Annotated in this window: 229 protein-coding genes and 3 tRNA genes (2 of these 232 only partly in view); 131 read left to right on the top strand and 101 right to left on the bottom strand. The window is 65.3% G+C overall.

From position 1 onward, the window contains the following. Together GC146_RS13655 and GC146_RS13650 are read right to left on the bottom strand one after the other, a co-directional pair. Window positions 1-634, bottom strand: partial view of an aminotransferase class I/II-fold pyridoxal phosphate-dependent enzyme gene (locus tag GC146_RS13655; RefSeq protein WP_291839691.1) — the 5' portion only. Its footprint begins 554 nt before the window's first position; only the first 634 of its 1188 coding nucleotides appear in the window; it begins with the start codon at window positions 632-634; its stop codon lies beyond the left edge, outside the window. Window positions 635-690: 56 nt separating this feature from the next. Next, on the bottom strand, window positions 691-1041 hold the full coding sequence (locus GC146_RS13650; RefSeq protein WP_291839688.1) for an MmcQ/YjbR family DNA-binding protein: 351 nt from the start codon (window positions 1039-1041) through the stop codon (window positions 691-693). Between the two features lie 37 nt (window positions 1042-1078). Between GC146_RS13650 and GC146_RS13645 the strand changes: the two genes are divergently transcribed. From GC146_RS13645 to GC146_RS13630, 4 genes are all read left to right on the top strand, one after another. Beyond that, window positions 1079-1621 carry a DUF1697 domain-containing protein gene (locus GC146_RS13645; RefSeq protein ID WP_291839685.1) on the top strand — a complete coding sequence of 181 codons (543 nt, stop codon included), beginning with the start codon at window positions 1079-1081 and terminating at the stop codon, window positions 1619-1621. A gap of 139 nt (window positions 1622-1760) precedes the next feature. After that, the gene (cysS, locus tag GC146_RS13640; RefSeq protein WP_291839682.1) at window positions 1761-3146 is read left to right on the top strand and encodes a cysteine--tRNA ligase; all 1386 of its coding nucleotides are present in this window, start codon (window positions 1761-1763) and stop codon (window positions 3144-3146) included. Between the two features lie 70 nt (window positions 3147-3216). After that, window positions 3217-4839: a citramalate synthase gene (gene cimA / locus GC146_RS13635; RefSeq protein WP_291839679.1), complete on the top strand. Its 1623-nt coding sequence runs from the start codon at window positions 3217-3219 to the stop codon at window positions 4837-4839. Then, window positions 4836-5597 (top strand): squalene/phytoene synthase family protein, encoded by a 762-nt coding sequence (locus GC146_RS13630; RefSeq protein WP_291839675.1) that lies wholly within the window; start codon window positions 4836-4838, stop codon window positions 5595-5597. Before cimA ends, GC146_RS13630 begins: the two co-directional genes overlap by 4 nt. Before the next feature lies 1 nt (window position 5598). Here the strand turns inward: GC146_RS13630 and GC146_RS13625 are convergent, their stop codons facing one another. The 3 genes from GC146_RS13625 to cobA are packed head-to-tail and all read right to left on the bottom strand — an operon-like array spanning window position 5599 to window position 9005. Further along, window positions 5599-6825 (bottom strand): MFS transporter, encoded by a 1227-nt coding sequence (locus tag GC146_RS13625; RefSeq protein ID WP_291839673.1) that lies wholly within the window; start codon window positions 6823-6825, stop codon window positions 5599-5601. 40 nt (window positions 6826-6865) lie between these two features. Next, complete coding sequence (locus GC146_RS13620; protein ID WP_291839670.1) at window positions 6866-8152, bottom strand: cobyrinate a,c-diamide synthase; 1287 nt, start codon at window positions 8150-8152, stop codon at window positions 6866-6868. Between the two features lies 1 nt (window position 8153). Beyond that, window positions 8154-9005, bottom strand: a complete 852-nt coding sequence (gene cobA, locus GC146_RS13615; protein ID WP_291839667.1) for a uroporphyrinogen-III C-methyltransferase — start codon at window positions 9003-9005, stop codon at window positions 8154-8156. A gap of 97 nt (window positions 9006-9102) precedes the next feature. On the opposite strand from cobA, the gene GC146_RS13610 reads away from it, so the two are divergent. From GC146_RS13610 to GC146_RS13595, 4 genes are read left to right on the top strand one after another with little or no spacing between them, the layout of a single operon-like run. Further along, window positions 9103-10149: a cobalt-precorrin-5B (C(1))-methyltransferase gene (locus tag GC146_RS13610; protein ID WP_291839665.1), complete on the top strand. Its 1047-nt coding sequence runs from the start codon at window positions 9103-9105 to the stop codon at window positions 10147-10149. Beyond that, the gene (locus tag GC146_RS13605) at window positions 10146-10874 is read left to right on the top strand and encodes a cobalt-precorrin-6A reductase (RefSeq protein WP_291839662.1); all 729 of its coding nucleotides are present in this window, start codon (window positions 10146-10148) and stop codon (window positions 10872-10874) included. Before GC146_RS13610 ends, GC146_RS13605 begins: the two co-directional genes overlap by 4 nt. Further along, a complete protein-coding gene (locus GC146_RS13600; protein WP_291839660.1) occupies window positions 10871-11503 on the top strand; it encodes a DNA-3-methyladenine glycosylase 2 family protein in 633 nt (210 codons plus the stop codon). Before GC146_RS13605 ends, GC146_RS13600 begins: the two co-directional genes overlap by 4 nt. After that, window positions 11500-12168 carry an alpha/beta fold hydrolase gene (locus tag GC146_RS13595; RefSeq protein ID WP_291839657.1) on the top strand — a complete coding sequence of 223 codons (669 nt, stop codon included), beginning with the start codon at window positions 11500-11502 and terminating at the stop codon, window positions 12166-12168. Before GC146_RS13600 ends, GC146_RS13595 begins: the two co-directional genes overlap by 4 nt. Here the strand turns inward: GC146_RS13595 and GC146_RS13590 are convergent. After that, entirely contained in the window at window positions 12159-12596 is a 438-nt protein-coding gene (locus GC146_RS13590) for a VOC family protein (RefSeq protein WP_291839654.1), read from the bottom strand. The two genes, GC146_RS13595 and GC146_RS13590, sit on opposite strands and share 10 nt — an antisense overlap. Before the next feature lie 229 nt (window positions 12597-12825). Between GC146_RS13590 and GC146_RS13585 the strand changes: the two genes are divergently transcribed. The 4 genes from GC146_RS13585 (at window position 12826) to pgi (ending at window position 17325) form a co-directional block, all read left to right on the top strand. After that, window positions 12826-13410 (top strand): HNH endonuclease, encoded by a 585-nt coding sequence (locus GC146_RS13585; RefSeq protein ID WP_291839651.1) that lies wholly within the window; start codon window positions 12826-12828, stop codon window positions 13408-13410. A gap of 145 nt (window positions 13411-13555) precedes the next feature. After that, window positions 13556-15010 (top strand): glucose-6-phosphate dehydrogenase, encoded by a 1455-nt coding sequence (gene zwf / locus GC146_RS13580; protein ID WP_291839649.1) that lies wholly within the window; start codon window positions 13556-13558, stop codon window positions 15008-15010. A 25-nt stretch (window positions 15011-15035) separates the two neighbouring features. Further along, window positions 15036-15707, top strand: coding sequence for a 6-phosphogluconolactonase (gene pgl / locus GC146_RS13575; RefSeq protein WP_291839645.1), 672 nt, complete (start codon window positions 15036-15038; stop codon window positions 15705-15707). Beyond that, window positions 15604-17325 (top strand): glucose-6-phosphate isomerase, encoded by a 1722-nt coding sequence (gene pgi, locus GC146_RS13570; protein ID WP_291839642.1) that lies wholly within the window; start codon window positions 15604-15606, stop codon window positions 17323-17325. Before pgl ends, pgi begins: the two co-directional genes overlap by 104 nt. A gap of 183 nt (window positions 17326-17508) precedes the next feature. Here pgi and GC146_RS13565 read toward each other — a convergent pair whose 3' ends face one another. The 3 genes from GC146_RS13565 to GC146_RS13555 all read right to left on the bottom strand — a co-directional run bounded on the left by GC146_RS13565 (window position 17509) and on the right by GC146_RS13555 (window position 19499). Next, window positions 17509-18072, bottom strand: a complete 564-nt coding sequence (locus GC146_RS13565; protein WP_291839639.1) for a fasciclin domain-containing protein — start codon at window positions 18070-18072, stop codon at window positions 17509-17511. Between the two features lie 212 nt (window positions 18073-18284). Then, window positions 18285-18794: a peptide-methionine (S)-S-oxide reductase MsrA gene (msrA, locus tag GC146_RS13560; protein ID WP_291839636.1), complete on the bottom strand. Its 510-nt coding sequence runs from the start codon at window positions 18792-18794 to the stop codon at window positions 18285-18287. A gap of 138 nt (window positions 18795-18932) precedes the next feature. After that, window positions 18933-19499, bottom strand: coding sequence for a DUF882 domain-containing protein (locus GC146_RS13555; RefSeq protein ID WP_291839633.1), 567 nt, complete (start codon window positions 19497-19499; stop codon window positions 18933-18935). 291 nt (window positions 19500-19790) lie between these two features. Here GC146_RS13555 and GC146_RS13550 point away from each other — a divergent pair, with 291 nt between their 5' ends. Genes GC146_RS13550 through GC146_RS13535 form a run of 4 tightly spaced genes read left to right on the top strand, consistent with a single transcriptional unit; the run spans window position 19791 to window position 24061 of the window. Continuing rightward, entirely contained in the window at window positions 19791-21416 is a 1626-nt protein-coding gene (locus tag GC146_RS13550) for a L,D-transpeptidase family protein (protein ID WP_291839631.1), read from the top strand. A 41-nt stretch (window positions 21417-21457) separates the two neighbouring features. Then, window positions 21458-22555 carry a UDP-3-O-(3-hydroxymyristoyl)glucosamine N-acyltransferase gene (locus GC146_RS13545; RefSeq protein WP_291839627.1) on the top strand — a complete coding sequence of 366 codons (1098 nt, stop codon included), beginning with the start codon at window positions 21458-21460 and terminating at the stop codon, window positions 22553-22555. A 37-nt stretch (window positions 22556-22592) separates the two neighbouring features. Further along, complete coding sequence (locus GC146_RS13540; RefSeq protein ID WP_291839624.1) at window positions 22593-22856, top strand: acyl carrier protein; 264 nt, start codon at window positions 22593-22595, stop codon at window positions 22854-22856. Next, a complete protein-coding gene (locus GC146_RS13535; protein WP_291839620.1) occupies window positions 22853-24061 on the top strand; it encodes a beta-ketoacyl-[acyl-carrier-protein] synthase family protein in 1209 nt (402 codons plus the stop codon). Before GC146_RS13540 ends, GC146_RS13535 begins: the two co-directional genes overlap by 4 nt. 63 nt (window positions 24062-24124) lie before the next feature. On the opposite strand, the gene GC146_RS13530 is transcribed toward GC146_RS13535, so the two are convergent. Both GC146_RS13530 and GC146_RS13525 read right to left on the bottom strand, forming a co-directional pair. Continuing rightward, entirely contained in the window at window positions 24125-24754 is a 630-nt protein-coding gene (locus GC146_RS13530; protein WP_291839617.1) for an invasion associated locus B family protein, read from the bottom strand. Window positions 24755-24938: 184 nt separating this feature from the next. Next, window positions 24939-25523 carry a GrpB family protein gene (locus GC146_RS13525; protein ID WP_291839614.1) on the bottom strand — a complete coding sequence of 195 codons (585 nt, stop codon included), beginning with the start codon at window positions 25521-25523 and terminating at the stop codon, window positions 24939-24941. A gap of 342 nt (window positions 25524-25865) precedes the next feature. Here GC146_RS13525 and GC146_RS13520 point away from each other — a divergent pair, with 342 nt between their 5' ends. Continuing rightward, on the top strand, window positions 25866-27404 hold the full coding sequence (locus GC146_RS13520) for a helicase HerA-like domain-containing protein (protein WP_291839571.1): 1539 nt from the start codon (window positions 25866-25868) through the stop codon (window positions 27402-27404). Between the two features lie 51 nt (window positions 27405-27455). On the opposite strand, the gene GC146_RS13515 is transcribed toward GC146_RS13520, so the two are convergent. Genes GC146_RS13515 through GC146_RS13500 form a run of 4 tightly spaced genes read right to left on the bottom strand, consistent with a single transcriptional unit; the run spans window position 27456 to window position 31480 of the window. Then, the gene (locus GC146_RS13515) at window positions 27456-28769 is read right to left on the bottom strand and encodes an HlyC/CorC family transporter (RefSeq protein WP_291839568.1); all 1314 of its coding nucleotides are present in this window, start codon (window positions 28767-28769) and stop codon (window positions 27456-27458) included. 52 nt (window positions 28770-28821) lie between these two features. Next, entirely contained in the window at window positions 28822-29775 is a 954-nt protein-coding gene (locus GC146_RS13510) for a site-specific tyrosine recombinase XerD (protein ID WP_291839566.1), read from the bottom strand. Beyond that, on the bottom strand, window positions 29772-31298 hold the full coding sequence (locus tag GC146_RS13505) for a hypothetical protein (protein WP_291839563.1): 1527 nt from the start codon (window positions 31296-31298) through the stop codon (window positions 29772-29774). The genes GC146_RS13510 and GC146_RS13505 overlap by 4 nt, the downstream gene beginning before the upstream one ends. Before the next feature lie 26 nt (window positions 31299-31324). Then, on the bottom strand, window positions 31325-31480 hold the full coding sequence (locus GC146_RS13500; RefSeq protein WP_291839560.1) for a hypothetical protein: 156 nt from the start codon (window positions 31478-31480) through the stop codon (window positions 31325-31327). 150 nt (window positions 31481-31630) lie between these two features. Between GC146_RS13500 and GC146_RS13495 the strand changes: the two genes are divergently transcribed. Both GC146_RS13495 and aroB read left to right on the top strand, forming a co-directional pair. Then, entirely contained in the window at window positions 31631-32200 is a 570-nt protein-coding gene (locus GC146_RS13495) for a shikimate kinase (RefSeq protein WP_291839557.1), read from the top strand. Continuing rightward, window positions 32197-33318 carry a 3-dehydroquinate synthase gene (aroB, locus tag GC146_RS13490; RefSeq protein WP_291839554.1) on the top strand — a complete coding sequence of 374 codons (1122 nt, stop codon included), beginning with the start codon at window positions 32197-32199 and terminating at the stop codon, window positions 33316-33318. Before GC146_RS13495 ends, aroB begins: the two co-directional genes overlap by 4 nt. 90 nt (window positions 33319-33408) lie before the next feature. Here aroB and GC146_RS13485 read toward each other — a convergent pair whose 3' ends face one another. The 9 genes from GC146_RS13485 to atpD are packed head-to-tail and all read right to left on the bottom strand — an operon-like array spanning window position 33409 to window position 39937. Beyond that, a complete protein-coding gene (locus GC146_RS13485) occupies window positions 33409-34257 on the bottom strand; it encodes a F0F1 ATP synthase subunit gamma (RefSeq protein ID WP_291839551.1) in 849 nt (282 codons plus the stop codon). After that, window positions 34254-35765: a F0F1 ATP synthase subunit alpha gene (locus tag GC146_RS13480; RefSeq protein WP_291839548.1), complete on the bottom strand. Its 1512-nt coding sequence runs from the start codon at window positions 35763-35765 to the stop codon at window positions 34254-34256. Before GC146_RS13480 ends, GC146_RS13485 begins: the two co-directional genes overlap by 4 nt. Further along, window positions 35755-36492 carry a hypothetical protein gene (locus GC146_RS13475; RefSeq protein ID WP_291839545.1) on the bottom strand — a complete coding sequence of 246 codons (738 nt, stop codon included), beginning with the start codon at window positions 36490-36492 and terminating at the stop codon, window positions 35755-35757. The genes GC146_RS13480 and GC146_RS13475 overlap by 11 nt, the downstream gene beginning before the upstream one ends. Before the next feature lie 16 nt (window positions 36493-36508). Beyond that, complete coding sequence (locus GC146_RS13470; protein ID WP_291839543.1) at window positions 36509-36757, bottom strand: F0F1 ATP synthase subunit C; 249 nt, start codon at window positions 36755-36757, stop codon at window positions 36509-36511. Then, window positions 36754-37470 carry a F0F1 ATP synthase subunit A gene (locus GC146_RS13465; RefSeq protein WP_291839541.1) on the bottom strand — a complete coding sequence of 239 codons (717 nt, stop codon included), beginning with the start codon at window positions 37468-37470 and terminating at the stop codon, window positions 36754-36756. Before GC146_RS13465 ends, GC146_RS13470 begins: the two co-directional genes overlap by 4 nt. After that, on the bottom strand, window positions 37467-37766 hold the full coding sequence (locus GC146_RS13460; protein ID WP_291839539.1) for an ATP synthase subunit I: 300 nt from the start codon (window positions 37764-37766) through the stop codon (window positions 37467-37469). Before GC146_RS13460 ends, GC146_RS13465 begins: the two co-directional genes overlap by 4 nt. Then, entirely contained in the window at window positions 37763-38062 is a 300-nt protein-coding gene (locus tag GC146_RS13455) for an AtpZ/AtpI family protein (RefSeq protein WP_291839536.1), read from the bottom strand. The genes GC146_RS13460 and GC146_RS13455 overlap by 4 nt, the downstream gene beginning before the upstream one ends. Next, window positions 38055-38507: a F0F1 ATP synthase subunit epsilon gene (locus GC146_RS13450; RefSeq protein WP_291839533.1), complete on the bottom strand. Its 453-nt coding sequence runs from the start codon at window positions 38505-38507 to the stop codon at window positions 38055-38057. The genes GC146_RS13455 and GC146_RS13450 overlap by 8 nt, the downstream gene beginning before the upstream one ends. Then, window positions 38504-39937 carry a F0F1 ATP synthase subunit beta gene (atpD, locus tag GC146_RS13445; protein ID WP_291840731.1) on the bottom strand — a complete coding sequence of 478 codons (1434 nt, stop codon included), beginning with the start codon at window positions 39935-39937 and terminating at the stop codon, window positions 38504-38506. Before atpD ends, GC146_RS13450 begins: the two co-directional genes overlap by 4 nt. 378 nt (window positions 39938-40315) lie before the next feature. Here atpD and GC146_RS13440 point away from each other — a divergent pair, with 378 nt between their 5' ends. From GC146_RS13440 to GC146_RS13415, 6 genes are all read left to right on the top strand, one after another. Continuing rightward, window positions 40316-41248 carry a carbon-nitrogen hydrolase family protein gene (locus GC146_RS13440; protein ID WP_291839530.1) on the top strand — a complete coding sequence of 311 codons (933 nt, stop codon included), beginning with the start codon at window positions 40316-40318 and terminating at the stop codon, window positions 41246-41248. Window positions 41249-41518: 270 nt separating this feature from the next. Then, complete coding sequence (locus tag GC146_RS13435) at window positions 41519-42706, top strand: site-specific integrase (RefSeq protein ID WP_291839527.1); 1188 nt, start codon at window positions 41519-41521, stop codon at window positions 42704-42706. Window positions 42707-42922: 216 nt separating this feature from the next. Beyond that, window positions 42923-43732: a hypothetical protein gene (locus GC146_RS13430; RefSeq protein ID WP_291839525.1), complete on the top strand. Its 810-nt coding sequence runs from the start codon at window positions 42923-42925 to the stop codon at window positions 43730-43732. 203 nt (window positions 43733-43935) lie between these two features. After that, window positions 43936-44175 carry a helix-turn-helix domain-containing protein gene (locus tag GC146_RS13425; protein WP_291839522.1) on the top strand — a complete coding sequence of 80 codons (240 nt, stop codon included), beginning with the start codon at window positions 43936-43938 and terminating at the stop codon, window positions 44173-44175. A 136-nt stretch (window positions 44176-44311) separates the two neighbouring features. Then, window positions 44312-44596 carry a hypothetical protein gene (locus GC146_RS13420; protein WP_291839519.1) on the top strand — a complete coding sequence of 95 codons (285 nt, stop codon included), beginning with the start codon at window positions 44312-44314 and terminating at the stop codon, window positions 44594-44596. A gap of 115 nt (window positions 44597-44711) precedes the next feature. Next, complete coding sequence (locus tag GC146_RS13415) at window positions 44712-45917, top strand: hypothetical protein (RefSeq protein WP_291839517.1); 1206 nt, start codon at window positions 44712-44714, stop codon at window positions 45915-45917. 349 nt (window positions 45918-46266) lie between these two features. Here the strand turns inward: GC146_RS13415 and GC146_RS13410 are convergent, their stop codons facing one another. From GC146_RS13410 to GC146_RS13390, 5 genes are all read right to left on the bottom strand, one after another. After that, the gene (locus GC146_RS13410) at window positions 46267-46887 is read right to left on the bottom strand and encodes a DUF6338 family protein (protein ID WP_291839513.1); all 621 of its coding nucleotides are present in this window, start codon (window positions 46885-46887) and stop codon (window positions 46267-46269) included. After that, window positions 46887-47843, bottom strand: a complete 957-nt coding sequence (locus GC146_RS13405) for a caspase family protein (protein ID WP_291839511.1) — start codon at window positions 47841-47843, stop codon at window positions 46887-46889. The genes GC146_RS13410 and GC146_RS13405 overlap by 1 nt, the downstream gene beginning before the upstream one ends. After that, entirely contained in the window at window positions 47844-48245 is a 402-nt protein-coding gene (locus tag GC146_RS13400) for a TIR domain-containing protein (RefSeq protein ID WP_291839509.1), read from the bottom strand. A gap of 494 nt (window positions 48246-48739) precedes the next feature. After that, window positions 48740-48814, bottom strand: a tRNA-Asn gene (locus tag GC146_RS13395). Between the two features lie 54 nt (window positions 48815-48868). Continuing rightward, on the bottom strand, window positions 48869-49753 hold the full coding sequence (locus tag GC146_RS13390; RefSeq protein ID WP_291839507.1) for an MBL fold metallo-hydrolase: 885 nt from the start codon (window positions 49751-49753) through the stop codon (window positions 48869-48871). Between the two features lie 42 nt (window positions 49754-49795). Between GC146_RS13390 and GC146_RS13385 the strand changes: the two genes are divergently transcribed. Beyond that, window positions 49796-51124 (top strand): ATP-binding protein, encoded by a 1329-nt coding sequence (locus GC146_RS13385; RefSeq protein WP_291839504.1) that lies wholly within the window; start codon window positions 49796-49798, stop codon window positions 51122-51124. Between the two features lie 13 nt (window positions 51125-51137). Here GC146_RS13385 and GC146_RS13380 read toward each other — a convergent pair whose 3' ends face one another. Further along, window positions 51138-51734 carry a gamma-glutamyl kinase gene (locus GC146_RS13380; RefSeq protein WP_291839502.1) on the bottom strand — a complete coding sequence of 199 codons (597 nt, stop codon included), beginning with the start codon at window positions 51732-51734 and terminating at the stop codon, window positions 51138-51140. A gap of 182 nt (window positions 51735-51916) precedes the next feature. Between GC146_RS13380 and recA the strand changes: the two genes are divergently transcribed. The 3 genes from recA (at window position 51917) to GC146_RS13365 (ending at window position 56069) form a co-directional block, all read left to right on the top strand. Beyond that, window positions 51917-52993: a recombinase RecA gene (gene recA, locus GC146_RS13375; protein WP_291839499.1), complete on the top strand. Its 1077-nt coding sequence runs from the start codon at window positions 51917-51919 to the stop codon at window positions 52991-52993. A 122-nt stretch (window positions 52994-53115) separates the two neighbouring features. Further along, entirely contained in the window at window positions 53116-55779 is a 2664-nt protein-coding gene (alaS, locus tag GC146_RS13370) for an alanine--tRNA ligase (RefSeq protein WP_291839496.1), read from the top strand. After that, entirely contained in the window at window positions 55779-56069 is a 291-nt protein-coding gene (locus GC146_RS13365; RefSeq protein ID WP_291839493.1) for a DUF1330 domain-containing protein, read from the top strand. Before alaS ends, GC146_RS13365 begins: the two co-directional genes overlap by 1 nt. A gap of 151 nt (window positions 56070-56220) precedes the next feature. Here the strand turns inward: GC146_RS13365 and typA are convergent, their stop codons facing one another. The 6 genes from typA to GC146_RS13335 form a co-directional block, all read right to left on the bottom strand. Further along, window positions 56221-58038 carry a translational GTPase TypA gene (gene typA / locus GC146_RS13360; RefSeq protein WP_291839490.1) on the bottom strand — a complete coding sequence of 606 codons (1818 nt, stop codon included), beginning with the start codon at window positions 58036-58038 and terminating at the stop codon, window positions 56221-56223. Between the two features lie 78 nt (window positions 58039-58116). Continuing rightward, a complete protein-coding gene (locus tag GC146_RS13355) occupies window positions 58117-58743 on the bottom strand; it encodes a YitT family protein (RefSeq protein WP_291839487.1) in 627 nt (208 codons plus the stop codon). A 106-nt stretch (window positions 58744-58849) separates the two neighbouring features. Next, entirely contained in the window at window positions 58850-60064 is a 1215-nt protein-coding gene (locus tag GC146_RS13350; protein WP_291839484.1) for an NADP-dependent isocitrate dehydrogenase, read from the bottom strand. A 95-nt stretch (window positions 60065-60159) separates the two neighbouring features. Continuing rightward, window positions 60160-60786: an HD domain-containing protein gene (locus GC146_RS13345; RefSeq protein ID WP_291839481.1), complete on the bottom strand. Its 627-nt coding sequence runs from the start codon at window positions 60784-60786 to the stop codon at window positions 60160-60162. Beyond that, window positions 60758-61045, bottom strand: a complete 288-nt coding sequence (locus GC146_RS13340; RefSeq protein WP_291839478.1) for a hypothetical protein — start codon at window positions 61043-61045, stop codon at window positions 60758-60760. Before GC146_RS13340 ends, GC146_RS13345 begins: the two co-directional genes overlap by 29 nt. A gap of 1 nt (window position 61046) precedes the next feature. Further along, the gene (locus tag GC146_RS13335; protein ID WP_291839475.1) at window positions 61047-61700 is read right to left on the bottom strand and encodes an alpha/beta hydrolase; all 654 of its coding nucleotides are present in this window, start codon (window positions 61698-61700) and stop codon (window positions 61047-61049) included. A gap of 204 nt (window positions 61701-61904) precedes the next feature. Between GC146_RS13335 and GC146_RS13330 the strand changes: the two genes are divergently transcribed. The 8 genes from GC146_RS13330 to GC146_RS13295 all read left to right on the top strand — a co-directional run bounded on the left by GC146_RS13330 (window position 61905) and on the right by GC146_RS13295 (window position 69368). After that, complete coding sequence (locus GC146_RS13330; RefSeq protein ID WP_291839472.1) at window positions 61905-62363, top strand: Rrf2 family transcriptional regulator; 459 nt, start codon at window positions 61905-61907, stop codon at window positions 62361-62363. Between the two features lie 79 nt (window positions 62364-62442). Continuing rightward, window positions 62443-63486 (top strand): aminotransferase class V-fold PLP-dependent enzyme, encoded by a 1044-nt coding sequence (locus GC146_RS13325; protein ID WP_291839470.1) that lies wholly within the window; start codon window positions 62443-62445, stop codon window positions 63484-63486. 17 nt (window positions 63487-63503) lie between these two features. Beyond that, window positions 63504-65006 carry a Fe-S cluster assembly protein SufB gene (sufB, locus tag GC146_RS13320; RefSeq protein WP_291839467.1) on the top strand — a complete coding sequence of 501 codons (1503 nt, stop codon included), beginning with the start codon at window positions 63504-63506 and terminating at the stop codon, window positions 65004-65006. Between the two features lie 23 nt (window positions 65007-65029). After that, window positions 65030-65785 carry a Fe-S cluster assembly ATPase SufC gene (gene sufC / locus GC146_RS13315; protein ID WP_291839464.1) on the top strand — a complete coding sequence of 252 codons (756 nt, stop codon included), beginning with the start codon at window positions 65030-65032 and terminating at the stop codon, window positions 65783-65785. Then, a complete protein-coding gene (gene sufD, locus GC146_RS13310; protein WP_291839462.1) occupies window positions 65785-67056 on the top strand; it encodes a Fe-S cluster assembly protein SufD in 1272 nt (423 codons plus the stop codon). Before sufC ends, sufD begins: the two co-directional genes overlap by 1 nt. After that, the gene (locus GC146_RS13305) at window positions 67056-67568 is read left to right on the top strand and encodes a YIP1 family protein (protein WP_291839459.1); all 513 of its coding nucleotides are present in this window, start codon (window positions 67056-67058) and stop codon (window positions 67566-67568) included. Before sufD ends, GC146_RS13305 begins: the two co-directional genes overlap by 1 nt. Then, on the top strand, window positions 67558-68148 hold the full coding sequence (locus GC146_RS13300) for a YIP1 family protein (RefSeq protein ID WP_291839456.1): 591 nt from the start codon (window positions 67558-67560) through the stop codon (window positions 68146-68148). The genes GC146_RS13305 and GC146_RS13300 overlap by 11 nt, the downstream gene beginning before the upstream one ends. Then, a complete protein-coding gene (locus GC146_RS13295) occupies window positions 68145-69368 on the top strand; it encodes a cysteine desulfurase (RefSeq protein ID WP_291839453.1) in 1224 nt (407 codons plus the stop codon). Before GC146_RS13300 ends, GC146_RS13295 begins: the two co-directional genes overlap by 4 nt. Here the strand turns inward: GC146_RS13295 and GC146_RS13290 are convergent. Then, window positions 69360-71030: a hypothetical protein gene (locus GC146_RS13290; protein WP_291839450.1), complete on the bottom strand. Its 1671-nt coding sequence runs from the start codon at window positions 71028-71030 to the stop codon at window positions 69360-69362. The genes GC146_RS13295 and GC146_RS13290 overlap by 9 nt on opposite strands. Before the next feature lie 133 nt (window positions 71031-71163). Between GC146_RS13290 and GC146_RS13285 the strand changes: the two genes are divergently transcribed. Further along, window positions 71164-71240, top strand: a tRNA-Arg gene (locus tag GC146_RS13285). 12 nt (window positions 71241-71252) lie between these two features. On the opposite strand, the gene GC146_RS13280 is transcribed toward GC146_RS13285, so the two are convergent. After that, a complete protein-coding gene (locus tag GC146_RS13280) occupies window positions 71253-71687 on the bottom strand; it encodes a DUF6691 family protein (RefSeq protein WP_291839447.1) in 435 nt (144 codons plus the stop codon). After that, the gene (locus GC146_RS13275; RefSeq protein ID WP_291839445.1) at window positions 71687-72127 is read right to left on the bottom strand and encodes a YeeE/YedE thiosulfate transporter family protein; all 441 of its coding nucleotides are present in this window, start codon (window positions 72125-72127) and stop codon (window positions 71687-71689) included. Before GC146_RS13275 ends, GC146_RS13280 begins: the two co-directional genes overlap by 1 nt. A gap of 371 nt (window positions 72128-72498) precedes the next feature. Here GC146_RS13275 and GC146_RS13270 point away from each other — a divergent pair, with 371 nt between their 5' ends. Further along, window positions 72499-73560, top strand: a complete 1062-nt coding sequence (locus tag GC146_RS13270; protein WP_291839442.1) for an AbrB family transcriptional regulator — start codon at window positions 72499-72501, stop codon at window positions 73558-73560. Here the strand turns inward: GC146_RS13270 and GC146_RS13265 are convergent. Further along, window positions 73505-74170: a TetR/AcrR family transcriptional regulator gene (locus tag GC146_RS13265; protein ID WP_291839438.1), complete on the bottom strand. Its 666-nt coding sequence runs from the start codon at window positions 74168-74170 to the stop codon at window positions 73505-73507. The two genes, GC146_RS13270 and GC146_RS13265, sit on opposite strands and share 56 nt — an antisense overlap. Before the next feature lie 115 nt (window positions 74171-74285). Between GC146_RS13265 and GC146_RS13260 the strand changes: the two genes are divergently transcribed. From GC146_RS13260 to GC146_RS13240, 5 genes are read left to right on the top strand one after another with little or no spacing between them, the layout of a single operon-like run. After that, a complete protein-coding gene (locus tag GC146_RS13260; RefSeq protein ID WP_291839435.1) occupies window positions 74286-75065 on the top strand; it encodes an outer membrane lipoprotein-sorting protein in 780 nt (259 codons plus the stop codon). Between the two features lie 3 nt (window positions 75066-75068). Beyond that, window positions 75069-76289 (top strand): FtsX-like permease family protein, encoded by a 1221-nt coding sequence (locus GC146_RS13255; RefSeq protein WP_291839432.1) that lies wholly within the window; start codon window positions 75069-75071, stop codon window positions 76287-76289. After that, on the top strand, window positions 76286-77515 hold the full coding sequence (locus GC146_RS13250) for an FtsX-like permease family protein (protein ID WP_291839429.1): 1230 nt from the start codon (window positions 76286-76288) through the stop codon (window positions 77513-77515). Before GC146_RS13255 ends, GC146_RS13250 begins: the two co-directional genes overlap by 4 nt. Continuing rightward, a complete protein-coding gene (locus tag GC146_RS13245; RefSeq protein ID WP_291839427.1) occupies window positions 77505-78209 on the top strand; it encodes an ABC transporter ATP-binding protein in 705 nt (234 codons plus the stop codon). Before GC146_RS13250 ends, GC146_RS13245 begins: the two co-directional genes overlap by 11 nt. After that, window positions 78196-79449: a hypothetical protein gene (locus GC146_RS13240; RefSeq protein ID WP_291839424.1), complete on the top strand. Its 1254-nt coding sequence runs from the start codon at window positions 78196-78198 to the stop codon at window positions 79447-79449. The genes GC146_RS13245 and GC146_RS13240 overlap by 14 nt, the downstream gene beginning before the upstream one ends. On the opposite strand, the gene GC146_RS13235 is transcribed toward GC146_RS13240, so the two are convergent. After that, entirely contained in the window at window positions 79450-79845 is a 396-nt protein-coding gene (locus GC146_RS13235; RefSeq protein ID WP_291839420.1) for a RidA family protein, read from the bottom strand. A gap of 235 nt (window positions 79846-80080) precedes the next feature. Between GC146_RS13235 and GC146_RS13230 the strand changes: the two genes are divergently transcribed. The 11 genes from GC146_RS13230 to GC146_RS13180 all read left to right on the top strand — a co-directional run bounded on the left by GC146_RS13230 (window position 80081) and on the right by GC146_RS13180 (window position 88578). Next, complete coding sequence (locus tag GC146_RS13230; RefSeq protein WP_291839417.1) at window positions 80081-81085, top strand: ABC transporter substrate-binding protein; 1005 nt, start codon at window positions 80081-80083, stop codon at window positions 81083-81085. Window positions 81086-81167: 82 nt separating this feature from the next. Then, window positions 81168-81977, top strand: a complete 810-nt coding sequence (locus tag GC146_RS13225; protein WP_291839414.1) for an ABC transporter ATP-binding protein — start codon at window positions 81168-81170, stop codon at window positions 81975-81977. Continuing rightward, window positions 81974-82858, top strand: coding sequence for an ABC transporter permease (locus GC146_RS13220; RefSeq protein WP_291839412.1), 885 nt, complete (start codon window positions 81974-81976; stop codon window positions 82856-82858). Before GC146_RS13225 ends, GC146_RS13220 begins: the two co-directional genes overlap by 4 nt. Continuing rightward, entirely contained in the window at window positions 82858-84135 is a 1278-nt protein-coding gene (locus tag GC146_RS13215) for a cytosine deaminase (protein ID WP_291839409.1), read from the top strand. Before GC146_RS13220 ends, GC146_RS13215 begins: the two co-directional genes overlap by 1 nt. Continuing rightward, window positions 84132-85535 (top strand): FAD-binding oxidoreductase, encoded by a 1404-nt coding sequence (locus GC146_RS13210; RefSeq protein ID WP_291839406.1) that lies wholly within the window; start codon window positions 84132-84134, stop codon window positions 85533-85535. The genes GC146_RS13215 and GC146_RS13210 overlap by 4 nt, the downstream gene beginning before the upstream one ends. Window positions 85536-85612: 77 nt before the next feature. Further along, window positions 85613-86194, top strand: coding sequence for an NAD(P)H-dependent oxidoreductase (locus tag GC146_RS13205; protein ID WP_291839403.1), 582 nt, complete (start codon window positions 85613-85615; stop codon window positions 86192-86194). After that, on the top strand, window positions 86194-86832 hold the full coding sequence (locus tag GC146_RS13200) for an NAD(P)H-dependent oxidoreductase (RefSeq protein ID WP_291839399.1): 639 nt from the start codon (window positions 86194-86196) through the stop codon (window positions 86830-86832). Before GC146_RS13205 ends, GC146_RS13200 begins: the two co-directional genes overlap by 1 nt. After that, window positions 86829-87623 (top strand): creatininase family protein, encoded by a 795-nt coding sequence (locus GC146_RS13195; RefSeq protein ID WP_291839396.1) that lies wholly within the window; start codon window positions 86829-86831, stop codon window positions 87621-87623. Before GC146_RS13200 ends, GC146_RS13195 begins: the two co-directional genes overlap by 4 nt. A 103-nt stretch (window positions 87624-87726) precedes the next feature. Further along, the gene (locus GC146_RS13190; protein WP_291839393.1) at window positions 87727-87969 is read left to right on the top strand and encodes a hypothetical protein; all 243 of its coding nucleotides are present in this window, start codon (window positions 87727-87729) and stop codon (window positions 87967-87969) included. A 52-nt stretch (window positions 87970-88021) separates the two neighbouring features. Then, a complete protein-coding gene (locus GC146_RS13185; protein WP_291839390.1) occupies window positions 88022-88264 on the top strand; it encodes a hypothetical protein in 243 nt (80 codons plus the stop codon). Between the two features lie 50 nt (window positions 88265-88314). After that, window positions 88315-88578: a hypothetical protein gene (locus GC146_RS13180; protein WP_291839387.1), complete on the top strand. Its 264-nt coding sequence runs from the start codon at window positions 88315-88317 to the stop codon at window positions 88576-88578. A 16-nt stretch (window positions 88579-88594) separates the two neighbouring features. Here GC146_RS13180 and GC146_RS13175 read toward each other — a convergent pair whose 3' ends face one another. Further along, window positions 88595-89503 (bottom strand): sterol desaturase family protein, encoded by a 909-nt coding sequence (locus GC146_RS13175; protein WP_291839384.1) that lies wholly within the window; start codon window positions 89501-89503, stop codon window positions 88595-88597. 133 nt (window positions 89504-89636) lie between these two features. On the opposite strand from GC146_RS13175, the gene GC146_RS13170 reads away from it, so the two are divergent. The 8 genes from GC146_RS13170 to GC146_RS13135 all read left to right on the top strand — a co-directional run bounded on the left by GC146_RS13170 (window position 89637) and on the right by GC146_RS13135 (window position 97504). Continuing rightward, window positions 89637-90902, top strand: coding sequence for an AGE family epimerase/isomerase (locus GC146_RS13170; protein WP_291839381.1), 1266 nt, complete (start codon window positions 89637-89639; stop codon window positions 90900-90902). 96 nt (window positions 90903-90998) lie between these two features. Next, window positions 90999-92117: a 4Fe-4S dicluster domain-containing protein gene (locus tag GC146_RS13165; protein ID WP_291839378.1), complete on the top strand. Its 1119-nt coding sequence runs from the start codon at window positions 90999-91001 to the stop codon at window positions 92115-92117. 3 nt (window positions 92118-92120) lie between these two features. Beyond that, the gene (locus GC146_RS13160; protein WP_291839375.1) at window positions 92121-92591 is read left to right on the top strand and encodes a cyclic nucleotide-binding domain-containing protein; all 471 of its coding nucleotides are present in this window, start codon (window positions 92121-92123) and stop codon (window positions 92589-92591) included. Continuing rightward, on the top strand, window positions 92588-93445 hold the full coding sequence (locus GC146_RS13155) for an FAD/NAD(P)-binding protein (protein WP_291839370.1): 858 nt from the start codon (window positions 92588-92590) through the stop codon (window positions 93443-93445). Before GC146_RS13160 ends, GC146_RS13155 begins: the two co-directional genes overlap by 4 nt. 2 nt (window positions 93446-93447) lie before the next feature. Further along, complete coding sequence (locus tag GC146_RS13150; protein ID WP_291839367.1) at window positions 93448-94215, top strand: oxidoreductase; 768 nt, start codon at window positions 93448-93450, stop codon at window positions 94213-94215. After that, window positions 94208-95497, top strand: a complete 1290-nt coding sequence (locus GC146_RS13145) for a nickel-dependent hydrogenase large subunit (RefSeq protein WP_291839364.1) — start codon at window positions 94208-94210, stop codon at window positions 95495-95497. The genes GC146_RS13150 and GC146_RS13145 overlap by 8 nt, the downstream gene beginning before the upstream one ends. Further along, window positions 95490-95936, top strand: coding sequence for a hydrogenase maturation protease (locus GC146_RS13140; RefSeq protein ID WP_291839360.1), 447 nt, complete (start codon window positions 95490-95492; stop codon window positions 95934-95936). The genes GC146_RS13145 and GC146_RS13140 overlap by 8 nt, the downstream gene beginning before the upstream one ends. Next, entirely contained in the window at window positions 95930-97504 is a 1575-nt protein-coding gene (locus GC146_RS13135; RefSeq protein ID WP_291839358.1) for an amidohydrolase, read from the top strand. Before GC146_RS13140 ends, GC146_RS13135 begins: the two co-directional genes overlap by 7 nt. 7 nt (window positions 97505-97511) lie before the next feature. On the opposite strand, the gene GC146_RS13130 is transcribed toward GC146_RS13135, so the two are convergent. From GC146_RS13130 to GC146_RS13085, 10 genes are all read right to left on the bottom strand, one after another. Further along, a complete protein-coding gene (locus GC146_RS13130) occupies window positions 97512-98129 on the bottom strand; it encodes a TetR/AcrR family transcriptional regulator (protein ID WP_291839355.1) in 618 nt (205 codons plus the stop codon). Next, the gene (gene ppk2, locus GC146_RS13125; RefSeq protein ID WP_291840728.1) at window positions 98122-98991 is read right to left on the bottom strand and encodes a polyphosphate kinase 2; all 870 of its coding nucleotides are present in this window, start codon (window positions 98989-98991) and stop codon (window positions 98122-98124) included. Before ppk2 ends, GC146_RS13130 begins: the two co-directional genes overlap by 8 nt. Before the next feature lie 46 nt (window positions 98992-99037). Further along, window positions 99038-100021 carry an alpha/beta hydrolase gene (locus GC146_RS13120; RefSeq protein WP_363241579.1) on the bottom strand — a complete coding sequence of 328 codons (984 nt, stop codon included), beginning with the start codon at window positions 100019-100021 and terminating at the stop codon, window positions 99038-99040. Further along, complete coding sequence (gene metA / locus GC146_RS13115) at window positions 100005-100928, bottom strand: homoserine O-succinyltransferase (RefSeq protein ID WP_291839352.1); 924 nt, start codon at window positions 100926-100928, stop codon at window positions 100005-100007. Before metA ends, GC146_RS13120 begins: the two co-directional genes overlap by 17 nt. Before the next feature lie 37 nt (window positions 100929-100965). Then, window positions 100966-101829: an ATPase gene (locus tag GC146_RS13110; RefSeq protein WP_291839350.1), complete on the bottom strand. Its 864-nt coding sequence runs from the start codon at window positions 101827-101829 to the stop codon at window positions 100966-100968. Continuing rightward, the gene (locus tag GC146_RS13105) at window positions 101826-102773 is read right to left on the bottom strand and encodes a DMT family transporter (RefSeq protein ID WP_291839347.1); all 948 of its coding nucleotides are present in this window, start codon (window positions 102771-102773) and stop codon (window positions 101826-101828) included. The genes GC146_RS13110 and GC146_RS13105 overlap by 4 nt, the downstream gene beginning before the upstream one ends. 104 nt (window positions 102774-102877) lie before the next feature. Continuing rightward, window positions 102878-103990, bottom strand: a complete 1113-nt coding sequence (locus tag GC146_RS13100) for an outer membrane protein transport protein (RefSeq protein ID WP_291839344.1) — start codon at window positions 103988-103990, stop codon at window positions 102878-102880. Between the two features lie 122 nt (window positions 103991-104112). Then, window positions 104113-104985: a DMT family transporter gene (locus GC146_RS13095; protein WP_291839341.1), complete on the bottom strand. Its 873-nt coding sequence runs from the start codon at window positions 104983-104985 to the stop codon at window positions 104113-104115. Between the two features lie 177 nt (window positions 104986-105162). Then, window positions 105163-106728: a glutamine-hydrolyzing GMP synthase gene (guaA, locus tag GC146_RS13090; protein WP_291839339.1), complete on the bottom strand. Its 1566-nt coding sequence runs from the start codon at window positions 106726-106728 to the stop codon at window positions 105163-105165. 82 nt (window positions 106729-106810) lie between these two features. After that, on the bottom strand, window positions 106811-107035 hold the full coding sequence (locus GC146_RS13085) for a tautomerase family protein (RefSeq protein WP_291839337.1): 225 nt from the start codon (window positions 107033-107035) through the stop codon (window positions 106811-106813). A gap of 154 nt (window positions 107036-107189) precedes the next feature. Between GC146_RS13085 and GC146_RS13080 the strand changes: the two genes are divergently transcribed. Then, window positions 107190-108611 carry a PLP-dependent aminotransferase family protein gene (locus GC146_RS13080; protein ID WP_291839335.1) on the top strand — a complete coding sequence of 474 codons (1422 nt, stop codon included), beginning with the start codon at window positions 107190-107192 and terminating at the stop codon, window positions 108609-108611. Window positions 108612-108729: 118 nt separating this feature from the next. Then, window positions 108730-110277 carry a trimethylamine methyltransferase family protein gene (locus GC146_RS13075; protein ID WP_291839332.1) on the top strand — a complete coding sequence of 516 codons (1548 nt, stop codon included), beginning with the start codon at window positions 108730-108732 and terminating at the stop codon, window positions 110275-110277. Here the strand turns inward: GC146_RS13075 and GC146_RS13070 are convergent. Further along, on the bottom strand, window positions 110270-110581 hold the full coding sequence (locus GC146_RS13070; RefSeq protein ID WP_291839329.1) for a DUF6477 family protein: 312 nt from the start codon (window positions 110579-110581) through the stop codon (window positions 110270-110272). The two genes, GC146_RS13075 and GC146_RS13070, sit on opposite strands and share 8 nt — an antisense overlap. A 233-nt stretch (window positions 110582-110814) precedes the next feature. Here GC146_RS13070 and GC146_RS13065 point away from each other — a divergent pair, with 233 nt between their 5' ends. From GC146_RS13065 to GC146_RS13055, 3 genes are all read left to right on the top strand, one after another. Continuing rightward, window positions 110815-111921 carry a DUF6456 domain-containing protein gene (locus GC146_RS13065; RefSeq protein ID WP_291839327.1) on the top strand — a complete coding sequence of 369 codons (1107 nt, stop codon included), beginning with the start codon at window positions 110815-110817 and terminating at the stop codon, window positions 111919-111921. A 101-nt stretch (window positions 111922-112022) separates the two neighbouring features. Then, the gene (gene lipA / locus GC146_RS13060) at window positions 112023-112982 is read left to right on the top strand and encodes a lipoyl synthase (protein WP_291839324.1); all 960 of its coding nucleotides are present in this window, start codon (window positions 112023-112025) and stop codon (window positions 112980-112982) included. Next, the gene (locus tag GC146_RS13055; protein ID WP_291839321.1) at window positions 112979-114076 is read left to right on the top strand and encodes a sugar-transfer associated ATP-grasp domain-containing protein; all 1098 of its coding nucleotides are present in this window, start codon (window positions 112979-112981) and stop codon (window positions 114074-114076) included. The genes lipA and GC146_RS13055 overlap by 4 nt, the downstream gene beginning before the upstream one ends. 109 nt (window positions 114077-114185) lie before the next feature. Here GC146_RS13055 and GC146_RS13050 read toward each other — a convergent pair whose 3' ends face one another. From GC146_RS13050 to hpt, 5 genes are all read right to left on the bottom strand, one after another. Further along, window positions 114186-115076: a cytochrome c gene (locus GC146_RS13050; RefSeq protein ID WP_291839319.1), complete on the bottom strand. Its 891-nt coding sequence runs from the start codon at window positions 115074-115076 to the stop codon at window positions 114186-114188. 19 nt (window positions 115077-115095) lie between these two features. Continuing rightward, window positions 115096-115572, bottom strand: coding sequence for a cytochrome c (locus GC146_RS13045; RefSeq protein ID WP_291839316.1), 477 nt, complete (start codon window positions 115570-115572; stop codon window positions 115096-115098). A gap of 316 nt (window positions 115573-115888) precedes the next feature. Continuing rightward, window positions 115889-116860, bottom strand: coding sequence for a porin (locus GC146_RS13035; RefSeq protein WP_291839308.1), 972 nt, complete (start codon window positions 116858-116860; stop codon window positions 115889-115891). A gap of 222 nt (window positions 116861-117082) precedes the next feature. After that, window positions 117083-118051, bottom strand: coding sequence for a porin (locus tag GC146_RS13030; protein ID WP_291839306.1), 969 nt, complete (start codon window positions 118049-118051; stop codon window positions 117083-117085). Between the two features lie 113 nt (window positions 118052-118164). Then, a complete protein-coding gene (gene hpt, locus GC146_RS13025) occupies window positions 118165-118704 on the bottom strand; it encodes a hypoxanthine phosphoribosyltransferase (protein WP_291839303.1) in 540 nt (179 codons plus the stop codon). A gap of 87 nt (window positions 118705-118791) precedes the next feature. Between hpt and GC146_RS13020 the strand changes: the two genes are divergently transcribed. Beyond that, entirely contained in the window at window positions 118792-119244 is a 453-nt protein-coding gene (locus GC146_RS13020; RefSeq protein ID WP_291839301.1) for a type II toxin-antitoxin system RatA family toxin, read from the top strand. Further along, window positions 119241-120527 (top strand): MmgE/PrpD family protein, encoded by a 1287-nt coding sequence (locus GC146_RS13015; protein WP_291839297.1) that lies wholly within the window; start codon window positions 119241-119243, stop codon window positions 120525-120527. Before GC146_RS13020 ends, GC146_RS13015 begins: the two co-directional genes overlap by 4 nt. On the opposite strand, the gene GC146_RS13010 is transcribed toward GC146_RS13015, so the two are convergent. The 3 genes from GC146_RS13010 to GC146_RS13000 are packed head-to-tail and all read right to left on the bottom strand — an operon-like array spanning window position 120524 to window position 122624. After that, a complete protein-coding gene (locus GC146_RS13010; protein ID WP_291839294.1) occupies window positions 120524-120997 on the bottom strand; it encodes a CinA family protein in 474 nt (157 codons plus the stop codon). The two genes, GC146_RS13015 and GC146_RS13010, sit on opposite strands and share 4 nt — an antisense overlap. Continuing rightward, window positions 120994-121485: a phosphatidylglycerophosphatase A gene (locus GC146_RS13005; protein WP_291839290.1), complete on the bottom strand. Its 492-nt coding sequence runs from the start codon at window positions 121483-121485 to the stop codon at window positions 120994-120996. Before GC146_RS13005 ends, GC146_RS13010 begins: the two co-directional genes overlap by 4 nt. Continuing rightward, window positions 121482-122624, bottom strand: a complete 1143-nt coding sequence (locus tag GC146_RS13000; protein ID WP_291839287.1) for a bifunctional 2-C-methyl-D-erythritol 4-phosphate cytidylyltransferase/2-C-methyl-D-erythritol 2,4-cyclodiphosphate synthase — start codon at window positions 122622-122624, stop codon at window positions 121482-121484. Before GC146_RS13000 ends, GC146_RS13005 begins: the two co-directional genes overlap by 4 nt. Before the next feature lie 222 nt (window positions 122625-122846). Between GC146_RS13000 and dusB the strand changes: the two genes are divergently transcribed. The 8 genes from dusB to hflX all read left to right on the top strand — a co-directional run bounded on the left by dusB (window position 122847) and on the right by hflX (window position 133108). Continuing rightward, window positions 122847-123824 carry a tRNA dihydrouridine synthase DusB gene (dusB, locus tag GC146_RS12995; RefSeq protein WP_291839284.1) on the top strand — a complete coding sequence of 326 codons (978 nt, stop codon included), beginning with the start codon at window positions 122847-122849 and terminating at the stop codon, window positions 123822-123824. Then, a complete protein-coding gene (locus tag GC146_RS12990) occupies window positions 123821-124915 on the top strand; it encodes an ATP-binding protein (RefSeq protein WP_291839281.1) in 1095 nt (364 codons plus the stop codon). The genes dusB and GC146_RS12990 overlap by 4 nt, the downstream gene beginning before the upstream one ends. Before the next feature lies 1 nt (window position 124916). Then, on the top strand, window positions 124917-126281 hold the full coding sequence (locus GC146_RS12985) for a response regulator (protein WP_291839277.1): 1365 nt from the start codon (window positions 124917-124919) through the stop codon (window positions 126279-126281). Between the two features lie 128 nt (window positions 126282-126409). Further along, window positions 126410-128635, top strand: a complete 2226-nt coding sequence (locus GC146_RS12980) for a PAS domain-containing sensor histidine kinase (protein ID WP_291840724.1) — start codon at window positions 126410-126412, stop codon at window positions 128633-128635. A 10-nt stretch (window positions 128636-128645) separates the two neighbouring features. Further along, complete coding sequence (locus GC146_RS12975; protein WP_291839274.1) at window positions 128646-130043, top strand: sigma-54 dependent transcriptional regulator; 1398 nt, start codon at window positions 128646-128648, stop codon at window positions 130041-130043. Window positions 130044-130103: 60 nt separating this feature from the next. Then, window positions 130104-131480, top strand: a complete 1377-nt coding sequence (trkA, locus tag GC146_RS12970; protein WP_291839271.1) for a Trk system potassium transporter TrkA — start codon at window positions 130104-130106, stop codon at window positions 131478-131480. A gap of 110 nt (window positions 131481-131590) precedes the next feature. Continuing rightward, window positions 131591-131824 carry an RNA chaperone Hfq gene (gene hfq, locus GC146_RS12965; RefSeq protein WP_291839268.1) on the top strand — a complete coding sequence of 78 codons (234 nt, stop codon included), beginning with the start codon at window positions 131591-131593 and terminating at the stop codon, window positions 131822-131824. A 6-nt stretch (window positions 131825-131830) separates the two neighbouring features. Next, the gene (hflX, locus tag GC146_RS12960; RefSeq protein ID WP_291839266.1) at window positions 131831-133108 is read left to right on the top strand and encodes a GTPase HflX; all 1278 of its coding nucleotides are present in this window, start codon (window positions 131831-131833) and stop codon (window positions 133106-133108) included. Window positions 133109-133134: 26 nt separating this feature from the next. On the opposite strand, the gene GC146_RS12955 is transcribed toward hflX, so the two are convergent. Both GC146_RS12955 and GC146_RS12950 read right to left on the bottom strand, forming a co-directional pair. Then, the gene (locus GC146_RS12955; RefSeq protein ID WP_291839264.1) at window positions 133135-133893 is read right to left on the bottom strand and encodes a GGDEF domain-containing protein; all 759 of its coding nucleotides are present in this window, start codon (window positions 133891-133893) and stop codon (window positions 133135-133137) included. Window positions 133894-133937: 44 nt separating this feature from the next. Next, window positions 133938-136403, bottom strand: a complete 2466-nt coding sequence (locus GC146_RS12950; protein ID WP_291839261.1) for a penicillin acylase family protein — start codon at window positions 136401-136403, stop codon at window positions 133938-133940. A 97-nt stretch (window positions 136404-136500) separates the two neighbouring features. On the opposite strand from GC146_RS12950, the gene GC146_RS12945 reads away from it, so the two are divergent. Next, window positions 136501-137379: an NAD(P)-dependent oxidoreductase gene (locus tag GC146_RS12945; protein WP_291839257.1), complete on the top strand. Its 879-nt coding sequence runs from the start codon at window positions 136501-136503 to the stop codon at window positions 137377-137379. A gap of 110 nt (window positions 137380-137489) precedes the next feature. On the opposite strand, the gene GC146_RS12940 is transcribed toward GC146_RS12945, so the two are convergent. The 9 genes from GC146_RS12940 to GC146_RS12900 form a co-directional block, all read right to left on the bottom strand. Then, window positions 137490-138785 carry a branched-chain amino acid ABC transporter permease gene (locus GC146_RS12940; RefSeq protein WP_291839254.1) on the bottom strand — a complete coding sequence of 432 codons (1296 nt, stop codon included), beginning with the start codon at window positions 138783-138785 and terminating at the stop codon, window positions 137490-137492. Continuing rightward, window positions 138782-139792 (bottom strand): branched-chain amino acid ABC transporter permease, encoded by a 1011-nt coding sequence (locus tag GC146_RS12935; protein ID WP_291839250.1) that lies wholly within the window; start codon window positions 139790-139792, stop codon window positions 138782-138784. The genes GC146_RS12940 and GC146_RS12935 overlap by 4 nt, the downstream gene beginning before the upstream one ends. Continuing rightward, window positions 139792-140178: a hypothetical protein gene (locus GC146_RS12930; RefSeq protein WP_291839247.1), complete on the bottom strand. Its 387-nt coding sequence runs from the start codon at window positions 140176-140178 to the stop codon at window positions 139792-139794. The genes GC146_RS12935 and GC146_RS12930 overlap by 1 nt, the downstream gene beginning before the upstream one ends. Continuing rightward, window positions 140175-140561, bottom strand: a complete 387-nt coding sequence (locus tag GC146_RS12925) for a hypothetical protein (protein WP_291839244.1) — start codon at window positions 140559-140561, stop codon at window positions 140175-140177. The genes GC146_RS12930 and GC146_RS12925 overlap by 4 nt, the downstream gene beginning before the upstream one ends. Continuing rightward, window positions 140558-140986 carry a hypothetical protein gene (locus GC146_RS12920; protein ID WP_291839241.1) on the bottom strand — a complete coding sequence of 143 codons (429 nt, stop codon included), beginning with the start codon at window positions 140984-140986 and terminating at the stop codon, window positions 140558-140560. The genes GC146_RS12925 and GC146_RS12920 overlap by 4 nt, the downstream gene beginning before the upstream one ends. 6 nt (window positions 140987-140992) lie before the next feature. Next, window positions 140993-141823 (bottom strand): ABC transporter ATP-binding protein, encoded by an 831-nt coding sequence (locus tag GC146_RS12915; protein ID WP_291839238.1) that lies wholly within the window; start codon window positions 141821-141823, stop codon window positions 140993-140995. Then, a complete protein-coding gene (locus GC146_RS12910) occupies window positions 141820-142602 on the bottom strand; it encodes an ABC transporter ATP-binding protein (protein ID WP_291839235.1) in 783 nt (260 codons plus the stop codon). The genes GC146_RS12915 and GC146_RS12910 overlap by 4 nt, the downstream gene beginning before the upstream one ends. Window positions 142603-142744: 142 nt before the next feature. Further along, the gene (locus tag GC146_RS12905) at window positions 142745-143938 is read right to left on the bottom strand and encodes an ABC transporter substrate-binding protein (RefSeq protein ID WP_291839232.1); all 1194 of its coding nucleotides are present in this window, start codon (window positions 143936-143938) and stop codon (window positions 142745-142747) included. A gap of 157 nt (window positions 143939-144095) precedes the next feature. After that, window positions 144096-145097 carry a GlxA family transcriptional regulator gene (locus GC146_RS12900; protein ID WP_291839229.1) on the bottom strand — a complete coding sequence of 334 codons (1002 nt, stop codon included), beginning with the start codon at window positions 145095-145097 and terminating at the stop codon, window positions 144096-144098. A gap of 221 nt (window positions 145098-145318) precedes the next feature. Between GC146_RS12900 and GC146_RS12895 the strand changes: the two genes are divergently transcribed. Next, on the top strand, window positions 145319-146689 hold the full coding sequence (locus GC146_RS12895) for a class II 3-deoxy-7-phosphoheptulonate synthase (protein WP_291839226.1): 1371 nt from the start codon (window positions 145319-145321) through the stop codon (window positions 146687-146689). 6 nt (window positions 146690-146695) lie between these two features. On the opposite strand, the gene GC146_RS12890 is transcribed toward GC146_RS12895, so the two are convergent. Next, window positions 146696-147331: a PAS domain-containing protein gene (locus GC146_RS12890; RefSeq protein WP_291839222.1), complete on the bottom strand. Its 636-nt coding sequence runs from the start codon at window positions 147329-147331 to the stop codon at window positions 146696-146698. A 161-nt stretch (window positions 147332-147492) separates the two neighbouring features. Between GC146_RS12890 and GC146_RS12885 the strand changes: the two genes are divergently transcribed. The 4 genes from GC146_RS12885 to GC146_RS12870 are packed head-to-tail and all read left to right on the top strand — an operon-like array spanning window position 147493 to window position 150726. Continuing rightward, a complete protein-coding gene (locus GC146_RS12885) occupies window positions 147493-148386 on the top strand; it encodes a YicC/YloC family endoribonuclease (RefSeq protein WP_291839219.1) in 894 nt (297 codons plus the stop codon). 5 nt (window positions 148387-148391) lie between these two features. After that, a complete protein-coding gene (gene gmk / locus GC146_RS12880; RefSeq protein WP_291839216.1) occupies window positions 148392-149027 on the top strand; it encodes a guanylate kinase in 636 nt (211 codons plus the stop codon). Beyond that, window positions 149024-149542 (top strand): gamma carbonic anhydrase family protein, encoded by a 519-nt coding sequence (locus GC146_RS12875; protein WP_291839213.1) that lies wholly within the window; start codon window positions 149024-149026, stop codon window positions 149540-149542. Before gmk ends, GC146_RS12875 begins: the two co-directional genes overlap by 4 nt. A 2-nt stretch (window positions 149543-149544) precedes the next feature. Further along, the gene (locus GC146_RS12870; protein WP_291839210.1) at window positions 149545-150726 is read left to right on the top strand and encodes an aminotransferase class I/II-fold pyridoxal phosphate-dependent enzyme; all 1182 of its coding nucleotides are present in this window, start codon (window positions 149545-149547) and stop codon (window positions 150724-150726) included. 5 nt (window positions 150727-150731) lie between these two features. Here GC146_RS12870 and GC146_RS12865 read toward each other — a convergent pair whose 3' ends face one another. Next, window positions 150732-150968: a hypothetical protein gene (locus tag GC146_RS12865; protein WP_291839206.1), complete on the bottom strand. Its 237-nt coding sequence runs from the start codon at window positions 150966-150968 to the stop codon at window positions 150732-150734. A gap of 274 nt (window positions 150969-151242) precedes the next feature. On the opposite strand from GC146_RS12865, the gene GC146_RS12860 reads away from it, so the two are divergent. The 7 genes from GC146_RS12860 to phoB all read left to right on the top strand — a co-directional run bounded on the left by GC146_RS12860 (window position 151243) and on the right by phoB (window position 158352). After that, window positions 151243-152313, top strand: coding sequence for an ATP-binding protein (locus tag GC146_RS12860; protein ID WP_291839203.1), 1071 nt, complete (start codon window positions 151243-151245; stop codon window positions 152311-152313). A 108-nt stretch (window positions 152314-152421) separates the two neighbouring features. Then, window positions 152422-153444 (top strand): substrate-binding domain-containing protein, encoded by a 1023-nt coding sequence (locus GC146_RS12855; RefSeq protein ID WP_291839200.1) that lies wholly within the window; start codon window positions 152422-152424, stop codon window positions 153442-153444. 96 nt (window positions 153445-153540) lie between these two features. Next, window positions 153541-154764: a phosphate ABC transporter permease subunit PstC gene (pstC, locus tag GC146_RS12850; RefSeq protein WP_291840721.1), complete on the top strand. Its 1224-nt coding sequence runs from the start codon at window positions 153541-153543 to the stop codon at window positions 154762-154764. Continuing rightward, window positions 154761-156116, top strand: a complete 1356-nt coding sequence (pstA, locus tag GC146_RS12845) for a phosphate ABC transporter permease PstA (protein ID WP_291839197.1) — start codon at window positions 154761-154763, stop codon at window positions 156114-156116. Before pstC ends, pstA begins: the two co-directional genes overlap by 4 nt. Window positions 156117-156178: 62 nt before the next feature. Continuing rightward, window positions 156179-156940 (top strand): phosphate ABC transporter ATP-binding protein PstB, encoded by a 762-nt coding sequence (gene pstB, locus GC146_RS12840; RefSeq protein ID WP_291839194.1) that lies wholly within the window; start codon window positions 156179-156181, stop codon window positions 156938-156940. A 9-nt stretch (window positions 156941-156949) separates the two neighbouring features. After that, window positions 156950-157660 carry a phosphate signaling complex protein PhoU gene (phoU, locus tag GC146_RS12835; RefSeq protein ID WP_291839190.1) on the top strand — a complete coding sequence of 237 codons (711 nt, stop codon included), beginning with the start codon at window positions 156950-156952 and terminating at the stop codon, window positions 157658-157660. Window positions 157661-157662: 2 nt separating this feature from the next. Further along, window positions 157663-158352, top strand: a complete 690-nt coding sequence (gene phoB / locus GC146_RS12830) for a phosphate regulon transcriptional regulator PhoB (RefSeq protein WP_291839188.1) — start codon at window positions 157663-157665, stop codon at window positions 158350-158352. A 42-nt stretch (window positions 158353-158394) separates the two neighbouring features. Here phoB and GC146_RS12825 read toward each other — a convergent pair whose 3' ends face one another. The 3 genes from GC146_RS12825 to GC146_RS12815 are packed head-to-tail and all read right to left on the bottom strand — an operon-like array spanning window position 158395 to window position 162031. Further along, window positions 158395-159489, bottom strand: a complete 1095-nt coding sequence (locus GC146_RS12825) for a substrate-binding domain-containing protein (RefSeq protein WP_291839185.1) — start codon at window positions 159487-159489, stop codon at window positions 158395-158397. Window positions 159490-159518: 29 nt separating this feature from the next. Continuing rightward, window positions 159519-160541 (bottom strand): ABC transporter permease, encoded by a 1023-nt coding sequence (locus tag GC146_RS12820; protein ID WP_291839183.1) that lies wholly within the window; start codon window positions 160539-160541, stop codon window positions 159519-159521. Next, window positions 160538-162031, bottom strand: coding sequence for a sugar ABC transporter ATP-binding protein (locus tag GC146_RS12815; RefSeq protein ID WP_291839179.1), 1494 nt, complete (start codon window positions 162029-162031; stop codon window positions 160538-160540). Before GC146_RS12815 ends, GC146_RS12820 begins: the two co-directional genes overlap by 4 nt. Window positions 162032-162178: 147 nt before the next feature. Here GC146_RS12815 and GC146_RS12810 point away from each other — a divergent pair, with 147 nt between their 5' ends. Beyond that, window positions 162179-163186, top strand: a complete 1008-nt coding sequence (locus tag GC146_RS12810) for a LacI family DNA-binding transcriptional regulator (RefSeq protein WP_291839176.1) — start codon at window positions 162179-162181, stop codon at window positions 163184-163186. On the opposite strand, the gene GC146_RS12805 is transcribed toward GC146_RS12810, so the two are convergent. Next, complete coding sequence (locus GC146_RS12805) at window positions 163183-164085, bottom strand: SMP-30/gluconolactonase/LRE family protein (RefSeq protein WP_291839173.1); 903 nt, start codon at window positions 164083-164085, stop codon at window positions 163183-163185. The genes GC146_RS12810 and GC146_RS12805 overlap by 4 nt on opposite strands. Before the next feature lie 84 nt (window positions 164086-164169). Here GC146_RS12805 and GC146_RS12800 point away from each other — a divergent pair, with 84 nt between their 5' ends. Together GC146_RS12800 and GC146_RS12795 are read left to right on the top strand one after the other, a co-directional pair. After that, window positions 164170-164586 (top strand): heme-binding protein, encoded by a 417-nt coding sequence (locus tag GC146_RS12800; RefSeq protein WP_291839171.1) that lies wholly within the window; start codon window positions 164170-164172, stop codon window positions 164584-164586. Beyond that, window positions 164583-165458: an NAD(P)-dependent oxidoreductase gene (locus GC146_RS12795; RefSeq protein WP_291839168.1), complete on the top strand. Its 876-nt coding sequence runs from the start codon at window positions 164583-164585 to the stop codon at window positions 165456-165458. Before GC146_RS12800 ends, GC146_RS12795 begins: the two co-directional genes overlap by 4 nt. On the opposite strand, the gene GC146_RS12790 is transcribed toward GC146_RS12795, so the two are convergent. Next, window positions 165436-166464, bottom strand: coding sequence for an L-idonate 5-dehydrogenase (locus GC146_RS12790; RefSeq protein ID WP_291839164.1), 1029 nt, complete (start codon window positions 166462-166464; stop codon window positions 165436-165438). The genes GC146_RS12795 and GC146_RS12790 overlap by 23 nt on opposite strands. Window positions 166465-166583: 119 nt before the next feature. On the opposite strand from GC146_RS12790, the gene GC146_RS12785 reads away from it, so the two are divergent. After that, window positions 166584-167351, top strand: coding sequence for an SDR family oxidoreductase (locus tag GC146_RS12785; RefSeq protein WP_291839161.1), 768 nt, complete (start codon window positions 166584-166586; stop codon window positions 167349-167351). Further along, the gene (locus GC146_RS12780; protein ID WP_291839159.1) at window positions 167348-167851 is read left to right on the top strand and encodes a gluconokinase; all 504 of its coding nucleotides are present in this window, start codon (window positions 167348-167350) and stop codon (window positions 167849-167851) included. Before GC146_RS12785 ends, GC146_RS12780 begins: the two co-directional genes overlap by 4 nt. Before the next feature lie 146 nt (window positions 167852-167997). Here GC146_RS12780 and tsf read toward each other — a convergent pair whose 3' ends face one another. Continuing rightward, on the bottom strand, window positions 167998-168876 hold the full coding sequence (gene tsf, locus GC146_RS12775) for a translation elongation factor Ts (protein WP_291839157.1): 879 nt from the start codon (window positions 168874-168876) through the stop codon (window positions 167998-168000). A 74-nt stretch (window positions 168877-168950) separates the two neighbouring features. Then, window positions 168951-169718: a 30S ribosomal protein S2 gene (gene rpsB / locus GC146_RS12770; protein ID WP_291839153.1), complete on the bottom strand. Its 768-nt coding sequence runs from the start codon at window positions 169716-169718 to the stop codon at window positions 168951-168953. 241 nt (window positions 169719-169959) lie between these two features. Between rpsB and GC146_RS12765 the strand changes: the two genes are divergently transcribed. The 12 genes from GC146_RS12765 to GC146_RS12710 all read left to right on the top strand — a co-directional run bounded on the left by GC146_RS12765 (window position 169960) and on the right by GC146_RS12710 (window position 176215). Beyond that, a complete protein-coding gene (locus GC146_RS12765; protein ID WP_291839150.1) occupies window positions 169960-170853 on the top strand; it encodes a PfkB family carbohydrate kinase in 894 nt (297 codons plus the stop codon). Beyond that, entirely contained in the window at window positions 170850-171767 is a 918-nt protein-coding gene (locus GC146_RS12760; RefSeq protein WP_291839148.1) for a pseudouridine-5'-phosphate glycosidase, read from the top strand. The genes GC146_RS12765 and GC146_RS12760 overlap by 4 nt, the downstream gene beginning before the upstream one ends. 93 nt (window positions 171768-171860) lie before the next feature. Then, a complete protein-coding gene (locus GC146_RS12755; RefSeq protein ID WP_291839145.1) occupies window positions 171861-172577 on the top strand; it encodes a DUF502 domain-containing protein in 717 nt (238 codons plus the stop codon). A 7-nt stretch (window positions 172578-172584) separates the two neighbouring features. Further along, window positions 172585-173190, top strand: a complete 606-nt coding sequence (locus GC146_RS12750) for a LysE family transporter (RefSeq protein WP_291839142.1) — start codon at window positions 172585-172587, stop codon at window positions 173188-173190. A gap of 325 nt (window positions 173191-173515) precedes the next feature. Beyond that, window positions 173516-173707 (top strand): hypothetical protein, encoded by a 192-nt coding sequence (locus GC146_RS12745; protein WP_291839140.1) that lies wholly within the window; start codon window positions 173516-173518, stop codon window positions 173705-173707. Window positions 173708-173729: 22 nt separating this feature from the next. After that, on the top strand, window positions 173730-173939 hold the full coding sequence (locus tag GC146_RS12740; RefSeq protein WP_291839136.1) for a hypothetical protein: 210 nt from the start codon (window positions 173730-173732) through the stop codon (window positions 173937-173939). A 30-nt stretch (window positions 173940-173969) separates the two neighbouring features. After that, a complete protein-coding gene (locus GC146_RS12735) occupies window positions 173970-174185 on the top strand; it encodes a hypothetical protein (RefSeq protein WP_291839133.1) in 216 nt (71 codons plus the stop codon). Between the two features lie 88 nt (window positions 174186-174273). Further along, the gene (locus GC146_RS12730; RefSeq protein WP_291839130.1) at window positions 174274-174519 is read left to right on the top strand and encodes a hypothetical protein; all 246 of its coding nucleotides are present in this window, start codon (window positions 174274-174276) and stop codon (window positions 174517-174519) included. A gap of 35 nt (window positions 174520-174554) precedes the next feature. Next, the gene (locus GC146_RS12725; RefSeq protein WP_291839127.1) at window positions 174555-174767 is read left to right on the top strand and encodes a hypothetical protein; all 213 of its coding nucleotides are present in this window, start codon (window positions 174555-174557) and stop codon (window positions 174765-174767) included. A gap of 59 nt (window positions 174768-174826) precedes the next feature. Continuing rightward, window positions 174827-175468, top strand: coding sequence for a 2OG-Fe(II) oxygenase (locus tag GC146_RS12720; RefSeq protein ID WP_291839124.1), 642 nt, complete (start codon window positions 174827-174829; stop codon window positions 175466-175468). 77 nt (window positions 175469-175545) lie between these two features. Beyond that, window positions 175546-175794 carry a ferrochelatase gene (locus GC146_RS12715; RefSeq protein WP_291839123.1) on the top strand — a complete coding sequence of 83 codons (249 nt, stop codon included), beginning with the start codon at window positions 175546-175548 and terminating at the stop codon, window positions 175792-175794. Window positions 175795-175987: 193 nt separating this feature from the next. Then, window positions 175988-176215 (top strand): hypothetical protein, encoded by a 228-nt coding sequence (locus tag GC146_RS12710; RefSeq protein ID WP_291839121.1) that lies wholly within the window; start codon window positions 175988-175990, stop codon window positions 176213-176215. A gap of 21 nt (window positions 176216-176236) precedes the next feature. On the opposite strand, the gene GC146_RS12705 is transcribed toward GC146_RS12710, so the two are convergent. After that, window positions 176237-177010, bottom strand: coding sequence for a 3-hydroxybutyrate dehydrogenase (locus GC146_RS12705; protein ID WP_291839119.1), 774 nt, complete (start codon window positions 177008-177010; stop codon window positions 176237-176239). Between the two features lie 369 nt (window positions 177011-177379). Between GC146_RS12705 and GC146_RS12700 the strand changes: the two genes are divergently transcribed. The 4 genes from GC146_RS12700 (at window position 177380) to GC146_RS12685 (ending at window position 181384) form a co-directional block, all read left to right on the top strand. Then, complete coding sequence (locus GC146_RS12700) at window positions 177380-179146, top strand: extracellular solute-binding protein (protein WP_291840719.1); 1767 nt, start codon at window positions 177380-177382, stop codon at window positions 179144-179146. Between the two features lie 72 nt (window positions 179147-179218). After that, complete coding sequence (locus GC146_RS12695; RefSeq protein ID WP_291839117.1) at window positions 179219-180208, top strand: aldo/keto reductase; 990 nt, start codon at window positions 179219-179221, stop codon at window positions 180206-180208. Between the two features lie 53 nt (window positions 180209-180261). Further along, complete coding sequence (locus GC146_RS12690; protein WP_291839116.1) at window positions 180262-180741, top strand: arsenate reductase ArsC; 480 nt, start codon at window positions 180262-180264, stop codon at window positions 180739-180741. Next, window positions 180731-181384, top strand: coding sequence for an MIP/aquaporin family protein (locus GC146_RS12685; RefSeq protein WP_291839114.1), 654 nt, complete (start codon window positions 180731-180733; stop codon window positions 181382-181384). The genes GC146_RS12690 and GC146_RS12685 overlap by 11 nt, the downstream gene beginning before the upstream one ends. On the opposite strand, the gene GC146_RS12680 is transcribed toward GC146_RS12685, so the two are convergent. Continuing rightward, complete coding sequence (locus GC146_RS12680; protein ID WP_291839112.1) at window positions 181373-181996, bottom strand: XRE family transcriptional regulator; 624 nt, start codon at window positions 181994-181996, stop codon at window positions 181373-181375. The two genes, GC146_RS12685 and GC146_RS12680, sit on opposite strands and share 12 nt — an antisense overlap. A 66-nt stretch (window positions 181997-182062) precedes the next feature. On the opposite strand from GC146_RS12680, the gene GC146_RS12675 reads away from it, so the two are divergent. The 3 genes from GC146_RS12675 to GC146_RS12665 are packed head-to-tail and all read left to right on the top strand — an operon-like array spanning window position 182063 to window position 184609. Then, window positions 182063-183571: a class I adenylate-forming enzyme family protein gene (locus GC146_RS12675; protein WP_291839109.1), complete on the top strand. Its 1509-nt coding sequence runs from the start codon at window positions 182063-182065 to the stop codon at window positions 183569-183571. Then, window positions 183558-184202: a DsbA family oxidoreductase gene (locus GC146_RS12670; RefSeq protein WP_291839108.1), complete on the top strand. Its 645-nt coding sequence runs from the start codon at window positions 183558-183560 to the stop codon at window positions 184200-184202. Before GC146_RS12675 ends, GC146_RS12670 begins: the two co-directional genes overlap by 14 nt. Next, window positions 184199-184609, top strand: coding sequence for a potassium channel family protein (locus GC146_RS12665; protein ID WP_291839105.1), 411 nt, complete (start codon window positions 184199-184201; stop codon window positions 184607-184609). Before GC146_RS12670 ends, GC146_RS12665 begins: the two co-directional genes overlap by 4 nt. 8 nt (window positions 184610-184617) lie before the next feature. On the opposite strand, the gene GC146_RS12660 is transcribed toward GC146_RS12665, so the two are convergent. Genes GC146_RS12660 through GC146_RS12650 form a run of 3 tightly spaced genes read right to left on the bottom strand, consistent with a single transcriptional unit; the run spans window position 184618 to window position 188965 of the window. Beyond that, on the bottom strand, window positions 184618-184890 hold the full coding sequence (locus GC146_RS12660; RefSeq protein WP_291839102.1) for an excalibur calcium-binding domain-containing protein: 273 nt from the start codon (window positions 184888-184890) through the stop codon (window positions 184618-184620). A 57-nt stretch (window positions 184891-184947) separates the two neighbouring features. Further along, complete coding sequence (gene mfd, locus GC146_RS12655; RefSeq protein ID WP_291839099.1) at window positions 184948-188406, bottom strand: transcription-repair coupling factor; 3459 nt, start codon at window positions 188404-188406, stop codon at window positions 184948-184950. Between the two features lie 31 nt (window positions 188407-188437). Further along, window positions 188438-188965, bottom strand: a complete 528-nt coding sequence (locus GC146_RS12650; RefSeq protein WP_291839096.1) for a component of SufBCD complex — start codon at window positions 188963-188965, stop codon at window positions 188438-188440. 122 nt (window positions 188966-189087) lie between these two features. Between GC146_RS12650 and hemB the strand changes: the two genes are divergently transcribed. Together hemB and GC146_RS12640 are read left to right on the top strand one after the other, a co-directional pair. Continuing rightward, window positions 189088-190086 (top strand): porphobilinogen synthase, encoded by a 999-nt coding sequence (gene hemB, locus GC146_RS12645; RefSeq protein WP_291839093.1) that lies wholly within the window; start codon window positions 189088-189090, stop codon window positions 190084-190086. 127 nt (window positions 190087-190213) lie between these two features. After that, on the top strand, window positions 190214-190771 hold the full coding sequence (locus GC146_RS12640; protein WP_291839090.1) for a lipid-binding SYLF domain-containing protein: 558 nt from the start codon (window positions 190214-190216) through the stop codon (window positions 190769-190771). 10 nt (window positions 190772-190781) lie between these two features. Here the strand turns inward: GC146_RS12640 and GC146_RS12635 are convergent, their stop codons facing one another. Further along, the gene (locus tag GC146_RS12635) at window positions 190782-193187 is read right to left on the bottom strand and encodes an FAD-dependent oxidoreductase (RefSeq protein WP_291839087.1); all 2406 of its coding nucleotides are present in this window, start codon (window positions 193185-193187) and stop codon (window positions 190782-190784) included. 203 nt (window positions 193188-193390) lie between these two features. On the opposite strand from GC146_RS12635, the gene GC146_RS12630 reads away from it, so the two are divergent. Further along, entirely contained in the window at window positions 193391-195799 is a 2409-nt protein-coding gene (locus tag GC146_RS12630; RefSeq protein WP_291839084.1) for an FAD-dependent oxidoreductase, read from the top strand. 77 nt (window positions 195800-195876) lie between these two features. On the opposite strand, the gene GC146_RS12625 is transcribed toward GC146_RS12630, so the two are convergent. Continuing rightward, window positions 195877-197643, bottom strand: coding sequence for a Hint domain-containing protein (locus GC146_RS12625; protein WP_291839081.1), 1767 nt, complete (start codon window positions 197641-197643; stop codon window positions 195877-195879). Window positions 197644-198029: 386 nt separating this feature from the next. Here GC146_RS12625 and GC146_RS12620 point away from each other — a divergent pair, with 386 nt between their 5' ends. Further along, window positions 198030-199046: a hypothetical protein gene (locus tag GC146_RS12620; protein WP_291839078.1), complete on the top strand. Its 1017-nt coding sequence runs from the start codon at window positions 198030-198032 to the stop codon at window positions 199044-199046. Window positions 199047-199075: 29 nt separating this feature from the next. On the opposite strand, the gene GC146_RS12615 is transcribed toward GC146_RS12620, so the two are convergent. Further along, window positions 199076-199161 (bottom strand) — tRNA-Leu (locus GC146_RS12615). A 205-nt stretch (window positions 199162-199366) separates the two neighbouring features. On the opposite strand from GC146_RS12615, the gene GC146_RS12610 reads away from it, so the two are divergent. Next, entirely contained in the window at window positions 199367-199945 is a 579-nt protein-coding gene (locus GC146_RS12610; protein WP_291839075.1) for a YqaA family protein, read from the top strand. Further along, window positions 199942-200388 carry a disulfide bond formation protein B gene (locus GC146_RS12605; RefSeq protein ID WP_291839072.1) on the top strand — a complete coding sequence of 149 codons (447 nt, stop codon included), beginning with the start codon at window positions 199942-199944 and terminating at the stop codon, window positions 200386-200388. Before GC146_RS12610 ends, GC146_RS12605 begins: the two co-directional genes overlap by 4 nt. Here GC146_RS12605 and GC146_RS12600 read toward each other — a convergent pair. Continuing rightward, on the bottom strand, window positions 200385-200816 hold the full coding sequence (locus GC146_RS12600) for an Lrp/AsnC family transcriptional regulator (protein WP_291839068.1): 432 nt from the start codon (window positions 200814-200816) through the stop codon (window positions 200385-200387). The genes GC146_RS12605 and GC146_RS12600 overlap by 4 nt on opposite strands. An 86-nt stretch (window positions 200817-200902) precedes the next feature. On the opposite strand from GC146_RS12600, the gene rocF reads away from it, so the two are divergent. Next, complete coding sequence (rocF, locus tag GC146_RS12595; protein WP_291839066.1) at window positions 200903-201832, top strand: arginase; 930 nt, start codon at window positions 200903-200905, stop codon at window positions 201830-201832. After that, window positions 201829-202872 carry an ornithine cyclodeaminase gene (locus GC146_RS12590; RefSeq protein ID WP_291839064.1) on the top strand — a complete coding sequence of 348 codons (1044 nt, stop codon included), beginning with the start codon at window positions 201829-201831 and terminating at the stop codon, window positions 202870-202872. The genes rocF and GC146_RS12590 overlap by 4 nt, the downstream gene beginning before the upstream one ends. On the opposite strand, the gene GC146_RS12585 is transcribed toward GC146_RS12590, so the two are convergent. The 3 genes from GC146_RS12585 to GC146_RS12575 all read right to left on the bottom strand — a co-directional run bounded on the left by GC146_RS12585 (window position 202869) and on the right by GC146_RS12575 (window position 203853). Beyond that, the gene (locus GC146_RS12585) at window positions 202869-203180 is read right to left on the bottom strand and encodes a hypothetical protein (protein WP_291839062.1); all 312 of its coding nucleotides are present in this window, start codon (window positions 203178-203180) and stop codon (window positions 202869-202871) included. The genes GC146_RS12590 and GC146_RS12585 overlap by 4 nt on opposite strands. A 4-nt stretch (window positions 203181-203184) precedes the next feature. After that, window positions 203185-203505 (bottom strand): hypothetical protein, encoded by a 321-nt coding sequence (locus tag GC146_RS12580; RefSeq protein WP_291839057.1) that lies wholly within the window; start codon window positions 203503-203505, stop codon window positions 203185-203187. Between the two features lie 66 nt (window positions 203506-203571). Beyond that, window positions 203572-203853, bottom strand: a complete 282-nt coding sequence (locus GC146_RS12575) for an usg protein (RefSeq protein WP_291839055.1) — start codon at window positions 203851-203853, stop codon at window positions 203572-203574. A gap of 198 nt (window positions 203854-204051) precedes the next feature. Here GC146_RS12575 and gyrA point away from each other — a divergent pair, with 198 nt between their 5' ends. From gyrA to gluQRS, 6 genes are all read left to right on the top strand, one after another. Next, window positions 204052-206784 (top strand): DNA gyrase subunit A, encoded by a 2733-nt coding sequence (gyrA, locus tag GC146_RS12570; protein WP_291839053.1) that lies wholly within the window; start codon window positions 204052-204054, stop codon window positions 206782-206784. Window positions 206785-206908: 124 nt separating this feature from the next. Then, a complete protein-coding gene (locus GC146_RS12565; RefSeq protein WP_291839050.1) occupies window positions 206909-207655 on the top strand; it encodes a hypothetical protein in 747 nt (248 codons plus the stop codon). A 146-nt stretch (window positions 207656-207801) separates the two neighbouring features. Further along, window positions 207802-208515, top strand: coding sequence for a hypothetical protein (locus GC146_RS12560; RefSeq protein WP_291839047.1), 714 nt, complete (start codon window positions 207802-207804; stop codon window positions 208513-208515). 72 nt (window positions 208516-208587) lie between these two features. Continuing rightward, window positions 208588-209943 (top strand): methylenetetrahydrofolate--tRNA-(uracil(54)-C(5))-methyltransferase (FADH(2)-oxidizing) TrmFO, encoded by a 1356-nt coding sequence (gene trmFO / locus GC146_RS12555; RefSeq protein ID WP_291839044.1) that lies wholly within the window; start codon window positions 208588-208590, stop codon window positions 209941-209943. A 22-nt stretch (window positions 209944-209965) separates the two neighbouring features. Then, the gene (locus GC146_RS12550; protein WP_291839041.1) at window positions 209966-210580 is read left to right on the top strand and encodes a class I SAM-dependent methyltransferase; all 615 of its coding nucleotides are present in this window, start codon (window positions 209966-209968) and stop codon (window positions 210578-210580) included. Further along, window positions 210577-211410, top strand: a complete 834-nt coding sequence (gene gluQRS / locus GC146_RS12545; RefSeq protein ID WP_291839039.1) for a tRNA glutamyl-Q(34) synthetase GluQRS — start codon at window positions 210577-210579, stop codon at window positions 211408-211410. The genes GC146_RS12550 and gluQRS overlap by 4 nt, the downstream gene beginning before the upstream one ends. A 9-nt stretch (window positions 211411-211419) precedes the next feature. Here the strand turns inward: gluQRS and hisI are convergent, their stop codons facing one another. Next, the gene (gene hisI / locus GC146_RS12540; RefSeq protein WP_291839036.1) at window positions 211420-211779 is read right to left on the bottom strand and encodes a phosphoribosyl-AMP cyclohydrolase; all 360 of its coding nucleotides are present in this window, start codon (window positions 211777-211779) and stop codon (window positions 211420-211422) included. An 81-nt stretch (window positions 211780-211860) separates the two neighbouring features. Between hisI and GC146_RS12535 the strand changes: the two genes are divergently transcribed. After that, window positions 211861-212313 (top strand): iron-sulfur cluster assembly scaffold protein, encoded by a 453-nt coding sequence (locus GC146_RS12535; protein ID WP_291839033.1) that lies wholly within the window; start codon window positions 211861-211863, stop codon window positions 212311-212313. A 193-nt stretch (window positions 212314-212506) separates the two neighbouring features. On the opposite strand, the gene GC146_RS12530 is transcribed toward GC146_RS12535, so the two are convergent. From GC146_RS12530 to GC146_RS12510, 5 genes are all read right to left on the bottom strand, one after another. Continuing rightward, complete coding sequence (locus GC146_RS12530) at window positions 212507-212638, bottom strand: hypothetical protein (RefSeq protein WP_291839030.1); 132 nt, start codon at window positions 212636-212638, stop codon at window positions 212507-212509. Between the two features lie 105 nt (window positions 212639-212743). Continuing rightward, the gene (gene recG, locus GC146_RS12525; protein ID WP_291839027.1) at window positions 212744-214834 is read right to left on the bottom strand and encodes an ATP-dependent DNA helicase RecG; all 2091 of its coding nucleotides are present in this window, start codon (window positions 214832-214834) and stop codon (window positions 212744-212746) included. Next, window positions 214831-216975: an NAD-dependent DNA ligase LigA gene (gene ligA, locus GC146_RS12520; RefSeq protein WP_291839025.1), complete on the bottom strand. Its 2145-nt coding sequence runs from the start codon at window positions 216973-216975 to the stop codon at window positions 214831-214833. Before ligA ends, recG begins: the two co-directional genes overlap by 4 nt. Before the next feature lie 96 nt (window positions 216976-217071). Beyond that, entirely contained in the window at window positions 217072-217785 is a 714-nt protein-coding gene (ctrA, locus tag GC146_RS12515; RefSeq protein ID WP_291839021.1) for a response regulator transcription factor CtrA, read from the bottom strand. Between the two features lie 87 nt (window positions 217786-217872). Further along, window positions 217873-218151 carry a DUF1153 domain-containing protein gene (locus GC146_RS12510; RefSeq protein ID WP_291839018.1) on the bottom strand — a complete coding sequence of 93 codons (279 nt, stop codon included), beginning with the start codon at window positions 218149-218151 and terminating at the stop codon, window positions 217873-217875. Window positions 218152-218309: 158 nt separating this feature from the next. On the opposite strand from GC146_RS12510, the gene mnmA reads away from it, so the two are divergent. Further along, window positions 218310-219449 (top strand): tRNA 2-thiouridine(34) synthase MnmA, encoded by a 1140-nt coding sequence (gene mnmA, locus GC146_RS12505; protein WP_291839015.1) that lies wholly within the window; start codon window positions 218310-218312, stop codon window positions 219447-219449. 62 nt (window positions 219450-219511) lie between these two features. Here mnmA and lpxB read toward each other — a convergent pair whose 3' ends face one another. Together lpxB and lpxI are read right to left on the bottom strand one after the other, a co-directional pair. After that, window positions 219512-220654: a lipid-A-disaccharide synthase gene (lpxB, locus tag GC146_RS12500; protein ID WP_291839012.1), complete on the bottom strand. Its 1143-nt coding sequence runs from the start codon at window positions 220652-220654 to the stop codon at window positions 219512-219514. Then, window positions 220651-221388: the 3' portion of a UDP-2,3-diacylglucosamine diphosphatase LpxI gene (lpxI, locus tag GC146_RS12495; RefSeq protein ID WP_291839010.1), read on the bottom strand. The gene runs 69 nt beyond the window's last position; the window shows 738 of its 807 coding nt (coding positions 70-807); its start codon lies off the right edge, out of view; the stop codon is at window positions 220651-220653. Before lpxI ends, lpxB begins: the two co-directional genes overlap by 4 nt.

Here is a 221388-nt window from a genome sequence, read left to right as displayed (position 1 = left end):
CCCAGACTTGGGTGTCATAGACCTCGTCGGAGATCAGCCAAAGATCATGATCCGTGACAACCCCGGCGATGTCGGCCAGCGTGGCGGCATCATAGACAGCACCTGTGGGGTTGTTCGGCGAATTGACCAGCAGCACGCGAGCGTCTGGCGCGACCACCGCCAGATCGGCCGCCTGCGGCTGAAAGGCGTGTTCGGGACGGGCCGCAACCGGCACTGGCACCCCGCCCGCGGCACGCAATGTACCCGGATAGGTCACGTAGTAGGGATCGACGAAAAGAGCGCGGTCGCCCGGATCCAGCGTGGCCATGGCGGCGGCAAAAAGGCCGGCTTGCCCACCCGGGGTGATCAGGATGTTTTCGGGGCCCGTCGCAACGCCCGTGCGCGTGGCAATGCGTGTGGCGACAGCTTTGCGCAGGGCATCCGTGCCCGGCACGCTGGCGTAGCCGGTATGGCCCGCGCGGGCGGCGGCATCCATCGCGGCCAGAATGTCTGGCGCCGTGCGAATATCGTGTTCGCCGATCGTCAGTTCGATGACAGGCTGGCCCGCGGCCTTCATCCGGCGGGCGCGGTAGAAGACGTCCCAGCCGTCAGAGCCGCCGCCGGTGAGGTGGCTGATGCGTTGCGATGATTTCATGGACCGAGCCAGAGAACAGCCGGACGGGAATGTCAACATGCGGCGGGACGCTCGTGTCAGGCCGGGTCAAAAGGTGCCAGTGCTGCCTGAGCTTTCTTTGTCAGTCCGGCCCGGACGAGGCGGTAGGACATGGTCAGGCGATGGCGCAGTTCGTCGTCCGCCGTGTCGTCGGGCAGGTGGACCCAGCTGCGATGCAGGTAGCGCGCGCGTTCGGCCAGGCCCACCTCGATCAGCATCTCGGCGGTGTCCACGCTGTCGGTCTTGACATTCACGCCCGGCGCGACGGCCCCGATATTGGCGAACATCTTGCCGCCCACCTTCCAGCAGTCATGGCCGCCGCCCCAAGGGTCGGACACCTCGGCGCCGGGAAAACCGGCGCAAATGGCATTGACGCGAGACCGGGTCATGCGGGCAGGATGCAGCAGCACGGGGAGGGCTGGCAAGATGCAGCATTGGGTGGCCTTGTTGCGCGGGGTCAACGTGGGCGGCGCCAACATGGTGCCGATGGCCAAGCTGCGAGAGGTGGCGGCGGGCCTGGGTTGGCAGGGCGTGCGCAGCCATCTGGCCAGCGGCAACCTTGTCTTCGCGGCCGCGGGCGAGGCCGAAGGGCTGGCGCGGGCGCTGGAAGGCGCGCTCACGCAGGCCCTTGGCGTCAGCGCGGCGGTGCTGGTGATCGCGGCACCCGACTGGGCCGCGATGCTGGCCGAGTGCCCCTTTGCGCCCGATGCTGGCAAGGCCGTGCACGGGTTTTTCTGCTGGCAGACGCCTCTGCTTGACGAGGGTCTGCTGGCCACGCTGATTGCGCCGTCCGAGACGGTTCAGGTGCGGGGCAAGGTCATTTGGTTGCACGCGCCCGAGGGGGTGGGCCGGTCGAAACTGGCGGCCAAGATGGGGGCGGTAGCCGGCAAGGTGCAGATGACGGCGCGCAACCTCAACACCATCCGGGCGCTTGCGGAAATGCTGGACGAAGCCAGGGGCGCCTGCTAAGGCTTTCGCCCATGAAGAGCATCTGCATCCTGATTTGCTGCATTATTCCCTGCTGACATCCGTCGCGGGCCGCTCTTTCACGTTTCCATCCAGACCTGAAAACAGCTAGTCCCGCGGGCGAAAACCCGTTCGAGGCATCATGACCAAGCTGCGCCTGCACAACACCCGGACCCGCCGCAAGGAGGACTTCGTCCCGCTCGACCCCGCCAACGTGCGGATGTATGTCTGCGGGCCCACCGTCTATGACCGCGCGCACCTGGGCAATGCGCGCCCCGTGGTGGTGTTCGACGTGCTTTTTCGGCTGCTGCGGCACCTCTACGGCGACACGCACGTGACCTATGTGCGCAACTTCACCGACGTGGATGACAAGATCAACGCGCGCGCCGCCGCCACGGGGCGCGACATCCGCGAGATCACCGACGAGACGATCCGCTGGTATCACGAGGACATGGGCGCGCTCCCCGACTTTCGGGGTGGTCTTGGGGCCTTGAAGCCTAACTTCGAGCCACGCGCGACCGAGTGGATCGGCGCGATGAAGGACATGATTTCCGAGCTGATCGCCAAGGGTCATGCCTACGAGGCCGAGGGGCATGTCCTGTTCGCGGTCGACAGCTACAAGGATTACGGCGCGCTGTCGGGCCGCACGGTTGAGGACATGATCGCCGGCGCGCGGGTCGAGGTGGCGCCCTACAAGCGTAACCCGATGGATTTCGTGCTGTGGAAGCCTTCGGACGATGCGACGCCGGGCTGGGACAGCCCCTGGGGCCGCGGGCGGCCGGGCTGGCACATCGAATGCTCGGCGATGAGCTATGAGTTGCTGGGAGAGTCGTTCGACATTCACGGCGGCGGCATCGACCTGCAATTCCCCCACCACGAGAACGAGATTGCCCAAAGCATGTGCGCCCACGGCCACGGCGAATTCGCCCGCTACTGGCTGCATAACGAGATGCTGCAGGTCGAGGGCAAGAAGATGTCCAAGTCCTTAGGCAACTTCTTTACCGTGCGGGATTTGCTGGACCAGGGCGTGCCGGGCGAAGTGATCCGCTTCGTGATGCTGAGTGCGCATTACGGCAAGCCGATGGACTGGACCGAGAAGAAGCGGGTCGAGGCGGAGACAACGCTTAGAAAGTGGTATGCTCAGGCCGAGCAGGCTTTGGACAACGGCGAACCTCATCCCGGCGTAATCAATGCGCTGCTCGACGATCTGAATACGTCGGCAGCGATCGCCGAAATGCATGTCCTGTCGAAGGCAGATGATGTTGTCGCTCTGCGCGCATCAATGAGATTTCTTGGCTTTCTCCAAGATGGAATCCCGGCTTGGGCGGCGGGCGTAAACCTTGGTGGCCTTGTAGATAAACTAATGAAATTGCGAGATGCGGCAATCGAAAGCAAAGATTTTGGCCCGGTCGATGCCATGAAGGCAGCACTCGCCGAGGCGGGCGTCGAGGTGCGCATGATGAAATCTTCTGTGGAGCTTCGGCCGACAGTCGGTTTCGACCCCGCCAAACTGGAGGCCCTGAAATGATCCGCACATTGACGGCGTGGGGTGCCCGCAGGGGCGTCACGGGCGTTTCTTCGCAAGAAAGGCCGGCACGATGACCAAGGAACGCCTCTACCTTTTCGACACCACGCTGCGCGACGGTCAGCAGACCCAAGGCGTCCAGTTCTCGACCGCCGAGAAGCGGCGCATTGCCGAGGTCCTTGACGGGCTTGGCATCGACTACATCGAGGGCGGCTGGCCCGGCGCCAACCCCACCGACAGCGAGTTCTTCGACCACGCCCCGCAAACCCGCGCCACCATGACCGCCTTCGGCATGACCAAGCGTTCGGGCCGGTCGGCCGAGAATGACGACGTGCTGGCCGCGGTGCTGAACGCGAACACCCCCGCCGTCTGCCTTGTCGGCAAAAGCCATGATTTTCACGTGACCACCGCGCTGGGCATTCCGCTGGAGGAAAACCTTGCCAATATCCGCGCCTCCTTTGCCCATATCGTGGGGCAGGGGCGCGAGGCGCTGTTTGATGCCGAGCATTTCTTTGACGGCTACAAGGCCAACCCGGGCTACGCGCTGGAGGCGATCCATGCCGCCTTTGACGCCGGCGCGCGCTGGATCGTGCTGTGCGACACCAACGGCGGCACCTTGCCCGAAGAGGTGCGCACGATCGTCACCGCCGTGATCGCCAGCGGCATTCCGGGCAGCCACATCGCCATCCACACCCATAACGACACCGACCACGCGGTGGCCAACAGCCTCGCGGCGGTGGATGCGGGCGCGCGGCAGATCCAGGGCACGCTGAACGGCCTTGGCGAACGCTGCGGCAACGCCAACCTGACCACAATCATCCCGACGCTGCTGCTGAAAGAACCCTATGCCAGCCGGTTCGAGACGGGCGTGACGCCCGAGGCGCTGAAAGGCCTGCGCCGGGCGAGCCGGATGCTCGACGACATCCTCAACCGCGTCCCGCACAAGCAGGCGCCCTATGTCGGCGCCTCGGCCTTTGCCCACAAGGCCGGCCTGCATGCCAGCGCCATCGCCAAGGACCCCACCACCTACGAACACATCGACCCCGCGCTGGTGGGCAATACCCGCATCGTGCCGATGTCGAACCAGGCCGGCCAGTCGAACCTGCGCGCGCGTCTGGCCGAGGCCGGGCTGCAGGTGCAACCGGGCGATCCTGCGCTACTGCGCATCCTTGACCGCGTGAAGGAGCAGGAGGCGCGCGGTTACGCCTATGACACTGCGCAGGCCAGTTTCGAGCTGCTGGCGCGTGATTGCCTCGGCACCTTGCCGCGCTTTTTCGAGGTGGAGCGGTATCGCGTCATCTCGGAACGCCGCCGCAATGCGCGGGGCGAGGTGGTGACGGTGTCCGAGGCGGTGGTGACCGTGCAGATCGGCGGCGAACGCACGACGAGTTTCTACGAGAACGCCCATGACGAGGGGCAGGCCGATGCCGGCCCCGTCAACGCGCTGAGCCAGGCGCTGGCCAAGGACCTTGGCCGTTTCCAGAGCTACATCGAGGACATGAAGCTGGTCGACTTCAAGGTGCGCATCACCAATGGCGGGACCGAGGCGGTGACGCGCGTCATCATCGACAGCGAGGACGGGCAGGGCCGGCGCTGGGCCACCGTGGGCGTCAGCGCCAACATCGTCGATGCCTCCTTCGACGCGCTGATCGACGCGATCACCTGGAAGCTGTTGCGCGACGGGGCAAGGGCGTGAGCCTTGACGCCTGCGCCGATCTGGTCCGGCGCGGCGACCCGGACCGGTTTCTGGCCGCGATGGCCGCGCCGCCCGCGGCCCGCGCGCGGCTGTTTCCGCTTTATGCCTTCAACCTCGAGGTCGCCCGCGCGCCCTGGGTCACGGCAGAGCCGCTGATCGCGCAGATGCGTCTGCAATGGTGGCGCGACGCGCTTGACGAAATCGCCGCCGGCGCACCGCCCCGCGCGCACGAGGTGGTCGCCCCGCTGGCCGACGTGGTGGCGCAGGTGCGGCTGCCGCAGGCACCCTTCGCCGCGCTGATCGATGCGCGCGACTGGGACATTGGGCGCGATCCCTTCCCCGATCCGGCAGCGCGGAACGCCTACGTGGCCGCCAGTGGCGGCGGGCTGATGTGGCTCTCGGCGCTGGCGCTGGGGGCCGATGCGGGGCTGGAACAGGCGGCGCGCGACGTGGGCTTTGCCGCAGGGATGGCGCAATTCCTGCTGGCCGTCCCTGCGCTGCGCGCCGCCGGGCGTCAGCCCCTGTCGGAGGCGGACGAGGTTGTCGCGGCGGCAAAGGCCGGCCTGGCCGCGCTGGCCCGCGCCCGTGGCACCCGCTTTGGCCCGGCGACGCCCGCCTTGCGGGCCGGTTGGCGTGCGGGGGCCTTGCTGCGCGGGGCGCAGGACGATCCGCGCGCGGTGCTGGACGGGCGGCTGGTGCAGTCCGAGTTTCGCCGCCGTGGCGGCCTTCTGCTGCGTGCCGCGCTGGGCCGCTGGTAGCTCAGGCGACCGATTTCGGCCTGAGCGCCAGCCAGATCAGCGCGCCGCCGGCCAGCACCAGAAGCGGCAGCATGGCAAGGTTGACCGAGGTCCAGCCCTGGATCGGCGAGGCGCCCGAGCAGTTCATCAGCCCGCCCGAGGCGATCGAGGCCAGCGTCACCATGCCAAAGACGATGGTATCGTTCAGGCCCTGTACCAGCCCGCGCTCATGCGGCTCATGCGTGGCCGACAGCATGGTCGTTGCCCCGATGAAGCCGAAGTTCCAGCCGACGCCCAGCAGGATCAGCGCACCGAAGAAATTGGTCAGCGTCACGCCGGACAGCGCCACCACACCGGCCCCGGCAAGGATCAGCAGCCCCGTCGCCATGATCGTGCGCACGCCGAACCGGGCGATCAGGTGGCCGGTGAAGAACGAGGGCAGGAACATCGCCACGACGTGTGCCGAGACGATGTCGGCCGCGCTGCCCTTGGTATAGCCGCAGCCGACCACGGCCAGCGGTGTCGAGGTCATCACCAGGTTCATCAACCCGTAAGAGACCATGGCGACGATGATGGCGACGATGACATGCGGATCGCTCAGGATTTCCTTGCGCGAGCGGGCGCGCGGCGCGGCAGGATCAGGGGCCGTGCCACGGGTGCCCTTGGGCAGGTCCAGCCCGAAGAACAGCCACAACCCCGCAAGGTTGAGGAGAGCGACCAGCATGTAGCTGCCAAGGAAGGGGACGACGAAGGCGTCCTGCACCAGCTTGTTCAGCTGCGGCCCGACCAGCGCCGAAATCAGCCCGCCCGCCATCACGTAAGAGATTGCCTTGGGCCGGAACGATTCCGACGCTGTATCGGTCGCGGCAAAACGGAAAAACCCCTGCGCGGACTGGTAGATGCCGGTGAAGTAGGACCCGATCAGCAGGATCAGGAAGCTGCCTGAATAAAGCCCGTAGGCAGCGATCGCCGCGCCCAGCGAGGCGGCAAGCGCCCCCAGGATGAAGCCAAAGCGCCGGCCGCGCCGTTGCATCAGCGGCGACATCCAGCCTGCCGTCGTCATCGAGCCGAAGACGATCATCGAGATCGGAAGGGTAGCGAGGCAGGCAATCGCCGTGCCTTGCGTCATCTGCTGTCCCGCCAAGCCCCCGATGGTGAAGATCATCGGGATCTGCGCGCCAAGGATCGCCTGTGCGGCGACAAGGACAAGGACGTTGCGCCGCGCGCGGGTATCGGAAATTTCGGTCATCGAAGCTGCTTTATCCATCCCGGTTTCGGGATGCAATCTGTCATAGACGGTCGATGAGATGGGCGAAAGACCCCGCGACACGGGCCTGACGCAGCCCCATCGGGGCAAGGGCCGCACCTGTCGCGTCCGCCGCGGTGAAAAGCGGGGTCCCGGCCTCGGTCAGCGTGGTGGCATAATGAAATTCGTGCGCCGCCCAGTCACCGGCGAAAGGTCCACCTGCCGCGCTGACGCGCCGATAACCAAGGTGCAGCTTGCGCGCGGCGAAGCTGGTTGAAAGCCGTAGCAGGCCCGCCATCGGATGTGCCGTGCCGTCCGCATCGGTCAGGCTGTCGCCTAGAACCATGTACCCGCCGCATTCTCCATATATATCAGATATCTCCGAGGCATTCCTCAACGTTTGCATGAAGATGTTGTTTGCCGATAGTCGGCCCGCATGCAGCTCGGGATAGCCGCCGGGCAGAATCACGAGGTCGGCCGCCGGCACGGCCTCGTCGGCCAATGGCGAGAAGGTGGCAATCTCGGCGCCTCCGGCGCGCCAGTCGTCCAGAAGATGCGGATAGGCAAAGGCAAAGGCCGGGTCCTGCGCGATCGCAATCCGTTGTGCCGGGGGCTGCGTGCGCGGACCGGGCCGGGCAGCGGGCAGCGGGCGCGCCAACGCCAGAACGGCACCAAGATCGACATGCGCCTCGATCAGGTCGGCCGCCCGCGCGAGGTAGGCCGCCAGATCGTGCCGTTCGGCCGCCTGCACCAGACCAAGGTGGCGCGAGGGGTGCGCCAACCCGGCGCTGCGCGGCAGCGCCCCCAGCACCGGCAATCCTGTCGGGGCCAGCGCCGCCCGCAGCATCGCCTCGTGCCGGGCCGAGCCGATGCGGTTCAGAATCACGCCGGCAACAGTCACGTCGGGGTCGAAACGCGCAAAGCCCTGCACCAACGGGGCCACGCTGCCTGCCATCGCGGCGGCATCGACGATCAGGACCACCGGCAGGCGCAGTTGCCGCGCGAGGTCCGCCGTGGCGCCGCCCCCGTCGGGCGGTGCGCCATCGAAAAGGCCCATCGCGCCCTCGATCAGCAGCGTTCCCGGCCCGGCGGCGAGGGCCGCGATGCGTCCCGGCGTCATCGCCCATGCGTCAAGGTTGGGGCAGGGCGCACCACAGGCCGCCTCGTGAAAACGGGGGTCGATGTAGTCGGGCCCGGATTTGGCCGCGCGCACGGGGTGGCCCCGGCGGGCCAGCGCGTGCAGCAGGCCCAATGTCAGCGTTGTCTTGCCGCTGCCCGAGGCCGGCGCGGACAGGATCAGCCCCCGGCCGTGCGCCGCGGGATCGCTCATGTCAGGCGCTTTCGGCGGCGCTGTCGCGGCCCAGAGGGTCCGGGTTGCGCGGCGCAGCACCTGTCGCCAGCGCCTGCCAGTCCAGCACCTGCCGCATCAGCACGTTGCGCCCGACGCAGATGATCGCGGGCGGCTCCATCCCGGCGGCGGCAATATCGGCCTCGATCCGGCCGAGCGTGGTTTCCAGCACCGCCTGCGCGGGCGTGGTGGCCGAGGTGACGACGGCCACAGGCTCGCCCGGGCTGCGGCCCGCGGCGATCAGGTCGCCCGCGATCTGGCCGATATGCTTCATCCCCATGTAGATCACGATCACCTCGGAAGCCCTTGAAATTGAATGCCAATCAAGGGTTTCCGGCTTGGCGCCGGTCTGGTCGTGGCCGGTGACGAAGGTGACCGACTGGTTCACGTCGCGATGCGTCACCGGGATGCCGGCATAGGCCAGCCCTCCGATACCGGCCGAGATGCCGGGGATGATGCGGATCGGCACGCCATGCTGGACCAGCGTCTGCGCCTCTTCGCCGCCGCGGCCGAAAACGAAGGGGTCGCCCCCCTTCAGCCGCAGCACGCGACGCCCGGCGCGGGCCAGTTCCACCAGCCGCAACGAGATGTCGCGCTGTTTGGCCGAAGGCTTGCCGCCGCGCTTGCCGGCATAGATCAGCTCGGCCTGCGGCGCCCATTGCAGGATCGCCTCTTCGACCAGCGCGTCGTAGATCACCACGTCTGCCTGACCCAGCGCGTTCAGCGCGTGCAGCGTCAGAAGGCCGGGGTCGCCCGGACCCGCGCCGCTCAGCCAGACCCAGCCGGGCAGCAGCACGGGCCAGTCGGTTCCGGCAAGGGCGGGCAGGTTTGTCATACCCCCGTTATGCCTCGGCCCGCGCGCGCTGGAAAGACCGCAAGCGACGCGCGGCGACGGATTGGCGGCACCGGGGCGCGCGCCTATAGTCCCGGCGATGAGACCTGCACAAGCCACCTCGCTGCGCCGCGGCTGGACGACCGGCGCCTGCGCCACCGCCGCCACCAAGGCGGCGCTGATGCGGCTGTGGGGCGGCGCGTTCCCCGAAGCGGTAGGCATCACGCTGCCCAAGGGCGAGCGGCCGGTCTTCGCGGTGGCGCACCGGGCCGAGGGGCCGGGCTGGGCCGAGGCGGGCATCGTCAAGGATGCGGGCGACGACCCGGACGTGACTCACGGCGCGCTGATCGTGGCCCGGGTCGCGCCCTCGGCGGGCGGCGTTGTCTTTCGCGCAGGGCCCGGCGTGGGCACCGTCACCCTTCCCGGTCTGCCCGTGCCCGTGGGCGATCCCGCGATCAACCCCGTTCCGCGCGCCATGATGGACGAGGTTGTGGCGGAACTGGCCGCAGAGCATGCCCGCGCGCCCGACGTGGAAATCACACTATCGGTTCCGGGCGGCGAGACGATTGCCGAAAAGACATGGAACCCCCGGCTGGGCATCGTCGGGGGGCTGTCGATTCTGGGCACCACCGGCGTGGTCCGCCCGTTTTCCTGCGCGGCATGGATCGCCTCGATCCATCGGGGCATCGATGTGGCGCGCGCGGGGGGGCTCGCCCATGTCGCGGGCTGCACCGGGGCCACCAGTGAACGGGTAGTGCAGGCGCTTTACGGCCTGCCCGATCACGCGATGCTGGACATGGGCGATTTCGCGGGGGGCTTGCTCAAATACCTCGCCCGCCACCCGGTGGCGCACATCACCATCGGCGGCGGCATCGGCAAGATGCTGAAACTGGCCCAGGGCGCGGTGGACCTGCATTCAGGCCGCAGCCAGGCCGATTTTGCCGTGCTGGCCGACCGGCTGGGCGATGCGCGGCTGAGCGAGGTGAATACCGCGCTGGAAGCCTATGAGATTGCCGGAGAAAAAATGGCCACAGTCGTTGCGACGGACGCACTGGAACGGGTCCGCACGCTGTTGGGCCCGGCGCCGGTTGCGGCAGATATCGTGATCATCGACCGTGCGGGGCGCATCCTCGCGCGCGCGTCATGAAGGTTCTGTTGCTTGCCGGGACGGCCGAGGCGCGGGCGGTGGCCGCGGCGCTGGCTGTGCGCGATATCGCGGTGATTGCCTCGCTTGCCGGGGCCACCCGATCGCCTGCCACCCTCCCGGTGCCCACCCGCATCGGAGGATTCGGTGGGCAGGCCGGGTTCGAGGCGTTCCTTGACACTGAAAAGATAGACGCCGTTCTTGATGCCACGCATCCCTTCGCGGCCCGGATCACGGCGCGCACTGCCATGGTTTGCGCCGCGCGGGGCCTGCCCTGCGCGCATCTGATCCGTCCGGCATCGACGCCGGGCAAGGGCGACGACTGGACGATGGTCACACAAGAAGAGGATGTGGCGGCGCAAATCCCCGCGTCGGCAACCGTATTTCTGGCCACTGGCCGGCAGTCATTGCCGCGATTTGCGGCGCTGGCAGGCCACCGGGTGATCCTGCGTGTCGTCGACCCGCCGCGCACGCCCTTTCCCTTTCCCGGAGGCGAGTTCCTGATCGCCCGGCCGCCATTTACCGCCGAAAGTGAGCGGCATCTGTTCAATGCCCTCGGTATCGACGTGGTGGTTGCCAAGAACGCAGGCGGGGCGGAAGGGCGGGCCAAGCTTGACGCCGCCCGCGCCCTGCGCCTGCCCGTTGTGATGATCCGCCGTCCCGCTCCACCCGACGGGACGATCCTGACCAGCGTCAATGACGCGCTGGACTGGTTGGCCGGGCTGTGAGCATCGGCCGCATCATCGAAACGCCCGCCTGCATAGCCGAGGGTGCGGCATGGCTTGCGCAGGTTGAGCCGCGCTTTGCCGCGGCGCTGGCGTTGACGGGACCGCTGCCGCTGCGCCGCCAGTCGGACGGATTTTCACAGCTTCTGAAGGCGATTGTCAGCCAGCAGGTCAGCGTGGCCAGCGCCAACGCGATCTGGGAACGGCTTCAGGCCGCGGGTATGACCGATCCCGCTGTGGTGACCGCCACCGACGAGGATAGCCTGCGCGCGCTTGGCCTCAGCCGTCAGAAGGCGCGCTATGCCAAGGCGCTGGCGGCGGCCGGGATCGATTATCCTGCATTGCGCGCGCTGCCGACGCACGAGGTTGTCGCGCATCTCGTCGCGGTGCCCGGAATCGGCCACTGGACGGCCGAGATTTACGCGATGTTCAGCCTTGGGCGGGCCGATGTCTTTGCGCCCGGCGATCTGGCGCTGCAGGAAGCGGCGCGGTTGCTATTCGACCTGCCCGACAGGCCGCGGCCCGCCGCGCTGGCCCGGATGGCGGCCGGATGGTCGCCGTGGCGGGCGGTTGCGGCACGGCTGCTCTGGGCCTACTACAGGCAGGCGAAAAACCGGGAAGGTGTGGCATGACAAGGGCATTGGATGCGGGCCGGGTGGAACCGGTCTCGGGCGAGGTGCGTTCGGCGGTGATCCTGCTGCATGGCTACGGTGCCAATGGGGCGGACCTGCTGGGCCTGGCCGATCCGCTGGGCGAACATCTGCCTGACACCTTGTTCATCGCCCCTGACGCGCCCGAAGCCTGCGCCGGCGCGCCCTTCGGATTTCAGTGGTTCCCGATTCCGTGGATCGACGGATCGTCCGAGGAAGAGGCCGCGCAGGGCCTTGGTCATGCCGCCGCCGATCTGCAGGCCTTTATCGACGGGGTGATGGTGGATGAGGATCTGTTGCCCGAACAGGTGATCCTGCTGGGGTTTTCGCAAGGCTCGATGATGGCGTTGCACGTGGCCCCACGGCGCGAAGACCCGGTGGCGGGCATCGTGGCCTTCTCGGGCCGCTTGCTGGAGCCTGAATTGCTGGCAGACGAGGCGGTTTGTCGGCCTGCCGTCTTGCTGATCCACGGCGATCAGGACGAGGTGGTTCCGGTGCAAAGCCTGCCAGACGCCGCAGAGGCGTTGCAAAAGGCCGGCTGGGACGAAGTTTATGCCCATATCGAGCGCGGCTGTGCCCATGGCATCGCCCCTGACGGGCTGGAGGTGGCGCTGGCCTTCATGGCCGAACGGTTGGGCTACGCCTGATCCTGCGGCGCCCACAGGCGCGGCTCGGCAAACTCCACCGAATTACCCGCCGGATCGCGGCAATAAAGGCTGCGCGCGCCGTTGGGCCACAGGAAATCAGCCTCGACGGGGATGCCCGCGCCTTCAAGGCGTTCGCGCCAGCCGTCAATCTCGGCCGATGTCGCCGCAAAGCAGACATGGCCCTGTCCGCGGCCCCCGTGCGGTGGTACGGGCAAGGCGCCGGGGCGCGGCGGTATCGCGCTTTGCTCGGGGTTGAAGACCAGCAACATCGCAGGGCCGATGCGGAAGAAGACATGCCGCTCACCTGCGCGCACGACGCGCGTCAGGCCAAGAACGCCGCCATAGAATGCCTCTGCCGCGTCAAGGTCGGCCGCATAAAGCGCGGTTTCAAGGACGGCGCGTAGGGTAGGGGCTTGCGGTGCGGACATGAGGCCATCCTAGCACCCCGTTCACGGGGCTTCTACCGCACCCTGCCTGCAGATCGTGCAATCCTGTCATGGTCCTGTCAGAAATCCGCGCTAGCTCGTTTTTCGTGAACGACACAGCATCTTGCGGGGCTTGTCAGGCAGTTTACGCCAGATATAGTCAATTCGATGGCCGGAACGGTCTACTGTTCCGGCGCCCGGTGCGGCAGGCGAAACGGGGGTGACGGCAGAGATGGACGGGGACTTCAGAACCACCTTCGTGCGCGACCCGGCCGCGTTGCGCCAGCATCCCGCCCTTGTCCTGAATGCCGACTATCGCCCGCTCAGCTATTACCCGTTGTCGCTTTGGCCATGGCAGGAGGCGGTCAAGGCGGCTTGGCTGGACCGGGTTGATATCGTGGCCACCTATGACGAGGTGGTGCGCAGCCCCTCGACCTCGATCCATATCCCCTCGGTCGTGGTGCTGAAGGATTACGTCAAGCCGCGCAAGAGGGTGGCCTTCACCCGGTTCAACCTGTTTCTGCGGGATGAATTTCGCTGCCAGTATTGCGGCGCGCGTGGTGATCTGACCTTTGATCATGTCGTACCGCGGGCCCGCGGTGGCATCACCAGCTGGGAAAACGTTGTGGCGGCCTGTTCGCCCTGCAACCTGCGCAAAGGCTCACACAGCTTGCGCCAATCGGGGCTTAGCCTGATGCGCCCGCCGCGCCGCCCCGGGGCCGAGGAGTTGCGCAACATGGGGCGCAAGTTTCCGCCCGGCCACCTGCACGAAAGCTGGGTGGACTATCTTTACTGGGATGCCGAACTCGAGGCCTGAGGTGCGGGCGCGCTGTTGCCGACGGGCCGCGCCTTGGCTGACGCGCGCCGCGCTTGGTGCTAGACTTCGCGGGATGAGGTTTGTATCAGGGCCGCGTTAGCGCTAACGCCCCGGCGCTGGAACCGCGCGAGGAACGGAACAAGCCATGGTATCTCGGGTCATTCCGGTCGACAGCTTCGACCTCGTCATCTTCGGCGGCACCGGCGACCTTGCCCGCCGCAAGATCCTGCCAGGCCTGTTCCGGCGCTTCATCGCAGGCCAGATGCCGGCCGATGCCCGGATCATTGGCGCGGCCCGTTCCGACATGGACGATGCCGCCTACCGGGCCATGGTCGAGGCCGCGATCGCCGAATTTGGCGGGCAGGAATCAAAAGATACCAAGACCTTGCAGGCCTTTCTTGAGCGCTTGCATTACGTCGCGATCGACGCCACCGGCAAGGGCGGTTGGACGCAGCTTGCCGCGATGATGCGCGACAGCGTAATTCGTGCCTTCTATTTCTCGGTCGCGCCGTCGCTATTCGCCGATCTTGCGCAGCGCCTTCACCAGCACAAGATTGCCGACCGCGAGAGCCGGATCGTCGTGGAAAAGCCCTTCGGGCGTGATCTCGATTCGGCGCGCGCGCTGAATGAAGGCCTGGCCGCGCATTTCGACGAACGGCAGATTTACCGGATCGACCATTACCTCGGCAAGGAAACCGTCCAGAACCTGATGGCCGTGCGGTTTGGCAACGTCCTGTTCGAGCCGTTGTGGAACAATCACTACGTCGATCACATCCAGATCACCGTGGCCGAGACGGTGGGCGTCGGCGGGCGCGGCAGCTATTATGACAAGTCCGGCGCGATGCGGGACATGGTGCAGAACCACCTTATGCAGCTTTTGTGCCTGATCGCGATGGAACCGCCTGCGCTTTTTGGCGCCGACGCGGTGCGCGACGAGAAGTTGAAGGTCATCCGTGCTTTGCAGCCGGTCGAACCCGAGAATATCGTGCGCGGCCAATACGAAGCGGGCGAGGACGGCCCCGATTACGCCACCGATGCCGAAAACCCCCGTTCGACGACCGAAAGTTTCGTTGCCATGCAGGTGGAAATCGCCAACTGGCGGTGGGCGGGTGTGCCGTTCTACCTGCGCACCGGCAAGCGGATGAAAGCGCGCTCGTCCGAGATTGCCGTTGTCTTTCAGGATCTTGGCCATTCGATTTTCAAGGGTGACAAGGCGCGCCACCGCAACATGCTGTCGATCCGGCTGCAGCCCAACGAAGGCATGGACCTGCAGGTCACCATCAAGGAGCCGGGTCCGGGCGGGATGCGCCTGATCGACGTCCCGCTCGACATGACCTTTGCCGATGCGTTGGGCCCCGATGCCGAAGCCGTGCCCGATGCCTACGAGCGGCTGATCATGGATGTGATCCGGGGCGACCAGACGCTGTTCATGCGCGGTGACGAGGTCGAGGCTGCCTGGGCCTGGACCGACCCGATCATCCACGACTGGGAGACGCGCGGCGACGTGCCCAAGCCTTACGAGCCGGGATCCGCCGGTCCCGAAGAGGCCGCGATCCTGATGCATCGCGACGGGCGGCGCTGGCGTGATATCAAGGGCTGAGGGCCGTCACGAAGGAGGCAGCGGAATGGAACTGATCGAGTATCCCGATGCCGAGATGATGATGATCGACCTGGCCAACCGCCTTGCCGGGCAATTGCGGCAGGCGCTGAGTGCACGCGACATCGTCTCGTTCGCCGTTCCCGGTGGAACCACGCCGGGGCCCGTCTTCGATGCGCTCTGCGCGGCCAATCTCGATTGGGCGCGGGTGCGGGTACTGCCCACCGACGAACGCTGGGTGCCGCAGACATCGCCCCGCTCCAATGCTCGCCTGATCCGCGAGCACCTGCTGACCGGCCGTGCCGAGGCCGCCACGTTGATCCCGCTCAGCTCTGACGCCGCGACGCCTGAAGAGGGGCTGGAGGCGCTGACGCAAAACCTTCTCCCCGTCCTGCCGCTGTCGGTGGCGCTGTTGGGCATGGGGGCGGACATGCATACTGCCTCGCTCTTTCCCGGAGCCGATCAGTTGCAGGCCGCCCTGCACGGCGACGCCCCGCTTGTTGCCATCCACGCGCCCGGCGCGCCCGAACCCCGCGTGACGCTGTCGGCCCGCGTGCTCAACGACGCGATGAGCCTGCACGTCGTCATCACCGGTGATGACAAGCGCGCAGCGCTCGACCGCGCGCGAAACCTTCCCCCCGAACAGGCCCCGATCGCCGCCGTCCTGTCGGGCGCGACCGTGCACTGGGCCGCTAACTGAAGCGGAGACTTGCCCCATGTGGAACGCCCTGCGCCAGCATCACGCCACCACGTCCGACCGCCCTATCGCCGACATGCTCGACGCCGACCGCGCGCGGGATTTCTCGGTGCAGACGGGCGACCTGTTGCTCGACTATTCCAAGACCAATATCGATGCCGAAGCGCGCGCGCTGCTGATTGATCTTCTGGACAGGCGCGGCGTTGCCGCCCGGCGCGAGGCGATGTTCAGCGGCGCCAAGATCAATGAAACCGAAGGACGCGCGGTGCTGCACACGGCGTTGCGCAACCTCGATGGCGGCCCGGTTATGGTCGATGGCGAGGATGTCATCCCGCAGGTGCGCGCCACACTCGACCGGATGGCGGAGTTTGCCGAGGCGGTGCGCAGTGGCGCCTTCAAGGGGCAGGGCGGCCCGATCAAGGATGTCGTCAATATCGGCATCGGCGGGTCGGACCTTGGCCCGGCGATGGCGGCCCGCGCGCTGGCGCCCTACCATGACGGGCCGCGCACGCATTTCGTCTCCAACGTCGATCCCGCCGATATCGCCACCGTGTTGCGCGGCTGCGATCCGGCCACGACGCTGGTCATCGTCGCCTCCAAGACCTTTACCACGATCGAGACGATGACCAATGCGCGCACCGCCAAGGCCTGGATGGGCGAGGCTGTGGCCGATCCCGCGGCGCAGTTCGTGGCGCTTTCGACCGATCTTGAAAAGACCGGCGCCTTTGGCATCCACCCCGATCGTGTCTTCGGCTTCGAGGACTGGGTCGGTGGCCGCTATTCGATGTGGGGGCCGATCGGGCTGAGCCTGATGATCGCCATCGGTCCTGACGCTTTCCGCGCCTTCCTGCGCGGTGGTCAGGACATGGACCGCCACTTCCGCGCCGCCGAATGGCACGAGAACATGCCGGCGCTGCTGGCCCTTGTCGGAATCTGGCATAACCAGGTCTGCGGCCACGCCACCCGCGCCGTGCTGCCTTACGACCAGCGGCTGGGCCGGCTCCCCGCCTATCTTCAGCAGCTGGAGATGGAGAGTAACGGCAAGCGCGTCAGCATGGATGGCGCCGATCTGACTTGTGAATCGGGGCCCATCGTCTGGGGCGAACCCGGCACGAACGGCCAGCATGCCTTTTACCAGCTGATCCATCAGGGTACCCGGATCGTGCCGTGCGAATTCATGATCGCGGCCCAGGGCCACGAGCCGGACCTGCATCACCAGCACCAGTTGCTGATCGCCAATTGCCTCGCGCAGTCCGAGGCGCTGATGAAGGGCCGCAGCCTCGACGAGGCACGCGCGATCATGGCGAAGAAGGGCCTGTCGGGGGACGAACTGGAACGGCAGGCGCGCCACCGCGTCTTTCCGGGCAACCGCCCCTCGGTCACGCTGGCCTATCCGCAGCTGACGCCGCATGTGCTGGGCCAGATCGTGGCCCTCTATGAGCACCGGGTCTTTGTCGAGGGCGCGGTGCTGGGCATCAATTCCTACGACCAGTGGGGGGTGGAGTTGGGCAAGGAACTCGCCAGTTCGCTTCAGCCGGTCGTCGAAGGCCGGGCCGACGCGACGCAAAAGGATGGCTCGACGGCGGCACTGGTGGGCTATCTGCGCACCCACGGCGCCTGAACCACTGCCTGTTTCGGGCCAGGCCCCTTCATCTTGGTCCAAATACCTCCCGCGCGGAGCGCATCGGCCCCGCATGGCGGGGCCGAATTGCAACTGAACAGTTAGCTCCGCGGCCCCGAACCTGCCGCGACTGGGAGGACGCGACAGGCCCGGAGCCACGGTCCTACAACCGAAAAGGGGGTACTATTTCGGCAGCAGGACACCGTTGACGACGTGGATCACGCCGTTCGACTGCATCACGTCAGAGATCGTCACGCGGTAGGCTTGCCCGCTTTCGTCATAGATCCAGAGCGCGCCCGAGGGCGTCACCTGCGCCGAAAGCGCATCACCCGACACGGTCTGCATGTTGTAAAAGCCGGTGGGCGAGGCCTTGGCCCGGGCGATCATCTGCTCGGCGGTGATTTTGCCCGCGATGACATGTGCGGTCAGGATCTTGACCAGCGTCGCCTTGTTCTCGGGCTTGAGCAGGGTTTCAACGGTCCCCGCAGGCAGCGCCGCGAAAGCCTCGTTTGTGGGGGCGAAGACGGTGAAGGGGCCGGGCCCTTCCAGCGTGTCGACAAGCCCCGCGGCCTTGACGGCGGCCACCAGCGTCGTGTGGTCGGCCGAGTTGACCGCGTTCTCGATGATGTTCTTGCTGGCATACATCGGTGCGCCGCCGACCATCGGGTTGCCGCCCATCGTTGCGGCAAAGGCCGGGGCGGCCATCAGGGACGCGGCAAGCAGCGCGGAGGGGAAGAGACGTTTCATCGTGGTTCTCCTTCGTTTGGGCCCCCCGGCCTGGGGGGCGAACATACGAAGCCACGCATGAGAGCGGGGGCGAGTTTCACTCGCCCCCGGTTTTTTCGATCACGGATGCGTGAGGCGCCCGGTTGCCGGCCGGGGAGGGGGCGCTGCCCCCGCGCGCGGTGCCCGCGCGCCCCCCGGAGTATTTGCGGCAAGATGAAGCGCGGCGGCGGGCCTCAGGCCGCGTCGGTCCGTTTCGGCAGGCGCCAGCCCTTGCGCACGAAGTGGCAGGTATAACCGTGGGGGATGCGCTCGAGGTAGTCCTGATGCTCGGGCTCGGCCTCCCAGAAATCGCCGGCAGGCTTGACCTCGGTCACAACCTTGCCGGGCCAGAGGCCCGAGGCATCGACATCGGCGATGGTGTCGCGCGCGATGCGGTCCTGTTCGGGGGTGGTGGGGTAAATGCCAGAGCGGTAGCTCAGTCCGCGGTCGTTGCCCTGCCGGTTCAACGTGGTGGGGTCGTGGATCTGGAAGAAGAATTCCAGCAGTTCGCGGTAGCTGATGCGCGCCGGATCGAAGACGATCTCGATCCCTTCGGCATGGGTGCCGTGGTTGCGGTAGGTGGCGTGGGCCACGTCGCCGCCGGTATAGCCGACCCGGGTTCGGATCACGCCGGGCAGCTTGCGGATCAGGTCCTGCATGCCCCAGAAACAGCCGCCAGCCAGGATCGCGGTTTCTTCCGCCATGATGTCCTCCGATGTTGCATTGTGTCCAACATAGGTTCCCATGGCCGGCGCGTCATCTGTTCTGACGGTGCCGTGATCATGCCAAAAGAAAAGACCGCCCAAAGGGGCGGCCCTGTCACTCTGCCATTGTGGTTTGGATCAGCCGTTCCAGGTGCGAACCGGGCCACAATCCATGTGCACGAAATTGGAGCGCGGATATGTGCCAACGCCGCCGGCCGCACAGGATTTGGCCGCAGCCGACACCTGGTGGACGGTCCGGCTGGCCAGCCGCAGGTCGTTGGCCTCGCCCCGCATATGCAGCGAATTCTTGGCCACGCCGCGCGAGTGCGCGCGCAGGTAGGCGTTGGTTTCGGGCGAGCGGTAGCCCGAGAGCAGCATGTAGGGTTCGGTCACGTCGAGCAGTTTGTGCACCGCGGCAACGATATCCATCGTGCGGGTGTCGATCGGCATGATCGTCTCGGTCCGCCAGTCGCGCATGAAATAGGTGATCTCGGACATCGCCTCGGGGATATACTGCCCCTCGACCCAGTAGATCATGTCGAGCTTTTCGCCAGTGCGTGGCGCGTACATCCGGATCCGCCGAATATCGCCAGCCCCCCGCAGAAAGCCAGCTGCCATCGAGTATGTCGGTGCTGCGGCGACGGTGGTGGCTGCGAAGGCCCGCAGAAGGCCGCGTCGAGAAATGCTCGAAGTCGTGCTTGTCATTGGAAGTGCCTGTCCCGTCGTTTCGTCATCCGCGCGAGCAGCGGATTTGTTACAGAGTCCCCAAGTGCTGTAACTTTATGACATATGACGAATCGTTGACCAAGTCCTGAAACCGCTCGCTGTGGCTCTGGAGCCGCTTGTCGGCAAAAACTTGCGCAAATCCGCCGGAAAGCCGCGTCTGTTGCATCTTTGCAAAGGCCCGGGGGCCTTGGCGCGGCTGTAATGGGGTCCGCGGCGGTTCTGTCTGGACCTTCGGGGGGCAAGCGCGTCACACTCGACGCGTTGCGCAGCATGGCTGCACAGAAAGCGGAGGGTGTGATGACGATGAACAGGCGTGAACTGATGGCCGGGCTGGCCGCCGGCACGGTGGTGGTTCCGTTCGCGACATCCGCCAGTGCGCAGGTGCCCGCCTTCATGCAGGGTGTGGCTCAGGCCGCCTCGCAGGACGAGGATCTGGCCGCCTTCTACCGCGCGCGCAATTTCGAAGGGATCTGGAGCGGCACCGACCGCGCGGCGCAGGAGCGGCGCAACGCGTTGCTTGCCGCCTTCGCGATTGCTCCCGATCATGGCCTGCCCGCTGCGCGCTATGATCCGCAGGCGCTGATCGGCCGGATCCGCGCGGCCACCCAGCCCATTGATCAGGGTATGATGGAGGTGGAGCTTAGCCGCCTCTTCCTGCAATTCGCCCGCGACATCCAGACCGGTATCCTCACCCCGGGCCAGATTGATGACGGGCTGAAGTTGCAGGTGCCTTACCGCGCGCGCCTCGGCACGCTGCAGGCCTTCGCACAATCGACACCGGCGGCCTTTTTGCGTTCATTGCCGCCATCCTCGCCCGAATATGGCCGGCTTTTACGCGAAAAGGCGATCATGGAGCGGATGCTGGCTGCGGGCGGCTACGGCCCCACCGTGCCCGGCGGCAAGCTGGAGCCTGGCGCCAGTGGCCCGGCCGTGGTGGCCCTGCGCAACCGGCTGATCACGATGGGATTCCTCGACCGCAGCGTCAGCCAGGATTACGACGCCGCGCTGCAGGCAGCGGTGCAGCGTTACCAGGCGGCCAATGGCCTCAGCACCGATGGTGTCGCGGGACAGGGCACGCTGGACGAAATCAACCGCCCGCTTGAGGCGCGTTTGGCCTCGGTCATCGTGGCGCTGGAGCGCGAGCGCTGGATGAACAGCCCGCGGGGTGCGCGACATATCTGGGTCAATATCCCCGATTTCACCGCGCGCATCGTCGACAATGACAATGTCACCTTCGAATGCCGCGCCGTTGTGGGGCAGACCTCGGTTGATCACCAGACGCCCGAGTTTTCCGATGTCATGGAGTTCATGATCATCAACCCCAGCTGGTACGTGCCGCGCTCGATCATCGTGAAGGAATACCTGCCGCAGTTGCAGGCCAACCCCTTTGCCGCGTCCAACCTTCAGATCACCGATGCCTATGGCCGCGTCGTCGACCGCAGCACGGCCGATTTCAACGCTTACACGCAGTCGAACTTCCCCTTCTCGATGCGCGAGCCGCCCAGCCAGGGCAATGCGCTGGGGCGGGTGAAATTCCTGTTTCCGAACCCCTACAACATCTACCTGCACGACACGCCGTCCAAGAGCCTGTTCAACCGCGAGGTTCGCGCGTTCAGCCATGGTTGCGTACGTTTGGGCGACCCGTTCGATTTTGCCTACACGCTGCTGGCGCGGCAGGAAGCGGACCCGCAGGCCGTCTTCAAGGCCGGTCTGGATACCGGGGTGGAGACGCGGGTTGATCTGGTCGATCCGGTGCCGGTGCACCTGACCTATCGCACCGCCTTTACCAACGTGACCGGCGGCGTCCAATTCCGGCGCGACATCTACCGGCGCGACCGCGATATCTGGAATGCGCTGGCGCAGGCGGGGGTGGCGGTGCGCGCGATCGCGGCGTAAGCCGGGGCACGTCAGCCGCCCCCTGCGAGGAGCCCCGCGCCATGTCGCATAGCATAGCCGAGATCGCCGCGGCGCTAGGGGCCGTGGCCCATGGCGAGGTGTCGATCAAGGTGACCGGTGCCGCCGAACCGGCCAGTGCGGCGCCCGATCAGCTTGCCCTTGCCATGTCCCCAGCCTATGCGCCGGGGCTGGCAGAAGGGCGCGCGCGCGCCGCGATCGTGTGGCCCGGTGCTGACTGGCGGGCATTGGGCCTTCTCGCCGCGATCGAGGCACCGCGCGCCCGCCTTGCGCTGGCCCGGCTGACCGCAATGCTGGACGACGGCCCCGACATCGCCCCGGGCGTGCATCCAACGGCCGTGATTGATCCGACGGCCGTTCTGGGCGCCGAGGTTTCAGTCGGGCCGCTGACGGTGATCGGCGCCGGCGCGCAGATTGGCGCAGGCACACGCATTGCCGGACAGGTCACCATCGCGTCGGGGGCGCGGATTGGCCCTGACGGATTGATCGGACCGGGCGTGCGGGTTTGTCGCAACGTCGCGATCGGAGCGCGCGTTGTGATTCAGCCCAATGCGGTGATCGGCGGTGACGGGTTTTCCTTCGTGACCGAAACCCCCTCGAACGCGGAACGCGCCCGCAGCCAGCTGGGTGGCGAGATGACACCGCCCGAGGGCGACCCGCGCTGGCACCGCATTCACTCGCTGGGCGGCGTGGTGATTGGCGACGATGTTGAGATCGGCGCGCTGGCGGCCGTCGATGCCGGCACGATCCGGCCGACCCGGGTGGGCGATGGCTGCAAGCTCGACAACCATGTGCAGATTGGCCACAACGTCACGCTGGGCCGGCATTGCCTGCTGGCCGGGCAAAGCGCCGTGGCCGGGTCCAGCGTGCTGGGCGACAGGGTGGTGCTGGGCGGCAAGGCGGGCGTTGTCGACAACATCAGGGTGGGCGACGACGTGGTCCTCGCCGCCGGGGCGCTGGCCCTGTCAAATGTCCCTGCGGGGCGGGTGATGATGGGCAGTCCGGCGGTACGAATGGAGACGCATATCGAAAGTTACAAGGCACTGCGGCGCCTGCCTCGCCTGCTGCGTGACCTCACGCTCCGTCAGAAATCGGTTTCAAAGCCGGGCGAGAGTGACTAAATCACCGCCAGAGACCGTGACCAGGGAACCACCCGTAATGAGTATCGAGGACCGCGTCATCGCCATCATCGCGTCTCAGGCTTTGCTGGAGCCCTCCGATATCCGGCCGGACCAGACGCTTGAGGACCTCGGCATCGACAGCCTTGGCCTTGTCGAAAGCATTTTCGCGATTGAGGAAGCTTTTGACATCTCCGTGCCCTTCAACGCCAACGACCCCTCCGACAGCGCCTTCGACATTTCGTCGGTCGCCTCGATCATCCGCGCCGTCGAAGGCTTGGTGAAGGAGCAGGCGCGCGGATGAAGCGCGTCGTCATCACCGGCGCCGGCACGATCAACCCACTGGGCCATGACGTTCCCGCCACGCTTGAAGCGATGCGCGAGGGGCGTTGTGGAATCGGCCCGCTCGATATCCGCGATGTTGACCGCTTGGCGATCCAGATCGGCGGGCAGGTGCGCGATTACGACGAACACGTGCATTTCAACCGCCAGCAGATCGCGCTTTACGATCGTTTCACCCAGTTCACCCTGTTGGCGGCGCGGCAGGCGATCGACCAGTCCGGCCTGCGCCCGGTCGGAGAGCTGGCCAATCGCGCCGGCGTCGTGCTGGGCACCTCGGGCGGCGGGTTGACCACGCAAGACGAGAATTACCGCGCCGTCTACGAGGAGGGGAAGAACCGCGTTCACCCCTTCATCGTGCCCAAGCTGATGAACAATGCCGCCGCCAGCCATGTCAGCATGGAATGGAACCTGCGCGGGCCGTCCTTCACCGTGGCGACGGCCTGCGCCTCGTCCAACCACGCGATGGGGCTGGCGTTCCAGATGGTGCGCTCGGGCATGGCGACGGCGATGGTGACCGGCGGGTCGGAATCGATGCTGTGTTTCGGCGGCATCAAGGCATGGGAAGGGCTGCGCGTGATGTCGCGCGATGCCTGTCGGCCGTTCTCGGCCAACCGCAGCGGCATGGTGCAGGGCGAGGGCGCCGGTGTCTTCGTTTTCGAGGATTACGACCATGCCCGTGCCCGCGGGGCCGAGATGCTGGCCGAGGTGATCGGTTTCGCCATGTCCTCGGACGCCTCCGACATTGTGATGCCATCCAAGCAGGGCGCCGCGCGCGCCATTGCGGGTGCCATCGCTGATGCCGGCGTGCCGAAAGAGGCGGTGGGCTATATCAACGCCCACGGCACCGGGACGGCGGCCAACGACAAGACCGAAAGCGCCGCCGTGGCGGATGTGTTCGGCCGCCATGCCGACCGGCTGATGTTGTCCTCGACCAAGTCGATGCACGGCCACCTGATCGGCGGGACCGGCGCTGTCGAGCTGCTGGCCTGCATCATGGCGGTGCGCGACGGCGTGATCGCGCCCACTATCGGCTATGAAGAGCCTGATCCTGAATGCGCGCTGGACGTGGTGCCGAATGTCGCGCGCGAGGCGAAGGTGGATGTGGTTCTGTCGAATGCCTTTGCCTTCGGTGGTCTGAACGCCGTCATCGCCCTGCGCGGGATTTGACCCCCTCCAACGAAAAACGCCGCCCCTTGGGGCGGCGTTCAACCTGTTTCGCAATCAAGCGCCTCAGTTGCCCGAAGCAGCCGGGGCAGCGGCCGGCGCCGGGGCGGGCAGGCTGGCATAACCCGCCGTAAAGCCCTTCAGCGAGATCTCCACGCTGACCGGCTGGTTCGGCGTGGCGACCGGCGTCAGCGTCAGCGTTGCGGTGGCGCCCTTGCGGAACTGGTCGACCTCGTCTGCGGTGAAGCCGATCCGCGCGATGCAGCCGGCCCGGTTGCAGAAGGTGAACGGGTATTGCTTGGCCTGATCCGTTCCGACCACCAGCGTCAGGTTCTTGGTCAGCAGCGTCTCCAGCGGCGCGACGATGGTTGAGCCTGCCGCGGCAGGCGCGCCGCTGGCCAGTGGGAAAATGCTGATTTCGGCCACGGAGTTGCCGTTTGAATCTTTCAGCAGTTGGTAAAGCTGACAGGGGTCTTTGCCATCGGCCGTCTTGAGGCAGCGCGACGACCAATCGGTGAAGGTTTCCTTGATGTAGGTCTGGCCGACCTGCGGCTCAGTCGTGCCGTCGGAATTGACCGTGGTCCCGAGGTTCAGGTCGGGAGCGGCCGGCGCCCCTGACGAGGTCTGGTCCTGCGCGAAGGCAGGGGCGGCGGCACAGATGGCCAGCAAGGCCAAAGTCTTGATCGGGTTCAACATGGGTCCATTCCAGTCGTTCTTTTCGAAATTGCCTCTAGCATGCCCGCGCGGTGCTGTCAGGGCCAAAACCCGTCCGGCATGGCGGGACTTTGCCGAGATCGCGAAGGCGTGACCGGGCGATGGGCCGGCCACGGCAGGGTCCCGGGCGGCACCTTGCACGGAGACCGCGCCAGCCGGCCCTTCCTCACGGGCCTTCGCGCCCTTGATACCAGGCCAGCGCCTCGGCTTCGGTCCGTGCGATGAACGGGCCTTTCGCCACCAGATAGGTGTCGCGCGTCGTTCCGGGCAGGGCAACGATCTGCCGCTTCAGGGCAGAATATGCGGCGGCCGTCTCCGGATGTGCGATCAGGTAGTCCCGGAAGGCGAGATGCCGGACCGCATGGGCCGATCCCTGCACGAAGACATGCAGGTGATGGGTACGGCGGCCCGCGGCGTCGTCCTTGAGAAAGAAACGCCGGCCTTCAATGCCATGGGGCCCCATCGCCCTGTAATTCAGACCCTCCAGTGCAGGCGAGACCAGGTCGAGCCCGGCCAGATCGGGCACCTCGCCCAACAGGTCGATCGTGGGCTTGGCAAGGATGCCGGCAATGGCCGTGCTGCCGATATGATGAAGACGGATGGTGCCAGCGCCCAGCCGCGACGAAATTGCGGCAGCTTCGGCATGAAAGGCATCGGCCCAGGCCGGATCATGGGGAACGACGATTGCATCCATCGCAGCCTCGCGGCCCCTGCAGGCGGTGGAACTGGGCGCCAGCCCGACGCAAACCATTGCGTCCCCGCCTGCAGTCCGGGCCGCAACGGCATGATGAAAATAAGAAAAGGGACCGCGAGATGGTCCCTTTTCCTGATCTCCCTGTCGGACTTGGCCGATCTATTGACGCGCATGGTTAGCCAAGCGGCCGGGGGGCGTCAACCGGTATTGCTCGCGCGGCTGTGACGCCTCCGTGAAAAGCACCGCGCCACGGGGGCGCGGCCAGTTTCTGGGAAGGAGAACCATGGCGCGCAGGGCCATTCGCCGCGGCACTGCCCGGCGGCCCGACACGTGCATTCAGGCTGGCATGACCGGGTTAACACTGTATTTTGCGTGCGAACGGGCAGGCGGGAGGCGCATATGGGCGACGGCATCTTCATCGGCGGGGGCGGCGAGGGTTACGGCACACCGCAACAGCTTCTGCTGGGTTTCGGCAACCGCCACGGCCTTGTCGCCGGAGCCACCGGCACCGGCAAGTCGGTGACGCTGCAGATCATGGCCGAGGGGTTCTCGGCCGCGGGTGTCCCGGTCTTCCTGTCGGACGTGAAGGGCGACATGTCGGGCATCGGCGCCTCGGGCAGCCCCGCCTTCAAGCTGCACGACGCCTTCATGAAGCGCGCCGCCACCATCGGCCTCGATCTGCAATATTCGGCTTTTCCGGCCACTTACTGGGACCTCTTCGGCGAACAGGGCCATCCGATCCGTGCCACCGTGGCCGAGATGGGGCCGCTCCTGCTCAGCCGGCTGCTGGAACTGACCGACGTGCAGGAAGGCGTGATGAACGTGGCCTTCCGGGTGGCCGATGAACAGGGCCTGCCGCTGCTCGACCTTGAAGACCTGCAGGCGCTGTTGGTCTGGGTTGGCCAGAACGCCAAGGACCTGTCGCTGAAATACGGCAACATTGCCACATCGTCGGTGGGCGCGATCCAGCGGCAATTGCTGGTGCTGGAAAACCAGGGCGGCGCGAACCTCTTTGGCGAGCCGGCGCTCGATCTCAAGGACATGATGCTGCTCGACGCGCAGGGGCGGGGCCGCATCAACATCTTGGCCGCCGACAAGCTGATGAACTCTCCCAAGCTCTACGCGATGTTCCTGCTGTGGCTGATGTCGGAGTTGTTCGAAGAACTGCCCGAGGTCGGCAACCCCGACAAGCCGAAACTTGTCTTCTTCTTCGACGAGGCGCACCTGCTGTTCGATGATGCGCCCAAGGTGCTGGTCGACAAGGTGGAACAGGTCGCCCGGCTGATCCGGTCCAAGGGCGTGGGGATATATTTCGTCACGCAGAACCCCGCCGACGTGCCCGAAACCGTGCTGGGCCAGTTGGGCAACCGGGTGCAGCACGCGCTGCGCGCTTTCACCGCCAAAGACCGGCAGGACCTGCAGAAGGCCGCGCAGACCTACCGCGACAACCCCCGTTTTGACACCGCCGAGGCGATCCGCGAGGTCGGCACCGGTGAGGCCGTCACCTCGATGCTCGATGCCAAGGGCGTGCCCGGCGTGGTCGAGCGCACGCTGGTGCGCCCGCCCTCGTCGCAACTGGGCCCGATCGACCCTGCAGAACGGGTGGCGCTGATGCGGTCGTCGCCGGTGGCAGGGAAATACGACACCAAGCTCAACCGCGATTCCGCCGCCGAGATGCTGGCGCGCAAGGCCGAGGCCGCGGCCAAGGCCGCCGCCGATGCCGAAACGGCGCAGGCGCAGGCCGATGCGCAGGCCCGCGAGTACCACAATGCGCGTCGCTACGATGGTGGCAGGACCACCACGACGCGGCCCAGCCGCGCCAGCAAGCAGACCGATGTGGGCGGCGCACTGGCCAACATGGTCGTCAAGGAACTGACCGGCACGACCGGGCGGCGAATTGTTCGGGGCATTCTCGGCAGCTTCTTCAAGGCGCGTTAGGGGGCAGTCGGGACAACGCTTTGGCCCATTGACAGGACCGAAGGCCGCGCGTCAAAGCGGCCTGATCTTCAGCCGCGCCAGACGGTTGGCCTCGGTCTCGACCACCTCGAAGCGGAAGCCGTGGAAGCTGAACACCTGTCCCTTCACCGGGATCATCTGTGCCTCGTGGATCACAAGGCCCGCGATGGTGTTGGCTTCGTCGTCGGGCAGTTGCCAGTCGCAGGCGCGGTTGAGGTCGCGGATCGTCATGCCACCGTCCACAAGATAGGCGCCATCCTCGGTCCGCTCGATCGTTTCTTCCTCGTCGTTGTCATGCTCGTCGCTGATCTCGCCGACGATTTCCTCAAGGATATCCTCCAGCGTGATCAGCCCCTCCAGCGCGCCGTATTCATCGACCACCAGCGCGAAATGCGTCTTGCGCTTGAGGAACTGGCGCATCTGGTCGTCCAGCGTGGTGTATTCAGGGATGAAGTAAGGCTCCATCGCCACGCTCATGATGTCGAACCCGGCCAGCTCTGTCTGGCTGACCGCGCCATCGTCGCGCATCATCCGGTGCAGCGCGCGCAGCAGGTCCTTGGCGTGCAGCACGCCCACGATGTTCTCGGGCTCGCCCTTCCAGAGCGGAATGCGGGTATGGGCGCTGTCGAGCACGTGCGACAGGATCTCGGCCACCGGCAGGCCCGCATCGATCATCTCGATGTTGGAGCGGTGCAGCATGATCTCCTCGACCATGCGTTCGGACAGGTCCAACGCGCCAAGGATGCGGTCGCGGTCCTCCTTCTCGACGATCCCCTCGGAATGGCCCAGTTGCAGCGCGCCCGCGATTTCTTCGCGCACGGCAAGGATATGGCTGTCGGGATCGGCCCGCACACCGAAGACCCACAGCACCCCGCGCACGAACCAGCGCACCGCGCCGACCAGCGGCGAGAAAAGCAGGATCACGATGCGGATCGGCGCGGCCACGCGCGCGGCCACCGTCTCGGGGCTGGTGATGGCGTAGGTCTTGGGCAGCACCTCGGCAAAGATCAGCACGAGGATCGTCATTGCCAGCGTCGCCACCGCCACTCCGTTATGCCCGAAGGCGCGGGTCAGAAGTGCTGTCGCCAGCGACGTGGCAAGGATGTTGACCACGTTGTTGCCCAGCAGCACCGAACCGATCAGCCGCTCGTTGTCCTCGGTCACGTTCAGCGCGGTGCGCGCGCCCTTCGAGCCGCGGTCGGCCGCGGCGCGCAGCTTGCCGCGCGAGGCAGCAGTCAGCGCCGTCTCCGAGCCGGAAAAGAAGGCCGAGATGACCAGCAGCACGACGATCACCGCGGCGGTGATCCAGAAGGCGGCGTCAAGGGTAGAGGGCGATGTCACGGACACGGGCTCACGCGAAAGGGAACAGCAGTGGTTATGGGGAGCGGCGCGGCCAACATCAAGGCTTGCCGCCACCCTCGCGCGCCTGCCGGGCCAGCGGGTGATGCGTATCGACCAGTTCCTTCAGCCGTTCCTGCAGCACATGGGTATAGATTTCGGTCGTGCCGATATCGGCATGGCCCAGCATCGTCTGGATCGCGCGCAGGTCCGCCCCCCGCGCCAGAAGATGGGTGGCGAAGGCGTGGCGGATGATGTGCGGCGTGACCGTCTCGGGTGAAAGCCCCGCGGCGACTGCCAGCTCTTTGATCAAGAGGAAAAAGCGCGCGCGCGTCAGGTGGCCGGACTTGCCGCGCGAGGGAAAGAGGAAGCGCGAGGCAGGCCTGCCGTTGGCCCGAGCAGCCGCCTCGGTCGCGTCGCGCAAGACCAGCCATTCGGTCACGGCCTCGCGGGCGGGCGGCGAGAGGGGCACCATCCGCTCCTTGTCGCCCTTGCCGCGAACCAGCAGCATCCTTGGATCGCCCCGCACCGCCGAAACCGGCAGTTCCACCAGCTCGCTCACCCGCATGCCCGTGGCGTAAAGCAGTTCCATCAGGCAAGTATTGCGCACCCGGTCGCGCCCCGGCGCCCGCGCCGCGGCCAAAAGCGCGTCGACCTCCGCCTCGGCCAGGGTCTTGGGCAAACGGCGCGGCCGGCCCGGCCCCTTCAGCCGTCCGGCCGGATCATCCGCGCGCCAACCTTCGGCGAACGCAAAACGGTAAAGCTGCCGGATCGAGGACAGGCGTCGGGCGCGGGTGGTGGTGGCCAGTCCCGACGCTTCGCATCCGATCAGGTAATCCTCGATCGTGTGTTGGTCGGCCCCGCCAAGGCTGCCGCCGCGCGCATCCAGCCAGTCGGTGAAATCGCGCAGGTCGCGGGCATAGGCCAGTTGCGTGTTGCGCGCGGCCCCGGCCTCGGCGGCCTGTGCGTCAAGAAATGCCGCGATCCAGCCTCGGTCGGTGGCGGGCGCGCTCATGGCGCGCGGTCAAGCAGCAGGTATTGCAGCGCCGCCTTGCGCGCGACGTTTTCCAGCCCCACCTGCCTCAGCAGCGCCAGTGCGTCGGTCACCTGCACCGGATCACCGGCAAGCCCCGCGTTGAATGTCGCCACCGCCTGCAAAAGGGCCTCGCCCAACTTGCCCTGCGTCACCAGCCCGGCCAGCGCGGGTGACGGGGCGGCACCGGAAAAGGCCGCGGCCACGGCCCGGGCGCGGGCAGCCTCCGTCCAGCCGGCCGGCACATCGGTCGGGGTCACGCTGCCGCGCGCAAGGGCGGCAAGGAACCGTTCTTCGTCGGTCGTCGGCTGGTAGGCCTGCGCCGCGGCCTCGTAGGACGGCGAAAGCAGCGCGATACGAAACGCCAACGCCGCGGCCTGCCCCGTCAGTGGCATGGCGCGCACCTGCTCGGCATAAAGCTTGGCAAATGGCACCTCGCAGCGGACAGACTGCATCGCGGCCCAAGCGGCAGGCAGGGCTGCTGCGACCGCGCCCGCATCGCCCGCCGTCACCGCGGCGTCCAGCGTCTGTACCGCCTGCGCCCGGTCCCAGACGCCGCCCGAAGCCGCAGGCGTGCGGGCGGTGTAGAGCGCCTGCAACACGTTTTCCGACAAGGCACCGTTGCGGGCCAGCCGCTCGGCCGCCTCAATCTGTCCCTTCCAGCCCGTCGTATCGGCCAGATCGGCATTGGCAAAGGCGCGCGGCAAGTCGCCGGTGGCCAGAGGCTCGCCAATCGCCTCACGCAGACGGAAGATCAAAGGTGTGACATGCGACGGCGGGGGCAGGGGCGGCGCGCCGTCGGCATAGGCCGGATCGAGAAAGCGGGTCAGCAATTCCTCCTCTTCAGGCGGAATGTCACCCAGTGCGCGGCCGGTATTCAGAATCAGCGCCGCCACGTCCCATTGCCCACCACGAGCGATGCAGAACACACGCGCGGCATAAGTTGGCAGGATGTCGGGCTGACTTTGCAGCAGTTTGCAGGCGGTATCCTCGGTCCGGGTCAGCAGCGCGATGTCAAACCAGCGGCGGAAAAGGGCGGGCGTGTCGGGCTTGGCTGCCTCGATCAGCGATTGCGCGGGCTCCAGCGCGCCCAGGTCCAGCAGCTTGTCCACCCGCGCCAGGAACAGCGGGCTGCCCTTGCCCGCGCCTGCCGGCGGGTCGGCCTCGGCCAGCATTAGCGTGACGATCAGGTCCTGCAGGGCCGGCAGCGTCTCGACCCGTTCGGCACCGATCAGGTCGGTCAAGGTGGCCGCGTCGCTGGCCGCCCACAGCGTTGCCGGCAAGCCGGTGACCGAGGGCGGCAGGATTCCGACGCCATCGACCGTGGCCTGTCCCAACGGCTGGCTGGTGACGGGCGGCGTGCTGGCAGAGCCGCTCACCGGCGGTTCGGTGGGCGTGGCGGGCTGGCTGGGCGTTTCAACGCTTTGCGACAGCCAGCCAATCGCCGACATCGGCGCGGTCGTGGCCTGTTGGGCCGCCACGCCGCTGGCAATCAGCCCCGCCATCGCCGCTGCCGCCAAGGCGCGCATGGCTATTGCGCGTCCAGCGTGACGGTTGCCGTTACCTGCTGTCCCGGCGCCGCGAAATCGGTCGGGAACAGAATCGGGCCGACATAGGCGAACCCCACGAGGCCGATCCCCGCCAACACCGCGAGAAAGAACAGTGCCTTGATAAGTCGCCATAACATCGTGTCTTTTATCCTTGTTTCCGGGTGTATCCGGGTTGCGGTATCGGGTTTATATATGGCCTTTCTTTCAAGATCACGCCATTCAGGCAAACATCCCGTGATTGCGCGCGGGACGGCCGACGGGAACGAGCCGGGGGAGGGGCCGCCGCGATGACCGATCACCATCCGCCATCCGTGCCGGGCCGGCTGCACCGCAGCGTCGTGATGGTGGGCATGATGGGCTCGGGCAAAACGGCGGTGGGCCGCGCGCTGGCGCAGCGGTTGGGTGTGCCCTTTGTCGATTCCGACGCCGAGATCGAACTGGCCGCGCAGGCCACCATTGCCGAGATCTTTGCCCGCGACGGCGAGGCATTCTTTCGTGACCGCGAGGCCGAGGTGATTGCCCGCCTTTTGGCGGGCCCGGCCGGCATCCTCTCAACCGGCGGCGGCGCTTGGCTGGCCGAGCGAAACCGCGTTGCAGTGGGTCGGCTGGGCGTGTCGGTCTGGCTTGATGCGCCGCTGGCGCTGTTGTGGGACCGGGTCCGGCACAAGGATACCCGCCCGCTCTTGCGCACCGCCGATCCACGCGGCACGCTGGCCTCCCTTCACGCCGCGCGCGTGCCATTCTACCGGCTGGCCGACCTGCGTATCGACGTCAAGCCCGACAATTCCATCGACCAGACCACGGCGCAGGTGATCGCCGCGCTGGCTACCCGCCCCGACATTCTGGAGCTTGCATGATGCCCCACAAGATCGTCCGCGTCGATTTGCCCGGCCGGGCCTATGACATCCTGATCGGACCGGGCCTTCTGGCCGAAACGCCGCGCCACCTTGCGCCCCACCTGGCGCGTCCGCGTGTCGCCATCATCACTGACGAGACAGTGGCAGGTCTGCATCTGGCCAGCCTGACCCAATCGCTCGATGCAGCCGGCATCGCCCATGCGACGTTGCGCTTGCCGGCGGGCGAGGCCACGAAAGGCTGGCCGCAACTCACCCGCACCGTCGAATGGCTGCTGGACCAAAAGACCGAACGCGGCGATCTGGTGCTGGCCCTCGGTGGTGGCGTCATCGGCGATCTGGCGGGCTTTGCCGCCGCCATCGTCCGGCGCGGCATCCGCTTCGTGCAGATCCCCACCACCCTGCTCGCGCAGGTCGACAGCTCTGTCGGCGGCAAGACGGGGATTAACACCGCGCAGGGCAAGAACCTTGTCGGCGCCTTCCACCAGCCCGTGCTGGTTCTGGCCGATACCGCGCTGCTGGACACGCTGCCACCGCGCGACCTTTTGGCGGGCTATGGCGAGGTGGTGAAATACGGTCTGCTGGGCGATGCCGATTTCTTCGAATGGCTGGAACAGAACGGCCCCGCGCTGGCCAAGGGCGATCCGGCCGCGCGCGCCCATGCCGTTGCGCGGTCCTGCCAGATGAAGGCGGGCATCGTGATGCGCGACGAGACCGAGCAGGGCGAACGGGCACTGCTGAACCTCGGCCACACCTTCGGCCACGCGCTGGAGGCCGCGACCGGCTATTCCGACCGGCTGCTGCATGGCGAGGGCGTGGCGATCGGCTGCGCGCTGGCCTTCACGCTGTCCGCCCGGCTGGGCCTTTGCAGCCAGGAAGAGCCCAGCCGTGTCGCGGCCCACCTGCGGGCGATGGGCATGGCCGCCGACCTGTCGGCCATTCCCGGCCCGCTGCCCGATGCCGACGGCCTGCTTGCACTGATGGCGCAGGACAAGAAGGTCGTCGCGGGCCAGCTGCGCTTCATCCTCGCGCGCGCAATCGGGCAGGCCTTCGTCACGGCCGATGTCTCGACCGATGCCGTCCGCGCTGTTCTGGCCGAGGCGCTGGCCAGCCGCGGCTGAGCCGGCCTTCCCCCTTCATCTTGCCGCAAATACTCCGGGGGGGAGGCCCGGGCACGGGCCGGGGGGGCAGCGCCCCCCTGACCCCGCATCCTACAGCCGTCCGGCGCTCAGTTCGATGATCTCGGTCGTCGTTTGTGCCTGTCGCGCCGCGTTGAGGTCGCGGCGCAGGTCACGATGCAGGTCCTGAAGGTTCGCCTTGGCGCGCATCATCGCCGTCATCCGCGCCTCGTTCTCGGCGGTATGGGCCACCAGCAGCGCGGCGCAGATCTCGGCAAAGACCCATTCCTCGATCAGCGCGGCCATCAGCGCGGCGACCGGTAGCGTCAACAGCGGCGCCCCGCCGCCCCGCGTGGCGGGCAGCACCCCGGCCGGATCGAACGGCAGAAGCTGCCGGGTGACCAGCGGCTGGCCGTCATGGCTGGGCCGGGCATGCAGGATGCGCACCGGCCCCGCGCCCTGCTGGGCCAGCCGGGTGAAGAGGGCATCGACCACCCGGCTGGCCAGCCCGGCGATCTCGTCGACATGGGCCGGCATCGGCCGGTCCCAAACCCGGTCCAGCCCGCGATCGTCGCATTCGCTGATGCAGCGTTGGCCCAGCACCATCAACTGCAACGCCGGATCGGCCGATCTGGCCTCGGCCGCCGCCGAGACGATCCGTTCGCTATAGGCCCCGCTGAAGCCCTGGCTGGCCCCGATCACGATCATCAGGGCGGGCCCAGCGGCAGGGCCACTGTCGCTGCCGGTGAACGTGGCCGGATCGTGCGCCAGCGCCTGTGCCATCGCGCGGGTGACGGTCGCCGCGTGGGCCTCGGCCGCGGCAAGGTGGCGGCGCGCCTCCTGCGCCTGCGCGGTGGCCAGCCCGCGCAGCGCCAGCACCACCGTCTCGATCTGGGCGATGTTGCCCATCCGCGTGGTGATGTCCTCGGGCCGCTCCGTCATGGCGCGGGCCCGGCGGCCGCAGCAATGGCATGGGTCACGCAGGCCAGAAGGGCGGCCTGCACCGCGGGCGTCTGCGACTTGGCTGCCGGGTCGAACGCGGCCAGCGCGGGTTCGGCATCGATGATCGCGGGTAGCGCCGCCTTGACGCGCGGAATCGCCTCCAGCGCCACCGCGTCGAAATGGCCCTCGGCCAGCGCGCTTAGCAAGGCGACCTGATCGATCACCCGCAGCGGCGCGTAGCGCACTTGCGTCAACAGCGCGCCGATCCTGTCGCCATGCGCGATCCGCGCCTTCATCTGCGCGTCGCCGAAGCCGCCGAAGCGGGCGAACATGCGCAACTCAAGGTATTGCGCGTAATCAAGACGCACCCGGCCCGCCACTGCCTTCAGCGCCGCCACCTGTGCCTTGCCGCCCACCCGGCTGACCGACAGGCCCACATCGACCGCCGGGCGCTGGCCCGAGGCGAACAGCGTGCTCGACAGCACGATCTGCCCGTCCGAGATCGAGATCAGGTTGGTCGGGATATAGGCCGACAGGTTGCCTGCCTCGATCTCGGCAATGGGCAGCGCCGAGAGCGATCCGCCGCCGCGCGCGGGCGACAGTTTCGCCGCCCGTTCCAGCAGGCGCGCGTGCAGGTAGAAGATGTCGCCCGGATAGGCCTCGCGCCCCGGCGGCTGACGCGCCAGCAGCGCCAATTCGCGGTGCGTGGTGGCGTGCTTGGTCAGGTCGTCATGCACCACCAGCGCGTGACCGCCCGCATCGCGGACCGCCTCGGCGATGGTGGTGCCGGCAAAGGGTGCGAGCCAGCGCAGCCCCGGCGGCGCGGTGGCGGGCGCCACCACGAAGACCGATCGCGCCATCGCGCCGCGCGCCTTGACGGCGGCGATCACGCGGGCCACGGCCGTCGCGCGCTGGCCGATGGCGACATAGACGCAGACCATGTCGCCGCCTGCCTGGTTTATCATCGTGTCCACGGCAATGGCGGTCTTGCCCGTCGCCCTCTCGCCGATGATCAGCTCGCGCTGGCCGCGCCCGATGGCGAAAAGCGAATCGATCACCAGGATGCCGGTCTGCAACGGCTCGCTGACGAAATCGCGCTCGATGATCGCGGGGGCTGGCCGTTCGACCGGCAGCAGCGTGGCGCCTGACAGTGGCGGCCCGTCATCGAGTGGCCGGCCCAGCGGGTCGATCACCCGGCCCAGCAATTCGTCACCCACAGGCACGCTGACCACGGTGCCGCTGCACCGCACCGGGCTGCCCGCCGAGATCCCCTCGTCGGGGTCCAGCAGCGCGACCTGTACGCGCTCTTCCTCGAGGTTGAGGACGAACCCGCGCGCGCCGCCGTCGAATTCCAGAACTTCGCCCAGCACCGCATCGGGCAGACCCGTTACCTCGGCCAGCCCGTCGGCGATGGCGGCAACGCGGCCCAGCAGTTCGGCCTCGGGGCCAAGCTCCATGGCATCGACGCGGGCGGCAAGCCGGTTGAGGGCGTCGGGATCAGTCGCCATCACGCAACGCCTCCGCCAGTTTTTCCAGCCCCGCGCCGAGAGAATTGCGCACCTCGCCGCTCTGGCTGCGGATCTCGACCCCGGCGATCAGGCCATGGGCAACCTCCAGCGGGCAATCCGCCGCGCCGGGCCAGCCGGTGGCCAACCGCGCCCGCAGCCGGGCTGCCGCCTCATCCGTCAGCGCTGTTGCAACAACAAGTCGTGGCGCCTCGGCCCGGTCCAGCAACGCTGCATGTTCGTCGCGGGGCAGGGCGGTCAGTTTGCCCGCCAAGGTCTCTGCAAAACTGTCAAGCAGGGCGTCGGGCGGCACCTGCGCCAGCACCTTGCGGGCCAGTACGACGGCTAGGTCGGCCGCCATCTGCACCTGCCGCGCATCGTGCCGCTCATGCAGCGCGGCAAGGTCGTCTTGCGCCTTCTGCAGTATCGCCCGCGCCTCGGCCTGCGCGGCCTTCACCGCCGCCTCGGCCTGCGCGGCGGCCTCGTCACGCGCCTTTTCCAGCACCTGCATCCGTGCGGCAGCGTTGGCCGCCGCGGCCTCTTTCGCCGCAACCTCGGCCGCCTGAGCTGCTGCTTCGGCTTTGGCCGCCTTTTGCAGGGCAGCGGCCGTCTCGGCCTGCCGTTTGGCCACGATATCGGCCACGGGACGGAAGAAGAACCGGCCTAGCAGCCATAGCAGCACGGCCACGTTGACCAGCTGGAAGGCGAATGTGACCCAGTCGAATTGCACGTGCTCTGTTCCTTCGTTAGCCCGCGTAGGGGTTGGCGAAGAGAACCAGCAGCGCGATGACGAGGCAGTAGATCGCCGTTGTCTCGATCATCGCAAGGCCCACGAAAAGTGTGCGCGAGATGGTGCCGGCCGCCTCTGGCTGGCGCGCAATCGCCTCCAGCGCCGCGGCCACTGCGCGGCCCTCGGCCAGCGCCGGGCCTAGTGCGCCGAAAGATACGGTGAACCCGGCAACGAGGATGCTGATGATGTCGATGTAACCTGTCATGGACTGTCCTTTTCGGTTGCGGGAGTGGTGGGCTGGGCCGGACGGGGGCTGTGCCCCTCGCTGACGGCCGCCGCGATAAAGACCATCGCCAGCACGGCGAAGATGTAGGCCTGCACGGCGCCGGTCAGCATGTCGAGCGCCATCAGCGGGATCGGCACCAGAAGCCCGGCCAGCAGGCCGATGATGCCAATGACGAAAACCCCGCTCATGACATTGCCGAACAGGCGCACCGTCAGCGACAGCGTGCGCGTCAACTGCTCGACGAGGTTGAGCGGGATCATCACCCAGCTGGGCTGGGCAAAGGTGCGCAGGTAACCCAGCGGCCCATGCGCGCGCAGCCCGTGCCAGACCGTCGCCACGAAGACCAGCGCCGCCAGCGCCGCGTCGGTTTCCAGATGCGCGGTTGGCGGCTCCACCCCCGGCACGAGCGACGACCAGTTGCAGGTGAAGATGAAGATAAAAAGCGTGCCGATCAGCACCCGGTAGGGCGCGGGGCTGGCCTCGACCGTGGCGGCGATCTGGTCGTCGATCGCCTCCACCAGCAGTTCGGCCACCGCCTGCGCGGGGCCGGGGATCAGGCGCAGGTGACGGCCGATCAGAACGGCGCCCAGTAACAGCACTGCCATCACGGCCCATGTCGTGACCACTATGGTACTGACCGGCACCGGTCCGGCCATGAAGGCGATCTGGGTGGTCAGGGGCGAAGCGATCATTCTGCGGCCCTTTCCCGGCGCAGGATCAGCGCACGACCCAGCGCCAGCCCGACAGCGGCTGCCAGCAGCATGGGCCAGCCCCAGCGCGCCATTGCCAGCAGCACGGCCGCCAACACCACCATGCGGGCCACCTGCACGGCGACTGCCCGCATCTGCCCCTCGGCCAGCCGCCGCGCGACCCAGCCCAGCGTGGCGAAATGCACTGCCCCCGCGACCAGCCCCAGCGCGAAGGCCAGCGCCAGCGCCACCGGCAGGGCCCAGGACGGGCCGGAAAGGGGTGTCAGCAGCACGCTCATTGCTGGTGCATCCAGCGGAAGGCCAGCCACAGACCCAGCGCCGCGCCCAGCATCGTCAGCGCCGCGGCCAGCGTGATGCCCCCGCCCAGCAGCCGGTCAAGCCAGTGGCCAAACAAGAGCCCCAGCAAAGTAGGCAGCACCGTCATCCATCCCAGAACGCCGATCTGGGCAAAGCGGCGGCCCAACGACGGCTCTGGGTCGTCCTGCTCCATCTGCCGGCGCATCGCCGCGCGGTGGGCCGCGTCGGAGAGGTCAGCGGGCCGTTCGGGCCGGTTGTCTCGCGGAGGCTCAGCCATCGCCCCGGTCCTCCGCCGCGATCAGTTCCGCCGGATCGGTCCGTCCGGCAAGATGCTGCATGATGGTGCGGATCGCCTGCGCGTGCAGCCGGGTCTGCGCCACCCTCGCGCGCGCGGCCTCGGCGGCGGCAGCCTCGCGCGCGGCGGCGACCATGGCCTCCAGCCGGTCCAGATCGGTGCCTGTCACCGCCTCGCGACAGGCCACGCGCACCTCGCGGCCGCCGCTGACGCTCAGCACCCCGCCGCGCACCGCGCAATAACGCAGGGCTCCCGCGCCGTCGCGCCAGCGCAGCACACCCGAGGCCAGCACGGTCAGCAGGTCGACATGGCCGTGCAGCAGGCCGAAACTGCCCGAGGCATCTGCGGCGCGCACCGCGGCGACATCCGTCTCGTCAACCACGACCGCCAGCGGCGTGGTGACGACAAGGTGCAGCGCGCCGCTCATGCCGCCTTGCCTTGGCGCGCGGCCTCTTCCTTGGCCCACGCCTCGTCCAGCGAGCCGACCATGTAAAGGCTGTTTTCCTGCCAGTCGTCGCACTCGCCCGCGATGATCGCCTTGCAGCCCGCCACCGTGTCAGTCACGGGCACAGTGCGTCCGGCCATCCCGGTAAACGCCTCGGCCACGAAGAAGGGCTGGGTCAGGAAACGCTGCAACCGCCGTGCCCGGCCCACCGCCAGCCGTTCCTCGGGTGCCAGCTCCTCGACGCCCAGCAGCGCGATCACGTCCTTCAACTCGCGGTAATGCTCGATCAGTTCGCGCACCTCGCCCGCGACGGCGGCGTGTTCGGCCCCCACAACCAGCGGGTCGAGCAGGACAGAGGTGGTCGCGATCGGGTCGATCGCCGGGTAGATCCCTTCGGACGCCAGCTGCCGCGACAGCACCACCATGCTGTCGACATGGGCGGCGATGGCCCCGACGGCCGGATCGGTGAAATCATCGGCCGGGACATAGACCGCCTCGATCGCCGTGACCGAGGCCTGCCCGACCGAGGCGATACGCTCCTGCAACTCGGCCACCTCGGTTTCCAGCGTCGGCTGGTAGCCCACGCGCGAGGGCATCCGGCCCAGAAGCCCCGACACCTCGGCGCCCGCTTGCACGAAGCGAAAGACGTTATCCATCAGAAGCAGCACGTTGCGCGCCTCGGCGTCGCGGAAATGCTCGGCCACGGTCAGCGCGCTCAGCGGCACCCGCCAGCGCGCGCCGGGCGGTTCGTTCATCTGGCCATAGACCAGCACGGTCTTGTCCAGCACGCCCGAAGCGGTCATCTCCTGCAACATTTCGTGCCCTTCGCGGCAGCGCTCGCCCACGCCCGCGAAAACCGAGATGCCGTCATAGCCGGCGGCCATGGCGTGGATCAGCTCCATCACCAGCACCGTCTTGCCCACGCCCGCGCCGCCGAACATCGCCGCCTTGCCGCCTTGTGCCAGCGGCGCCAGCAGGTCGATCACCTTGATGCCGGTGGCGAAGATCTGGGTCGCGGCGGCCTGCGTGGTCAGGCGGGGCGCGGCGTGGTGGATCGGCAGGCGCAAGATGTCGGGCGGCAGGGCAGGGCCATCGTCGGCGGTGTTGCCCAGCACGTCGAGCAGACGGCCCAGAACGCCTTCGCCCACCGGTGCCAGCAGCGGCCCGCCCGTCAGCCGTACCGACGCCCCCCGGCCCAGGCCTTGGGTGGGCTGCAGCGCGATGGCACGCAGCGTATGCGCGTCAAGATGCGCCTGCACCTCGGCCATGATCACGCCCTCGGGCGCGGCTATTTCCAGCGCATCGTGGATCTCGGGCAGCGAACCGGTGACGCGGATATCCAGCACTGGGCCCCGCACCGCCACCACATGGGCAGTTGCGGCGGAGGCCGTTGGATCAGCACCAGACGTCATCGCGCGCTCGGCCAAAGCGGTCCCCCTGTCACGCATGGGCGTGCCCTCGGCTCGCCCAGACCATTACCCTACCGCCCCCGGGACGGGCCGGGATTGATGCAGATCAGACTGTTGGTGCAGAGGGAGGTCAAGGGTGGACGCCCCCCGCGTCTTGTCGCAGTCGGGTTCCTATGGCTGACGCAGGGGCGCAGATCGGTCGCATGCCCTGCGTGGCAACCGGCCCGGAACCGCATGAAACCGCTATGGCGCGACATCCGCGGCCGATTCTGCTACCGTCGGGTCGTGCGCCGCTCAGGCCGATTGTTGGACGTGGCGCAGGGGTGGGGCGATTTTTGTCCCACCAGAGGGGCGCATTTTCGCCCCGCCAAAGGGGGAACCATGAAAATCGCTGCAATACAGCAACCACCCGTTTACATGGACAAGGAGGCCTCGCTCGCCCGCGCCGTCGATCTCATCGCCGAAGCCGCCGCCGCGCAGTGTCGGCTGGTCGTCTTCCCGGAAACGTGGCTGCCGGGCTATCCCACCTTCGTCTGGCGGCTCCCGCCCGGGGCAGGCATGAAGAAGACGGACGAACTCTTTGCCCTGGCACAGGAAAATTCGATCAACCTCGCGCGGGATGAGCTCGCACCGGTAAGGGCGGCGGCAAAGGAACATGGCGTGGTCGTGGTCATGGGGCATCAAGAGATTGACGGGGCGCTCAGCGGCAGCACCCTTTTCAATAGCGTCGCGATCATCGACGCGGACGGCACCCTTCTGAACAACCACCGCAAGCTGATGCCGACCAACCCCGAACGGATGGTCTGGGGTTTTGGCGACGGCTCCACGCTTCGGGTCGTGGAGACGGCTGTTGGCCGGGTCGGCGCGTTGATCTGCTGGGAAAACTACATGCCGCTGGCGCGCTTCGCGCTCTACGCACAGAACATCGACATCTACGTCGCCCCGACATGGGATAGCGGCGACACCTGGCTGGCCACGATGCAGCACATTGCGCGGGAAGGCGGATGCTGGGTCGTAGGCTGCGCCACTGCCCTTGAGGCCGCCGACGTGCCGCAAGACCTGCCCTACCGCGACGAACTGTTTCCTGACCCTGCGGAGTGGATCAACCCCGGCGACGCGGTGGTTTACAAGCCCTTCGGTGGCCTTGCCGCGGGTCCGATGCGCAATGAAAAGGGACTGTTGATTGTCGAGATCGACGTCCCTGCCGCGGCCGCATCACGCCGCAAGTTCGACGCCAGCGGACACTACGCCCGCCCGGATGTCTTCACCCTCAGCATAAACCGGACCAAACAGTCGCCGATCCTGTTCGCGTGAGGGCAGCTAACACTGCTGATCTATCAGGGATTTTGGCTCCGGCGGTAGGGATCGAACCTACGACCAATTGATTAACAGGCGGCATAGTCCGGTTTCGCCAGATTTCGCCGGTTCGCGCTAGTCTCGCATAAATAATTGATTGATAAGGATTATTATTGACGGCTCCTACGCTGGTGACTCATGAATAGCGCCATGTTTCGTGTCGTACTGCTTCCGTAATGCTTCCGGATCGGTGCGATGGTCGAAAATCAAATGGTCGGAGTTCATGCTATGTCCAAGCTCACCAAGCGCGCCGTCGAAGGGTTGGAAGCCCGGTCCGAGGACTACCTGGTCTGGGATAGTAACCTTTCGGGGTTCGGTGTTCGGGTCTATGCCTCCGGGCGCAAATCCTATCTCGTGCAGTACCGGGCAGGCGGACGGACGCGACGGCGCGCTATCGGACAGCATGGTGCACTGACCGCGGACGAGGCGCGGTTGGAGGCCCGCAAGCTCTTGGGCGAGGTGGCGCGAGGCGGCAACCCATCCGAGGACCGCCAACGCCATCTGCGGGCACCGACCGTCGCTTCTCTTTGTGATAGGTTCCTCGCGGAATATGTCTCTGTGCACTGCAAGCCGTCGACCCTGCGGGGTTACAAATGCGTCATTGACCAATGTGTGCGTCCAGCACTCGGGCCGCGGAAGATCGTCGACATCACCCGCGCCGATATCGTGGAATTCCACCACGGGCTTCGGGCGACCCCGTACATGGCCAATCGTTCTGTCAGCATGTTGTCGAAGATGTTCAATCTGGCGGAGGATTGGGGCTTGCGCCGCGACGGCACCAACCCGGCACGGCGGATCAAGCGGTTTCGCGAAGAGGAAAAGAAGCGCTACCTGAACGACGACGAGCAGGCGCGGCTCTGGCAGGTGCTCGCAGAGGCGCTGGAGACGGGGCAGGAGACTCAACACGCCATTTCGGCGATCCAGCTCCTCATGCTGACCGGATGCCGCCTGGGCGAGATTCTGACGCTGCGTTGGGCTTATGTCACCGCCCATCACCTGGAGTTGCCGGACAGCAAGACCGGGCGGCGGCGCATCCCCTTGCCGCGCGAGGCTTATGACATCCTGATGGCCCTGCCACGCACGGACGGCAATCCGCATGTGATACTAGGAGACAGCGAGACCGGCCCCTTGGTCAATTTGCAGAAGACCTGGTTGCGCGTCCGGGCCCGGGCCGGGCTCACAGATGTGCGCATGCATGATCTGCGGCACACCTATGCCTCGGTCGCAGTGATGAGTGGCATCGATCCGTTCCTGCTGAAAGAAATCATGGGTCACAGGAACCTGCAGACGACCTTGCGCTATGCGCATTTTGCTGACGAGTCGGTGCAACGGGCAGCGGCGTCTGTGGCCAGCCGTTTGGCTTTGGGGATGAAGCGGCCCACTCCGGGCGGCCCGGCTTTGCGGGTGGTGAATTAGGCGCTCGGGTTAGGGCAGCCAGGGCGGGCATGAAACAAGGGTGAGGCCCGTTCCAAGACAGGTCATGCAAAAACATGGGAACGCCGCCCTTGGATCGGGCGACGCCAACGTTTCCTTGGGAAGTGTTCCGAGGAAGTGTTTCTAGGGAAGTCATCGGATATTGAGGCACCCGCTGTACCGGTCGCCTATATATATAACACAATAGAGAGAACGCCTGTGGCCCGTCAGTTCGACCTGGATCAATTCTACAGCCTCTTTCAAGCCTTCGACCATACTGGGCGGCGGATGTTTGGTGCGGCATGGCGCGGCGTCGAGGCGTTCGCGCACCGCACTGACGATCCGAAAGCCACGCGCGACGAACGCGATGCCCTGATGGATCAAGTTCGGGCATTGTCTGGGCAAGCCGCCTTGCATTGGACATTCCTGCACAATGATATGGCGCCAGACGTCCAGCAGGCGGCCTCAGAGGCCCTCGCGCCAATCGACCGTCAGCTGGCCGAGGTGCGCGATCGGCTCAAAGGAATTCCCGACGTCACCGATTCATGGGTGAAGGATCACGCGGCCTATACCCGGCGGCGGCGTGTCGAGGATGAATTGAAAGCGGCATTCGCGCGCGCCGATCTGGCCCTCATGGTCGCGCCACATCGCGTTGTCGAATGGCGCGCCTGGTCAGCATTCCCGGACTTCCGCATTTACTTTGGCCTGTCCATGGTCCGGGTGCCGTCGGCGGTGTCCAGCAACAGGCGAGGTCCGGCCTTCATCGAGAAAGCTGCCCTTGATAGTTGGCTTGAACGGTTCGAGTGGGCCGGCTCTGGTCAAGGTCAGTTGACCGTCCAAGAGCGCTTGCGGATTTGGCTGGAAGGTAAGTTTCGGTCGATCGGCTCGGAAGAGCACGCAAAACAATGGTTCATGAATGAGGCAAGCCGAGTCTTTCCGGGTCTGACCGTGCGAACCTTCAATGCTGTTTGGGCCCAGGTCGCGCCCGCGGCGTTTCGCGCGCCCGGGCGGCGGTCGAAAAAATCATGACGGAAATCCCAACATCACGGGTCGAGCTGGCCTGATCTCACTTTGGATCACCTGATTAAGTTATTGATAAATATGTAAAATAAATCAAAACACGAACATGTTTTGATTGAATTCTTTTCGTGCAGACTATTTGGGCGTTCTGCGCCGACCTAACTTCGATTCACAGGCACTACGCCAGTCATGAAATCGAGGAGATCGGATCAATGACAACCCCAGGAACCCACCGCCACGCGGAGGACGACCTAGACCAATTGATGGATGAACGCGCCGCTGCGGACACGCTTTGCTACACGGTGCGCGCGCTCCAAAATTGGCGGCATCGGGGCGGTGGGCCGCGCTTCATCAAGGTTTCGGCTCGGTCGATCCGCTACCGTCGCCGCGATCTCCTGGAATGGATCGAAGCGCGGACCGTTCGCACGACCTCGCAGCAAATCAGCAAATGAGTTTTGCCCGTGTTGGGGTTGGCAGCACCGCGCGGGATTTTGGGGCCGGATGGCTTCAACAAAGGGCGCGAGGCCTATGGGCCTCGCGCCTCAACTTCATGCCGTAACCCTATACAAAATATGAAAGATAGCAGAAATGGCAAATCAACCAGTCTACAAGGTGAAGATCGGTTCCACCACGGCAACGATCTGGGACAATGATGGCTCCTATTCCGTTGAAATAAAACGTTCTTACAGGGATGTCGACGCCGATTGGAAGGAGACTTTCAGCTTTTACCACAAGGACCTCCTCAACGTCGCAAAGTGCGCGGAACGTGCGGAAATCTGGATCGCTCGGCAATCTCATGAGCGGCAAAAGCGTGAACGGCCGGGCTTCCCGCCCGGCCCCAAAACAAATGCTGCCCCGCCGGAGGCACAATGAAGGGCGCGCAGCGCCCGCTTCCTGCTTCCATGAAGTTGCGCGGTCGGGCGAATTTCAAGAGGGGGGTCCCTGTAACACCCCCCTCACCAATGACATGGCGTAGTTTGGAGTAAGAATGTACCGGGTGATTTATCAGGGCGTGGATACGCTCGACGTAGCGTTTCAGGGGGCCTTGCCCATGGAAACGCTCGACCACCTGGAGGAGGCCAAGACCGCGGCCGAGGTCATGCAGGGCGACACCTACGGCGCGCCCTTCCAGTTTAACCCAGGGGGCCGCGTCTTCTTCGTCAAGTCGCATGGCAAGAAGGGTGGCTACCGCTATACCCTGACCGACAACCCGACCGGCGCGATCTTCTCGGTCAAACGGGATACTCGGATCAACGAATGGAATATCTTCGCCTCGGCCAGGGCCGCTGGGTTGCTGAGCCGGACCTATGTGGGGATGAAGCAGCATATCGTCGATTGTCTTGAGGACATGGGCGCGGTCATCCTCGGTGCGAGCGTCAATCGCATAGATTATGCGGTCGATATCGCCACGCCGCGCTTTGACCTAGACATGGCGAATTTCGTGGCGCCACGCCGGGCCAAGGTCGGTTGCCATTTTTCGACCGACACCGACTTGGACGATTTGGGGGACAAGGCGGCGGCGGAACGTGGTGCACCAGTTGGCAGCGTAATGCGCGGCGGTCGATTCGAAAGCGTGACGGTGGGGAAGATGCCGGGGCGCCAAGTGATCCTCTATGACAAGCTGAAGGCCGCGAAGGACCAGCAAACGGACTACTGGTTCGCGGCCTGGGGCCTCGATCCCGATGACCTTGGCACCCAGGTCTGGCGCGTGGAGATCCGCGCCGGACGGGACGCCCTGGAGCGCCACACGCCCGCGGCGCACACGCGGACCTATGAGACGGTCGAAGCGGTCTTGCCTGGCTTCCTGGGCAAGGCGCTGGAGGAGATACGGTATGTCACGGGCCGCGCGGAGGTCTCCAACGTGACGCGGGCTGCCGTGCATCCGCTGTGGGACTTGGCCCAGAGCGCCGCGAAGGCGCTGCCGCAGCCCACAGAGCCGTGCATCCCCGCCAGCCATGTATTGGAGCTGATGCGGAAGAAGCGACTGGCTATGGCCCAGGCGCAGGCGTTTGGGAACCTGAACAATGTCCTGCTCTACGAGGGGCTGGGGCCGGATGACATCCTGGCACGGTACGTGGAGTTGGCGGCGGAGCAGGCCGAGGGTTATCTGGAGCGCCTCGGCAAGGTGGAGCATCGGAAGAAGCTAGATGTAGGCGAGACGCGGCTGGGGTGTTTTCTGGGTGGGAAGCTTTAGACGGCAAAGAAGGGCGGGAAGCGGACCGTCGCTGCGGGTGCAAGAGCGCCTAACGTCACTGACATAAGCTGACGTTCGGAGGCCGAACTGTTCCCAGCCTGCTAAATTCGAACCGACAGCCCAGAAAGCCGAAGTTCGCTGACAGTCTGATAATATCCGGGGGTATTGAGATTAAATTGCCTTTCACTTCTTTCCGCCGCTACCACGACCGGGGGGACTGGAGGGTGCGCCCTCACCTGTAGTTGGCTGGTGTCCACCTTGGGGCCGTCCACTGGGTTGATAACCCCGTTCAATATTCTCGCGCGGCGCTGTCGGTCTGGGTGCCGGTTGCGGAGCAGTTTTTTTCTCGTCAGCCATTTGATGTCCCTTCTTCACTCGCGGGGAAGAATTCAACTGATTTCAGTTCGCCGGATGCGACCCAAAGGCCATGGTCCCCTCGGTCCAACCAACTATTGCGCTCACCCCAACCATAAACCTTCTCAATATACAGGTCCCGCTCTGCGGGATCGGACGACATGAATGATCCCCGACCACAGTAGCCAGCAAACTTCGTGTCATCTTTCAGAGTCACTATGACCAAATGCTCACCCATGCGCCCAAATTTCCAGTCCCATGCAGTCGGAACAGCATGGACAGGATTGATACCGAAAAAATGGAGAACCCGCCGTAGCGCCTCAGTTCGTGCATTCAGCCCAAGCAAGGCACCGAATAAGGTGGGGCCTACAAAAACCAAACCGAACCATGACGGTAGCCCGACTGAGCCGGTTTTTGACCATGTTCTCAGCCAATCAAAAATCGGCAATGCAATCGCCGCGTAAACGGCAGAAAGCGCAAAGTACGAAAGCAAAGCCTCTGAATGTTTTTGCATTCGTCCGGTGATGAACTGCGCCCGGATGAACGTGATGACTAAGCCGGGCACTACCAAGGCCAGCACCACGTACGCCGATTGAGGATCGTTGAAATCGGGCATCAGATGATGCCTGCGTCCAAGAGCTTCCAGTAGTGCTCACCCAAAAGCGTGAGGCGACACGACTTCGAGTTCATCGCGGCAAAATACATGTGAGTTTCACCGACCGGTCTAACAAGATTCACTTTCACCATTTCTTGCAGATCGGCGAAGATTTCGTTGTTGGTTTCGTCTGGTTCCGGGCTGTCGGGCTCGAAGCTAGGATCTAGCACCAATTCGTAGCCCGGAGACTCGAAATACTTCCGAAGTTTCTTGAGGGTGTCCAAAGAAATTGGCGGCTGCACACGCCTCAAAGATGTGAATGTGGTCACATTCGTTTTGAAGAGCGGTCGCTGATCCCATGGGCCGAGAGATTGATCAATGTGCGCATAAACCGCGCCGGGCGTTACCTCGCCCAGTAGGTTTGATGCACTGCCATTCAACGCGTCCACAAAAAGGGTAGTGAAGAGGCCGGAGCCGTCTTTTTCCGCCGCGTATTGCTTGACTGTTGATGCCGTGAGTATCGTCACGCCTATATTGATTATCGCATGCTCATCATTCGGCTTGGCGTTGCCAGCGATGCCAGAATGACAGCTATCGAGAACAATGATGCGACTCTTTGCTTTAGAATCGTTGGCCATTGCGACCAGTTCATTCAATGAAAACCCATCATTTCCGTCCTCACTATCGGAGCAAATCAGGTACCCACCAACTTGTTCTATATACCCGTGACCGGCGAAGTAGAACAACGCGATTTCATCATCACCCGCAAAAAGCTGTTGCGCCGCCTTACGCAATTCACGGCGGTTCACGGGGCTTACAGCACCCGTGCCGGTCATCAGCTTAGTTGCGAAGTTTCGAGTTCCATCTGCATGCCGCTCGAGTGCCGAATTGACAACATGTGCATCGTTTACGCATCCAAATAGCGGGCTTGCGTGGGTATAGTGGTCAATTCCGACAACAAGAGCCTTGCGTGACACCTAGAATAGCTCCCTGATTGCATCAGCAAGCGACTTACCATTCCACTTTACAATTCTGTTTGCCGCGACTTTCACAACTGCAGACGTCTTTTCAGACGCCCAAGGCTCAACCGCAATTATTGGCTTGGCATAGTTACCTGAAATCGCGATCTCTTCGTTGATCCATTTGCTATAGGTGGCGTAGACACCGGCCAAAATGATCACACCGCTACAGCCTTTAATTCTTGCGTCAATCGCCTCTCGGAGTTGTTTGTCTGTTCCATTGGTATGAACGGGGTCATTCTTGGGAACCGAATGGTCATAGTACGAAATTCCCTGTTCATCCAAGAACTGGGTCATCTTGTCGTAAGCGTCACCATACTTCCATGAATGGCTGATAAACAGCCGGTAGGTCTTCGACATAAATCTGCTCCCTCACGGTACAAATATGTGCGCCACGCAACCACATTGAAAAAGCTAGAACTCCTAAGAATCTAGGTCAACCATAGAGTGAAGGCGATGTAGTGCTCGCCGGCTGAACCTAGCAGCATTGTCGCGGAAGGCGTCGGAAAACTCCTTTTGGGGTCTCCTCGGTACCCTCACTCAACCCACACCTGACCGCAAGGCACAGTTATGGTGAAAGGGCGGCGAACTGGGAATGGCAGCTTTGGCCGGCCGCACCGCAGCGCTCAACTTCCTGTCGAATGTCGGCATGGGGCCGAAAGCGAACGCGCGTTGAAGCCGCACCAATCGGTGCGCACCAGGCGTGGGGCGGCGCAGCATGCGCGGAGCCGCTGATGCGCATTTGCCACAGCCGAATACCCGTCACACTGCTTCCGTAGTGCTTCCGGACGAACCTCAACGCCTTGACCAAGCGAGATCCGCTCAGACCAAACAGCTGACTTATATAGGAAATTTGGCTCCGGCGGTAGGGATCGAACCTACGACCAATTGATTAACAGTCAACTGCTCTACCGCTGAGCTACGCCGGAACACGGGGGCCGTATAGCAATGGTCCGGGGGGGCGTCCAGAGGCAAAAACGCCTTCAGGCGAGGGTAAAGATGGCGCGCTGCGACAGCTGCGGCCGGGCCGTCACAAGGCCACGTTCATAAAGGTCGATGAGGTGCGCCAGCAGGTTGCGCGCGGCGGCCGGGTGCAGGGCGGGATCGATGTCGGCATAGACGCGCGTTGTCAGGTCCGGCAGTGGCGCGGGGCCTTGCTGCAACGCCGCCAGCACCTGCGCCTCGCGGGCCCGCCGGTGGCCAATCAGCCAGTCCAGCCGTGCGGCCGGCTCGCGCACCGGGTCCCCGTGGCCGGGATAAAATGTGCGGGCTGGCATATGGGCCAAGCGATCACAGGACTCCATGAACGCCGTCAGGTCGCCATCAGGGGGCGAGACCAGCGAACTGGCCCAGCCCATCACGTGATCGCCGGTAAACACCACGTCGTCCCAGCCAAGGCAGACGTGATTGCCCAGATGCCCGGGCGTGTGCAGCACCCGCACCGGGCCTGCGCCAGTCTCCACCACGGCGCCGTCGGCCAGGGCGACATCAGGGCGAAAGGCCGTATCCACGCCTTCACCACCGCCGACGAGGCCCTCGGCGGCCAGCCGTTCCATCACCGGGCGGCGGCCCGCCGTCCAGTCGCCGAAGGCCAGCACCGGCGCGCCCACCGCACGCGCCAGCGGCCCGGCGAGCGGCGAATGGTCAAGATGGCTATGGGTGACGAAGACATGGCTGACGGGCCGCCCGCCAATCGCTCGCAGCAGCGCGTCAAGGTGGCGCGCATCGTCGGGACCGGGATCGATCACCGCCAGTGCCTCTTGCCCCAGGAGATAGCTATTGGTGCCGTGATAGGTCATCGGCGAGGGGTTGGGCGCCAGCACCCGCACCACGCGCGGCCCCAGTTCTACCGGCCGTCCCGTCTCCATCGCCGCTTTCCTCCGCTCGCGCGCGCGCCTAGGCTGCGCGCCATGTTCCGCTGGCTCAAACCATACATGCCCCGGGGGCTTTACACGCGTGCGGCGCTGATCCTGCTATTGCCTGTGGTCACGCTGCAACTGCTGGTCTCGATCGTCTTCATCCAGCGCCATTTCGAGGGCGTGACCGAGTTGATGACGCACGCAGTGCTGCTAGAGATACGCTACCTCACCGATGTCGTCGACAATGCCCCCGATACCAACGATGCGCAGGCCGCCGTCGATACCATTGCGCGCCCGCTAGAGCTGGAGGTGACGCTACCCGCGGCTGACCAGCCACAGGGCGACAAGGTGCCGTGGTTCGACCTGTCGGGGCGGACCGTCATTTCCACGCTGCGCAAGGGCCTGCCAGAGCTGGGCGCGGTCGATCTGTCCGACCGGCGCGAGGTGGTGGTCTGGCTGGGCACCCCGCGGGGCACGATGCGGTTGCAATTCAGCCGTACCCGCGTGTCGGCCTCAAACCCGCACCAATTGCTGGTCATCATGGTGGTGATGGGGGCGTTTCTTACGCTGGTGGCATTTCAATTCCTGCGCATGCAGTTGCGGCCCATCACCCGGCTGGCCGCGGCGGCGGCGGAATACGGCAAGGGACGGATCGTGCCCTACCACCCATCTGGCGCGGCCGAGGTGCGCGGGGCGGGGGCGGCCTTTCTCGACATGCGCGCGCGGATTGAACGGCAAAGCCAGGCCCGTACGATGATGCTGTCGGGTGTCAGCCATGATTTGCGTACACCGCTCACGCGCCTGCGGCTGGGCCTGTCATTGCTGGACGAGGCCGAGGCCGCGCCGCTGATCCGCGATGTCGAGGATATGCAGCGGCTGGTCGATGGTTTCCTTGATTTCGCCAAGGGTGATGCCGCCGATGCGCCGGAAGAGGTGGTGCCCGCCGATCTTCTGCGACAGGTCGTGGCAGATGCGCAGCGGGCCGGACAGGCGGTGCGCCTCGCCCCCGATTTCCCGACCGGCGAAAGCGCGGCGCAGTCTGCCCAGTTGCGTCCGGTGGCCCTGCGCCGCGCACTGGACAATCTTGTCGGCAATGCCCTGCGCTATGGCACATGTGCGGAAGTGGGGCTGGCCTTTTCCGACCGGACCTTGCGCGTGACGGTCGAGGATGACGGACCGGGCATTCCCGCCGACAGCCGGGACGAGGCCGTTCGCCCCTTCACCCGGCTGGACCCCGCCCGCAATCAGGACCGCGGGCCCGGCGTGGGCCTTGGCCTTGCCATCGTGTCGGACGTGGCGCGGCTGCATGGCGGCGTATTGCGGCTGGGCGACAGCGCGCGTCTGGGCGGGTTGCGGGCGGAGCTGGTCTTGGCGCGGTAGGGCGGCGGTAGGATCAGGTCTGCGCCTGTTCCCAGAAGGCGAAGTCGGCCGCGCATTTGCGGCGCAGCCGCGCCTCCACGCCGGGGCTCAGCGCCACATCGACCGGGGGCGAGACGTTGAGGCGGGGCAGGGTGATCTGCATTCCCAACCGCTCCTCGAGAAAGGCAATCAGTCGCGGCTGCGCCTCGTAGCGGAACAGGTAGGTCACGCCCTGCTTGCCCTCGCCATCCTGCAGAAAGCGCGCCTGGCTGCCGACCTCGGCCCATGGCGCGGGCTTGCCCTTGATGTATTCGCCGACGAAATCATCAAAGCTGTGGCCGCGCGTGCTGTTGGGATGGCCCGCCAGATCCTCGCGGTGGCGGTAACGATACCAACTGGCCAGCCAGTCCACCGGTTCGCGGATCACCGCGAGCGTCTCCATCTCCTGCCCGCCGGCCTGCTTGAAGAACGGATGCAGGAAGCGGCGATAGCGATAGACCGGGGAATGTTTCAGATGCGCGGGGTCGCGCAGGACCATCGAAGCGCGCGGCGCGAGGGCCCCTTCCAACGCCGTCGTGCCGGTCTTGGGCACGGCGAGAAACACCAGCCCCTCTTTCCAGAAAACCAGCATTCAGCCTTGTCTCCCTCGTCCATCGTGGTCGTCAACCACTCCTTAACCATTCCGCCCGCATCATCAACCTGTCGATTTTTCTTGAAATGTTCTGCTTTTGGTCTCATTAACCAAGCTAGAACGGAAATAGAACATCAGTAACATTGCCGCTGCAACGGCGGTATGGGATAAGGACGGGAAACATGGCAGTGGCAGACGTTCTCAGCATGACCGACAGGAAGACCGCAGACAAGCAGAAGGCGCTCGATTCGGCGCTGGCCCAGATCGAACGGCAGTTCGGCAAGGGCTCCATCATGAAGCTCGGCGGTCAGAACCAGATGGCCGAGATCTCGGCCACCTCGACCGGCTCGCTTGGCCTCGACATCGCGCTGGGCATTGGCGGCCTGCCCAAGGGCCGCATCATCGAGATATACGGCCCCGAATCCTCGGGCAAGACCACGCTGACGCTGCATTCCATCGCCGAAGAGCAGAAGCTGGGCGGCGTCTGTGCCTTCGTGGATGCCGAACATGCCTTCGACCCGCAATATGCCAAGAAGGTGGGCGTCAATCTTGACGAATTGCTGATCTCGCAGCCCGATACCGGCGAACAGGCGCTGGAGATTGTCGATACGCTGGTGCGCTCGGGCGCGGTCAGCCTTGTCGTGGTCGATTCGGTCGCTGCCCTCACCCCCAAGGCCGAGCTGGAAGGCGACATGGGCGACTCGAGCGTCGGCGTGCATGCGCGGCTGATGAGCCAGGCAATGCGCAAGCTGACCGGCTCGATCAACAAGTCGAAATGCATGGTCATCTTCATCAACCAGATCCGCATGAAGATCGGCGTTATGTTCGGCAGCCCCGAAACCACGACAGGTGGTAACGCGCTGAAATTCTACGCTTCCGTCCGTCTCGACATCCGCCGCATCGGCGCGATCAAGGACCGTGACGAGGTGGTGGGCAACACCACGCGCGTCAAGGTCGTCAAGAACAAGGTCGCCCCGCCTTTCAAGCAGGTGGAATTCGACATCATGTATGGCGAGGGCATCTCCAAGACCGGCGAGATCATCGACCTTGGCGTCAAGGCCGGTGTCGTCGAGAAATCGGGCGCGTGGTATTCCTACGGGGATGAGCGCATCGGGCAGGGCCGCGAAAACGCGAAGGCCTTTCTCAAGGAGCATCCCGAAATCTCGCTGGCGATCGAGGACAAGATCCGCGCCGCCCACGGCCTCGACTTCGCGATGTCCGACAGCGTGGTTGAAGAGGACGACGCCGCCGAGATGTAATCCGCGCCATCGGTCCGGTGCAGGGGCAGGGGCGCGGCATGGTCGCGCCCTTTTCCGTTTGCCGCTTTACCCTAGGGACCGGCAGGTTTATTTCCTGCCAGACCCTGATCTGAAAGCGCGCCATGACGACCCTTGCCGACATCCGCTCTACCTTCCTGAACTTCTTCGCCCGCAACGGCCACGAAGTGGTGCCCTCCAGCCCGTTGGTGCCGCGCAACGACCCTACGCTGATGTTCACGAACTCGGGCATGGTCCAGTTCAAGAACCTCTTCACCGGGGTCGAAACGCGCGACTACACCCGCGCCACCACCGCGCAGAAATGCGTGCGCGCGGGCGGCAAGCACAACGACCTCGACAATGTCGGCTACACCGCGCGCCACCACACCTTCTTCGAGATGCTGGGCAATTTCAGCTTCGGCGACTACTTCAAGGATCAGGCTATCGCCTATGCCTGGGAGCTGTTGACGCGCGATTTCGGCCTGAACCCGGAAAAGCTGACCGTCACTGTTTACCACACCGATGACGAGGCTGCGCGCATCTGGAAGAAGGTCGCCGGCCTGCCGGAAGAGCGCATCATCCGCATCGCGACAAGTGATAACTTCTGGCAGATGGGCCCAACCGGCCCTTGCGGTCCTTGCACCGAGATTTTCTATGATCACGGCCCCTCGATTCCCGGTGGCCCGCCGGGCAGCCCCGACGAGGATGGCGACCGGTTCATCGAGATCTGGAACAACGTCTTCATGCAGAACGAGCAGTTCGCCGATGGCAGCATGCGGCCGCTCGACATGCAGTCGATTGACACCGGCATGGGGCTGGAACGCATCGGCGCGCTCTTGCAGGGCAAGCACGACAACTACGACACCGATCTGATACGCGCGCTGATCGAGGCGTCAGCCCATGCCACATCGTCCGATCCCGACGGGCCGGGCAAGGTGCATCACCGCGTCATCGCCGATCACCTGCGCTCCACCTCTTTCCTGATCGCCGATGGCGTGATGCCCGGCAATGACGGGCGCGGCTACGTGCTGCGCCGGATCATGCGCCGCGCGATGCGCCACGCCCACATGCTGGGCGCGGTCGATCCTGTCATGTATCGGCTCGTGCCCGAACTGGTGCGCCAGATGGGCGCGGCCTATCCCGAACTGGGCCGGGCGCAGCCGCTGATCGAGGAAACCCTGAAATCGGAAGAGACCCGGTTCAAGACCACGCTGGACCGTGGCCTGCGCCTTCTCGACGACGAGGTGGCCCACCTGCCCGAAGGCGCGGCCCTACCGGGCGAGGCCGCCTTCAAGCTTTATGATACCTACGGTTTCCCGCTCGACCTCACGCAGGACGCCTTGCGCGAGAAGGGTCGCGGCGTCGATACCGCGGGCTTTGATGCCGCGATGGCCGAACAAAAGGCCAAGGCCCGCGCGGCCTGGGCCGGCACCGGCGAGGCGGCGGATGCCAAGCTGTGGTACGATATCGCGGAACGCGTCGGCCCGTCCGAATTCCTCGGCTACGACACCGAGGTGGCCGAGGGCGCGGTTGCAGCCCTAGTCGCGGGCACGGACGAGGCCGCGACGCTGGCAGCCGGGCAGGAAGGCTGGGCGATCCTCAACCAGACGCCGTTCTACGCCGAATCGGGCGGGCAGGTTGGCGACACCGGCTGGCTGTCATCGGATGCCGGCACCGGGCGGGTGACCGACACGCGCAAGATGCCCGGCGGGCTGATCGCGCATCACGTCCGGGTCGAGGCTGGTAGCCTCAAGGTGGGGCAGGGGCTGCGTGGCGAGGTTGATCATGACCGGCGCACCGCGATTCGGGCCAACCATTCAGCCACGCACCTGCTGAACGAAGCATTGCGTGAAACGCTGGGGGGCCACATTGCCCAACGTGGTTCGCTCAACGCGCCCGACCGGCTGCGGTTCGACTTCAGCCATGGCAAGGCCGTCAGCCCCGAGGAACTGGCCAGGATCGAGGCCGAGGTCAACGCGATGATCCGCCAGAACAGCGTCGTCGAAACCCGGCTGATGAGCCCCGACGACGCCCGCGCGCTCGGGGCACAGGCGCTTTTTGGTGAGAAATACGGCGACGAGGTGCGCGTCGTGTCGATGGGCGTCAAGCCGGGCTCTGGCAAGGGCACCGACAAGCAGACCTATAGCCTGGAACTTTGCGGCGGCACCCATGTCAGCCGCCTTGGCCAGATTGGCGCTTTCGTGGCGCTTGGCGACAGTGCGTCCTCTGCCGGCGTGCGCCGGATCGAGGCGCTGACGGGGCAGGCCGCGCTTGATTACCTCAAGGCGCAGGAGGCGCGGCTTTCGGAGGCTGCCAATATCCTCAAGGCGCCTGTCGCCGAGATCACCGAAAGGTTGCGCGCGCTTGTCGAGGAACGCAAGGCGCTGGCCAACGAGGTGGCGCAACTGCGCCGCGACCTTGCCCTGTCGGGCGGGGCAAAGGCTGAAGATGAAGCAAAGGTAATCAACGGGATATCGTTCAAAGCTCAAGTGATGTCAGGAGTCACCGGCAAGGACCTGCCGGGTCTGATCGACGCGATGAAGGCGCAGATCGGCTCTGGCGCGATCCTGCTGATCGCCGACACCGACGGCAAGGCGGCCGTTGCCGCGGGCGTTACCTCGGACCTGTCCGCGCGCCTGTCTGCCGTGGACCTGCTGCGCGCCGCGGTGGCTGAGCTTGGTGGCAAGGGCGGTGGTGGCCGGCCCGACATGGCGCAAGGCGGTGGCGCTTCGGCCGAGAACGCGGCCGGCGCCATTGCCGCCGCCGAAGCCGTGATTGGAGGTGCATGATGGCAACCGCGCTCTGGATCGCCCACGTCAAGGTCACAGACCCAGCCGCCTACGGTGAATATGCCAGCCGCGCGACAAAGGCCATCGCGGCCCATGGCGGTGTCTTCCTCGCCCGCGGCGGGGCCTATGAACAGCTTGAAGGACCGGATCGGCCGCGCAACGTCGTGGCGCGCTTCCCCAGCCTGCAGGCGGCGCATGACTGTTACTACTCGGCTGCCTATCAAGAGGCGCTGAGTTTCGCCAAGGGTGCCGCCCAGCGCGAGCTCTGCATCGTCGAAGAGGCCGGCTAAACCTTCATCTTGGCAGAAATACCTCCGCCGGAGGCACCGGCCTTTCGTCAGAAAGGCCGGACCTTGCCGGTTAAGGCCAGTTTAACACGGCGAGGAAACATTATTTAGAACAAGGGGTTGGTTCGGCGTCCCCGCGGGGACGCCGGCAGTGTCAGCTGGCCTTGGCCTGCCGCTTGCGCTCATGCGGGTCCAGGTGGCGCTTGCGCAGCCGGATCGCGTTGGGCGTCACCTCGACCAGTTCATCGTCGTCGATATAGGCGATCGCCTGTTCCAGGGTCATCGTCACCGGTGTGGTCAAACGCACCGCTTCGTCGGTGCCCGAGGCCCGCACGTTGGTCAGTTGCTTGCCCTTCAGCGGGTTCACTTCAAGGTCGTTGTCACGGCTGTGTTCGCCGATGATCATGCCGGTATAGACGGCCTCCTGCGCGCCGATGAAGAACCGGCCGCGATCCTCAAGCTTCCAGATGGCGTAGGCGACCGAGGTACCGTTTTCCATCGAGATCAGCACGCCCTGCCGCCGGCCCTGAATCGGGCCCCGATAGGGCGTCCAGCCGTGAAACAGCCGGTTCAGAACGCCGGTGCCGCGCGTGTCGGTCAGGAATTCGCCGTGATACCCGATCAGCCCGCGCGACGGGACATGCGCGATGATCCGCGTCTTGCCCACACCCGCGGGTTTCATCTCGACGAGGTCACCCCTCCGCGGCCCGGTCAGTTTTTCCACGACGGCGCCGGTATATTCGTCGTCGACGTCGATGGTCACCTCTTCGACCGGTTCCATCCGGGTGCCGTTTTCCTCGCGGAAGATCACTTGGGGACGCGAGATCGACAGTTCGAACCCCTCGCGGCGCATGTTCTCAATCAGCACACCCATTTGCAATTCGCCACGGCCCGACACTTCGAAGGCTTCGCCGCCGGGGGTGTCGGCAACCTTAATCGCGACGTTCGATTCCGCCTCTTTCAGCAGCCTTTCGCGGATCACCCGCGACTGCACCTTCTTGCCGTCGCGGCCTGCCAGCGGGCTGTCGTTGATGCCAAAGGTGACGGTGATGGTCGGCGGGTCGATCGGTTGGGCGGGCAGGGCGGTTTCGACATCCAGCGCACAGATCGTGTCGGCCACGGTCGCCTTGCTCATGCCTGCCAGCGTCACGATGTCGCCGGCCTCGGCCACGTCGATGGCCTGTTGGCCAAGCCCCCGGAAGGCAAGGATCTTGGACACCCGGAACTGTTCGATCCGCTCACTCTTGCGGTTGAGCGCCTTCACCGTCTCGCCCGCGCGCAGCGTGCCCGATTCGACGCGGCCTGTCAGGATGCGCCCGATGAACGGGTCCGCCGACAGGGTTGTCGCCAGCATCCGGAACGGTGCGTCACGCTCGGCAATCTGCTTTGGTGCCGGGACGTGCCGGATGATCAGGTCAAACAGCGCCTCAAGGTCCTTGCGCGGCCCCTCCAGCGTGGCATCGGCCCAGCCAGAGCGGCCCGAGGCGTAAAGATGCGGGAAATCCAGCTGGTAGTCATCGGCGCCGAGGTTGGCGAAAAGATCAAACACCTCGTCCAGCGCGCGGTCGGGCTCGGCATCGGGCTTGTCGACCTTGTTGAGCACCACGATGGGACGCAGGCCCAGCGCCAGCGCCTTGGACGTGACGAACTTGGTCTGCGGCATTGGCCCTTCGGCGGCATCCACCAGCAGGACCACACCGTCTACCATGCTCAGGATGCGCTCCACCTCACCGCCGAAATCGGCGTGACCGGGCGTGTCGACGATGTTGATGCGCACGCCCGAATGCTCGACGCTGGTGCATTTCGCAAGGATCGTGATCCCGCGCTCGCGTTCGATGTCGTTGCTGTCCATCGCGCGCTCGGCCACGGCCTGGTTCTCGCGGAAGGCGCCGGACTGTTTGAGCATCTCGTCGACAAGGGTGGTCTTGCCGTGGTCGACGTGCGCGATGATCGCAATATTGCGGATGTCCATGATCTTGCCTTTTCTGGAATTGCGCGGGCCATACCGTGCAATCGCAGCGAAAGCTAGCCCCGATCGGCGGGCGGCCGTTCAGGTCGCGATGTAACGGTCGCGGCGGTGGTTCACGGCGATCACGAGGTTCACAACGCCGGCGCCGATCAGCGAGTAAAGAACGCGCACCGGCTCCATCACCGTGAAGGCCAGCGCGAAGAGGCAGGCATCAAACAGAAGCTGCGTCAGACCCGCGCGAAAGCCGGTCTTTTCCTGCAGGTAAAGCGCCAGGATGCCGATCCCGCCCAGCGAGGCGCCATGCCGGAATAGCGCCAGCAGCGCCGAGCCGGTGATCGCCCCGAAGAGCAGCGCACCGACGACCGGGTCGAGATGGTCGAAACTGGCAAAGCGGGGCAGAACGAGGCTCAGCCCCGAAAGAAGCGCCACCGCGATCAACGTCTTGAGGGTGAAACGCCACCCCATCCGGCGGTAGCCCAGCCAGTAGAAAGGCAGGTTCACCACGAAGAAGACGGGCCCGAAATGCCAACCCGTGAGATACGAGATCAACACCGCCAGCCCCGCCGTCTGCCCGGTCATCAGGCCGGTCTGGGTCAGGATCAGGATACCGAAAGCAGCCATGCCGGTGCCGAAGGCAATGCCTTGGGCATCTTCCAGCAGGCTGTGGCGGGCCGAATTGGAGGGGTCGGGCAGGGGAAGCGATGTCATGGCGCGGTCATGGCCCGTGGGGCCGGTCTTGTCCAGAGGGCCGCAAAGCCGGTATCTGAATGAAGGTCACGCGGGCGCGGCCTGTGCCGCCGCGCCCGCACATGGCTCAGCCGGCCAGCGCCTTGTTGAGGTATTCGTCGACCTTCTCGAGGTAACCCATCGTCGTCAGCCATTTCTGGTCGGGGCCGACCAGCAGGGCGAGGTCCTTGGTCATGAACCCGTCCTCGACGGTCTGCACGGTCACCTGTTCCAGCGTCTGGGCGAACTTCAGCAGGGCGGCGTTGTCGTCCAGCTTGGCGCGGTGCTTGAGGCCGCCGGTCCAGGCGTAGATCGACGCGATCGAGTTGGTCGAGGTTTCCTTGCCGGCTTGGTGCTGGCGATAGTGGCGCGTCACGGTGCCATGCGCCGCCTCGGCCTCGACGGTCTGGCCATCGGGGGTCATCAGCACGCTGGTCATCAGGCCGAGGCTGCCAAAGCCCTGCGCGACGGTGTCGGACTGCACGTCGCCGTCGTAGTTCTTGCAGGCCCAGACATAGCCGCCCGACCATTTCAGCGCGGAGGCCACCATGTCGTCGATTAGGCGGTGTTCGTAGGTGATGCCGGCCTTCTTGAACTTGTCAGCGAACTCGGCATCGAAGATCTCCTGAAAGAGGTCCTTGAAGCGGCCATCGTAGGCTTTCAGGATGGTGTTCTTGGTCGACAGATAGACCGGCCAGCCCTTGACGAGGCCATAGTTCAGCGACGCGCGGGCGAAATCACGGATCGACTCGTCGAGGTTGTACATTGCCATCGCAACGCCGGCACCGGGGGCGTCGAAGACCTCGCGCTCGATCACCGTGCCGTCTTCGCCGACGAACTTGATCGTCAGCTTGCCCTTGCCGGGAAAGCGGAAGTCCGTCGCGCGGTACTGGTCGCCAAAAGCGTGGCGGCCCACGACGATCGGCTGGGTCCAGCCCGGCACGAGGCGCGGTACGTTCTGGCAGATGATCGGCTCGCGGAAGATCACGCCGCCCAGAATGTTGCGGATCGTGCCATTGGGGCTGCGCCACATCTGCTTGAGGCCAAACTCCTCGACCCGTGCCTCGTCCGGCGTGATCGTCGCGCATTTGACGCCCACGCCGTATTGCTTGATCGCGTTGGCCGCGTCGACGGTGATCTGGTCGTCTGTGCGGTCACGTTCCTCAATGCCGAGGTCGTAATATTTCAGGTCGATATCCAGATAGGGCAGGATCAGCTTCTTCTTGATGAAATCCCAGATGATCCGGGTCATTTCGTCGCCGTCGAGTTCGACGACCGGGTTGGTAACCTTGATCTTGGACATGCGTCCCTCCGCTTCGATGCTGGCTTTGCGCTTCCCTTAGCCGATCTGCGCGCGCGGGGGAAGATGGTATGCCGAGGTATACTGAAAACCGTCGCTCAATCCTGCGCGGCCCGGTCGAACCAGGCGTCGATGCGGCTCTTCAGCATGTCCCAGATCGCCGGCGCGCCGCGCCGCACCTTCACCCCGACGCGGGCGTCAAGCTGGGCGGCGGTGACGTTATATTCGGGCCATGTGCCGCCGCCCGACTCGAGGTTCGACATCACCGGCTGAACCCGGTCGATCGCCTTGGCGAAGATCGCGTCGTCGGTCTCGGCCGCCTCGAACTCATCCCAGAGGGCGCGAAAGGCTTCGGCCTGGTCGGGCGGCAGCAGGCCGAATATACGTTCGGCCGCGCGCGCCTCGGCCTCGGCCTGGGCTCCGGCATCATGGGCGCCGTGGATGGGCGTGTCGCCCGCGTCGATCTCGACGATGTCATGCAGCAATAGCATGCGGATCACGCGGTCAAGGGCGACGGGCCGCACCGCGTGTTCGGCCATCACGGCGGCATAAAGCATGATGTGCCAGCTATGCTCGGCGGAATTCTCCCGCCGAGATCCGTCGTTGAGGGTGGTGCCCCGCAAAACCGATTTCAGGCGGTCAGCCTCGTTGAGAAAGGCGAATTGCGCCGTGATACGATCGGCAGCACCCATTGGGTCAGTGATCGCCGCTACCGTCATCCGCATTCATGATCTTGCGCGACGACAGGTCGATCTTCTGGTGCGTCTTGCCGGCGCCCTTGGCGCGCTCTGCCTCGATGAACTTGCGGGCACGCGCGGCCGCCAGACGCACCCGAACTGCCGTCAAAAACGCCTCTTGCGTGGTGGTCGAGGTGTCGCCAAGCATCTTGGACACCCGGTCGATCAGGGTGGGATCGCCGAGGTCTTCGGCGGTTGCGATCGCATCGCGGGCCAGATCGTCGGCCAGGTCTTCGGTCACACCCATCTTAGCGCGACGTCTCTGTCAGGCGGCGGCGGACATAGTCCTTCACCGTTCCAATCATCGTATCCATGTAGGGATCTTCGAAGAAATGACCGGCACCCTCGACCACGTCATGGGTGATGGTGATCCCCTTCTGCTCGTGCAGCTTGTTGACAAGCCCGACCGTATCGGCCGGCGGCGCGACCCGGTCGGCCGAGCCGTTGATGACCAGCCCCGACGACGGGCAGGGGGCAAGAAAGCTGAAATCGTACATGTTGGCCGGCGGGCTGACCGAGATGAACCCGGTGATCTCGGGCCGGCGCATCAGAAGCTGCATGCCGATCCACGCGCCGAACGAGAACCCGGCGACCCAGCAATGCTTCGCATTGGTGTTCATCGACTGCAGGTAATCAAGCGCCGAGGCGGCATCCGAAAGCTCGCCGATGCCTTGATCATATTCGCCCTGGCTCCGGCCGACGCCACGGAAATTGAACCGCAGCACGGTAAAGCCCATCTGGTAGAACGCGTAATGCAGGTTGTAGACAACACGATTGTTCATCGTGCCGCCGAATTGCGGGTGCGGATGAAGGACGATCGCGATGGGGGCATCGCGGTCTTTTTGAGGGTGGTAGCGCCCCTCGAGGCGTCCTTCGGGGCCGGGAAAGATCACTTCTGGCATGGGAGTTCCTGATATCGCAGGTGCGGCGAGCCTATTCTTGACGAAAACTCTCAGACACCTTAGAAGGATTCTAAATTAGGCTGGAGCGATCCCCTGTCTCCACGGGACCGCCCGGCTCGGCTGTGACGGAGTTAATCAGCCGGACCCTTGGCGTCAATGGCATTGCGCCCGACGACCGACAGGCGGAATGGCGGGAGCAGAGCGATGAAGCTGAGCACGAAAGGCCGTTACGCGGTCGTTGCCCTTGTCGACCTGGCGTTGCAGCCGGCCGGCGATCTGGTGTCGTTGAGCGAGATTTCGCGGCGGCAGGACATCAGCCTTCCCTACCTTGAACAGCTGTTTGTCAAGTTGCGCCGCGCCGAACTGGTCGAGGCTGTGCGCGGCCCCGGCGGCGGCTATCGCCTTGCGCGCCCTGCTGCCGACATCCGCATCTGCGAAGTGTTGGGCGCCGTCGACGAGACGGTAAGCGCCATGCACAAGGGCGCTGGCGCCTCGGGCGGCGCCTCGGGCAGCCGGGCGCAATCGCTCAGCAACCGGCTGTGGGAGGGGCTGTCGGCCCATGTCTATGTCTTTCTGCACCAGGCACGCCTGTCGGACGTGGTGGCCAATTCGCTGGCGCCCTGTCCGGCTGTGCCGGCGCTCTTCGAGGTGGTGGACGAATGAGGGGCGTGGCGCATTGCACATGCCCCGGGGCGCTGCCCCGGACCCCGGAGTATTTCGGGCAAGATGAAGGGGCGGGGCGGTGAGCCGCGTCTATCTCGATCATGCGGCCACCGCGCCGTTGCGGGCCGAGGCGCGCGCGGCGATGGCGGCGGCGATGGACGTGGTCGGCAACCCCTCGAGCGTTCACGCCGAGGGGCGGGCCGCCAAGGCGCTGGTGGAACGCGCGCGCGCGCAGGTGGCCGAGGCGCTGGGCGCGGGCGAGGCGGACGTGATCTTCACCTCCGGCGCGACCGAGGCGGCAGCGCTGGCGCTGGCGGGGCGCGGGCTGCAGGGTTCTGCGATCGAGCATGATGCCGTGGCGGCCTGGATCGATGCCGTGCTGCCGGTTGATGCGCAGGGCCGTGTCACGGTCGCCGATCCGGCCCGCAGCACGCTGCAATGGGCCAATTCGGAGACCGGCGTGGTGCAGGACCTGCCCGACGGGCTGGCCGTCAGCGACCTGACGCAGGGTTTCGGCAAGCTGCCGTTCTCCTATGCCTGGGCGGGGGTGGAGCGCGTTTCCGTGTCCGCACACAAGATCGGCGGACCGAAGGGCGTGGGCGCGCTGGTGATCCCACGCGGGGCAGACCTGGCGGCGCAACTGAAGGGCGGCGGGCAGGAGATGGGCCGGCGTGCCGGCACCGAGAACATAATCGGTATCGCGGGTTTCGGCGCAGCCGCGCAGGCCGCACAGGCCGATCTGGCGGCCGGACGCTGGGATGAAGTGGCCCAATTGCGTGATCTTCTGGAAAACCTCCTTGAGGAGAACGCAAGGGAGACTATTTTTGTCGGGAAAGGGTCCAAGCGGTTGCCAAACGTCACCGCGCTGGTCACACCGGGCTGGAAGGGCGAGACGCAGGTGATGGCGATGGACTTGGCCGGTTTTGCCATTTCGGCAGGCTCGGCCTGTTCCAGCGGCAAGGTGAAGGCCAGCCGGGTATTGCAGGAGATGGGCCTGTCACAGGCGGATGCGGCCTCGGCCATCCGGGTGTCGCTGGGGCTGGAGACGACGCGCGACGAGGTGACGGCATTTGCCCAAGCCTGGCTGCGCAAACACGAGAACATGCGCGCCCGCGTGGCGTGAAGGAAAGGACGCGACAGATGGCGGATATCGAGGTCAAGGACGGTGTCGACGACGAAACCGTGGCGGCGGTCGCGCGGCTTTCGGGCAAGTACAAGTATGGCTGGAACACCGAGATCGAGACCGAATTCGCCCCGCTGGGCGTCAACCCCGACATCGTGCGGCTGATCTCGGCCAAGAACGAAGAGCCGGAGTGGATGACCGAATGGCGCCTCTCTGCCTTCGCGCGCTGGGAAAAGATGACCGAGCCGACATGGGCGATGGTCGATTACCCCCAGATCGACTTTCAAAGCATCTATTACTACGCTCGCCCGAAGAGCATGCTCGTCAAGCCCAAGAGCCTTGACGACGTCGATCCCAAGCTGCTGGCGACCTACAAGCGGCTGGGTATCCCACTGAAGGAACAGGCGATTCTGGCCGGGGTCGAGATGCCCGAGGAAGAGCGGCGCGTTGCGGTTGACGCGGTTTTTGACAGTGTCAGCGTCGGAACCACCTTCCGCGAGGAGCTGAAGAAGGCCGGGGTGATCTTCTGTTCGATTTCCGAGGCGATCCGCGAATACCCCGAGCTGGTCCGCAAGTATCTGGGGTCGGTCGTGCCGGCGACGGACAACTTCTATGCCACTCTCAACTCGGCCGTGTTCTCGGACGGCTCGTTTGTCTACGTGCCGCCCGGAGTGCGCTGCCCGATGGAACTGTCGACCTATTTCCGGATCAATGCCGAGAATACAGGCCAGTTCGAGCGGACGCTGATCATCGCCGACAAGGGCAGTTACGTCAGCTACCTTGAAGGCTGCACGGCTCCCAAGCGCGACACCGCGCAGCTGCACGCCGCGGTGGTCGAGATCATCCTCGAGGAAGATGCCGAGGTGAAATATTCGACCGTCCAGAACTGGTATCCCGGCGACGAAGAGGGCAAGGGCGGCATCTACAACTTCGTCACCAAGCGCGCCGATTGCCGCGGCGACCGGTCCAAGGTCAGCTGGACGCAGGTGGAAACCGGCTCTGCCATTACGTGGAAATACCCCTCGTGCATCCTGCGTGGCGACGACACCCAGGGCGAGTTCTATTCCATCGCCATTGCCAATAACATGCAGCAGGCCGATACCGGCACCAAGATGGTGCACCTTGGCAAGCGCACGAAAAGCCGGATCGTGTCCAAGGGGATTTCGGCCGGCAAGGCGCAGAACACCTATCGCGGGCTGGTCAGCATGCACCCCAAGGCCAAGGACAGCCGTAACTACACCCAGTGCGACAGCCTGCTGATCGGCGACAAGTGCGGCGCGCATACCGTGCCCTACATCGAGGTGCGCAACAACAGCAGCCGCGTGGAACACGAGGCCACGACCAGCAAGGTCGATGACGACCAGCTGTTCTACTGCCGCTCGCGTGGCATGGACGAGGAAGAGGCGGTGGCGCTGGTCGTCAACGGCTTCTGCCGCGAGGTGCTGCAGGAACTGCCGATGGAATTCGCGATGGAGGCCCAGCAACTGGTCGCCATCAGCCTGGAAGGTTCGGTCGGCTGACGTCGACCTTGAAGGAGAAGAAGATGCTGGAAATCAAGGGCCTGAAGGTCAAACTTGAAGAAGAAGACAAGCAGATCCTCAAGGGCGTCGACCTGACGGTCGAGACCGGCAAGGTGCATGCCATCATGGGCCCGAACGGTTCGGGCAAGTCCACGCTGTCTTACGTGCTTTCGGGCCGCGACGGATACGAGGTGACGGGCGGCACGGCGACGATGGACGGTGTGGACCTTCTGGCGCTGGAGCCCGAAGAGCGCGCGGCGGCGGGCCTGTTCCTCGCCTTCCAGTATCCGGTCGAGATACCGGGCGTCGGCAATATGACATTCCTGCGCACCGCGGTGAACGCGCAGCGCAAGGCGCGCGGCGAGGCCGAATTGTCGGCGGGCGATTTCCTGAAGGTCGTGCGCGAGCGGGCCAAGGCGCTGAAGATTGACGCCGACATGCTCAAGCGGCCGGTCAACGTGGGCTTTTCGGGCGGCGAGAAGAAGCGCAACGAGATCCTGCAAATGGCCATGCTCGAGCCAAGGATGTGCATCCTTGACGAGACCGACTCGGGCCTTGACGTGGACGCGATGAAGCTGGTGGCCGACGGCGTGAACGCGTTGCGCGCCGAAGGCCGATCCTTCCTTGTTATCACGCATTATCAACGGCTTCTGGACCATATCACGCCCGACGTTGTGCATATCATGGCTGACGGCCGGATCATTCGCACCGGCGGCCCGGACCTCGCGCTTGAGGTCGAGAAGAACGGCTATGCCGATATCCTTGCGGAGACTGCGTGATGGCCTTGGCGAAACGCACGACCGATCCGGCGCTCGCGGCGCTGGAGCTTCCCCAAGGCGGGGCTTGGGCAAGTGAGGCGCGGCAGGCCGCCCGCGCACGGCTGGCCGAGATGGGCCTGCCCGGGCGGCGCGATGAGTACTGGCGTTACACGGATCCAACGACACTAATCTCGACCGATCCCACGCCAGCGAAGGTTGGCGAGGCCGACGACATTTTTGCCGGGACCAATGCGCTCCGACTGGTTTTCGTCGATGGCGTCTTTGATGCAGACGCATCGGACGGTCTGGATGAAAGTGGCGTGGAAATCCTGCAGTTGGCCGATGTCACTGCGAAAGATATCCATTGGGTCAAGGAGTTCTACGGCGTTCTTGAAGCGGCGGGGCAAGTGCCTGTGGCCCGCCCGCTGGCCGCGCTTAATACCGCCACGGCTACCCAAGGCGCCGTGATCCGGGCGACTGGCAAGGTAAGCCGTCCCGTTCACCTGATCTACCTCCGCCGCGATGAGACAGCCGAGGCGGTGATGCACCATGTCGTGCGAATCGAACCCGGCGCGGATCTGACGCTGCTGGAATCCGGCGCAGGCGCGGCGCGGCTGTCCACCGTGATGGAGGTGGACGTTGCCGAAGGTGCTGCGTTTCACCATGTCCGCCTGCAGGGGCGCGACCATGAACGTCGGGCTGCAACCCATTGTTTTGCAAGGGTCGCCGCCGATGCGCGGTTCAAGTCCTTCACGCTGACGCTGAACGGCGCGATGACCCGCAATGAAACCGTGCTGACGCTGAAGGGCGATGGCGGCGTGGCCCATGTGGCGGGCGCTGTCGTCGGCGACGGCGACGATTTCCATCAGGACGATACCGTTTTCGTCACGCATGACGCGGTGGGTTGCGAAAGCAGGCAAGTCTTCAAAAAGGTGCTGCGCAACGGCGCGACGGGCGTGTTTCAGGGCAAGATCCTGGTGAAACCCGGCGCGCAGAAGACTGACGGCTACCAGATCAGCCAATCCTTGCTGCTCGATGACGACAGCCGCTTTCTCGCCAAGCCCGAACTGGAGATCTACGCCGATGACGTGGCCTGTTCGCACGGTTCCACCTCGGGCGCGATCGACGATACGGCGCTGTTCTACCTGCGCTCGCGCGGGGTGCCGGAACGCACGGCAACCATGCTTCTGACATTGGCCTTCCTCGCCGAATCCCTTGCCGAAATCGATGATCCCGCCCTTGCGGAGGAGTTGCGCGACCGGCTGGAAGGCTGGCTGGCAAGGCATCACTGATGGCGGTGACGGCAGATATCGTGCGCAGTTGGCGCACTCCGCGCGCGGTCATGCGCGACCTGCTGGCGATGGGCCGGCGTGAAGACCGGGCCATTGCCTACGTGATGTTCGCCTGCGGGCTGGTTTTTGTCGCGCAGATCCCCCGCCTTTTGCGCATTTCGGCGGCCGGTCAGGGTGCCACCGACGGTTCGGCTGACTTCGACATGCTGATGGGAACCACGCTTTTCGTCTGGCTGTTCCTGATGCCGCTGGTGTTTTACGGCATCGCCGCTCTCAGCCACCTGATTGCCCGCCTGTTCGGCGGCAAGGGCAGCTGGTTTGGCGCGCGGTTGGCGTTGTTCTGGGCCCTGCTGTCCTGTGCGCCGCTGCTGTTGGTGCAGGGGCTGGCCGTTGGTCTGGCCGGGCCGCAGGCGGTGGTCACGCAGGTCGTGGGTGCGGCGTGGCTGGTACTGTTCCTCGTAATCTGGGGCATGTCGCTGCGCGAAGCCGAGGCGCCCGTCGATGCTGGGTGACATTCGCGGTGCGCTGATCCTCGTGGCCGACACGCTGCGCGACCCGACGGCGGTTGCCGGGCGGATCGTGGCGCGACCGGCCTCGCGCGGCACATTGTGGTCGGCGCTGGCGCTGGTCGTTGTGCTTAGCGTTCTGCTGGTCTGGGTGACCCAGGGCCCGATGGCGATTGTCCTGCCGGAAGGCACGATTGATGTCTCGCCTTTCACCTACGCGCTGATCCTTGGCGGGATCCTCGTCACGATGATCTTTGCCGTCAATTTCACCGGCCGCATGGTGGGCGGAACGGGTGGTTTCGGCGCCACGATCGCGCTTGTCGCCTGGCTTGAGGCGGTGGCGATGGTGGTGCGGCTGATGATCACACTGGTCAGCTATCTCAGCCTTCCAGTGGCCGAGATCCTGTCGATCCTTGGGTTGATCGCGCTGCTGCGCTGCCTCTTGGCATTCGTGAACGTCCTGCATGGTTTCGCAAGTATGTGGAAGGCGTTCGGGGTGCTGGTACTGGCCTTTTTCGGCATGGGGCTGGGCCTGACGATTTTGCTGGCCCTGATTGGCGTCGGGGCCGGAGGAGCAATGCCATGAGCTATGATGTCGAAGCCGTGCGCCGCGATTTCCCGATTCTGGCACGTGAGGTGAATGGCAAGCCGCTGGTCTATCTCGACAACGGCGCGTCGGCGCAGAAACCGCGCGCGGTGATCGACGCGGTGACGCAGGCCTATTCGATGGAATATGCCAATGTTCACAGGGGCCTGCATTACCTGTCCAATCTGGCAACGGATAAATACGAGGCGGTGCGCGGCAAGGTTGCACGGTTCCTCAACGCGGCTTCTGAAGACGAGATCATCCTCAATTCCGGCTCGACCGAGGGGATCAACATGGTCTCTTACGCCTGGGCGGCGCCGCGGCTACAGCCGGGCGACGAGATCGTGCTGTCGATCATGGAGCATCATGCCAACATCGTGCCGTGGCATTTCCTGCGAGAGCGGCAGGGCGTGGTGCTGAAGTGGGTCGATTGCGATGCCAATGGCGATCTGGACCCGCAGGCGGTGATCGACGCGATCGGGCCGCGCACGCGGTTGGTTGCAATTACCCATATCTCCAACGTGTTGGGAACCGTTGTTGATGTAACGGCAATCACCGAAGCTGCCCATGCGCGAGGTGTGCCTGTGCTTGTCGACGGCAGCCAGGGCGCCGTGCACATGCCTGTCGACGTGCAGGATATCGGCTGTGATTTCTACGCGGTGACGGGGCACAAGCTTTATGGTCCGTCCGGCTCGGGTGCGATCTATGTCCGTGCCGACCGACAGGCCGAGATGCGGCCCTTCATCGGTGGCGGCGACATGATCCGCGACGTGACGCGCGACACCGTGACATGGGCAGTCCCGCCTCTGAAATTCGAAGCCGGGACACCGGGGATCGTGCAGACAATCGGCCTTGGCGTCGCGCTCGACTACATGACTGGACTTGGCATGGAGGCCATCGCCGCCCATGAGCGAGACTTGCGCGACTATGCCAGATCCCGGCTGGAGGGGTTGAACTGGCTGAACCTGCAAGGAAAATCAAAGGAAAAGGCGGCGATCTTCAGCTTCACGATGGCGGGCGCTGCCCATGCCCACGACATCTCGACGATCCTCGACAAGAAGGGTGTTGCCGTGCGCGCCGGCACGCATTGCGCGATGCCTTTGATGGCGCATATGGGCGTGGGCGCGACGTGCCGCGCGTCATTCGGCCTCTACAACACGACTGCCGAGGTTGATGCGCTGGTCGATGCGCTGGAACTGGCACATGATCTGCTAGGGTAGCTCGGACGCGATCTTGCCATACTCGGTCACCATGTCGGGCAGGCCGGGAAAATGCATCGAGGTCTGCAGGCTGTCGCCGGCGCAGCTATAGGCCATGCTGATGGTCCCGGCGCCCGGCTTTGACACCGGCATCGTGTGGCTCCCGGCGTCGGTGGTGACGCGGACCTGACCTGTCAGTCCACCACTGTCCTGGCAGATGTTCAGCGTTCCTTCCGCGGCCGACCATCGTCCTGTGGCAACGGTGGTTGCCCCGGCGCCATGCGAGGTGAAGCGATCATCGGCCATGTCCAGCGTGCCGCTGACAGGCTCGGTCCCATAGGCGCCCGAGCTGAGATAGGTGACGATGCGCGGTCCTTCGGTCGCGTGGGTGATCGGCAAGCCCTGCGATTTCATCCATTCCACCGGCCCGCCGCCGGTCATCTGCCAAGTGCCCACAAGGCAGGCGTCAACGGCATCGCTGCCGGCACAAGGCTGGCAGGTGCGGCGCTGTTCGATGCGCACGGAGATATCCATTTTGGCGTCGCCTGTCTGGAAGGCGACCATGTCATAGCTTGATCCCGCCCCTGCACGCGTGTCGATCTCGTCCGGCCAGTCGCCCCAATCCGACGAAAACGCCTGCGTGACCGAGACCAGCGCCTGCCCCGGCGACACCGTGTTGCCCCATGTCCCGCAATCGTATTCGACCGCGCGCAATTCCAGCGTGAACGGCCCGGCGCTGACGTGGTGGGTCTGGGTGCGGGTGACGTTTATCGTGTCCGACATTGCCGGTGACAGGGTTACGGCATCTCCCCAAGGCTGGGTGATGTTGGCGCCGGCATAGGCGCGCGAGAAGTCGCGCCAGTCGTCCTGCGACAATGCGGCCCGCATCGCCGCGCGTTGTGCTGCCACGCTGCCACTTTCGGCCATCTGGTTGAGGAAGGGGATCAGCGCAGAGGGGGCTCGCGTGGTCATCAGCCAGTCGAAAAACACCACCGCCTCGTGCGCCATCGCGTAAAGCGGGGTATGGGCGCTGACCTTGTCGTCGAAGGCGGCGCCACGGTCCGTCGCGGGGCCGCTGTCGTCGACCGCAAGCGAGGCGAACCATTCTGCCGACCCCTCGATCCACCACGCCGCGCTGTCGTCGTAGCCGTTCATCTTGGCCTGGCTGAAGCTGGCATATTGCACGCAGTGAAAAATCTCGTGCGCCGTGGTCACCGCCATGTCGCGTTCTGCGCTGGCCCCAACCAGCGAATACAGCGTGATCAGGCACTCGCCCGGCCGTCCGCCTGTCCGGTCGCGTCGTCCGTCGGTTTCGGCCAGAACCTCGGGGCCGTCAAAGCTGTGGGTATCATCAAGCAGGAGGATCGTGACGTCGTCGATCCTGTAGGTGCCAAGCTGGCCAAGCGCGCTGATTGCGGCCCTCACGCCCCGCTCGACCCCGGCCTCGATCCCGGGCGTGACGGCCCAGTTGGCGGCGGCGTCGGAAATGCCACGGATCACCCGTGGCCCCTCGGGTGACGTATAGTTTTCGCGGAACAACTCGACACAGGCGATATCAGCGGCTGAGGCAGCATCGGGGAACTGGGCCATGTAGGCAGGGCTGTCGCAATCACCCGTTTCGGCCTGCGCGGGGACGGCGCCCAGCACCAGAAGGCAAAGGACAAGCGCAACAAGCGGACGCATCGGGCAGGCACCTCCCTCAAACAGCGAGAGCTTTGCCCAGTGTCCCCTCAGTCACCGGCGCGCGTCAACCCGAAGCCGTGGCCGCATGTTTGACCGTTGCGGCGCCCCGGTGTTGTTGCTATGAGCGCCGAAGGCACCCATAGCTCAGCTGGATAGAGCGCTGCCCTCCGAAGGCAGAGGCCAGAGGTTCGAATCCTCTTGGGTGCGCCAAGTTCCCGTTAATCAGGCATCCACCGTCCGCGCGCCGTTGGCCGTCGTGGCCCAGCGCCAGCCGACCATGCCCGCCGCCATGGCGCCTGCGAAGATCACCGCGCCTTGTCCGCCGAAGCCGAGAACAGCCAGCGCCGGGCCGGGGCAGAGGCCGACAAGCGCCCAACCGACCCCGAACAGGGCCGAGCCGCCCAGCAATTTCGCGTCGATCACCTGCGGCGGCAGGGCAGGGATGGCATCGCCCAGCAGGGCGTGCTTGCGCCGGGCCGCGATCCGCCATGCGATGAACATCGGAATGATCGCGCCGCCCAGCACGAAGGCCAACGTTGGGTCCCATGCGCCGAAAAGGTCCAGCCAGCCCTGGACACGGGCGGTATCGGTCATGCCGGAAATCAAAAGGCCAAGGCCAAAAAAGCCGCCTGCGAAGGCCGAAAACAGAATGCGCATCAGATGATCCCCAGAACGTGGCGGCCTACCGCCATGGTGATGAAACCGGCCAGAAGATAGGCCAGCGTGGCCACGATTCCGCGTATCGACAGCCGGGCGATGCCGACGACGCCATGCCCGCTCGTACAGCCGTTGGCCATCCGGGTGCCCACTCCCACCAGTAGCCCCGCAATTGCCAGCAAGGTGACATTGCCGGTCAGGTGCATGGGTGCGTCATGGCCGAGCGCCACCAGCAGGGCCGGCACACCGATCAGGCCGGCCAGAAACGCGGTGCGCTCGCCGGGGTTGTCCTGGCCGGAGCCGTCAATCAACCCGCCAAGAATACCGCTTGCCCCCATGATCCGGCCGTTGATCAGCAGGAACGACGCGGCCGCAAGGCCGATCATAAGGCCGCCCAACGCGCCAATGGCCCATGCAGTTGGTATAAGTCCGATCAACATCGCGCGTGCTTCCTTTCGTCCGGGTCGGGAAAATCGGGGCCGGCCCTTTGCCTGATCGAGATGCGCCTGACGCATGGTTATTTCAATATATTCAGATAATTAAGGCCAATATTTCGACTGTCCGGTTCTGGCCAGAACGCCTGTTCGCCCGATCGCCCGATGGCAGATCAATGTCGTGCTGTCGACGCGAATACCGGAACAGACGTTCCTTGAAGTGACCCTCTAGCGCGCCGGATCGGAACAGATGTTCCAGGCCCGCCACGTCGAATCGGTAGCGGCGCGCGGTTGCAATGGTCACTCTGCGCTGCTGGCCGTTGCGCCCGGCGGGGTGCGGCTGTAGGCGAACGAGGCGTGGAGCGTGGAACGTGGTGATGACCCGAAAAGTGGCATGGATGGCGGTGAAAGGGTGGGGCGGACTACTGGCCCTCTCGGTCATCGCAACTGTCCTGCTGGAGCTGGCGCACCTGCCGGCCGCGCTGCTACTGGGCCCGATGGCCGCGGCCGTGCTGATGGCGGTGCGCGGTGCCGGACTGCAGATGCCGGGCAGGGTGATGACGATGGCGCAGGGCCTTGTCGGGCTGATGATCGCGGGCATCCTGCCACCCAGCCTGATCCCCGAGATCGCCGCGCGCTGGCAAGTCGTGGGGGCTGGCACGCTCTCGACGCTGGTTATCGCGGCGCTGCTTGGCTGGCTGTTGACGCGGTCAGGCCTGCTGCCGGGCACGACGGCGATCTGGGGCTCTGCCCCCGGTGCCGCCTCGGTGATGACACTGCTCAGTCAGGATTACGGCGCCGACATTCGTCTGGTGGCTTTCATGCAATACCTGCGGGTGGCTTGCGTCGCACTTGCGGCTGCCCTTGTCGCGCGGGCCTTCGGCGCGCATGGCCATGCCGCCGACCCGGTCATCTGGTTCCAGGCGATGCCGCCGCTGGGCATCGCGCTGACAGTGGCGCTGGCGGCGCTCTTTTCCTTCGGGGGCCAGGCGCTGAAACTGCCGGGTGGGCCGTTCCTGACGCCGATGCTGGGGGGCATCGCGCTCAGCTGGTCGGGCGCGGTCACGCTGATGTTGCCGCCTTGGCTGCTGGCGCTGGCCTATTGCGGCATCGGCTGGGCGATCGGGCTGCGCTTTACCCCGGCGATCCTGGCCCATGCCGCGCGGGTCTTTCCCCGCGTCCTCGGGGCGATCCTGACGTTGATTGCGGCCTGCGGCGGCGCGGCGGCGGTGCTGGTGGTGGTGGCGGATGTCGATCCGCTGACGGCCTACCTTGCCACAAGCCCCGGTGGCGCGGATTCGGTCGCCATCCTGTCGGCCTCGACCCATGTCGATGTGCCTTTCGTGATGTCGATGCAGATGGCGCGCTTTTTGCTGGTGCTGCTCACAGGTCCGGCTGTGGCGCGCGCTCTGTCGGGGCGTCAGGCGCGGGCGGGCTGAGCATCTGGCGGACCAGCGCGATCTGACGATCCGTCATGGTCAGCCTTTCATCGGCGCTCATCTCATCCCAGTGGACGACGAACCAGCGGTCCATCGCTTCGCCCACGGCCATTGTCATGTCGACCAGCAGATCAAGTGGCAGATCGCTGCGCACGACGCCCAGCGACTGGCCACGCTGGATCAATGCGCTGACCCACAGCCGCGCGGCCTGAAAGGTGCGGGCGGTCGGGTCGTGCCCCTTCTCTCGCCCGCGCAGACGGTAGAACAGCCGCCCGACCTTGACGAACCACGCATTGCGCCCGCTGACCACGACAAAGCGATGCGCCAGGGCCGTCAGTTCGGGCCAGAAGCTTGCCGCGGAAAGGCGCGCGGGGTCAAAACCGCCGACCTCGCGCAGGATCAGCCCCATCGCGCGTTCGATCAGCGTGGTAAAGAGGTCGGCCTTGTCGTCGAAGTAGTAATAGAGCGAGCTTTTGCTCATTCCCGCGCGGTCGAGGATGCGGTTGAGCGAGGCGGCGTCATAACCATGCGCCGCGAATTCCTCGGCCGCATTGCTGAACAGAAGCTCCTGCCGGTCAGGATCGAGATTATCGAGGCGCTTGCGAGTCATAGGGTTGACTATAGCGCCTTCGAAAGATTAGACCAGTGGTATGGACCGGGTGGTCCAAAAAGTCTTTTGCCTATGCTGTTGGCCGGTTTGGCCGCGGCGTTGAACGGAGGCCGCCATGCCCGAGACCGTCTTGCCAGACAGGCTGCGCCGCGCGCTGCTGATGCTGCCGCTGGCCGTGGTCCTTGGTGCCGGGCCCGTGCTGGCCGCACCAGACGCCACAGCTCTGCTGCGCGCGGCCTTCAACAACTGGCGGGCCACCAGTTCGGCCACCACGATGACGATGACCATTCACCGCCCCGACTGGGAGCGGCATTCAACCATGCAAAGCTGGACCCAAGGCACCGACAAGGCGCTTGTCCGTTTCACTGATCCACCGGGTGATGCGGGCAATGCGACGCTGAAGATCGGCAATGACACATGGGTATTCAACCCCAAGCTCAATCAGGTCATCAAACTGCCCGCTTCGATGCTTGCGCAAAGCTGGATGGGATCCGATTTCTCGTATGACGATCTGGCCAAGTCCGACGATGTGCTGACGCTTTACACCCATCGCATCATCGGCACGGGGCAGAGCGGCGGCCATACCGTCTATACTGTCGAGGCGGTGCCCAAGCCCGGCGCGCCCGTCGTCTGGGGCAAGCTGACCGCGCAGGTGCGCGATGACGGTGTCTTTCTTGGTGAAACCTACTTTGATCAGGGCATGCAGCCGGTGCGCACGATGACGGTCGATCGGTTGAGCCAGATGGGCGGGCGCATCTACCCGGCCGTCCTGACAATGCGCCCGGTCAGCCCGGCGGGCCAGTGGACGCGGGTGGAAACCACGCAGGCCAGTTTCGACATCAGCCTGCCCGCCTACACCTTCACGCGCTCCAACCTCCAGAATCCCCGCAACTAGACCATGCTGGCGGTGATGGCATGGCGGAACCTCTGGCGGCGACCGGTGCGCACCGGTCTCAGCCTGATCAGCATGGTACTGACCACGATGCTGCTGGTGTTCATGCTGTCGTTTCAGCTGGGCATCTATGACACGATGAAGGGCAACGCACTGCGTCTGCTGGATGGTTTCGCGCAGATCCAGCCGCCGGGCTATCTGGCCGATCCCGACATTCGCAAGACGATAGCAGCGCCGGGCGATCTGGCCGCGGCGGCGCGCAAGGTGCCCGGCGTGACCGCCGCCGCGCCGCGTGCTTCGACCTACGTGATCCTGTCGAACGGCGAGCTCAGCTATGGCGGGGCGGTCATTGGCGTGGATCCGACAGCCGAGGTGCAGGTTTCGCGGTTGCAGGCGACAGTGCACCACGGTCGTTATCTTGCCGCCTCCGACAGCGATGCGATCGTGCTGGGTGACGTATTGGCGCGCAATCTCAAGCTATCGCTGGGCGACCGTGTCACGTTGCTGGGGTCAAGCGCAGATGGCGGCATTGCGGCCGACAGCCTGCGCATCGTCGGTCTCTTTCACACCGGCATGGCCGAGATCGACCGGCAGGTGGCCGAAATGCCGCTGGCGCGGTTTCAAGAGAGTTTTGGGCTTGGTGACGCGGCCAACGTGATCGCGCTCTCTGGGCCGTCGCTGGGCGCGGTGCAGCGCGCGCAGCCCGCCTTGACGCAGCTTGCGCAATCCCAAGGGCTTGTTCTGCGCGACTGGGCAGCGCTGGAGCCTGCGCTGCAACAGGGCATCACGCTCGATTTCGCAACGGCGCTGTTCTGGTACGCGACGTTGGTGATCGTCGTGGTCTTCATCATCCTCAACACGCTGCTGATGTCGGTGCTGGAGCGGACGCGCGAATTCGGGATGCTGCTGGCGCTGGGTATGCGGCCGATGCAGATCGGCCGGCTGGTCTGGATGGAGCTGTTGATGCTGTCCGTCATGGGCAATGGCATCGGCGCGGGGCTGGGGGCGGCGCTGGCGGCGTGGTTGCAGGTGCGGGGCATCGTGTTTCCGGGCTTCGAGGGGGCGCTTGCCCTCTGGGGTCTGCCGCCGCGGCTTTATCCCACGCTCAGCTGGACCAGTGCGCTTAGCCCGCCTGCGGTGATGGTGGCCTGTATCGCCCTGGCCGGGACGGGTGTGTTCCTGCGTCTGCGCCGGCTGGAGCCGGTTCCGGCGATGAGGGCGGCATGAACGCGGCCTGGTCTTTGCTGATGGCGCTGGCCTGGCGCAACCTGTGGCGCAATCCGCGCCGGGCGGCGATCACCGCGATCGTCGTGGCGGCGGGCCTGTTCTCGGTCCTGACGCTGGACGCGATGATGCAGGCCTGGGCGCAGTCGAGCCGTGACGCCACGCTGGAGCTTCTGACCGGCAGCGGCCAGATCCACGCGCAGGGCTGGCTGGACGATCCGGTGCTGGATCACAGGATGCCCGCACCTTCGCCCGAATTGAGCGCCACGCTGAATGCCGCGCCGATTGGCGGCTGGGCGTCACGGGTGACGGTGCCGGCGGTGATCCAGAGCGAATACAAGACTTTGCCGCTGTCGCTGATGGGCGTCGATCCCGCCAGCGAGGCACGCATCTCGACCATCCCCGACATGGTGGTCGAGGGGAGTTACCTGACCGGACCCGATGATGGCGAGATCGTGCTGGGGCGGCATCTGCTGGAGCGGTTGCGCACGCAGCTTGGCCGCCGGGTGATCGTGATGGCACAGGCCGCCGATGGCACGCTGGCGCAGCGCGGCTTTGTCGTGGCGGGGGTTTTTGCCGGCAACACGGCGATCGAGGACGGGTATGCGTTCACCGGGCAACGCACCGTGCAGCAGATGTTGGGCATCGGCAGCGACATTTCAGAGATCGCGTTTCGCGTGCCCGACAATGGCCAACTGGGCGCAGCGGTGACGTCGTTGAAGGCCGCGGCGCCGGAGCTTGACGTGAAGCCATGGACGGCGCTTTCGCCGATGGCCGCGGCGATGGACAGCGCGATGGGCAGTTATGTCTGGATCTGGCTGGGCATCGTCTTTGTCCTGATGGCGATTGGCATCGTCAACACGCAGCTGATGGCGGTGTTCGAGAGGGTCCGCGAATTTGGCCTGCTGATGGCCCTTGGGATGAAGCCACGGCTGATCCTCGCGCTTGTTTGCGTCGAATCCGCGCTGTTGGTGGGGCTGGGCGTCGCAGTGGGGTTCGTTGCCTCGGCCGCGCTGACATGGGGCCTTTCCGGCGGCGTCGATCTCGGTGGGCTGGCGCAAGGGGCAGAGTATTTTGGCGGCTCGCGAATGCTCTACCCGCATTTTGACATGGCGCTGTCGCTACGCGAGGCGGCACTGATCTGGGCCCTTGGCGTGCTTGTAGCGCTTTGGCCGGCCGCGCGCGCGGCGCGCGCCAATCCCGTGGAGGCGATGAGCCATGAAACCTGATACCCAAGTGTCCCCCATCGTGCGCTGCCGCGGTGTGACAAAGGTCTATCGCGTGGGTGCTGTAGACGTGCCGGCGCTCAGCGGTATCGATCTTGACCTCGCACCGGGTGATTTCGCGACGCTGGCCGGGCCGTCCGGGTCAGGCAAGACGACCCTTCTGAACATGATCGGCGGACTGGACCGGCCGACATCCGGCACGGTGGAGATCGACGGTCAGGAGGTGACCGCGCTGTCGTCGGGCGCGCGGGCAGCACTGCGATTGCACAGGATCGGTTTCGTATTTCAGGCCTACAACCTTGTCCCCGTCCTTTCGGCGCTGGAGAACGTGGCGCTGACCCTGCAGCTTCTGGGCGTCGGTCCGGCCGAACGGGCCGAACGCGCGCGCGTCGCGCTGGATGAGGTTGGCATCGGCGCGTTGGCCGACCGGCGGCCCGCCTACCTGTCAGGCGGGCAACAACAGCGCGTGGCGGTGGCGCGCGCGCTGGTGACGCGCCCGGTCATCGTTCTGGCCGACGAGCCGACGGCGAACCTCGACAGCACGAATGCCGATGGCCTGATCGGGCTGATGTCGGACCTCAACCGCGCATCGGGCACGACCTTCCTGATCAGCAGCCATGATGCAAGGGTGATCGACAGGTCTCGGCGGCATATCGAGGTGGTTGATGGAAAGGTGGTGTCGGATGACCGTCGGTAATGGCGCAAGGCCGTGGGTGCACAAGGCGGCCGCAGCGCTGGCCATTCTCGGCCTGGCCGGGTCTGCGGCAGCCGATGGGCTGCATGGCCGTCTGGCCGTCACCGGCAGCGGTGCATGGACGCCCGCCGACAGTTACGACACGGCGCTTGGCTGGCCCGCCAGCGGCGCTCTGACGACCGACCTGCGCCTGCAATGGCAGGCGGCACAGGGCCCGTGGACGGTCGATCTGCACTATCACCTGACCGCCGAGACGGGCAGTGCGGTGGAACTGGCCCGCGCGCGCGGCGCAACCGCAGTGCCACCCGCCACTTATTTTGACCTTTCCACCACGCTGACCGATTCAGGCCGCACCCGGGCGATGCAGCAGATCGACCGGCTGTCACTGAGCTATGCCAGCGGCCCGTTGGTGGTGAAGCTGGGGCGGCAAGCATTGACCTGGGGCGCGGGGCAGGTGTTTCACCCGATGGACCTCGTCGATCCCTTTGCGCCCGAGGCCACGGATACCGAATACAAACCCGGCGTGGACATGGCCTACCTGCAATGGCTGCTGCCCGACGGATCGGACCTGCAGGCGGTCTGGGTGCCGCGCCCCGAAGTAACGGGCGGCCCGGTCAGCCCGGATGCCAGCACGGTCGCCTTGCATTACCGCCGCGATTTCGGCGCGCTGGGCACAACCGTTCTGCTTGGCCGCGATCACGGCGATACGACTTTGGGCCTTGGGCTGTCGGGCAGCCTCGGTGGCGCGGCATGGAACATGGAAGTCGTCCCGACATGGGCCGATGACGGCACCCGCTGGACCTCGGCGCTGGCAAATATCAGCACCGCGACAACATTGGCGGGCCGGAATGCCACCGTCTTTGCCGAGCTTTATCTGAACGGCTTTGGCGCAACGACCAACGGCACCGCGCTTGATATGTTGCCGCCGGCGCTGGCTGCGCGGCTGGCGCGGGGACAATTATATGCCACGTCGCGCCATTACCTGGCTGCGGGCATGACGCTGGAATGGACGCCGCTGGTCACGCTCTCGCCCGGGCTGGTGCTGAACCTTGATGATGGCAGCGCGCTTTTCGCGCCCAGCCTGCACTGGTCGCTAAGCGATATCACCGCGCTGGATATCTCTGCCTCGGTGCCGACAGGGCGGACCGGGACGGAGTTCGGCGGTTTGCCGTTGACGACGGGGGCCACGACATATGCCGTGCCGCCGAAATCAGTCGACCTGCGCTTTACGTGGCATTTCTGATCAGTCGGCCCGTGCTGCCGTTACCTCGACCTCGACCAGAAATTCTGGCCGGGTAAAGCCCGAGACGATGACCAGCGTCGAGGCGGGCAGGCGGGTGACAGTGGCAAGCCATGCATCGCGGGCCGCCATGTAGCCCGCCATATGTGCCCGGTCGGTGACGAAGGCGTTGATCCGCACAACATCTTCCGGCCCCATCCCGCCCTCTGCCAGAACTGCGGCACAAGCCGCGAAGCACTGCCGCGCCTGCGCTTCCGCGCCTTCGGGCACACTTTCATCAGCACCGATGCCAAGCTGGCCCGAGGTCATGATCCATCGCGCACCGGCCGGCACCATGACGCCATGGGCATAGCGGGCGAAAGGGCGACGGATGCTGGCGGGAAAGAGGGCGGTCAGCATGGGCGTATCCTGCAAAACTTCGGGGTCTTGCCGCAACCTGACGCACAGCGACCGGACCGGCAATGACCTCGGCCATATCCGGCAAGCGTCGCCCGCCCAAATATGCGGCACCGGCCAAAAGGATGATACCGAAATGGTCAGTCCGGCGCCGCTTGCCGAAGAATGCGGCACTGTTTCCGTTAACAGGGCATGATCGGCGATTACCATGACCTCACAGAATCACCGGAGGTATTCCATGTCTGCTCACTTCAAGGCCCGCACCGCGCTTGCGGCATTGCTGGCGAGTGTCGCCCTGACCGGCGGCGCGATGGCCGAAAATATCAAGTTGTCCTATGGCACCAACTGGGTCGCTCAGGCCGAACACGGCGGCTTTTACCAGGCGGTGGCCGATGGCACCTATGCCGCCTGCGGCCTCGACGTCACGATCGTGCCCGGCGGGCCCAGCGTGAACAACCAGGCCCAGATGCTGGCTGGCAAGATCGATTTCTACATGGGCGGCGTGCTTGATGCCTTTGATGCGGTCGACCAGGGGCTGCCGCTGATCGACGTGGCCGCGTTGTTCCAGAAGGAACCGCAGGTGATCCTGACCCATCCGGGCAGGGTCAAGGATTTCAACGGCCTGAAGGACCTGACCCTCTTCATCTCGGATGGCGGCTATGCCGGCTATTACCAGTGGATGATGAAGGCGCTGGGCTTCACGCCCGAACAGCGCAAGGTCTATACCTTCAACGCCGCGCCGTTCATTGCCGACGAGAATTCGGGCATGCAGGGCTATGTCACCTCCGAGCCCTACGCGGTGGAAAAGGAAGCGGGCTGGAAGCCTGATGTCTACCTGATCGCCGATGCAGGCTATTCCGGCTATTCGACGATGATCCAGACGCTGACCAGCACCGTCACCGACCGCCCCGACGTGGTCAAATGCTTCGTCGATGGCTCGATCAAGGGGTGGTACAACTACCTTTACGGCGACAACACGGCCGCCAACGACCTGATCAAGAAAGACAATCCCGACATGACCGATGACCAGATCGCCTATTCGATCGCGGCGATGAAGCAATATGGCATCGTCGACTCGGGCGACTCTCTGACGATGGGGATCGGCGCGATGACGGATGCGCGGATGCAGGACTTCTACCAGAAGATGGTCGACTCGGGCGTGATCAAGGCCGGCATCGACATCTCGAAGGCCTACACGCTGCAATTCGTCGATCAGAAGGTTGGGATGGACCTGAAGAACTGATCCGGACAGGATCTTTGGGGGCGCGCGCGGCCTTGCAGGCGCGCGTCCCCGTCTTTCGCTGAAACACGGACGTTCCCGCCTGATGACCGACATACACCGCGATATCAAACCACTGGGCGAACGCCCGCGAATTCTTCAGATGCAGGAGGTGGACAAGACCTTCAACGGCAATGTCGCGGCTTTGCGCCGCATGTCACTGACCGTCAACGAAGGCGACCTGATCTCGCTTCTGGGGCCGTCGGGTTGCGGCAAGTCCACGGCGCTGCGGTTGATCGCCGGCTTGATGCGGCCCACCAGGGGCCGGATCGTCTGGGATGGTGGGCAAAGCGCGGACGACCTTGGCGTGGTGTTTCAGGAACCCACGCTGATGCCATGGGCCACGGTCATTCAGAACGTCTACCTGCCATTCCGGCTGCGCGGGCAATCGCTGGCGTCGGTGCGCGACCGGATCGGTGAGGTGCTTCACCTCGTCGGCCTCGACAAGTTCGTCGAGTCCTATCCGCGCGAATTGTCGGGCGGCATGAAGATGCGCGTCTCGATCGCCCGCGCACTGGTGACCAACCCGCGGTTGATCCTGATGGATGAGCCCTTTGCCGCGCTGGACGAGATCACGCGGCAAAAATTGAACAACGACCTGCTATCGCTGAAGGCGGCGACAGGCTGCACGGTGATCTTCGTGACTCACTCGGTCTTTGAATCGGTGTTCCTGTCGGACCGCATCCTTGTGATGGCGCCGCGCCCGGGCCGGGTGATCAGCGAGATCACCGTCGATCAGCCATATCCGCGCGACAGCGCTTTCCGCACATCGCCCGAATATGCCGCGATTGCGCGGCGCACGTCTGACACGCTGATGGCGGCGATGGGCAATACCGAGATGGAGGCCGAGACATGAGCATTGCCGAGGATGGGACAAGCGGGCTGAAACCCGCGGTGAACGAACCCGAAAGCGCGCTCTACGATGCGGAAGAGGCCCGTTACGCCCGCGCGCGACGGATCGAGGCGGTGGCGAAATGGGCGCTGCCGATCATCGTGATGACGCTGGCAATCTGGGGTTGGGACCGGCTGGTCGTCATCAACAACATCCCCAAGTACATCCTGCCCTCGCCCGGCCTTGTTGTGGAAACGCTGATCAAGGATTGGGGCATTCTTTACCCCTCCATGCTGGTGACGCTGAAGATCACCCTTACCGCGCTGGCGGTGGCGGTGGTGGGCGGTGTCCTGCTGGCGGTCCTCTTCACGCAAAGCAAGTTCGCCGAGATGTCGTTCTTTCCCTTCGCCGTCATCATGCAGGTGACGCCGATTGTCTCGGTCGCGCCGCTGATCTTTATCTATGTCACCAACGGCTTCGTGGCGCTGATCCTGTGCGCGTGGATCGTGGCGTTCTTCCCGATCCTCGCCAACACGACGCTGGGGCTGAAATCGGCCGATCATAACCTGCGCGACCTGATGACGATCTACCGCGCCAATCGCTGGCAGCGGCTGCGCTACCTGCAACTGCCCTCGGCGCTGCCCTATTTCCTTGGCGGCCTGCGCATCGCCGGCGGTCTCAGCCTGATCGGGGCGATCGTGGCGGAATATGTCGCGGGATCGACGGCGGCCGGCTCTGGCCTTGCCTTCCGCATCCTTGAGGCGAGTTATCGGTTGAACATCCCGCGGATGTATGCGGGTCTGCTCCTCATCGCGCTGATGGGCGTCGCGATCTTCATGATCACCGCGGGCCTGAACCATTTCCTTCTGCGCAAGTGGCATGAAAGTGCCCTGAAAAGAGACTGATGAACGACTTTCTGACCCTGCCCGACGCGCCCGCCCTGCGCCTCGACAACCTGACGCTGCCGGGCTGCCTTGCGGGCAGCACCGCCGAAACCGTGCGCGGTAGCCTGACGGTTTCGCAGGGGCGGATCGTGGCTGACGCGCCCGGTGCGGCCAGCGTGGACATGAAGGGGGCCATGGCCTTTCCCACCTTCGTCGACATGCACACCCATCTCGACAAGGGCCATATCTGGCCGCGCACGCCTAACCTCGACGGCAGTTTCGCCGGCGCGCTGACGGCCGTGGGCGGCGACCGCGAGGCGGCGTGGAGCGCCGAGGACGTGCGCACCCGGATGACTTTCGCCCTGCGCGCAGCCTACGCGCATGGTACCGGGGCGATCCGCACCCACCTCGACAGCATCCCGCCGCAGGACGACATCAGCTGGGGCGTGTTCCGCGAGGTGCGACAGGACTGGGCCGGGCGCATCGCGCTGCAGGCGGCCTGCCTGCTGGGCTGCGAGGGGGCGACCAACGACGGCCCCTTCACCCATACCGCCGATCTAGTCGCGGCCTCGGGCGGCATCTTGGGCATGGTCACCTACCCGGTGCCGGGCCTTCAGGGGATGCTCGATACCTTCTTCGATCACGCCATTGCGCGCGGGCTGGAGGTGGATTTCCACGCCGACGAGACGATGGACCCCGAGGTCAACACGCTGAAGTCCATCGCCGAGACGGTGCTGGAGCGCGGCTTTGACAGGCCAGTGACGGTGGGCCATCTCTGCTCGCTCTCGACCATGCCCGAGGCCGAGGCGCTGCGCACGCTGGATCTGGTCGCCAAGGCCGGGCTGAACGTGGTCAGCCTGCCGATGTGCAATCTCTACCTGCAGGACCGCCATGCCGCGCGCACACCGCGTGGCCGGGGCATTACCCTGGTGCACGAGATGAAGGCGCGCGGCATCAATGTCAGCTTCGCCTCCGACAACACCCGCGACCCGTTCTATGCCTATGGCGATCTCGACATGCTGGAGGTGATGCGCGAGGCAACCCGCATCGGCCATCTCGACCATGCCGACCCGGACTGGACGCTGGCCTTCACCGTCAATCCTGCCCGCGCCTGCGGGTTCGCGGCACCCTCTTTCGCGCCGGGCGCGCCTGCCGACCTGGTGATCTGCCGTGCGCGGTCCTGGACCGAGCTATTCGCCCGCCCGCAATCGGACCGGATCGTCCTGCGCGGCGGCCGCGCCATCGACCGCACGCTGCCCGATTACGCCGAACTCGACCACCTGATGAGGACCGCATGACCGCCAACATCGAGGCCGCAAAGGCCGCCCTTGCCCATCTCGACCTCGACACCAACCCGGTGTCGGTGAAGGCCAAGAGCCGTGATTTCTTCTGGTATTCGCCGGTGCTGAAGGCGCGGCTGGACCATGTCACCGCCGATTTCGCCGTCGCCCCCCGGACCGAGGCCGAGGTGATCGAGGTGCTGAAGGTCTGCTACGCACATGACGTGCCCGTCACCACGCGGGGCACCGGCACCGGCAATTATGGCCAGGCGATGCCGCTGGCGGGCGGCTGCATCCTGCACCTCAACCAGTTCAACAAGGTCAAGGAGATCCATCCGGGCCGGGTGATCGTGGAGCCGGGCGCGATCCTGAAAGACATCGACGCGGCCTGCAAGGCGCAGTCGGGGCAGGAGCTGCGCATGTTCTCGTCGACCTGGGCGACAGCGACGATCGGCGGGTTCGTGGCGGGCGGGTCGGGCGGCGTGGGTTCGGTCCGTTGGGGCGGCCTGCGCGATCTTGGCAACATCATCCGGCTGCGCGTCGTGACGATGGAGGCCGAGCCGCGCGTCATGGAATTCACCGGCGAGGAGCTGCACCGCGTCAGCCACGCCTATGGCACCAACGGCATCATCACCGAGCTGGAGATGCCGCTGGCCCCAGCCTATGACTGGGTGGGGATGTTCGTGACGCTACCCGATTTCCCCTCGGCCAATCGTTTCGGCTATGAGCTGGCCTGCGAGGACGGGCTGCTGGTCAAGCTGGTGACGGTGTTCGAGGCGCCGATCGCGCAGGACTATTTCCAGCGCGTTTCGCCTTATGTGAATCCGGGGCAGGCGGTGCTGGCGCTGATGGTGGCGCCCCACGCGATGGGCGCCTTCGCCACCTTCGCCGCGCGCTGGCCCGAGGCCGACGTGATCTGGCGGTCCGACCATCCTGCCTGGCCCAAGGACCCCGGGCATGTCTTCGAATACGGCTGGAACCATACCACGCTGCGCGCGCTGAAGGTCGACCCGAGCATCACCTACCTGCAGGTGGGGTACGGCACCGACAACCCGCTGGAACTGGTCGAGGCGGTGCGGCAGAAGTTTTCGCCCGAGGTGCTTCAGCATATCGAGGTGACGCGCGGCGGCGGCAAGGTGCAGATGGGCGGCCTGAGCATCGTGAAGTTCACCACCGAGGCGCGGCTGGACGAGATCGTGCGCGAGCACGAGGCGATGGGCGCGATGATCTTCAACCCGCACCGCTACACGCTGGAAGAGGGCGGGCGGCAGGCGGTGGACGCGCGCCAGCTGGATTTCAAGCGCGAGGCCGATCCCAAGGGCCTGCTGAACCCCGGCAAGATGATCGCCTGGGACGATCCCGCCTGGGACTATGCCCGGATGTATGCCTGGCCGGGCATGATGAAGGCGGCGGAATAGCGCGCGGCGGCGGTGGCCGGGGGGCCAGCCCCCCGGCACCCCCCGGAGTATTTTTGGCAAGATGAAGAGGGTCTGACATGGGCCGCGTCATGGTGATCTTTGCGCATCCGGTGCCGGAAAGCTTTTCGGCGGTGCTGCATAGCACGGTGGTGGAGCGGTTGCAGGCCAAGGGCTGGGAGGTGGACGATTGCGACCTTTACGCCGAGGGGTTCAGTCCGGTCCTGACGACCGAAGAGCGGCGCAATTACCATGACACAGCGATCAACTGCGCGCCGGTGCAGGTCTATGTCGACCGGTTGCGCGCGGCGCAGGCGCTGGTGCTGGTCTTTCCGGTCTGGAACTATGGCTACCCGGCGATCCTGAAAGGGTTCTTCGACCGGGTGTTCCTGCCGGGCGTGAGTTTCGACCTGGCAGATGGCAAGCTGACGCCGGCGCTGCTGAACATCCGCAAGCTGGCCGCGGTCACGACCTATGGCGGCACGCGCTGGCGCACGTTCCTGGCGGGAGATGCACCGCGCAAGGTGGTGACGCGCGCGGTCTGGGGTGTGACGCGGGCCTCCACCACGCGCTATCTCGCGCTGCATGACATGAACAATGCCACCGAGGCGCAGCGGCGGGCCTTCCTGGCCCGCGTGGGCCAGGAGATGGACCGGTTCTGATGCGCGCGCTTGTCGTCCATTGCCACCCCAGTCCCGGCAGCTTCAACGCCGCGGTGCGCGACGTGGTGCTGGACAAGCTGGCGGCTAGCGGGGCCGAGGTGCGGTTGCACGACCTTTACGCCGAGGATTTCGCGCCGCTGCTGACGCGGGCGGAGTGGGAGGGGTATCTGAATACGCCGGCCAACCGCGCGCCGGTCGAACGCTACTGCGCCGACGTGGAATGGTGCGATACGCTGATCTTCGTCTATCCCACCTGGTGGTATGGCCTGCCCGCGATGTTGAAGGGATGGCTGGACCGGGTGTTGCTGCCTGACGTGGCCTTCCTGATGCCCGATGCCAGCCATCGCACGATCCGGCCGGGGCTGCGGCAAATCACCCGGCTGGGGATCTTCACCACCTGCGGGGCAAGCTGGTGGCTGACCCTGCTGGTGGGCGCGCCCGGGCGGCGGCAACTGGCGCGTGGCGTGGGCTGGCTTTGTGCGCCGCGGGCGCGGCGGGTTTTCGCGGCGCATTACCTGATGGACAGCTCCACCCCAGCCAGCCGCGCGCGGCACCTGGGCCGGGTGGCGGCGAAGATGGACAGGCTGATCGGGCGGCGCATCGCCGCGACGGCGGCACGAACGGAGGTGGCAGAATGACACGCAGGATGGACTGGAAGGATTACCGCGCGCCGGAATGGAAAGAGGTCGATCCGCTGCGGACGATCGCGATCCTGCCCACGGCGGCGATCGAGCAGCACGGGCCGCACCTGCCGGTGGGCACCGACACGATCATCAACGAAGGGATGCTGGCGCTGCTGCGCGAAAAATGCCCCGAGGACCTCGACCTGCGGATCCTGCCGGTGCAGGCCGTGGGCAAGTCGAACGAGCATCTGTGGGCGCCGGGCACGCTGACGCTGAGCGCGCCCACCGCGCTGGCCGTCTGGACCGAGATCGGCCTGTCGGTGGCGCGAGCGGGCGTGCGCAAGATGGTCATCCTCAACAGCCATGGCGGCAACGTGGACCTGATTTCCATCGTCGGGCGCGAGTTGCGGGTGCGCACAGGCATGTTCGTGGTCAAGCTGGGCTGGGGCGCGCATGGCGCGCCCGAGGGGATATATTCGAAGCAGGAAAGCACCTACGGCATCCATGGCGGCGACGTGGAAACCTCGCTGGTGCTGGCCTTTGCGCCCGAGACCGTGGACATGGCCGCGGCGCAGGATTTCCGCTCGACCGCGGAGAGCAGCGCGATCTCGCCCATCGGCGGGATCAGCTATGGCTGGGTTTCGTCCGACCTCAACCCGCACGGGGTGGTGGGCGAGGCGCATCTGGCGACCGCGGAAAAGGGCCATGCCACCGCCGAGAAGATGGTGACTGACGTGATCGGCCTGTTGCGCAAGGTCGCGGCGCAACCGCTTGAAGGGTTCGAGCCTATCGTGCCACGCTTTTGAAGGCACGCATTGAACGGCAGTTGACCGCGCGCGGGAGCGATGACTAGACTTCCGACAAGGGTGCCGTTCGAGCGCCCGTTGATTTTGAAACGGGGGATTTGTCATGAAAACATTCAAGGCTTTGCAAGTCGCCGCGTTGTGCCTGACGCTGGGCGCAACAAGTGTGTCAGCGGCGAACATCACGCCCACCAGCAACGACAACAACAACGGTATCCTGATTGCCGCTGTTCTGATCGGACTGCTGGTCTGGATCGGTCACGAATATCCGAAACCCGCGCCAGCGACCCGAGGAGACGCAGATCCGTCCGGCACGACCGGCGACAGTGACGTACTGATGAAGTTCTGATCCGGGCAACCGGACAAACGGCGGCATCGCCGCCAGCAATGGAGGGACGAAAATGAAGATCGCCAAGTCCTTGTCGGCTGTGGCTCTGTGCCTTGCGCTGGGGGCCACCAGCGCCACGGCGGGAAGCCAGGTGCAGACCAGCAACGACAACAACAACGGCATCCTGATTGCCGCCGTGGTTCTGGGTTTCCTTCTGTGGTTCCAGCACGAAAACCCGAAAGCCGCACCCGCGACCCGGGGCAAGGCGGATCCTTCCGCGCCGCCCGCGGACGGTGACGTGTTGATGAAGTTCTGACAACCGCCAGACACGGGCCATGATGGTCCCGTGTAAAGAGGAGTTTCTTGATGAAACTGATGAAGTCCCTTGCCTGCGCTACGCTTTGCCTCGGCCTTGGTGTCACGCCTGCCCTTGCCCAGGCGACGCCGAATATTCAGGTGATTCCCAAGTATACCACCTCCAGCAACGACAACGGCGCGGCGATTGCCGGCATCCTGATCGGCCTGTTGGTGTGGATGGCATTCCAGTATCCGAAGGCGACGCCGACGACGCGCGGCGCAAGCAGCCCGTCGGGCAACAGCGACGACAGCGACGTTCTGATGAAATTCTGATCTGCGTGCCCGGTCCTCAGGGCCGGGCGCCGATCATCCGCCGCAAAGGCGACAGCATCACCGGCCCCAACCGGTGCGTGGCAAGTGGTGCATCATCCCTGTCGGTCAGTCCGAAGGTGATATCTTCGGCCCCGCGGATCACGTAGAGCGTTCCGAACATCCAGTCCCAAAGTGCCAGCATGGTGCCGAAGTTCCGCCCGTAATGGGCCGGGTCGGTGCTGTGGTGAATCTGGTGCTGGGCGGGCGAGATGAAGACATGCTCCAGCACGCGGCCATAGCTGATCCAGACATGGCTGTGCTGGAAATTCGCCAGCGCCGCATGGGCCAGCACGATGAAGGCGTTGATGCCGGCGATCGTCGCAATGGTCGTGTCCGGATCAAGCGTGCCCACCAGCACGCCCTGCGCCGCGCCGATCAGGACCGAGTAGACGACGGAACTGACCAGCAGCGCGCCGGGATGCTGGCGAAACGCGGTGAAGGGCGTCAGCACCTCGGCGCTGTGATGGACCGCGTGCAGCGGCCAGAGCGGGCGGAGGTGATGGAACCAGCGATGGATCCAGTAAAGCAGAAAGTCGCTGAGCACCCACATCAGCAGCGCCAGCGCGACCGGGCCCAGCAAGGGCGGCGCGGCTGGATCACGCCCGATCAGGCGGACAACGCCGGCTGCCACAAGCGGTGCCGCGGACAGACGGGTGAAAATGCCCGAGAAGGCCAGCAGGCGGCCGATGACGAAAAGCACAAGGTCAAGCCGGTGTGACGGGTGCGCGTAAATGCGGCGCGGTAGCAGCCAGCGCCAGAACCCTCCTGATCGGCGCCCCAGTTTGTAGGCCAGCCAGGCGATGGGAAGGCTCAGCAGCAGGTATTCCGGTGCAACCTCGACCGAACTGCCGAAGAAACTGCGATAGAGGGCGTCGAACGAAACCATTGCGCCTCCGTGGAAACCTGACGCTGATTGCAGCCTCGCCGCGTGCTGATGTCAAGCGGTCCCGGGGCTTGGCAATACTGCGCGGGCGCTGGCAGTCTGGCAAAAGAACGACCAAGCCAGAGGGATTCGCGGAATGACGGGGCAGGACAAGGATGCGTGGACCGGTTTGCAGGGGCCGGATTTCGTTGCCCGGCCCGCGCATCGCGACTGGTTGCTGCGGCAGGCGGGGCGGTTGTTCGATCTGTTTCAGCCGGCGGCGCTGAACCCGGCGGGCGGGTTCTTCGCGCTGGACGCGGCGGGGCGGCCGCGGCCGGGGCAGGGGGCCGGCGGTACGGTGCGGCACCTGCACGAAACGACGCGGATGATCCACTGTTTCGCCGCGGCCCACCTGCTGGGCCTGCCCGGTGCAGACAGGATGGTTGATCACGGGATGCGCTTTGTGTGGGAGCGGCACCGCGACGGGCGCAATGGCGGCTACGTCTGGTCGGTCGACGATAGCGGGCCCATCGATGCCACCAAGCAGGCCTATGGCCACGCCTTCGTCCTGCTGGCCGGGGCCTCGGCCAAGATGGTAGGCCATCCCGATGCCGACCGGCTGATCGCCGATGTGACCGAGGTCATCGAGACGCGGTTCTGGGATGAGGCCGCCGGCGCCACGACGGAGGAATACGCCCCCGACTGGACGCCGCTTGGCCCCTATCGCGGGCAGAACTCGAACATGCACTTGACCGAGGCGCTGATGGCCGCCTTCGAGGCCACGGGCGAGGCGGGCTACCTGCAAAAGGCCGGTCGGATCGCGGCCCTTATCATCAATTGCCATGCCCGCGCCGAGGGCTGGCGCGTGGCCGAGCATTTCCACGCCGACTGGACCATCGACCGGGCCTATGCCGGCGACCCGATGTTCCGCCCCGCAGGCACAACGCCGGGCCATGCGCTGGAATGGAGCAGGCTGCTCAACCAGCTATGGGAGCTGTCGGGCCGCGCGCATGATTGGCTGCCCGAGGCTGCGCGCGCGCTCTTTCTCAAGACCTGCGCGATCGGCTGGGACGGGGAACGGGGCGGCTTTTACTATACGCTCGACTGGGAGGACCGGCCCGACCGGGCCGACCGCTACTGGTGGCCCTGCGCCGAGGGCATCGCGGCGGCCGCGGTGCTGCGCCAAAGCCAGGGCGATGCGGAGTTTGAGACGTGGTATCGCCGCATCTGGGGCTTTGCCGCGCATCACCTGATCGACCCGGCCAATGGCGGCTGGTTTCCCGAACTGGGCGCCGACCTGCGCCCGGTCGAGAAGGTCTTTTCCGGCAAGCCCGACCTCTACCACGCGGTGCAGGCCTGCCTGATCCCGCTGGTGCCCGCGACCGGCAGCGTCATTGCCGGGCTGGCGGCCTCCGCGCGCTAAGTCTGCGTGCGGGGCGGGAAAAAGGTTGCCCGCGCGGGGCTGCGCATGGGAAGCTTTGGCCGTAACCAGTGAGAATCACCGAAGGCCCGGTTGCCGATGTCCGCTTCGCCAGCGCCTGCCCTGCTGATCGACGATCCCGCCGTTCTGGTCGAGGCGTTGCAGCGGCAAGGCTGGAGGGTGATCGGCCCGCAGGCGCGCGACGGTGCCATCACCTACGATCCGCTGACCCCCGGCGCGACCCTGCCCAAGGGCCTGACCGACACGCAGGAGGGCGGCCATTACCGGCTGGGCGCGGGCGATCCGGGCCGGTGGTTCGATTACGTCGTGGGTCCGCAAAGCTGGAAAAAGCACCTCTTTCCGTCCCGGCAGAAGCTGTGGGAGGCCAGCCGCACCGATGACGGCTTTGCCGTGACCCCGGTGCAGGACGATTACCCGAAAACCGCTTTCTTCGGCGTTCGCGCCTGCGAGATCGCGGCGATGGAGGTGCAAGACCGGGTCTTTGACAACGGCGATTTCGCCGATCCCGGCTATGGACGCCGCCGCGCCGCGACGCTGATCGTCGCGGTGAACTGCACCCGCGCGGCCGCCACCTGTTTTTGCGCCTCGATGCAGACAGGGCCGCGCGCCAAGGCCGGTTTCGACATCGCGCTGACCGAGCTGGCCACAGGCACCGGCCTGCTGGTCGAGGTGGGCAGCGACAGGGGCGCGGAAATCGTGGACGGGCTGGACCTGCCCCGCGCCAATGCCGCCCACAGGGCCGAGGCCGAGGCGGCCAGCGCCGCCGCCGCCGCGATGCAGACCCGCGCGATGCCGCCGGGCATGGCGGGCGTTCTGGCCGCGAACCTCGATCATCCGCAATGGCAGGTGGTCGCCGATGCTTGTCTCAGCTGCGGCAATTGCACGATGGCCTGTCCCACCTGCTTTTGCAGCGACGTGGAGGATGTCAACGACCTGTCGGGCGATCATACCGAGCGTTGGCGGACCTGGGACAGCTGCTTTACCGTCGATTTCACCTACGTGCATGGCGGCGCTGTCCGCCGCTCGACCGCGTCGCGCTATCGCCAGTGGATGACGCACAAGCTGTCGTCGTGGGAGGCGCAGTTCGGCACCTCGGGCTGCGTCGGCTGCGGGCGGTGCATCGCCTGGTGCCCGGTCGGCATCGACATCACTGCCGAGGCCGCGGCCATCGCCGCGAGCCCCGTCCCGAAGGAGTAGGCCATGCAGACCCATGGGTTCGAGGAGATCCTCGCCGAGCATCCCATCTTCAAGTCCTTCGATGCGCCTACGCAGGCGCTGCTGGCGGGCTGCGCGCGAAACGAGCATTTCAAGGCGGGCAGCCTGATCTATGGCGAGGGCGACGCCGCCGATCGCGCTTACCTGCTGCGCCACGGTGACGTGGCCGTCGAGATTGCCAGCCCCGAACGTGGGCCACTGATCGTCGAGACGCTGCACGCGGGCGACATGCTGTCATGGGGCTGGATGGTGCCGCCGTACCAGCACATGTCCGAGGCCCGCGCGGTGACCGAAGTTCGTGCCGTGAGCCTTGATGCCGAATGCCTTCGGGGCAAGATGGAGGCGAACCCCGTTCTGGGCTACCAGATGTTTGCCCATGTCCTGCCGCACATGGCCGCGCGGGTGCGCGCGCTGCGGATGCAGTTGCTGGACCTTTACGGGGCGCCGCGCACATGACGGCGATGCCGAAACCGGGCGCGATGCCTGACCCGATGGTTCCGCGCCGCTTCCGCGTCCGCAAGGCCTGGGACGAGATCGACGGCGTCGCGACGATGGAGCTGGACCCCGTCGACGGACCGCAGATTGCCTTTCAGCCGGGCCAGTTCAACATGCTTTATGCCTTTGGAGTTGGCGAGATCGCGGTGTCGATCTCGGGTGATGCGGCGCGGGCCGACACGCTGACCCACACCACCCGGGCGGTCGGCGCGGTCTCGACCGCCATCACCCGGCTGAAAGCGGGCGACATGGTTGGCGTGCGCGGCCCTTTCGGCAGCGCCTGGCCCATCGCCGAACAGGAGGGGCGGCACATCGTCTTCGTCGCGGGCGGTCTCGGCCTCGCCCCCTTGCGCCCCGCGATCTACCACGTGCTCAACAACCGCGACCGTTACGCCGGTTTCACGCTGGTTTACGGCGCGCGCTCGCCGTCCGAGCTGGTCTTTGCCGACGAGGTGAAGGACTGGAAATCGCGTTTCGATACCGAGATCGAGGTGACGGTGGACCATGCCGCGCCGGGCTGGACGGGGCATGTGGGCGTGGTCACGACATGGCTGGACAAGACCCTGCTGACGGTCGACCCCGCCACCGTTTCGGCCTTCATGTGCGGGCCGGAGATCATGATGCGGTTTTCCGCGGCCAGCCTCGCCAATGCCGGGGTCGCGGCCGAGCGGCAGTTCGTTTCGCTGGAGCGCAACATGAAATGCGCCATCGGGTTCTGCGGCCATTGCCAGTATGGCGCCGATTTCATCTGCCGCGACGGCCCGGTCTTTCGCTACGACGCGGTGGCGGCACGGCTGAAGCTGAAGGAGTTCTGAGCATGGCCCGCCCCAAGCTTGCCGTCTGGAAATTCTCGTCCTGCGACGGCTGCCAGCTGACCATCCTCGATTGCGAGGATGAGTTGCTGGAGATCGCCGGTGCGCTGGACATCGCACAATTCCTCGAGGCGACGAGCGAGGTGAAGGACGGGCCCTACGATATCAGCCTTGTCGAAGGCTCGATCACCACGGCCCATGACATGGAGCGGATCAAGGCCATCCGGGCCCAATCGAAGGTGCTGATTTCTATCGGGGCCTGCGCCACGGCGGGCGGCATCCAGGCGCTGCGCAACTTCGCCGATGTCGAGGATTTCACCCGCGCGGTCTATGCCCATCCCGAGTATATCTCGACCCTCGCCCAGTCGACCGCCATCGCCGACCACGTCCAGGTGGATTTCGAGTTGCGCGGCTGCCCCGTCTCCAAGCACCAGTTGCTGGAGCTGATCACCGCCACGCTCGCGGGCCGCAAGCCGCATGTCCCGCGCGCCTCGCAATGCATGGAGTGCAAGAGGGCGGGCGCCGTCTGCGTGATGGTCAGCCAGGGCACGGCCTGTCTTGGCCCGGTCACGCAGGCCGGCTGCGGCAACCTGTGCCCCAGCCACCGGCGCGGCTGTTACGGCTGCTTCGGGCCGAAGGAGACGCCCAACGCGGTGGCGCTGTCGGCGCGACTGGCCGCCCAGGGCGCCACGCCGCCGCAACTGCGCGCGCTGTACCGCAGCTTCAACGCGGGCGCGGCCGATTTCGCCACCGAAAGCCGCCGCCATGACTGAGCGCGTGATCGAGGTCAACGAACTGGCCCGCGTTGAGGGCGAGGGCGCGCTTTACGTCCGGTTGAACGGGCGACAGGTGGAGCGGGTGGAATTCAAGATCCACGAACCGCCACGGTTCTTCGAGGCGCTCCTGCGCGGGCGCGACGCGATGGAGGTGCCCGACATCACCTCGCGCATCTGCGGCATTTGCCCCATCGCCTACATCATGTCGTCAAGCCAGGCGGTGGAGGATGCGACGGGCGTCGCGGTGACGCCCGACATCCACGCGCTGCGCCGGATGCTTTACTGCGGCGAGTGGATCCAGTCCCACGTCCTGCATGCCGCGATGCTGCATGCGCCCGATTTCCTGAACCTGCACGACGCCATCGCGATTGCGCAGGTCAATCCCGACCTCGTGAAAAAGGCGCTGCGGCTGAAGAAGGCGGGCAACATGTTGATGGAGGTGATCGGCGGGCGCGCCGTGCATCCCGTGAACACTCGCGTCGGCGGTTTCTACAAGGCGCCGTCGCGGCAGGCCATCGCCGCGATGATCCCCGAACTCGACTGGGGCGCGCAGGCCGCGCGCGAGGTGGCGCTGGCCTTTGCCGGGTTCACCTTCCCGCAGGACGAGACCGATTACATCTTCGTCTCGCTGATCCATGACACGCTTTATCCCATCTGCGAGGGGCGGATCGGGTCGAACCGGGGGCTGGACATCCCGGCAAGCGGCTTCAACGATCATTTCGTGGAAGAGCATGTCGCGCGGTCGAACGCGCTGCAGGGGCGGATGCGCGACGGTTCGCCCTACCTCGTGGGTCCGCTGGCGCGCTATGCCAACAACTACCACCTGCTGAGCGAGGCGGCGCGCCAGACCGCGCGCGATTGCGGATTGGGCGAGGTCGAGCGCAACCCCTACAAATCCATCCTCGTCCGCATGGTCGAGGTGCAATACGCCTTCGAGGAAGCGGCGCGGCTGGCCCGGGCCTACCAGGAGCCGTCGCCCGCCTTCATCGAGATCCCGCATCGCGCGGGCGTGGGCCATGCCTGCACCGAAGCGCCGCGCGGCATCTGCTATCACCGCTACGAGGTGGACGCGCAGCGCCGGGTGGTGATGGCGCAGATCGTGCCGCCCACCTCGCAGAACCAGCCGCAGATCGAGGCGGACCTGGCCCGCGTGGTGGCCGCCAACCTCGACATGGACGATGCCGCGCTGCAATGGCGCTGCGAACAGACCATCCGCAATTACGATCCCTGCATTTCCTGTGCGACGCATTTCTTGAAACTGACGGTCGAGCGTGTCTGACATCCTGTTCGTGGGGGTCGGCAACCGGTGGCGGCGTGACGATGGCGTGGGGCCTGTCGTCGCGCAGGCGCTGGCGGGGCAAGGGGCAAGGGCGATGGAACACGGGGCAGACGGGGCAGGGCTGATCGAGTTATTCGCCACCGCCCCTGCCGTGGTGCTGATCGACGCCACCCGCAGCGGCGCGGCCCCCGGCACGGTGCAGCAGTTCGATGCGGCGGCGGGGCCATTGCAGGCAGACCTTTTTCATTACTCCACCCACAGGTTCGGCTTGGCCGAGGCGGTGGAGACGGCGCGCGCCTTGGGCGATTTGCCCGCCCGGCTGGTGGTCTGGGGCATCGAAGGGGCCGATTTTGGGCCGGGCGAGGGGCTGAGCGCGTCGGTCGACATGGCGGCGCGGGCGCTGGTGACGCGGCTGAAAGAGGAGATGGGACCATGGTAAAGACGGCAGCGCGGGCCTGGGTGGCGGCGCATGCAGAGGCGTTATCCGACTGGACGCGCACGATCTGGGATTTCGGCGAAACCGCATGGCGCGAATACCGCAGCTGCGATTTCTACGTGGACCTGCTGCGGCGCGAGGGCTTCACGGTGGAAGAGGGCAGCGGCGGCATGCCGACCGCCTTTTGCGCAACCTGGGAGAACGGGCCGGGCCCGACCATCGGCGGCTATGCCGAATATGACGGCATTCCGGGCAACTGCCAGGCGGCGGCGCCGAAGAAGGGGCCGCGCGCGGGCCTCTCGCCCCATGCCGGCGGCCATACCGATCCGCATTCTGGGTTGGGCATCGGGTCTTTGGGTGGGTTTCTTGCCGCAAAGGCCGCGATGGAGGCGCACGGCATCGGCGGGCGGCTGAAGTTCTTCGGCGAGCCGGCCGAGAAGGTGCGCGGATCGAAACCGCTGCATGCCGCGGCGGGGTACTATGATGATCTGGATGCCGCGATCAGCTTTCACCCCTTCTACATGGCGCCCCTCTGCAACACCGTCCGCTGGGACACGCATTGCGGCGCGGGCTATGCGATGATCTACGAGTTCACCTGCGACGCGCCCGAGACATGGATGGCGGGCACTGATGCCTCGCCCATTCCCGCCTCGCACGCCTCGGCCCGCGCGCCGGGGGCGAACGACGCGCTGGTGGCGATGCTGCAGTCGGCCAAGGCGCTGAAAGAGCACGTGATGGCCTCGGGCGAAAGCTGGTCGATGAACGAGGCGATCCTGACCGCCGGGCAGGCCACCGCCGACAACATCCCCGCCCAGATCGCGCAAGCGACCTTCATCATCCGCATCTCCGAGGTGGCGCAGGCCGAGCATGTCGTGCGCGGGCTGGACCATTTCGCCGACTGCGCGGCACGGCTGACGCATTGCAGCTGGCGGCGGCACTGGGTGGCAAAATCGCGCCCCGGCCTGCCCAACCATGCCATGGCGCGGGCGACCTATGCCAACCTGCAGGCGGTCGGCGCGCCGCAATGGGGGGACAAAGCGGCCGCCTTTGCCCGCGACATCCAGAAAGAGCTGGGGCTGGACCCGATGGACCAGCCGTTCCTGCCGATGATTTCGGAGTTGATCGACCCCGAAGTGGCCGAGAAGCGCATCCGCCGGATGATCCCGCCCGACCAGCGCCATTTCACCTCGGACGACTATACCGAGTATTGCTGGCATGCGCCCACGGTGCGGCTTTACATCGGCCGGCCCGCGCTGGCGGCACCGCCCGGCTTTGCCTACCCGGCTTGGGCCATGAACGCGATGGGCGGGCACCCGGCCTGCATCGACCCGATGGTGCAGACAGCAGCGCAGGTGGTGGGAATGACCGTGCTGGATTGCCTGACCAACCCCGGCCTTCTGGACGAGGCGAAGGCCGAATTCACCCAGCGCACCGGCGGTGGCGTGGGCGGCACGGACTGGATCCCGCCCTTGGCCGATTATCCGCCGCCGATCCATTTCCGCTGGCCGGAATACGTGACCACGCGGCGCGGGACAGAATGGTGGATTCCGACGATGCCGGGCGAGGGATAGGGCAGTCTCAGCTGTCCGGCGGCAACAGACCGAGCCCCCGCAGGTAGACGCCGATGCCGCTTTCCAGCAGGTCCTCGGGCGGGAAGGGCGAGCGGGTGCCGGGGCTACCGCGCGCGAAAAGCTCGACCACGCCGTGGCTCAGCGCCCAGATATGGGCGGCGAACATCTGCGGCGGCGGGCGCTTTTCCTCGGGGATGTGCTGGCTTAGATCGCTTGCCGCCTTTTCCAAAACGCCCAACGCGCGGGTAGCGATGGCGTGTAGCTCCGGCGTGCGGCGGATCGATATGCCGCTTTCGAACATCGCGACGTAGTGGCCGGGATAGCGCCGCGCGAAGGCAAGATAGGCACGTCCTGTCGCCTCGAAGGCGGCCAGCGCCGAAGGCTGGCCCTTGGCATAAGCGTGCTCCATCAGGTCGGCGAAGATTTCGTAGCCCTGCCGCGCGGCCTCGGCGATCAGGTCCTCGCGCCCCTCGAAATGGCGATAGACGGCCGCAGGGGTCACGCCCGCCTCGCGCGCGGCCTCCGACAGGGTAAAGCCCGTCGGCCCCTTTTCCTCGATCAGGCGCAGACAGGCCTCGACCAGCGCCTGGCGCAGGTTGCCGTGATGGTAGCCGGCCTTAACCATTCCAGACGTCGATGCCCCCGGCGATGCGCGGGTCCACCGGCTCCAGCGCCTTCTGATCCTTGCGGGTATAGGGCAGGCGGCCCAGCACCGACCGTATCGCCATGATCCGCGCCAGTTTCTTGTCGTCCGATCGTACGACAGTCCAAGGCGCGAAGGTGCTGTCGGTCCGCGTCAGCGTCTCCTGGATCGCCATCGAGTAAGCGTCCCACCTTTTAAGACCATCAACGTCGATCTGGCTGAGTTTCCATTGCTTCACGGGGTCGCTCTCGCGGTCGAGAAAACGCTGCAACTGCGTGGCGCGGTCGACGTTCAGCCAGATCTTGAACAGGCGGATGCCGTCATCGGTCAGCATCTTCTCGAAGGTTGGCACCTGCGCGAACCACGCGTCGCGCTGCTCTGGCGTGCAGAAGCCGAACACATGTTCGACAACGCCGCGGTTGTACCAGCTGCGGTCGAAAAACACGATCTCGCCCTTGGTCGGCAGGTTGTCGATGTAGCGCTGGAAATACCACTGTCCGGCTTCTGTCTCGGTCGGCTTGGCCAGCGCCACGACGCGCGCCCCGCGCGGATTGAGGTTCTCGCGAAAACGGCTGATGGTGCCGCCCTTGCCGGCCGCATCGCGCCCTTCGAAGACGATGACGATGCGCTCGCCGCTGGCCTTGACCCAGGCCTGCATCCGCGCAAGTTCGATCTGCAGGGTGTGAATCTGGTCTTCGTAGTCGTCCTTGTCCATTTCCTTGTCGTAAGGAAAATCGGGGTCGAGAATGGTCTTCTTGCCCGCCTTCTCGATGTCCTTGCGGATTGCCTCGGGGGCTTCTTCCTCGAAAAACCGGGTGATTGCACCGTCGAAGGGCAGGTCCATCTTTGCCTCGCTCATGTCCTGGCCCGACTATGGGCCTGCGGGCCGGTCAGCGCAATCCGGCGCGGGTCGCGGCACGGTCCACGGCGGCGATGACGGCGGGCATCGCCACGTGGTGCGGCATGTGGCCAATCCCCGGCAGCACGACAAGGTGCGCGCCCGCGATCTCGTGTTCCAGCGGGATCGAGTGGATCGCCAGCGGCACGATGGTGTCGGCGTCGCCGTGGATGATCTCGACGGGGATGTGGATTTCGCCGTAGCGCGGCACCATCTTGCGGATATGCGGCAACAGCGTGTTGACCTGCCGCGCATTGGCACGGATCGCGTCGCGGCGCAGCGACAGCCCCGCCCCGATGAAATCATCGTAGCCGGGCGTGGGCGGCTGCGGGGCAAAGATACCGTCAACCACCTGCCGCACGTAGTTGTCCGAAATGAAGGCAGTCAGGAGCGGCGGAAACAGGGCGCCGCCGATGGATGTTCCATTGACACGGTAAAGCCAGTCCAGCGGATCGGGCCAAGGGTTGGACACGCCGGAAACATCGACAAGTGCCGCAATGTTGTTTGGCCGTTCCAGCGCCCACGCCAAGGCCACCGCCCCGCCATAGGAATGTCCCAACACGATGGGTTTTTCCGCGCCCAGTTGCGCCGCCGCCGCCTGTAGCACTACCGCCTGTTCGGCCGGGCTTTCGGCTGTGGTGGCCCAGGCGCCGGCGTAAACGGGATCGGTGTGGTCGGAATAGCCCATGCCGGGCCGGTCAAAGACGATGACGCGGTAATGCTTGGCCAGTTCAGGGGCGAAATCGAACGTCATGTCCCTGATCGAACCGCTGGCGCCGTGGATCAGCACAAGGTCGGGCCCTTCGCCCATCACCACGGCCCTGATGCGGATTTTGCCCACCATCACGATCTGGCCCACGGGCGGGTAGGCCGCTTCGGCAGCGTCCTCGCGCCGCTTGTCCACGACGTTCAGGGCCGCGGTTCCGGCAGCGCCAAGAATGGCTGCGGCGGCAAGTAGTTTAACGGCCAATGTCATTCAGGTCATACGGCGTGGATTGGTAAATTTCGTTAATCCAATTGCCATATAGAAGGTGCGCGTGACTTCTCCAGCGGTTCTGTGGAGGTGCCGTAGGGTCATCGTCGGGATAATAGTTGGAGGGCACGTTGATCGGCGTGCTGTTGGCCACGTCGCGATCGTATTCTTCTTTCAGCGTGCCGCTGTCATATTCGAAGTGGTTGAAGATGTAGAGCGCGCGATGCCCCGCATCCTCGACCAGACAGGGCCCGCTATCCTCGCTGTCGATCAGCAGGGTCAGGCCCGGCGCGGCGATGATCTCGTCGCGCTTCATCTCGGTCCAGCGGCTGACCGGGATCACGAAGTCGTCGGAAAAACCGCGCAGATAGGGAGAGGCGGGCGCCGTCACCTTGTGCCGGAAGCAGCCGAATGCCTTGTGGTCCAGCATGTGCTTCTGCACATGGTGGAAATGATAGATCATCGCCATTCCGCCCCAGCAGACGCCGAAGGTGGACTGCACATGGGTCTGGGTCCAGTCCATGACCTGCCGCAGTTCGTCCCAATAGGTGACCTCTTCGAAGGGCAGATGCTCGATCGGGGCGCCGGTGATGATCAGCCCGTCGAACTTCTCGCCCGAGGCCGCGACCTCGGCGAAGGGGCGGTAGAACTCTTCCATATGCGCGGCGGCGGTGTTCTTGGTCTGATGCTCGGTCATGCGGATCAGGCTCAGCTCGATCTGCAGCGGCGTTGCACCCAGAAGCCGGGCGAACTGGTTCTCGGTCTGGATCTTCTTCGGCATCAGGTTCAGCAGCCCGATGCGCAGCGGTCGGATGTCCTGCCGCGCGGCGCGGGTGTCGGACATCACGCTGACACCTTCGCGCGTCAGCACGTCGAAGGCAGGCAGGTTTTCAGGCAGCTTGATCGGCATCGGGGGCTCCTTGGCAGGAAGGCGTCAGATAGGACGGTCAGCCCCGCATCTCAAGCGTCTCGGCGATCAGCCGGTCGAAGTCGTCGGCGCTGTGCACGGCACCGATCGCCTCGGCCGTCACGGTAATGCCCCAGCGCCGCGCGATCGCGGCATAGCGCGGCTGGCGATGCGCCAGCGCCTGCGCATAGGTCCAGCGGATGAAGGCGTCGGGATCGACCTGATCTTCGGCCAGCTTGTTCTGCGCGAGGTATTCCTCCCAGACGCGGGTCAGGAAGGCGGGCTGGTAGGCCATCGGTTTCGGCGCCTTGTCGAAACGGCGGACAAGCTCGGCCGTATGGGCGGGCGTGCCCTCGATCCAGACGATCAGGCAGCGCGCGGCAAGCGCCGTCATGATCGGGTCGTCGGGATCGTCGGGGTCCACCCACTCGCAGATCGATCCGCCGGTATCGCAGACGAAATGCGGATAGCCGTAAAGCGCCAGCGCCCGGTCGATGAAATGGCCAGTATCGAGAAGCGAGGCCTCCTCGGCGCGCCGAAACTCGTCCTGCCTCTGGCGGTATTCGGCAATCGGCATGCCGCCCTTGGCGGGGTTGCCGGGCTTGCCCAGATAGGTGGAGACCGGGTGCAGGTTGTCGAAGGTGATGTTCGAGCCGATGTAGATGGAATCGGTCATCAACAGGTCGCGCAGGAACGGTACCTTCATCGCCTCGCGCTTGGCATTGTCGGCAATCAGCTCGCCCATGTAGCGGGTGCCGATGCGGTAATCGACCGAGTAGTGAAACCAGTCGCCATGCGCGCGCAGCATGTTCGACACATGCGTTTTTCCAAGTCCGGACATGCCGAAAAGCAGCACGTGCTTTTGCGGGGCGTTCAGCCAGTCTTTTGCGGTGGCGTAGATCATGGGCGTTTGGGTAACGGCTCGCGCGGCTTTGTTCTAGGGGGAATGTGCAGGCGCGCCAGCAGCCTGCCATCGAGGATCAGCAGGCCCGCTGCCAGCACGGCAAAGCCCAGATAGGCCCGCAGGGGCAGAGTTTCGCCAAAGACCATCGCGCCAAGGACGATCGCCACGGGTGCGACCAGCAGGGTCGTCAGGCTGGCATTGCCCGCGCCCGCGCCGCGGATCAGGCGGTAGTAAAGCAGGTAGGCGATGGCGGTGGACATCAGCGCGAGATGCGCCAGCCCCGCCCAGACCCGCCATGGCTGCGCGAGCGCGGGCCAGCCATCGTGCCAGAGCGCCAGCGGCACCATGATCAGGCTTGACCCGGTCAGCATGCCCGCCGCGGCCACCTCTGCCCTCACACCGCCCAGCGTGGCGCGCGCCCAAGCTGCGGCAAGGGCATAGGACAGCGCCGCGCCGATCAGCGCGATCTGCGCAAGCGATGTCGGGTCGAAATGCGTCAGCGCTGCGGGTCCGATCACGGTGACGACACCGGCAAAGCCGACCGCCACGCCTGTGGCCTTGCGCGCGGTCAGCGTCTCGTCGCGAAAGGCCGCGGCGGCGACCAGCACGCCGAGGATCGCAGTCGCCGCGTTCAGGATCGCGGCAAGGCCCGAGGGGATGGTCAGCTGGCCCCAGGTGATCAGTGAAAACGGGATGGCGTTGTTGATGGCCCCCATCACCAGGAACGCGCCCCACAGGCGCGCATCGCGCGGCACCGGCAGGCCACGCAGCCAGACCCAGAGCCAAAGCAGCAGACCGCCGCCCAGCACGCGGATGGCCACCACGCTCATCACGCCAAGGCCGTCGAGGGCCGCGCGATTGGCCACGAAACTGCCGCCCCAGTTCAGGGCAAGCAGCGCCATCTCGGCCCAGGCGCGCGGGGTCATGGATTTCTGCTGTGTCATGGCGCTGGATTAGGCCCCGCCCGGCGTCCCGGCAATCCGGAACCTGCGCCAACGAAAAAGGGCCCCGCCGCAGCGAGGCCCCTGTCTTGAACATTTCTGCCGGATCAGAAGTTGACGCCGACGTTGATGCCCACACCAAGTGCATTCGAGCCGGTGAAACTGGTGCCCGAGCCGTCCACGGCATCGCCGAGCATCGCATATTCCAGACCACCGGTGATCTTGACGTTACCCACGGTGTAGGACCCTCCAACGCCGATACTCTTCATCCCGTCGGTCGGGGCCAGCCGCGAGGCGACGCCGCCATTGGCCTTTTCATAGCCAAGACGCGCAAAGACCGAGAATTCATCGTTGATCTTGCGGCCAATGCCGATCTTGTAGGTTGTGACGGGATTGTCGATCGATGTGATCGAATCAGATGCGACTCCGTAGTAGCCCGGCGGCGTCACGTCCCACACCGACCAGTCGGAATAGCGGATCGACCCGAAAACGAGCGTGTTCGCAGCCACGCCGGTCTGAAAGTCCAGCGTCAGCGCCGATGGCATTTGGATAGTCGTCGTGCCGGCGAAATTGCTGAGCGCACCAGCAGGGAACGTCTCGCTCGACTGGAACGAATGGGTGAAGCCGCTTTCATAGGTCAAGGCCACCCGAAGCGCGATCTCAGGCTTCTCGTAAGCGGCGCCGAGGATGTAGCTCATCTGCGAATCGGTGTTCGTCGAGGCGGAGTAATTGTAAGAGGCGTTAGTGGTCGCACCCGACGACATCAGCAGCGGTGGAATGTTGATCGTTGCGGAGCTCTGGACGTAGCGGACACCACCATAAACCGAAACAGCCGGTGTCGCGTTGTATTTGGCGACAAGAGAGGTGGCCGTGCTGGTCCACTTCGCCTGCAGTCCCGTGTAGAAGCCGGACGAGTATTCAGCATCTGCGCCATAGGGCTGGTTGAGGAAAAACGCGATCGCGATCTGATCGTTGAGTTGGTACTTCAAGGCGATACCGGCCGTGACATAGTCATTGGCCATGTCGCCGGTCGAGCCGCCGCCCAACAGGGCGATATAGTCGCCGCTCACGGTGGGAGATACGGACGAAAAGCTCAACTGCGCGAAGTTACCATGCTCGAAGAGCACGCTGTAATCATTTCCGCCACGGTCGATGCCACCTGCACTTGCCATCGAAGTGGTCAACATCAGAGCTGCGCCAGCCGTCAAAATCTTGTTCATGTTCTCTTCCCTGCACATGAAATTGTCATCCCTGCTGACAGGCATGGGCGCACGTAACAAAACCGTCAATAAATTACGCTACGTCATGAAAACTTGACTTATTGGGCGTCACAAAAAGTACACTAGCGGCGGGCGCCCCGGATGTTGATCCAGTTGCCCGCGATGATCAGCACCGCGCCGGCGGCGACCGCCGGGTCCAGCGCCTCGCCATAGACCAGCGCGCCCACCACTGCGATCACCGGCAGGCGGGCGAAGTCCATCGGCATCACGACGCTGGCGGGCGCGATAGACAGGGCCGTCGTCAGGCAGAAATGCGCCAGCAGGCCGGCACACCCGATCAGCAAGAGCCACGGCAGCGTGGCCGCAGTCGGCAGCGCGATATGCCCGTCCCAGCCCGCACAAATCAGCCCGAAAAGCGCCTGCGTTCCTGTCAGCCACAACATGATGCAGGTAATCGTTTCCGTGCGGGTCAGCATCCGCGTCATCATGCCGGCCAGCGCGAAACCGATGGCGCAGGTCGCTGCGGCAATCAGGCCGGGCGACACGTGGGCCATGTCGGGGTGTGCAACCACAAGGATGCCGGCGAAACCAAGCGCCGCGGCGATCAGCTTGACCCCCGTCAGGCGCTCGCCAAGCAACAGGGGCGACAGCAGGATGACCCAGACCGGCGTGGTGAACTCCAGCGCAAAGACTTGCGCCAAGGCAAGCTGGGTCAGCGCGTAAAACCACAGGTTCTGACCGGTGAAATGGGCCATGTTGCGCAGCACCTGCAGCCAGGCCCGCCGCGTGGTGACCTGCCCCAGCGTTCCGGCCCAGCCGCCCACCACCAGCACGATGAAGATCCCGGTGAGCGAGCGGTACAGCATGATCTCGAAGGTATCGAGTTGAAAGCTGACAGCGCGCCCCGCCACCGCCATTGCCGTGAAGCTGGCAATGGCGCCGGTCATCCAGAGGGCGGGCCGCCAGAGCGGCACGGAGGGGGCAAGGGCGGTCATTCGGGATCCGGCACGCGGTGGCTGGTGCCGTTTGCTAGCATCCGCCACCGGCAGAGGCGAGGGTAAATCACGGCGTTGACCGGCGGGCGCAGGGCCGCGCGGCCGCGGAATGGAGGGCCGGACGGGCCTCGAATCAGTGCGTGACGGGTTGCGGGCACGAAGGCACCGCCACCGCGCCTATTCCCACTCGATCGTGCCGGGGGGTTTGGAGGTGATGTCGTAAGTCACGCGGTTGATGCCTTTGACTTCGTTGATGATGCGCGTCGCCGTTTCGCCCAGGAAATCGTGGGTGAAGGGGTAGTAATCGGCGGTCATGCCATCGACGCTGGTCACCGCGCGCAGGGCGCAGGCATAGTCATAGGTGCGCCCGTCGCCCATCACTCCAACGGTGCGCACTGGCAGGATCGCGACGAAGGCCTGCCAGATCTCGTCGTAAAGGCCGTGCTTGCGGATCTGGTCGATGAAGACCGCGTCGGCCTTGCGCAGGATTGCCAGTTTCTCGGGCGTGATCTCGCCGGGGCAACGGATGGCAAGGCCCGGACCGGGGAAGGGGTGACGGCCGATGAAGCTGGCCGGAAGGCCCAGTTCCTGTCCCAGCGCGCGCACCTCGTCCTTGAAGAGTTCGCGCAGCGGCTCGACCAGTTTAAGCCCCATCTTCTCGGGCAGACCGCCGACGTTGTGATGGCTCTTGATCGTGACCGAGGGACCGCCCGAGAAGCTGACGCTTTCGATCACGTCGGGATAAAGCGTGCCCTGGGCTAGGAACTCGGCATCCTTGATGGTGTTGGCGTATTTCTGGAACACGTCGATGAAAAGCCGGCCGATTGTCTTGCGCTTGACCTCGGGGTCGCTGACGCCGGCCAACTCGCCCAGGAACAGCGCGCTTTCATCGGCGTGGATCAGTTTGATGTTGTAGTGATCGCGGAACATGGTCACGACCTGCTCGGCCTCGCCCTGCCGCAACAGGCCGTGGTCGACGAAGACGCAGGTCAGCTGGTCGCCGATCGCCTCGTGCAGCAGCACCGCCGTGACCGAGCTGTCGACGCCGCCCGAGAGGCCGCAGATGACGTGTGACGTGCCCACCTGCGCGCGGATCTGGCGGATCGCCTCGTCGCGGTAGCCGGCCATCGTCCAATCGCCAGTAAAGCCCGCCATGCGCACGAAGTTCTGGTAAAGCGTCTTGCCGTTGGGGGTGTGATGCACCTCCGGGTGAAACTGCACGGCAAAGAAACGGCGATCAATGTCGGCGGTGATGGCGAAGGGCGCGCCGGGCGAGGTGCCGTAGACGGCAAAGCCGGGCGCGAGTTTCGCGACGTGGTCGCCATGGCTCATCCAGACCTGCTCGCGCCCGGTGCCGTCCATGAACCAGCCTTCCAGCAGCGGCAGCGGCGTCTCGGTCGGCTTGACCCAGGCGCGACCGAATTCGGCGGTGTGGCTTTGCCCGGCTTCGACAAGCCCGCCAAGGTCCTGCATCATCACCTGCTGGCCATAGCAGATGCCCAGGATCGGCACGCCCATCTCGTAGGCTGCGCGCGGCGGGCGGGGCGAGCCCTCGCGCGTCACGCTGTCGGGGCCGCCCGAAAAGATGATCGCCTGCGGGGCGAACTCTTTCAGGAACGCCTCGGTGACGTTCTGGTAGGGGTGAATCTCGCAATAGACGCGTAGTTCGCGCAGGCGGCGCGCGATCAGCTGCGTCACTTGCGAGCCGAAGTCGACGATAAGAAGGCGCTGGTGCTGGGTCATGCTCGCGGCATAGCCGTGGCCCGTGGTCTCGGCAAGTGGTTCGCGCGGGGCCTGCCCGACCCCGCGCGGCGGGAAGCCTGCCTCAGGCCGCCTTCCCCGATGCCATCTGGCGGACCGCCGCCGTCGTCAGGGGCTGGCCCCCGATCGCCCAGTCGCCGCTCTTGACCTCCTTGACGCGGACCCAGGTCACGCCGCGCATCGCCTCGCCTTCGACCGAGACCATCGCCTCGGTCACCTTCTTGATCAGGTCCGATTTCTGGGTGTCGGTGAAGACGCCTTCGATCACTTCGATATCCACCAGCGGCATGTTGAGAACCTCCTTGTGTTGCCGTGTCGCACCCCAAGGCGTACTGGACGCATCCGGCCGGAGACATGTACACTTCGAATATGGGCGACAGGACTGTCATGGGCCTGACGGCCAGACAGTCCGGGCTGTCCGGGCTGCCAGTGCGGAGGTTCGGATGGACCCTGTCATGCTGCGCCGGTCCTCCGGCGTTTCGCTCACCAAGCAAATCGAGCAGGCCATCGCCAGGCAGATCGAGGACGGGCTGCTGGCACCCGGTGTCAAGCTGCCCTCGATCCGGGTCTTCGCGCAGGACCACGATGTCAGCCGGTTCACCGTGGCCGATGCCTATGATCGCCTGGCGGCACATGGCTATGTTGTGTCGCGTCCGGGCAGCGGGTTTTTCGTGGCCGGCCGCCGCGACCGCCCCGCCGCGCCCGCCACCGACGGGCCCGCGCACCGCGAAGAAGTGGTCTGGCTGATCCGCCGGCTGCTGGAGGCCGAACAGGACACGATCCTTGCGGGTGGTCCGTGGCTGCCCGAAAGCTGGATGGAAGAGGCCAGCCTGCGCCGCGTCCTGCGGACCCTGTCCAACAACGAGGGCGCGCACCTTGTGGGCTATGGCGAGCCGCTGGGCTACCGGCCGCTGCGCGCGCTGCTGGCTGGAACCATCCTGCCCGAGATCGGGGTGAACCCGCCCGAGGACCAGATCCTGCTGACCTGCGGGGCGAGCCAGGCGCTTGACCTCGTGATCCGCAGCCAGCTTGCACCCGGCGACACCGTGCTGGTCGACGATCCGGGGTATTACAACCTGTTCGGCAACCTGCGTCTGCATGGCCTGCGCCTGCTTGGCGTGCCGCGCGGCCCCGACGGGCCCGATCTGGACGCACTGGAGGCGCTTGCCGCCGCCCATGCGCCGAAGCTTTATTTCACCCAGTCCGTCCTGCAGAACCCGACGGGGCAAACCCTGTCGCAACACGCGGTATTCCGTGTGCTGCAAACGGCCGTCCGCCACGGCTTTCGCGTGGTCGAGGACGACATCTTTTCAGACATGCTGCCGGGATCGGCGCTGCGTCTGGCCGCGCTCGACCAGCTTGACCGCGTGATATATGTCCGCAGCTTCTCCAAGACCCTGTCGGGTAGCCTGCGCGTGGGGCTGGTCGCGGCCGCGCCGCAGGTCATCACCCAGATGACCGATACGAAGATGGTCACCTCGATCACCACCTCGGCCTTCTCCGAAAAGCTGATCTACCGCCTGCTGACCGACGGGTTTTACCGCAAGTTTGTGACCCGCCTGCAGGACCGGCTGGCCGATGCGCGCCACCGGGTGATGGCGGGGTTCGACCGGATCGGTATCGTCACCGAGGAACGGGGCGATGCCGGCATGTTCCTCTGGGGGCGGTTCGAGGGGATCGACGATTCCTTGCCGCTGGCCAAGCGGGGGCTGGAGCAGGGCGTGATGCTGGCGCCGGGCGCGGTGTTCCGCCCGAACCTGCAACAATCGCCCTGGCTGCGCTTCAACGTGGCGGTCTGCGACATGCCGGGGGTGATCGACCGGCTGGCCGCACTTGCCGGTGCCTACCGCGCCGACGCCGCCTGATACCGCTATCGCCGCCGCACCGGCATGTCGCTTTCGCACCCCAAAGGCCGCAATCGCCGCAACGCGCCTGCCGGTGCAGGGCTATCACCCAACCAGCGAAACGCGAGGAGACAGGGCTATGGCGGACACTGCAGAAACCGGGCGGCGGGTGCGTGGCGGCGGCGGTGCGGCGCGCCGGGCCGAGCGGACGGCGGTGAGCGTCGAGACGGCGCGCTTCATCGAACGCAATATCCCCAACTTCGAGGTCCTGACGACCGAGGCGCTGGAGCTGATCGAGTATAACGCCGAAACCGTGCTGGAGCAGATCGGCGTCAACTTCATAGAGAATCCCGCAGCGCTGGACCGTTGGCGCGAGGCCGGGGCAGATGTGCGGGGCGAGCGCGTGCGCATCCCGCGCGGCCTTGCCCGCGCATTGTGCAAGACAGCACCCGCCCAATTCACCCAGCATGCCCGCAATCCCGCCCGCAGCGTCGAGATCGGCGGGCGTAACCTTGTCCTTGCGCCGGTCTATGGTCCGCCCTTCGTGCGGTCTGCCGAAGGCGGTCGCCGCTATGCCACGATCGACGATTTCCGCAAGTTCGTGAAGCTGGGCTACATGTCGAAATGGCTGCACCATTCGGGCGGCACCGTTTGCGAGCCCACGGACGTGCCGGTGAACAAGCGTCACCTCGACATGCTGCAGGCCCACATGACGCTGAGCGACAAGCCCTTCATGGGCTCCGTCACCGAACCCAGCCGCGCGCAGGATTCGGTCGACATGGCCGGTCTCGTCTTCGGCAAGGACTTCGTGCGCAACAACACGGTGATGACCTCGCTGATCAACATCAACAGCCCGCTGACCTTTGACGGCATCATGATGGGCGCGCTCGAAGTCTATGCCCGCAACAACCAGGCCGCGATCATCAGCCCGTTTATCGTGGGCGGCGCGATGGCGCCGGTCTCGGTCGCCGGGACATTGACGCAAGTGATGGCCGAAGTTCTGGCCGGCATCGCCTACAGCCAACTTGTGCGCAAGGGCGCGCCGGTCATCGCCGGGGCCTTCGTCACCTCGATCGACATGAACTCGGGCGCGCCCACCTTCGGCACGCCCGAGGCGGCGCATATCACCTATGGCATGGGGCAACTTGTCCGGCGGCTGGGCGTTCCCTACCGCTCTGCGGGATCGTTCTGCGGCTCGAAACTGCCCGATGCGCAGGCGGCGTATGAAAGCGCCAACAGCCTCAACATGGGGCTGCTGTCCGGTGTGAACTTCATGCTGCATGCCTGTGGCTGGCTGGAAGGCGGGCTGGTCGCGAGTTTCGAGAAATTCGTCATGGATGCCGACCAGCTGGGCACGGTCCACCACTTCGCCCGCGGCGTCGACATCAGCGAGAACGGACAGGCGATGGATGCCATCGCCGAGGTGGGTCCGGGCGGCCATTACCTTGGCTGCGCGCACACGCAGGCCAATTTCAAGGCGGCGTTCTGGCGGTCTGATCTGTTCGACTACAAACCCTTCGAGACCTGGGACGAGGAAGGCGCACGCGACACGCAGGCGCTGGCCGCGATCCGGGTGCAGAAGATGCTGGACACCTACGTCAAACCGGCCATCGACCCGGCGATCGAAGAGGCGCTGGACGCCTACGTCGCACAGAAGAAGGCAAGTGAGCCGGACGCCTTCATGTAGGATCGGCCACAGCGACCGGGCGAAGCGTGGCGCGCATCAGCCGTGCTTCGCCCATGATCGCGATCATCACCTCGACATGTCGGGCGACGGCGTATTCGGCGTGTCCGCCCAGACGCAGCGCATTCAAAGTGTCCTCGATTTCGAGCAAGCGGATCAGCGCCTCGCCATGGCGCGGTAGCGCGACGTTGCGCAGAATGCGGGGCAGGTGGATGTCGCGCCGGTAATCGTCCACACCGAAACGCGCGGTGCGAACCAGCAGTCCGGGCCGTTTCAGCGAAGCAATCATTCCGAGGATATCGAGCATCGGGGTCCCTCCGTGGTGCCGTCGTGATTGTTGCGTCAGCTTACACAATCTGGGCGTGTGTTGCGTGAGGGGGCCCACCACCGTGCGGCGATCTCATCCTTGTTTATCTTTTCGAAACAATGATGGACCTGCGATCGACTTTAACACTTGGGTAACCAATACAACTTTAGGTTGTAAAATTGTTAAAGAGTCTGGCGATTGAACCGGGCGGGACATGAGCAGAGGTGGCAGAAATGACGGGGACTCGGGGTCCGGGGGCCGAGCTGGCCTTGCCTGCATGGGTGCCCCAGGCAGCGCGCAATTACATCGTTCATACCGAAACGGGCATGTCGATCCGTGCGTTGGCCCGCGCCAGCGAGGTGCATGCCTCGACCATCCTGCGTCAGGTCCGCCGGTTCGAAAACCGGCGTGACGATCCGTTGATCGACGAGGCCCTGCGCAATCTTGCAGCCTGCCTCGCCCGCGAAGGCCTGCCCCGCAAGGAGATGACCACGATGACCAAGGACAACGCCCAAGGCCCCGGCGAGGCCCGCATCGCCAGCGAGGGTGCCCGCGTTCTGCGTCGGCTGGCCGAACCGGGCGCGGTGCTGGCCGTCGCCCGTGACATGGAGCAGGCCGTCGTCGTGCGCGAGGGACCGGGCGGCGCGGCCACGCGTACTGCCGTGGTCGCGTGCGACATCGCCCAGGCGATGGCCCTGCGTGACTGGATCGCCTGCGGCACGACGCCCTCGCGGATCGCGCGCTACACGATCACACCCACCGGACGGGCCGAACTGCGCCGCATGATGATCGCCGAGGCGGGGCGCGGTCTTGCCGAGGCGCCTGCGTCCTTTGCGGCGGCACCCGGCATACACGCGGACAAGCGGTCGCACGAGGCCGAAAGCTGGGTTGACCCGGTCAGCCGTTTCAGCGGCACCGACAGCCCGCTGATTGCTCTTGCTCGCCGAAAAGACCGCGATGGCAAGCCGTTCCTGACTCGCGATCAGGTCGCGGCGGGGGAACGGCTGCGCGAGGACTTCGAACTGGCCCAGATGGGGCCGAAGGTGACGCAGAACTGGGACCGGTTTCTGACCGCGCCCGCAAGTGGCCCGCAGCTTGGCCCGCTGGCTGGTGGCGGGGCCAGCGCCGCGGCGGCGCGGCTGCGTGCAGCACTGGCAGAGCTTGGCCCGGGTCTTGGCGATGTTGCATTGCGGTGCTGCTGCTATCTGGAGGGGCTGGAGCAGGCCGAAGAGCGGCTGGGCTGGGCGGCGCGTTCGGGCAAGATCGTGCTGCGCATCGCACTGACGCGGCTGCAACGCCATTACGAGGCGCAGGGCGAGGCCGGCAAGATGATGGGCTGAGGCGCGCAGTGCCTGCATGGCCGCCATGCAGACCCGCCGCGCCATTGGACTTTGCCCTGCCGGACGCGTAAGTTCTGCGCCAGCAGCACGAAAGAGGCCCCATGTCCCCGCGCGATCTGAAGGACCCCGTCCAGCGCCACCCCGAGAAGGCGCGTCGCCCCGATAACGCCCAGCCGAAGAAACCCGACTGGATTCGCGTCAAGGCGCCCACCTCGGACGGCTACAGGACCACCCGCGACATCATGCGCACCCACAAGCTGGTGACGGTCTGCGAAGAGGCGGGCTGTCCCAACGTGGGCGAATGCTGGAGCCAGGGCCACGCCACCATGATGATCATGGGAGAGGTTTGCACCCGCGCCTGCAGCTTCTGCAACATCGCCACCGGCAAGCCGCCCGAGGCGCTTGATGCGTTCGAACCGGGGCGCGTGGCCGACGCGGTCAAGAAACTGGGGCTGAACCACGTTGTCATCACCAGCGTCGACCGCGATGATGTCGCCGATGGCGGAGCAGAGCATTTCGCGATGACGATCCGCGCGATCCGTCGCCAGTCGCCCGAGACGACCATTGAAATCCTGACGCCCGACTTCCTGCGTTGCGATCCGTCGGTGCTGGAAACCGTCGTCGCGGCCAAGCCGGATGTCTTCAACCACAACCTTGAAACCGTGCCGGGCCTTTACCCCGAGGTGCGGCCCGGCGCGCGCTATTTCCACTCGCTGCGGCTGTTGCAGCGCGTCAAGGAGATTGACCCGGCGATGTTCACCAAGTCCGGCATCATGGTGGGGCTTGGCGAGGACAAACAGGCCGTGGCACAAGTGATGGACGACATGCGCGCGGCCGATGTCGATTTCCTGACGATCGGGCAATACCTTCAGCCGACGCCCAAGCATCACCGCGTTGACCGCTTCGTCACGCCCGAGGAATTCGCGGCCTATGAAAAGGCGGCCTATGGCAAGGGCTTCCTGATGGTGTCTGCCACGCCGCTGACGCGGTCCTCCTACCACGCGGGTGATGATTTCGCGAGGCTGCGTGCGGCGCGGCTGGCAAGGCTCGGCCGGGCGTGAGCACGCGCGCCTTGAGGGCGCTGCCGGGCTACGTGATGTCGCGCCCCTGGCAACGGGGCCTCTTGTTGTCGGAATACCTCGATTACGGGCTGGATACGCAGCCGGCAGCCGTGGCGCGCGACTATCTGGGCGCCTATGGCGCGATGAAGCTTGCCTTCCGCCTTAACCAATTGTCGAACCGGCGCGGCTTGGTCGCCGACAAGCTGCTGTTCGATGCGATGCTGCGCGGTGCGGGCCTTCCAGTGCCAGAGCTGCGCGCCGTCTATGGCCGCCCGCCGCCGATGGGCGTGCCGCGCCTGCATGCCGCCGCGGGGATCGAACGCTTGCTGCGGGCCGATGGCGCCTTGCCTGTATTCGGCAAGCCCGCCATGGGCGAGCGCAGCGATGCCGTTCTTGCGATCACTGGCATCAATGCGGACGGCGCAGTGCTGGCCGATGGGCAAGTTTTGCCGTTGGATCATCTGGAAACCGATCTGCGCCGCCATCATCGCGGGCGCGGCTACCTGTTCCAGGGCTTCATCGCGCAACATCCCGACATTGTTGCCGCGATCGGGCCCACCGTTGGTACATTGCGGCTGGTGACACTGGTGCTGGGGCAAGAGGTGCATGTTCTGGCCGCCGTGTGGAAGATCCCCCGCGCGGGTGCGATGGCTGACAACGTGTGGCGCGGCAACCTTGTGGCGCCGGTCGATGCCGAGAGCGGCATCGTGGGTGCCGCACGCAACGGATTGGGCGCGCGTGCCGCGCGGTTGACGACCCATCCCGATACTGGCGCGGCTCTGGACGGGTTGCAGTTGCCGAACTGGCCGAAGGTGCTGCGGTTGACCCGGCGCGCGGCCGGGCTGTTGCACATGCTGCCGCTGGTGGGCTGGGACATTGCCATCGGGCCGGAAGGGCCGATTTTTGTCGAGGCGAACACATCACCCTCTCTGGAGGCGTGGCAAGGGCCGCTGGACCGTGGTGCGCTAGCCGGCGACAGTGGCGTACTGCTTCGGCGTGGGTTGGAAGAAATCTGGCAGGCCCGGCAGGATCGACTGAAGCAGCGGCGGGTCGCGCGGCGCGGGCTTGTCCTCGGGCGCCTGCGGCGCCGGTAGCGCGGGGCCTCGCGGCCCGCGCGCGAGGGGGCTGTCTGCCCCCTCTTGGCCCGGTGCCCCGGGCCAATTCACCCCCGAGGATATTTGCCAAGGCAAAGGCGGCAGGCCGTCACCGGGCGACGGGCGGCACGATCTTGAGGTAGGCGGCAATGGCGGCGCGATCGGCGTCGGTCAGGTGCGCGGTGTTGGCCACGACCTCTGCCATCGCCCCGCCGACGGTGTCATAGCTGGGCGTGAAGCCAGATTTGAGATATTCGGCGATATCGGCCTTGGACCAGTCGAGCCTTGCCGGCGTAATATTGGGGATGCGGCCGCGGCCGGCGGGGTTCTTTGCGCCGGCAAGCCAATGGTCGCGCTCGGGGCCGCCAAGGATGTTGCGCGGCGTGTGGCATTCGGCGCAGTGGCCCAGCGCCTCGACAAGGTAGCGGCCGCGGGCCTGCTCGGGCGTCAGATCACCGCTGACGACCCATCCCGGCGCGATGAAAAGACGTTTCCACAGGCCCAGGGCGGGCCGAAAGCTGAATGGAAAGGCAAGTTTGGACGCCTTGCTTGGGGTCGAATCGGCCGGCAGCGTTCGCAGATAAGAGATCAGATCGGCCATGTCCTGCAACGCGGCATGACCATAGGTCGCGTAAGGGAAGGCGGGGTAAAGGTGCTGGCCATCACGGCCAATGCCGCGCATGACCGCATTCAGGATCTGCATATCCGACCAGTCGCCGATGCCCGCAACGGGGTCTGTCGATATATTGGGCGCGATGAACGTGCCGAACGCCGTAGGGAAGGCCCGCCCGCCGGAGAGCACCGGCGCATCGGTAAGGTCCGCGCCGGGCGCCATGTGACAGGCCGCACAGCCTGCCGCGGCAAATACCAGCGCGCCCCTGCTGGCATCGCCAGTGATCCCGTCAAGCGTCGAGGCGGGCAGGGGGCGCGGCAGCGCCTGCCACCACGCAACACCCGCAACAAGGGCCACCAGCACGACCCAAAGGCGCCATCTGCGCATCGCGCGGCGCACTCCCGGCCTAGTTCAGCCGGGCGCGGTAGGTTTTATGACAATCGGCGCAGGCCCCGCCAACGCCGCCCAGCGCCGCCTTCAGCCCGTCAACACCGGTACCGGCCGCGGCGGCCATCGCCTCGGTCGCGGTGCCGAGGGCCGCCCATTTTGCATCAAAGTCGGCCTTGTCGGTCCAGATCGCGGGTAGCGCATGGCTGCCCTCGATCGCGGTGTCGGACCCTTCCGGCCAGTAGCGCGACGTGTCGAGATGGCTGAGGGCCACGAGGTTTGCGGCGGCCTTCGTTGCCGCTTCGGCGTCGTAATCGATCTTGCCTTGCGCCATTCCGCCCAAGAGACCGAGGTTGAAGGCGAACAGGTGCATGTTTGAATGGCGTGCGTCGATCGCCGCCTTGATGGCCGGATCAACAGCGCTTTGGGCAAGAGCGGCGCCGGACAGGGCAGCGGCCAGAAACGCGGTGGCGAAAAGCTTCGACGAGGTCTTCATTACAAACTCCCAGAACTGATCAATGCCATTTATTCTAGGTGACATCGGCCATCCGGCAAGCGCCGGAGTGCAGGTTTTTGCAATGTTCAGTGAAGGATGCACGGGCCGCGGCGCGGCGCGGCGGTCAGCCAGTCCGGCCAAAGGCCAAGATGTTGGACACCCGCAATCGCGAGGCAGGCCAGAACGACGCCCAAGACAAGAATAACCCGCCCCATCGGGGGCGGGTTGCGGGCCCAGCGGCTGGCCCTGAGAAGCCATCCAAGCGGAAACACTTTCGCCGCCTCCGCCTGTATGATCCGGCTGGCCGGAACTCCTGTCAGAACGACCAGTTCAGCGCGATCGAGGTGACGTCTCCGGGGGAGCCCGAACTGCTGTCGAAACGCATGTAGCCAGCCTCGATCGAGGCGTTGGAGAACACCTTGTAGTCGGCCCCGATCCCGTAGGCGCGGATGTTGTCGCTGCTGCCTTGGGTAATGCCCCATGCGTTGGCGGTCAGCTTCAGGCGGTCGGTCACGTCGTAATTGACGAAACCGCGCACCTGTGTGGCGTTGGAAACCATGCTGAAGAGGACGTTCCCGTAGGAAACGGCGAGACCGGCAGTGCCCTTGCCGTAGTCGTAGGTCGCTCCAATCAGCGAAAGCTGGAGATCCGACGTGCCGGTGCCCTTGCTGTATTCTGTGCCGCCGTAAAGGCCGATGTTGCCCATCTGGTACATCGCCGCGACGCCATAGGTGTCGAGCGAGTCGCCCCCTTGTGCGATCCGGTTCCAAGATGCCGCCACATGTGTGCCGCTGAACATGCCGTCGTAGCGCAGGCCGTAGCTCTGGACATCACTGGCGATATTGATGCGAGCAAGATCATTGACGGACAGGCCGTAGAGATAGAACTCGGCCCCCAGCAGGCCATTGCCTGTACTACCCATGAAGGGAAGCGCGGCCATATCGTAGGCCGCCCGTGGCGCACCGACAGACACCTTGTTGCTGCCAAAGCCGAAGGTCACTGCACCGAAGGTGACGGCCGGCGGGTTGCTGCCGCTGTCGAGCGAGCCAAAGCCCATCACGCCAAGGTCAAGGCCGATATCGACCCCACCATAGTTGCCGAAGCTGTAGCTGCCGCCGAAATCGCCGAAATAGTAGGACTGCGTGTCGGACGAAGAGCCAGAGATGCGGCTCTGGCCAATCTGGACGAAGCCGTAGGTTGTAATGCCGGCCGAGGACTGGGCCATCGCACCGCTCGCGCCCAAGGCGGGCAAGCTGGCCAGGATGGTGCTGAGAAGGAACTTGCGCATGGTGAAACTCCATTGAAACTGGAAATATCCTATCACCCTTTGCGTGTGGCGCGCAGGGATTGCCAGCATCAATCCGGGGCCATGTTGCATGAAAGATGCAGCAACTGGCGGCTTTCGGCCAATGAGGCGTCTCTGGCCGATAAATGGCGGCAAGAAGACCCGCACTTGCTGCACCTTCACCCGGCCGCGCGTATCCTTCGGAACCGCGCGGCCCGGATATTGTCAGAACGACCAGTTCAGCGCGATCGAGGTGATGTCGTTGGAGCTGAACCCGCCGCCGGTGCGGGCATAGCTGGCCTTGATCGCGGCATTCGAGAACACTTTGTAATTGGCGCCGATGCCATAGATATGGAGGTTCCCGGAGCCCTCATTGACCGACCAGGCATCTGCGGAAAGGTTCAGCTTGTCTGTCACATCGTAATTGACGAAACCGCGCACCCTCGTGACGTTCGGCACCAAACTGTCAAAGAAGACATTGCCGTAAGCAACGCTTAACCCTGCCTTGCCCTTGCCAAAGTCATAGGTCCCGCCCAACGTCGATTGCCGGACATCAACCCCGCTATTGCCGCGCCCGTATTCGGTTGCGCCGTAGATGACCGCGTTACCGACCGGGTACATAACGGCAGCGCCATAAGTGTCGAATGAATTGCCGGAAATCGAGGTGTGGTTCCATGATGCCGCGACATGGGCACCGCTGAACATGCCGTCATAGCGCAGGCCATAGCTTTCGCCGTGACTGCCGAACAGCAACCGATCCAGATCGACCACGGACAAGTCATAGACGTAGGTCAGCGGTGAGGGCTGGTCGCCTGCGCCGTCCCGCGCGAAAGACAAGGGAACAAGGTCGTAGGCCGCACGGGGCGCGCCGATCGTCAGCTTGCTGTTGCCAATGCCCAGCGTCACGCCGCCGAAAACCACCGCCGGCAGGTTGCTGCTGCCGCTGTCCAACGACCCATAACTGAACACGCCCAGATCGAGCCCGATATCAGCGCCAGAAAAATTGCCGAAGCTGTAAGTGCCGCCGAAATCGCCCAAATAATAACTCCGCGAATCCGACGATCCGGAACTGTAGCTTTGTCCTGCCTCGACGAAACCATACGTCGTGATGCCGGCCGAAGATTGTGCGTTCGCCGCCTCTGCGGCCAAAATAGACAGGCTGGCCAGCAACGTTCCAGAAAGCAAATTTCGCATGTTTATCTCCGTCTTATCGCTTCTCCTTTATCATTTCTGAGTCCCTCCCTCGAAGTAACAATTGCGCGTTTGCATTCCTGCTTTCGGGGCAGCCGCAGATCCAAAGACGGACTTCAACCGGTAAAGCGGACCTTGCCGATAAAGGGCAGGTTGCGGTTGCGCTGGCCGTAGTCGATTCCGTAACCGACAACGAATTCGTCGGGGATCTCGAAGCCCGTCCATGTCGCCTTGAACGGCACCTCGCGCCGCGCGGGCTTGTCCAGCAGCGCGATGGTGCGCAGCCGCGCCGGCTGACGGGTGGCAAGATATTCGGTCACTTTGGCCAGCGTGTGGCCGGTATCAACGATGTCTTCCACGACCAGCACGTCGCGCCCTTCGATCTGACCACGCAGGTCCTTCAAGATGCGCACTTCGCGGCTCGATTCCATGCCGTCGCCGTAGGAGGACGCCTCGAGGAAATCGACCTCGACCGGCAGGTCAAGTTCGCGCACGAGGTCGGCGATAAACACGAAAGAGCCTCGCAACAGGCCGACGACGACCAACTTGTCGGTCCCGTCGAACTCGGCATGGATTTCGCGCGCCAGCGCCTCGATCCGCGCGGCGATCGCCTTAGCCGAGATCATTTCGTCGATGACATAGGGAGGGTGCGACATGGCCGGCCGATCTGAGTGGTTGATTTTCGCCCGCTACTCTACGACATGGGAGGCCATTGTCACTGACCGAAGCGCCCGGACCCGCCGATGCCCTCTCACGCCGAAACCCGCGTGTTACCCTATTCTCCGTCGCAGATGTATGCGCTGGTGGCCGACGTGGCGAGCTATCCAAAGTTCCTGCCGTGGACGGCCGCGGCACGGGTCCGGTCAGTGACCGACAAGGGCGATCATCAGGTGATGCTCGCGGACCTCGTGATTTCGTTCAAGGTGTTCCGTGAAAGCTTTGGCAGCGAGGTGACGCTCTGGCCGGAGCGGCAGATCGATACGCGCTATATCGACGGGCCGTTCAAATACCTGCGTTCATCATGGCAATTCAGCCCCGATCCGAAGGGCTGCGCGGTGCATTTCGAGGTGGATTTCGAGTTTCGCAACCGGTTGCTGCAGGGGGCAGCGGGGCTGTTTTTCACCGAAGCAATGAACCGGGTTGTCGCGGCGTTCGAGGCGCGGGCAACAGATCTTTACGGTTCAGGTGATGCATGAGCATCGAAGCACAACTTTCTGATTTTGCAATTGTAGAAGCAGTCGACGGTGCCGCATTGGAAATGATGCGCCTGTCGCTCTTCGACTGGGCAGCGTGTGGCATTGCTGGCGCGAGTGAGCCGCTGGCCGGCATTCTGCGAGGCCACGTTGGCGCCGAGGGTGGTACCGGGTCTGCAACGGTCATCGGTGGGGCCAAGGCGCCGCCGCGTGCGTCGGCCCTCGTCAACGGCGCGACCAGCCACGCGCTTGACTACGACGATACCCATTTCGCCCATATCGGCCATCCGTCCGTCGCCGTCATTCCTGCCGCGCTGGCAATGGCAGAGGTGCGTGGGGCGGACATGGCGGCGCTTTTGCAGGCCGCGCTCGTCGGGACCGAAGGTTCCGTACGTATCGGGCTGTGGCTGGGGCGCGGGCATTACGCAGCGGGTTTTCACCAGACCGCGACGGCAGGCGCTTTTGGTGCGACGCTGTCCGGGATCCGCTTGACCGGGTTGCACGGTGTCGCGGCGCGACGGGCACTGGGGATTGCCGCCAGCCGGGCGGGTGGCGTCCGGGCACAGTTCGGGACGATGGCGAAACCGCTCAATGCGGGTCTGGCCGCTGAAACCGGGGTCGAGGCGACCTTGCTGGCCGTAGCGGGGTTCGAGTCGGCGCCGGAGGCATTGTCGGGTCCGCAGGGCTACGGCGAAACGCATCTGGGCGAGGGCCACGCCGATGCCTTCGACGGGCTGGGGCATGACTGGCGGATGTTGGAGATCAGCCACAAGTTCCACGCCTGCTGTCACGGGCTGCACGCGATGTTGGAAGCGGTCGGCACGTTGAAGGTTGATCCGCAGGATGTCATCGCTGTCACCATCCGCACCCATCCGCGCTGGATGACGGTCTGTAATAATCCCGATCCATCAACGGGTTTGCAGGCGAAGTTCAGCTATCGCCTTAGCTGTGCAATGGCGCTGGCGGGGGTGCCGACCGCGGCGATTTCCAGTTTCACCGATGCCGCCTGCGCCGAGCCGCGACTGGTTGCTCTTCGGGATAGCGTCCAAGTGGAGGCCGATGACAGCCTGACTGAGATGCAGGCGCGCGTGTCGATCGAGACCCGCGACGGCGCGCAGCAGACCGCCTTTCACGACCTCGCCGCGCCCATCCCGTTCGACCTGCGGGCGCAAAAGCTGCGGCTGAAGGCGGAGGGGCTGCTGGGCACAGAGCGCGCCGATCGGCTGTGGCAGGCGGTTCACGCCGCGGATCTCGGCCCGTTGCTGGCGCTACTGGCCGCTGCCTAGGCCGCAGCCACCGCTGCAATCAGCATTCTCAGCGCATGGTCCACGGCCGCCGCGCGGACCTTTGCCCGGCCCAACGCGCCGAATTCGACCGTTTCCGTGCGGGTTCCGGCCGCCGTCGCCACCCCGAAGCAGACGCGCCCCTCGGGCTTGAAATCGGACCCGCCCGGCCCGGCGATGCCGGTTGTCGACACGGCGATCTGTGCCGCTGAGCGCGCCAGCACGCCCGCGGCCATTTCCGCCGCCACCTGCTCTGAAACTGCGCCATGCGCGTCCAGCGTCGCGGGCTTGACGCCCAGCAGATCGGTCTTGGCGGCGTTGGAATAGGTCACCACGCCCCGGTCGAAGATGTCCGACGATCCCGCGACATCGGTGATCGCGCTCGCCAGCAATCCGCCGGTGCAGCTTTCGGCGGTGGCCACGCGCAGGCCCTTGGCGCGCGCCGCTGCCAGCAGGTCGGCCGCAAGGCTCATCGCATCAGCACCAGGTGAAAGAGTGCTGCCAGCGCGCCCACGCCGATCGCGGCAAAGACGCCGGCGATCAGGTCGTCCAGCATCACGCCCAGCGTGTCGTGCCGCCGGTCCGCCCGGCCGATCCAGCCCGGTTTCCAGATGTCGAACAGCCGGAAGAGGAGAAAGGCCGCCACCCAGCCCGGCCAGAGCTTCCAGACGGCGACGTTGTTGTTGGCCGCGCCGAACAGCACCGGCAGGATGGCAATCCACTGGCCCGCGACCTCGTCAATGACGATCTCGGACGGGTCGGGGTCGGTCCCGCCGCGGGTCTCGGCGTCGATCGCCCACAGGCCCAGCACCACGGCGACTGGCAGCGCCACGGTGACGGCCCACGGCCCGGCCAGAAGATAAAGCAGGAAGGCTGCGACCAGCGCCGCGGCAGAGCCCCATGTGCCCGGCGCCGGGCGCAAAAGGCCCACGTTGCCGAAGGTGGCGATCAGGCGGGTCATGGCTGTCCTTTCAGAAGTGTCGCGGTGGCCAGAGCCGCGATGCCCTCCTCGCGGCCGGTAAAGCCCAGCCGTTCCGACGTCGTGGCCTTGACGCTGATCCGGTCGGGCGAAAGCCCCATGATCCGCGCCATTTCCGCTTTCATCGCAGGGGCATGCGGGCCGATCTTCGGGCGTTCGCAGATGAGCGTGCAATCAGCATGGGTGATGTCAAAGCCGTGTTCGCGGGCCAGCGCGCAGGCATGTTCGAGGAAGATATGGCTTGCCGCGCCTTTCCAGCGCGCCTCGGACGGGGGGAAATGCTGGCCGATATCGCCCATGCCCAGCGCGCCGTAGATCGCGTCGGTCACCGCGTGCATCCCCACGTCGGCATCCGAATGGCCCATCAGCGCGCGGTCATGCGGCACCTTGACGCCGCAAAGCCAGACATGGTCGCCCGGCCCGAAGGCGTGTACGTCGAACCCGTTGCCGGTGCGAATGTCCATTGCGGCCCCCATTAGGCGAGTAGCGCGGGCGAAATCTTCCGGCGCGGTGATCTTCAGGTTGTCCTCATCGCCCGCCACGATGGCCACGTCCAGCCCCGCGGCGCGCGCCACCTCGACATCGTCGGCAGCGCCACCGGGATGGGCGCGATGCGCGGCAAGAATGGCGGCATAATGAAAGCCCTGCGGCGTCTGCGCGCGCCACAGCCCCGTGCGGTCCTGCGTGCCGCTGACAAGGCCCTGCGTGCCGCGCCACAAGGCGTCCGTCACCGCAACGGCGGGGGCGGCACCCGGATGGGTGTCGAGCGCCTCCAGCACCCGCGCGATCAAGGCCGGGCGCACGAGGGGCCGCGCGGCGTCGTGGATCAGGACCATGTCGGGCGGGTCGGCCTCTAGGGCTGCCAATCCGGCCAAGACCGAGCCCGCGCGCGTTTCGGCCCCGTGAACAACGGCGCAGCCGGTTTCGGCCAGACCAGCGGCCAAGGTGGCATCTTCGGGATGGATCACAACGACAAGGCGCCCGATGCCGCCGGCCCGAAATGCCGCAAGGGTGGCGTCGATCACGCGCGCACTGCCCAGTGGGCGCCATTGCTTTGGCAGGCCACCGCCAGCACGCGATCCGCGACCGGCAGCAACGATGATGGCGGCAATTTGTGTCATGGGGCCACTCGATCGGGTTGTCGCAATGTTCCTACGCCGGGCCGCGCAAGAGGGCAAATGCTGGCTTTGCCGTGTCGATTTGCCTAATTTCTGGGCGTTTGCCGCGAATTAGCACGAAGTGGGCAGCCTGTCGCGTTGCCGGGCCCCGATGACGGGGCTATGTGATGGCCAGACTGCAAACAAAAACAGCGAATTCGTGACCCTTTGACATCGCTCCTCCCATTGACCGTTGCCGGAGATGATCGGCTTGCGCCCGTCGCGCTGGCGCCGCTGGCGGGAATCACAGATCTGCCATTCCGGCAACTGGTTGCCGGATTCGGCGTGGGCTGGGTCGTGTCGGAAATGGTCGCCAGCCAGGAGATGGTTCAGGCCCGCCCCGGCACCCGCGCGAAAGCCGAACTGGGTCTGGGCGAGGCCGCGACGGCCGTGCAGCTTGCTGGGCGAGAGGCCTACTGGATGGCAGAAGCCGCGCGGATGGTGGCCGACAATGGTGCGCAGCTGATCGACATCAACATGGGCTGCCCGTCGAAGATGGTCACGAACGGCTGGTCCGGCTCGGCCCTGATGCGTGATCCCGACCACGCGCTGCGTTTGATCGAAGCGGTGGTGGGCGCCGTCGATGTGCCTGTTACACTGAAGACCCGTCTGGGCTGGGACGACGGGATGCTGAACGCACCTCAGATTGCCCGCCGGGCCGAGGGCGCAGGCGTGCGCCTGATCACCATTCACGGCCGCACCCGTTGCCAGTTCTACAAGGGGCAGGCCGACTGGGCCGCGATCCGGGCCGTGAAGGACGCGGTGACGATTCCGGTCGTGGCCAATGGCGATATCGTGGACGTTGCAGCGGCGGCGCGCGCGCTGGCAGCTTCGGGTGCGGACGGCGTCATGATCGGCCGGGCGGCCCGCGGGCAGCCATGGTTGCCTGCGCAAGTTCTGGCCGGGCTGACAGGTGTGCCCGCGCCCCAGGTGCCCACAGGGGCAGGGCTCGCCGCGATGGTGGCGGGCCATTACGAGGCGATGCTGAGCTTCTACGGGGCGCAGCTGGGCAACAAGGTCGCCCGAAAGCACCTTGGCTGGTACATGGACACCGCTGGAACGGACCGTGCCTTGCGTGGTGCAATCCTGCGCGAAGAGAGCCCCGTAAGGGTCTTGCGCCTGCTGCCCACCGCCCTTGCCGCGCGGGAAAGGGCCGCCGCATGATCCGCGATACGGCGCTCTGGAATTCGCTGCCGGTGCCGGCGCTGCTGGTTGGCCCCGACGACATGATCGTCGATTGTAACCCTGCCGCCGAAGCGTTTCTGAATCTCGCTTCGCGCACCCTGATCGGCGCGAACCTCTGGCAACGGGTGACGTTCAACACCCCGCTGGAACCCGCCTTTGCCCGGGCCCGGGACCACGATTCCTCGCTCTTCGTCAATGATGTGGACGTGGGCATCGGCGACAAGCCACGTTGGCAGTGCAACCTTCAGGTCTCGCCCCTGCAGGGGTCCGAAGGGCAGATGCTGGTCATGATCTCGCCGCGTGACGTGGCCAGCCGGATGACCCAGCACATGCAGTCTGGCCGGGCGGTGAAATCGGCGATCGGCATGGCCGAGATGTTGGCGCACGAAATCAAGAACCCGCTGGCAGGCATCACCGGGGCGGCGCAACTGCTGTCGATGGGCCTTTCGCCCGATGACCAGGAGCTGACAGATCTGATCGTGGCCGAGACCCGGCGCATCGTGAAGTTGCTGGAACAGGTCGAACAGTTCGGAAACCTGCAACCGCCCAGCCTGAAACCGGTCAACATCCACGATGTGTTGGACCGCGCGCGGCAATCGGCCTCGGTCGGTTTCGGGGCGCACATGATGTTCATCGAGGATTACGATCCGTCGCTGCCGCCGACGCTGGCCGATGCCGACCAGTTGCTTCAGGTGTTCCTCAACCTTCTCAAGAATGCCTCCGAGGCGGGCCAACCGGGCGGTGTGATCCGCCTGCGCACCTTCTACGACAGCGCGCTGCGCCTGCGCCGCCCTGATGGCAGCCATGCCCGCCTGCCGCTGCAGATCGAGATTATCGATGACGGCCCGGGTCTGCCCGCCGACATCGCCGCCGATGTGTTCGAGCCGTTCGTCTCCGGGCGGGAAAATGGCACGGGCCTTGGCCTGGCGCTCGTGTCCAAACTGGTTTCGGACGTGGGCGGTTGGATCTCTGTCGATTCCGCCCCGGGCCGAACCGCCTTTCGTATTTCGCTGCCGCGCGCGCCGCAGGAACCCGATCCCGATACCGCCGCCCCATCAGGAGGAAAATGACATGGACGGAACCGTCCTGGTTGCCGATGACGACCGCACCATTCGCACCGTATTGACACAGGCGCTGACGCGGGCGGGCTGCAAGGTCCATGCCACGTCCAGCCTTGTGACGCTGATGCGCTGGGTGGAGGAGGGCAAGGGCGACCTGGTGATTTCGGACGTGGTGATGCCTGACGGCAATGGCCTTGACCAATTGCCGCAGATCACCGCGCTGCGTCCCGGCATGCCGGTGATCGTCATCTCGGCGCAGAACACGATCATGACCGCGATCAAAGCGGCCGAGAAGGAGGCGTTCGACTATCTGCCCAAACCCTTCGACCTTCCCGACCTGATGAAGCGCGCCGCCCGCGCGCTGGAGGTCAAGCGGCGCACGCCCACGCAGCGTGCCGAGGCAAGCGAAAAGGCGGGCGATCTGCCGCTGGTCGGCCGCACACCGGGAATGCAGACGCTTTACCGGCTTGTCGCGCGGGTGATGAATACCGCGCTGCCGGTGCTGGTGACCGGGGAAAGCGGCACCGGCAAGTCGCTCATCGCGCGGGCGATCCATGACTTTTCAGACCGCAGGACGCTGCCGTTCGTCGTCGTGACAGAAGCCGATCTGCAGGGGATGGAGGGGCCCGCCAACGTGCTGGCCCGGGTGCGCGGCGGTTCGCTGCTTTTCGATGAAGTCAGTGATTTCAGTGACGAGGCGCAGGCGCGGCTGGTGCGGATGCTTGACAGTCTTGGCGATTCCGCGCCCCGGGTGATGTCCACATCGCGTGCCGATCTGTCGGCGCTGATGGAAGAGGGCGGGTTCCGCGAGGATCTTTATTACCGTCTTGCCGGGGTCACATTGGCGGTGCCGGCGCTGCGTGAACGGGTCGAGGATATCCCGCTTCTGGCCGAGCATTTCCTGCAACGGGCCGAGCGGGACGGCCTGCCACTGCGGCGTCTTGGTGGCGGCGCGCTGGATCTGGCACGCAGCTACAGCTGGCCGGGCAACGTCCGGCAACTTGAGAACGCGATCCGCCGTCTGGTTGTCACCGCCAGCGAAGAGGACATCAGCCGCACCGAGATGGAGATGATCCTCAGCAACCAGCCAGCGATGGAGCCGCTGCGTTCGGGTGGCGAGGGCGACAAGCTGTCGGCTTCGGTCGGCAAGCATCTGCGCCGCTATTTCGACCTGCACGGGGGCGTGCTGCCGCCGCCCGGCCTGTACCAGCGCATCCTGCGCGAGGTTGAATTACCGCTGATTACCATCGCGCTGGAGGCCACCGGCGGCAACCAGGCCAAGTGCGCCGATTTGCTGGGCATCAACCGCAATACGCTGCGCAAGAAGGTGACCGATCTGGATATCCGCGTGACACGGCGCCGCAAGTTGATGTAAAACCGCCACAGGTCCGTGGCCGCAGAGTCGCATATTCGACTTGCGGGACCGGGGAGAGTGACGCGGACGCCTTGGTGCGCGCCGCGCGGGGGTAATCGGGCGTGCAGCGAAACGTTTCGGGCCTGCTGATGGATCGGCTCAGCCGCCTCCGGCGACTCAGGCGTTTCCAGAATGCGGCGACGCTGGGTCTGGTGCTGCTGGGCCCCATACTGGCGGCCGTCACCTTTGTCGTGCTGGGGCCGCTGGGGCAGGGCGCCAGCGCACCGTCCCTGCGCATGGTGCTGCTGGCGGACATGGTCTATATCCTTGTCGTTGCGGCGCTGGTGATGCAGCGCGTCGCGCAGATGATCGCCGCACGGCGGGCCAAGTCGGCCGGATCACGCTTGCACTTGCGGCTGACGGGTGTTTTCGCGCTGCTGGCGCTGATCCCCACCGTACTGGTCGCCGTCTTTGCCGTGCTGACCGTCAACGTGGGGCTGGAGGGCTGGTTCTCGGACCGGGTGCGCAACGTGGTGGGCACATCGCTCGCGGCAGCGCAGGCCTATGAGGACGAACACCGTGCCGAATTGACCCGCGATGGCAAGTCGCTGGCCGACTATCTCGACGCCAAGCGGCGGGCCTCGATCTTCATGGATGATGGCGAGATTCGCATTGCCTTGGGCCAGGTTCAGGCACAGATCGAACGCGGCTTGACCGAGGCCTTCGTCATCGACGGCACCGGGCAGATCCGCGCGCGCGGGGCGCGATCTTACGAATTCGACTACGAACAGCCGACCGAGGCGCAGATTGCGCAGTCCCGCAAAGACGGCATCACCATCATCGAGGATTGGCCCAACAACGAATTCCGCGCGCTGATCCCGCTGGATGCCTTCACCGATCGCTACCTCTTCGTGACCCGCGCCGTCGATGGTTCGATCCTGTCGCTGCTCGATAATACCAAGCAGACGGTCGCGCTGTACCAGCAACTTGAACATGACCGCGGGCGCATCCTGTTCGAGTTCGGGCTGATATATCTCGGTTTCGCCGTCATCCTGATCCTTGCGGCGATCTGGCTTGGCCTGTGGTTTGCCGAGCGGTTGTCGGGCCCGGTGGGTCGGCTTGTTTCGGCCTCGCAGGAGGTGGGCAAGGGCGATCTGGACGTGCGGGTGATCGAGGATGAAGGTGACGATGAGATTGCCCTTTTGGGACGTTATTTCAACCAGATGACGGCGCAACTTAAAGTTCAGCGCGCAACCCTGCTGGAAAATACCGAGCAGATCGAGCGCCGCCGCAGGCTGTTCGATTCAGTGTTGGGATCGGTGACGTCGGGGGTTCTGGGCCTTGATGGCGACGGGCGCATCAGCTTCGTCAACCGCTCTGCAGAGGCGATGCTGGGGCTGGATGACGCGCAAGAGGGCCGGGCACTATCATCCTCTGTCCCCGAATTCGCGCCGCTTTTTGCGCAAATGCAGGCCGAGGGACGCGCGATCGCGCAGGCGCAGGTCAACCTTGTGCGCGGTGGCAAGCAAGAGACGCTGCTGGTCCGTATCGCCACACGCCAAAGCCGTGAAGGCACGCTGGAAGGCTTCGTGGTGGCCTTTGACGACGTCACCGATCTTGTCAGCGCGCAGCGCATGGCGGCATGGGGCGACGTGGCGCGCCGCATCGCGCATGAAATCAAGAACCCGCTGACCCCGATCCAGCTTTCGGCCGAGAGGATCAAACGCAAGTTCGTACCGCGGCTTGGCGACGAGGCATCGGACCTTGAGCAGATGACGGACGTGATCGTGCGCCAGACCGGCGATCTGCGCCGCATCGTTGACGAGTTTTCCAAGTTTGCCCGCATGCCCGAGCCAGAGCGCAGCCCGCAGGATCTGGCCGCGCTGGTGCGCGATGCGGTGACGTTGCAAGAGGCGGGCCAGCCCGGCGTTCGCATTGTGGCCGACCTTGATCGGGGGCCGATGATGGCCGAGATCGACGCCACCATGATCTCGCAGGCGCTGACGAACCTGATCAAGAATGCCGGCGAGGCGATCGAGACACTGGTCGACAGTGCTGCCGCGCCCGAGGGCCTTGTCCCTGAAATTCGCGTGGGGCTGGAGCGCCATGACGGCACCGCGCGCATCACGGTGGCCGATAACGGCATCGGCCTGCCACAAGATCGCCAACGCTTGTTTGAACCCTACGTCACCACCCGGGACAAGGGCACCGGGCTTGGCCTGCCGATCGTCAAGAAGATCATCGAGGAGCACGGCGGCACCCTGCAGCTTGTCGACGCTGCACCCTTTTCCCCCGACGCGCGGGCCGGCGCGATGGCGGTGATAGAGCTACCGGTCATTCCGCAGGTGGCGCAGACCGCACAGATTTCAGCGTAAGGACGAGACAATGGGCGATATCCTGATCACCGACGACGAACGCGACATTCGCGAACTGATCTCGGACATCCTCAAGGACGAGGGCTTTACCACCCGGCTGGCAGGCACATCCGAGCAGTGCATGGCCGAAATCGCGCGCGAGCGTCCCGCGTTGATGATCCTTGATATCTGGCTGAAGGATTCCGCGATGGACGGGATCGACATTCTCAAGACCGTCAAGCGCGAACATCCCGAGATTCCGATCGTCATCATCTCCGGCCACGGCAATATCGAGATCGCCGTCGCCGCGATCAAGCAGGGCGCCTACGACTTCATCGAAAAGCCGTTCAATATCGACCAGTTGATGGTGGTGATCCGCCGCGCGATGGAGGCCTCTCGCTTGCGGCGCGAGAACCTCGAACTGCGCCGCGGCGAGGCCGCCACCGGCGAGATGCTGGGCGAAAGCGCGGCCTTCCGCGCGCTCAAATCGCAGCTCGACAAGGTCACGCGGTCGAACGGACGAGTGATGCTGGCCGGCCCGCCCGGCTCGGGCAAGGAAACCGCCGCCCGCTATATTCACGCCCATTCGACGCGGTCGGAATCGCCCTTTGTTACCGTCAGTTCCGCCTCGGTAGAGCCTGAACGGATGGAAGAGGTGTTGTTTGGCCGTGAGGGCGCCGACAGGGGTGTCGAGAAAGGCCTGTTGGAGCAGGCCAACGGCGGCGTGATCTATTTCGACGAGGTCGCAGATATGCCGCTTGGCACCCAATCCAAAATCCTGAGGGTGCTTGTCGATCAGCAGTTTCAGCGTGTTGGAGGCACTGCAAAGGTACAGGTGGACCTGCGCGTTATTTCCTCGACAACCCGGGACCTTGGCGAAGAAATTGCCCAGGGCCGTTTTCGGCAGGAACTGTTTCATCGCCTTAACGTGGTGCCCATCGCGGTGCCCAGCCTTGAGGAGCGACGCGAGGACATCCCGCTTCTGGCCGAGCATTTCATCGGCATGTTCAACCGCACGCAGGGGTTGCCGCTGCGCCGGCTGGCCGACGATGCCCGCGCCCTTTTGCAGACAATGCTTTGGCCCGGCAACGTGCGCCAGTTGCGCAACGTGATGGAGCGCATCCTGATCCTTGGCGAAGCGGGCGGTGACATCGCTGCGCGCGAATTGCCCAGTGCCGACGAGACCGGGCCCGAGGAAGGGCGCATCGTGCTGTCGGGGGGGCTGGCCACGCTGCCCCTGCGCGAGGCGCGCGAGTTGTTCGAGAGGGAATACCTGCTGACGCAGATCAACCGTTTCGGCGGCAATATCAGCAGGACAGCGGCCTTCGTGGGCATGGAACGTTCGGCGCTGCACCGCAAGCTGAAAAGCCTAGGCGTGGTCACCACGTCGAAGGCCGGCGGTCGTGTTGCCTATGTCGACGAAGACTGAGCGTTGACCGTGTCTGCGCCCTCTGTCACGACGAGGCCCTGAGACAGCGGGAGTGCGGGCATGAAGGTGATCATCTGCGGTGCGGGGCAGGTGGGCTGGCAAATCGCCCGGCACCTGTCGGGCGAACGCAACGACGTGACAATCGTCGACAACAATGCCGATCTTGTCCGTCGCGCGACCGAGACGCTGGACGTGCAGGGCGTCACCGGGCATGCCAGCTATCCGGACGTGCTGGAACGCGCCGGCGCACGCGACGCCGACATGATCATTGCCGCAACCTATTCGGACGAGGTGAACATGGTCACCTGTCAGGTCGCGCATTCTGTTTTTGACATCCAGCGCAAGATCGCCCGGCTGCGCGCGCAAAGCTATCTGACCGCGATCTATTCCGATCTTTATCGGCGCGATCACCTGCCCATCGACGTGGTGATCAGCCCAGAGCGCGAGGTGGCCGATGCGGCGCTGCAACGGCTTGCCGCACCCTCGGCCTTCGACACCGAGAGTTTTCTTGGCGGGCGGGGTCAGCTTCTGGGGATCACGATCGATGGCGACTGCCCGGTCATCAATACGCCGCTGCGGCAGTTGACCGATCTCTTCTCGACGCTGCGCGCCATTGTCGTGGGTATCCGGCGCGATGGGGTGCTGTTTGCGCCCGCACCGGGCGATCAGATCTTTGCCGGCGACGATTGTTATGTCTTCTCGGACGTCATCGACACGGCGCGCACGCTGGAGATTTTCGGCAAAACCGATCTCAAGCAGGAGCGTGTGGTCATCATCGGCGGCGGCAATGTGGGCCTTGCCGTGGCTCGCGCGCTGGAACGGCGCGGCGACCGGGTGCGTGTGCGGGTGATCGAGCGCAATCGTGCGATCGCCGAGCGCGCGGCCGAGGCGCTGGACCGGACGATCGTGCTGAACGGCGACGGGATGGATTCGGCGCTTCTGGAAGAGGCGAATATCGGCCAGACCGATGCCATCCTTTGCGTCACCGACGACGACAAGACCAACCTTCTTGTTTCGGTCAGGGCCAAGGCGATGGGGTGTCCGATGGCGATCTGCCTTGTCAACGATCCCAGCCTTGTGCCGCTGATGGGGCCGATGAACATCGACGCCTACATCAACCCGCGCGCCACGACCGTTAGTTCCATCCTGCGCCATATCCGCCATGGCCGCGTGCGCGCCGTCTATTCCATCGGCGATGCCGAGGCCGAGATGATCGAGGCGCAGGTGTTGGGCACTTCGCCCATGGCGGGCAAGAAGATCCGCGACATCACCTTCCCCGAGGGCGTGCTGATCGGTGGCGTGATGAAGGGCGAAAAGCTGGTCAAACCCACTGGCGAGACGCGCATTGACGCGGGCGACGTCGTGGCCATCTTTTCGATGGCGGCCGACGTGCCGGCGGTCGAGCAACTGTTGCAGGTCTCGATCGACTTCTTCTGACGCCGTAGCACGCTGTTTTTTGTCTGGAATCCCGTTTCGGCCCGCGACATACTGGCCCGGATGAATGACAACGGCCGGTCAGCGGTCGCAAGAACAAGGGACGGAATTCCATGGCGGCCGACAAACAGAATCTGCAGGATGCATTCCTCAACCATGTCCGCAAGACGAAGGTTCCGGTAACGATCTTTCTCATCAACGGCGTGAAGCTGCAGGGGGTGATCACCTGGTTCGACAGCTTCTGCGTGCTTTTGCGCCGCGACGGGCAATCGCAGCTTGTCTACAAGAGCGCGATTTCCACGATCATGCCTGCGCAACCGATCAGCCTTTACGAGGGCGAAGAGTAATCCTTGATGGATCATGATAGGCCCGCAACACGGGCCTGGGTGCTGCACCCGGACATCAAGACCGACCGTCACCGCCGCGAATCTGTCGCGGCGCTTGAAGAAGCTGTGGGGTTGGCGGCCGCGTTGCCGGGGCTTGAGGTTGTCGGGGCAGGGCAGGTGCGGCTGTCTTCCGTTCATCCCGGCATGCTGTTCGGCAAGGGCAAGATTGCCGAGCTGAAGCAGAAATTCGCCGATGAGAAGGTTGAACTGGTGCTTGTCGATGGCCCCGTCGGGCCGGTGCAGCAGCGCAATCTTGAAAAGGAATGGGGCGTCAAGCTGCTCGACCGAACCGGGTTGATCCTCGAGATCTTCAGCGATCGGGCGCGCACCAACGAAGGCGTGCTGCAGGTGGAAATGGCGGCGCTGAGCTACCAGCGCACGCGGCTGGTGCGGGCCTGGACCCACCTTGAACGGCAGCGTGGTGGGCTTGGCTTTGTGGGCGGGCCCGGCGAGACGCAGATCGAGGCGGACCGGCGCGCCATCGACGAACAACTGATCAAGCTGAAGGAAAAGCTCGACAAGGTGGTCAGGACCCGCGCGCTGCATCGCGCGGCGCGGGCCAAGGTGCCCTATCCGATCGTGGCGCTGGTGGGCTACACCAACGCTGGCAAATCGACGCTGTTCAATCGACTGACCGGGGCCGAGGTGCTGGTCAAGGACATGCTTTTCGCGACGCTTGATCCGACGATGCGGCGAGTGGTGCTGCCCGCGGGCGACGAGGTGATCCTGTCCGATACCGTCGGCTTCATATCGGACCTGCCGACCGAACTGGTTGCCGCGTTCCGCGCGACGCTGGAAGAGGTGCTGGATGCCGACCTGATCGTGCATGTACGCGATATCAGCCATCCACAATCCGAGGCGCAAGCGCGCGACGTGATGGAGATCCTGCACGGGCTGGGCGTGTCCGAGACGGCGCCGCTGATCGAGGTCTGGAACAAGATCGACTTGTTGGAAGGCGAGGCGCGCGCCGCGGTCGAGCGGCAGTCCGACCGCACCAAGGGGCTGTTTGCCGTGTCGGCCATTGAGGGCCAGGGCATTGACGCCTTGCTGGACGCCATTGCCGAGGCCGTCCGCGCGCCGCAAACAACCGAAGTGCTGGACTTGCCCTTTGCGGCGGGCCGGGCGCGGGCATGGTTGCATAACGAGGGTGTCGTGGACGCCGAAGAGCAGACCGATACCGGCAGTCGCCTGACGGTGACGTGGACGGCCATCCAGAAGGCCCGTTTCGCCAACTTGCAAACCTGACGCAGGCGGGCCCGCAGCAATGGCAATCAGGCCGCGACGGGCGACAGACCCGGTTGCCAGACAACCAGCCGCGCGCGCCCTGTTTCCTTGGCGTGGTAAAGCGCGTCATCGGCTAGGCGCAGGATCTGGTCAAACCCGCTGGCCCGCGTAATTTCGGCCGCGCCGATCGACATCGTCAGGCTAACCGCGCCCGCCGGCGGGCCAAGGTCCACCTCGATCGCCTCGACCAGCCGCTGACCGATTTCTACCGCGTCACGCAACGGGGCGCCCGGCAGAAAGGCCGCGAATTCCTCGCCGCCCACGCGGCCGACGATGTCGCCTTGACGCAGCACCGTGCGGATCCGCGCGGCCATTGCCTGCAGACAGAGATCACCCACCGCGTGGCCGTGACTGTCATTGATGCGCTTGAAGTAATCGGCATCAATCAGGAACACGACGCCGCGCGGGCTTTGCAGACTGGCCCTTTGCGAATGTTCGAAGAACGCGCGGCGGTTGGGCAGGCCCGTCAGCATGTCTGTCATCGCAAGGTCGGCCAGTTGCCGCTGCATGCTGCGCATCTGGGTGACGACGTAAAAGATCAACGCCATGAAGGGCAATGTCGTCAGCGAGGTAATCAGCAGGTTGCTTAGCGGCGCGTGAAGCGTGCCGGTCAGGGCAAATTCGGTGCCATAGGCGACGCCGTTGACCAATCCCAGAAACAGCCCGCCCTTGCGCAGGAAATCGCCCATGCCCCCGATGGCCATGGTCGCGATCAGAAAGGACTGAAGTCCGGGCGGAATCTGCATGCCCGGATCGTCCATCCGATGGGTTGAGATGCCGTTAACGCCGGCTATTGCGGTGAAAGCTCGGTAATCCCCACCGCCGCTGCCCTTGCAAGGCCCGGATCCAGTGACATCGGGATATACTCCCCTCGCCGCCACAACTCGCCCAGATCGTCGTAATGCTGTGACAGTGGGTTGCCCGATTGCCCGGTCGAGATGATGAAGACCGAACTGTCAGGATCGGCGAAATCGTAGACCCCGCGATAGCCCGCCGCGTGGACGTTGGCGAAGGGCGTGGGATCGACGCCAGAGGTCTGCCCCCGCATCAGCGTGTTGTCGCCGCCGCTGGTGGATTGCCGGATGTTGACGAACCACGACAGGATCGGCGTCTTGCCCAACACAGGGTGGTCCTGCATCGCCTGGTGCGCATCGCCCCAGCGCAGCGATTCCAGCGAGCCTGCGTAATGCGCGTGGATCCAGACCAGCGCATCGTCCAGCGCCAGCCGGGCGATGTCGGTGCAGCTTTCGACCGGGGCCGATTGCACCACGTCGCACCACGCGCCCGCGCCGTCGATGTTGCGGAACACGCGCTCGATGAACACAGGGTCGACATGGGTAAAACGGTCGGCCAGGGGGCCCAGCTCGTCGCGGATCAGCCGGTCCTGCAGCGCGCGCAGCCATGCCGCGTAGATCAGCGGCTCGGGCAGATGCTCGTTCATCTCGCCGTTCCACGCGGCCAGCAGTTTCAGCGCCTTCTGCCGGTCGGCCTCGGGCGTGCCGTCCGGCGCGGCATCGCCGGTGAACCACAGGTTCGCCCCGATCAACGGCAGAAGCGAACGCGCGGTGAAGCTGACGGTATCCAGCTGCGCCTCGATGAAACTTTCGCGGGTGTGGACCTGCCGGGTCTGCATCAGTTTGGTCAGGCGGTGGATGCGTTGCGTGTCGCCCCACCAGAACGACACGTTGTCGGGAAAGGGGCGGTCCACGATCTTGTTGTTTGTATTGGCAACGATCCCGCCGGCGGGGTTCACGAATTCCGGGTTGTCGGCATAGGGCAACATGCCCTGCCACTGGTTGCGCGACAGGTAGCCAAGCGTCGGCAGGCGGCCTTGGCTGTCATTGGCCGGGTCGCGCGCGGGCATCGATCCGATCAGCTTCAGCCCGATATTGTTGCGATCGGCCAATGTCAGGTTCAGCGCAGGTGCGATGAAGGTCTTGCCGGCCTCGATCGCTGCGCGCACGGAATGAGACCGCATGATCGCCATCGCCGCGCTCATAGAGGTGTCGGCGCCGCTTAGCGCGGTCCAGCTGAGCGAGGTGACATCACCCTGCGGTGTGATCGAGCCCAGCTGGAAACTGCCGGGCGGCAGGACCGGGCCGTTCTGCGTCCAGCGCAGTTTCAGCGTGACCGCCGGCGCGCCCTTGATCGTGACGATGCTGTCCTTGGTGGTGAAATGGGCCCAGCCATCAGCGGTGCGATACTGCGTTGGATCGTCTGGTTTTACCTCTTCCACATGTACGTCCTGATCGTCGAGGTAGGACGCGGTAACGCCCCAGCCAAGGTCGCTGCTGCGCCCCGACAGGATCAGCGGCATACCCGGGATCGTGCCGCCGATCACACCGCCATCGGCCAGTTCGATCCGTGCCAGATACCAGATCGACGGCGCGGTCAGGTCCAGATGCGGGTCGTTGGCCAGCAAGGTTGATCCGGTTGCCGAACGCGACGGAGCGGCAGCCCAGGCGTTTGACGCCCCCGACAAGTCCATCGGTTGGACCGGATCAAGCGGGTCACGCGGGCCGGTCGATGTGGCCGCGTAGCGCAGGTTCGAGGTGCCGGGGACAAGCGAGGCATATTCCGGCAGGGCCGCAATCGCATCCCCCGGTGCATCCGGCATGATGTCGCGCAGCCTGTCGGGGCTGAGCACAAGCGACAACTGCGCGCGCAGCACTTCGTTCTGCATGTGGCCCGACAGTTGCAGCGCGATCAGTTTGAGGATCGCCAGCGAATCGGCCGGCTCCCACGGGGCGATGGGCTGGTTGAACAGCCACATCTCCGGCGCGCCACGGCCAAGCGCCCCCTTGTTCACCTCGGCGATCCACGCATTCACGCCGGCGGCATAGGCGGTCAGCGCCGCCTTGGTGTAGCTGTCCTGCGAGGCGACCGAACTGACGGCAAGGTCGTAAAGGCCCAGCCGGCGCATCGTTTCGTCGATCTTCAGGGTGCGCGGCCCGAAAAGCTCTGACAGGCGGCCCTGCGCGGTGCGGCGCAGCATCGTCATTTGCCACAGCCTGTCTTGGGCATGCACGAAGCCAAGCCCGAAAAAGCTGTCGGTGTCGGTCTTGCCAAAGATGTGCGGCACGTCGGCATGGTCGCGCACGATCTCAAGCGGGGCGGTGATTCCGGCGACCTGGTAATGCGCGTTGTAGTCGGGGACCGAACGGGTCACGAAGTAGTAGATCAACCCGACGGCCGCTACCAACAGCACGATCAAGCCGGCCGCAATCCGCAACAGCCATCGGAACAGTCGGGTCATCTTGCGCCTTCTTGGGGTCCCGTCACAGTTGACGGGATCGGGTGAACGGTTAGGTATCGGTAGCCGTTTTAATGACAAGGCGCGAGGGGGCAAGCAGATGGCAAAGGTCGCATTTCTGGGAATTGGCGTGATGGGGGGGCCGATGGCCGGCCACCTTGTGAAGGCCGGGCATGACGTCACGGTTTATAACCGCACCGCCGCCCGGGCCGAGGCGTGGGTTGCCAAGCACGGTGGCAAGGCAGCGCCAACGCCCGCCGCCGCCGCGCAGGGGGCCGAATTCGTGCTGGCCTGTGTCGGCAATGACGATGACCTGCGCGCGGTCTGTACCGGGCCCGATGGCGCCTTCGCCGCCATGGCGCGCGGTACCGTTTTCATCGACCACACCACCGTCTCTGCCGCGGTCACGCGCGAGCTTTTCGCCGCGGCCAACGCGGCGCAGATCAGCTTCGTCGATGCGCCTGTTTCCGGTGGTCAGGCGGGGGCGGAGAATGGCCAGCTTTCGGTGATGTGCGGAGGAGATGCCGGGGCCTATGCGCGCGCCGAGCCAATCATCGCGGCCTATGCCAAGATCTGCCGCCGGCTGGGCGACAGCGGCGCGGGCCAGCTGACCAAGATGTGCAACCAGATCGCCATCGCGGGCCTCGTGCAGGGCCTGTCGGAATCGCTGCATTTCGCAGAGCATGCAGGGCTGGACGTCGCCGCCGTGGTCGAAGTGATCAGCCAGGGCGCCGCAGGAAGCTGGCAGATGTCGAACCGCTACCAGACGATGATCGAAGATCATTTCGAACACGGCTTTGCGGTGGACTGGATGCGCAAGGATCTGGGTATCTGCCTTGCCGCTGCCAACGAAAATGGGGCCAGCCTGCCGGTGACGGCGCTGGTCGATCAGTTCTACAAGGACGTGCAAAAGCTGGGCGGCGGCCGCTGGGATACCTCGTCGCTGATCAAGCGTTTGCGGGCGCTGGACGGGGCCTAGGCCCCCGGTAGACTGCCGGGCGCCGACAAGCGCCACACAGGAAAAACTTTGAGGCCAGAAGAAGGGTGCTTCTTCTGGCCTCGTCGTTTTGCGTCACGCGTTCCGCAGCATCATCGTTCAGGTATGAGCCCGCGTGGACTGAACCGCAGCACCAGCAGCAGCACCACACCCATCATCAGCAGGCGCATCTGCGCGGCCGCATCAATCAGGTGGCTCTTCAGCCCGCCATCGGGAAGACCGGCGGTGATCAGGCCCATGGTGGCGGGACCGATCGATTCCATCTGGCTCCAGAGCCACCAGATAAGAAAACCACCCAGCAGCGAGCCCCAGTTGTTGCCCGACCCGCCGACGATCACCATCACCCAGACAAGGAAGGTGTAGCGCAGTGGCTGGTAGCTGGTCGGCGTCAGCTGGCCGTCGATGGTCGTCATCATCGCGCCCGCGATGCCGATCACGGCCGAGCCGAGGATAAAGACCTGCAGGTGCCGGCGCGTCACGTCCTTGCCCATCGCCTCGGCCGCCGTCTCGTTGTCGCGAATGGCGCGCATCATCCGCCCCCAGGGCGATTTCAGCATCAGCTCGGCCAGAATGAGCACGATGATCAGAACGACCGAGAAAAGCCCCGCGTACATCAGCTTGACCATCACCGAAGAGCCGACGACCGGATCGAAATGATACTTCGCGGCCATGTCGAGGAACCACGGCGCCTGCTGCAGGTTCACCTCGTAGGGCACCGGACGGGGCAGAGAGATGACGTTCTTGACGCCACGATCCATCCAGTCCTCGTTCTTCATCACGGCCAGCACGATCTCGGCGATGCCCAGCGTTGCGATGGCAAGATAGTCGGACCGCAAGCCCAGTGCCGTCTTGCCGATGGCCCAGGCCGCCACGGCGGCCAGAACGCCGCCCACAGGCCAAGAGAACAGGATCGGCAGGCCCAGCCCGCCGAGGAAGCCGGCAGAGGCTGGGCGCACCGCCTCGACGGCCACGACGGCCGGGTCCAGCACGGCCCGGTACAGGAAGAAGCCGCCGACAAGCACCACCAGCATGGTCAGGTTGCGCGCGCGCCCCTTGTGCATTCGCTTGTAGAGAAAGATCGCCAGGCCGATGATCAGGGCGCCCAGCACCAGCGCGCCCAGAATACGCGGCCCGCCAGCGGCCCATGCATCGGGAACCGGGGCGGCCGAGGTCAGCACGACGGCAAGACCACCCAGCGCCACGAAACCCATGACGCCGGTGTTGAACAGGCCCGCGTACCCCCATTGCATGTTGACGCCCTGCGCCATCACCGCCGAGATGATTGCGTAGTTCAGCACGCTCAGTGCGAGGTTCCAGCTTTGCAATATCCCGGTGCCGATGAAGAGCGCCGCGACGAAAGCGAAATAGAGGATGTTTTTCAGGGTCATACCGATTGTCCCTTGAAGAGGCCCGTAGGCTTGAACAGAAGCACGATCACCAGGATCGCGAAGCTGACCGCGAACTTGTAATCGGTCGACAGAAGTTGCGAGAGGCCATCAGGCCCCCAGCCATTTGGCAGGGCATAGACCAGCACCTTCTTCCACGCGTAGGTCACGGTGACCTCGGAAAACGCGATCACGAAGCCGCCTGCGATGGCGCCCAGCGGGTTGCCGAGGCCACCAACAATGGCGGCCGCGAAAATCGGTAGCAACAACTGGAAGTAGGTGAAGGGCTTGAACGACTTGTCGAGGCCGTAAAGCACGCCCGCAATGGTCGCCAGCCCCGCGACGATGATCCATGTCACGGTCACCACCTTCTCGGGGTTGATGCCCGAAAGCAGGGCAAGATCCTCGTTATCGGAAAAGGCGCGCATCGATTTGCCGGTCCGGGTCTTGTTGAGAAACCAGAACAGCACCGCCACCACGATGACCGCGGTCACGATCGTCAGACCTTGCGTTGTCTTGAACGCCAGACCTTCGGGCAGGCCGGTCATCTCCTTGAAGGTACGTGCCGAAATGATGAAGCGCGTCCCGTCGAGGAAATTCTGTTCTTCGGTGCCGATGATGATCCGCACGATGCCGTTGGTGATGAACATCACGCCCATCGACACGATCACAAGGATCACCGGCGCTGCCTTTCGCGCCCGGTAAAATCGGTAGACGGCCCTGTCCGTGCCCAGCACGAAAAGCGACGTGGCGATAATGCCGAAGGGCAGGGCCAGCAGCGCCGTGGGAAGCACCCACAGATGCATGCCCATCGACTGGAACCACCATGTGACCAGAATGGTCACCATTGTGCCGAAGGCCATCGTGTCGCCATGGGCGAAGTTCGAAAATCGCAGGATGCCGTAGATCAGCGTGACCCCGAGTGCGCCCAGTGACAATTGCGCGCCATAGGAGGCGCCCGGTATGATCACGTAGTTCATCAGCGTGATAAACGCGTTGAGAAGATCCATCAGTTCGCCCCTTCGGTGCAGGTGCCCATCGTGCTTTTGGTGGTGATGCCGTTATCGGTGCGCGCGGCGGCCGAGATCTGGGCCACGTGACTGCCGTCTTGTGTCTTGTTCTCGACCGCAATCATCATCGGGCCGTAGTCGAGCATCGTGAAGATTGCCGCGACGCCGCCATCGGACCCGGCCGGCCGGAAGGCCGCATCGTAGTAAAGCCCGCCGACTTGCAGTTTCTTGCCGGCCCCGCCATCCACCAGCGTCACCGTGTCGTTGCCGAAGGTGCAGGTCAGCAGTGTCGTGACGGCGGGCTGCGCGGTTTGCGCGGTTGCCAGTTCGGGGGCCAGTGCGGGGGCCAGAAGACAGGCGGCAAGGGTCAGCGTTCGGGTGATCATTGGGTTACCTCGCAGGCAAGAAAATGCAGTGTGCTGGTGCCCGTCGAAGGGGTCAGAACCTGCCACAGCGCCTGCGCCGCGCCTGTGACCAGCAGCGCCTCGCTGTCGTCGGGGCCCGCGGACCATGCGAAGGGGCCGAGGCGCGACAGTGCGGTGGCAGTCAGGGCGGCGCCGTCATGGGTCAGGTCATAGGCGCCTGCGCCCGTGTCATCGACAGTCGCCGGGGCAAAGGTAAAGCTGGTCTGCATGCTGTCGGGGGCGCAACTGCCCGCGGCATCGCAGGCTTTCGTCGCGGTGCAGGTCAAGGTGATGCGCGCGCCTTCCGCCAGAAGCGGGGCAGGGGCGAGGCCAAGCGCCAGCATGATCAGGCTTGCAGCTCTCATGCCTCGGGCCCGGGTACGCAGGTGCCGGAGCCGGTCGCGTCGACCCGGTCGCTGCCCGGCGTGCGGCGCCACGCCAGCGTCATCTCTCCGGTGTCCTTCACCGTCAGGTCCATGCTGCCCAGCCCGGTTTGCGACGGCAGCCAGGTAATCTGCCCCTCGCCCGAAATGCTGGACATCTGGGTGTTCCAGGGAGGCATCCACAGGTAGGACCGGTCGAACGCTCCGCGCGGGGTGATCCGGAAATCGGCCGGGCGCGGCACGGTGCAGTCGTACGCCTCGCACCAAGTCTCGAAATGGCACGCCAGCGTCGGATAGGTGCGCGCGGCATCGGCGCGCTGCTGTGACAGCACCTGCCAGCCGACCCAAGCCGCCATCCCCGAGATGGCTGCAAAAACCATCCCGACGAGTGCCCATAATTTCCACACGGAACCTCATCCTCCAAGGAACGAGCGGCGGACCTCGGGATCGGCCAGCAATTCCTTGCCGGTGCCGGTATGGGCGTTGCGCCCGGTGACAAGGACATATCCCTTGTCCGCAATCTCTAGCGCCTGTCGCGCGTTCTGCTCGACCATCAGGATCGGGATGCCGGTGCGTGCCACCTCGATAATGCGGTCGAAAAGTTCGTCCATGACGATCGGGCTGACGCCTGCGGTCGGCTCGTCAAGCATCAGCACCTTGGGCTGCGTCATAAGGGCACGACCCACCGCCACCTGCTGGCGCTGCCCGCCCGAAAGCTCGCCCGCGGGCTGACGGCGCTTTTCCTTCAGGATCGGAAACAGGTCGTAGACCTGCTCCATTGTCGTACGGAAATCGTCGCGGCGGATGAAGGCGCCCATTTCCAGGTTTTCTTCCACCGTCATCGAGGGGAAGATGTTGCGCACCTGCGGCACGAAACCCATGCCGCGCGCCACCCGGTCCTGCGGGCTGAGCGCGCTGATATCCTCGCCATCCAGCACCACGCGCCCGCCATGCATGTTAAGCATGCCGAAGATCGCCTTCATCGCGGTCGACTTGCCCGCGCCGTTGGGGCCGACGATCACGGCGATTTCGCCCCGGTCCACGGCCACGGTGCAATCGTTCAGGATGTCAGGACCGCGGCCATAGCCGCCTGTCATGTTCTCGCCGACCAGAAACGGCTCGCCATCCACCTTCGAGGTTGCGCCGCTGCGCAGCGTCGTCGGGATCTCGCCGCGGCCGGAAGGGTTGGTGATGCTGATGTCCTTGTTGCCGCGGTCGTCCTGAAGGGGGTCCTTGTCGCTCATGCGCCTACCTTATCCTTGTTCTTCAGCCCGGTGCCCAGGTAGGCCTCGATCACGTGCTCGTTGGCCTTGATCTCGTCCAGTGTGCCTTCGGCCAGAACCTTGCCCTCGGCCATGCAGATGACCGGGTCGCAGATGCGGCCAATGAAATCCATGTCGTGCTCGATCACGACGAAGGTGTAATTGCGTTCCTTGTTCAATCGCACGATCGCGTCGCCGATCGTGTTCAGGAGCGTGCGGTTCACACCTGCGCCGACCTCGTCGAGAAAGACGATCTTGGCATCGACCATCATCGTGCGGCCCAGCTCCAGCAGCTTTTTCTGGCCGCCGGACAGGTTGCCGGCCTTCTCTTCGCGCAGATGGCTGATGGTCAGGAAATCCAGCACTTCGTCGGCCTTGTCGCGCAGGGCGCGTTCCTCGCGGGCGATACGACCACGGGCAAACCACGTGTTCCACACTGTTTCACCCGACTGGCCGGCGGGCACCATCATCAGGTTCTCGCGCACCGTCATCGACGAGAATTCATGTGCGATCTGGAAAGTCCGTAGCAGGCCCCGATGGAAAAGGTCATGTGGCGGAAGCCCGGTGATGTCGACGCCGTCCATCGTCACCCGCCCGGACGTTGGTTGAAGAACGCCAGCGATCACGTTGAAAAGGGTGGTCTTTCCTGCGCCGTTCGGGCCGATCAGCCCGGTGATGGATCCCGGTGTGATCTTCAGTGATGCACCGTCGACGGCATGGAAGCCGCCGAAATGCTTGTGCAAGTCTTCGACAACGATCATCGGGCGATATCCCCCTGTTGGGGTCATGCGGTTCCCGGCAGCGTGCCGGTCCGCGACCTCCGGTCGGCCTGATGGCCGGATTATTCTTTCAAGGAATGAATCGGCCCGGAAACGGTTGTTTCCGGGCCGATCCTTGCACCGGTTACGGCGCCTGGATGTACTCGTCGGTCACCTGGGTGCCGTCCTTGATCGTGTAGATCCGGTAGTTGCCGGCGCTTTCGCCGGGCCCGATCAGGGTCACGGCCGTGGCACCTTCATAGTCGATCGGCTTGCCCTGATCGATCAGGTCCAGCGCGTGGGCCAGCTGGCCGGGCAGGATCTTTTCGCCGGGGCCGTTGGCGATTTCCATGATCTTGCCGGCAAAGTCCTTCGAATTGGTCGACTTCGCGGCTTCCATGGCCAGCATGATCAGCGCGGCGGCGTCGTAGCTTTCCGGCGCGAAGGACGAGGTGCCGTCAATGCCGGCGGCCTTGGCCATCTCGATGAACTTGCGCGAACCGTCGTTGTCGATGCCGGGAACGTCGCCGAAGCTACCGTTCATCGGCGCGCCGATGGCGGCGATCAGGCTGTCGCCATACATGCCGTCGGGCAGGTAGAACGTATCGAACGCGCCGGTGTCGAGCGCGGCCTGGATGATCCCCTTGCCGCCCTGGTCGACATAGCCCGCGTCAACAAGGATGTCGCCACCGGCTGCGGCCAGCGAGGCAACTTCCGCCGAGTAGTCGGCCTTGCCGTCTTCGTGCGGGGCCGAGATCGTCACGGTGCCGCCTTGGGCCTCGAACGATTCCTTGAAGCTGTCAGCCAAACCCTTGCCGTAGTCGTTGTTGGTGTAGGTCAGCGCGACGGTCTTGTAGCCGCGCTTGAGCAGCACTTCTGCCATCACGACGCCCTGACGGGCATCCGACGGGGCGGTACGGAAGAACAGGCCGTCATCCTCGGCGGTCGAAAGCGCCGGAGAGGTCGCGGAGGGCGACACCATGACAATGCCGTTTGGACGCGCGACGTTCTGCAGGACCGAGCCAGTCACGCCCGAGCAGTCGGCGCCGACGATCGCGGCGACCTTGTCGGAGGTCACAAGACGTTCGGCGGCGGCCGTCGCGGCGGCGCTGTCGATGCAGGTCGAGTCACCGCGGACCGAAGTAACGGTATCGCCGCCGAGCAGTTTGCCCGAATCCGACACTTCCTTCATGGCCATCTCGGCCGAGTCGGCCATCGTCGGGGTGATCGATTCCAGCGGGCCGGTATAGCCCAGCAGCACGCCGATCTTCACTTCGTCGGCAGATGCGGCACCGGCGAAAAGCGCGGTTGCCGCGGTTGCCAGCAGCAGTTTCTTCATTGGTAGTCTCCCTATTGGATATGTTTATCCTGCCGGGAAACCTACTCAGGCAAAAATCAAAAGGGAAGCGGGTTCGCGCAGGGCATCTGCCCGCTTTTGGCCCGATTGCAGTCGATTCGTCCCCGGATGCGACCTGTTTGACCAGTTTGTCGAAGAGTCAGATCGACAGCCGCGCTGCATGCGTGCCGCGTTCGCGGTATGGCGTTGTATCGTAGTGCGCACGGTAACATTTGGAAAAATGCGACGGCGAGGCAAAGCCGCAGGCAAGGGCCACGTTGATCACGCTCATGTCGGTCTGCATCAGCAGGTTGCGCGCCTTTTGCAGCCGCAACTCCATGTAGTAACGTTTTGGAGAGCGCGACAAATAGCGCCGGAAAAGCCGCTCCAGCTGGCGCGTGGACATGCCCACGTCATGCGCCAGTACCGCAGGGCTGATGGGATCCTCGATGTTCTGCTCCATCAGCTGGATCACCCGGCTCAGCTTGGGATGGCGCACGCCGATGCGTGTGGGAATCGACAGCCGCTGGGTGTCCTGATCGGTGCGGATGGCCGAATAGATCAACTGGTCGGCCACGGCGCTGGCCAGATCTTCGCCATGTTCGTCTGCGATCAGTTTCAGCATCAGGTCGATCGAGGCGGTGCCGCCCGCGGTGGTGATGCGGTTGCCGTCCACCACGAAGACCGACTTGGTCAGCGTAACGTTCTCGAACTCCTCGGCGAAACTGTCCTGGTTCTCCCAGTGGATCGTCGCCTTCTTGCCATCCAGCAGCCCGGCCTTGGCCAGCGAATAACCGGCCGTGCAAAGTCCGCCCATCGTGACGCCCCGCCGCGCCTCGCGCCGCAACCAGTTCAATATCTTGCGCGTGGTGGCCGACTGCACGTCGATGCCACCGCACAGCATGACGGTGTCCTCGCGGCTCAGCTCTTCAAGGTCCATCGTCACCTTGAATTCGGTCCCGTTCGAACAGGTGACGGTGGTGCCGCCTTCGCCGGCCAGCACCCACGAATACAGCTGTTTGCCCGCCATGCGGTTGGCGATGCGCAGGCTTTCGATCGCGCTGGCGAAGCACAACATGGTAAAGTTGTTCAGAAGCACGAACACAAAACGCCGCGGCTTGCCCTTGTCGATCACGTCCACGATCTGCGGCTGGATTTCCATCAACGCCCTCGCATGGGCGACGCACGCCCTTTCGCACTCTATTTAAGCACATCAGTTTTGCGGTTGGCCTTCAAGGGCAATCGTTTGCGGCAACATGTGTCGCATGTGGCGTCGCAAGGGCCCCAATTTGGCATTGGCCCGCCCGGCGGCGGGGGCTATAAGCCTGACCCGACAGACAGGGGCCCCGCGCAGGGAACCTCCCGAGTGACGAGGAACCGACGATGACCGAATGGCACAAATCCGACTGGCGTGCGAAACCGCGGGTGCAGATGCCCGACTATACCGATGCCGCCGCGCTCGAGGAGGTCGAGACCAAGCTTGGCAGCTATCCACCGCTGGTCTTTGCAGGCGAGGCACGCCGCCTCAAGGCGCATCTGGGCAAAGTCAGCCGGGGCGAGGCGTTCCTGCTACAGGGCGGCGACTGCGCCGAAAGCTTTGCCGAGTTTTCGGCCGATGGCATTCGCGACACCTTCAAGGTGATGCTGCAGATGGCGATGGTGCTGACCTATGGCGCCAAAGTGCCGGTGGTGAAGGTGGGCCGCATGGCCGGCCAGTTCGCCAAGCCCCGCAGCGCGCCGACAGAGGTCGCGGGTGGTCAGGAACTGCCCAGCTACCGCGGTGACATCATCAACGGTTTTGACTTCACGCCTGCTGCGCGCGTACCCGATCCCGGCCGGATGCTGCAGGCCTACCTGCAGGCGGCCGCCACGCTGAACCTGCTGCGCGCCTTCTCGACCGGCGGTTATGCCGACGTGCACAAGGTGCATGCCTGGACGCTGGGCTTCACCGGCGCGCCCGAGGCCGAGAAATACCGCGACATGGCCAACCGCATCTCCGACACGCTCGATTTCATGGAGGCCGCGGGCATCCGCGCCGAGGCGAGCCATGCGCTTGAGACGGTGGAGTTCTACACCAGCCACGAGGCGCTGCTGCTGGAATACGAAGAGGCGCTGGCGCGAGTCGATTCGACCTCGGGCAAGTGGCTGGCCGGGTCGGGCCACATGATCTGGATCGGTGACCGCACGCGCGACCCGGAAGGCGCCCACGTGGCCTTCGCCCGCGGCGTGCAGAACCCGATCGGCCTGAAATGCGGCCCCTCGATGACGACCGGTCACCTCAAGGCGCTGATGGCGCGGCTCAACCCGGCCAACGAGGCCGGGCGGCTGACGCTGATCGCGCGCTTCGGCGCCGGGCAGGTTGCCGATCACCTGCCGCGCCTGATCAAAGCGGTGCAGGAAGAGGGCGCCAACGTCGTCTGGTCCTGCGACCCGATGCACGGCAACACCATCAAGTCGACCACCGGCTACAAGACCCGGCCCTTCGATTCGGTGCTGCGCGAGGTGCGCGAGTTCTTCGCGGTCCACAATGCCGAGGGAACGATCCCCGGCGGCGTTCATTTCGAGATGACCGGCAAGGACGTGACCGAATGCACCGGCGGCGTGCGTGCCGTGACCGACGAGGATCTCAGCGACCGCTACCACACCGCCTGCGATCCGCGGCTGAACGCCAGCCAGTCGCTTGAACTGGCCTTCCTCGTGGCCGAAGAACTGTCGGCGCGGCGCGGGCACTTGCAGCGCGCGCAGGCGGTCTGAGCGGTTTCAATCGTTCGAGATGACAAGGCGCAGGGCCGGCCGGGCCCCGCGCCTTGTTTTTTTGGTGATGCCGGACCGGACCGCGATCAGCCGGGGCCGGGCCGGGCCAAGTTCCGTCACCCGCACCGGCAAGGGATCGATCATCCAGCGCCGCATGCCAACGCTCTCTGCCTTGGTGCCTTCAATCGCGCCCAGCGCGCGTGACACGGTGCCGTCACGGCCTGTCAGAGGCAACAGCAGCAGCCGCGCCTCGTGTCGCTCTGCCAGCAGACGGCGCGGGGTGAGCAGCGCCAGTTCGACGATGGCGGGCGTTGCAAAGGCCTGATCGGCCCACTGCGCCGCCGCAGGCGCGGTAGCGTCGGCAAAAAGCGCGTCAAAGAGCATGCCGCGCCCGTCGAGCCCCAACATCTCGTTGATCTTTTGCCCCGTCACGCGGAACCGCGCGACGCCCGGCGCGATCCGCTCGAGGATGAAGGCATGGGGCAGGGCGGCATCGATCCGGCCGGGATCGACAGCGCGGCGCACGGGAAGCCGCTGTGCGCCACGCAGGTCGCGCCAGTAGTGTTCCAATGCCGCCAGCATGGGCGGTGTGCCGGGCAAGCTACCGTCTGGTCGGGAAAAGGACTGGTCGTCGCTGGTCATCCGCATCTCCCCTCAGGCTTGGCTCCCGCCGCGGGGTCTAGAGGATTTCGCGAAAATTTTCTCTGAACAAAGTGTAAACGGGTTAACGCATGGGGGCGGGCTTGCCCTGCCGTCCGGTTTCGCCTTAGGTGCCCGGAGCAGATCAAGGGGGGCTTGTCAGCATGATCCAGTCGATGACCGCCTTTGCCAGCCGCACCGGGCAACTTGGCGCGACCGGCTGGAGCTGGGACATGCGTGGCGTCAATGCGCGCGGGCTGGACCTGCGGCTGCGGCTGCCCGATGGGCTGGACGGGCTGGAGGCGGCGGCGCGGACGCGGCTGGCTGCCCGGCTGTCGCGCGGTAATGTCAGTCTTAACCTGCGCGTTGTCCGTGACGAGACGGCCCAGACGATGCGCCTTGACGTGGCGCAGCTCGACAGGGTGCTGGACCTGCTGGATCAGGTAGAGGCGCGCGCGCTGGACAAGGAACTGTCGCTCGCCCGGCCAAGTGTCGCTGAGGTGTTCGCGATGCGTGGCGTTGTCGTGCAATCGGCGCCGGAGGCCGATAACCCTGCGCCGCTCGTGGCCGCGCTGACCGCCGATCTCGACGCGCTGATCGACGATTTCGTCGCGATGCGCCGGACCGAAGGCGCGGCGTTGGCCACGGTCCTCGCCGGGCATCTCGACACGATCGCCACCCTTACCGAGGATGCCACGACTGCTGCCGCCGCCCGCCGGGACGAGGCGCAGGCCAACCTGACCGCCGCGCTGCGCCGTGTGGTCAGGGATGTGCCCGAGGTGGATCCGGCCCGTGTGGCGCAGGAACTGGCGCTGCTGGCGGTCAAAGCCGACGTGACGGAAGAGCTTGACCGCCTGCGCGCGCATGTCGCCGCCGCGCGCGCCCTGTTGGCCGATCCCGCGCCGGCGGGCCGCAAGCTCGACTTTCTCGCGCAGGAGTTCAACCGCGAGGCCAATACCCTGTGCTCCAAGGCCGGGTCGGCCGCGCTGACGGCGATCGGGCTGGACCTCAAGGCGGTGATCGACCAGATGCGCGAGCAGGTCCAGAACGTGGAGTAAGGGCAATGCAGCGCCGTGGCCTTCTGATTATCCTCTCGTCGCCCTCGGGCGCGGGCAAGTCGACGATGACGCGCCGCTTGCGCGTCTGGGATCCCACTATCGCCTTCTCGGTCTCGGCCACCACGCGCCCGCCGCGCCCCGCCGAGGTGGACGGGCAGGACTACTATTTCCGCACCCGTCCCCAGTTCGAGGCGATGGTTCAGGACGGCGAAATGCTGGAACATGCCGAGGTCTTCGGCAACCTCTACGGCAGCCCCCGCGCGCCGGTCGAGGCGAACATGGAGGCCGGGGTCGATACGCTTTTTGACATCGACTGGCAGGGCGGCCAGCAGATCAAGCAGGCGATGGGCGACGACGTCGTGTCGATCTTCATCCTGCCGCCCTCGATGGCCGAACTGGAACGGCGGCTGCGCGCGCGCGGGCAGGACGACGACGCGGTGATCGCCGGGCGCATGGCCAAGTCGATGAACGAAATCAGCCACTGGGCCGAATACGACTATGTTCTCATCAACGCCGATCCCGAGGTCTGTGAGGCCGAGTTGCGCGCGATCCTGACCGCAGAGCGGTTGCGCCGCACCCGACAGGTGGGGCTGACCAGTTTCGTGCGCGGTTTGGGCAACGAACACGAGGAAAGCCGATGATCTACGCCCTTGACGGAAACACCCCGCAGATCGACGCCAGCGCCTGGGTCGCGCCCGGCTGTCACATCATCGGCAAGGTGGTGCTGGGCCCCGACGCGTCGGTCTGGTTCGGCACCACGATTCGCGGTGACAATGAACCTATCGTCATTGGCTCGGGCACGAACGTGCAGGAAAACAGCGTGCTCCATACCGACATGGGCTTTCCGCTGACCATCGGCGCGGGCTGCACGATTGGCCACAAGGCAATGCTGCATGGCTGCACGATCGGCGACAACACCTTGATCGGCATGGGTGCCACGGTGCTGAACGGCGCAAAGATCGGGCGCGACTGCCTGATCGGCGCGGGCGCGCTGGTGACCGAAGGTAAGGAAATTCCCGATGGCAGCCTCGTGATGGGCGCGCCCGGCCGGATCGTCCGGCAACTCGATGAGGCCGCCATCGCGCGCCTGCGCGCGTCGGCGCTGGGATACCAGGAAAACGCCCGCCGCTTTCGCGCGGGCCTGACGGAGCTTTGACAATGGCCAAGCCACCCTCCAGCCTCGTGCGCCGCACCGCGTGGCCCGACAGCACCTCGCGCCCGGTGGTGACACCGCTGCAACCCTCGGTCGTCTATGCCTCGCCCGATCCCGACGCGCTGGATGCGCAATACGCTGGCGGCACCGGATTTACCTACGCGCGCGAAGGGCATCCGAACGCAGTGGTTCTGGCGCAGAAGATCGACATGCTGGAGGCGGCGACCGGCGGCATTATCACCGGGTCGGGTATGTCGGCCATTTCGGCTGCGCTGCTTGGTATCCTGAAGGCGGGTGACCACGTGCTGGGGGCCGACCAGCTTTACGGCCGGTCGCTGCGGCTGCTGAGCCAGGACCTGCCGCGCCTTGGCATCGAAACCTCTACTGCCGATCCCACAGACGCCGCCGCGATGAAGGCAGCACTACGGCCCAACACAAGGATGATCCTTGTCGAAGTGATGTCGAACCCGACGATCCGGGTCGCCGACATGGAGGGCATTGCCGAGGTCGCGCGCGCGGCCGGTGTGCTGCTGGCGGTGGACAACACCTTCACCACGCCGCGGCTTTATCGGCCCTTCGACCACGGCGCCGACATCGTCATTCATTCAGTGACGAAACTGCTTGCGGGCCATTCCGACGCGACGCTGGGCTATGTCGCCGCACGCGACCCTGACCTCGCGCGCGCCATCAACGACGCCAACGTGACATGGGGCCTGACGCCCAGCCCCTTCGATTGCTGGCTGGCCGAGCGGGGCCTGCATTCCTTTGATCTGCGGTTCGAGCGGGCACAGGCCAATGCGGCGGCACTGGCCGATGCGCTGGCCGCCTGCAAGGGCGTGCGCCGCGTCATCTATCCGACCCGGCACGACCATCCCGACCATAACCGCGCGATGGGGCTGCTGGGCGGGCAGGGGGGCAACATGCTGTCGTTCGAGCTGACGGGCGGCCGTGCTGCTGCCAATGCACTGACGCGCGCCGCGCCGGAAGTGGCCTTTGCCCCCACGCTGGGCGATGTCGGCACCACGCTGTCGCATCCCGCCTCGTCCTCGCATCGGGGACTGACGCCCGAAGGGCGCGCCGCACTTGGGATTTCGGAAGGATTCTTTCGGGTGTCGGTAGGGATCGAAGAGCCGGGTCTTTTGATCGAGGAATTGACCCGTGCCGTCGCGGCGTCGACCGGCGGCTGAACCGCTCAGGGCAGCGAGAGGATGTTGAAGTCAACTTCTGGCGCCGCGCGCGAAATCTCGGCGCGCACCACCTGCGGGTTCGGCAGCCCGCGTGCGATCACGCGATAACGCCCGCGAAATCCGATGGCCTGCAGGACCATGGCCATTTCGACAGCGTCGAAATCGTCCCCCACCAGCGCCGACAGAATGACGTCTGGTGATATGTCAGCCAGTCGCGCCGATGTCAGCTCGGCGAAGGCCATGTAGTGAAATCCATCGAGTCGCGGGAGGCTGCGCCCGCGCGCCTTCCAACGGGCAAGGTTGCCGATCACAAGCATGACAGGGCGCATCGGGGAGTCGCCAGCCGAATGGTCGAGTCTCATTTGCGTCGTCGCCCCCTCTCGTCGCTATCGCGCCACGACCATGGACGTCAACTCCTACACTTATAAGGAGAGTTTCGGTTGGCAAGCGTTCTCCCCCTTTTGATGGAGAAGTTTTCTCTGGGCAGTGTCTGCCGGAGCGCATAGGTCTTGCGCCATGGTTCAGGCGAGCCCCGCACAGATTGCCGCAGCCCTGCCGTTGCCGGTCATGCTGATCGGCGCGGATGAACGGATTGCCGCCGTCAATCCCGCAGCGGTTGCGCTTTTCGGGCCCGAGGCGGAAGGACGCCATTACATTACTGCGCTGCGCCAGCCCGCCCTGCTTGACACGATCGAGGCCGTTCAGGGTGACGGCACCCCGCGCACGACGCGTTATCTGGGCCGCAGCGGCGATCGCGATACCACCTTTTCCGTCACGGTCGCCCGTGCGGGGACCGGGCGTCAGGCGGCCATTGTCCTGACATTCGAAGACCGCACGGCCATCGAGGCTGCGAGTCGGATGCGGCGCGATTTCGTCGCCAATGTCAGCCATGAGTTGCGCACGCCGCTGACGGCCTTGCTGGGGTTCATCGAAACCCTGCGCGGGCCAGCGCGCGACGATGCCGGGGCACGCGATCGTTTCCTGACGACGATGCAGCGGGAAGCGGCGCGCATGGCCCGCCTGGTCGAAGACCTGCTGTCGCTCAGTCGCGTGGAAGAAAACGAGCGGATGCGCCCGATGGACGAGGTGGACCTTTGCGCCCTGGCGCAGTCGGTCGCCACGGCGCTGGCCCCGGTGGCCGAGGGCGCGGGCGCGCGGATCGAGGTCGAGGTGCCGCCGGCGCCTGTGATGGTTGCGGGCGATGCAGGCCAGTTGCGACAGGTCCTCAACAACCTCGTCGAGAACGCCATCAAGTATGGCCGCCCCGGTGGGCGTGTGCTGATGCGGGTTTCGGCGCCGAAGGTGGAGCCCAGCCTGCGCAGCGAAGGCGTGCGAATCGAGGTTATCGACGAGGGCGAAGGGATTGCGGCGCATCATATCCCGCGTCTGACTGAACGTTTCTACCGGGTCGATACCCACCGCTCGCGCGAGGTTGGGGGGACCGGCCTTGGCCTGGCCATCGTCAAGCATATCGTGAACCGGCACCGGGGACGGCTGCGGATCGAATCCGCGCCGGGCAAGGGCAGCACCTTTGCGGTAATTCTGCCCAGCAGCGCCGCCGTTCACGGAACCGTGAGGATGTCATAAGACTGTTACGAGATTGTCACGAAAGAGAGTCCGCCCCCTTCTAGACCGGGGTCCATCGCCCGCACGTATTCTGGTGCGGCGTGTTGGTATGACACTCAGGAGTTTTCAATGTCGTTTCTCAAACTGACCGCCTCGGGCATGGCGATCGTTGCCATTTCCGCCACCGCTGCCATGGCGCGTGACAATGTTCATATTGCAGGTTCTTCGACCGTTCTGCCCTATGCCACCATCGTGGCCGAGGCCTTCGGCGAGAACTTCACCCAGTATCCCACGCCGGTCGTCGAATCGGGCGGTTCGGGCGCGGGCATCAAGATGTTCTGCTCGGGCGTGGGCGAAGACACCATCGACATCGCCAATGCCAGCCGCGCGATCAAGCAAAGCGAGATCGACGACTGCCACGCCGCGGGCGTCAAGGGCATCATGCAGGTCCGCATCGGCTATGACGGCATCGTCTTTGCCTCCGACATCAACGGCCCCGAGTTTGCCTTCACCCCCGAGGACTGGTTCAAGGCGCTGGCCGCCAACGTCGTCGTCGACGGCAAGATCGTCGCGAACCCCTACATGAGCTGGCATGACGTCAACCCGGCGCTGCCCGACCAGCCGATCCAGGCCTTCATCCCCGGCACCAAGCACGGCACGCGCGAAGTCTTCGAAGTCAACGTGCTGGAAGCGGGCTGCAAATCCTCGGGCGCCGAAGAGGCGTTCAAGGCCGCCAATGGCGACGCCAAGGCCTGCATCGCGATCCGTACTGACGGCCGCGCCGTGGACATCGACGGCGACTACACCGAAACGCTGGCCCGTCTGGCCGCCGACAAGAACGGCATGGGCGTGTTCGGCCTGGCCTTTTACGAGAACAACACCGACAAGCTGCGCGTCGCCACGATGAGCGGGATCACCCCCTCGACCGCGACCATCGCCGATGGCAGCTACCCGGTGTCGCGTCCGCTCTATTTCTATGTCAAGACGCAGCACTTCGGCGTGGTCCCCGGCCTGCAGGACTACATCGACTTCTTCGTGTCCGACCAGATGGCCGGCCCCGATGGCCCGCTGGCGCAGTATGGCCTCGTCGCCGACCCGGAACTGGCGCAGACGCAGGCCGATGTCGCCGCCGACAAGGTGATGGACCAGTAAGGTCACACCGGAACGAAACGCGGGCGGGGGCCGTCATGGCCGCCGCCCGTATCCGCATCGTGTAGCGTATCCCACTTCAAGGTTGCCCGTCCCGTGATCTCCGTGACATTTCCGTTCCTTGCCGTGCTTGCCCTCGCCGCGCTGGCCTATGCCGCCGGCCTTGCCCGCGCCCGCGCCGTCGCCGGGGGCGATGTCCGGAGCCTTGTTGCCCTGCCGAAGCACCATGCGCTGAACGCCGCTCTGGCAACGTTGCTGCCGGGCCTCGGTGTGATGCTGACATGGCTGCTGGCCATCCGCGTGACCGAGACCTCTGGCAGCACCGTTCTGGTCCCCGGCTCGGCGCTGACCTTTCCGGCCGTGATCATCGGCGCGGCGCTGCTGGGCGGGGCCTTGGCGCTGATGCGCATCACGGACCAATTCCGCGCCCGCATCGCCGCCGAGCGCTGGATCATCGGCCTGCTGATCGCCGCCTCGACCATCGCGATCCTGACCACGCTGGGGATCGTCCTGTCGCTGCTGGCCGAGACGATCAGCTTCTTCAGTTCCTACAGCTGGACCGATTTCTTCCTGTCGCTGGTCTGGCAGCCCAACTTCCGCGGCGATTCCCAACTGGGCATCCTGCCGCTGATCTGGGGCACGCTTTACATCAGTTTTCTCGCGCTGCTTTTCGCGGTGCCGGTGGGCCTTTTCGCGGCGATCTACCTGTCGGAATATGCCGGGCCGCGCTTGCGGGCCGTGGCCAAGCCGGTGATCGAGCTTCTGGCGGGCATTCCCACCATCGTCTACGGCCTTTTCGCGCTGGTCACCGTCGGCCCGCTCTTGCGCGATGTCATCGCGCGTCCCACCGGCCTGGGTGACAGCGCGTCCTCGGTGCTGACGGCGGCGCTGGTGATGGCGATCATGCTGATCCCCTTCGTCAGTTCGCTGTCGGACGACATCATCAACGCGGTGCCGCAATCCATGCGCGACGGCAGCTATGGCCTTGGCGCCACCCAGTCCGAAACGATCCGCAAGGTGGTGCTGCCCGCGGCGCTGCCGGGCATCGTCGGCGCGGTACTGCTGGCCGCCAGCCGCGCCATTGGCGAGACGATGATCGTTGTACTGGGGGCAGGGGCGGCGGCGCGCCTGTCGCTCAACCCCTTCGAGGCGATGACGACGATCACCGTCAAGATCGTCAGCCAGTTGACCGGCGATACCGATTTCAACAGCCCCGAAACGCTGGTGGCCTTTGCGCTTGGCCTGACGCTCTTCGTCATCACGCTGGGGCTGAACATCCTCGCGCTTTACATCGTGCGCCGCTACCGGGAGCAATACGAATGACCGAGGTCTCCGTCGACCCTGCGCGGTCCGGACCGGCGCGCTCGATCCTCGTGCAGGATGCCCGCACGAAGCGGCGCAACGCGGCCGAGCGACGGTTCCGCGCCTACGGGCTGGCCGCGATCGGCATCGCCATGGCGGCGCTGATCCTGTTGTTGACCTCGGTGCTGGCCGCCGGGCTGAGTGCCTACAAGCAGACCTACCTGCAGCTGGAGGTAAACCTGCCCGCCGCCAAGCTTGACCCCAAGGGCAACCGCGACCCGGCCGAGATGTCCAAGGTCTTTACCCTGGCTTATGCACCGTTGCTGCAACAGGCGCTGGCGGCCAAACTCGACGCGTTGGGGGTTACGACCACGCTCTCGGCCAAGGACATGGGCGACCTGATCTCGAAAGAGGCGCCCGCGACGCTGCGCAATCAAGTTTTGGCCGATCCGTCGCTGATCGGCAGTCCGCATGTCATCGACGTGCTGGCCTCTGGCCGGATCGACGGGTTCTTCAAGGGCCGCGTGACGATGGAAAGCGCCGCGCTGGATGCCAATACCTCGCCCGAGGCGCTGCGCGTGGCGCAGGCGCTGAAGGATGCCGGCGTGATGGTCACGCGGCTGAACTGGGCTTTCCTGACGGCGCCCGATGCCTCCGACCAGCGGCCCGAGGCGGCCGGGCTGGGTGTGGCGATCCTCGGCTCGCTTTACATGATGATCGTGGTGCTGGTGATGGCGCTGCCTCTGGGCGTGGCCGCCGCGATCTACCTTGAGGAATTTGCACCGAAGAACCGCTTTACCGACGTGATCGAGGTAAACATCTCCAACCTCGCCGCAGTGCCGTCGATCGTGTTCGGCATCTTGGGGTTGGCGATCTTCATCAACTTCATGGGGCTGCGGCAATCCTCGCCTTTGGTGGGCGGGCTGGTGCTGACGCTGATGACGCTGCCCACCATCATCATCTCGACCCGCGCCGCGTTGAAATCGGTGCCGCCCTCGATCCGCGACGCGGCGCTTGGCGTGGGTGCCTCGAAAATGCAGTCGGTCTTTCACCACGTCTTGCCGCTGGCCGCACCGGGCATCCTGACCGGCACCATCATTGGCCTTGCGCAGGCGCTGGGGGAAACCGCGCCGCTGCTGCTGATCGGGATGGTGGCTTTCGTGCGGGATTACCCGTCGGCCTTCTCCAGCTCGACCGGGCTTTTCGGCGACCCCTCGACCGCGCTGCCGGTGCAGGTTTACAACTGGACCCAGCGCGCTGACCCGGCCTTTGTCGAGCGCGCGTCAGGCGCGATTATCGCGCTTCTCGTCTTCTTGCTGACGATGAACGCCGTGGCGATCATCCTGCGGCGGCGGTTCGAGCGGCGCTGGTGACATCGGATTTTTGACGGAAGATTTCCATGCTTGATATGCACCTGACGGAACGAGACATTCACATGACCGACACCAAGATTTCGGCCCGCAATTGCCAGGTTTATTATGGCGACACCCATGCCATCCGCGACGTCAACGTCGATATTGCCGACAAGACCGTGACCGCTTTCATCGGGCCGTCGGGTTGTGGCAAGTCGACCTTCCTGCGATGCCTGAACCGGATGAACGACACGATCGAAGGTTGTCGTGTCGAGGGGCGGATCGCCATGGACGGTGAGGATATCTACGACGCCAAGGTCGACCCGGTGCAATTACGCGCCAAGGTCGGGATGGTGTTCCAGAAGCCCAACCCGTTCCCCAAGTCGATTTACGAAAATGTGGCCTACGGACCGCGCATTCACGGCATGGCCCGTTCGCGGGCCGACCTTGACGAGATCGTCGAGACGTCACTGCGCCGCGCGGCCCTGTGGAACGAGGCCAAGGATCGGCTGGATCAGCCGGGGACCGGGCTGTCGGGTGGCCAGCAGCAGCGCCTGTGCATCGCCCGCGCAGTTGCCACCGCGCCGGAAGTGCTGCTGATGGACGAGCCATGTTCCGCGCTTGACCCGATCGCGACAGCACAGGTCGAGGAACTGATCGACGAGTTGCGGCAAAGCTTCTCTGTGGTCATCGTGACCCATTCCATGCAACAGGCGGCCAGAGTCAGCCAGAAAACCGCCTTCTTCCACCTTGGCCAACTTGTCGAATTCGGCGAAACGGGCAAGATCTTTACCAACCCCGCCGATCCCCGGACCGAAAGCTATATTTCGGGACGTATCGGGTAAGGAGCGCACATGAACGACCAACACATCGCAGCCGCCTTCGACAGGGATCTCGAAGCGATCCAGGCCCTCTTGATGAAGATGGGGGGGCTGGTTGAGGCCGCCATCCTTGATGGTGCGCAATCACTGGAAACACGTGATCTGGAACTTGCCGACAAGGTGCGCCAGGGCGACCGCGCCATCGACGCGCTTGAGGAAAAGATCAACGAGGAAGCCGCCCGCACGATAGCGCTGCGCGCGCCGGTCTCGCGCGACCTGCGCACGGTGCTGACGGTGTTGCGGATTTCGGGCAGCCTCGAAAGGGTCGGCGACTACGCCAAGAACATCGCCAAGCGCACCAGTGTTCTGGCCGAGATGCGGCCGATCAGCGGCGCCGATACAGCACTGCGCCGGATGGCGCGCGAGGTGCAGGGAATGCTCAAGGACACGCTTGACGCCTTCGTGCAGCGGGACGCGGCGCTGGCCGAGGACGTGCGCCAGCGCGATCACGATGTCGACCAGATGTATAACGCGCTCTTCCGCGAATTCCTGACCTTCATGATGGAAGATCCGCGCAACATCACGCCGTGCATGCACCTGCATTTCATGGCCAAGAACATTGAGCGGATGGGCGATCTGGTCACCAACATGGCCGAGCAGGTGATCTACCTTGTCACCGGCAAGATGCCTGAAGAGGCGCGGCAGAAGGGTGATGACACGTCGTTCATCACGGAGGCACCCTGACGATGGCCGCGGCGCAACCCCATGTCCTGATCGTCGAGGACGAACCCGCGCAGCGCGAGGTTCTGGCCTACAACCTTGGCGCCGAGGGGTTCCGCACCTCGACCGCGGCCAATGGCGAAGAGGCGCTGATGATGGTCGAGGAAGACCGCCCCGATGTCATGGTGCTTGATTGGATGCTGCCCAACGTCTCTGGCATCGAGGTGTGCCGGCAGCTGAAAATGCGGCCCGATACAAAGGGTTTGGCCATCATCATGCTCTCGGCCCGCTCCGAAGAAGTGGACAAGGTTCGCGGGCTGGAAACCGGCGCGGATGACTACGTGGTCAAGCCTTATTCGGTCAGCGAGCTGATGGCGCGCGTGCGCAGCCAGTTGCGCCGCGTGCGCCCCTCGACGGTAGGCGAGGTGCTGACGTTCGAGGACATCACGCTCGATTCCGAAACCCACCGCGTGACCCGCGCGGGCGAGACGCTGAAACTGGGACCGACCGAGTTTCGGCTGCTGTCGACGCTGATGGAAAAGCCGGGCCGGGTTTGGTCGCGCGATCAATTGCTCGACCGCGTCTGGGGCCGCGACATCTACGTCGACACGCGCACGGTGGACGTGCATGTCGGCCGGTTGCGTAAGGTGCTGACCAGCCATGGCGGGTCCGATCCGCTGCGCACGGTGCGCGGCGCCGGCTACGCGCTGGGGTAGGACAGGGCAGGGGCCGCCCGCGGACGGACGGCCCCCTTGGTTTTACGCCTTGCCCCAGATCTTGGCGTATTCGTCGCGATAGCCGTTGTCGGGATCGAAGGTGTTCTTGTCCCCGCCATCGAACTGCACGTTGGCCTGCGTCACCACGTGCAGCGGCGACATGTAGCCCGATGCGGCCTCACCCTGGATCGCGCGGTTCATCTCGTCGACAAGCTGCCAGCCCTGCAGGTTCAGCGGCTCTGCCACTGTCACTGCCTGGTACTGGCCGGTGCGGATACGCTGATAGGCACTTTCCGAGCCGTCACCGGCGGCCACCGCCTTGGGTGCGCCGTCGCCGGGAATGCCCGCGGCGGCAAGACTCGGCCCCATGAAGTCGAAGTAGATGTCGTTGATGGCGAGGCTATGCGTCCAGCTTGCGCCGTATTTCTGCAGTAGCGCCGTGGTCAGCGTCGGCATCCGGTTGGACGTGTCGGCGATCGGCGTGTCGACATATTCCAGCACGGTGCCGCCCAGCGCCTCGATCGTTTCCTTGATCTTGTCAGCCTTGGCGATGGCGATCTGGTAGGTCGAATCGGTGAAGATCACCACGCCGGGCTTGCCGCCGGCATCGACATAGGCCCATTCGGCCGCGACCTTGGACACCTGCATCGCGTCGGTCGAGACGTTGACGAAGATGCCGTTGCCGGGGTTGGCGCCAATGACCGGGCCGCCGTGCCAGCTGACCATCGGGATCTTGGCGGCCTGCGCCTGTTCCAGCGCGGCCTGCTGTTCGACCGCGTCAAAGCCGTTGATGATGATGCCGTCCGGCTGCAGCGCCATTGCCTGGCCGAAGGCGGCGGTGCGGCTTTGCACCGAGCCCGCGCCGTCCAGCACGCGCACCGTCCAGCCGATTTTGGCCGCGGCCTCCTGCACGCCGTTGGTCACGCCAAGGATACCGCCGTTCTTCATGTCGGCAGCGAGCACGACGATGGTTTTGCCCTCGGCGGCCTTCGGGCCGGTAGTGGGCCCGTCCCAAGCGGTCGCCTTGCCGGCATACTTGGCGATATCGGCCTGTGCGTCCGACATCGCGTCGGCCAGTGCCGGGCCGGCGACGATGATCGCGCCGACACTGGTCATGAAATGGCGTCTGTTCAGCATGGTTGGTTCCTCCCGTTGATGCTGTCGTTTCACTTGCGGGCCGCGCCCTTCTTGCGTTGGGCATAGCCCGCGATGCCGATGGCGATGAGCAGGGTCAGGCCGTTGAACATCGGCTCGACCCAGAACGATCCGCCGAATTGCTGGATGCCGGAAATGCCGACGGCAAGGATCATCACGCCCACGATGGTGCCCCAGACGTTGACGCGCCCCGGCTTGATCGTGGTGGAGCCCAGGAAGGCACCGACCAGCGCCGGCAGCAGGTATTCCAGCCCGACGCTCGCCTGCCCGATCCGCAGCTTCGAGGCCAGCAGCACACCCGTCAGCGCGGTCAGTGTGCCTGACGTGACGAAGGCGCCGACGACGAACTTGCGCGTCGGAATGCCGTTCAGCTCGGCCGCCTTGGGGTTGGCGCCGATGGCGTAGAGGTAACGGCCGATGGGCGAATATTCGAGGATGATCCAGAGGATCACGGTGATCGTCAGCACGTAGTAGCCGGTGATTGGCAGGCCGAAGACGAAGGTGCCGTTGAGGGCATAGAACCCCTGCGGCAGCATCCCCACCACCTGCCGTCCGCCGGTATGCCACAGCGCCAGCGCATAAAGCACCGTGCCCGTGCCCAGCGTGGCGATGAAGGCGTCGATCTTGGCGATCTCCACCAGAAAGCCGTTCAGCACGCCGGTAAAGGCCCCCAGCACCAGCACCGTCAGCACTGCCAGCGGCCAGGGAAAGCCGTACATCGTCTGCAGGCTGATCGCGAGGATGTGCCACAGCACGATGCCGTAGCCCACCGTCAGGTCGATCCGGCCCGCGACCATCGGGATCATCGCCGCCAGTGACAGCAGCGCGATGATCGACTTGTCCGAGATGATCGCGCGCAGGTTCAGCAGCGTCGGGAAGGTATTGGGCAAGAGAACCGAAAAGATCACGATCAGCGCCACCATCAGGATGACGAGGCCATAGACCGGGGCCAGCCGGATCAGCCGCTGGGCAAGGCCAAGTTGGGCCAGTTCGTCCTTCGTGGGCTCCAGCGCGTTCGATTCGATACTGTTCATGCAGCCTCCCCGGCCGACGCGGCCTGAATGAGCGATTCGGTCGACAGGCCCACGCCCGACAGTTCGGCCACCACGCGGCCCCGGCTAAAGACGATGGCGCGGTGGCAGATATTGGCCACCTCCTCGAAATCGGTGGACACCACCAGCACGCCCATGCCCGAGGCCAGCGCGCCGTAAAGCAGGTGGTAGATCTCGGCCTTGGCGCCCACGTCGACGCCCGCCGTGGGATCCTCGGCAATCAGGAACCGCCGCCCGGTATCCAGCCAGCGACCGACGACGATCTTCTGCTGGTTGCCGCCCGACAGCGCCTCGATCGCCAGTGTCGGGTCATTGGGGGCAAGGCCCACCCGCGTGCCGAGGCCATGCGCCAGCCGGTCCTCGTGCCCATGCGACATCAGGCTGAGCAGCTTGCGGGCCGAGGCCGCGGGGTTGAGAAACATGTTTTCGCGAATCGTCAGGGCAGGGGCCACGGATTCGACCACCCGGTCGCGCGCGACGAACCCGATGCCCGACCGCATCGCGCCCTGCGGCGACGTCAGGTCCGGCACCTTGCCATCCAGCAACACCCGGCCCGTGTGTGGCGCCACGCCGTAAAGCGCACGGCCCACATCCTCGTGCCCGGCGCCGCGCAGGCCGACAAGGCCCACAAGTTCGCCCCGCTGGATCGACAGGTCCACCGGTCCGGCAGCACCCGCATGAAAATCGGCGACGGACAGCACCTCGGTTCCGGCTTGCGCCACGGGGCGGGCGATTTCGCGCGCCTTGTGGCCGACGATCAGGCCGACAAGATCTTCAGGGTTGGTATGGGCGATGTCGCGCATCCCCACCATCTGCCCGTCGCGCAGCACCGCGACGCGGTCGGCAATCTGGAAGATCTCGTCGAGCCGGTGGCTGACATAGATCATCCCCACGCCCTTGGCCTTGAGCGGGCGCAGCGCCGCGAACAGCCGCTCCACCTCGTCGGCGGGCAGGCTGGCGGTGGGTTCGTCCAGCACGAGGAAATCGCACTCCACCGCCAGCGCCCGGGCGATGGCCACCAAGGATTTCTCGGTGCGCGACAGGTTTGCGACGCGGGTCGTGGGCGCGAAATCGGCCTCGACATGGGCAAGTGCGGCCCGCGCGATCTCTTCGGTGCCGCGCCAGTCGATCATCCCGCGCTTGCGGGCATAGCCCACGGCCAGCGCGATGTTCTCGGCCACGCTCATCCACTCGATCAGGCCAAGGTCCTGATGGATGAAGGCCACGGCCTGTTTCTGGCTGACCTTTCCCGCGACATGGTTGTAGGGCACGCCATCGACGCTGACCTGTCCGCTGTCCGGCGTGTGAATGCCGCCCAACACCTTGATCAGCGTGGATTTACCGGCGCCATTCTCGCCCAGCAGGGCAACAATCTCGCCGCGATTGACGTGCAATGAGACGCCGCGCAAAGCCTGCGTTCCACCGAAGCTTTTCACGATCCCGTCGAAGAACAGACCCGAGGAGCCGTTCATGCGCAGGCCTCCTCCCCAGGATCCTTCGCACCGGCAGGTTACCGGTAACGCACTCAGAATGAGAATCCGCTGCACGGCTGTCAAGCAGGAAGTTATCGATAACGTAGACGCGACATGCTATGCATGGAATGCAACGGAGGATGTGCCATGGCCAGGAAATCGGGCGCGGGTCTCGACTCGATCGCGCGCGCGGCCGGGGTCTCGAAGATGACGGTCAGCCGCGTCCTGCGCGGCGCGGCGGGTTTTTCCGAAGAGACCCGCGACAAGGTCATGCGCGAAGTCGCGCGGCAGGGCTACCTGCCCAACCGGCTCGCCGCGGCCTTCGGCCCGGCTGGATCGTCCACGCTTGTCGGCGTCTGCGTGCCGCGGCTGACCTCGGCCCTTTTCGGCGCGGCACTGGAATCGATCAACGCGACGCTGGCGCGACTGGGCTACCAGACGATGATCGGTAGCCACGACCAGTTGCCGGACGAGGAGGAAAGCTGGCTGCGCGGTCTGGCCTCGTGGCGGCCTGCGGGCGTCATGCTGGCGGGGCGGCGCCATACCGCGGGCACGCTGGAATTGCTGCGCGACATGACCGTGCCGGTGGTCGAGATCTGGGATCTCACGACATCGCCCGTCGATATCGCCGTCGGCTTTTCGCATTACGACAACGGCTACGAGATGGGCCGTTTCGTCACCGGGCGGGGCAGGCGGCGGATCGGCCATGTCGGCGCGCTCGCCGACCGCGACGCGATGGGCCACAGCCGCGAGGCGGGCTTTCGCGCGGCGCTGGCCGATGCGGGGCTGACACTGGCGGCGTCAGAGGTGCTGAATGACCGGCCGGGGTTCTACGCGGGCTTTTACGGGACCGAAACCATCCTAGGCCGCGCGCCCGCGCTGGATGCGCTTTACTACCACGATGACGAGATGGCGATCGGCGGCATGGCCTACCTCGCGTCGCGGGGCATCTCGGTGCCCGACGACATCGGTGTCGCCGGCTGGGGCGGGATGGAGGCGGCGTCGATCCTGCCGCGGCGGCTGACGACAACGGTCGTGCCCACCGCAAGGCTGGGCAAGGCCGCGGCCGAGGCGCTGGTGCGGCGCCTGCGCGGCGACACGGTGGAAGAGGTGACGGTGGTGCAGACCCGGCTGGTGCCCGGCGGAACCGTCTAGGGCCGCTGCACGCCGCTGCGGTTCAGCGTCACGCGATAGAGGCTGGATGTCGCGGTGATATAAAGTTCGTGCTTGGCGCGACCCCCGAAGCAGATGTTCGACACCAGCTCCGGCACCGGGATCTTGCCCATCAGGTGGCCATCGGGCGCGATGCAATGCACCCCGTCGGCGGCCGAGGTCCACAGATACCCCTCGCTGTCCAGCCGGAACCCGTCGGCGCAACCGGGGCTGACCGTATGGAAATGCCGCCCCCGCACGGGCCGGCCGCCCTCCATGTCGTAGACGCGGATGTGCTGCGGATCGTCGCTGAACATCCGGCCCGTATCGGCGACGTAAAGCAGCCCCTCATCGGGCGAGAAGGCCAGGCCGTTGGGGCATTGCATGTCGTCGATCATCACCGCGATCTCACCCGTGGCCGGGTCAACCCGGTAGACGCGACAGGGCAGTTCCTGCTCGGCACGGAAGCCCTCGTAATCGGTCATGATCCCGTAATGGGGGTCCGAGAACCAAATCGTGCCGTCCGATTTCACCACCACGTCATTGGGCGAGTTCAGCCGCTTGCCCTCGAACCTGTCGGCGATGACGGTGATGGTGCCGTCATGCTCGGTCCGCGTCACGCGCCGGGTGCCGTGTTCGCAGGATACCAGCCGCCCCTCGCGGTCGCGCGTATGGCCGTTGGCGTAGTTCGAAGGCGCGCGATAGGTCGTGATGCCGCTTCCCGGCGTCCAGCGCAGGATGCGGTTGGACGGGATGTCGGAAAACAGCAGGCACCCCGCATCTCCGAACCAGACCGGCCCCTCGACCCATGAAAACCCGGTGGCCAGCTGGATGACCGGCGCATTGCCGATGATGAAGCGCGAAAAGGCGGGGTCGATGACCTCGGCGGTTAGCATCGGCATCGTCGTCATCCCCTTGCGGCTGCCTGCGTTACCGATACCATGCCAGCGCATGCCGGGCGGTCAAGGCCCGGACAAGGGAGAGAGATGTCCTTTACCGAAACGACGACGCGCCTGACGCATCGCGGCGCGCTGGCCATGATCGACGCCGCGGTGGCAAGGGCCGAGGCGATGGGCCAGCCGCAATGCATCGTCATCGTCGATGCCAGCGGCGAGGTGCTGGCCGAGGTGCGGATGACCGGGGCCAAGTTCCTCAGCCGCCGCAGCGCGCGGGCCAAGGCGCTGACCGCGGCCTCGACCGGCGCGCCCAGCGGGGCCGTGCCCGAAGCGGTGCGCACGGCGATCGGGCTGGCAACCGACGGCGCCATGACCGGCCTGCCGGGCGGCCTGCCGATCCGGGTGGGCGGCGTTCTGCTGGGCGGTATCGGCGTGGGTTCGGGCACGGGCGAGCAGGATCTGGAGGTCGCGCGCGCGGCGCTGGCAGCAATAGGAGCAGAGACATGAAGATTTGCGTTCTGGGCACCGGCCTGATGGGGGCGCCGATGGCGCGCCGGCTGATCGCGGGCGGGCACGACGTGTCGGTGTGGAACCGCAGCCGCGCGCGGGCCGAGGCCGTGGAGGGCGCGCAGGTGCGCGACACGCCGGCCGAGGCCGCGGCAGGCGCCGAGGTTGTGCTGTCGATGCTGATCGACGGGCCGGCGACGCGTGCCGTGCTGGTCGAGGCAGGGGCGATGGAGGCGGCCGGGCAGGGCGCCCTGATCCTCGACATGGGGTCGGTCGATCCGGCGACCGACATCGCGCTGGCCGAGGCGGCCCGCGCGCTTGGCCTGCGCTACCTTGACGCGCCGGTTTCGGGCGGCGTGACAGGGGCCGAGGCCGGTACGCTGGCCATCCTCGTCGGCGGGTCCGAGGCGGATTTCGCGGCGGCCAAACCGGTGTTCGATCTGATGGGGCGGCCGACGCTGTTGGGTCCGGTCGGTGCCGGACAGGTGGCGAAACTTGCCAACCAGCTGATCGTCGCCACCACCATCGGCACGGTGGCCGAGGCCTTTCGCCTGGCCGAGGCTGCTGGCTGTGACCCCGCCAAGCTGCGCGAGGCGCTGAAGGGCGGCTTTGCCGACAGCCGCATCCTTGACCTGCACGGCGGGCGGATGGTGCGGGGCGATTTCGTGCCGGGCGGACGATCTGTCATCCAACTCAAGGACTTGGACAACGCCCTTAAGGTGGCGCATGAACATGATCTGGACCTGCCACTGGGCCACACCGTGGCCGAGGCGTTTCGCGATTTCGTGCTGAACCACGACGGCGCCGAGATGGACCATTCGGCCTATTACGTCTGGCTGGAACGCCGCGCTAGAACGCGATCTGGGTCTTGATCGCGCGGGTCCTGTCGCTGGCGATCTGGAACGCCTGATCTGCATCGTCGATGCCCAGCGTTTGTGTGATCAGCGGCTTGACGTCGATCAGGCCCTTGCGCATCAGCTCCACGCCCGCGAAGAACTCGGCGTGAAAGCGGAACGAGCCCTTGAGCGACAGCTCCTTCGCGGTCAGCGCCTGCACCGGCACCATCATGTCGCCGCCAAGGCCCAGCTGCATGATCGTGCCGCCGGGCCGCATCGCGCCGATCCCGGCGGCAAGGGCAGGGGCCGCGCCCGAACATTCGTAAAGCACGTCAAAGGTGCCCTTGTCGGGCGTGAAACGGTCGAGGCCCTGCGGATCGGTGCGGGTGTTGATCACCGCGTCCGCGCCCGCGCGGCGGGCCATCTCCAGCGTGAAATCCGACAGGTCGGTCGCCACGATCAGCCCCGCGCCCGCGCGCCGTGCGCTGAGAATGGCCAGAATCCCGATCGGGCCGCAGCCTGTGACCAGCACGGCCTTGCCCAGCAGGTTGCCCGCGCGCCGCGTCGCGTGCAGCGTCACCGCCAGCGGCTCGGCCATCGCGGCCTCGCCCGGGGTCAGGCGGGTCGCATCCGCGCATTGCGCGGCATCGGCCACCAGCACCTGCCGGAACGCGCCCTGGATATGCGGAAACGGCATGGCCGAGCCGTAAAAGCGCATGTTCAGGCATTGGTTCGGCATGCCTTCAAGGCAATATTTGCAGGCATTGCAGGGCCTTGAGGGCGATACCGCAACCAGTTGCCCAACCTGCAGGCCTGTCACGCCATCGCCCAGTTCGGTGATGTGTCCGGCCACCTCGTGGCCAAGGATCATCGGTTCGCGCAGCCGCACCGCGCCGAAGCCGCCGTGGTTGTAATAATGCAGGTCCGATCCGCAAATGCCGCCCGTGGCCAGCCGGATCTGCACCTCGCCGGGGCCGGGGCTTGGGCTGTCGGCCTCGGTGATGCGCAGGTCATGGGCAGCGTGGATGACAAGGGTCTTCATGGCGGGGCGGTCCTCTTCCGGCCCGTCGTCGGAGGCCCGGACGGGCCGGTTGACAGGCTACGTTATCGGTAACATAACGTCCGCATTCTTTCCTTGTCGAGACGAAAGCGAGGCCCCGCATGAGCCTGTCCCTGTTTGATCTGACCGGGCGCCGCGCCCTTGTCACCGGGTCTTCGCAGGGCATCGGCCTTGCGCTGGCGCGCGGCCTTGCCGCCGCCGGGGCCGAGGTGGTTCTGAACGGGCGCAACACGGCCAAGCTGGATGACGCCGCTGCCGCGCTGCGGGGCGAGGGCGCCAAGGTGCGCGTTCTGGCCTTCGACGTGACAGATCATGACGCCGTCCGCACGGCCATCGATGGGTTCGAGGCCGAGACCGGGCCGATCGACATTCTCGTCAACAATGCCGGGATGCAGCACCGCGCGCCACTCGAGGATTTTCCCGCCGACGCCTTCGAGCGCCTGCTGCAAACCAATATCGCCTCGGTCTTTCATGTGGGCCAGGCAGTGGGGCGGCACATGATCGCCCGCGGGCGCGGGCGGATCGTGAATATCGCCAGCGTGCAGGCGGCGCTCGCTCGGCCCTCCATCGCGCCCTACACGGCGACCAAGGGCGCGGTGGCCAACCTGACCAAGGGCATGGCCACGGATTGGGCGAAGTACGGCCTGCAAGTCAATGGAATTGCACCGGGATATTTCGAAACGCCCTTGAATGCCGCGCTGGTCGCCGACCCGGATTTCAGCGCCTGGCTGGCCAAGCGCACGCCTGCGGGACGCTGGGGCAAGGTCGAAGAACTGGTCGGCGCCTGCATCTTCCTGGCGTCGGACGCGGCCTCCTTCGTCAACGGACATACCGTCTATGTGGACGGTGGCATCACGGTTTCGCTGTGATCCCACGCATCGTGGTGATGGGCGTATCGGGTTGTGGCAAGTCGGCTATCGGTGCGGCGCTTGCCGCTGCGACGGGCGCGCGCTTCATCGATGGAGATGATCTGCATCCCACTGAAAACATTGAAAAGATGGCGCGCGGCGAACCGCTGGACGATGCCGATCGCGCGCCGTGGCTGGACAAGGTGGGGCAGGCGCTGCGTGTTGAGCCTCCACCGGTTGTCATCGGATGTTCGGCGCTGAAGCGCGCGTACCGCGACCGGATTCGCGCCGGGGCTGGCGGCAATGTCCTGTTTGTGCATCTGGCTGGCGACAAGGCGGTGATTGCGTCACGGATGACGGCGCGCAAAGGCCACTTCATGCCGCCCGCGCTTCTTGATAGCCAGTTCGCCGCACTGGAACCGCCTGAGCCGGACGAGGCTGCCGTGACCGTTGACATTGCGCCGCGGCGCGACGCGGTTGTCGCCAACATCGTTGCAGCGCTGAAGAATGTTCGCTTGTGACCGCAAGGAGAGGGCCTCAAGAAGCCACTCTGCGCCGTTCCGATAATCGTATAATCAGTATTATGTAAAATAAGGGCGTGCTGGAATGCCATGAAAAAAGGCCCGCAGCGCTTGCCGCGGGCCTTTTCGTGAATATTGCGCGGTGATCAGCGCCCGGCGGCCTTGGCGACCTCGGCGGCGAAATCCTCGGATTCCTTCTCGACACCTTCGCCCACTTCCAGCCGGACGAAACCGGTGATCTCGACACCGGCCTCTTTCGCAGCGGCGCCGACGGTCAGGTCGGGGTTCACCACGAAAGCCTGGCCCAGCAGCGTCGAGTCGGCGATGAACTTGCGCATCCGGCCCTCGATCATCTTCTCGATGACAGCCTCGGGCTTGCCGCTTTCGCGGGCGATGTCCATCTGCACGGCCTTTTCTTTGGCGACGACCGCCGGGTCCAGATCGGCCTCGGACAGCGAGGCCGGGTTGGCGGCGGCGATGTGCATCGCCACTTGACGGCCGAACGCCTCGTTGTCGCCCTTGAGCGCAACCAGAACGCCGATCTTGCCCATGCCTTCGGCAGCGGCGTTGTGGACGTAGTGAACCAGCGTGTCGCCTTCCAGTACATGCATGCGGCGGAACGTCATGTTCTCGCCGATGCGCGCGATGGCGTCGGTCAGAACCTCTTCCACCGGTTTGCCGTTCAGATGCGCGGCCTTGACCACTTCAAGCGAGTCACCGGTCTGCAGCGCCACGTCGGCGATATCGGAGACGAGCTTCTGGAAATCGGCATTCTTGGCGACAAAGTCGGTTTCCGAGTTCACCTCGATCGCCACGCCACGCCCGTCCTTGACGCTGACGGCGACAAGGCCCTCGGCCGCGGTGCGGCCCGATTTCTTGGCAGCCTTGGCCAGGCCCTTGGTGCGCAGCCAGTCAACGGCCGCTTCCATGTCGCCATCGGTCTCGGTCAGCGCCTTCTTGGCGTCCATCATCCCGGCGCCGGTCGAATCGCGCAGGTCTTTCACCATTTGTGCGGTGACAGCCATCATCTCTCTCCTTGAAACATGTTGCCGGACGGGGATATCGCCCCGTCCGGTAAATTCTGTAAGACTGCGTGGTCTCAGGCCTTGGCCTGTTCCAGCGCCAGTTCTTCTTCGGCCAGTTCTTCCATCGCACCCATGTCGACGCCGGCCGCGCCCAGCTGAGCGCTCATCCCGTCAAGGGCGGCGCGCGCTGCGAGATCGCAGTAAAGCGCAATGGCGCGCGCGGCGTCGTCGTTGCCCGGGATCGGATAGCTGACGCCCTTGGGCGAGCAGTTGGTATCGACCACGGCGACGACGGGGATGCCCAGCTTGTTGGCCTCGAGGATGGCAAGGTCTTCCTTGCCCACGTCGATGATGAACAGCATATCCGGCACGCCGCCCATCTCGCGGATCCCGCCAAGGCTGGCCTGCAGCTTGCCCTGCTCGCGTTCCATGCCAAGGCGCTCTTTCTTGGTCAGCCCCTCGAAGCCACGCTCGGCGGCCTCGTCGATTTGCTTGAGGCGCTGGATTGACTTCGAAACGGTCTGCCAGTTGGTCAGCGTGCCGCCCAGCCAGCGGTGGTTCATGTAGAACTGCGCCGATTTCTCGGCGGCATCGGCGATCGCCTTCTGGGCCTGCCGCTTGGTGCCGACAAACAGCACGCGGCCACCTTTGGCGACGGTATCGCGGATCGCCTGCAACGCCTGGTCGAGCATCGGCACGGTCTGCGTCAGGTCGAGAATGTGGATGCCATTGCGCGCGCCGTAGATGTAGGTTTGCATCTTCGGGTTCCAGCGCGAGGTCTGGTGGCCAAAGTGTACGCCCGCTTCAAGCAGCTGGCGCATGGTAAACTCGGGAAGAGCCATGGGTCGTCCTTTTTCCGGTTTTGCCTCGGCGGGGGTATCAGACCTTCGGTCCAACCGGTGGATGGTGTCGGGATTTCTCCCCGAACCACCCGCCCCTGCCTGCGGGATTTAGAATGAGCGCGCCTTTACCCTGCCCGCGCCCCCGCCGCAAGCCCCCTTGCCCTTCATGTTGGCCCAAATACCTCCCCGCCGGAGGCGTCCCCGCGCTTGCGCAAGCGGCGCGGCCGCGCGATGAAGCGCCATGCGCGCGCGTCCAGACATCCTTTGCATCGGCTCGGTCCTGTGGGACGTGATCGGGCGCACGCCCGGCGCGATGGCACCCGGGGCCGACGTGCCGGGCACGATCACCCGTATTCCCGGCGGCGTGGCCATGAACATCGCCATGACGCTTCGGCGACAGGGCCTGCGTCCGGCGCTGCTCAGCGCCGTCGGGCGTGACGGGCCGGGTGAGGCGCTGGTCGCCGCCGCCGAGGCGATGGGCCTTGATACCGCGCATCTTCACCGTCCCGCCGATCTACCCACCGACAGCTACATGGCCATCGAGGATGCCCGCGGCCTGATCGCCGCCGTGGCAGATGCCCACTCGCTCGAAGCCGCCGGTGCTGCCATCCTCGCGCCGCTGGCCGATGGCCGGCTTGGCAGTCTGGATGCGCCCTGGGCCGGCCCCGTGGCGCTGGACGGCAACCTGACCGAGGACCTGCTGGCCGAAATCGCCACCTCACCGCTTTTCGCCGCTGCCGATCTTCGCGTAGCCCCGGCCAGCCCGGGAAAGGCCACGCGGCTGCTGGCCCTGCTGACCCATCCGCGCGCCACGCTTTACGTCAACCGGCAGGAGGCGGGGCTGCTTTGCGCCACCACCTTCGCCAGTGCTGCTGAAGCCGCGGCGGCGCTGGTCGGGCGCGGCGCGCGCCATGTGCTGGTGACCGACGGCGCCGGTCCGGTCTGCGCCGCCGACGCGACCGGCCAGATCACCCGCACCCCGCCCGGCGTGACGCAGGCCCGCGTGACAGGCGCCGGTGATACCTTCATGGCGGCCCATATCGCCGCCGAACGCCGCGGCCTTGCCCCCGCGGCCGCGCTGGAGGCGGCGCTGGCCGCCGCCGCCGCCTACGTTGCCGGAAAGGACGACGCATGAGCCCCCTGCCCCTCATCTTCTCTGCCGAGGTTGCCGCCGCCCGCGCCGAGGGCCGCGCCATCGTCGCGCTGGAAAGCACAATCATCACGCATGGCATGCCCTGGCCGCAGAACCTGCAGACGGCGAAGGCGGTCGAGGCCGCGGTGCGCGGGGCCGGCGCGGTGCCCGCCACCATCGCCGTGCTGGCGGGCCAGCTGCATGTCGGGCTGGAGCCCGACGCGCTGGAGCGGTTGGCGCAGGCGCAGGGCGTGGCCAAGCTCTCGCGGGCCGATCTGGCCGTCTGCATGGCGCGCGGCGGCACCGGCGCCACCACCGTGGCCGCCACGATGATCGCCGCGCATCTGGCGGGCATCGCGGTATTTGCAACCGGCGGCATCGGCGGCGTGCATCGCGGCGCCGAGACCAGCTTCGACATTTCCGCCGACCTGCAGGAACTGGCGCAGACGCCGGTGACGGTGGTGGCCGCCGGGGCCAAGGCCATCCTTGACCTGCCGAAGACCTACGAGGTGCTGGAAACGCTGGGCGTGCCGGTGATTGCCTTCGGACAAGACAACCTGCCCGCCTTCTGGTCGGCCACGTCAGACATTCCCGCGCCGCTCAGGATGGATAGCGCCGCAGAGATCGCCGCGGCCGCAAAGATGCGTGCGGCCCTCGGCCTGCCCGGCGGGCAACTGGTGGCAAATCCGGTGCCGCTGGCCGACCAGATCCCGGCCGAAACGCTGGCCCCGCTGATCGCGCGTGCGCTGGAAGAGGCCGCAGCGCAGGGCATCGCCGCCAAGGCGGTCACGCCTTTCCTGCTGGGTCGCCTGTTCGAGCTGACTGAAGGCGCCAGCCTGAAGGCCAACATCGCGCTGGTGCTGAACAATGCGCGCCTTGGCGCCGCGATTGCCCGCGAAATGGCCGCATCTGCCTGAATCACCATGCCGCGGCCCTCTACGGCGTTGTGCCGGGACCGCAGCACGACTATCTCTCAACCATTATCGAGCCCTCCGCGAGAAAGCCCGCCCGTGAGCCAGACGCCCGATCACCCCCCTCACTCCGAACACCCGCGCCGCCGTCCCAGCATCCTGGGCTTCCTGCGCAACAACTTTCTGGCCGGCGTGGTGGTCATTGCCCCGATCGGGATGACCGTCTGGCTGATCTGGACGGTGATTGGCTGGGTCGATGGCGCCGTGCTGCCCTTCGTGCCTGACCGTTTCAATCCTGAACATGCGCTTGGGCTGAACCTGCGCGGCATGGGCGTGGTGTTCTTTCTTGTCTTCACCGTGGTGCTGGGCTGGGCTGCCAAGGGGCTTGTAGGCCGATCGTTTCTGCGCTGGGGGGAAAGCCTTGTCGGCCGGATGCCGATCATCCGCTCGGTCTACAATGGCGTCAAACAGATCGCCGAAACGGTATTTGCCCAGTCCGAGACAAGTTTCGACACGGCCTGCCTGATCCAGTACCCGCGCGACGGCATGTGGGCGCTCGCCTTCATCTCGACTTCGGCCAAGGGCGAAGTGGCTCATGTCCTCCCGTATGATGGCGACATCGTAACCGTCTTCATGCCGACCACACCCAACCCCACGTCCGGTTTCCTGCTCTTCGTGCCGCGCGATGACGTCATCGAACTGAAGATGTCGGTGGAGGATGCGGCCAAGCTGGTGATCTCTGCCGGTCTGGTCTACCCGCAGAAAAAGCCCGAGGTGATCGCCGCGCTCGACGCTGCTGCTGCCAAGGCCGAGTGACGCGACAATGCTTTCTGCCGCGCTTTCGGGCTTTGCCACCGGCCTATCCCTGATCCTTGTGATCGGAGCCCAGAATGCCTTTGTTCTGCGCCAGGGGCTTATCGGGCAGCATGTGTTCTGGCTTGCGCTTTTCTGCGCGGCCTCTGACGCCGTGTTGATTACCGCAGGCGTGGCCGGGTTCTCTGCCGTGACTGCGGCATTTCCGGCGCTGCCCCGTTTGCTGACGATGGCAGGGGCGGCCTTTCTGCTGGTCTACGGCGGGGGGCGGATGCGGGCTGCAATTGGACCGGCTCACGCTTTGGGGCAGGCGCGCGAGGGTGGCACACTGGCCGCGACGCTGGCCACCGCGGCGGCGCTGACCTGGCTCAATCCGCATGTCTACCTCGATACGCTGGGCCTGATCGGCGCGGTCTCGACCCATTATCCGGCTGGTGCGATGCGCATTGCCTTCGGCACGGGGGCCGTAGCCGCCTCGACGGTCTTCTTCTTTTCGCTGGGCTACGGCGCGCGGCTGGTCGCACCAGTGATGCGCTCGCCGCAGGCATGGCGAATCCTAGACGGGGCGATTGCGGTCGTGATGTTGGCGCTCGCCGCACGGCTGGTGCTGGGATAACCGGCTGACACAGCCCCGATCCGCCCCTGACTGTGGGGGGAATGTGACAGAACAGGCCCGAATCGTGGCCCCTTCGGCCCTGTTGCATGAAGCTGTTGACGTGGCTGGCGCGCTGCGGCCTTCTCTACACGTTCGCGTGTGCGCTGCCGGGATCGGCCGCCGCGCGGGTCGTCGCGTGGCCGTTGGGGGAGCGGTGGCGCAGGACGAACCGGATGCACCAGGACGCGCAGCCCCCACTGCGTGTGCCGCAACCTCAGGACGCCCGATGTCCATGACACGACAGGCCAAGGCTGTCACCTTGGCCGTATTGACTTTAACGGGCTCCATGGCCCAGGCCGGCGGCATGGCCCCGGCCATCGAGATGGCCCCTGCCCCGATCGTGCAGGAAACCAAAGCCTCGTCCTCGTCGGCTGCCATCATCATTCCGCTGATCCTGATCACGTTTATCCTGTTGGCTTCAGGCCGGACCAACGTGGCGCGCGTTCAATGCGCGGCTCTCGCCACGCCCAACTGCTGATACGCTCAAGAAAGGAGCTTCCATGAAAAAGTCTGCCCTTCTCGCCAGTGCCCTGTGTCTGACCGGGGGCTTTGCCCATGCCGGCGGCATGGCCCCGGCCATCGAGATGGCCCCCGCCCCGATCGTGCAGGAAACCAAAGCCTCGTCGTCGTCCGCTGCCATCATCATCCCGCTGATCCTGATCGCGCTGCTCGTGCTGGCCTCGGGCAGCAAGATCTCCCCGGATACCTGATCCTGACCACTTCCACGAAAGGATTTCCAAATGACCCGCAAGAGTACGTCCCTCGCCCTCGCATTCACCCTTGCTGCTTCGGCCGCCAGCGCCGGCGGCATGGCCCCGGCCATCGAGATGGCGCCCGAGCCCATTGTGGCCGAAACGCAGGCGTCATCCTCTTCGGCAGCGATCATCATCCCGTTGATCCTGATCGCGCTGCTTGTGCTGGCCTCGGGCAGCAAGACCTCGGCAAGGCCCATCTGATCGTAGAAGTGCCTACAGGAACTTGAAAAACGCGGGGGTCGTTGGGCGATAGGCCTTACGACGGCCCACATTTGATGAAGGAAAGAGAATGAAAAAGATGACTTTTGCTCGTCCGGCTGCCCTGCTTGCGGCCAGCCTTGCCTTTGCGGGCACCACAGCCAGTGCCGGCGGCATGGCCCCGGCCATCGAGATGGCCCCTGCCCCGATCGTGGCAGAGACTCAGGCCTCGTCCTCGTCCGCCGCGATCATCATCCCGCTGATCCTGATCACGTTTCTCCTGATAGCGTCGGGCAGCAAGGGCAGCGGCGCAACGTGCTTTGCCTCGATTTGCTGATAGCCCAACCTCAACCAAACCGAAGGAATATGACCATGACACGTAAAACCGCCCTGATCGCGTCGGCCCTGCTTCTTGGCGGCACTGCCGCCAATGCCGGCGGCATGGCCCCAGCCATCGAGATGACCCCTGCCCCGATCGTGCAGGAAACCAAAGCTTCGTCCTCGTCGGCCGCCATCATCATCCCGCTGATCCTGGTTGCGCTGCTCGTGCTGGCCTCGGGCAGCAAGACCGGGATCGTCGATTGATCTCCGGGGCGCCCGCCATCGCGCGGGCGCCTCGCCCTGCCTGACGGAGACCCAAGCCGATGCGCGCCACGCTTTTGTGCGCAAATCCAGTCGTCGCCGTTCATGACGAAGTGTTTGATGCGGCGGCTGCCGCTGCCGCCATCGCGGCGGGCAAGGATCACCTCGAACGGGCCGGGGTGACGACCATGACTGGCGCGGAAATCAGCGATGTCCGGTCCAACCGGCATGCGCGGATCGATCAGTGGTCGGTCCCCGAGCTTGCCGATCTTGTGTTACGGGTCTCGTCGCTGGTGAGGATGCCGCCTGAACATTGTGAACAGGCAAAGCTGCTGCATTACACTGGCACGGAAAAGTTCGACCTGCACCACGATGCCTATCACGGGTTCAACCCGGGCGCGGCGATCGAACTGCGCAATGGGGGCCAGCGCCTGTTTACCACTTTGTGCTACCTCAACAACGTCGAGGGCGGGGGCGAGACAGAGTTTCCAGAATTGAAAATCGCCGTGCGGCCAAGGCTGGGCCGCGTCCTGCTGTTCTCGAACACCACGCCCGGCACTGTCGAGCAGCACCCTCATGCCGTACATGCGGGCCGTCCTGTGACAAGCGGCGAGAAATGGGTACTCAGTCTCTGGTGGCGCGAGCAAATCGCCCATGTCTACCGCGATTACCCGGCCGAAGACGGCGAAACGCAGGTTTTTTGAACTGGCCAGACTGGCGTGGCCCTGCCATCATTTTTGAGCACGCGTGTATTTCGTGCGACAGTTCCAAGGATAGATTCATGAAGACAATGTCCTACGTCCGGCCCGCGGCCCTTGCTGCGGCAAGTCTCGCCATCTCAGGCAGCGCCGCTACGGCTGGCGGCATGGCACCAGCCGTGCAGATGACTCCGGCGCCCATCGTGGAAGAGACCAAGGCCTCGTCCTCGTCGGCGGGGATCATCGTTCCGCTGATCCTTATCGCGCTGCTTGTGCTGGCCGCGAGCAGCAAGTCCGGTGGTGAGGTTCTCGTGGCGCCGGGGCCCCCCTGACGCTCACACTCGGCCGTCGATGATGGATTTTTCTTGAATTCCGCCGCCAGACACGAAACCGTGTCCGGGTGATCCTCCGTGGGCGCAGGCCTGCGGGCGTGGTCGGTCCGGGGAGGGCCGCGCTGATCGCGATTTCCCCGGTTTGAAACTCGGCAGGCAAGCAGACCTGCAAGTGACGGTGAAGGATATCGCAATGACAACGATGAACTACACACGCTCTGCCACAATGATCGCGGCTGGCCTCGCCTTCGCGGGGACCACCGCTCAGGCCGGCGGCATGGCCCCCGCCATCGAGATGACCCCTGCCCCGATCGTGCAGGAAACCAAGGCCTCGTCTTCGTCGGCCGCCATCATCATCCCGCTGATCCTGATCGCGCTGCTCGTGCTGGCCTCGGGCAGCAAGACCCCGATCGAACGCTGACGTTGCTGGCGGACGCCCCCGTCAGAGGGCCGTCCAGCCACCGTCAACGCTGATCGTGGTGCCGGTAATCTGGTCGGCTGCGGCCGAGCAGAGGAATGACGTTGTTCCCCCGATCTGTTCCGTGGTGGCGAACTGGCGCGAGGGCTGACGCAGCAGCATCACTTCGCGCACCACCGTGTCGCGGTCCATGTTATGTGCCTTCATCTGGTCGGGGATCTGCGCCTCGACCAGCGGCGTCAGCACGTAACCCGGACAGATCGCGTTGGCAGTAATCCCCTCGCCCGCCGTTTCCAGCGCCGTCGTCTTGGTCAGGCCGACGATGCCGTGCTTGGCCGCGATATAGGCCGACTTGTAGGGCGAGGCGGTCAGCCCGTGGGCCGAAGCGATGTTGACGATCCGGCCCCATCCCGCCTTGCGCATCATCGGCAGCGCGATGGCCGTGGTATGAAAGGCCGAAGACAGGTTGATCGCAATGATCCGGTCCCACATCGCGGGCGGAAACTCTTCGATCGGGGCGACATGCTGGATGCCGGCGTTGTTGACAAGGATGTCACAGGCCCCGGCCTCTGACACCAGCCGCCGCGCTTCGTCCGGCTTGGACATGTCGGCGCAGATATAGCGCGCCTCTACGCCGTGCTGCTGGCCCATCTGGACGGCCAGCGCATGATCCTCGGGCCGGTCGGTGAACGAGTTCAGCACCACATCGGCCCCGGCCGCCGCCAACGCCTCTGCCACGCCCAGACCGATGCCCGAGTTCGATCCGGTGATGATGGCTGTCTTGCCGCGAAGTGTCATGGCGCGCTCCTTTTGGGGTCTTGGGTTGGGCGCATCATGCTGCATCTGCAAACGGGCGCAATCCCGCATTGCCACGAAAATGCCCGATTCGGCAGCGTTCGGCCGGCAGTTCTGTCTGTCGATGAGCCAAAAAAAACGCCGGCACGAAGCCGGCGTTAAGTTATTGAGGCAGGTTTCATACAGGCAAGAAACCTATCGAGCAGTAAGGCCGTTATAAGCCTTCTGCCGCCGAGGTCCAAGCTAAAAGTTTGAAAAGGCACGACTGGGCGTCTAGGCTGAAGCCCAAGAAAAACGGGATCGAGCGGGAGTGTCGTCAGAATGGGAACACAGTTTTTCGGCAGAATTGCGGCTGCGGCCATCGGTGCGGCGATGGCGCTGGTTGCAGCGACCGCCCAAGCCGAGCCGACCTATGGCATAGCTATGTATGGGCAGCCTGCCCTGCCACCGGATTTTGTGGCTCTGCCCTATGCGAACCCGGATGCGCCGAAAGGCGGCAAGATCGTCACCGCCGAAGTTGGCAGCTTTGACAGCCTGAACCCCTACATCCTGAAGGGTAGTGTGCCCTGGCAACTGACCTACCTCATCAGCGAAAGCCTGATGGGCCGGACCCTTGATGAACCTTTCACCGAATACGGCCTTTTGGCCGAATCGGTCGAGGTCGGGCCGAATCGGCACTGGGTGGAATACACGCTGAACCCGGCCGCGAAATTCTCGGACGGCAACCCGGTGACCGTCGATGACGTGATCTGGTCGTTCAAGACGCTGGGCACACAAGGCCACCCGCGCTACGCCGGGTTCTGGTCCAAGGTCGCTTCGATCGAACAGACCGGGCCGGGCAAGGTACGGATCACCTTCAACACCGAGGACCGCGAGCTGGTGATGCTGGCCGGTCTGCGCCCGATCCTTGAAAAGGCCCAGTGGGAAGGCAAGGATTTCGCCGAAAGCGGGCTGGACGTCATCCCGATCACATCCGGGCCTTATGTCATCGACAGCTTCGAGGCCGGCCGTTACGTCAGCCTCAAGCGCAACCCGAATTACTGGGGCGCCAACATTCCCTTCCGCCGTGGAACCGAGAACCTCGACGAGGTGCGGCTGGAATTCTTCGGCGACGAAACCGCCGCCTTCGAGGCGTTCAAGACCGGGCTGGTCAACTCCAACCGCGAGTTCAACGTGGCGCGCTGGGACAGCCAGTACGATTTTCCCGCCGTGCAGTCGGGCGACATCGTCAAGTCTGTGCTGCCCAACCAGCGGCCCAGCGGCATGACCGGATTCGTGATGAACACGCGCCGCCCGCAATTCGCCGATTGGCGCGTGCGCGACGCGATGATGTACGCCTTCAACTTCGAGTTCATCAACGAGGCGCTGACGGGTGGAGCGCAGCCGCGCATCACCAGCTATTACTCCAACTCGCCGCTGGGGATGAGCCATGACGCGGCCACCGGCAAGGTGCTGGACCTGCTCAAGCCCTTCGCCGCCGATCTGATCCCCGGCACGATCGAGGGCTATTCCCTGCCTGTGGGCGACGGGACGGAGCGCAACCGCGCCAATATCGGCAAGGCGCTGGACGAGATGGCGGCAGCCGGCTGGACGGTTCAGAACGGCGTGATGAAGAACGCCGCCGGAGAGCCCTTTACCTTCGACATCCTGCTGACTTCGGGCAGTTCCGAGAACAAGTCGATCATCGATATGTTCGTCCAATCGCTGGCCCGGATGGGCATCACTGCCACGGTCACCACGGTCGATAGCGCACAATACAAGGAGCGCACCGACAAGTTCGACTATGACATGACCTATTTCCGGCGCGGCCTCTCGCTCAGCCCCGGGAACGAGCAATATGCCTATTGGGGGATGGAAGCCGCCGACACGCCCGGCAGCCGTAACATGATGGGCGTCAAGTCGCCCGCCATCGACGCGATGATCGACCATCTGCTGACCTCGGCCGACCAGACCGACTTTGTCGCGGCGGTCAAGGCGCTGGACCGGATCCTGACCGCCGGGCGCTATGTCATCCCGATCTACCAGTGGAACATCAGCCGCATTGCCCATTCCAAGAACCTGCACTACCCAGAGCATCTGCCGCTGTTCGGCGACTGGCCGGGCTGGCAGCCCGATGTCTGGTGGTGGTCCGAAAGCTAGATCGGCCTACATGAGCACAAGACCGGACCGGCCCATGTGTGGCCGGTCCTTTCACGTTGAAGGAGAAAGAACATGCAATATCGTCGTCTTGGGAAATCTGGCCTGAAGGTCAGCGAATTCTCGTTTGGGTCCTGGGTGACCTTCGGCAAGCAGGTGGATACCTCCGATGCCGAAAAGATGATGGGCACGGCCTATGATGCCGGCGTCAACTTCTTCGACAATGCCGAGGGCTACGAATCTGGCAACTCGGAAATCGTGATGGGCGAGGCCCTGAAGAAGCTCGGCTGGAACCGCGAGAGCTACGTCGTGTCGTCCAAGGTGTTCTGGGGCGGCGCCAAGCCCACCGAGCGCGGCCTGAGCCGCAAGCACGTGACCGAGGCCTGCCATGCCGCGCTGCGCCGGCTGCAGGTGGATCACCTCGACCTCTACTTCTGCCACCGTCCCGACATCGACACGCCGATCGAGGAAACCGTGCGCGCGATGCATGACCTGATCACGCAGGGCAAGGTCCTCTACTGGGGGACGTCGGAATGGTCGGCCCAGCAGATCACCGAGGCGCACCAGGTCGCCCGCGAATGGCGCCTGACCCCGCCGACGATGGAACAGCCGCAATACAACCTCTTCGAACGCCAAAAGGTCGAGGGCGATTACGCACCGCTTTACGACACGTTCGGCCTTGGCACGACGATCTGGTCGCCGCTGGCCTCGGGCCTGCTGACAGGCAAGTACAACAACGGCATCCCCAACGACAGCCGGGTGACGCTGCCCGGCTACGAATGGCTGCGCGACCGGGTGCAAAGCGAGGCCGGGCAGGCGCAGATCGCCAAGGTGGGCGAACTGGCCGCCATCGCCAAAGAGGCCGGGATGCCGATCCACCACATGGCGCTGCTGTGGTGCCTTGCCAACCCGCGCGTCTCGACCGTGATCCTCGGCGCCTCGCGCCTGTCGCAGCTGCAGGACAACCTTGCCGCGCTGGATGCGCGTGACAAGCTGACGCCTGAGGTGATGGACAAGATCGAGGCGGTGATGGGCAACAAGCCCGCCGCGCCGCAGCGCTTCTAGTCGCAAAACCGTTACATGGCCGTCATAACAGGGCGCAAGTCCTGGGGGCGGCCATGAACATCCTTGTCCTTTGCACCGGTAATTCGGCGCGCTCGATCCTGTTGGAATCGATCCTGAACCGCGACAGCGGCGGACGGGTCCATGCCTTTTCGGCCGGGTCGCGCCCCGCGGGGCGGGTCCATCCCGCCTCGCTGCGGTTGCTGGCCGCCAAGGGCTATCCGACGGAGGGCCTGCGCTCGAAAAGCTGGGACGAGTTCGCGGCACCCGGCGCGCCGGAAATGGACGCCGTCATCACCGTCTGCGGCGCGGCCGCGGCCGAGGAATGCCCCTACTGGCCCGGCGCGCCGGTCCGCGCTCATTGGGGCGTGGAAGACCCCGCCGCGGCCCCAGAGGCAGCTTGGGACAGCGCCTTTGCCACGGCCTTCGACCAGTTGCACGCCCGCGCCGCGGCCTTCCTCGTCCTGCCCTTCGAGACCATGAGCCAGGCAGACATGGCCGCCGCGCTGGCCCGGATCGGCGCCGATGCGGCGTAGATTACTGGCCGAGGCGCTCGGCACCGCGTTCCTGCTGATCGGCGTCGTCGGGTCGGGCATCATGGCCGAGCGGCTGGCGGGCGGCAATGTCGGCGTGGCGCTGCTGGCCAATGCCATTGCCACCGGCGCGATCCTTTACGTTCTCATCACCACGCTGGCCCCGGTTTCGGGCGCGCATTTCAACCCGGCCGTGACGCTGGCCTTCGAGTTGCGCGGGAAGATCGGGCGAGTCGACGCCTTGGCCTATGTCGGGGCGCAAATCGCTGGCGGCATCCTTGGCGTCTGGCTGACGCATGTCATGTTCGAACTGCCGGTCCTGCAGCTTTCAACCCATGTGCGCAGCGGCGTGGCCCAAGGCGTGGCCGAAGTGGTGGCGACCTTCGGACTTCTCTTCACCATCTTCGGCGGGCTCAAAGCGCGGCCCGAGGCCGTGCCGGCGCTTGTCGCGCTCTACATCACAGGGGCCTACTGGTTTACTGCCTCGACCAGTTTCGCCAACCCTGCCGTCACCATCGCCCGCTGTCTGACAGATACCTTCGCGGGCATCCGGCCACTGGACGCACCAATGTTCATCTTCGCGCAGATCGTGGCGGTGGAACTGGCCGCCCTGGCGCTGCCGCTGCTCTTCGGTTCAGACGAGTGACGTCACCCAGAGGATCGTCGCATCCTCGGCACTGATCGAGACCACGTTGTGGCCCATCGTGGCATCGTAATAGGCGCTGTCGCCGCGGCGCATCTCGGCCGGTTCGTGAAACTCGGTATAAAGCCGGATCGCCCCGGTCAGGACGTAAAGAAACTCTTCGCCCTCGTGGCGCACCCAGCCGTCGAACTCGTCCATACGGCGGGCGCGGATGCGGGCGCGATAGGGCAGCATCTGCTTTTTCGTGACCTGCTCGGCGAGCAGTTCGTGTTCGTAGGTGGTGGTGATCGTCGCCGCGCCCGTGCCCACGCGGGTGACGGCATAGCGGCCCTCGGCCGGCCCGCGCACCGCCGGCGTGAAAAGCTGCGGCACCGAGATTTCCAGCCCCGTCGCCAGCTTTTTCAGCGCCTCGTAGGTGGGCGACATCTGCCCGTTCTCGATCTTCGAGAGGGTCGAGCGGGCAAGCCCCGCTTGCGACGCTGCTTGCTCCAGCGTCCAGGCACGGGCCTTGCGCAACTCGCGGACACGCGCGCCAAGGTCCAGTGGCGGCGGCAGCTCGGTGCGGCCATCACCACGGGCCAGACGGATCAATGACTTGGGGTCATGGTCGGACATGGGCGCCGATATACGCTGCCCGCGGGCCTGCTTGCAACTGCGCTGGCGGGGGGCTAGCCAAGCGCCATGAATGGTTCTGCCGCGCCCTGCCCCCATCCTTTCAACATGGCCGCCCATGTGTTGGGACGCGCCGCCGACCGGCCTGACAAGACGGCGCTTGCCGTGCTGGGGGCCGATGGGGCCGAAACATGGAGCTATGCCCGCCTGTCCGGGGCGGTGCGGGGCATCGCCACGGGATTGCTACGACAGGGGCTGACAGCGGGCGAACGGGTGCTGATGCGGCTCGACAACACCCCCGAGTTTCCGTTGACCTACCTTGCCTGCATCGCGGTGGGGCTGGTGCCGGTGCCAACCTCGGCGCAACTGACGGCCCCCGAGGTCACCGCGATTTCCGCTGACATCCGGCCACGGCTGATCGTCGCCTCGCCGGGCGTCGCGCTGCCCCGCGATGACGCGCCGGTGTTGGAGGCCGCTGCACTTGCGGGGTTTCATGACCTGCCGCCGGCCGATTTTGCCTTCGGCGATCCGAACCGGCCGGCCTACATCATCTACACCTCGGGCACCTCCGGCCGCCCGCGCGCGGTGGTCCATGCCCATCGTGCAATCTGGGCACGCCGGATGATGTGGGACGGCTGGTATGGGCTGACGCCTGATGATCGGCTGTTGCACGCAGGTGCCTTCAACTGGACCTACACACTGGGTACCGGGCTGATGGACCCTTGGGCGGTTGGTGCGACCGCGCTGATCCCGGCGCCCGGAACGCCACCCGCCGCCCTGCCCGGCCTGCTGGCGGCGCATGGGGCCACGATCTTTGCCGCGGCACCAGGTGTCTATCGGCAGATGCTGCGCGCCGCCCTGCCCCCCCTGCCCGCTTTGCGCCACGGCTTGTCGGCGGGCGAGAAGCTGCCCGAGACCTTGCGCGCGGCATGGCAAGCCGCCACCGGGACCGCGGTGCACGAGGCCTATGGTATGTCCGAGTGCTCGACCTTTATCTCGGGCAGCCCTGCCGCGCCTGCGCCGCCCGGCACGCTGGGGCGTCCGCAGCCGGGCCGCCGGGTGGCGCTGATCGGTCTCGACGGGCCGGTGCCCAAAGACGAAACCGGGACCATCGCCGTCCATTGCAGCGACCCCGGGCTGATGCTGGGCTACCTTGACCAGCCCGACGAGACCGCCGCGCGGTTTCAGGGCGACTGGTTTCTGACCGGCGATCTGGGCCGCGCCGATGCGAGCGGTGCCATCACTTACATGGGCCGCGCCGACGACATGATGAACGCCGGCGGTTACCGCGTCTCGCCCGTCGAGGTGGAAGAGGCTTTGGCGCATTTCCCGGGGCTGGCGGAGGTGGCGGCCGTTGAACTCCGCGTGAAGGCCGAGACAACTGTAATCGCGGCCTTTTATACTGCCGCCGATCTGCTAGACGAGGATGCGCTCCACCGGTTTGCGGCGGCGCGGCTGGCCCGCTACAAGTGCCCTCGCCTTTACATTCACGTGCCCGGCCTGCCGCGCGGGGCCAATAACAAGCTTTTGCGCCGCAAACTGCGGCAGGACTGGGAAGCCGCACATGGTCACGCTTGATATCCTGTCGGACCCGATCTGCCCGTGGTGCTATATCGGCAAGGCGCATCTGGATACCGCATTGGCCGCGCATCCCGACGCACCTTTCACCATTTCGTGGCACCCGTTTCAGCTGAACCCCGACATGCCGCGCGAGGGCATGGACCGGCGCACCTACCTGGAGACCAAGTTCGGCGGCAAGGCCGAGGCGGCGCGCGTCTATGCCCGGATCGAAGAACAGGCGCAGGCGGCGGGGCTGCCTATCGACTTTGCGGCGATGAAACGCACGCCCAACACGCTCGACGCGCACCGCCTGATTCACTGGGCGGAAATCGAGGGCCGCCAATCCGCCATCGTCTCGGGGCTCTTCTCGGCCTATTTCGCCGAGGGCCGCGACATCGGCGATGCGGAAGTGCTGGCAGATATCGCTGACAGCGCCGGGATGGATGCCGCCCTTGTCACCCGGCTGCTGGCCACCGATGCCGATCTGGATGCGATCCGCGCGCGCGAGGCGCATAGCCGCAAGGCCGGTGTCAACGCCGTGCCGACCTTCGTTGTTGCCGGTCAATATGCCGTCCCCGGTGCCCAGCCGCCCGAGGTCTGGGACCGGATCATTGCCGAGATCAGCGAGAAGATGTCGCCCAGTCCATGAACCGCGATTTCATCAGCGCGCTTGTCGGCACGATGGTCACGCTGATCGTCGGGGGCACGCTGTTTTTCCACGTCGTCGAGGGGTGGAGCTATCTCGACAGTTATTTCTTTACCGTCGTGACCCTCTCGACGGTCGGTTATGGCGATCTGGTGCCACATACCGATATCGGCCGGATCGGCACGACGGTCCTGATCTTCATCGGTCTCGGCGTCTTTGCCGTGGCGATCCAGCAGCTTGGCAATGTCGCCATCTCCAACCGCGTCAACCCGGGGCGGTTGAACTGGTGGCGACGCCGCAACATGCGCCGCGCCAAGGCCGCCGAAGAGTCTGCTCCAAAGCCCGTGCAACGCCCCGAAACCCCGCCCCCACCCGCCATGGAGAAGATGACACCGCCGGGCGACGGCTGATCGCCCATTCACTGCGGCGGGCACCGGGTTCGGCACAGGTTCTCACATGGGATGCCGTCATGGTCGCCGTCGCGGGCACTCTCGCCGCAGACGATGAGGTGATAGCAGGCTTCCTCGCAGGACTGCATCTGCGTGCAGGTCTTGCGGGCGCAGCTGAAGGCACGGGCCAGCAGGATCTGACCGGTCAACGAGACGGGACCGATCCCAAGCACGGGCGAAGAAGGGTCGGCGGCCGCGGGCGCCGCAGTCAACACCAGAAAGACAAGCGCGCACCGCCACATCGGACTGCCTTGCACGGGGTTCAGCTGCCGCAGGTTCCCCCGCAGCCTGCCATCCCGTCAAGTCGCGGCCTTTGCCCGCTTCTCTTCGGCCAGCTTGTCGGCCAGGTCGCGGGCGATGGCGAATGCGCCCTTGATCTTGTCGGCCTCGCGCGTCCAGTCGCGGCGGATGACGATGCGGTTGTCCTTGACCTTGGCCAGCCCCTTCTGGTCGTTGATGAAGTCGACCAGCCCCTTGGGCGAGGCGTATTTGTCGTTGTGAAAGCGGATCGTCGCGCCCTTGGGGCCGGCGTCCAGCGTGGCGATGCCGGCCTTCTTGCACATCGCCTTGATCCGGACGACCAGCATCAGCGTGTTGACCTCGCGCGGCAGCGGGCCAAACCGGTCGATCAGTTCGGCGGCGAAACCTTCCAGTTCCACCTTGGTCGTCAGCGACGACAGGCGGCGGTAAAGGCCGAGGCGCACGTCGAGGTCGGGGACGTAGGTATCGGGGATCAACACCGGCACGCCAAGGTTGATCTGCGGCGCCCAGTGGCCGTCATCGCTGACAATCCCCTCGCCCACGCCCGAGCGGATGCGCGCGATCTCGTCCTCCAGCATCTGCTGGTAAAGCTCGTAACCCACCTCGCGCATCTGGCCCGACTGTTCCTCGCCCAGCAGGTTGCCCGCGCCGCGGATGTCGAGGTCCTGGCTGGCCAGCGTGAACCCCGCGCCCAGCGTGTCAAGGCTGCCCAGCACGCGCAGGCGTTTCTCGGCCGTCACGGTCAGCTTGGCGCGCGGCTTCGTCGTCAGGTAGGCATAGGCGCGCGTCTTGGACCGGCCGACGCGGCCGCGGATCTGGTAAAGCTGCGCCAACCCGAACATGTCGGCGCGGTGCACGATCATCGTGTTGGCTGTCGGGATGTCGAGGCCCGATTCGACGATGGTGGTGGCGACAAGGACATCATACTTGCCGTCGTAAAAGGCGTTCATCCGGTCATCAAGCTCGCCCGCCGCCATCTGGCCATGCGCTATGATGAAGGTGACTTCTGGCACTTCGCGTTTCAGGAAATCCTCGATCTCGGGCAGATCGGAGATGCGCGGCACCACGAAGAAGGATTGCCCGCCGCGGTAATGTTCGCGCAGCAGCGCCTCGCGGATGGTGATCGTGTCGAACTCGCTGACATAGGTGCGGATCGCCAGCCGGTCGATCGGCGGGGTGCCGATGATGCTCATCTCGCGCACGCCTGAAAGCGATAGTTGCAGCGTGCGCGGAATCGGCGTGGCGGTCAGCGTCAACACGTGCACGTCGGTGCGCAACTGCTTCAGCCGTTCCTTGTGCTGCACGCCAAAGTGCTGTTCTTCGTCGATGATCAGCAGGCCGAGGTTCTGGAACCTTATCCCCTTGGCCAGCAGCGCATGGGTGCCCACCACGATATCGACGGTGCCCTTGGTGATAGCATCGCGCGTCAGCGCCGCATCGCGGGCCGAGACAAAGCGCGACAGCGGCCGGACGGTGACAGGGAAGCCCCGGAAACGTTCGGCGAAACTCTTGTAATGCTGGCGCGCCAGCAGCGTCGTAGGCGCGATCACCGCCACCTGCACGCCCGACATCGCCGCGACAAAGGCCGCGCGAATGGCGACCTCTGTCTTGCCAAAGCCGACGTCGCCGCAGACCAGCCTGTCCATCGGGTTGCCGCTGGACATGTCGTCCAGAACGTCGTCGATGGCCTGCAACTGGTCGTCGGTTTCGGCATAGGGGAAACGGGCAAGGAACTGGTCCCACATCCCCTCGGGCGGGGTCAGTTCGGTGGCGGTGCGCAGGGCGCGTTCGGCGGCGACGCGGATCAGCCGCTCGGCCATCTGCCGGATGCGTTCTTTAAGGCGAGCCTTCTTGGCCTGCCACGCGCCGCCGCCCAGCTTGTCGAGCAGCCCCTCTTCGTGGCCGAAGCGGCTGAGCAGTTCGATATTCTCGACCGGCAGGTACAGCTTTGACCCTTCTGCATATTCCAGCGCGAGGCATTCATGCGCGGCACCCAGCGCCGTGACCACCTCCAGCCCCAGGTAGCGGCCCACGCCGTGATCGACGTGCACGACAAGGTCGCCGGGGCTAAGGCTTTGCGCCTCGGTCAGGAAGTTCTCGGCGCGGCGGCGCTTGCGGGTTTGCCGGATCAGCCGGTCGCCGAGCACGTCCTGTTCGGAAATCACCGTCAGACCGGGCGATTCGAACCCCGCCTCCAGCGGCCAGACGGCCAGATGCACGCCGCGCTTACCCACGCAGGAAAAGTCGCTGACCGGGATTGTTTCGGTGATCCCCTCATCCTCGATCAGTCCGGTCAGGCGTTCACGTGCCCCTTCCGAGTAGGACGCAATGACCACCGGCCCGTCTTCGGCTCGCGCCTTTACATGCGCGGCCAGTGCCCCGAAAAGGCTGATCTTTTCCTGCTGCCGCTCTGGCGCGAAATCGCGCCCGATGCGCCCGCCGGCATCGATCACGCCCGGTCCGGTCGCTTGCTTCAGGGCGACGAACTGCATCACGCGCCGGTCGTGGACGGCGGCCATCCAGGCGGCATCGTCAAGGTAGAGCAGCCCCGGCGGCGCGGGCTTGTAAACCGAATCGACCCGCGTCTTCTGTTTCAGCGCGAACATCCGCGTGTCGTACTGGTCGGCAATCGCGGTCCAGCGTGCCAGCCGCGCGGGCGTAGTCTGGTCGTCCAGCGTCACCGTCGCCTCGGGCAGATAGTCGAACAACGTCTCCAGCTTCTCGTGGAAGAAGCCCAGCCAGTGTTCGACACCCGCGTGTTTCCGCCCGGCGCTGACGGCCTCGTAAAGCGGATCATCCGTGCCTGCTGCGCCGAACTCGATGCGGTAGTTCTGACGGAAACGGGTGATCGCGGCCTCGTCGAGGATCACCTCGCTGACCGGGGCCAGCTCCACCCGTTTCAGCTTTTCGGTGGTGCGCTGTGTTGCGGGGTCGAACCGCCGCGCGCCGTCCAGCACGTCGCCGAACAGGTCCAGGCGGATCGGCCCGCCCTCGCCAGGTGGATAGATGTCGATGATCCCGCCGCGCAGGGCGTAATCGCCCGGTTCGGTCACCGTCGGGCTTTGGGTGAAACCCATGCGCACGAGGTAGGCCCGCAGCGCGGCCTCGTCGATACGCGCGCCCACCTCGGCCTTGAACGCCGCCTCGGCCAGCAGCGTGCGCGCGGGCACCCGCTGGGTCGCGGCGTTCAGCGTGGTCAGCAGCACGAACCGCGCGGGCCGGGCATGGACGAGGGCCGCCAACGTCGCCATCCGCGCCGCCGAGACATCTGGGTTGGGCGAGACGCGGTCATAGGGCAGACAATCCCACGCCGGAAAGGTCATCACCGGCATATCGGGCGCGAAAAAGGCCAGCGCGGCCTGTAGGGCCGCCAGCCGCTTGTCATCGCGCGCAATATGCAGCACCGGGCCGTTCGCCCGGTCGATCTCGGCGAGAATCAGCCGGGCATCAAAGCCCTCGGGCGCGCCGGAAACGGTGATATGCTTGGGATCGGCCATGCGCGCCTAGCTACGCCGCGGCACGGCGGTGTCAACCAAAGCCGGGCATCGCGGCGAGGTTCTGATACATCCCCCACATCGCGGTGATGAAGATCGAGATCATGCCGATGATCTGAACATAGATGCGGTGACGAACCAGCCGGCGATGCAGCGCGTCGCCCTGCAGCCCTTCTGCCTCGATCAGTCGCGCTGTGGCAAGGCTGAGCCCGCCAACCAGTGACAACGGAAAGACCAGCAGGAAGATCGCCTGCGCAATCTCGATCTGATACCAGAAACCCAGACCAGCCAAGGCACTGAGGACGAAACAAACTACGCCAAGCACCCACAACCCCGACACCCGGCCGATGTAAAGCAACCGGTTGACGTTGATGCGCACCATGTCTTCAAGGTCCTGCTGCGCTTGCCCACCTTGCCGCGCGCCGCGCTGGACAAGGTCGAACGGCACCCCCAGCACCCAGTGACTGGTCGAGGACCACAGAACTGCAAGCGCGATCCAGAACCACAGGTTCGAGAACGACCGCATGTCGATGACTTCGAAGATCGTTTTGGTCCAGTGCACGGGGTCGGTCGTTCCGCCTGTTGAAGTCGCGGCACACTAGCGTCCGTTCCTGCAGATGCCCAGACTTGTGACGGCGCGAAATCCATGCGACGCACAGAAGTGTGACCAGAAAGGCCCTGCCCATGCTTCCTACCGTCGCCCCCTTCCCCGACGCCCGCTTTCGCCGCCTGCGGGCCACACCGTCTTTGCGCGCGTTGGTGCGGCAGAACACCCTTTCACCGGCCGATTTCATCTGGCCCGTCTTCGTGATGGCTGGCCATGATGACGAAACACCCGTGGCCTCGATGCCCGGCGTGTCGCGGCTGACGGTGGACCGGGTGGTGAGGGCCGCGAAGCGCGCCCATGGCCTGGGCATTCCGGCGATCTGCCTTTTTCCTTACACCGCGATGGAGGCCCGGACCGAAGATTGCGCCGAGGCCTGGAACCCCGACAACCTGACCAACCGCGCGATCCGCGCGATCAAGGATGCCGTGCCCGAGATCGCCGTGATGACCGACATCGCGCTCGACCCCTACAACATCAACGGGCATGACGGTTTTGTCGTGGACGGCGAGATCGTGAACGACCGCACGGTCGAGGCGCTGGTGAAGATGGCGCTGGCGCAAGCCGTGGCTGGCGCCGATATCCTCGGCCCATCGGACATGATGGACGGGCGCATCGGCGCGCTGCGTCAGGCACTGGAAAGCGAAGGACATCAGAACGTTGCGATCCTCAGCTACAGCGCGAAATACGCCAGCGCCTTCTATGGCCCGTTCCGCGATGCGGTGGGCGCGAGCGCCGCACTGAAAGGCGACAAGGCCACCTACCAGATGGACCCGGGCAATTCCGACGAGGCGATGCGCCTGATCCAGCGCGACCTGATGGAAGGCGCGGACATGGTGATGGTCAAGCCGGGGATGCCCTATCTCGACATCTGTCGGCGAGTGAAGGACAGCTTCGGCGTGCCGACCTATGCCTATCAAGTGTCGGGCGAATACGCGATGCTGCAGGCGGCAGCGCAAAACGGCTGGCTCGATGGGCGCAAGGTGATGCTGGAAAGCCTGTTGTGCTTCAAGCGCGCCGGATGTGACGGGATCCTGACCTATTTCGCACCCGAAGCGGCCGAAATCCTCAACGGTTAAGGCCATTACGGGCAGTTTTTCGCGCGGCATGATCGTGGCGGATGACAGGCCCGACGATACAGCATATAGTTGCGTCAATCCGGCCGGGCACAAGGCCGCGACATCCAGGCATTTTACGAGGCACCCGATGAGCATCCTGACCAGACGACATTTCGCGCTGAGCCTGTTGGCCACGCCTGCCCTTGCCGCCTGCGGCAACGGGATTGGCAGCAATGGTTCGACAGTCATCGACCAGCGTGTCGACCAGACACTGGCGATCATGTACCAGCGCTATCCCGGCACGAAGGACCTTGCCGACAAGGCCGCCGGTATGCTCGTGATGCCCCTGATGACCGAGGTTGGCCTTGGCATCGGCGGCTCTTATGGGCGCGGGGCGTTGCGCGTGGGCCAGACGACGGTGGATTACTACACAGCCACCGGCGGCAGCGCGGGCCTTCAGATCGGCGCGCAGCAATACAGCCATGTGCTGTTTTTCATGACGCAGCAGGCGCTGGCCGATTTCCGGTCGTCGCCCGGTTGGTCTGCGGGTGCGAACCTGGAATATGCCGTGCCCGACCGGGGTGAGACGCTGCTGGCCGACACGACAACGTCGCTCGCGCCGGTGATCGCGGTGGTGTTCGGGCAGCAGGGCCTGCGCATTGGGGCCACGCTCGATGGCACCAAGTACACGAGGATCATCCCCTAAGCGGCTGAAATCAGGCGCGAAGCCGCACACCGTCCGGGTCGAACGGCGGTGCGTCCAGAACAACGCCCCGGTGCGGGCGGCCAAGGATCATCACGTCCACCGCCGCGCCGGGCTCGATCCCCTTGAGATATCCCAACGCCAGGCTTTGGCCCACGTGATAGCCATAGGTGCCGCTGGTCACCCGGCCGACCGGCGTGCCGTCCGGCAGGAAGATCGGTTCGCCCCCGCTGGCATCAGCCACGGTCACCTCGGTGACGTGGATCAGCCTCAGCACTTCACGCGGTGCATTATCCTTGACGCGCAAATAGGCGTCCTTGTTGAGAAAATCCTTTTCCAGCTTGATCAGCCTGTCCAGCTCCACCTCTTGCGGCCAGTATTCGGGGCTGTATTCGCGCCCCCAGCTGCCATAGCCCTTTTCCACCCGCAGCGACATCAGCGCACGGCTGCCGACCGGCCCGCCGCCCGCCTCGCGCGCCGCGTCGAGAAGCGCGGTGTAAAGCCGGACCTGGTCAGCGGCGGCGCAATGCAACTCCCACCCCAGGTCACCGGTGAAAGAGACGCGCAAGGCCAGCACCAGCACGCCTGCAATCTCGATCGAGGCGGAGCGCATGAAGGGGAAATCGGCGGTGGCGAGCGAGGCGTTGGTCAGCCGCTGCAACACGTCGCGCGCCTTTGGCCCCGCCACGTTGAAGCCGCACAGCGCCTCCGTCCGGCTCTCCCATGTCGTCCCCTCGGGCAAGGGCACCATGGCCCAGAACCGCTGGTGATAGCGTTCGGCCATGCCCGAACCGATGACATGGAACTCTTCCACGCCGGTCCGTGTCACCGTGAAATCGCCTGCGATACCGCCACGCACGCCGATCAGCGGCGTCAGGCAGGACCGGCCCACCGCGCGCGGCATCCGGTTGGCAAAGACCGCGTTCAGCCAGTCCTCGGCCCCTGGCCCCGCGCAGCGATATTTGGCGAAGTTCGAGATGTCGATCACGCCAACCGCGTCGCGCAGCATCCGCGCCTCGCGACCAACGCTGTCCCACCAGGGCTGGCGGGTGAAACCGGCGCTGTCGGGTGTCGCGGCATCGAAATAAAGCGGGTGTTCCCAGCCGTAGTTCAGGCCAAAGATCGCTCCCAGCCCGGTCTGCATCGCATGGGCCGGGCGGGTGCGCACCGGGCGGCCCGCCTCGCGCTCCTCGTTCGGGAAATGGATCTTGAAGCGGTTGGCATACTGGTCGGCCACGCGGGCCTTGGTGAACGCCTTGTCGGCCCATGCGCCGAAACGGGCCACGTCCCAGGCGAACATGTCGTATTGCGATTCGCCCGTGGTGATCCATTGCGCCGCCATCAGGCCCATGCCGCCCGACTGGGAAAAGCCGGGGATGATGCCGTTACAGCAGAAATAGTTCTTCAGGTCCGGGTGCGGCCCGTAAAGGACGTTGGCGTCGGGCGACCAGATCATCGGGCCGTTGATCACCCGCTTGATGCCCGCCGTGCCCACCGCCGGCACCCTGTCGATGGCGCGCAGCATGTTGTCCTCGATCCGGTCGAGGTCATCGGCGAAAAGCTCGTGGCCGAAGCCGGGGGGCGTGCCATCCTCGGCCCAGAACTTCAGCTTCTTCTCGTAGGCGCCGACCAGCAGGCCCTGCCCCTCTTGCCGCAAGTAATACTCGCCGTCGCGGTCGGCGACAGACGGAAGGCGGCGGCCCATCGCGGCGATCTCGGGGATGGTTTCGGTCACGAAATACTGGTGCTCTGTCGGCATCAGGGGCAGCGTGATGCCCGCCAGTGCCGCCACCTCGCGCCCCCAGAGGCCCGCGGCATTGACCACCCAGTCGGTGTGAATGTCGCCCTTGTCGGTCCGCACGATCCAGGTGCCGTCGGGCTGAGGAATCGTCGCCGTCACGGGGGTGAAACGGTGGATTTCGGCCCCCCGCGCCCGGGCGCCGGCGGCATAGGCGTTGGTCACGCCGGAGGGGTCCACGTTGCCGCCATCGGGTTCATACATGATGCAGCGGATGCCGTCGAAATTGACCAGCGGGTGCAGCCGTTCCGCCTCGTCACGGCTGACCTCGTGGAAATTCATCTTGTAGAACCGGGCCTTGGCGGCCTGAAGGCGCAACTGGTGCTCGCGCGCCTCGGTCTGGGCGAGGTAGAGACTGCCGGGCTGAAACACGCCGCAGCCCTGCCCCGTCTCGGCCTCCAGTTCCTTGTAGAGGGACATCGTGTAGTGCTGTATGCGGCTGATATTGGTGCTGTCATGCAGCCCGTGGATGTTGGCCGCCGCGTGCCACGTCGACCCGCTGGTCAGCTCCGACCGTTCCAGCAGAACCACGTCGGTCCAGCCCGCCTTGGCCAGGTGATAAAGGATCGAACAGCCGATCACGCCGCCGCCGATCACCACGGCCTGTGCCCGTTCGCGCATTGCATTCTCCCCTGCCCGATGGGCCGACCATGCCGCAGCACGCGGGCCGCGCATCGCCGGAATGCGACATGATCTGGTCAGTCGCCAACATTGTCGTCAGGATCGGGCCGCATCGTCCGACCGACACCCGATGTCGTATCCGGACAACCCGCGCCCCGCGCGCGAGGCCAATTTGGCGGCAGATCTGACTGAAGGGGTTCCCCATGAAAACCACCACCCGCGTTGCGGTCATCGGCGGCGGCGTCGTCGGCTGTTCCGTGCTTTACCACCTGACCAAGCTGGGCTGGTCCGACGTCATGCTGATCGAGCGCAAGGAGCTGACCAGCGGGTCCACCTGGCACGCCGCGGGCGGCTTTCACACGCTCAACGGCGATACCAACATGGCCGCGCTGCAGGGCTATACGATTCGCCTTTACAAGGAGCTGGAGGCGATCACCGGCATGTCCTGCGGGTTGCACCATGTGGGCGGCATCACGCTGGCCGACAACAAGGACCGGCTGGACATGTTCATCGCCGAGCGGGCCAAGCACCGCTACATGGGGCTGGAGACGCAGATCGTCGGGCCCGAAGAAATTGCGAAGATGGCCCCGATCGTGAACCTCGACGGTATCGTCGGCGGCCTTTACGACCCGCTCGATGGCCACCTCGACCCCTCGGGCACGACGCATGCCTATGCCAAGGCCGCCCGCATGGCAGGTGCCATCATCGAGACGCATTGCAAGGTGGTCGAGACCAACCAGCGCCCCGACGGCACCTGGGACGTGGTGACCGAAAAGGGCACTATCCATGCCGAACACATCGTCAACGCCGGCGGCCTCTGGGCGCGCGAGGTGGGCGCGATGGCGGGCGTCTATTTCCCGCTGCACCCGATGGAGCACCAGTACATCGTCACCGACGACATTCCCGAAATCTACAACCTTGGCCGCGAACACCCCCACGTCATGGACCCCGCCGGCGAAAGCTATCTCCGGCAAGAAGGGCGCGGCCTGTGCATCGGGTTCTATGAGAAGAAGTGCCGGCCCTGGGCGGTGGACGGCACGCCGTGGGAGTTCGGGCATGAATTGCTGCCCGACGATTTCGACAAGATCGACGATTCCATCGCCTTCGCCTATCGCCGCTTCCCTGTGCTGGAAACGGCCGGCGTCAAGACCGTGATCCACGGCCCCTTCACCTTTGCGCCCGACGGCAACCCGCTGGTCGGCCCGGTGCCGGGCATGCGCAACTACTGGTCGGCCTGTGGCGTGATGGCGGGCTTTTCGCAGGGCGGTGGCGTCGGTCTGACGCTGGCGCAATGGATGATCGAGGGCGAGGCCGAGCGCGACGTGACCGGCCTAGACGTGGCGCGCTTCGGCAGCTGGATCACCCCCGGCTATACAAGGCCGAAGGTCATCGAGAACTACCAGACGCGGTTCTCCATCGCCTATCCGAACGAGGAAAAGCCGGCCGCCCGGCCGCACCGCACCACGCCGATGTACGACATCTTCGACGGCATGGGCGCGGTCTGGGGCCAGCAGTTTGGCCTTGAAGTGGTCAACTACTTCGCCGAAGGGAACGAGCCGCGCTACGAGACGCCCTCTTTCCGCCGGTCCAACGCCTGGGAGGCCACGGCGCGCGAGGTGAAGGCCGTGCGCGCGGGCGTCGGCATCAACGAGGTGCAGAACTTCGGCAAGTTCCTGGTGACCGGGCCCAAGGCGCGCGCCTGGCTTGACCGGATCATGGCGGGGCGAATCCCGCAGCCGGGCCGGCTGAGCCTCACCCCGATGCTGTCGCCCAAGGGCCGTCTCTGGGGCGACTTCACCGTCTCCTGCCTGTCGGAGACCGAGTTCCAGCTGACCGCCAGCTACGGCGCGCAGGCGATTCACGGCCGGTGGTTCGCCATGAACGCCGAGGACGGCGTGCGGGTCGAGAATATCTCTGACCGGCGCACCGGGTTCCAGATCGCGGGTCCGAAGGCACGCGAGGTGCTGGCGGCCTGCACGCGTGACGACGTGGGCACGATGAGGTTCCTCGACGTGCGGCGCATGGTCGTGGGACAGGTCAACTGCATCATCCAGCGCGTCAGCTATACCGGCGATCTGGGCTTCGAGATCTATTGCGACCCGATGGATCAGCGCCAGTTGTGGCAAACACTTTGGGCCGCGGGCGAACCGCTGGGCATGAAACCCTTCGGGATGCGGGCGATGATGTCGCTCCGGCTGGATCGGTTCTTTGGCTCATGGATGCGCGAGTTCTCGCCCGATTACACGGCGGCCGAGACAGGGATGGACCGCTTCATCAGCTGGAAGAAGAACACCGATTTCGTGGGCCGCGCCGCGGCCGAGGCCGAGCGCGCCAGCCCCCCTGCCCGCAAGCTGATGACGTTCGAAGTTGACGCCGATGGCGCCGACGTGACCGCATATGAGCCGGTCTTTATCGACGATGCGGTGGTGGGGTTCTGCACCTCGGGCGGCTATTCGCACCATGCGGGCAAGTCGATTGCCTATGCGCTGGTCCCCCGCGACAAGGCCAGCGACGATCTGGAGATCGAGATCGAGATCCTTGGGTCGCGGCGCAAGGCGCGGGCTATCTCGACCCCGCTTTTCGATCCAGACGGGGAACGGATGCGCGGCTAAGCCGCCCAGAGGGCCGAAACGAAACGGGGCGCCCGGTTTGCCCGGACGCCCCGCTATTCTTTCATCTACCGCGCGGTTTAGCGCATCAACAGCCGCGCCTCGTGCTTTTTCAGCGACTTGCGGGCCGATTGGTAGTTCTCGATCCCGTCCTTCGACTTCAGGTCGGGGAAGAGTTCAAAGATTTCAGCCCGCGATTCGCCGGCGATGCCCTTGAGCGAGTAGTCGCCCGGCTGGAAGCTTTCCGTCCACGAACCGTCTGACAGCACCACCTCGTGCCGTTCGCACATGAAGTGGATATAGGTCGTCGAGGGCATGTCCACCGCCATGATGCCCGGCCGCCCGGCCAGGTGTTTGGCCGCGACAAGCACTTCGCGCTCTTCGAAGTAAAGCTGTGCACGATCCGAGGCGATCAGCAGCCGGTGGTTGGGCGAGACCAGCATGTCGCGTTCCGGCAGGCCATTGCCCAGCGCGCCGGCCCGGATCAGGATCGGGCGCAGATGCGCGGCCTGCAGAAGTGCGCTTTGCGACATTTCCTTGCGGCCGACCCAGGCGATTTCCTGAAAACCGTTGTCGCGGGTGATCACCCGGTCGCCGACCTGCAGGTCCTCGACCCGCCGTTCGCCCTTCGGCGTCGCGATCAGCGTGCCGGGGGTGAAGCAGGGGATGACGTTCTCGATCTCATGGAATTCCATGGTCGAGCCGTCCTGGAAATGGACGACGCCATCCTCGTTATTGGTGCCCGGGGTGTAAACGATATGATCGACGTTGGTGCCGGTGAGGTTCAGAACGTCCTGATCCTGCTGCGGGTCGTTGTCGGGCGAGCCTTCGCCGCCATAGATCACATCGTTGGCCGCGCCTCCGATGAAGGTGTCAGACCCGTCGCCACCGTAAAGCACGTCGGCATAAGCGGCGCCGCCGCCCGTACCACCCCCCGTACCGCCGCCGGTGCCAGTGCTTGACCCGCCGGTGCCGCCGGTCGTCCCGCCAGGGCCGCAAAAGCTGCCGCTCGTGCCGGAGGAGCTGCCACTTGTACCGCCGCCGGAACCACTTGTGCCGCCTGTCGCACCACCGGTGCCGCCCGTGCTGGAACCGTTCGGGCTGAGGATGAAGGTATCGTTCCCGGCCCCGCCAAAGACGGTGTCGCTGCCAAGCCCGCCATCGATCGTGTCATTGCCTTCGCCGCCATAGACAACGTCATTGCCCTGCCCGGCCTCGATCGAGTCGTTGCCGTCATAGCCGTAGATGATGTCGTTGTTGCCATCGGCGCCGTCGATCGTGTCGCCCTGCGCATCGACATAGCCGGGCAGCATCGTGTCGTCGCCGCTTGTGCCATCGACCGTGCCGTCACCCGCGCCGCCCGTTCCGCCGCCCGTACCACCTGTGGTGCCGCCGCCCGTACCACCGGTCGTGCCGCCCGTCCGACCTGTGGTGCCGGAGGTGGAGCCTGACGTGCCGCCTGTCGAGCCGGATGTGCCGGAGCTGGAACCGGTTGTGCCGCTGGTCGAGCCGGTGGTGCCCGAGGTGGAACCCGACGTCCCGCTTGTCGAACCCGAGGTTCCGGAGGTGGAGCCGGTTGTACCCGTGGTCGAACCCGAGGTCCCGCTGGTCGAGCCAGTGGTTCCAGTGCTGGAACCGGTGGTCCCGCCCGAGGTCATTCCGGTGGTCCCGCCCGAGGTGGTGCCGGCCGTACCACTGGACGACCCCGACGTGCCGCCGGTGATCGTCTCGTAAAGCTCGTGCAGGAACGACCCGCTGGTTCCGGTCGACGATCCGGTGGTCCCGGTCGTGGTGCCCGTTGTCGTCCCTGACGTTCCCGTCGTGGTTCCCTTGGTTCCACCTGCCATAATTCCGCCACCTTCTTCAAAGAGCCCGACCGGCCAAAAAAACAAACGGGATCGTTCCCTGACCAATGGGTCAGGGCCAATGCCGTCGTTCGTGTCAAAGACAGATCGAACGCAGACTATCCCCCGGGAATCTTTGTAATCTGAGAGGGCTTGGTTTCAAATCAGAAACCGAAACGGATGAACAAAGGGCTAGGTTTCGTTCGGAAAAAAGAGACAACTTTGGGCGTCAGGGACCATTGTGTGCGAATCGGCAACGACCAGACGCGGTTTTTCCAGAAACTTGATTCGAATCACGTTGGCGTGTGGAGGTGATTGTGGCCTTCCTAGGGCAGGAACGGGGCAGAAGCTTAACCTCGGGGAAGGCCCGCGAGCAGAAGGAGCAAGGCGTGACCGACGACATCTCGACCGAGGAACTGGTCGGCCGGATCGAGGCATTCTTCAACCGCAAAGTAACAAAGATCACTGCGCCGGGTGGTCGTGGGCGCGCCAGTCTGCGCGTCTATTTCGGTCAGGACACCATCATCGTGACCAATCGGCCAGACCAGAGCCGTAACGCCAACGAGGCGTTGGTGCTGGAACAACTGGCGCCGCTTTGCGATCATGTGCCACGGTTCCTTGGCCGGGACGGCCCGTTGCTGTTTCAGTCCGATGTCGGCACCCAGCGCCTCAGCGTCAGCATCCAGAAAGCCCCGCCTGATGTGCAGGAGCGGCTGGCGCGCGAGGCGGTCGAGGCCATCTTCGCCTATCAGGCCGCGGCCAGCCGCACCGATCTTTTGCAAAGGCTGCCGCGTCTCGGCGTTGCGTCGTCATGGATGGACAAGGTCATCGGCGGGCCGTCGCGGCTTGCCGCCCGCCTGCCCATGCCCGCGCCGGCGCTTGACCGGGACGCCGTGGCACGGCGCCTAGCCGACCCGCGAACGCGCTTCATCAAGTGGGATTGTCGCGCGGGCAATGCGGCCACCGGGGCCGACGGCCGCATGCGCTGGTTCGATTTCGAATATGCCGCGCTGCGCCACGGCGCCGAAGACCTTGCCTGGCTGGTGGCGGACGAGATCTGGCCTGTCGCGCCGCAGGTGATGTTTGCATTGATCCGGGCCGAGCAAGCGCGAACCGAAGGTAACGGCACCGATGCCTACATGTCCTACCTTGCCTTGTTCACGACCTTCCACGCGGTGCAGCGAATTCTGCTGATCCTTAACGAGGTGAAGGCGCGCGGCTGGCTGCCGATGTCCAAAGTGCTGGGCCGCGACGATGTGGGTGTCACGCCGCGTCTGGGCATGCGGCTGTGCGAAACGGGCAAGTGGTGCGCGGATTTCGACCCGCTGACGCGGCCGCTGATCCCTCTTTTCGAGGCGATGGGCGCAAAGTTCGCCGCCACGATCGCGCCACCCGCCAAGGCCTGATGGGGCCATTTCCTGGGGTCGCGCGAAAGTGGTGCCGGTGGAGAGACTCGAACTCTCACGATGTTGCCATCGGCGGATTTTGAATCCGCTGCGTCTACCGTTCCGCCACACCGGCCCTCTCGGGCAAAACGCGGCTTAGCCCGGCTGGCCGGTCGGCGTCAACGGCTGTCAGCAGGCTCGATGCACGGATTGGCGTCACAAGATCACCAGGTCAATCCGTCGTGATGTCGGCGCGGCACGGGTCTGCCGGCCCAAGCCATGGTTGACCGCACGCGCGGGGCGTGGCCTAACGACACGGATTTCATCTCCCGAGGCCCTCGATGTTGCGCCGCACCTATGACTGGACCCTGTCGCTGGCGCAAAGCCCCCATGCCTTGTGGGCGCTGGCGGTGATCGCCTTCGTGGAAAGCTCGGTTTTTCCGATTCCACCCGATGTGCTGATGATCCCGCTGATTCTGGCCCGGCCAAAGCGCGCCTTTCTGATCGCCGGTATCTGCACGTTGGCCTCAGTTCTGGGCGGGCTTCTGGGCTATTACATCGGAGCGGCCCTGTTCGAGACTGTGGGCCGCCCGATTGTTGAATTCTATGGCAAGGGCCCGGCCTTTGCGTCGTTCGCACAAAAGTTCAACGATTACGGTGCCTGGGCGGTGCTGATTGCCGGCGTCACGCCGTTTCCCTTCAAGATCGTGACGATCGCCTCGGGGGCGACCCACCTGTCGTTGCCGATCTTCGTGATCTCGTCGATCATCGCGCGGGGGTTGCGGTTCTTCGTGGTGGCGGCCCTTCTGTGGCGGTTCGGTGCGCCGATCCGAGATTTCATCGAACGGCGGCTGGGGCCGGTCTTCATCGCCTTCTGCATCCTGCTGGTTGGCGGATTCTGGGTGGCAACGAAGATATGACACATCGCCAACTTGTTCTGATCGCCGCGGCCGGATCGGCCGCCCTGCTATTGGGGGCCTTCGCGTTCCAGCTTGCGGGATATGCCCCGTGCGAGTTGTGCCTGCTGCAGCGCTGGCCCCATGCCGCGGCCATTGTGATCGGCGCGCTGGCGCTGGTGCTGGGCTGGCGCTGGCTGGCATGGCCGGGCGCGCTGGCCGCGCTGACCACCGCCGCCATCGGTGTCTACCATTCGGGGGTGGAGCGGCATCTTTGGGCCGGTCCTTCGTCCTGCACCGGGGGCGGTGTGGGCCTGTCAGGCGACCTTTTGTCAACCGACGCGCCCCGGCTGATCATGTGCGACCAGATCAGCTGGCAGATCTTCGGCATTTCGATGGCGAACTGGAACGTGATCTTTTCGCTGATCTTGTTTGCTGTCTGGATTGCCGCGGCACGGCGCCGCTAGCGCCGGGCGGCGCGGCGGGTGGACAACAGCAGGTTCGTCTCGCTCCGCGTCACCCCTTCGATCCGGCGCACGGCGAATAGCACCTCGTCCAGCTGTTCCAGCGTCTGCGTGCCGATCTCGACGATCAGGTCCCAACTGCCATTGGTGGAATGCACCGCCGTCACCTGCGGCAGGCCCGCCAGACGCGACATGATCTTCTCGGTGCCGCGCCCCTCGATGCCCAACATCATCAACCCGCGCACCGGGCTGGCCGCGACGTCGGCGCGGGTCATCACGGTGAACCCCGCAATCTCGCCGCCATCAACCAGCCGCGCCATGCGCGCGCGCACCGTTGTTCGTGTCACGTCCAGATCGGCCGCGAGCTCTGACAGCGTGGCGCGCCCGTCACGCTTCAGCGCTGCCAGCAGACGTTGATCCAGTTCGTCCATATGGGCTGTCCTTTTCGGGCAATGACGACCCTTTTTGCACGAAATACCCGCTTTCACCATCCTCAAAACGGAAAGATAACGACGCCATGACACAACAGAACATCATCCTGATCGGTTCCCCGGTTGACTGCGGCAAGCGCCGCCGCGGCTGCCTGATGGGCCCCGACGCCTACCGCACCGCCGGACTGGCCGAGGCGATCTCGGCTCTCGGCCACCCCGTCACCGACATGGGCAACATCGCCCCTGACGCAGTCACCGTCGCGCCTTCGTCCAACCCGCTGGTCTGGGAACTGGACCAGAACGTCGGCTGGACGCGCGCGCTGATGCGTGCGGCGCAAGAGGCCGCGGCCCACGGCATGCCAATTTTCATGGGCGGCGATCATGCACTCTCTTTGGGCTCGGTCGCCGGAATGGCTGCCCACGCCGAACGGCTGGGCAAGCCGCTTTTCGTACTGTGGCTGGATGCGCATAGCGATTTTCACACGCCGCTGACGTCAGATAGTGGCAACCTGCACGGCACACCGGTGGGCTATCTGACGGGACGTGATGGGTTCGAGGCGTTTCCGCCCCTGCCCGCCGTCGTGCCGCAGGACCACGTCTGCATGATTGGCCTGCGATCGGTTGACGGGCCGGAACGGATTGCGCTGGAGGAATCCGATGTCGTGCGCGTGGACATGCGGATGATCGACGAACAGGGCATCCGCGCACCGCTTGAGGCCTTCCTTGAAAAGGTCGAGGCGGCCGATGGCCTGCTTCACGTCTCGCTTGATGTCGATTTCCTAGACCCTTCGGTTGCCCCCGCCGTAGGGACCACCGTCCCCGGTGGCGCCACCATGCGCGAGGCGCATCTCGTGATGGAGATGCTCTGCGATTACGGTCTTGTCTGCTCGCTCGACCTTGTCGAGTTGAACCCCTTCCTTGACGATCGTGGGCGCACCGCGTCGGTGATGGTCGACCTGGCAGCCTCGTTGCTGGGACGGCGCATCTTCGACCGCCCGACACGGAGCTTCGCATGACACCGCCCTCGCGCCTTGCGCTGGTTCCCTTCGTTTCGGTGCAGAACATGATGGGGCTGGTGCGCCATATCGGTCTGGCACAGGTGCTGCGCGACCTTGCCGCAGCGATCGAGGCCGATTTCCTGCGCTGGGAAGAATTCGACAAGACCCCACGCGTGGCGAGCCATTCCGACGTGGGCGTGATCGAGCTGATGCCGACGGCCGACAAGGCGCATTACGGCTTCAAATACGTCAACGGCCACCCCAAGAACATGAAAGAGGGGCTGCAGACTGTCACCGCCTTCGGCCTGCTGGCAGATGTCGCGACGGGCTATCCCATTCTACTGACCGAGATGACCATGCTGACCGCGCTGCGCACAGCGGCGATGTCGGCGCTTGCGGCCAGCCACCTTGCGCCGAAAGGCGCGCGGACAATGGCCGTGATCGGCAACGGCGCGCAGTCCGAGTTTCAGTGTCTTGCCTTCCAGGCGGTCTGCGGCATCGACACCGTGCGGCTTTATGACATCGACCCGACCGCAACCGCGAAATGCGCGGCCAACCTCGCCGGGACGGGCCTGCGCGTGGTCAGCTGTACCTCGCCCGAACAGGCAATCGAGGGCGCGCAGATCGTCACCACGGTGACCGCCGACAAGCGCAACCAGACCATCCTGACCGATAACATGGTTGGCGCAGGCGTTCACATCAACGCCGTGGGCGGCGATTGCCCCGGCAAGACGGAACTGCACCGCGACATCCTGATGCGTTCGGAGATTTTCGTTGAGTATCCGCCCCAGACCCGCGTCGAGGGTGAAATCCAGCAGCTTGACCCCGATCATCCGGTGACGGAGCTGTGGCGTGTCATGGCGGGCACCGCGCCGGGGCGGACCGATGCCGCACAGGTTACGCTTTTTGACAGCGTAGGTTTCGCGATCGAGGATTTCAGCGTGCTGCGCTACGTTCATGCCCGCATCAAGGGCACACGGTTCTATGATGATCTGGACATGCTGGCCGATCCGGACGATCCGCGGGACCTTTACGGGATGCTGCAGCGCGCAGGCTAGTCAGCCTTCGGCGGGATCCCCCTGCCCGCCTGAACCCCTGCCATGAAGGCGGCGATGACGGCCGCAGGCGTGACGGCCGGCGGTTTTGGGCGGCTGAGGCGCAGTGCCAGAAGGATCAGCAGGGCAAGCACGATCAGGGCCCCGCCGATGGCCAGCGCGGCCCATGGCGTGCCAAGCCAAAGCACGGTCACCTGATAGCCCGCGGCGACAAGAAAGGCGAAGCCGGCCAGCAACACGAGGCCGGCGAAGACCGACGTCATCGCAACCTTCAGACCCCGGCCCAGTCGTTCTTCGATCAGCTTCAACATGTCGTCAGCGTCGGCCCATCAGAAGGCCAACGAGAAAGCCAAGGCCGGCCGTGATGGCCAGCGTCGTCGCCGGTTGGTGTTGCATCGCGTCAATCGCGGCCTCGATCTGGGCCTCGGCCTTGTGGGCATAGGCCTCGCCCTCGTGGCGAACCTTGTCGCGCACCTGTTCGGCCTTGTCTCGGACGCTCTGCTTGACGCCATTGACCTGCGCCTCGCCGATTGCGCCCATCAGGCGGCCCAGTTCGGCCACGTCCTTGCGCAGAAGTTCGATCTGCGCCTGCAGATCTTCGACCTTCGGTTCGGTCTTGTCGGTCTTCTCGGCCATCATGCACCTCCAATGCTCGTTACCTTGCGAAGATGGGTATCGGGCAGAAGATGCGCAAGCATGCTGTCAGTGAAGACGCAGCCCGGTCTCGATTGAGTATTCGCCGACAAGGTTGCGCCATTCGCCCGGGCTGATCATCTTGCGGTGCACGAAGCGAACCGAATGCAGCGGCCCTTCGATGCTTTCCTGCCAGTATTCGATGAAGCGAAACAGCCGCGCGTGGTCGGGTGCCTGATCGTAATCCTGCCAGACGAAGGTGTTGATCACATGCGGGTGGTCGGGCATGTGATAGAACATTTCCGCCGTGGTCAGGCCGTAGCCTTTCAACATCATTTCCGTCTCGGTCATTGCCGGATTTGCTCCTGTTCTTGACGACAGCACCGCCAGTCCAGCACAGCCAGATTAAATGTCAATAAAAACAGATTGTTATCACTCAATCTGCTCGGCTGCCAAAGGCAGGGCCCATCGTCCATTGCACCCTATCTGCGGGGTCTGTTATAACACCCGCAACAATATCTAGCGTTTCTCAGCAGACAGGCGGACACCTTGAGCGACATCCCGCAACCCCCTGATAACGATGATGAAAGCGCACCGGAGCGGTCGTCGCACGACGGGCCTCGCATCTCGATCGAGCATGAGCTGAAAACCTCGTATCTCGATTACGCGATGAGCGTGATCGTCAGCCGTGCCATCCCCGATCTGCGCGACGGGTTGAAACCGGTGCACCGGCGCATCCTTTACGCCATGCACGAAACCGGCAACACGCCGGACAAGCCCTACCGCAAGTCCTCGCGCCCGGTGGCCGAGACGATGGGCAAATACCACCCGCATGGCGATTCGGCGATCTACGACGCGCTGGTGCGGATGGCGCAGGATTTCTCGATGAGCCTCGTGCTGCTCGACGGTCAGGGCAACTTCGGCTCGATGGACGGCGACAAGGCCGCGGCCTACCGCTACACCGAGGTGCGGATGGACAAGCCCGCGCTGGCGCTGCTGGCCGATATCGACAAGGACACCGTCGATTTCCAAGACAACTACGACGGCAAGGACCGCGAGCCCACGGTTCTGCCCGCGCGCTTTCCCAACATGCTGGTCAACGGCGCGGGCGGCATTGCTGTTGGCATGGCCACCAACATTCCGCCGCACAACCTTGGCGAGGTGATCGACGCCACGCTGGCGCTGATGGCCAATCCCGACTTGGGCTCCGAAGACCTGATCGAATACATCCCCGGCCCCGATTTTCCCACCGGCGGGCTGATGCTGGGCCGCTCTGGCGCACGCAAGGCCTACTTGGAGGGGCGCGGCTCGGTCATCATTCGTGCGAAAACCCATGTCGAGGAGTTGCGCAAGGACCGCTGGGCCATCGTCATCGACGAGATTCCCTACCAGGTGAACAAGTCGGTGATGATCGACCGCATCGCCGAGGCCGCGCGCGACAAGCGGATCGAAGGCATCGCGCATGTGCAGGACGAATCCGACCGTTCCGGCGTGCGGGTGGTTGTCGAACTGAAGCGTGACGCGACCGCCGAGGTCGTTCTGAACCAACTTTTCCGTTTCACGCCGATGCAAACCTCCTTTGGTTGCAACATGCTGGCGCTGAACGGCGGACGGCCGGAACAACTAACGCTTTACGGGTTCCTGTCGGCCTTTATCGCCTTCCGTGAAGAGGTGGTGGCCCGGCGCACGGCGTTCGAGTTGCGCAAGGCGCGCGAACGCAGTCATGTCCTTTGCGGTCTGGCCGTGGCCGTATCCAACGTTGACGAGGTTGTCGCCACGATCCGCGCCAGCGCCGATGCGGCCGATGCGCGCGAAAAGCTGATGGCGCGCCGCTGGCCCGCGCACGAGATCGCCGAATACATCAAGCTGATCGACGACCCGACCCACACGATCAACGACGACGGCACCTACAACCTGTCGGATATTCAAGTCCGTGCCATCCTTGATCTGCGCCTGCAGCGCCTGACCCAGCTGGGCGTCAAGGAAGTGACCGACGAGCTTCAGGACCTTGCCGGCAAGATCAAGGATTACCTTGCCATCCTCGCCAGCCGCGAACGGATCATGGAGATCATCGCAACCGAGCTGCGCGAGGTGCGCGACGCCTTCGCCGTGCCGCGCCGCACCGAGATTGTCGACTGGGCCGGGGATCTGGAAGACGAGGACCTGATCGAGCGCGAGGACATGGTGGTGACCGTGACCTCGGGCGGCTACATCAAGCGCACGCCGCTGACCGAGTTCCGCGCGCAGCGGCGCGGCGGCAAGGGCCTGTCGTCGATGCAGACCAAGGAAGAGGACGTGGTCACCACCCTCTTCGTCGCCAACACGCATACCCAGCTTCTGTTCTTCACCACCGACGGGATGGCCTACAAGCTGAAGTGCTGGCGGCTGCCGCTTGGCGGGCGTACCGCCAAGGGCAAGGCCATCGTCAACATCCTGCCGATCCCCGGTGGCGTCAGCGTGGCCGCGATCATGCCTGTCGACCGGCCCGAGGAAGAATGGGACGCCCTTCAGATCGTGTTTGCCACAAGCGCCGGCGACGTGCGGCGCAACGCGCTGTCGGATTTCACCAATGTCATGCGCAACGGCAAGATTGCCATGAAGCTGCCCGACGAGGAGACGCGGCTGGTCAATGCCCGGATCTGTTCGGAGGATGACGATGTGATGCTTGTCACCGATTCCGGCCGCGCCATCCGCTTTCCCACCACCGATGTGCGGGTCTTCAAGGGCCGCGATTCGACCGGTGTGCGCGGGATCAGGCTGGCCAAGGACGATCATGTCGTCAGCATGGCCGTGATCCGCCACTTCGAGGCGACACCCGAGGAACGCGCCGCTTACCTCAAGATGCGCCGTGCGCAGGAAGGCGCCCCTGACGAGGCCGAGGCAGACGAGGATGACGAGGTGGCCGAGGCCGGTCAGCTGTCGCTGGAACGCTTTGCCGAGATGTCGGCGGCGGAAAACCTGATCCTGACGATCACCGCCAAGGGTCAGGGCAAGCTGTCGTCCAGCCACGACTACCCGGTGCGCGGGCGCGGTGGCATGGGCGTGGCGGCGATGGACCGTGCGATGCGCGGCGGGCCGCTTGTCAGCGCCTTTCCGGTGGAGCACGGCGACCAGATCATGCTGGTCACCTCCACTGGCCAGTCGATCCGTGTGCCGGTCGATGGCATCAGCTTCCGCTCGCGCAGCGCGGGTGGCGTTCGCGTCTTCGCGACATCGCCGGGTGAAGAAGTATCCAGCGTGGCATGGATCGCCGAAACGGTTGACCCCGAGGCGGGAGAGTAATCTCCCGCCCCTTTCGGTTTACCAGTTAACCAATTAATAACATTAATATTTTATTAAACGCGCTGGCATGGCATCAGCGGGCATCGGGTGTGGGGCACGCGATTTTCACTTGCCAGAGGCCGTCATGATCCGTTCATCTCTTGTCATTGCCCTGTTTGCCTTTGCGGCCGCGCCCGCGCTGGCGCAATCCAGCCTCGGGGTTGCGGGTGCCGACGTTGGCCTGAGCTACGGCGAGGCGTCACAGAGCTTCACGGGATCGGTCGATGTTGCGCTGACGGCCTACCACGGCCTGCAGCTGGACGTCGGTTATCTCTGGTCAGCCAACGCGTCGCGCGGAACCTTGGCTGGCCACATTTACATGACCCCGCAAGCCGGCCAGAAATATGGACTTTTCCTCAGTCTGACAGATCTGGACGGACGTGCCGACAGGTACGTCCTTTTCGGTGCAGAGGGGCTGTTGGACATCGGGCCGCGCAGCGTTCTGGGCTTGGCGGGTGGCATTGGCGGGTCGACATTCGCCACCTATGACACCGTCTATGTCACGGCGGAATTGCGCCATGCTTTCAGCGACGATACCTGGCTCAGTTCGGCGCTGACCCTGGCGGCCTGGGACGAATACCACTTTCACGCCACAACTGCGGACCTGAACATAGACCTCCATCATCGCCTGACGGGCAATGTCGATGTTTTTGCCGGCCTGTCGGTCGGCGGCCTCATGGGCCCCGATGCGGCACCAACGCAAAGCGACGTCCATGTCGGCCTGCGCATGGTACTGGGCCGAACGCCGTTGACCCCTGCCATCCCCCAGATGTTCGGCCACGCCGATCCATATGCGCAGCTCATCGACAGGGGCCTGGTAACTCTGGATTGATCCAGATGCCGCCTCGGGTGCGCACAATCAAAAGTTGAAATGGCTCAATCCGAATTGGGGTCATTCAGGTTTGATTAAATACGTATATCTGATACATTTTTACCACCAGAGGGCGAAGCCCCGTTATTCGAGCATGAGGCAGGAACATGATCAGAACAGCAATTGCTGTTGCCGCGCTTTTTGCGGCAACCACCCCGTTACAGGCGCAACAGATTGCCGGCGGCGAAATCACCTTGGGCTATTCGTCCTTTACGGGCGACCTGAGTGACGCGAATGCGTCCTTGATCCAGACGTCGGCCGAAGTTGATTTCAGTCGCAACCTTGGGATGCAGGTGGACCTGTCGCGCACCCATTTCAACGAATACGATTTCAACGGCACGAGCTATGTCTTTCACGGGCTCTATCACCTGAGCGAGACCTCGACGGCGGGGCTTTTCTTCGGCAACGAGACGATTGACGGCGAGGACAGCAATTTCTTCGGGCTGGAGGCCGGAACGGAATACCGTGCGCTGGCCGTCGAGGGCTATTACGCGAAACCCACGGCCTCCTCGGTTAACGGGTACACTGTCTACGGCGTTTTCGGCAAGGTCGCCATTGACGACAGTTTCGATATCACCGCGCGCTACGATTCGATTGACAGCGGGATGGACCTTAGCGCGTCGCGCCTGTCGCTTGGCGCGCAGGTCAAGCTGGGGGGCGGATTTGCGCTTTACGCGGAAACCGGCAATGCCTCGTTCAATACCTCGAGCGGCGATCTGGGCGAGACATTCTACGGGATTGGTGCGACCTACCGGTTTGGCACTGCACGGGGTGCCACGTTCCGGAATCGTAACGTCTCGCAGCTGATTCCGGGCCTCTGAAGCCACCGACAACAGATCGGGGGAGCGCCGCTCCCCCTTTCATTTCGTCGGGTCCACGGCTACATCGGCGCCATGTCTGAGGTTCTCCATATCATCGGCGGCGGCATGGCCGGGTCCGAGGCCGCTTGGCAGGCCGCACAGGCCGGTCTGCGCGTCGTCATCCACGAGATGCGGCCCAAGGTCGGCACCTTCGCCCATCGCACCGGCCTGCTGGCCGAGATGGTCTGTTCCAATTCGTTCCGCTCGGATGACGACACGCAGAACGCGGTCGGCCTTCTGCACTGGGAGATGCGCGCGGCGGGCGGGCTGATCATGGAGATGGCCACACGCCACCGCCTGCCCGCGGGCGGTGCCCTGGCCGTTGACCGTGATCCTTTCGCGCAAAGCGTGACAGAAGCATTAAAAACGCACCCCAACATCTCGGTTTCCAACGAGGAAATCACCGAACTGCCTGGCGAGGGCCAGTGGATCATCGCCACCGGCCCGCTGACCTCTGGCGCGCTGGCCGAGGCGATACGGGCCGAGACCGGGGCCGAGGCGCTGGCCTTTTTCGATGCCATCGCCCCAATCGTCCATGCCGAGACCGTCAACATGGACGTGGCCTGGATGCAGTCGCGCTATGACAAGGGCGAGACCGAGGACGAACGCACCGCCTACATGAACTGTCCGATGACGAAGGACCAATACGAGGCCTTCATCGACGCGCTGCTGGCCGCCGAGAAGACCGAGTTTCACGAGGGCGAAACGGCGGGCTATTTCGACGGCTGCCTGCCGATCGAGGTGATGGCCGAACGCGGGCGCGAAACTTTGCGCTTTGGCCCGATGAAGCCGATCGGCCTGACCAACGCGCATAATCCGGCTAACAAACCTTATGCCGTGGTCCAGTTGCGCCGTGACAATGCGCTGGGGACGCTCTTCAACATTGTTGGGTTCCAGACCAAGATGAAGTACGGCGCGCAAAAGGCTGTTTTCCGGATGATTCCGGGACTTGAGAACGCCGAGTTCGCGCGTCTGGGCGGGATACACCGCAACACCTTCATCAACTCGCCCACGCTGCTGGACGGGCAGATGCGGCTTCGGTCGCGTCCGAACATCCGCTTTGCCGGGCAGATCACTGGCGTCGAAGGCTATGTCGAATCCGCCGCGATGGGCCTGCTCGCCGGCCGGCTGGCCGCGGCCGAGATGCTGGGCCGTGCCATTCCGCCGGTCCCGGCCACAACGGCGATGGGTGCGCTGGTCAGCCACATCACTGGCGGGGCCGAGGCCAAGACATTTCAGCCGATGAACGTCAATTTCGGGCTGTTTCCGCCCTTGGACGGCGTGCGCGGCGGGCGGCGCGGGCGCAAGGACCGGTACCAGGGGTATACCGACCGCGCCAAGGCCGACTGGCAGGACTGGCTGGGCGCGCAGGCACTGGACGCGGCATGATCGGGGGCGCTAGCCTGCTGACATGACGGATGACGACTCTCTCAGCACCGCCCTTTGGACGACCCGCTCAGTCGAGGATACGGTCGCCCTCTACCGCGACTGGGCCGCGACCTATGATGCGGATGTGCTGGGATCCGGCTATGTCACCCCCATCCGCGCAGCGGCGATGCTGGCGCAACACGTTGCGCTGGATACGCCCGTTCTGGATTTCGGCTGTGGTACCGGGCTGTCTGGCAAGGCGCTGGCCGAGGCGGGATTCACTTGCGTCGACGGCACCGACATCACGCCGGAAATGTTGGCGCTGGCCGAAGGCTCTGGCTGGTACCGTCGTCTTTGGTTGTCTGATCCCGGCGATCTTGACATTAAAACAGGCGCTTATCCGGCGATCCTCGCCTGCGGCGTGGTCAGCCTTGGCGCCGCCCCACCCGAAACGCTGGTCCTGCTTGTCGACCGCCTTGCGCCCGATGGGCTGCTTGTTTTTTCCTACAATGACCCCACGCTGAAGGACGCGGCCTACATGGGGCAATTGCAGGCCCTGCTTGACGACGGCACGGCGCGACTGGTGGCGCGCGAACATGGGCCGCACCTGCCCGACAAGGGGCTTGGCTCCGAGGTGATCGTCCTGCAGCGCCGATGATCACCCGTTTTGCGCCCTCGCCGACGGGGCCGCTGCACCTTGGCCACGCCTTTTCGGCCCTCACCGCCTTTGACATGGCGCAGGCAGCGGGCGGCACGTTCCTGCTTCGGATCGAGGATATCGACCAGTCGCGTTGCCGCCCGGAGTGGGAGGCGCAGATCTTCGACGACCTGCTCTGGCTGGGTCTGCGCTGGCCCGAACCGGTGATGCGCCAGTCCGCGCGCCTTCCCACCTACCACGCGGCGCTGATCCGGCTGTGGGACATGGGGCTGCTGTACCCCTGCACCTGTGCGCGGCGCGATATCGCCGCGGCCCTCGGCGCGCCACAGGAAGGCGCGATGGGCCCCGACGGGCCCGTCTATCCCGGCACCTGCCGAGACAAACCCCGCCCCCCGGTCCTGCCCTCGGATGCCGTCCTGCGCCTGGACATGGGCCGTGCAGTCGCAGGACTGGGGCCGCTGGGGTTCGAGGAAACCGGCGAGAATGCGGGATGGCACAGGGTTGATCCCGCGGCGCTGCCCGCAACTGTGGGCGACGTGGTGCTGGCTCGGCGCGGAATGGGCACGTCCTATCACCTGTCGGTCGTGGTGGACGACGCGGCGCAGGGGATCACCCATGTCGTGCGCGGCGCCGACCTGCAGGAGGCCACGCAGATTCACGTCCTGTTGCAGGCGGTGCTGGGCCTGCCGCGGCCGATCTACCACCATCACCGTCTGATCCGCGACGATCAGGGCAAACGGCTGGCCAAGCGCGACGATGCGCGCGCCCTTGCCACCTACCGCGCCGAGGGGCGTTCGCCTAAGGATATATGTTTGATGGTAGGGCTTTAGGGTGCGACCCTAAGCCATAGGTTGAAGAATCTCCGTCTCTACCCCGTCGCGCAGCGCGGTGTAGAAGCAGCTGCGCCGCCCGGTATGGCAGGCAGGCCCGGTCTGGCGCACCATCACCAGCAGGCAGTCGCGGTCGCAGTCGATGCGCATCTCGACCAGTTCCTGCCGATGGCCCGAGGTTTCGCCCTTGATCCAGAACGCCTGCCGCGAGCGCGACCAGTAGGTCACCTGCCCGCTTTCCAGCGTGCGCGCCACGGCCTCGGCATTCATCCAGGCCAGCATCAGCACCTCGCCACTTGCGGCATCCTGCGCGATGGCGGGGATCAGGCCAGCCGCATCATAGCGCAACGTCGCGGGATCGAAGGACATCGGTCAATTCCTTTGGCAAGGGCGCGTCGAGCGCCTATCTAGGCGAGGACGGCGCCCGGCGAAACCCCAGGAGCAGATGAAGTGACTGACGACAGCGATCTTACCCGGCTTTATTCCGCCCGCATCCTCGGCCTGGCCACGGCCATGCCCCGCACGGGGCGGCTGGCAGCGCCCGATGCCAGCGTGCGCCGCCGCGCGCCCGCCTGCGGTTCGACCATCACGGTCGATCTTGTCATGCAGGACGGCCGGATCGCCGATTTCGCGCAAGAGGTGCGGGCCTGCGCGCTGGGACAGGCGGCAGCCTCGGTCCTTGGGGCGGCTGTGGTGGGGCTGGACGAGGCCACGGTGCGGCGCGGGCGCGACCAGTTGCACGCCATGCTGACATCCGGCGGCCCTGTGCCCGAGGCGCCCTTTGCCGCCCTTGCCGCGTTGGAGCCTGCGCGCGAGTACCGCAACCGTCACGGCTCGATCATGCTGGCCTTCGAGGCGACGCTAGAGGCGATGGAGGCCGCGCGCGCCACGCATCCCTCCTGACAAGAAAAAACCGCCGCGCATCCGGGACAGGATGGCGGCGGCAGGCAGTGCGTTCTCGTGTGGGACCCGGGCGACGTCCGGCGGGGGCAGGCAACCCCCGGAATGGGCGCTGAGGACAGGCAGAGATCAGGCCGTCATCGCGTAGCTTGGGACAGGGCGATGACCGGACGACCGGCACGAGACGCCGGGCAGTTCAAATTCCTCCAAAAAGCGCGGGCAGCGACAGCGACGCCACCAGCATGACCAGAAGCGAGGCCGCGCCAATCGCGTCGCCCAGCGGGCTTTGTTCGGCGCGGTTCAGGGCTTGGGTAATCTTGCGGGCCATCGGTGCCTCCTGTTTCGTGTCTGCTTCGTTGCCTCTTTGTTCCATATCGTTAACGGCGTGTAAAGAACTTTGTGAGAACATGTGCGAACATTGTAGGTTTAGGTGTCAGCCCACGCCGATCAGCCGGATCGCGCGGTCCTGTTCCATCAGCCACAGTAGCTCGCGCGCGGCCTGCCCGCGTGTCCCTTCGAGCGTCGGGTCGTCCAGCAGCAGCTTGCGCGCGTCCGATTGCGCCAGCGCCATCAACCCAGCCTGCCGTTCAAGGTCGGCGATGCGGAACCGTGGCAGGCCCGATTGCGCGGTGCCGATCACGTCACCCGCGCCGCGAATGGCCAAATCCTCTTCGGCAATGCGGAACCCGTCCTCGGTCTCGCGCAGGATCTCCAGCCGCCGGCGCGCGGTCTCGCCCAGTGGCGGCTGATACATCAGCAGGCAGGTCGAGGCAGCGGCCCCCCGCCCCACCCGTCCGCGCAGCTGGTGCAACTGCGACAGGCCGAAACTTTCGGCGCGCTCGATCACCATGATCGAGGCATTGGGCACGTCCACCCCCACCTCGATAACCGTGGTCGCGACCAGCACCTTCGTCTCGCCCGCGGCGAACCGGGCCATCGCGGCGTCCTTTTCGGCGGGCGGCAGCTGGCCGTGGACAAGGCCCACCACCCCCTCGCCCATGATCGCGCGCAGCCGGCGAAAGCGGTCTTCGGCGGCGGTCATGTCGCTGACCTCCGATTCCTCGACCAGCGGGCAGACCCAGTAGGTCTGCCGCCCCTCGCTGACCGCGTGGCGCAGCTTGGCCACCACCTCGTCGATGCGCCCGGCGGAAACCAACGCGGTCTGCACCGGCGTGCGCCCGGGCGGCTTTTCGTCCAGCACCGACAGGTCCATGTCGCCATACTGGGCGAGCGCGAGGCTGCGCGGAATCGGCGTGGCTGTCATCACCAGCACATCTGCCGCGCGGCCCTTGGCGCCCAGTTCCATCCGCTGCGCCACGCCGAAACGGTGCTGCTCGTCGATCACGGCCAGCCGCAGGTCGTGAAAGACCACGTCCTTCTGGAACACCGCATGGGTGCCGACGAGGATGTCGATGCGGCCCTCGGCCAGATCGGCCAGCTTTGCCGTGCGTTCCGCCCCCTTGTCGCGCCCCGTGAGGATGTCCAGCCGCACGCCCGCCATTTCGGCCAGCGGCCGCAGGCCCGCCATGTGCTGGCGCGCAAGGATCTCTGTCGGCGCCATCATCACGCCCTGCCCGCCTGCCTCGACCGCGACGAGCAGCGCCATCAGCGCCACAAGTGTCTTGCCCGCGCCCACGTCGCCCTGCAGGAGGCGTGTCATCCGCTGTGGCGCGGCCATGTCGGCGGCAATCTCGCCCACCGCGCGCATCTGCGCCCCCGTCGGACGAAAGGGCAGCGCCGCCAGCACCCGCGCGCGCAACTGCCCGTCGCCATGGCTTTCGCGCCCCTTGCCGCGGCGCGAGGTGGCGCGCGCCAGTGCCAATGTCAGCTGATGCGCGAACAACTCGTCATAGGCCAGCCGCGCACGCGCCGGGTCATGCGGGCTGAGGTCCACGGCCGATTCGGGGCCATGCGCCTGGGCCAGCGCATCGCGCCAGTCGGGCCAGCCCTCGCGTGATTTCAGCCCCGGGTCGATCCATTCCGGTAACGCCGGCGCCAGCGCCAGGGCGCTGCGCGTGGCCCGTCCCATCAGCTTTTGCGTGATCCCGGCGTGCAGCGGATAGACCGGCTCGTACAGCGGGATCGCCTCGGCCTCTTGCAGCGTCAGGACGTGGTCGGGGTGAACCATCTGCGCCACCCCGTCGAAGATCTCCAGCTTGCCCGAGACGACGCGGCGCGCACCCTGCGGCAGCAGCGCCTTGAGGTATTCGGCGCGGGCATGGAAGAAGACCAACTGAAAGCTGGTCTCGGCATCCTGCACCGTCACGCGGTAGGGCCGCCCGCGGGTGCGCGGCGCGGCGTGGCCGGCAACGGTGACCTCGACGGTGACGATGGCCGGGGCCACGACCTCGCGGATGGTGGCGCGGCGGTGCCGGTCCACGCCCGACAGCGGCAGGGTGAACAGCAGGTCGCGCGGTTTCTCGATGCCGGCGGCGGCGAAGATGCGGGCCGTCTTGGGCCCGATGCCATCAAGCGCGGTCAATGCACCGAACAGCGGGAAAAGGCGTTCGGGCCGGCCCGTCATGTCTCGCCGATCAGGGCAAGCCAGCCATCCTCATCCAGCGTGGCGATGCCCAGCTCTGCGGCCTTGGTCGCCTTGGACCCTGCGCCGGGGCCCGCGACGAGCAGATCCGTCTTGGCGCTGACAGAGCCTGCCACCTTGGCCCCCAGCGCCTCGGCCCGCGCCTTGGCCTCGGCGCGGGTCATCTTCTCCAGCGTGCCGGTGAAGACGATGGTCTTGCCCGCGACGGGACTGTCGCCCACGGTGCGGCCTTCGTCGGGCAGCACCGTGATCTGGGAGATCAACCGGTCGATCGAGGCACGTTCGGCCTCTTGCGTCATCGTGGTGACGACCGAGGTCGCCAGCACCGTGCCCACCCCGTCGATCGCGGTCAGATCCTCCCAAGCGGGGCCTGACAGGTCGCGCGCCGCATCCATCGCTTCGGCAAAGGCATCCCACGTGCCGTAATGCGCCGCCAGCAGGGCCGAGCCGGTTTCGCCGACATGGCGTATTCCCAGCGCGAAGATCAGCCGGCGTAGCGGGATTTCACGTTTATCCTCAATCGCCTGGAACAGTTTCTTCACGCTTGTCTCGCCAAAGCCGTCACGGTTCTTGAGCTTGGCCAGGTTGGCGGCATCGCGCGCTTCGAGGGTGAAGATGTCGGCCGGTTCGCGGATGGGAAGCGCGTCGTCGGCAAAGAACAGCTCGATCTGTTTCGCGCCCAGTCCGTCGATGTCGAAGGCGGCGCGGCTAACGAAATGCTTCAGCTTCTCAACCGCCTGGGCCGGGCAGATCAGCCCGCCGGTGCAGCGGCGCACCGAATCGCCCGCCTCGCGGATCGCGGCCGAGCCGCATTCGGGGCAATGGTCGGGAAAGCGGTAGGGTTCAGCTGTCTCCGGTCGGCGCGCGATATCCACATCGCGGATTTTCGGAATCACGTCGCCGGCCCGGTAAACCTGCACCCAGTCGCCCACGCGGATGTCCCGCCCCTCGCGGATCGGCGCGCCGGTGCTGTCGCGTCCGGCGATGTAATCCTCGTTGTGCAGCGTCGCGTTGGAAACAACGACGCCGCCCACCGTCACCGGCTGCAACCGCGCCACGGGGCTGAGCGCGCCGGTGCGGCCGACTTGAATGTCGATCGCCTCGAGCCGGGTCCACGCAAGTTCGGCGGGAAACTTGTGCGCGATGGCCCAACGTGGCGTGGTCGAGCGAAAGCCAAGGCGCCGTTGCAGACCAAGGTCGTTCACCTTGTAGACCACGCCGTCGATGTCATAGCCCAGCGTGGCGCGCTTCGCCTCGATCTCGCGGTAGCGGGCGAGCATCGCCGCGGGGCCATCGCAAAGCGATGTCTCAGGATTGACCGTGAACCCCAGCGCGGCAAGGCGGGCAAGTGCGGCCTCCTGCGTCTCGGCCAGCGGGTCCGAAACCTCGCCCCAGGCATAGGCGAAAAAGCACAAGGGCCGGCTGCGCGTGACCTGAGGGTCAAGCTGGCGCAGCGAGCCGGCCGCGGCGTTGCGCGGGTTGGCGAACCCTTTTTCGCCCTTCTCGGCGGCGCGGGCATTCAGTGCCGCGAAATCCGCGTGACGCATATAAACTTCGCCACGCACCTCCAGCACATCCGGCGCCCCCTCCAACCGGGTGGGAATGTCGGTAATCGTGCGGGCATTGGCGGTGACGTTCTCGCCCACCTCGCCGTCGCCACGCGTGGCGGCGCTGACCAGCCGCCCGTCGTCGTAGCGCAGGCTGAGTGACAGGCCATCGATCTTGGGTTCCGCGGTGTAGGCAAGGTGCGCCTCGGGGGGCAGCCCAAGGTAGCGGCGAATGCGGGTGTCGAACTCCGTGACATCCTGATCGGCAAAGGCATTTCCCAGGCTAAGCATGCGCACGGTGTGACGCACTTGGGCAAACCCCTCTGCCGGGGATGCGCCCACCTTTTCGCTGGGGCTGTCGGGGCGCTTGAGGTCGGGAAAGCGCGTTTCGATCGCAATGTTGCGCAACTTCAGCGCGTCATAAGCCGCATCCGAGATCTCGGGGGCGTCCTTGCCGTGATAGGCCAAATTGGCCGCCTCAATGGCCGTGGCAAGGCGTGCAAGCTCTGCCGCGGCCTCGTCGGGAGAGAGGTCTTCGACCGGACGCTTGGCCGGATCGGCCGCTGTTGCGCTCACCTGCCCCTCCTGCCGTGGCTACCGGCGCAGACCTTATTTGCGCCGCCCCGCCCCGTCCAGCCTGTGCAGCACCTTGCAAGAACTCAGGCGGGCGTCTCAGGCCCCCATCGCCAGCCGTTCGGCATTCTGCAAGGGTTCGGGGTCGCGCAGGACATAGCCGCGGCCCCAGACCGTCTCGATATGGTTCTCTCCGCCGGTCGCCAGGCTAAGCTTCTTGCGCAGCTTGCAGATGAAGACGTCGATGATCTTCAGTTCCGGCTCGTCCATCCCGCCATAAAGGTGGTTAAGGAACATTTCCTTGGTCAGCGTCGTGCCCTTGCGCAGGCTGAGCAGCTCCAGCATCTGGTATTCCTTGCCGGTCAGGTGCACCGAGGCGCCGCCTACCTCCACCGTCTTGGCATCAAGATTGACGGCGATACGCCCGGTCCGGATCACCGATTGCGCATGGCCTTTGGAGCGGCGGATGATCGCGTGGATCCGCGCGACCAGTTCCTCGCGGTGAAATGGCTTGGTCATGTAGTCGTCAGCGCCGAAGCCAAAGCCCTTCAGCTTGGCTTCGGTCGCGTTTTCGCCCGACAGGATGAGAATGGGCGTGTCAATCCGGGCGAGCCGCAATTGCCGCAGCACCTCATGCCCGTTCATGTCAGGCAGGTTCAGATCCAGCAGGATCAGGTCGTAGTCGTAGAGCTTGGCAAGGTCGATGCCCTCTTCACCAAGGTCCGTGGCGTAGACGTTCAGGTTGGCATGGGTCAGCATCAACTCGATGCTTTTCGATGTCGTCGGGTCGTCTTCCACCAGTAGGATGCGCATCGCAGGTCTCCGCTGTCTCGTCGTCGTTAACCCTGACCTGAAAAGGTTAATCACACGTTACCCACGATCCACTCCTGCACATACAATCTAAGGTTGTCTATAGCGTTGCACCGCCGTGGCCTTTAATGCGGCTTCGCCATGGGCAGAAATGGCACGCTCCCACGCGCTGAATTCCTCGTCCGAAAGGCCATACCGTTCCAGTGCGATGGCCCGCGAGATCAGCCCCGCGGTGACTGCCCGCACGACTGCAGCCTTGCGCGAGGCGACCCAACGCCGCGTATCGCCGGGCGGCAAATCGGCCCGCGTCATGATCGATCCATCGGGCAAGGTTACCGACCTTGGCCCGTCCACTTTGCGCAAATACATCTCTCACCCCTCCGTGAACGCTTTGCACCGCGCATCGTCAGGCGAACGGGTTTAAGGAGGGATGAAACCGGGGGGTTGAGACTCGTTCGGATTTTCTGATATTGCCGCGCACCTGCGGGCCATCAATGCCGCCCGCGCCCCGCCCAAGGACCACGCCGATGCCGCTCGATCCCGCGCTGAACTCGCTGGGCCTGCCCAAGGCCCCCGCCGACACCCGCGTCGTGGTGGCGATGTCGGGCGGCGTGGACAGCTCTGTCGTGGCCGCCGAACTGGCAGCCGAGGGCTATGACGTGGTGGGCGTGACGCTGCAGCTTTACGACCACGGCGCGGCGCTGGCCAAGAAGGGTGCCTGCTGCGCGGGCCGCGACATTCACGACGCGCGCCGCGTGGCCGAGACGATGGGCTTCCCTCACTACGTGCTCGATTACGAATCGGTCTTTCGCGAGGCGGTGATCGACGAGTTCGCCGACAGCTATCTTGCCGGCGCCACGCCCGTGCCCTGCATCCGCTGCAACGAGCGGGTGAAGTTCAAGGACCTGATGCAGACCGCGCGCGATCTGGATGCCGATTGCATGGCGACGGGCCATTACATCCAGCGCAAGATGGGCCTGCACGGCCCCGAATTGCACCGCGCAGCCGATCCGGCGCGCGACCAGTCCTATTTCCTGTTCTCGACCACGCCTGAACAGCTCGATTTCCTGCGCTTCCCGCTGGGACACCTCGCCTCCAAGGCCGAGACGCGCGCGCTGGCGGCGCGGCATGGCCTGCCGGTGGCGGACAAGCCCGACAGCCAGGACATCTGCTTTGTCCCGTCGGGCAACTATGCCGCGGTGATCGAGAAGCTGCGACCCGGTGCGGCCGAACCCGGCGAGATCGTCGATGCTTCCGGCACCGTGCTGGGTACGCACCGGGGCGTGATCCATTACACGATCGGGCAACGGCGGGGCCTTGGCATCGGCGGGCTGGCCGATCCGCTTTACGTCGTGCGCCTTGATGTCGACCGGCGGCAGGTGGTGGTTGGCCCCAAGGAGATGCTGGCGACACGCCACGTCCCCCTGCGCGAGATCAACTGGCTGGGCGAGGGCGATTTCGCCGCCGGCGGCACGCGTGAGGTGCTGGTCAAGGTTCGCTCGACCAAGCCTGCGATGCCTGCGCTGCTGCGGCCGCTGTCGGCGACGGAGGCCGAGGTGGAACTGCTGGCCCCCGAAGAGGGTGTCAGCCCCGGACAGGCCTGCGTCTTCTATGCGCCCGAGGGCAGCCGCGTGCTGGGCGGCGGCTGGATCTGGCGCGGGCGGTGATCTCGCCCCTGCGGGGCCGCGAGGCCTCCGGCGGGAGTATTTCCGGCAAGATGAAGCCACGGTCAGGCAAGACCGGCCAGCACCGCGCGGGCCGCGCGCAGGCCCGGCGCCTCGCCCCCCTGCCCTAGACGTTCCATTGTCAACTGCATGGCCTGCTGCTGGGCCTGCGGGTTGGCCATCGTGGCCAGCAGCGCCTCGGCAATCCGGTCGGGCCGGCAGGCAGGGCCAATGAATTCAGGCACGGTGCGGGTTTCGCTGACAAGATTGACCAGCGTCACCGTATCAATGAGCAATCGGCGCGACACGATCTGGTGCGTCAGCCATGCCATCTGGTAGGCAATCACCATCGGCGTGCCGTTCGCGGCCAGTTCGAGCGAGACGGTGCCGGAGGCCGCCAGCGCCACGTCGGCGGCGCGAAAGGCCGCGGCCTTCTCGCCGGGCCGCGCTGTGGCCGGATCGATCAGGATCGGCCGTCCGGGCCATTTGTGCGTCAGTTGCGCCACGAGGCCCGCCACGGGGGCCGCGCAAGGCACCACGACCCGAGCATTGGGATGAACGCTCAGCACCCTGTCGATGCTTGCGCCAAAGACCGGCGCCAATCGGCCAACCTCGCCCTTGCGCGAGCCGGGCAGCGCGAGGATCAACGGCACCTCGCCAATGCCATGCGCGGCGCGAAAGGCGGCAGCTTCGGCCATGGTTGCAACGGGTTCAGCCACCACCGGATGACCGACGAAGGTGCATTCCATGCCGGCGGCCTGCATCAAGGGCGGCTCGAATGGCAGAAGCGCCAGAACCTCGTCGATGTAGCGCGCCATCTTCACCGCGCGGCCGGGCCGCCACGCCCAGACCGACGGGGCAACATAATGCACGGTACGGACCGGTGCCTGCGCCTTGACCAGGGCCGCGACGCGCAGGCAGAAATCGGGGCTGTCGATGGTGATCAAGACGTCTGGTGCGGTGGCCAGAACGGCCTCTGCCATTTCGGAAATGCGGCGTTTGAGCGCGCGGTATTTCGGCAGGATCTCGGCCAACCCCATGACGCTGAGTTCATCCATCGGGAAACGGCTGTTCAACCCTTCGGCCTGCATCAGCGGCCCGCCGACGCCATCGAAAGTCAGGTCTGGATGCAATGCTTTCAGGCCCGCCATCAGCGCGCCGCCCAGACGATCGCCCGAAGGTTCGCCCGCGATCAGGAAGACCTTCATGTCGCCCCCTTGGGCCGAACCCACAGAAAGAGACCCGCGGCATTCAGGATCTCTATGACCTCGGCGAGGTTCATCACCATCACGCCACCCGCCTCGATGACGATGCCGGCGAGGCCGGCCCTTGCCGCCGCGCGTGCGGTTTCGGGACCGATGACCGGCAGGTCGGCGCGCCTGTCCTGACCGGGTTTGGGCGCCTTGAAGAGGACCGCCCCGGGCGGCACGGCGCCGAGCGTGGCGAGCATCGCGTCGGTTCCGGCCTCGTCCTCGCGCGCGATCACCCGGTCCGCGCCGATCACGCAAGCCTGACCCAGATCGGCCCGCCCCATTTCAGCCACTGTCGCCTCGCCCAGGGCGGCACCGGCGCGGGCAGCGTCGTCAGGCGTGGCCCGGGTGTGGATGCCGGTTTGCGGCAGCAGGTCGGGCGCAATCTGATGCGCGGCGACAACTTGCAGGCCGGCCTCTTCGAAAATGCCGATGAGGGCGCGCAACGCACCGTCATCGCCCTGCCCCAACGCCGCCGTCAACCGCGGCAGAAGCGGCGCAGTGGCCGGGTCGATCAGCGCGGGGTCGATCACCGGTCGCCGGACGGCGCCGGCCATGCAAACGCGCCCCACGCCGCGATTTTGAAGGGCAGCGATCAGGCTTCCGAGTGTTTCCAGTCGAAAGGTCAGGCGCGGCATGCTGGCCGGCAGCTCCGGCGCTACACCCTCTGGCTGGCAGATCAGCACGTCTTC

Source organism: Limimaricola sp., from assembly GCF_016125575.1.
In the GTDB taxonomy this organism is placed as follows: Bacteria; Pseudomonadota; Alphaproteobacteria; order Rhodobacterales; family Rhodobacteraceae; genus WGLM01.
This window is presented reverse-complemented; position numbering and strand designations above follow the sequence as displayed.

Bases quoted from the DNA above. Each gene is read 5' to 3' on its own strand.
- GC146_RS13650 (WP_291839688.1), bottom strand. From the start codon at position 1,041: ATGACCCGGTCTCGCGTCAATGCCATTTGCGCCGGTTTTCCCGGCGCC.
- GC146_RS13645 (WP_291839685.1), top strand. From the start codon at position 1,079: ATGCAGCATTGGGTGGCCTTGTTGCGCGGGGTCAACGTGGGCGGCGCC.
- cysS (WP_291839682.1), top strand. From the start codon at position 1,761: ATGACCAAGCTGCGCCTGCACAACACCCGGACCCGCCGCAAGGAGGAC.
- cimA (WP_291839679.1), top strand. From the start codon at position 3,217: ATGACCAAGGAACGCCTCTACCTTTTCGACACCACGCTGCGCGACGGT.
- GC146_RS13625 (WP_291839673.1), bottom strand. From the start codon at position 6,825: ATGACCGAAATTTCCGATACCCGCGCGCGGCGCAACGTCCTTGTCCTT.
- GC146_RS13620 (WP_291839670.1), bottom strand. From the start codon at position 8,152: ATGAGCGATCCCGCGGCGCACGGCCGGGGGCTGATCCTGTCCGCGCCG.
- cobA (WP_291839667.1), bottom strand. From the start codon at position 9,005: ATGACAAACCTGCCCGCCCTTGCCGGAACCGACTGGCCCGTGCTGCTG.
- GC146_RS13610 (WP_291839665.1), top strand. From the start codon at position 9,103: ATGAGACCTGCACAAGCCACCTCGCTGCGCCGCGGCTGGACGACCGGC.
- GC146_RS13605 (WP_291839662.1), top strand. From the start codon at position 10,146: ATGAAGGTTCTGTTGCTTGCCGGGACGGCCGAGGCGCGGGCGGTGGCC.
- GC146_RS13595 (WP_291839657.1), top strand. From the start codon at position 11,500: ATGACAAGGGCATTGGATGCGGGCCGGGTGGAACCGGTCTCGGGCGAG.
- GC146_RS13590 (WP_291839654.1), bottom strand. From the start codon at position 12,596: ATGTCCGCACCGCAAGCCCCTACCCTACGCGCCGTCCTTGAAACCGCG.
- GC146_RS13585 (WP_291839651.1), top strand. From the start codon at position 12,826: ATGGACGGGGACTTCAGAACCACCTTCGTGCGCGACCCGGCCGCGTTG.
- zwf (WP_291839649.1), top strand. From the start codon at position 13,556: ATGGTATCTCGGGTCATTCCGGTCGACAGCTTCGACCTCGTCATCTTC.
- pgl (WP_291839645.1), top strand. From the start codon at position 15,036: ATGGAACTGATCGAGTATCCCGATGCCGAGATGATGATGATCGACCTG.
- pgi (WP_291839642.1), top strand. From the start codon at position 15,604: ATGACAAGCGCGCAGCGCTCGACCGCGCGCGAAACCTTCCCCCCGAAC.
- GC146_RS13565 (WP_291839639.1), bottom strand. From the start codon at position 18,072: ATGAAACGTCTCTTCCCCTCCGCGCTGCTTGCCGCGTCCCTGATGGCC.
- msrA (WP_291839636.1), bottom strand. From the start codon at position 18,794: ATGGCGGAAGAAACCGCGATCCTGGCTGGCGGCTGTTTCTGGGGCATG.
- GC146_RS13555 (WP_291839633.1), bottom strand. From the start codon at position 19,499: ATGACAAGCACGACTTCGAGCATTTCTCGACGCGGCCTTCTGCGGGCC.
- GC146_RS13550 (WP_291839631.1), top strand. From the start codon at position 19,791: ATGGCTGCACAGAAAGCGGAGGGTGTGATGACGATGAACAGGCGTGAA.
- GC146_RS13545 (WP_291839627.1), top strand. From the start codon at position 21,458: ATGTCGCATAGCATAGCCGAGATCGCCGCGGCGCTAGGGGCCGTGGCC.
- GC146_RS13540 (WP_291839624.1), top strand. From the start codon at position 22,593: ATGAGTATCGAGGACCGCGTCATCGCCATCATCGCGTCTCAGGCTTTG.
- GC146_RS13535 (WP_291839620.1), top strand. From the start codon at position 22,853: ATGAAGCGCGTCGTCATCACCGGCGCCGGCACGATCAACCCACTGGGC.
- GC146_RS13530 (WP_291839617.1), bottom strand. From the start codon at position 24,754: ATGTTGAACCCGATCAAGACTTTGGCCTTGCTGGCCATCTGTGCCGCC.
- GC146_RS13525 (WP_291839614.1), bottom strand. From the start codon at position 25,523: ATGGTTTGCGTCGGGCTGGCGCCCAGTTCCACCGCCTGCAGGGGCCGC.
- GC146_RS13520 (WP_291839571.1), top strand. From the start codon at position 25,866: ATGGGCGACGGCATCTTCATCGGCGGGGGCGGCGAGGGTTACGGCACA.
- GC146_RS13510 (WP_291839566.1), bottom strand. From the start codon at position 29,775: ATGAGCGCGCCCGCCACCGACCGAGGCTGGATCGCGGCATTTCTTGAC.
- GC146_RS13505 (WP_291839563.1), bottom strand. From the start codon at position 31,298: ATGGCGGGGCTGATTGCCAGCGGCGTGGCGGCCCAACAGGCCACGACC.
- GC146_RS13500 (WP_291839560.1), bottom strand. From the start codon at position 31,480: ATGTTATGGCGACTTATCAAGGCACTGTTCTTTCTCGCGGTGTTGGCG.
- GC146_RS13495 (WP_291839557.1), top strand. From the start codon at position 31,631: ATGACCGATCACCATCCGCCATCCGTGCCGGGCCGGCTGCACCGCAGC.
- aroB (WP_291839554.1), top strand. From the start codon at position 32,197: ATGATGCCCCACAAGATCGTCCGCGTCGATTTGCCCGGCCGGGCCTAT.
- GC146_RS13485 (WP_291839551.1), bottom strand. From the start codon at position 34,257: ATGACGGAGCGGCCCGAGGACATCACCACGCGGATGGGCAACATCGCC.
- GC146_RS13480 (WP_291839548.1), bottom strand. From the start codon at position 35,765: ATGGCGACTGATCCCGACGCCCTCAACCGGCTTGCCGCCCGCGTCGAT.
- GC146_RS13470 (WP_291839543.1), bottom strand. From the start codon at position 36,757: ATGACAGGTTACATCGACATCATCAGCATCCTCGTTGCCGGGTTCACC.
- GC146_RS13465 (WP_291839541.1), bottom strand. From the start codon at position 37,470: ATGATCGCTTCGCCCCTGACCACCCAGATCGCCTTCATGGCCGGACCG.
- GC146_RS13460 (WP_291839539.1), bottom strand. From the start codon at position 37,766: ATGAGCGTGCTGCTGACACCCCTTTCCGGCCCGTCCTGGGCCCTGCCG.
- GC146_RS13455 (WP_291839536.1), bottom strand. From the start codon at position 38,062: ATGGCTGAGCCTCCGCGAGACAACCGGCCCGAACGGCCCGCTGACCTC.
- GC146_RS13450 (WP_291839533.1), bottom strand. From the start codon at position 38,507: ATGAGCGGCGCGCTGCACCTTGTCGTCACCACGCCGCTGGCGGTCGTG.
- atpD (WP_291840731.1), bottom strand. From the start codon at position 39,937: ATGACGTCTGGTGCTGATCCAACGGCCTCCGCCGCAACTGCCCATGTG.
- GC146_RS13440 (WP_291839530.1), top strand. From the start codon at position 40,316: ATGAAAATCGCTGCAATACAGCAACCACCCGTTTACATGGACAAGGAG.
- GC146_RS13435 (WP_291839527.1), top strand. From the start codon at position 41,519: ATGTCCAAGCTCACCAAGCGCGCCGTCGAAGGGTTGGAAGCCCGGTCC.
- GC146_RS13425 (WP_291839522.1), top strand. From the start codon at position 43,936: ATGACAACCCCAGGAACCCACCGCCACGCGGAGGACGACCTAGACCAA.
- GC146_RS13420 (WP_291839519.1), top strand. From the start codon at position 44,312: ATGGCAAATCAACCAGTCTACAAGGTGAAGATCGGTTCCACCACGGCA.
- GC146_RS13415 (WP_291839517.1), top strand. From the start codon at position 44,712: ATGTACCGGGTGATTTATCAGGGCGTGGATACGCTCGACGTAGCGTTT.
- GC146_RS13410 (WP_291839513.1), bottom strand. From the start codon at position 46,887: ATGCCCGATTTCAACGATCCTCAATCGGCGTACGTGGTGCTGGCCTTG.
- GC146_RS13400 (WP_291839509.1), bottom strand. From the start codon at position 48,245: ATGTCGAAGACCTACCGGCTGTTTATCAGCCATTCATGGAAGTATGGT.
- GC146_RS13390 (WP_291839507.1), bottom strand. From the start codon at position 49,753: ATGGAGACGGGACGGCCGGTAGAACTGGGGCCGCGCGTGGTGCGGGTG.
- GC146_RS13385 (WP_291839504.1), top strand. From the start codon at position 49,796: ATGTTCCGCTGGCTCAAACCATACATGCCCCGGGGGCTTTACACGCGT.
- GC146_RS13380 (WP_291839502.1), bottom strand. From the start codon at position 51,734: ATGCTGGTTTTCTGGAAAGAGGGGCTGGTGTTTCTCGCCGTGCCCAAG.
- recA (WP_291839499.1), top strand. From the start codon at position 51,917: ATGGCAGTGGCAGACGTTCTCAGCATGACCGACAGGAAGACCGCAGAC.
- alaS (WP_291839496.1), top strand. From the start codon at position 53,116: ATGACGACCCTTGCCGACATCCGCTCTACCTTCCTGAACTTCTTCGCC.
- GC146_RS13365 (WP_291839493.1), top strand. From the start codon at position 55,779: ATGGCAACCGCGCTCTGGATCGCCCACGTCAAGGTCACAGACCCAGCC.
- typA (WP_291839490.1), bottom strand. From the start codon at position 58,038: ATGGACATCCGCAATATTGCGATCATCGCGCACGTCGACCACGGCAAG.
- GC146_RS13355 (WP_291839487.1), bottom strand. From the start codon at position 58,743: ATGACATCGCTTCCCCTGCCCGACCCCTCCAATTCGGCCCGCCACAGC.
- GC146_RS13350 (WP_291839484.1), bottom strand. From the start codon at position 60,064: ATGTCCAAGATCAAGGTTACCAACCCGGTCGTCGAACTCGACGGCGAC.
- GC146_RS13345 (WP_291839481.1), bottom strand. From the start codon at position 60,786: ATGCGGATGACGGTAGCGGCGATCACTGACCCAATGGGTGCTGCCGAT.
- GC146_RS13340 (WP_291839478.1), bottom strand. From the start codon at position 61,045: ATGGGTGTGACCGAAGACCTGGCCGACGATCTGGCCCGCGATGCGATC.
- GC146_RS13335 (WP_291839475.1), bottom strand. From the start codon at position 61,700: ATGCCAGAAGTGATCTTTCCCGGCCCCGAAGGACGCCTCGAGGGGCGC.
- GC146_RS13330 (WP_291839472.1), top strand. From the start codon at position 61,905: ATGAAGCTGAGCACGAAAGGCCGTTACGCGGTCGTTGCCCTTGTCGAC.
- sufB (WP_291839467.1), top strand. From the start codon at position 63,504: ATGGCGGATATCGAGGTCAAGGACGGTGTCGACGACGAAACCGTGGCG.
- sufC (WP_291839464.1), top strand. From the start codon at position 65,030: ATGCTGGAAATCAAGGGCCTGAAGGTCAAACTTGAAGAAGAAGACAAG.
- sufD (WP_291839462.1), top strand. From the start codon at position 65,785: ATGGCCTTGGCGAAACGCACGACCGATCCGGCGCTCGCGGCGCTGGAG.
- GC146_RS13305 (WP_291839459.1), top strand. From the start codon at position 67,056: ATGGCGGTGACGGCAGATATCGTGCGCAGTTGGCGCACTCCGCGCGCG.
- GC146_RS13300 (WP_291839456.1), top strand. From the start codon at position 67,558: ATGCTGGGTGACATTCGCGGTGCGCTGATCCTCGTGGCCGACACGCTG.
- GC146_RS13295 (WP_291839453.1), top strand. From the start codon at position 68,145: ATGAGCTATGATGTCGAAGCCGTGCGCCGCGATTTCCCGATTCTGGCA.
- GC146_RS13290 (WP_291839450.1), bottom strand. From the start codon at position 71,030: ATGCGTCCGCTTGTTGCGCTTGTCCTTTGCCTTCTGGTGCTGGGCGCC.
- GC146_RS13280 (WP_291839447.1), bottom strand. From the start codon at position 71,687: ATGCGCATTCTGTTTTCGGCCTTCGCAGGCGGCTTTTTTGGCCTTGGC.
- GC146_RS13275 (WP_291839445.1), bottom strand. From the start codon at position 72,127: ATGTTGATCGGACTTATACCAACTGCATGGGCCATTGGCGCGTTGGGC.
- GC146_RS13270 (WP_291839442.1), top strand. From the start codon at position 72,499: ATGACCCGAAAAGTGGCATGGATGGCGGTGAAAGGGTGGGGCGGACTA.
- GC146_RS13265 (WP_291839438.1), bottom strand. From the start codon at position 74,170: ATGACTCGCAAGCGCCTCGATAATCTCGATCCTGACCGGCAGGAGCTT.
- GC146_RS13260 (WP_291839435.1), top strand. From the start codon at position 74,286: ATGCCCGAGACCGTCTTGCCAGACAGGCTGCGCCGCGCGCTGCTGATG.
- GC146_RS13255 (WP_291839432.1), top strand. From the start codon at position 75,069: ATGCTGGCGGTGATGGCATGGCGGAACCTCTGGCGGCGACCGGTGCGC.
- GC146_RS13250 (WP_291839429.1), top strand. From the start codon at position 76,286: ATGAACGCGGCCTGGTCTTTGCTGATGGCGCTGGCCTGGCGCAACCTG.
- GC146_RS13245 (WP_291839427.1), top strand. From the start codon at position 77,505: ATGAAACCTGATACCCAAGTGTCCCCCATCGTGCGCTGCCGCGGTGTG.
- GC146_RS13240 (WP_291839424.1), top strand. From the start codon at position 78,196: ATGACCGTCGGTAATGGCGCAAGGCCGTGGGTGCACAAGGCGGCCGCA.
- GC146_RS13235 (WP_291839420.1), bottom strand. From the start codon at position 79,845: ATGCTGACCGCCCTCTTTCCCGCCAGCATCCGTCGCCCTTTCGCCCGC.
- GC146_RS13230 (WP_291839417.1), top strand. From the start codon at position 80,081: ATGTCTGCTCACTTCAAGGCCCGCACCGCGCTTGCGGCATTGCTGGCG.
- GC146_RS13225 (WP_291839414.1), top strand. From the start codon at position 81,168: ATGACCGACATACACCGCGATATCAAACCACTGGGCGAACGCCCGCGA.
- GC146_RS13220 (WP_291839412.1), top strand. From the start codon at position 81,974: ATGAGCATTGCCGAGGATGGGACAAGCGGGCTGAAACCCGCGGTGAAC.
- GC146_RS13215 (WP_291839409.1), top strand. From the start codon at position 82,858: ATGAACGACTTTCTGACCCTGCCCGACGCGCCCGCCCTGCGCCTCGAC.
- GC146_RS13210 (WP_291839406.1), top strand. From the start codon at position 84,132: ATGACCGCCAACATCGAGGCCGCAAAGGCCGCCCTTGCCCATCTCGAC.
- GC146_RS13205 (WP_291839403.1), top strand. From the start codon at position 85,613: ATGGGCCGCGTCATGGTGATCTTTGCGCATCCGGTGCCGGAAAGCTTT.
- GC146_RS13200 (WP_291839399.1), top strand. From the start codon at position 86,194: ATGCGCGCGCTTGTCGTCCATTGCCACCCCAGTCCCGGCAGCTTCAAC.
- GC146_RS13195 (WP_291839396.1), top strand. From the start codon at position 86,829: ATGACACGCAGGATGGACTGGAAGGATTACCGCGCGCCGGAATGGAAA.
- GC146_RS13190 (WP_291839393.1), top strand. From the start codon at position 87,727: ATGAAAACATTCAAGGCTTTGCAAGTCGCCGCGTTGTGCCTGACGCTG.
- GC146_RS13185 (WP_291839390.1), top strand. From the start codon at position 88,022: ATGAAGATCGCCAAGTCCTTGTCGGCTGTGGCTCTGTGCCTTGCGCTG.
- GC146_RS13180 (WP_291839387.1), top strand. From the start codon at position 88,315: ATGAAACTGATGAAGTCCCTTGCCTGCGCTACGCTTTGCCTCGGCCTT.
- GC146_RS13175 (WP_291839384.1), bottom strand. From the start codon at position 89,503: ATGGTTTCGTTCGACGCCCTCTATCGCAGTTTCTTCGGCAGTTCGGTC.
- GC146_RS13170 (WP_291839381.1), top strand. From the start codon at position 89,637: ATGACGGGGCAGGACAAGGATGCGTGGACCGGTTTGCAGGGGCCGGAT.
- GC146_RS13165 (WP_291839378.1), top strand. From the start codon at position 90,999: ATGTCCGCTTCGCCAGCGCCTGCCCTGCTGATCGACGATCCCGCCGTT.
- GC146_RS13160 (WP_291839375.1), top strand. From the start codon at position 92,121: ATGCAGACCCATGGGTTCGAGGAGATCCTCGCCGAGCATCCCATCTTC.
- GC146_RS13155 (WP_291839370.1), top strand. From the start codon at position 92,588: ATGACGGCGATGCCGAAACCGGGCGCGATGCCTGACCCGATGGTTCCG.
- GC146_RS13150 (WP_291839367.1), top strand. From the start codon at position 93,448: ATGGCCCGCCCCAAGCTTGCCGTCTGGAAATTCTCGTCCTGCGACGGC.
- GC146_RS13145 (WP_291839364.1), top strand. From the start codon at position 94,208: ATGACTGAGCGCGTGATCGAGGTCAACGAACTGGCCCGCGTTGAGGGC.
- GC146_RS13135 (WP_291839358.1), top strand. From the start codon at position 95,930: ATGGTAAAGACGGCAGCGCGGGCCTGGGTGGCGGCGCATGCAGAGGCG.
- GC146_RS13130 (WP_291839355.1), bottom strand. From the start codon at position 98,129: ATGGTTAAGGCCGGCTACCATCACGGCAACCTGCGCCAGGCGCTGGTC.
- ppk2 (WP_291840728.1), bottom strand. From the start codon at position 98,991: ATGGACCTGCCCTTCGACGGTGCAATCACCCGGTTTTTCGAGGAAGAA.
- GC146_RS13120 (WP_363241579.1), bottom strand. From the start codon at position 100,021: ATGACATTGGCCGTTAAACTACTTGCCGCCGCAGCCATTCTTGGCGCT.
- metA (WP_291839352.1), bottom strand. From the start codon at position 100,928: ATGCCGATCAAGCTGCCTGAAAACCTGCCTGCCTTCGACGTGCTGACG.
- GC146_RS13110 (WP_291839350.1), bottom strand. From the start codon at position 101,829: ATGATCTACGCCACCGCAAAAGACTGGCTGAACGCCCCGCAAAAGCAC.
- GC146_RS13105 (WP_291839347.1), bottom strand. From the start codon at position 102,773: ATGACACAGCAGAAATCCATGACCCCGCGCGCCTGGGCCGAGATGGCG.
- GC146_RS13100 (WP_291839344.1), bottom strand. From the start codon at position 103,990: ATGAACAAGATTTTGACGGCTGGCGCAGCTCTGATGTTGACCACTTCG.
- GC146_RS13095 (WP_291839341.1), bottom strand. From the start codon at position 104,985: ATGACCGCCCTTGCCCCCTCCGTGCCGCTCTGGCGGCCCGCCCTCTGG.
- guaA (WP_291839339.1), bottom strand. From the start codon at position 106,728: ATGACCCAGCACCAGCGCCTTCTTATCGTCGACTTCGGCTCGCAAGTG.
- GC146_RS13085 (WP_291839337.1), bottom strand. From the start codon at position 107,035: ATGCCGCTGGTGGATATCGAAGTGATCGAAGGCGTCTTCACCGACACC.
- GC146_RS13080 (WP_291839335.1), top strand. From the start codon at position 107,190: ATGGACCCTGTCATGCTGCGCCGGTCCTCCGGCGTTTCGCTCACCAAG.
- GC146_RS13075 (WP_291839332.1), top strand. From the start codon at position 108,730: ATGGCGGACACTGCAGAAACCGGGCGGCGGGTGCGTGGCGGCGGCGGT.
- GC146_RS13070 (WP_291839329.1), bottom strand. From the start codon at position 110,581: ATGCTCGATATCCTCGGAATGATTGCTTCGCTGAAACGGCCCGGACTG.
- GC146_RS13065 (WP_291839327.1), top strand. From the start codon at position 110,815: ATGACGGGGACTCGGGGTCCGGGGGCCGAGCTGGCCTTGCCTGCATGG.
- lipA (WP_291839324.1), top strand. From the start codon at position 112,023: ATGTCCCCGCGCGATCTGAAGGACCCCGTCCAGCGCCACCCCGAGAAG.
- GC146_RS13050 (WP_291839319.1), bottom strand. From the start codon at position 115,076: ATGCGCAGATGGCGCCTTTGGGTCGTGCTGGTGGCCCTTGTTGCGGGT.
- GC146_RS13045 (WP_291839316.1), bottom strand. From the start codon at position 115,572: ATGAAGACCTCGTCGAAGCTTTTCGCCACCGCGTTTCTGGCCGCTGCC.
- GC146_RS13035 (WP_291839308.1), bottom strand. From the start codon at position 116,860: ATGCGCAAGTTCCTTCTCAGCACCATCCTGGCCAGCTTGCCCGCCTTG.
- GC146_RS13030 (WP_291839306.1), bottom strand. From the start codon at position 118,051: ATGCGAAATTTGCTTTCTGGAACGTTGCTGGCCAGCCTGTCTATTTTG.
- hpt (WP_291839303.1), bottom strand. From the start codon at position 118,704: ATGTCGCACCCTCCCTATGTCATCGACGAAATGATCTCGGCTAAGGCG.
- GC146_RS13020 (WP_291839301.1), top strand. From the start codon at position 118,792: ATGCCCTCTCACGCCGAAACCCGCGTGTTACCCTATTCTCCGTCGCAG.
- GC146_RS13015 (WP_291839297.1), top strand. From the start codon at position 119,241: ATGAGCATCGAAGCACAACTTTCTGATTTTGCAATTGTAGAAGCAGTC.
- GC146_RS13010 (WP_291839294.1), bottom strand. From the start codon at position 120,997: ATGAGCCTTGCGGCCGACCTGCTGGCAGCGGCGCGCGCCAAGGGCCTG.
- GC146_RS13005 (WP_291839290.1), bottom strand. From the start codon at position 121,485: ATGACCCGCCTGATCGCCACCTTCGGCAACGTGGGCCTTTTGCGCCCG.
- GC146_RS13000 (WP_291839287.1), bottom strand. From the start codon at position 122,624: ATGACACAAATTGCCGCCATCATCGTTGCTGCCGGTCGCGGATCGCGT.
- GC146_RS12990 (WP_291839281.1), top strand. From the start codon at position 123,821: ATGATCCGCGATACGGCGCTCTGGAATTCGCTGCCGGTGCCGGCGCTG.
- GC146_RS12985 (WP_291839277.1), top strand. From the start codon at position 124,917: ATGGACGGAACCGTCCTGGTTGCCGATGACGACCGCACCATTCGCACC.
- GC146_RS12980 (WP_291840724.1), top strand. From the start codon at position 126,410: ATGGATCGGCTCAGCCGCCTCCGGCGACTCAGGCGTTTCCAGAATGCG.
- GC146_RS12975 (WP_291839274.1), top strand. From the start codon at position 128,646: ATGGGCGATATCCTGATCACCGACGACGAACGCGACATTCGCGAACTG.
- trkA (WP_291839271.1), top strand. From the start codon at position 130,104: ATGAAGGTGATCATCTGCGGTGCGGGGCAGGTGGGCTGGCAAATCGCC.
- hfq (WP_291839268.1), top strand. From the start codon at position 131,591: ATGGCGGCCGACAAACAGAATCTGCAGGATGCATTCCTCAACCATGTC.
- hflX (WP_291839266.1), top strand. From the start codon at position 131,831: ATGGATCATGATAGGCCCGCAACACGGGCCTGGGTGCTGCACCCGGAC.
- GC146_RS12955 (WP_291839264.1), bottom strand. From the start codon at position 133,893: ATGCAGATTCCGCCCGGACTTCAGTCCTTTCTGATCGCGACCATGGCC.
- GC146_RS12950 (WP_291839261.1), bottom strand. From the start codon at position 136,403: ATGACCCGACTGTTCCGATGGCTGTTGCGGATTGCGGCCGGCTTGATC.
- GC146_RS12945 (WP_291839257.1), top strand. From the start codon at position 136,501: ATGGCAAAGGTCGCATTTCTGGGAATTGGCGTGATGGGGGGGCCGATG.
- GC146_RS12940 (WP_291839254.1), bottom strand. From the start codon at position 138,785: ATGACCCTGAAAAACATCCTCTATTTCGCTTTCGTCGCGGCGCTCTTC.
- GC146_RS12935 (WP_291839250.1), bottom strand. From the start codon at position 139,792: ATGGATCTTCTCAACGCGTTTATCACGCTGATGAACTACGTGATCATA.
- GC146_RS12930 (WP_291839247.1), bottom strand. From the start codon at position 140,178: ATGATCACCCGAACGCTGACCCTTGCCGCCTGTCTTCTGGCCCCCGCA.
- GC146_RS12925 (WP_291839244.1), bottom strand. From the start codon at position 140,561: ATGAGAGCTGCAAGCCTGATCATGCTGGCGCTTGGCCTCGCCCCTGCC.
- GC146_RS12915 (WP_291839238.1), bottom strand. From the start codon at position 141,823: ATGAGCGACAAGGACCCCCTTCAGGACGACCGCGGCAACAAGGACATC.
- GC146_RS12910 (WP_291839235.1), bottom strand. From the start codon at position 142,602: ATGATCGTTGTCGAAGACTTGCACAAGCATTTCGGCGGCTTCCATGCC.
- GC146_RS12905 (WP_291839232.1), bottom strand. From the start codon at position 143,938: ATGAAGAAACTGCTGCTGGCAACCGCGGCAACCGCGCTTTTCGCCGGT.
- GC146_RS12900 (WP_291839229.1), bottom strand. From the start codon at position 145,097: ATGGAAATCCAGCCGCAGATCGTGGACGTGATCGACAAGGGCAAGCCG.
- GC146_RS12895 (WP_291839226.1), top strand. From the start codon at position 145,319: ATGACCGAATGGCACAAATCCGACTGGCGTGCGAAACCGCGGGTGCAG.
- GC146_RS12890 (WP_291839222.1), bottom strand. From the start codon at position 147,331: ATGACCAGCGACGACCAGTCCTTTTCCCGACCAGACGGTAGCTTGCCC.
- GC146_RS12885 (WP_291839219.1), top strand. From the start codon at position 147,493: ATGATCCAGTCGATGACCGCCTTTGCCAGCCGCACCGGGCAACTTGGC.
- gmk (WP_291839216.1), top strand. From the start codon at position 148,392: ATGCAGCGCCGTGGCCTTCTGATTATCCTCTCGTCGCCCTCGGGCGCG.
- GC146_RS12875 (WP_291839213.1), top strand. From the start codon at position 149,024: ATGATCTACGCCCTTGACGGAAACACCCCGCAGATCGACGCCAGCGCC.
- GC146_RS12870 (WP_291839210.1), top strand. From the start codon at position 149,545: ATGGCCAAGCCACCCTCCAGCCTCGTGCGCCGCACCGCGTGGCCCGAC.
- GC146_RS12865 (WP_291839206.1), bottom strand. From the start codon at position 150,968: ATGGCCTTCGCCGAGCTGACATCGGCGCGACTGGCTGACATATCACCA.
- GC146_RS12860 (WP_291839203.1), top strand. From the start codon at position 151,243: ATGGTTCAGGCGAGCCCCGCACAGATTGCCGCAGCCCTGCCGTTGCCG.
- GC146_RS12855 (WP_291839200.1), top strand. From the start codon at position 152,422: ATGTCGTTTCTCAAACTGACCGCCTCGGGCATGGCGATCGTTGCCATT.
- pstA (WP_291839197.1), top strand. From the start codon at position 154,761: ATGACCGAGGTCTCCGTCGACCCTGCGCGGTCCGGACCGGCGCGCTCG.
- pstB (WP_291839194.1), top strand. From the start codon at position 156,179: ATGACCGACACCAAGATTTCGGCCCGCAATTGCCAGGTTTATTATGGC.
- phoU (WP_291839190.1), top strand. From the start codon at position 156,950: ATGAACGACCAACACATCGCAGCCGCCTTCGACAGGGATCTCGAAGCG.
- phoB (WP_291839188.1), top strand. From the start codon at position 157,663: ATGGCCGCGGCGCAACCCCATGTCCTGATCGTCGAGGACGAACCCGCG.
- GC146_RS12825 (WP_291839185.1), bottom strand. From the start codon at position 159,489: ATGCTGAACAGACGCCATTTCATGACCAGTGTCGGCGCGATCATCGTC.
- GC146_RS12820 (WP_291839183.1), bottom strand. From the start codon at position 160,541: ATGAACAGTATCGAATCGAACGCGCTGGAGCCCACGAAGGACGAACTG.
- GC146_RS12815 (WP_291839179.1), bottom strand. From the start codon at position 162,031: ATGAACGGCTCCTCGGGTCTGTTCTTCGACGGGATCGTGAAAAGCTTC.
- GC146_RS12810 (WP_291839176.1), top strand. From the start codon at position 162,179: ATGGCCAGGAAATCGGGCGCGGGTCTCGACTCGATCGCGCGCGCGGCC.
- GC146_RS12805 (WP_291839173.1), bottom strand. From the start codon at position 164,085: ATGCCGATGCTAACCGCCGAGGTCATCGACCCCGCCTTTTCGCGCTTC.
- GC146_RS12800 (WP_291839171.1), top strand. From the start codon at position 164,170: ATGTCCTTTACCGAAACGACGACGCGCCTGACGCATCGCGGCGCGCTG.
- GC146_RS12795 (WP_291839168.1), top strand. From the start codon at position 164,583: ATGAAGATTTGCGTTCTGGGCACCGGCCTGATGGGGGCGCCGATGGCG.
- GC146_RS12790 (WP_291839164.1), bottom strand. From the start codon at position 166,464: ATGAAGACCCTTGTCATCCACGCTGCCCATGACCTGCGCATCACCGAG.
- GC146_RS12785 (WP_291839161.1), top strand. From the start codon at position 166,584: ATGAGCCTGTCCCTGTTTGATCTGACCGGGCGCCGCGCCCTTGTCACC.
- tsf (WP_291839157.1), bottom strand. From the start codon at position 168,876: ATGGCTGTCACCGCACAAATGGTGAAAGACCTGCGCGATTCGACCGGC.
- rpsB (WP_291839153.1), bottom strand. From the start codon at position 169,718: ATGGCTCTTCCCGAGTTTACCATGCGCCAGCTGCTTGAAGCGGGCGTA.
- GC146_RS12765 (WP_291839150.1), top strand. From the start codon at position 169,960: ATGCGCGCGCGTCCAGACATCCTTTGCATCGGCTCGGTCCTGTGGGAC.
- GC146_RS12760 (WP_291839148.1), top strand. From the start codon at position 170,850: ATGAGCCCCCTGCCCCTCATCTTCTCTGCCGAGGTTGCCGCCGCCCGC.
- GC146_RS12750 (WP_291839142.1), top strand. From the start codon at position 172,585: ATGCTTTCTGCCGCGCTTTCGGGCTTTGCCACCGGCCTATCCCTGATC.
- GC146_RS12745 (WP_291839140.1), top strand. From the start codon at position 173,516: ATGGCCCAGGCCGGCGGCATGGCCCCGGCCATCGAGATGGCCCCTGCC.
- GC146_RS12740 (WP_291839136.1), top strand. From the start codon at position 173,730: ATGAAAAAGTCTGCCCTTCTCGCCAGTGCCCTGTGTCTGACCGGGGGC.
- GC146_RS12735 (WP_291839133.1), top strand. From the start codon at position 173,970: ATGACCCGCAAGAGTACGTCCCTCGCCCTCGCATTCACCCTTGCTGCT.
- GC146_RS12730 (WP_291839130.1), top strand. From the start codon at position 174,274: ATGAAAAAGATGACTTTTGCTCGTCCGGCTGCCCTGCTTGCGGCCAGC.
- GC146_RS12725 (WP_291839127.1), top strand. From the start codon at position 174,555: ATGACACGTAAAACCGCCCTGATCGCGTCGGCCCTGCTTCTTGGCGGC.
- GC146_RS12720 (WP_291839124.1), top strand. From the start codon at position 174,827: ATGCGCGCCACGCTTTTGTGCGCAAATCCAGTCGTCGCCGTTCATGAC.
- GC146_RS12715 (WP_291839123.1), top strand. From the start codon at position 175,546: ATGAAGACAATGTCCTACGTCCGGCCCGCGGCCCTTGCTGCGGCAAGT.
- GC146_RS12710 (WP_291839121.1), top strand. From the start codon at position 175,988: ATGACAACGATGAACTACACACGCTCTGCCACAATGATCGCGGCTGGC.
- GC146_RS12705 (WP_291839119.1), bottom strand. From the start codon at position 177,010: ATGACACTTCGCGGCAAGACAGCCATCATCACCGGATCGAACTCGGGC.
- GC146_RS12700 (WP_291840719.1), top strand. From the start codon at position 177,380: ATGGCGCTGGTTGCAGCGACCGCCCAAGCCGAGCCGACCTATGGCATA.
- GC146_RS12695 (WP_291839117.1), top strand. From the start codon at position 179,219: ATGCAATATCGTCGTCTTGGGAAATCTGGCCTGAAGGTCAGCGAATTC.
- GC146_RS12690 (WP_291839116.1), top strand. From the start codon at position 180,262: ATGAACATCCTTGTCCTTTGCACCGGTAATTCGGCGCGCTCGATCCTG.
- GC146_RS12685 (WP_291839114.1), top strand. From the start codon at position 180,731: ATGCGGCGTAGATTACTGGCCGAGGCGCTCGGCACCGCGTTCCTGCTG.
- GC146_RS12680 (WP_291839112.1), bottom strand. From the start codon at position 181,996: ATGTCCGACCATGACCCCAAGTCATTGATCCGTCTGGCCCGTGGTGAT.
- GC146_RS12675 (WP_291839109.1), top strand. From the start codon at position 182,063: ATGAATGGTTCTGCCGCGCCCTGCCCCCATCCTTTCAACATGGCCGCC.
- GC146_RS12670 (WP_291839108.1), top strand. From the start codon at position 183,558: ATGGTCACGCTTGATATCCTGTCGGACCCGATCTGCCCGTGGTGCTAT.
- GC146_RS12665 (WP_291839105.1), top strand. From the start codon at position 184,199: ATGAACCGCGATTTCATCAGCGCGCTTGTCGGCACGATGGTCACGCTG.
- GC146_RS12660 (WP_291839102.1), bottom strand. From the start codon at position 184,890: ATGTGGCGGTGCGCGCTTGTCTTTCTGGTGTTGACTGCGGCGCCCGCG.
- mfd (WP_291839099.1), bottom strand. From the start codon at position 188,406: ATGGCCGATCCCAAGCATATCACCGTTTCCGGCGCGCCCGAGGGCTTT.
- hemB (WP_291839093.1), top strand. From the start codon at position 189,088: ATGCTTCCTACCGTCGCCCCCTTCCCCGACGCCCGCTTTCGCCGCCTG.
- GC146_RS12640 (WP_291839090.1), top strand. From the start codon at position 190,214: ATGAGCATCCTGACCAGACGACATTTCGCGCTGAGCCTGTTGGCCACG.
- GC146_RS12635 (WP_291839087.1), bottom strand. From the start codon at position 193,187: ATGCGCGAACGGGCACAGGCCGTGGTGATCGGCGGCGGCGTGATCGGC.
- GC146_RS12630 (WP_291839084.1), top strand. From the start codon at position 193,391: ATGAAAACCACCACCCGCGTTGCGGTCATCGGCGGCGGCGTCGTCGGC.
- GC146_RS12625 (WP_291839081.1), bottom strand. From the start codon at position 197,643: ATGGCAGGTGGAACCAAGGGAACCACGACGGGAACGTCAGGGACGACA.
- GC146_RS12610 (WP_291839075.1), top strand. From the start codon at position 199,367: ATGTTGCGCCGCACCTATGACTGGACCCTGTCGCTGGCGCAAAGCCCC.
- GC146_RS12605 (WP_291839072.1), top strand. From the start codon at position 199,942: ATGACACATCGCCAACTTGTTCTGATCGCCGCGGCCGGATCGGCCGCC.
- GC146_RS12600 (WP_291839068.1), bottom strand. From the start codon at position 200,816: ATGGACGAACTGGATCAACGTCTGCTGGCAGCGCTGAAGCGTGACGGG.
- rocF (WP_291839066.1), top strand. From the start codon at position 200,903: ATGACACAACAGAACATCATCCTGATCGGTTCCCCGGTTGACTGCGGC.
- GC146_RS12590 (WP_291839064.1), top strand. From the start codon at position 201,829: ATGACACCGCCCTCGCGCCTTGCGCTGGTTCCCTTCGTTTCGGTGCAG.
- GC146_RS12585 (WP_291839062.1), bottom strand. From the start codon at position 203,180: ATGTTGAAGCTGATCGAAGAACGACTGGGCCGGGGTCTGAAGGTTGCG.
- GC146_RS12580 (WP_291839057.1), bottom strand. From the start codon at position 203,505: ATGGCCGAGAAGACCGACAAGACCGAACCGAAGGTCGAAGATCTGCAG.
- GC146_RS12575 (WP_291839055.1), bottom strand. From the start codon at position 203,853: ATGACCGAGACGGAAATGATGTTGAAAGGCTACGGCCTGACCACGGCG.
- GC146_RS12565 (WP_291839050.1), top strand. From the start codon at position 206,909: ATGATCCGTTCATCTCTTGTCATTGCCCTGTTTGCCTTTGCGGCCGCG.
- GC146_RS12560 (WP_291839047.1), top strand. From the start codon at position 207,802: ATGATCAGAACAGCAATTGCTGTTGCCGCGCTTTTTGCGGCAACCACC.
- trmFO (WP_291839044.1), top strand. From the start codon at position 208,588: ATGTCTGAGGTTCTCCATATCATCGGCGGCGGCATGGCCGGGTCCGAG.
- GC146_RS12550 (WP_291839041.1), top strand. From the start codon at position 209,966: ATGACGGATGACGACTCTCTCAGCACCGCCCTTTGGACGACCCGCTCA.
- gluQRS (WP_291839039.1), top strand. From the start codon at position 210,577: ATGATCACCCGTTTTGCGCCCTCGCCGACGGGGCCGCTGCACCTTGGC.
- hisI (WP_291839036.1), bottom strand. From the start codon at position 211,779: ATGTCCTTCGATCCCGCGACGTTGCGCTATGATGCGGCTGGCCTGATC.
- GC146_RS12530 (WP_291839030.1), bottom strand. From the start codon at position 212,638: ATGGCCCGCAAGATTACCCAAGCCCTGAACCGCGCCGAACAAAGCCCG.
- recG (WP_291839027.1), bottom strand. From the start codon at position 214,834: ATGACGGGCCGGCCCGAACGCCTTTTCCCGCTGTTCGGTGCATTGACC.
- ctrA (WP_291839021.1), bottom strand. From the start codon at position 217,785: ATGCGCATCCTACTGGTGGAAGACGACCCGACGACATCGAAAAGCATC.
- GC146_RS12510 (WP_291839018.1), bottom strand. From the start codon at position 218,151: ATGTATTTGCGCAAAGTGGACGGGCCAAGGTCGGTAACCTTGCCCGAT.
- mnmA (WP_291839015.1), top strand. From the start codon at position 218,310: ATGCCGCTCGATCCCGCGCTGAACTCGCTGGGCCTGCCCAAGGCCCCC.
- lpxB (WP_291839012.1), bottom strand. From the start codon at position 220,654: ATGAAGGTCTTCCTGATCGCGGGCGAACCTTCGGGCGATCGTCTGGGC.